Source organism: Aquabacterium sp. G14, assembly GCF_037482285.1.
GTDB lineage: Bacteria > Pseudomonadota > Gammaproteobacteria > Burkholderiales > Burkholderiaceae_C > Aquabacterium.
In genome coordinates this window covers 1-204535 of the sequence record NZ_JBBEYB010000008.1, presented here as the reverse complement: position 1 = coordinate 204535, position 204535 = coordinate 1, and the positions used below count along the sequence as shown (strand labels likewise).

Below are 204535 nucleotides of genomic sequence, written 5' to 3'. Positions count from 1 at the left end.
GCCCCGGTGCCGCTGGTGTGCTGCAGCCCCCAGGCCAAGGCCACAGGCCCCAGCACCGCCCCGAAGAGGGCCACCCAGATCAGACGCACCCCATCGCTGCGCTGCAACCTCGCTTCGCGCGCAGCCGGCTGGCGCAGCAGGGCTCCCATCACGGCCGCCCCGCCATACAACAAGGCGGCGGTGGTGAACGGCCCCAGGCCCGCGCCCCAGCGTTGAACCAGAGGCGTGCTGGCCCCGAAAAGCAGGGCTGCCAGCAGGGCCAGCACGCCGCCCCGGATTGCCGGCCGACGTGTGGGCAGCAGCGGATGGGATGGCTGAGTCATGCCGGGCTCACTTGACCGAGAAGCGCACCGTCACGGTCTTGCCTTCGACGTTGTTGAGCACGGCCACGACCTTGGCCCCCTTGCTCACCGTCACGCCAGTGGCCTTGAGCTGGTTGTCTCCAGCTTCCTTGAGGTCCGCTTCCGTTTTCTTGCCACCTTGTAAGACGGTCAGCTTGCCCGCGATGCCTTTGGACGGCATGGGCTGGTCGTGGTCCACCAGGTAGATGATCACGCCATCGGCCGTGGCCACCAGCTCGAAGTTCACGTCATGGGCCACCTGCACCACGCCCCCATGGCGAGCCTTGCCAGCGCCATGCGCCATCGCAGGGTTCAGGCTCAGCGCGCACAAGGTCAGGGCGGCGATCTGGATCAGTTGCTTGGTTGTCATCGTTGCATCTCCATGCAAGGCGCGGTGCGCTTGAGGGCGGCACCGCCAGGCCCATGGTGTCAGATCAGAAGGCTTCTGGTGCTCTGGCCTCGGCGGGGGTGTGGCTTTGCGCTTCCGCATGGGCTTCGGCCAGCAGACGCTCGGTGGCCTCACGCCCCAGCAGCCAGAACAGCACGGGCGTGAGCAGCGTGTCCAGCAAGGTCGAGCTGATCAGCCCCCCGAAGATCACCACCGCCACCGGGTGCAGGATCTCCTTGCCCGGTGCGTCGCCCGCCAGCAGCAGCGGCGTCAACGCAAAAGCCGCGACCAGGGCGGTCATCAGCACCGGGGTCAGGCGCTCCAGCGAACCCCGCACGATCATGGCCTGGCTGAAGGTCTCACCTTCCAATCGGCACAGGTTGATGTAGTGGCTGATCTTGAGGATGCCGTTGCGCGTGGCGATGCCGGTCAGTGTGATGAAGCCCACCATGGCTGCCACCGACAGGCTCACCCCGGCGATCCACATGGCCACGACACTGCCAATGAGCGCCAACGGGATGTTGGCCATGATGACACCCGCTAGAACTGCCGAGCGATAGCGTGAGTACAGCACCAGGAACATCATCGCCAGCGACACCAGCGACAGCCCGAGGATCAGTTGGGTGGCCTGCTCCTGGGCCTGGAACTGGCCTTCCAGGCTGATGAAGCTGCCGGTGGGCAAAGAGGTCTTCGCAATGACCTGGCGGATGTCGGCGATGACGCGCCCCATGTCCGACCCATCGGTGTTGGCATAGACCACGATGCGCCGGCGGCCGTTTTCCCGGCCGATCTGGTTGGGGCCATCGGCCTCTTCGACGGTGGCGAAGCTGGATACCGGCAGGCGGCCCGCTGGCGTGTCCACCAGCGTGCGGGCCAGGTCCAGCGGACCTCGCTTGTCGTCGGGCAGTCTCAGCACCAGCTCGTAGCGGCGCGAGCCGTCCACGATCTGCGCGCCATGCGCCCCATCGGTCAAGGCCTTGAGGATGCGGATGGCCTCGCCGGGTGCCAGCCCGGTCTGGGCCAGGCGCTGCGGGTCGAGGCGGACCATCACCTGCGGGATCAGCACCTGCTTTTCCACCGTCAGGTCCACCAACCCCTTCACGCCCGAGAGGTTCTGGCGCATCTGCTCGGCCAGGCCCCGCAGCGTGTCGGTGTCGTCCCCGTAGATCTTGACGGCGATCTGGGCCCGCACGCCCGACAGCAGGTGGTCCAGCCGGTGCGAGATGGGCTGGCCGATGGCGACCTGCGCAGGCAGCACGGACAGCTGCGCGCGGATCTGGGCCATCACGGCCTCGCGGTCCACGGGCGGGCCCTCGCGACGCAGGTCCACGTCGATCTCGGCCGAGTGCACCCCTTCGGCATGCTCGTCCAGCTCGGCCCGGCCGGTGCGCCGGCCCACCTGGGTCACACTCGGCACTTCGCCAATCAGCTTCTCGGCCAGGGCGCCCATGCGGTTGGCCTCGGCCAGCGAGGTGCCCGGGTTGAACATCAGGGACAGCACCAGAGAGCCCTCATTGAAGGCCGGCAGGAAAGCCCGCGGGAAGAACGGCACCGAGGCCGCGGCCGCCGCCACGGCCAGGACCGCTGCGCCGATCAGCAGCCGGGCGCGCGGAAAGGACCAGGTCAGCAGCTTGGCATCCCAGCGCTTGAGACGAGCGACCAGCGGGCTGTCGCCATGGCCGAGTTGCTTCATGCGGGGCAGCAACTGGCTGCACAGCACCGGCGTCACCGTCATCGACACCAGCATCGACGCCAGGATGGAGACGATGTAGGCAATGCCCAGGGGCGAGAACAGTCGACCTTCGATGCCCGGCAGGGCAAACAGCGGCACGAACACCAGCACGACGATGACCGTGGCGTAGACGATGCCCGAGCGCACCTCGACGCTGGCCTGGCGCACCACCTCCAGCACGGGGCGGGGCTGGGGCAGCAGGCTGTTGTCCTTGAGGCGGCGCAGGATGTTCTCCACATCCACCACCGCGTCATCGACCAGTTCGCCAATCGCGATCGCCAGGCCGCCCAGGGTCATCACGTTGATGGACTGGTCCAGCAGCCTGAAGACCAGCGCGGTGACGGCCAGTGACAAGGGGATGGCGACCAGCGAGATGAGCGTGGTACGTGCCGACAGCAGGAAGGCAAACAGCACGATGGCCACCATGATGGCGCCGTCGCGCAAGGCCTCGGTCACGTTGCCGATGGAGGCCTGGATGAAGTCCGCCTGACGGAACAGCACCTGGGGCGCGGACAAGCCTTTGGGCATGCCCGCCTTCAGTTCATCGAGCGCCTGCTCGATCTGGCGGGTCAGTCGCACGGTGTCGCCCGCAGGCTGCTTCTGCACGCTGACGATGACGGCAGGCTGGCCCTTGTAGCCCGCATCCCCGCGCTTGAGGCCCGGCGCAAAGCGCACCTCGGCAACCTGGCTGAGCTGCACCGGTCGCCCATCCTTCCAGGCCACGGCCACGCCTTGCAGGTCATCGACCCGGTTGGTGCGGCCCAGGTGGCGGATCAGGTACTCGCGGCTGTTGAGGTCGATGAAGCCGCCCCCGGCGTTGCTGGCAAAACCTTGCAGCGCTTGCTCGATCTGCGTCAGCGAGATGCCGAACTGAGCCATGCGGCTCGGGTCCGGCTCGACGCGCAGCTGGCGCACATCGCCCCCAATGGGGATCACCTGCGACACCCCGGGGATGGCCAGCAGCCGCGGCCTGAGCACGAAGTCGGCGTACTCACGCGCCTGCATGGGCGTGGCCGCGTCCTTGGCCCCGTCCAGCGGCAAGGCGATCAGCATGACCTCCCCCATGATGGACGACACCGGCCCCATCACTGGTGTGATCTCGTCGGGCAATTGCCCACGCAGCTGGGCCAGGCGCTCGGCGACGAGCTGGCGGTTGCGGTAGATGTCGGTGCCCCAGTCGAACTCGGCGTAGACGATGGACAGGCCCACGCCCGAAGTCGAGCGCACCCGGGTCACCCCCGGCATGCCATTGAGCGCGGTCTCGATGGGAAAGGTGACCAGTTGCTCCACCTCTTCCGGCGCCATGCCGCCCGACTCGGTCAGCACCGTGACCAGGGGCTTGTTGAGGTCGGGGAAGACATCGACCGGCGTGCGCCAGGCGGTCATCCCGCCATAGACCAGCAGCAGGGCGGCAAAGGCCAGCACGAAGAGCCGGTTGTGCAGGCTGTATCGAACGATCCAGTTGAACATGCCGCGCTCCTCAGCGGATCTGTGCGACGAGCGCCGCACCTCGGACCACGACGCGGTTGTCCGCCGCCAAGCCCTGGGTCACCAGCACGGTGTGGGCGTCCAGCGGCTGAACCTGCACGGGCTGCGGCACATAGCGCTCAGCGCCCACCTTGATCCACACCACGGACTCATTGGCTGGGCTGCGCACCACGGCTTCGGCCGGCAACACGATGCCCTTGCGCTGACGCTTGAGCGCCGCCACCACGGTCACGGGCTGCCCCACGGCCAGCACGGCATCGCCACGGGTTCGCACCTTGAAGGTCAGTGGCAGCACCCCATCGCGCAGCGAGCGGGCCGCCCCGACGAGCTGCAGTTGCACATCGGCTTGGCCCAGCAGGTTGGCCTGGGCGAGCTGACTGGCCAATTGGACATCGGGGGTGGTGGCTTCGACCAGCATGCGCGTCGGATCGACCACCTCGATCAGCACCTCCCGAGGCTCGACCACCTGCCCCACCTTCAGGTCGGCGCGCGCGATGACCCCGGAGACAGGCGCCCGCAAGGCCTCGCGTGCGGCCAGGCTGGCGCCGATGCCGCGTTCCCGCTCAGCCAGCGACTGGGCCTCGATGCGCGCGGCGTCGATGTCCTTGCGTGGCACCGAGCCTTCCAGAGATTCCAGGCGCTTGAGTCGCTGCTCGGCCAGTTCACGGGCGGCACGCAGTTCGCTGCGTTGCGCCTGCTGGGCGGCCAGCGCGAACGGCTCGGCATGGTGGCGTACCCAGGCCAGCACGTCGCCTTGACGCACGGCCTGGCCCGCCACGGGCAAGCCTTGCGGACCGGCCTCGATGCGACCGCCGTGCATCGACTGCACCAGGCCGCTGGCGTTCGGATCGGCCACCACCCGACCGGGCAGTTGCACCGTCACAGCGGCATCGGTTTCCGGTGCGATGAGGGTGCGCAAGCCCATGCGGCGTTGCGCGATCTTCGGAATGTGGACGCTGCCATCGGGCAGTCGGCTCAAGCCGGATGTGTTCGGCGCCGCAGCCTGATCCAGGTGTTCGCCGTTGGGGCCATGGGCGCCCGGCCCGGCGTGAGCGGCGTGCAGGCTCAAGCTCAGGACGAACAGTGTTGTCAGGGTGCGCAACTGGAGGTGCATGCGTTGACATATCTGAATCGGGTTCATGCGGCGTCTCCCTTGTTGGTTTCAGCGTGGGCGGTGTCTGCCGCGCGTTGGCGCCAGCGCCACGCGGCGATCACGCCCAGCCCCAGCACGAGCACGCCCCCGGCGGCCCAGCGCCAAGCGGTGCCGGCATGGGCGTCATCGTGGGCGGGGTGGTCGTCCGCACCGTGTTCGTGCCCGTGGTCATGCGCCTGAGTGGCGGCCTGGGCCTGGCCAGCCCCGACACGGAGCACGGCATCCAGCAAGTCGCTGTCATCGCCCGCCACCACGGTGACGACAACGGCATGCTCGCCGGGTTGGGACAGCAGCTTCAGCATCGCCGGGTCGTCCACCGCGTAGTCGCCCAGGTCGGGGTGGAACTTCGCCTTCGCTTTCAGCGCGCCGGACTCGACCTCGACGTCGGCTTTCAAGACAGGTTCGTTGGTCGCGAAGCGGTCGATCAGGATGGACAACTCGCCACCACTGAGGCGCGCGACCAGCTCGAACAGCTCGGATTGGGCTTCCATCTTCGGTACGGTGGAGGTGGCGGTGCTGGTCGCTGGTGGACCGTCGAGGTGTTCGCCATTGGGGCCGTGAGCGCCCGGGGCAGCCAGCGTCACGTTGGTACCGAGGCTGAAGACCAAGGCCAGCACGATCTGGCGCAAGGGAGTGAGGAGGTTGAGTCGGCTCATAGGGGTGAAATCAATGCGGCTCATGGCAGTTGTCCAAGGGCATGTTGGAGGCGGGCCAGGGCTTGGACCAGGGCGGCGTGTTGACGTGCAGCAGCTGCGTCGGCCTGTGCGGCGGACGACAGGGCACGCAGGAGTTCTGGCAGGGACGATTCACCGGCCTGAAAGGACCGAGTCAACAGCCGGGCGCGCTCGCGCAACAGGCGTGCACGCTCGGCTTCCGCTGCGGCTTGGTCGGTGGCCGCGCTCACATGTCCGCGTGCCAAGGCTTGCTCCGCTTCAAGCTGCTGGTGCATGCGTTGAAGGGCCATCTGCGCGCGGTCCAGGTCAGCCAAGGCTGTGGCCAACCGGGGCGCGTTGTGGGGATCCGTGCCAAATGGCACGCTCACGGACAGGGCGACGCTGCTTTGCCGGGGCTGCCCCGAGCCGGGCTGCTCCTGGCGCATGCCCATGCCGAGTTCGGGCGCGGCCCCACGTTGGGCTTGCACCTGAGCCACCCGTTGCTGGGCACGCGCTACCGCTGCGGCGGCCAACTGTGCTTCAGGGTGTGCCTCAAGTGATGCACTCTGGGCCGTATCGTCGCGCGGAGATAGCGCCTCGGGCTCAGGCAGCGCGGTCCATCCGGTCAACAGGGTCCAGGCGCTGCGCTGTGCGGCCAAGGCCCGTTCGGCCTCAAGCGCCAGACTGCGAGCAGCGAGCATCTCGGCCTGGGCAGCCATAGCGTCGGTGGGAGCCAAATCGCCCGCCCGGACACGCCGCTCGACATCGGCACTGAGCGCTTCCAAGGTCTTGCGCTGTTGGGCCGCCTGCAAAGCACTGGCCTCGGCCTGCTGGAGTTGGGCGGCCTGCTCCCGCAGGCGCGTGGCCAGCTGCAGGCGCGCGGCGCGTTCCGAGGCACCCGCCCAGTCGGACTCGGCTTGCGCCACTTGGGCGTTGAGCTTGCGTTGACCCGGGCGCCACAGCGGCAAGGCGATGCCCAGCTCGGTCTCGCGCGCGCCTGCGGCCGCAGAACCGCGACCCTCGCGTCGGGACAGTGCCAGCGAGGGCGCCGCAGCCAGCCAAGCGTCGGCCAAGCCTTGCTCGGCCAGCACCTGACGTTGACGGCCCGTCGCTTCGGCGGACGCCAGGGAACGATCCCACGCCGCAGCGAGGGCTTGCGCCATGGTCAAACGCTGGGCAACGGAGGAGGAAGTGGCCGGGGACGAGGTCGCCGAAACCGGGGGAACAGGTGGCGCAGCCTGTGCAGCGCCAACCAGCGCGCTGCCTGCAAGCATGCAGGCAAGGCGCCATGGGGTGAACCATGGAGATGAATTCACGATCATCCTGACAGAAGTGTGGTGCGGCCCCGCCGGCATTCAGCCGGACATCGGGTCGCTACCGCTCAAACCAAACGCGCAGGGGTCAGCCCCGCGCAACACGGCGGTGTCAGGTGAGTGATTGCGGAGGTCGCTCTGGGCCGCTCAAGAAGGGCTGCGGCGGCTCGGTGGGATGAGCGATGACCGGTGGCGCCGAACCGACGCGCAGAACCGGCAAAACGGCGGCAGTCAGCAAGGCCGGCGCGGACAGGCATGCATCGCTCATCACATGCTCTGTTGATTCGTCGGAATCATCCTGATGAAACCCCGCATCGTGGTCGTCATGGACGTCGTGGTGATGCGCAGAGCCGTCAAAGTGAAGCAACGCATGCACCACTTCCTCGCCCTCGGCCGCCCACACGCCCAGCCCCGCATGGGCCAGCGACTGCCAGCACACGCAGAAAACGAGGAGGATGGAAAGCCAACGACGCATAGCTTATTAGTCTAGCAGGGAGGGTGAACCGAAGGCCCACATAACCCCATTCTTCGAGGGATCTGGCTTGTCAGGACCAACCGACCGACTGCAACTGCATGCGAACCGGTCAGTCGTGTCTTCGCCAATCGAATGGCCGGTGATGACCAATCGCTGCCATTCGGCCTTGAGGTCTCAATGACCGAGTTCAGCCTTCACCTGACAATGATCTCGGACCAGCCAACCGATCTGTCGGCACATCGGGCCTATTGAGCATTTCCCCCGCCTGATCTTCGCGTTGACCCCGCTCGTCATCACTATGATGGTGCGGCAAGCCCAGCTGAAAGGACGATGCCATGGGAACGTGGGGCGTAGACCTGTATTCGGATGACATCGCCTGTGAAGTTCGCGATGAATACCTTGAAGCGCTCAAGGTGGGGCTCTCTGGACCCGAGGCGGCCGACCAGGTGTTGCACAGACGGGGATTGGCGCTGGAGAACCGCCAGATAGCTTGCGGTGTTTACTTCTCGCTGGCCGAGACGGCGTGGAAGTATGGCCGGCTAACCGAAGACGTCAGGTCCGCTGCACTGGCGTTGCTCGAGTCGGGTGGGGATCTGTCGATCTGGGCCGAGGAGGCGCCTGCGGACCTGCCTGCACGCAGGGCCGTGCTGCAGCGACTGGAGGCCCGACTGAGATCGCCACAACCGCAGGTTCGACCCGTGAAGCTCAAGCCAGAGGCAGGGAAGGTGGTGCGCACAGATTTGCCCACAGGGACTGCTTTGCTGCTGGACTTGCCAAGTGGGCACCGTGCTGCGCTCGTCATTGTGGGTTTCAAGGACCTCGGAGGCAGTCTGGATCCCTTGTTTTCAGTGTCCCGTTGGCGTGGCAACAGCGGCGATATGCCTCCCTTGTCGCTCATTGCCAGCATGGGGACGTTGAGCATCCCATCGTTCCTGAATGAGCGTGCCCATGTTGGTATCCTTCCTTCTGATGGGAAGAAAAGTCTCCTGTCGGGTTTGCAGCCTTTCGGAATCGTTGAGCCAGCCTTACCTTTCTCTCCCACTGACGCGGTCTGGCTATCGATGGGACGGATCGCCTCAGAGATTGACCGGCGACTGGGTAGCGAGTAAGCGGCAGTGCTTTGCCAGTGATGGACTGACGGGAAAGGACAGTGCCATGGGATTGATTGTGCTCTTTGTGGTCACTGCCGGCATCGCGTGGGTGGCGAACCTCCGCCGGCGCAGAACCGGCTGGGCTACGGTCGGGTTGGCCTTGTTCAGCTCACTCGTTTTCCAGGTGCTGGCGGCCTGGGAACTGGGCCATGTCGACCCCTTTGCGTCGCTGGCATGGGCGGTGTCCCTGCTGGTCACCCTGCCGCTCAGCTGGGGCGTCGGTTGGCTGGTGTGGCGAGGGCGTGGCAGGAGTTGGCATGACGACGAGACTTGAGGGGACTTAAGGACATGACGCTTCCGGCCGTTTTGGATCCCGCCCGCGTTGGCGAGTACCCGCCACATGCTTGCGCGGGCGGTGGCTATGTATGGGACGAGGTGCTCGAATACCGCGTCTGGTGTCACCCCGAGCAGGGTGCGCCAGATCTCTGTGATGGCAGCGACTATTTTTACGCGTTCGCCAGCCATGCTGAGGCGCTCGACTTTGCTGACCGAACCGCCGGTGCGGAGGCGCCGCTGGCCCTGGTGCTTCAGCGCGAGTACATCGATGAACCCGAGGACGGATGCTTTGTTCACGTCCGGCAGGAGCGCATCACGGAGTGGCCCGTGGCATTCCTGAGCCGCCCTCGACGGACGCCGCAGACCCTGCCCAACTTCTTCGCGCCCGATGCGCCGGCCAACCGCCTCGACATCCTACGTGGGCTGGCGTAAGTCGACGCCTCCCCCGTCGTCTCGATCAACCCGATACCATCCAAGGATCTCCCCATGCAAACCTGGCACCTGGACAATGCCGAGGAACTGGCAGCTCAGTACCGGTACACCTTCTATAAGCCGTCTCAAGAGGTGATTGCCCGTCTCGCGCCAGGAGACTGTGTCAAGCTCATTTTCCGCTTTGACAGCAACGATCCCGACGCACCGGCAGCCGAGCGCATGTGGGTGGTCGTGGACGAGGTCCTGCCGCTGGGCCACTTCATAGGACGCCTGGACAACCAGCCCCGCTACATCACCGACCTGAAGCACAACGACCAGGTGGCCTTCGAGGGCTGCCACATCATCAACACCCAACTGGACGATGAAGAGGCGGGCCTGGTCGAGCGCTACGCCCGGCGCTGCTTCGTCACCCGCCGCGTGCTCGATGATGGCTGTCCCGTTGGCTATCTCTATCGCGAGGAGCCGGATGATGAGGAGGACAGTGGCTGGCGCATCACGGCCAACGACGAGTCTGAAGACTACATGGGCGAGGCCGAGAATCTGGCCTATGTTTCTTTGGGCGTAGTCCTCAACCTGGACGACGCGTTCATCGACCTGCTGGACGACCCTGCCGGTGCCGCCTACGTGCGGAACCCGGAAACGGGCCAGTTCGAACCCTGTGAAGACGAGGACAGCGATCGTTGACGTTTAGGCCCTACACGATTCACCTTCCACGCTGCGCAGCGTGAGGGACTGCCCGCTCAACCATTGTTTGCGGGCCGAGCCGCAGTGCGGGCAGGGCTCGATGCGATCGGGTGGTTCGTATACGGTGGCGCATTGCAGGCAGCGCGCCTGTGCCGGTATGGTATGCATCTCAATGGTCGCGCCTTCGGCCAGGGTGCCGGGCAAAGCCGCGAGCAAGGCGGTGCGCAGCGCGTCGTCATCGACACAACCCAGGGCGCCGATGTCGAGCACGATGCGGGTGATGCGTGAGAGCGTGCTGCGCTGTCGCTCCAGCAGGGCGATGACCTCGATGGCCAGGGAGGCTTCATGCATGGTGAGGCGCGGCGGCTGGGCGGACGGGCTGTCCATTCACCTCTGGCGTGGCGACCCAGGCGAGGATCTCGTCCCAGGCTTGAGCCATGGCTGCTTGCATGGCCGCCGACACCGGCGCGCCCAGCTCGAAGCCTTCGCCGTGCAGGGACAGCAGCCAGGCTGGGGGCGCTGGGATCTGCAGCGTGTGGGCGCACAGGTGTAGCAACTGGCTGGGCGTGCATTGGTGGCTGCTGAGGGTCGGGCCGCTGGCGCTGGCCTCGATGGGTTGCCATTGCACCGGCTCGCCTTGTTTGGCTGCAGCGTCGATGAACAGCACGCGATCGCGGTCGCGCAGGTCGTAGGCGTGCTCCACCATCAACTGCTGGTCGCATATGACCGCAACGTCGTGCGGGGCGCTGCCATCCGGTGTTCGTGCCTCGTTGCTCAGCCAGGACGTCAAACGATCGGCGAGCAGCGGGCCGACCGCATCGTCCCCCCGACTGGGGTTGCCCACGGCGATCACGAGCGTGCGGGCCCAGTCGGCCGGTAGGGGCGCTTCGCAGTTGATCAGACTGCGGGCAGTCATGCGTCGAGCGGAGGCCAGTTGGCGGGCGTGCGATCGGCGAGTGTGGCGTGAGCCAGGGGGCGCTCCAGCGTGCCGTCTTCGTGCTTGAGCAGCACATCGGCGAGCTGCCCGTCGGCCTCGACCACTTCGATGCGCAAGGGCATCTTGCCGACCGCATGCGTGGCGCACGACAGGCAGGGGTCGTAGGCGCGGATGGCGACTTCGATGTGGTTGAGCAGGCCTTCGGTGACCTCGCGACCATCGAAGTACTCGGCGGCGACGCTGCGCACGGCTTCGTTCATGGCCGTGTTGTTGTGCGTGGTCGAGACGATGAGGTTGGCGTACTCGACGAGGTCGTTGTCGCCAATGCGGTAGTGGTGCAGCAGGGTGCCGCGTGGTGCTTCGATGACACCGATGCCTTCACGCAGCGGGGTGCCGGTGGCCATCAGGTCGGTGCCGGTGATGTCGGGGTCGTTGAGCAGGCGGGCGATGCCTTCGGCGCAGTGCAGGGTGTCGATCATGCGGGCCCAGTGCTGGGCCAGCGAGGCGGTGACGGGGCGGCCATTGCCCCAGGCGATGAACTCGGCGCGGGCGGCTTCAGCGCGTGGGGTGTCGAGGTGGGTGGCGTTGTTGATGCGGGCCAGGGGGCCAACGCGGTACCAGCCGTGCTCGGGGCCGAGCGCGCGCAGGTGCGGGAACTTCATATAGGTCCAGGGCTTGACCTCTTCGACGATGAGCTGCTGGTAGTCGTGCACATCGACCTGATCGACGATGAGTTGGCCCTGGGCGTCTTTCACGCGCAGGGTGCCGTCGTAGAGATCGGCGGCGCCATCGGGGCGCACCAGGGACATGAAGCCGGAATCGAAGTTGGCGAAGCGGCCTTGTGCGGCCTGGCCTCGCAGGAAGAGGTCGCGGGCGAGTTGCAGCGCCCCTTCGCACCAGGTGATGATCTGGTCGATGTCGGCGCGCATCAGGTCGCGGTCGGCCATGGACAGGGGCTTGTTGAAGCCGCCGGGGACCGAGCCGGTGCCGTGCACGCGCTTGCCGGTGAGCAGGCGGATGATCTCTTGCCCGTACTTGCGCATGCGGATGCCTTGCAGGCCGAGTTCGCGCTCGTCTTGCAGCACGCCGACGATGTTGCGGTGGGCCACGGCGTCGTCAAAGCCAAACAGCAGGTCGGGCGAGGCAAGGTGGAAGAAGTGCAGGGCGTTGGACTGCAGCACCTGTGCGAAGTGCAGCAGTCGGCGCAGTTTCTCGACGGTGGGGGTGATGCGGCCGGTGCCGATCACGAAGGCGTCGCAGGCCTTGCTGGCGGCCAGCAGGTGGCTGACCGGGCAGATGCCGCACAGGCGTTGCACGAGGGTGGGCACTTCCCAATAGGGGCGGCCCTGGATGAAGCGCTCGAAGCCGCGGAACTCGACGATGTGCAGGCGTGCTTGGTGAACTTTGCGGTTGTCGTCGAGCAGCAGCGTGACCTTGCCGTGGCCTTCGACGCGGCTCACGGGCTCGATGACCACGCGGTTCAGGCTGGCCGGGTCGGCGGCGGTTTCAAGCGGGTGGGGCATGGTGGCTCAGTCGAAATGGCGGTCGGTGCGGGGGATCTCGGCGGCGCGTTGGGCCAGCGCGGCCAGGATCAGTTCGCGGAAGGCGGCGGCCGGGGGCGGGCAGCCGGCCAGGGTCACGTCGATGGGCACGACTTCGTGCAGGGGTAGCACCTTGTTGAGCAAGGGGGGCAGCTCGGGGTCGCAGGGGACCTGGGGGTTGTGTAGATCGTTGCCCAGGTAGGCCTCGGCCACGAGCTCAGACACGGGGATACCGTTGCGCAGCGCGGGCACGCCACCGTACATGGCGCAGGCGCCCACGGCGACCAGGGTGGTGCAGCGGGCGCGGAATTCGCGCAGCACCTCGACGTTTTCCTTGTTGCACAGGCCACCTTCGATCAGGCCGATGTCCACGCCTTCGGTGCTGACGTGCTTGATGTCGGTGAGCGGGCTGCGGTCGAACTCGATGTGCTCGATGAGGTCGGCCAGGGCTTCGTCCACGTCGAGGAAGGACATGTGGCAGCCAAAGCAGCCGGCCAGGGAGCAGGTGGCGATGCGTATCTTCTTCTGCGGTGCGGCGGTGCTCATCAGCTGTCCTCCGGGCGCTGGGCGATGTCGGCGGCGTCGTAAGGGCGCTGGCCGATGGGGATGACGAAGCCCTGGCGCTTGGGCATCAGAGCGCCCACAGGGCAGACGTGCATGGCGCGGTCGGTGACGGCCACGTCGCTGTCGTGCAACTGGCCACTGGGGCTGTTGACGAGCAAGGTGGTGTGGGCGCCGCGCCCGCCGATGGCGAAGACGTTTTTGCCATCGACCTCACGGCTGGCGCGCACGCACAACTCGCACAGGATGCAGCGGCTGCGGTCCAGCCAGACGTCAGGGTGGGTGGCGTCGACGTCTGGGTGCGGGGCGGTGTGCACGAAGTGGGTGTCTTGCATGCCGAGGTGGTAGGCCACGGCTTGCAGGTGGCAGGCGCCGCTTTTCTCGCAGAAGGGGCAGTGGTGCTGGCCTTCGGCGAACAGCATCTGGGTGAGGCGCTGGCGGTCGTGCTGGAGGTCGGGCGCTTCAGATTCCACCACCAGTCCGGCGCGGGCGGGCATGGTGCACGAGGCCACGGTGCGGCCCTGGATGCGCACGCTGCAGACCTTGCAGCTGCCGATGGGGTCGAAGTCGGCGTGGTGGCACAGGTGCGGGATGTAGACGCCTGCAGCTTGGGCGGCCTGCATCAGGGTCTGGCCGGGTTGGAAGGGGATGGGGCGGCCATCGAGCAGGAAGGTCTCGGGCGCGGCCTGGGGCGTGGTCACGGTCGAGTCCTCGGGCATGGCGGAGGGCGTGGGTGTCTGGGGCGCGCTCATGCGGGGCTTTCCGTGCGGTGAGGGGCGGCGGTGGGCAGGTGGGCCATGTCGACGCAGGCGGCGTCCAGATCGAAGGCGTGCAGGCTGGGCACCAGGCGGCGCTCGACCTGTTCGGGGAAATGGGCGAGCACGTCGAGCAGGGGGTGGGCGGCGGTCTGGCCCAGGCCGCAGTGGCTCAGGCGTTGCATGAGGGCGCCGGTGTCGCGCAGGCGATCCAGGTCGTGTGCGCTGGCGTGGCCGCTCATCAGGCGGTCGGCGGTGTCCACCAGTTGCACGCAGCCGACGCGGCAGGGCGTGCAGAAGCCGCAGGATTCGTGGGCGAAGAAGTGCGTGTACTGGCGGGCCACATCCAGCATGTCGCGCTGGTGGTTGAAGACGGTGAAGGCGCCGCCGGTGGGCAAGTCTTCGAAGCTGATCTGGCGCTGCAGCTGGCTGGCGTCGATCAGTTTGCCGGAAGGGCCGCCGACGAGCACCGCTTGCACATCGTGCGCGCCAGCGTCTTGCAGGACTTCGGTCACGGTCACGCCCCAGGGGATTTCGTACAGGCCGGGGCGGGTGACGTCGCCCGAGACGCTGAGGATGCGGGTGCCTTTGGATTGGGCCGTGCCCTGGGCGGCAAACCAGTCGCCGCCATGCACGGCGATCTGCGCCACCTGCACGAAGGTTTCGACGTTGTTGTTGACGGTAGGCAGGCCAAGGTAGCCGCGGTCCACAGGGAAGGGCGGGCGGGTGCGGGGGATGCCGCGCTTGCCTTCCACCGATTCGATCAGGGCGGTCTCTTCGCCGCAGACGTAGGCGCCGGCGCCCAGGTGAAGGGCGATGTCGAAGGCCTGGCCGCTGCCGGCCACATTGGCGCCGAGCAGGCCTTGGGTACGGCGTTGGGCCAGCACCTCGCGCAGGTGCGGGGCGATGAATTCGTATTCGCCGCGCAGGTAGAGGAAGCCTTGGGTGGCGCCGACGGTCAGCGCCGCGATGGTCATGCCTTCGAAGACCTCATGGGCCCACTGCATCAGCAGCATGCGGTCTTTGAAGGTGCCGGGCTCGCCTTCGTCGGCATTGCAGGTGATGGCACGGGGGCCGGAGGCGTTGCGGCAGGCTTGCCATTTTTGCCAGGTGGCAAAGCCGGCACCGCCACGACCACGCAGGCCGGCGGTTTGCAGCGCGTGCAGCATGCCGTCGGCGCCGCGACTGAGCATGGCCTGCAGGCCGGTGCCGGGCGCGATGGGGTGGCTCAGCGTGAGGCTGTGGCGCCAGACGGGGTTGTGGACGGCAAAGAAGTCGGCGGGCCAGGCGTCCAGGGGGGTGTCGGACCGGATCAGGTCGGCGATTTCGTCGATGCGGCGGGGCGTGAGTTGCACCAGCGGGCGGCCGTTGACGAGGCCGGCGGGGCCCTGGTCGCACAGGCCGGTGCAGGCGGTGCGGTGCACGGACACCCGGCCATCGGGTGAGGTGACGCCTTCAGTCACGCCCAAGCGTTGGCAGAGTTGGGCGAGCAAGGCCTCGTTGCCCAACATGCGGTCGGTGACGCTGTCGCTGAGGTAAACGGTGTAGCGGCCGCGCGGCTCGAAGCTGAGGAAATGGTAGAAGCTCACCACGCTGCGGACGGCGGTGTAGCTCAGGCCCCATTGCTGCACCAGGGCGTCAATCGCCTGGGGCGGGACGTGGCCGAAGTGGGCCTGAATGGTGCGCAAGACCTGCAGCAGGTTTTGCGGGCTGGCGGGCCAGGCGTGGATCAGGTCGTCCAGGGTCACATTCATGGAGCAGGCTGAGTCAGCGTGAGGCGGTCTGGCCTGGGGCGCCTGCCAGGCTGATGGTAACCAGGGCAGAGGCGTCTTCCAGGGCGCGCAGGCCGTGAGGCTCCCTGGCATCGAGGTAGACGTGGTCGCCGGGCTGCATGGTGCGCACGCCCTGGGGCACGGTCAGTTCTATGCGGCCCTCCAGGCACAACACGGTGACTTCGCCTGAGACATCGTGTGGGGGCATGGCTTTGCCGGCCTGCAGCACCAGACGGATGACCTCCAGATCACGCCCTTTGACGAGGGCGTGGCTGGGGGTGTCCTTGAGGGCCGCGCCCAAGGGCAGGGTGGATACCAGGTCTCCAGAGGTGGCGTGCTTGATGGCCATGGCTGCGCTCCTGTGTGGGGTGGCGGGTGAACCGTGTGGCGAGGTGTCAGCAGATGCGAGGCAGAGGGTCACCCATCAACCAGTCCAGCATACGACAACCACCGAAGGCGGTGCGCATCTGCACGAAATGATGGGGGTCTTCGGTGACGGTGCCAATACAACGGGCCTGGGTGCCGAGCGGGTGAGCGTGCAGGGTGGCCAGGAGGGTGTTGACGTCGTCCGGGTGGCACAGGGCCAGCAGCTTGCCTTCGTTGGCGAGGTAGAGCGGGTCCAGTCCCATCAGCTCGCAGGCGCCTTGCACGGCGGGCTGCAGGGGGATGGCGGCTTCGTTGAGCACCATGCCCACGCCCGAGGCGGCGGCAATTTCGTTGAGGGTGGTGGCCACGCCGCCGCGGGTGGGGTCACGCAAGACGCGCAGGCGGGCACCACAGCCCAGCATGGCGTGCACCAGGCTGTTCAAGGGGGCGGTGTCGGAGACGATGGGGGACTCGAACTGCAGGCCCTCGCGCTGGCTGAGCACGGCCAGGCCGTGTTCGCCGATGGATCCTGACAGCACGACGGCGTCGCCCACCTGGATGTTGGCGCCTGACAAGCGCACGCCGGGGGCGACCCAGCCAAGGCCGGTGGTGCTGAGGTAGGCGCCGTCGCCTTTGCCGCGCTCGACCACCTTGGTGTCGCCGGTGACGATGGCCACACCGGCCTCACAAGCCGCATCGGCCATGGAGCGGGCGATGCGCACGAGGTCGGCCAGCGGCAGGCCTTCTTCGAGGATGACGCTGGCCGTGAGGTGCAGGGGCGTGGCGCCCATCATGGCCAGGTCGTTGACGGTGCCGTGCACGGCGAGCTGGCCGATGTCGCCGCCGGGAAAGAACAGCGGGGAGACCACGTGTGCGTCGGTGGCGAGGACCAGGCGGTGTCCGGCGGGCAGATCAGAGGGCATGGGCAGCACGGCACCGTCGTCGCTGCCGGGTTGCCAGGGCTGGCCGTGTGGGTCTTGAAGATGGGTCCAGGTGCGTGCGAACGCGGGATGGAACACCTCTTGAACGAGCTGGTGGCTGGCGCGGCCGCCCGCACCATGGGTCAGGTCGATGCGACCTTGCTTGAGGTCGAGGGGGCGCACGTAGCCGTGTTTGGCGAGGCTCATGAGAGGCGGGACGCTGTGGGATCAGCGGGTGTCGGGGCGCCTGCTGTGGAGGCACGGGCTGCTGTCGGCGCGCGGTGGCGGCCGTAGGCGTAGTGGGCCGCGCAGGCGCCTTCCGAGCTGACCATGCAGGCGCCCATCGGGTTGTCAGGGGCGCAGACGGTGCCGAAGAGCTTGCAGTCCACCGGCTGGCGCTGGCCGCGCAGGATGGGGCCGCACAGGCATTGGGGGTGGTCGGGCACGCTGCGGTCGTGCAGGCCAAAGCGCTGCTCGGCGTCGAAGCGGGCGTAGGCAGGTCGCAGGCGCAGGGCGCTGTCGGGGATGCGGTCCAGGCCACGCCAGGCAAAGTCGTCGCGCAGCTCGAACACCTCATGCACCAGGGCTTGGGCACGCGTGTTGCCCTGTGGGGTGACGGCGCGGGTGAATTCGTTTTCGACCTCGGCGCGGCCTTCGTTGACCTGCTGCACCAGCATCAGGATGGCCTGCATCATGTCCAGTGGCTCGAAACCGGCGATGACCACGGGCAGGTCGTAGCGCGATGCGAACACTTCGTAGGGCTGCGAGCCGATGATGGTGGAGACGTGGGCGGGACCGACCAGGCCGTCGAGCGGGACGTGCTCGGGCTGATCGAGGATGGCGTGCATGGCCGCGGGCGTGAGCACGTGGTTGCACAGCACGCTGAAGTTGTGCAGGCCTTCGCGCTGGGCGGTTTGCAGGGCCACGGCGGTAGGCGGGGTGGTGGTCTCGAAGCCGATGGCCAGGAACACGACTTCGCGGTCGGGATGGGCACGGGCCAGTGCCAGGGCGTCGTCCACCGCATAGACGATGCGCACATCGGCACCCTGGGCGCGCGCGCGGATCAGGCTGAGCTGACCGGAGGCGGGCACGCGCAGGGTGTCGCCATAGCTGGCCAGGATGACGCCGGGGCGCTGTGCGAGCTCGATGGCCATGTCGATGCGGCCGATGGGCAGGACGCAGACCGGGCAGCCGGGGCCGTGGATCATCTGTATCTGCGGGGGCAGCAGGTCGAGCACACCGTAGCGGGCGAGTGCATGGGTGTGGCCGCCGCAGAATTCCATGAAGCGGTAGGTGCGACCGGGCTGGACGGCGTCGGCCAGTTTCTGCGCCAGATGGCGGGCCAGCGTGGGGTCGCGGAACTCGCTGACGTATTTCATGCGTCGCCCTCGGGAGTGCTGTGCGCGGTGAGGGCAGTTGTTGCACTGGAGATTCCTGGGAGGCTGGGAACGCGTGGGTCGTTGTTGGCGTGATGCACGGCCAAGTCGGCAAACAGGGCCAGGGTCTGGGCGGCTTCGTCCGGGTCGAGTCGGCTGAGGGCGTAGCCCACGTGCACGATCACATGGTCCCCCACGGCGACTTCGTCCAGCAGCGCGAAGGACACGGCTTTGCGCACGCCGCCCAGGTCCACCTGGCCTGACAGACCGGTGGCGTCCAGCGAAATCACACGAGCGGGCAGGGCGAGGCACATGGTGGCGTGGATGTCAGGCAGTGGGGGTGACGGGCACGGTGAGGCGGTGGTGGGCGACCCAGGCCTGGCCCAGGCTCAAACCGCCATCGCCACAAGGATAGTGCTTGGCGCGCCAGACGCGCAGTCCGGCATCTTGCAAATGCTGGGTCAAGGCGTCGTCCAGCAGGCGGTTGGCCAGGCAGCCGCCATTGAGCACCACGGTGGCGATGTTGTGGTGTTGGCAGGCCTCGATGGTCCAGGCGGCCAGGTCCCTCGCTAGCGTGAGGTGGAAGATGGCCGCGGTGCGGCCCACCTGCGCAGCAGGATTGGTGCTGGCAGGCGAGGCGTTTGCCCGGTCGCACAGCCAGTGCATCAGCGGTCGCCAGTCCAGCACCGATGGCGGGCATGGAACCGAAGGCGTCGATGCTGAAGATGGCCACTCGGAGAGGGGCACAGGTGAGAAGGTGGGCGCGGTCGGCAGGGGCAGGCGCTGCGCAGCGCGGGCTGCCAGGCTTTCCAGTCGCATGGCTGCATCGCCTTCGTGGCCAGAGCGATCAAGCACGCGCAGCACACCGGACGCGGCATCGAACAGACGGCCTAGGCTGGTGCTGCGCGGCAGTGCCGTGGGCGAGGACGACGGCGTGTCCCCGGCGTGGGCCTGTGTCAGCCAGGTGCGCAACAGGCCCGCACCAGGCTGGTCGGCGAAACGGGCCGCAATCTCGTCGCCACGGCCCAGAGTGTGCAGCAGGGCCACGCCCAGGCGCCAGGGCTCGCGGGCGGCGCGCTCTCCGCCCGGCAGGGGCAGTGGGTGCAGGTGCCCCAGGCGCTGGCATTGGTCGCGGTGCACCCACAGCAACTCGCCACCCCAAGCCTGGCCGTCGGCACCCAGGCCGTGACCGTCCAGGGCTAAGCCGATCACGGGCTGCAGGCTGGCCGGATCGTGCGCATGCTCGGCCAGCACTGCAGCGATGTGGGCGTGGTGGTGCTGTACGGGGATCAGCGGCAAGTCCGCTTGTGCGGCCCACTCGGCGGCGAGGCGGCTGCTGTAGAAGTCCGGATGCAGATCGCAGGCGAGGGCGCTGGGGTGCACCTGCCGCCAGGCGGGCCATTGGCAGGCCAAGGCTTCAAAGGCCAGTCGGGTGCCGGCGTTGTCGAGGTTGCCCACATGGGGGGAGACAAAGACCTGTGTGTCGCCGGAGGCATGCGGCGTGCTGAGGCACAGCGTGGCTTTGAGCTCTCCACCGAGCGCCAGCACGGTGGGTGGGGGGGCATCTTGTTGTGAGGGCCATTGCAAAGGCAACGGTGCATACCCCCGCCCCCGGCGCAGCCAGCAGGCACTGCCGTCAGGTCGCACACGCAGCACCGAATCGTCGTTGCGGGCGGTGATGGCCCGGTTGTGCAGCAGCAGGGCATCGGCCATCGGGGCCAGCTCGCGCCACGCATGGTCATGGTCGATGACCAGGGGCTCGCCCGGCGCATTGCCACTGGTCATCACCAGCCAGGTGGGCTGTGCGGCGTGCAGCCAGTCGGGGCCAGTCGGTCGCCCGGCAGCCTCGTGAAACAGCAGGTGGTGCACCGGCGTGTAGGGCAGCATCACGCCCAGAGTGTGCAGATGCGGGGCCAGGCCAGGGCAGGGCGCAGTAAGGTGGGGCCGCTGGTTCAGCAGCACGATGGGCCGCTCGGGCGAGGTCAGCCAGCACGCTTCGTCCGGTGACACCTGCACCCAGTCCTGCACGGACGCGACGTTCGCCGCCATCACTGCCAAAGGCTTGGTGGGGCGCCGTTTGAGCTGACGCAGTCGCGCCACCGCCTCAGGCTGGCGCGCATCGCAACACAGGTGAAAACCGCCCACGCCCTGCAGCGCCACGATGCCACCACCGGCCAGCACGTCCCAAGTTTGCGCGATGGCATCGCCAGGCACCGCTTCGCCGTTGGAACGGAACAGCGACAGGCGCGGCCCGCAGTCCGGGCAGGCCTGGGTCTGGTCATGGAAGCGCCGGTCCCGCGGGTCGTGCACCTCGGCGTCACAAGCGGGGCACAGCGGGAAGTTGGCCAGCGAGGTGTTCGCCCGGTCAAACGGCAGGCGCCGCGTGACGGCGTAGCGCGGTCCACACTGCGGGCAGTGGACGAAGGGGTGGCGCCAGCGGCGGTTCGTGGGGTCGAACAGCTCGGCCAGGCAGGTGTCGCACACCGCCAGGTCTGCGCCGAGCAAGGCATGCACGGGAGCCGAAGCGTGCGAGCTCGGGCTGGTCAGGATGGCGAACTCGCCTTCAGGGGCGGGCGGCACACCCGGAGCGAAAGCGTCCACGTCCAGCCATTCGTCCACGCGACCCGGCGGGGGCAGTTGGGGCAGGCAGTCGACCAAACGGGCGACGTCCGCCTCGCTGCCTTCCGCCAGCAACTCCACGCCCTCTGCGGTGTTGCGCACCCAGCCTCGCACGCCCAGCGCGCGGGCCTGCTGGCAGACCCAGGGCCGACAGCCCACGCCTTGAACCTGTCCGCGCAGAATCAGGCGGCGGCGCACTGTGCGTCGATCCAGGCCATCCATGCGTCAAACCCTTCGCCGGTGGTGCTCGACAGTTGGATCACCGGGGCGTCCGGGTTCACCTGGCGGACAAAGTCCAGCGCCCGCGCCACGTCGAAGCGCACATGTGGCAACAGGTCGCACTTGTGCAGCAGGATCAGGCCAGCGGCCTGGAACATGTCCGGGTACTTCAGCGGCTTGTCTTCACCCTCGGTCACCGAGAACACCAGCACCTTGGCGCGTTCGCCCAGGTCAAAACCGGCCGGGCAGACCAGATTGCCCACGTTCTCGATCATCAGCACCCCATGCGGCAGGGTAGGCAGATCGTGCAGGGCATCGTGCACCATGCGCGCGTCCAGATGGCAGCCCTTGCCGGTGTTGATCTGCACGGCCTGCACGCCGGTGGCGCGGATGCGCTCGGCATCGAAGCTGGTCTGCTGGTCACCTTCGATCACGGCCACCGGGCGCTGCTGTGCCTTCAGGCGCGCCACGGTTTCGACCAGCAGTGTGGTCTTGCCCGAGCCAGGACTGGACACCAGGTTCAAGGCCAGGGTGTGCTGGCTGGCCAGGTGCGCACGCACGTGGTCGGCCATGTGCTGGTTGCCAGCCAGGATGTCCTGCTCCAGTTGCAGCACGCGGGTGTGCATGTCGCCATGCGTGTGGCCTGCGGCTGCATCGTGGGCGTGTGCGTGGGTGTCTGCATGCCCATGTTCGTGCCCATGCTCGTGGGTGTGAGCATGACCGTGGGCATGAGGCGCATGGGCCTGCGCCGATTCACATCCGCAAATGGTGCACATCGTTCCGTCCGAATATCACAAAGCAGTGGACGGCAGTATCGCAGCTGGCGCAGGCTCTGGGGCAACCGCCGCTTCTGGCCGCTCGGCACCGTGCCGTGTCGGCGCAACCTCATCCGCCGCGTGTGACTGGTGCGGCCTACCCAGAAACGAGAAAGCCGCCCGGTAGGGGCGGCTCCGTGTCACATCGCGAGGATCAGCCCTTCTGGGGCGTCACGGCCATGTGGGCAACCTGTTGGTCCAGGATGAGCTCGGGCTCGTCGGCCTCTTCTGCGGAAGGGTTGTTCAAGCCATGGTTGAGCTTGTCCACGTCCAGATCTCCGGTCCACTTGGCCACCACCAGGGTCGCCACACCGTTGCCCACCAGGTTGGTCAGGGCGCGGGCTTCCGACATGAAACGGTCAATGCCCAGGATCAAGGCCAAGCCTGCCACCGGCACATGACCCACCGCCGACAAGGTGGCCGCCAGCACGATGAAACCACTGCCCGTGATGCCGGCTGCGCCCTTCGAAGTCAGCAACAGCACGGCCAGCAAAGTCAGCTGCTGTGTCAGCGTCATCGGCGTGTCGGTTGCTTGCGAGATGAAGACAGCCGCCATCGTGAGGTAGATCGAGGTGCCGTCAAGGTTGAAGGAGTAACCCGTGGGAATCACCAGGCCCACCACCGACTTGCGGGCGCCCAGGTTTTCCATCTTCTCCATCATGCGCGGCAGCACCGATTCCGACGACGAGGTGCCCAACACCACGAGCAGCTCTTCCTTGATGTAGCGGATGAACTTGACGATGCTGAAGCCATGCAGGCGGGTGATCAGACCCAGCACAACGAAGATGAACAGCAGGCAGGTCATGTAGAACGCGCCCATCAACTTGCCCAGCGAGAACAGCGAATCGACGCCGTACTTGCCGATGGTGAAAGCCATCGCGCCAAAGGCACCGATCGGAGCCACCTTCATGATGATGCCGACGATGTCGAACAACACATGAGAGAACTTCTCGATGAAGTCGAACACCATGGTGCCGCGGCCACCGAACTTGTGCAGCGCAAAGCCGAACAGCACCGAGAACAGCAGCACCTGCAGGATCTCACCCTTGGCAAAGGCGTCCACCACCGACGTCGGGATCACGTGCAGCAGGAAATCCACCGTGCCCTGCATCTTGCCGGGTTCCGTGTAGGCGGCGATGCCCTTGGTGTCCAGCGTGTTCGGATCCACGTGCATGCCCGAACCCGGTTGCAGCACGTTCACCACCACCAGACCGATGACCAGGGCAATGGTCGACACCACCTCGAAGTACAGCAGGGCCAGGCCACCGGTCTTGCCCACGCGTTTCATGTCCTCCATGCCCGCGATGCCCACCACCACGGTACAGAAAATGATCGGTGCGATGATCATTTTGATCAGCTTGATGAACCCATCGCCCAGGGGCTTCATCTTGGCGCCGACTTCCGGTGCGAAGTGGCCCAGCATCACGCCGATCACAACGGCGATCAGCACTTGGACATAGAGGGATTTGTAGAGCGGCTTGCGTGCGGAGGTCTGTGACATGGCGCTGGCCTTGGGTGGGAAGGGAAGGTGCCCAGGGGATCGCACACAGTCCTTCGGCGCGTGCCATTCAACCCTGGGGGCGGAATGGCGCGAACGATACCCAGCCCCCCCGCATGCGCCAACTGTGGCGTTCAACAGGCGGGTATACCCTTAACGGGGTTGAAGGCACTGATTTGTCACATCGCGCAATAAAGGTGCCCCCACGCGCCGTGCGAAATCGGCTTGCACCGGCTGCACCGCCCGCCGCAAGGCGACCCGTTGGGTCGCACTCAGGCTCACCACCCGCACGCCGGCCGTCTCCTTCAGTGTGGCCAGCGCCTGCGCATTGAGTGCGGCCGCCTGCGCATTGCCCTCGGCCAGGGCTTGTTGCAGGGCGCGTTGCAGCAAAGCGCGGTCAGCGGGCTCCAGCCGTGCCCAAAAGCGCGGGTTGGTCACCACCGCATAGCCCAGATAGCCATGGTCGGTCAGCGTGATCACGCGCTGCACCGGAGCCAGTCCCTGCGTCAGGAAATTCGACAAGGGATTCTCGGCACCGTCGACCACCCCCTCGGCCAAGGCTCGCCGTGTCTCGCCAAACGGTAGCACCACCGGATGCGCGCCCAGTGCCTTCATCTGTGCGGCCAGCACCCGTGACGACTGGATGCGCAGCCGCAAGCCCCGGAAATCGGCCACCTCCCGCAGCGGGCGCTGGGCACTCATCTGCTTGAAACCATTGTCCAGAAACCCCAGCCCCACCATCTGCTGGCGTGCCAGGCTGTCGAGCAAGCGCTGACCAATCGGCCCCTGAGTCACGCAACGCACCTGCGACAGCGTGTCAAACAGAAAGGGCAGGTCAAACACATCGAACTCAGGCACCCCGGCTGCGCCAAATTTGGACAGCGACGGCGCCAGAATTTCCACCGCTCCCAATTGCAACGCTTCCATCTCGTCATCGTCACCGTATAGCTGCGAGTCCGGATAGACCTCAACACGGATGCGACCACCTGAGGCCTGTGCCACCAGCTCCTGGAAGCGGGTGGCCATGCGTCCCTTGGGGGTCTCTGGCGCGACCACGTGCGACAACCTCACCACCTTCTCGGGCGTCGTCGCGGCCCGGGCCTGCTCGGCGGACAGTCCGAGCACCATCCCGGCACACAGCCACAAGCCGCTCACCCACTGGCGCAGTGCACGTGCCTCGGTCGCACGCTCGCCGGCTCTCCGGCGGCCAAGCCGAGCAAGAGTCCTCAAAGGGAAGGGGAGCGCACGCATGTCGGCTATCCTAACCAAAACCCCCTGCCTCACCCATGCCTGCGCCCGCTGTCGATTTCACCCTGTTGGAGCTGGAGCCTGCTTCGTCTTCGGCGTGGAATCGTCGCGCCATGATCTGGCTGGGAGGCATGCTGTTGCTGGTGGCGGTCTCCATCGCCGGTCTGGCGCTGTTTCTGCGCTCGGTCGAGGCCGAAGACGCCAACCGACGCCGGGTGGCCGATGCCCAATGGCTCGATCAGACCTTGCGCTTTCACTTTCGGCGTCTGGAGGGGGACCTCATGGCCCGGGCGCGCCAGTCACAGCAGGGCAGCGAAGCCGCCAACTCGCAGGCCGACCCCGCCGTGCTGAAGGCCGGCCAACTCTGGCGCACCGCCGGGGTGATCCTGTTCCATGCCTGGATGCCCGCCGCACGCCAAGCCGATGTGGCCCACTGGCCCGCCGAGATGCGGGACGCGGCGCGCGACCCGGAGGCCGCCCAGGCCTTGCGTGCCATGCTGGCAACCACCGATGCGCTCCAGCGACCGGCCTACGCAGGCCCCTTGCCGCAGAACGGCGCACGAGGGCGCCACACCCTCTGGGTGGCCGTGCCGCAGTTTGACCAGGGCCGCTTCGTGGGGGACCATGTCGCTGCGGTCCAGTTCGAACAGGCCTTGGCCAGCATCATCCCGCCCTGGTTCGCGCAGGATCACGACATTCAGCTTCACCCCGAGTGGGGCGCCAATACCTCGAGCCCCCGCAGCGATGACGGGGCCACGAGCGTTCCCATTCACCTGCCGGGCATCCAGCTCAGCCTGGATGTGCGTGCTCTCGTGCCGCAGGTCGCGCTTGCCCCTCGCCTGTTCTTTGGCGTGGCCTTGCTCTGCCTGCTCGCCATGGTGGCCGCCCTCTATGCGCTTTGGCGGGACACCGCCCGTCGCCAGCGCGCGGAAGCGCAACTCCAAACACAGCGCGTGCTGCGCCAGGCGATGGAGCAAGCCGTCATGCTCGGCTTGCGTGCCTGGGACACACAAGGCCGCCTGCTCTATGTCAACCAGGCATTTTGTCGCCTGGTCGGCTGGCAAGCTGAGGACTTGCTCCACACCACCGGTCTCATGCCCTACTGGCCGGGCGAGCCGGGGGGCGAAGTGGCTCAGTTGAAGGCTCATCTGGCCGACGCCACCGCCCAGCAGATCGGTGTCGAAATGCAATGGCGCCACCGCGATGGCCATCTGCTCGACGTGATCGTGCACGCGGCCCCCCTCAGCCTGCCTGACGGCACCGTGGTGGGGTGGATGGATTCGGCCCTCGACCTCACCGAGCGCAAACGCATCGAGCGGCGAGCTGCCCGTCAGCAGGAGATGCTGGAAGCCTCCGGGCGCCTCATTGCGGTGGGCGAGGTCGCTTCCACCCTGGCCCACGAACTCAACCAGCCACTTGGGGCGCTCAGCAGCTTCGCCAACGGCTTGCTCAACCGCGTCCAACAGCAAAGCATCACCTTGGACGAAGTGCGCCCTGTGGTCGAACGCATGGCCCGAATCGCCGACAAGGCGGGTCGGGTCATCCAGCGGGTCAACGCGTTTGCCCGCCGCCAGGACATGAACCGCCAGCCATTGGCCCTGGTCCCCTTTGTGGGCCGGGTGGTCGGGCAGCTGCCCGTGCCAGAGGGGCTGCGCCTGCAATGGCACGTCACCGACGAGGACGACGCGCTGAGCGTGCCGGCCGACGCGCTGCTGCTTGAACATGCCCTGCACAACGTCGTGCTCAACGCCACCGAATGGGCCCGAAAGACCACAGAGGAGAGCCCTCGGGTCGAGGTGCGCCTGCGACACGCCGAGGGCATGGTCGGCATCCAGGTGGCCGACAACGGCCCCGGTGTGCCCGAAGAGCAGGTTCATACCATCTTCGATGCCTTTGCCTCTGGCAAGGATGGCGGCATGGGCATGGGCCTGTCCATCTGTCGCTCCATCATCGAAGCCCATCGCGGTCGCATCGATGTGGCGCGCAGCGATGAGCTGCACGGGGCACAATTCACCCTGTGGCTGCCTCTGAACCCCTGACCCCTCTCGTGCACATCGTCGACGACGACGCGGATTTCCGCGACGGCTTGGCGTGGCTGCTCGATTCCCGGGGCCTGCGTACCCGTTGCTGGTCGGGTGGCGAGCAGTTTCTGGCTGACTTGCGCCCAGGCAGCGACACATGGGCGTGCGGGGTCATGTTGCTCGACATCCGGATGGAGCCTCTCTCCGGGTTGGCCACGTTCGAGCAGCTCAAAGCCCAAGGATGGCCCTGGCCCATCCTCTTCCTGACCGGGCACGGCGACCTCAGCATGGCGGTGGCCGCGGTCAAGAATGGCGCCTGGGACTTCCTGGAAAAGCCCTTTCAGGACAATCAGCTGGTCGACAAGGTCGAGGCGGCTTGCCGCGAAGCCTTGGTGCTACAGACCGAGTCGCAGCAGCGCTTGCGTTTCCAGCAGGCCTTGGCGGCCCTCAGCCAGCGTGAGCGCGAGGTGCTCAACGAGTTGCTGCAAGGGCACTACAACAAGAACATCGCCGACCACCTGGGCATCACCCCCAGGACGGTGGAATTCCACCGAGCCAACATCTTCGAGAAACTGCAAGTGCAGTCTGCCGTCGAGTTGGCCCATCTGATGGGCCGCTATGCGCCCGGCAGTGCCTGAAGCGTGATCAGGCCTGGCCGCTCTGACGGCGTTGCAACTCCCTGAACAAGGCGGACTGATCCAAGTCTGCAAACCCATGTTCGGCCGCCTGGGCGTACAGATCGGTCAGGTGCTGGGTGATGGGGGCATCGAAACCCAGGCCTGCCGAGGTGTGCAGCGCATTGCGAAGGTCCTTGAGCTGGATCGCCAACGACCCGCGCTTGGCAAAGTCACCCTCGACCATGCGCTGGCCGTGCACCTCCAGGATGCGACTTTCGGCAAACCCGCCCCGTAGGGCCTCGCGCACCTTGGCCGGGTTGGCACCGCCTTTCTCCGCCAGCAACAGCGCTTCGGCCACGGCGCCAATCGTGATGCCGACAATCATCTGGTTGGCCAGCTTGGTCAACTGGCCCGAGCCCGCCGGCCCCACATGCACCGGACGCCCCAGCACCGACAGCACCTCGCGTGCGCGCTCGAAATCAGCAGCCTCACCGCCGGCCATGATCGCCAGCGTGCCAGCTTCGGCGCCCAGCGTGCCCCCCGACACCGGTGCATCCAGTGCCGACACGCCCAAGGCGGCCAGGCGCCGCGCATGGTCTTGGGCCTGCTCAGGCAGGATCGAGCTCATGTCCACCACCAGGGTGCCGGGGCGCAGCCCTGGCGCCGCGCTGGCCAACTCCGTGCTGAACAGCACCTCGCCCACCACCCCGCCATGTTCCAGCATGGTGATGACGAGGTCCGCCTGTGTCACGGCTGCCGCCGGCGTGTCGGCAACGGTGGCGCCGGCCTCGACCAGTGCCTCGGCCTTGGCCCGCGTGCGGTTCCATACCGTCAAAGGGTAGCCGGCTGCCAACAGACGGCGAGACATCGGGGCGCCCATCAGGCCGCAACCGAGCAAAGCAATTCTGATCATCGTGGTCAAACTTGTTCAACGGAGGTGGCGGCCATTGTCCGATACAGGGACAATCCCACCTCCTTTAGAGGGGGCGTCGCGTTGCCGTGACGGTTTTGCCGCGCGGCGATGTGAATTAGGGCACATTTGTCGTGTAAAAAGTCCCCTATCCCTTGTTTGAAGGACAGCCACGGCCCGTCATTTGAAGGACGATCTGTGCGCTTCCTTGTGCCACCTCCCTTCATCCCACAGGTTTCCATGTCCGACTCACCTGCCTCCGTCGTCCTGAACAGCGGTGCCGTGCACCAGGCGGTTCTGAGCGCACTGGATCAACTCGGGCTGGCCGTGCTGGTCAAAGACCTGAATTCGGGGCGCTATGTGTATGCGAGCGAGGCTGCCTCGCGTCTGCTGCACGCCGGAGACGACCAGCTCGAAGGCGCACAGGACGCCGACATCTTCGACGCCACACAGGCTGTGGCCTTGCGCGCGGCCGACGTGCAGGCCACCTCCATGCCCAATGGCCTGCGCTCCGAGCACCGCATGGAGCTGCGCGGGACGCGTCGCGATTTCCGGGTCTGGCGCCAGCAGGTGGCGCTGGACGGGCGCAGCGATCCCCATTTGCTGTCTGTCTGGCAGGACATCACCGATGTGCACCAGCGTGAGGCTCAGATTGCCCAGGCGCTGGCGCAACTGGAGCAGCAGCAAAAGGCCAACGATGCCTTGCGCCGCGACATGGAAGACAATCAGGTGCGTGACGCGGCCTCGGGTCTCTACCACAGGGTCCATTTCGATGAGCAGTTGCGGCGCGAAGCCGATCTGTCCAGCCGCGAGCAGCGTGAATTCGCGCTGGTGGCGATGGCGATCGACAACATGGACGAGATCCGGCGTCTGCATGGCGTAGAAGCCTGCGAGCGCGTGGTCGAATCGCTGGGGCGTCTGCTGCGTGCCAACACCCGTGCGATGGATTCGCCGTGCCGCCTGGGCGGCGACCGTTTTGTCGTCTTGCTGTCGGGCATTGGTCTGGCCACAGCGCATGCCCGCATGGAGCAGTTGCGCCGTCAGTGTGCCGAGCACATCGTGCCCTTCAACGGTCAGCAGATCCCGTTCACTGTGTCGATGGGCGTGTCGAGCTTCCCGCACACGGCCGGCATCGTTGACGAGCTGCTGCGCAGTGCCGATCGTGCCTTGTCCAGCGCCCGTGACAAGGGTGGCAACCGCATCGCGCTGGCGAGCATCCAGTTCGTCCCGGCGGCCTGAACGCCTAGGCGCTCGCAGGGGCGCCGTCCGACCCATGAAAAAAACGGCCAGATCCTGTTGCAGGGTCTGGCCGTTGTCGCATGAGGTGTTCGCCGCGCACTGGTTGCCGCATTCCTGAACCCAGGTGGGATTCAGGTGGGCGAGGTCAGCAGCACTTCGGGTTCATCTGACGCGAGACGATCACGCCCGCGCAGCAATGTTCCAAGCCCTGGCTCCAAGAGCATCGGTTCAAGGAAATCAAAGCAACCACGAACGCGACGAACGATTTCATTCTACGGCGAATCGCTCGGGGCGTCCGTGCAAATCGCACACACGCCACACTGGCACCACAGGGGTGGGGGCGGCCGCCGTCGGGTTGCGCGGTCAGAGCAGGTGGCCGTCGCTGTCGAGGGCCTGGTCCAGACGCTGGATGAGCTGATCCAGGTACTCCGGTGCGGGCAGGGCGTCGGATGGTGTGTCCGCTGCGGCCTGGGTCACCGTCGGGGCCGGTGGCTGTCGATCGGTCAGGATGTAGGCCAAATTCAGCGCAGCCAACACCGCGATGCGCTCACGGGCCTTGAGCTTGCCGGTGTCGCGGATGGCGCACATCTCTCGGTCCACCTGGGCCACGGCTTCACGCAAGCGCTCTTCGCCACCGTCGGGGCAGCCCAGCAGGTAGCTCTGCCCCATGATGGAGACTTCAATCTGTTTCATGGTGATCAAGCCTTGGGCAGGTCATCATCGGGGTCGGCCAGCACCGCGCCGGCCACCTGGGGCAGCTTGTCGATCAGCGCGTCGATGCGCGAGCGGGCTGCCGACAGGCGTGCTCGCAGCGAGTCACGCTCCTGCGTGGTCACCGTCAATTGCTGCTGGAGCAAGGCATTGGTGCGTCGCAATTCTTCGTGGCGCAGCAGCAGGCGCTCGATGCGGTCCGTGAGTTCGTCGATTCTGGACATTGAGGGGCGTCAACCTGAGGTGGGGTGCGAGCGGCCAGGACAAGGCAAACATTGTAGGCGTCTTACAATGGCGCCTGTTGGTGCTCGCGCCGGGGTTCACTCGGCGCAGTTAAACGGGAAGCAGAAGGGGTGTTCGTGTCCATGGCACCACCCCGAACTGCGCTGCCCCCGCAACGGTCGGCGATCGAGTCGCCGGGTTCATCCCGGCTCCTCCGCTTGTGCTCTCTGCCACTGGGTCTGAAACAGACCTGGGAAGGTCTCACAGGTTGCAATCGCCTAGCCCGGATACCGGCCAGCAAGGGACAGGTCCACCTGAGGTGGACCTTGTCGTTTCGCCCATCGCTTGCGGGGACGCAGGCCGGGCACTTGTATCTTGATTTCCATCATGTTTTGTGTGAACTCGGTGCGTGTGGCACCTGGGGTGCGTTCGGCCTTGGCCGTGGCGTGTGGCGTGGTTTTGTCTCTGTTGCCGTCCATGGTGTGGGCGCAGGACGTGGTAAGCGACGTGGTGGTGACCGCCAACCGTGAACCCCAACCACTCCACAAGGTGATGGCCGATGTGTCGGTCATCACGCGGGACGACATTGAGCGTCACGCAGGGGCGGGGGTGGCCGATGTGCTCAAGACCCTCCCGGGTTTTCAGATCGTGCGTAACGGAGATGTCTACGGCACGTCCAGCGTCTACTTGCGCGGCGCGGAGTCCCGGCACTTGCTGGTGTTGGTCGACGGGGTTCGCCTGGACACCCAGTCGGGTTCGGGTGGTGCGACGTGGGAGTCGCTGCCTTTGTCGGAGATCGAACGCATTGAGGTGGTGCGTGGGCCTGCCAGTGCCATCTACGGCTCGGACGCCATTGCCGGCGTGGTCCAGATCTTCACCCGCAAGGGGCAGGGGGCGATGCGGATGACGTTGGGCCTGGGAGTCGGCAATCGAGGGCTGACACAGGGCGATGTGAGTCTGTCAGGGAGCGCCGGTTCGTGGTCGTACAGCCTCGGCGGGACGCTGTCGCGGGCTTCGGGCTTCACCGCACGCAACAACACCAAGGCCGGCACCCGCGCGTCGGACGATGACGACTACCGTGCGAGCAGCGCTCACGCGCGTCTCGGGTATCAGTTGTCGGCGCGCCAGAGCTTCCATGTGAACCTGCTGTCGCAACACAGCAATGCGGGTTACGACGCGTCGGTGAGCAGCAAGTTTGATGACCGCAGCATCCATGATCTGGACACCGTGTCGGCCGCCTGGGTGGCGCAATGGCTGGATGCCTGGCGCAGCACGGTGACGGTGGGGCAGTCCACCAGTCGCTATGAGACAAGGCCTTCCGTCTATATCACACGCACCGAGGTGCGCAACGGTTCGTGGTCCAACCAGTTCAGCTGGGGGGAGCATACCGTGCGGGCCACGCTGGAGGGCCGTGAAGATCGCTTGAAGAACACCTCTGTGCCGGCCGACCGGGATGTGCAGCGGGCGGGTGCATTGGGGCTGGGTTACGACTGGCAGGGGCAGGATCTGAGCGTTCAGACGTCGATCCGTGAAGACCATCACAGCGCATTTGGCCAGCATGTGACCGGCTCCGTCGGGGCCGCCTATGACCTGAGCGCGCAGTGGCGTGTGCGGGGTTCGTGGGGCACCTCGTTCCGTGCGCCCACGCTCTACCAGCGCTTCAGCGACTATGGCCAACCCAATCTGCGTCCGGAGCAGGGCCGCACCAGTGAGTTGGGCTTGCAGTACCACGCGGGTAGCGCGCAATGGGGTGTGACGGTGTTCAACAGCCGCGTGAATGACCTCATCAACTACAGCGATGCCGGCGTGTGTGTCAGCACATACGGCTGCTATCGCAATGTGGGCCGCGCGACCCTGCGAGGGGTCGAGTTGAGCGGGGCCGTTACTTTGGCCTCGGTGCGCTGGACGGGGTCGTTCAATCTGGACGACCCTCGTAACGCGGAGACGGACAAGCTGCTGGCGCGCCGCTCGCGGCAGCACGGCAGCGTTCGCGCCGAGACCAGCTGGGCTCAGTGGATGTGGGGCGCGCAGATGCAGTGGGCCGGAGCGCGCTTTGACGACGCCAGCAACAAGAATCGCTTGGGTGCCTATGTCTTGTGGGGTGTCGACGCGCAGAAGGAGCTGACCCAGAACTGGAAGCTGATCTTGCGTGTGGACAATCTGACGGACAAGCGTTACGAGACCGCCCGCACCTACAGCTCGCCGGGGCGCACGGTCTTTGCGGGTCTGCGCTGGACGCCGGATCTGTGAGCCTGAGCACCGCAAGGAAACCAGCATGAGTCATCACCTGATCGTGGGCGGGCAGCGCAGCGGCAAGTCGCGTCATGCCGAGCGGCTGGCGCTGCAATGGCTGACCGCCTCGCCCGAGCATCGCGTGACGGTGGTGGCCACGGCCGTGGCCTGGGACGACGAGATGCGCGCGCGCATCGCCCGTCACCAGGCCGAACGGCCGGCCGGCATGACCACGGTGGAAGAGCCGCTGGCGCTCAGCCGTGTGCTGCGTGAGCAGGCCGCGCCGGGGCGACTCCTGCTGGTCGATTGCCTGACCCTGTGGCTGACCAACTGGTTGATGCCCGCAGAGGGGCAAGCGGATCAGGCTGCCTGGCGGGCTGAACGCGAGGCCTTGCTGACCACCTTGGTGGCGCTGCCGTCTCCGGTGGTGTTCGTTTCCAACGAGGTGGGCTGGGGGATCATCCCCTTGTCGCGCGAGGTGCGTGCCTTTGTCGATGAGCTGGGTTGGCTCAATCAGGCCGTCGCGCAGCGTTGCACCGATTTGACCTTGATGGTGGCCGGGCAGCCCTGGACCAGGCCCGTCATCGCTTCGCAAGGATGAGCACCACATGAATCCGATCTTGGCTGGGCTGAAACGGCGCCTGCTGGCGGCCGTCCTGGCGCTGGGTGCGGTGTGCAGCCATGCCGCCCCCGTGACGGTGACGGATGACCGCGGCGTGACGGTGAACTTGCCGGCGCCGCCGCAGCGCATCGTTTCCTTGCTGCCATCCTTGACCGAGACGGTGTGCGAGTTGGGTTCGTGCGCCCGCGTGGTGGCCACGGACCGCTATTCCAACCATCCGGCATCGGTGCGGGCGCTGCCCAAGACAGGCGGGCTGGACGATGCCAACATCGAAATGATCGTGGCGCTGAGGCCCGATGTGGTCTTGCTGGCGGTCTCATCGCGTGTGACGGACCGGCTGGAAGCGCTGGGCCTGAGGGTGGTGGCGCTGGAGCCCAAGACCTACGAAGACGTGCACCGCGTGGCCGCCAAGGTGGCGCAGCTGCTGGGGGCGGGGGCTGCCGGTGAGCGCCTGTGGCAGCGCATGGAGGCGCAGGTGAACAACGCGGCCCGTCAGGTGCCGGCGCAGGCGCGCGGCCTGCGCGTGTACTACGAGGTGGACAGCGCACCCTACGCGGCAGGCGAGTCTTCCTTCATCGGTCACACCTTGGCCCGCCTGGGGCTGGTCAACATCGTGCCGGCCAAGTTGGGGCCGTTTCCCAAGCTGAATCCGGAGTACATCGTGCGTGCCGATCCGCAGGTGATCATGGTGTCGGCGCGTCATGGCGGTACCTTGCCGGGGCGGCCGGGCTGGTCCGGCATCCGTGCGGTCAAAGACAAGCGCATCTGCGCGTTCTCGGCCGAGGAGGGCAATGTGTTGTCTCGACCCGGTCCGCGCATGGGTGAGGCCGCTCAGATCATGGCGCGTTGCCTGAAGGGTGTCGTACCGTCAGGGGGCGCACGATGAGGTGGTTGGCCTGGGCCGGCGGGCTGGTGGTGCTGTCCTTGCTGTTGTGCGGTGTCGGGCTGTCCGTGGGCAGCACAGGCTGGTCTCCGCCGTGGCAGGCCCACGATGACCCGCTGGCCTGGCAGATTGCCTGGGATATCCGTGCGCCGCGTTGCGTGGGCGCTTGGTTGGCAGGGGCGTTGCTGGCCCTCAGTGGGGCCATTGCCCAGGGGCTGTTTCGCAACCCGTTGGCCGATCCTTATTTGTTGGGCAGTTCGTCGGGGGCAGCCTTGGGCGTGGCCTTGTTCCTGGGCCTGGTTGGCGTCAGTCCGGTAGCGACGGGCATCCTGGTGCGCATGGGGCTGACCGGCGCCGCCTTCGTGGGGGCTGTGCTGGCGGTGTTGCTGACCCTGGTCTTGTCCAAAGGCGTGCAGCACACGCTGCGTCTGTTGCTGGCTGGTGTCGTGGTGGGTGTGGTGCTGGGCGCCTTGACGGCGCTGATCATGCTGCTGGAGCCGGACATCATGCGTGCCATGCAGGCCTTCATGCTGGGTACGACGGGTTTTCTGGGCTGGGACAGCGTCATGATCCTGTGGCCCATGTTGCTGGTGTCGCTGCTGGTGGCCTGGGGCTGCAGCCGGGCGCTGGACGCGCTCAGCCTGGGGGATACCGCCGCCATCAGTTTGGGTGTGCGACTGGGTCTGGTGCGGGTGCTGCTGGTGGGGGCGCTGGCGCTGTCGACCGGCACTGCCGTGGCCCAGACCGGTTTGATTTCGTTCGTGGGCCTGGTGGCGCCGCATCTTGTGCGCAGCCGGGTGCAATCCACGCAGGGTCCACGCCTGGTTCTGTCGGCGCTGGCCGGTGGCATCTTGCTGCTGGCGGCTGACATCCTGGCGCGCTGGGTGTGGGCGCCGCTGGAGCTGCCCGTAGGCTTGCTGACAGCGGTTCTGGGCGGCGGCTACCTGCTGTGGCGCATGCACCGCATGGGGGGCACGTCATGACGACCGCATCTGCCGCTGTGTTGAACGTGGCCTTGAGCGCGCGCATCCAGTCGGTGCGCTTGCAGGGCCATGCCATCCTGCATGACATCCGCCTTGACGTGCCGGTGGGCCGCTGGGTGGCCATGGTCGGCCCCAACGGCGCGGGCAAGTCCACCTTGCTGCGTACCTTGGCCGGCCTGCAGCCATGTCAGGGCGAGGTGCAGTTGTTGTCGCGTCCACTCGCGCAGTGGGCGGCCAAGGCCAAAGCCCAGCGGCTGGCTTGGCTGGGGCAGGCTGAAAGTGGTGCCGATGACCTGCTGGCCATCGACGTCGTGATGTTGGGACGCCTGCCGCATCAGGCCTGGCTGGCGCCGCCCTCGGCGCAGGACGAGGCCGCCGTGCAGGCCGCGATGCGGCAAACCCAATGCTGGGACTGGCGCGATCGCCCGATGGGGCAGCTGTCGGGGGGCGAGCGCCAGCGTGTCCTGCTGGCGCGGGTGCTGGCCGTGCAGGCTCCCATCGTGCTGATGGACGAGCCCCTGGCCCACCTCGACCCGCCGCATCAGGCCGACTGGCTCGACATCGTGCGCGAGCTGCGCGATGCAGGCGTGACCGTGGTGAGCGTGCTGCACGAACTGAACATGGCCTTGCAGGCCGACGAGCTCATCGTGATGCGGCAGGGGCGCGTGGTGCACCATGGCGACACGCACGCAGCGGCGGCGCACCAGGCCTTGCGGCAGGTGTTCGACGACCGCATCGACCTGCACGCCGTGGGCGGACATTGGGTGGCGCTGCCGCGATCGGCGCAGCGCCCGGATTCTGATTGCTCTGACAAGGTGACAACGTGACCTCCTCCCAGATTTCCTGCCCGGCGCTGCTGGTCAGCGCACCGGCTTCCGGGCAAGGCAAGACCACGGCCACCGCGGCGCTGGCGCGCTGGCATCGGCAGCAGGGGCGCCGCGTGCGTGTATTCAAGACGGGCCCGGATTTTCTGGACCCCATGATCCTCGAGCGGGCCAGCGGTTACCCGGTCTACCAGCTCGACCTGTGGATGGGCGGAGAGGCGCATTGCCGTGAACTGCTGTGGCAGGCCGCCCAGGAGGCCGACCTGATCCTCGTCGAAGGGGTGATGGGCCTGTATGACGGCATGAGCTCCAGCGCCGATCTGGCCATGCGCCTGGGGCTGCCGGTGATGGCGGTCATCGACGGGTCCTCCATGGCGCAGACCTTTGGCGCCATCGCCTACGGCTTGGCGCATTACCGGCCCGGGCTGCAGTTTGCGGGCGTGCTGGCCAACCGCATTGGCAGCGAGACCCACGCTCAGATGCTGCGCGAGAGCTTGACGGAGGGGCTGCGCTGGTTCGGTGGCTTGCCGCGAGACGAGGCCATGGGCATGCCCTCGCGACATCTGGGCCTGGTGCAGGCCGACGAGGTGGCGGACATCGACGCGCGGCTGGACCGGGCTGCCGAGGCCTTGGGGCGCCTGAACCCGGAGATGCCGGAGCCCGTGGTGTTCACCCGGCCCGCTTTGCCCGAGTCGCAGACCGTGCGCGCCCGCAGCCTGGAAGGGGTGACGGTGGCCGTGAGTCGCGACGAGGCCTTTGCCTTTTTGTACCGCGCCAATGTCGACACGCTGCAGGCGCTGGGCGCGACCGTGGTTTATTTCTCGCCCTTGCACGACCCGGCTTTGCCCGCCGCCGATGCGCTGTACCTGACCGGCGGCTATCCCGAACTGCATTTGGCCGCGTTGTCTGGCAACAGCGCCATGCGCGAGGCGATGGCCGCGCACCAGGCTCAGGGCAAGCCCATCGTGGCCGAGTGCGGCGGGATGCTGGCCCTGCTCGATGGTCTGACCGACCACAGCGGCCAGCGCGCGCCGATGTGGGGGCTGGTGCCGGGCGAGGCGAGCATGCAAAAGCGTCTGGTCAATCTGGGCATGCATGGCGTGACCTTGCCCGAGGGGGCAGTGCGGGGGCACACCTTCCATCACGCCCGCATGCAGTCGGATCTGGTGCCGCTGGTGCAGACCGAGCCGCAGCGCCTCAATGGTGCGCCGGAAGCGGTCTACCGCATCGGGCGCCTGCACGCCTCTTTCCTGCATTTGTACTTTCCTTCCAACCCCGCTGCGGTGGCAGCCTTGTTTTCGCCGGACGTGAACCATGTGGATTGAATCGGGTTTCTCGCAGGTCGCGCAGTCGCTGCTGTGGCCGGTCTTGGTGCTGGTGGGGCTGAGTTTTGCCTATGCCGTGTGGCTGGCCGGTCGCACAGGCATGGAGGCGTGGCAACGCTGGCGTCAGCCGGCCTATGCAAGCTTGCCCCGCGATGCCAGCTTGAGCATGGATGAGCTGGAGCTGGCCGTGGTGCGTCAGCTGGAGCCGATCCGCCTGCTCAGCCGGCTCAGCCCGATGCTGGGCTTGATCGCCACCATGATCCCCTTGGGCCCCGCGCTGCAAAGCGTGGCAGCAGGGCAGGGTCAGCAGGCCTTGTCGGTGTTCAGTGGGGCCTTTGCCGGGGTGGTGCTGGCGCTGGCGGCGGCCAGCCTGGGCCTGGCCATCTATTCGGTGCGCCGGCGTTGGCTGCTGGCCGAGTTGCTGGCCGTGCGCAAGGCCCGGGGTGAGGGCGCATGAGCTTGAAGCACATCCACCTGCTGGCTGAGGACGATGACGATCCGATGCTCTCGGCGGTCAACCTCGTCGACGTCTTCCTGGTGCTGGTGGTGGCCTTGCTTACCGCGGTGGCCGCCCAGTCGAGCAGCGTCACGGCCGAAGACCGGGTCACCATCATCAAGAATGCCGGCTCGCCCGACATGGAAGTGATCGTGCGCGAGAACGGTCAGGAGGTGAAGTTCAAGGGCGTTGGCCAGGCCGGGGCCGGGCAGGGCGAGCGCGCGGGCGTGGCCTACAAGCTCAAGGACGGTCAGATCGTGTATGTGCCGGAGCCTGCGGGCAGCCGGTCCTCGGGCGCGGCGGTGGGAGCCCCTTGATGCGTTGGGCCTGGGCGTGTCTGCTGATTTGGCTGGGGAGTGTGTCTGCCGTGTGGGCGCAGGTGCCGCAGCCGGCAACCGTGTTGTGGCTGACGGGCGAGATCACGCCGGCTCCGCGCACGGCGCTGATCCAGCAGCAGGCGCAGGCTCTGGGGCTGTCGGTGCAGCACCTGGACTTCCCCTTGCGCGGGCCGGCCGAGCTGCCCGATGCCGAGCGTACCGCGTTGACGGCGGCCTTGCAGCGCGCGGCCATGGTGTGTGTGGACGCGCCGCACGCATCGGTGCTGACGCGCCTGTCGCGCTTGTTGCGCGGACCCTTGCAGGGCGTGCACGTGCCGGTAGTGTGGGTGTCGCCGTCAGAAGGCGAGGAGACCGTGAGCGCTGCCGCGCCTTTGCCCTCTCGTCTGGCCGCGTATCTGCGGGCCGGTGGTGCACAAAACACCCGCTCGGCCATGATGCTGGCGGCGGCTCACTTGCGAGGTGAGCCTGAGCCAGACGTGTCCGCGCTCCAGGTGTGGCCGGCGAGCGGCCTGTATCACCCGGATGCGCCCACCTGGATGGCCAACGCGGCCGACATGTCACGCTGGATGGCCACGCAACCGGGCCTGCGCGATCGGCCGACGGTGGCCATCCTGGTGCACCGTTATCACTTCGTCAATGGCAGCACGCCTTGGCTGGATCAATGGGTGCGCCTGTTCGAGCGGCAGGGCCTGGCGGCGTATGCGGTGTTCGGCCAGCAGGTGGACGTCGCCGGTTTGCGCACGCTGCTGGGTGTGCCGGGGCAGCCCGATCAGGCGATGCCGCGTGTGCTGGTGTCGCACCAATTGCTCAGTCAGGGTGCCGCCCTGCAGGGGCTGTTGGCGCAATGGGGAACCCCCTTGCTGTTGACCCAGCCGTATCGCTCAGGCGATGCGGCGGCGTGGCAAGCCGACAGTCAGGGCCTCTCGCCCACCGATGTGCCTTTCTACCTGGCGCAGCCCGAGGGGGCGGGGGGCATCGATCCCATAATGGTGAGTGCGCACGCGGAGCAGGGCCGTCGCGTTGACCTGATCCCTCGGCAAGCAGAGGCGGTGGTTGCCAAGGCACGACGCCTGATCGCCCTGCAGACCCGCCCGGCGGCGGACAAGCATCTGGTCGCGATGGTGTACAACTACCCGCCCGGTGGCAGCAACTTCGGGGCGTCCTTTCTGAATGTGCCGCGCAGCCTGGAAGTCGTGTCCGGCGGTCTGGCGCAGGCCGGCTATGACACCCGGGCCGTGCCGGAGCCAGAATGGATCGACGGTTTACGGCCTTTGCTGGCCGCGTACTACCCGCAAGCCGATCTGGGCGAGCTGCTGGCCAAGGGGCAGGCCGCTGCCTTGCCGGTGTCTCAGTACCTGGCCTGGTGGCGTCAATTGCCGGCGCAGGTGCGACAACGTGTCGAAGCGCAGTGGGGGCCACCCGAGCGCAGCCGCTATGTGCGCCTCTGGCACGGTGAGCCGGTGTTCGTGATCCCGCGGCTGCAGGTGGGCAAGCTCAGTGTTTTGCCCCAGCCGCCGCGTGAGGAGACCCTGCACATGGGGCAGAACCCCTTCATGCACCGCAGCAAGACGCCCCTGTCTCACCACTATCTGGCGGTGTACCTGTGGGCCCGTCAGGCCGATGCCTTGATCCATTTCGGGACGCACGGCACGCAGGAGTGGGCACCGGGCAAGGCACGTGGCCTGGACGTGTGGGACGATGCCCTGCTGCCTTTGGGCGACGTGCCCGTCATGTATCCCTACATCGTGGACAACCTCGGCGAAGCGCTGACGGCCAAGCGCCGGGGGCGCGCGCTGATGCTCAGTCACCGCACGCCCTCGTTCTCGCCCACCGGCTTTGCGGCGGGCATGGCCAGCATGCACGAGCTCATGCACGAGTGGGAAATCGTCGATGCCGGGCCCACCAAGGTGGCGCTGGAAAAGGCCTTGGTCGATCAGTTTGTCGCGCACCATCTGCACAGCGACCTGGGGTGGAGCCGTGAAGCCATCGCGGCCAATTTCGCGGCCTTTCTGGAGCGCTTGCATCCTTACCTGGATGAGCTGGCCCAAAGCGCGCAACCCAAAGGGCTGGCCGTGTTTGGTCGCGCGCCCGATGCGTCACAGCGGCAGCAGACCATCCTGCAGGCATTGCGCAAACCCTTGATCGAGGCTTTGGGGGAAGACATCGACGAGGTCTTCCTGATCAACCACGAGACCTTGACCACCTCGCGGCCTGCGCGCTGGTTGCAGGTGGCTTTGGTGGACGCCGACGCCGCCAGTCATCTGGACTTGCGCTCGGACAAGGTGCAAGGCCCAGTGCCCAATCGCGCAGCGCGCCAGCCCATCGACCAGGCGGCCTTGCGTCAGCTGGCCGAGCGCGCGCAGGCCCTGGACCGCTTGCTGCAACGCGAAGGGGAGATGCCGGGTCTGCTGCGGGCCCTGGAGGGGCGGTTCATCGAGGCGGCCTATGGCGGCGATCCGGTTCGCAACCCCGAGAGCTTGCCCACGGGCCGCAACCTCACCGGGCTGGATCCCAGTCGCTTGCCCACCCGCCACGCGTATGACGTGGCCCAAGGCCTGTTTCAGGAGTGGCTGAAGCAGTATCGGGCCGAGCATGGTGGCCAGGCACCCACGCGTCTGGCCTTGTCCTTGTGGGCGGGGGAGACCCTGCGTCATCAGGGCATCATGGAGGCACAAGCCCTGGTGGCGATGGGCGTCAAGCCGGTGTGGGATGACGCGGGGCGGCCCACGCGCTTGCAGCTCATCCCTTTGAGCGAGTTGCAGCGCCCACGTGTGGACGTGCTGCTGAGCATCACAGGGTCCTACCGCGACCAGTTTCCGGCGCTGATGGCCTTGGTGGACCAGGGCGTGAGGCTGGCCTCGACGGCCGAACCCGGCAATGCCCTCGCGCGCAACACGGCGCAGGTCTTGGGCGAGCTGCAGAGAGCGGGCATGGGTGAGCCCCACGCTCAGCTGCTGGCGCAGGCCCGTGTGTTCGGCAACCTGATGGGCGACTATGGCACCGGCATTGCCGACGCGGTGCAGTCCGACCAGCTCCAGCGGGACGACGCACGACTGGGCGACCTGTTCTTGCAGCGCATGAGCCAGCCTTATGTGGACGGGGTGCCCCTCACCGATGTGCCCCGGGGGAGTGCAGTCCAGGCCTTGAGCGCCCATCTGCGTCAGACGCAGGCGGCCTTGTTGTCGCGCAGCTCCAACCTGTTTGCCATGGTCACGTCGGACGACCCCTTTCAGTACCTGGGTGGCTTGGCGGCGGCGGCCCGCAGTGCGGGCAAGCCCGGTGATCTGGATCTGTATGTGAGCCAGTTGCACGATGGCAGCGAGGTGCGCACCGAATCGGCTCAACGCGTGATGGCGCTGGAGATGCAGGGGCGCTATCTGCATCCCGGCTGGCTGCAGGCCCAGAAGCAAGAGGGCTACGCCGGGACCTTGCAGGTGCTCAAGGCCCTGCAGTTCACCTGGGGCTGGCAGGTGACGGCGCGCGGCATGGTCCGCCCCGATCACTGGCAAAGTTTCTATGAGGTCCTGGTGCAGGACAAACACAAGCTGGGCGCGCCGCAGTGGCTGCGCACCCATCCGCAGGCGTATGCGCAGTCGGTCGAGCGCCTGGTGCAAGCGCAGCGCATGGGCTACTGGCAGGCTGACGAGGCCACCCGCCAGCATCTGGCTGCCTTGTATCGTGAGCTCACTGCAGCAGCGCCGCTCCACAGTGAGCTGCGCGGCGCGACCCAGTGGGTGGCAGACCAGTTGACGGTGCCCTCGCCAGGGATGGTGCCCGGTCATGCCGGGCGGTCGCCGCCGACCGTGGGGCCGCAGGCACCTCGTGCCGCCGAGCCGACCCCGCCACCTGCCGCCTCGCCGCCTCCGGTGGGCATCCTGTTGCAGCGCCAGGATCCTCCTGGTCCCCTTGCCCGTCATGCCGAGCGCATGACGACTTTGCTAGTGTGGGTGTTGCTGGCCTTGTGGTTCACGGCCGGGGGGCTGTGGCAAGCTCGCCGCCATCCCGCACCCGCGCCAGCTCTCTTGACTCCCTCTGTCTGAAAGCCTGTCTATGGAAATCGAAAAACCTCCCGTTGACCGTCAGGTCGAGAAACCCGATGGTGACCGCCGTGGCCTGATCCTCATCAACACCGGCGACGGCAAGGGCAAGAGCACCGCGGCCTTCGGCCTGGCGCTGCGTGCCCATGGCCGTGGCAAGGCCGTCAAGATCTACCAGTTCATGAAGGTGCCCAGCGCCCGCTTTGGCGAGCACCGCATCTTCGAGCAGCTCGGCGTGCCCATCGAAGGCCTCGGCGATGGTTTCAGCTGGAAGAGCAAGGACCTGGAGCACTCCGCCCAACTCGCTCGCGATGGCTGGGAGCGTGCGGCCGCCACCATCCTGGCCGGTGAACACTTCCTCGTCGTGCTCGACGAGATCACCTACCCGCTGCGCTACGGCTGGTTGGACCTGGACCGGGTGCTGGACGTGCTGCGCACGCGCCCCAGCCATGTCAATGTCGTGCTGACCGGCCGCGGTGCGCCGCAGGAGCTGGTGGACCTGGCGGACACGGTGACGGAGATGAAGCTCATCAAGCACCACTACAACGCCGGTGTGCCGGCGCAACGCGGCATCGAGGACTGAGCCTCGATGGACTGGTGGGCCGTCAGCCTGTGTGCCATCCCGCTGGCGCTGGTCATCGACCGGCGCTGGGGGGAGCCGCCGGTGTGGCTGCACCCGGTGGTGTGGATGGGGCGCTACCTGGGGGCGCTCGGGCCACGCCTGTGCGCCTTGCCGCCAGCCAGCGCCTTCGTGGGCGGCATGCTGGCCTGGGCGCTGGGCGCCTGCCTGGTGGTGGCCTTGGGCTTGGCCGTGGAGCTGATGCTGCAATGGGGGGGGCTGCTGCTTGGCGCTGACGCACTGTGGACCGCTGTCGTACAAGCCGTGTTGCTCGCCTTGGTTCTCAAGCCCATGTTGGCGTGGCGCATGCTGCGCGACGAGGTCGCTGCGGTGGAGCAGGCCTTGGCCGAGTCCCTGCCAGCGGGGCGGTCGCAACTGCAGCGTCTGGTCAGCCGAGACGTGGCTGCCTTGGACGCCACCACCGTGCGTGAAAGTGCCATCGAGACCTTGGCCGAGAACCTCAATGACTCAGTGGTGGCCCCGCTGTTCTGGTTTGCTGTGGGAGGCTTGCCCGCTGCCGCGCTGTACCGCTTCGCCAACACGGCCGATGCGATGTGGGGCTACCGCGGTCGCTACGAATGGGCGGGCAAATGGGCGGCGCATGCCGATGACGTGGTGTCGTGGCTCCCTGCGCGCCTCACGGCAGTGTTGCTGGTGCTGATGTCCGGGCGCCGCCTGTCGTGGTCGACCTTGCGCCGACAGGCCGCGCAAACGCCGTCGCCCAACGGGGGGTGGCCCATGGGGGCCATGGCCCTGCTGCTGGGCATACAGCTGCGCAAGCCCGACGTGTACGTCTTGCATGCTGATGGCGTGCTGGCGCAGCCCCAGCACACGCGTCTGGCCCTGGTCTGGGCAGGGCGCGCAGTGTGGGCGGCGGCTGTCTGGAGCGCCTTGCTCCTGTGGGGCATCGCCCTGCTGAAGGGAATGTGAGATGAGTGATGCGGTGACCCACGGGGGGCCTGACAGCGGCCCGGCGGTGCAATGGGATTTTTCCAGCAACGCCAATGTGCGGCTGCAACCAGCCGCCCTGATGCAGGCCCTGGCCGAGACAGATCGCTGCGCTTATCCCGACCCGAGTTATGCCGCCCTGCGTGCCGAGCTGGCCGCAGCATCCGGCTGTACGCCTGACGTGATCGTGCCCACCTCGGGCAGCAGCGAGGGTATCCGGCGCCTGACCCTGGCCGCGATGCTGCACGGCGTTCAGGAGGTGTGGGTGCCGCAGCCCGGCTATGGCGATTACGCCGCCGCAGCCAGTGCCTTGGGCCTGTCCGTGCGGCCATGGGTCGACGCCATGCAGGCGCTGGCCGAGCTGGCTTGCACCACGCCGATCCTGTGGTGGTTGTGCGAGCCCTGCAATCCCACCGGGGCCAGCTTGCCGGCGTCCTTTTGGCAAGCTCTGCAGGCCGTGCAGGCGCAGGGCGTGCCACTGATCGTGGCGATCGACCGGGCCTATGAACCCTTGCGCCTGATCGGTGCCGATCCGGTGCCCGATGAGGTGGCTCAGGCGTGCTGGCAACTGTGGTCGCCGAACAAAAGCTGCGGTCTGACAGGGGTGCGCGCCGGGTGGATGCATGCGCCGGACGGCGGCCATGCGACCTGGGGCCCGACGGCGGCTCAGGTCGACAGCCTGGCGCCCAGCTGGGTGCTCTCGGCCGAAGGGGTGACCTTGCTCTCACACTGGCACCGTCCCGAGGTGCAGACCTGGCTGGCCGAGTCGCGTCAGCAACTGGCGCAGTGGCAAGCATCGCAAGCTCAGGCCTTGACCGAGCTGGGCTGGGTGCATCGTCCGGGCAGCGTCACGCCCTTCATGCTGAGTCGCCCGCCCTTGCGCTCGGCCGCGCAACTCCCTGAACTTCTGGCGGCCCTGCGCACGCGTGGCATCAAGCTGCGTGATGCCAGTAGCTTCGGCTTGCCCGGCTGGGTCCGCTGGCGCGCGCACGAGCCCGCCGCCGCGCGTGCCCTGTGTCTGGCCTTGCGCGACATCGAGGTGGCCGCATGAGCGCACGTGCCGTCATGGTGCTGGGCACCACCAGCGGAGCGGGCAAAAGCTGGCTGGCCACCGCCTTGTGCCGCTGGTATGCACGCCAAGGCCTGAAGGTGGCGCCCTTCAAGGCCCAGAACATGAGCAACAACGCCCGGGTCGTGCCGGGCCCCGACGGTCGGCTCGGCGAGATCGGCAGCGCCCAGTACTTCCAGGCCTTGGCGGCCGGGGTGACGCCCGATGTGCGCATGAACCCCGTGCTGCTCAAGCCGGAGAAGGACACCGCCAGCCAGGTCGTCGTCATGGGCGAGGTGCGCGACGACCTGCGCCGTGTCCCGTGGCGTGAACGCAGCGAGCACCTCTGGCCCCATGCGTGCGCGGGCTTGCAGTCCCTGATGGCCGATCACGACCTGGTGGTGATCGAAGGCGCCGGCTCGCCCGCCGAGATCAACCTGCACAGCAGCGATTACGTGAACATGCGCACCGCCCTGGCCGCGCAGGCCGCGTGCCTGCTGGTCACGGACATCGACCGCGGCGGCGCCTTTGCTCACCTGTACGGCACACACGAGTTGCTGACCGAAGACGAGCGTGCCCTCATCCGCGGCTTCGTGCTCAACCGCTTCCGGGGCGACGCCACCTTGCTGGCGCCCGGCCCGCAGCAACTGCAAGCGCTGACTGGTGTGCCGACCGTGGCCGTGTTGCCCATGTGGCGCGGGCACGGCCTGCCCGAAGAAGACGGCGTGTTCGACGACACGCCCACCGGGCCCGGGGCGCCGGACGCAAACAGCACACGCCCCATCCTGCGCGTGGCCGTGATTGCCTATCCGCGCATCAGCAACCTCGATGAATTCCAGCCGCTGCGCTCGGCACCGCACGTGCGCCTGATCTGGGCACGTCACCCCGCCGAACTCGACGACGTGGACTGGGTGATCCTGCCCGGCTCCAAGCACACCACGTCCGACCTGGCCTGGTTGCGCGCCCAAGGGCTGGACGCCGCCCTGCATCGCCATGTGCAGCGCGGCCGCGCGGTGCTGGGCATCTGCGGTGGCCTGCAGATGTTGGGACATACATTGAGTGACCCTGAGGGCGTCGAGCAGGGCGCCCCCGGCGAGGTGCCCGGCCTGGGCCTGTTGGACGTGCACACGCGCTTCGACACGAGCAAGCTGCTGAAAGCCACCACCGCGCGCTTTGCCGATGACCTGGTGGCTGTCCCAGCCTGGGCGTCCCTGGCGGGCGTGCCCGCCACCGGCTATGAAATCCACCACGGCCGCACCCAGGCCTGTTCCGCCCTGGCGCGACCGGCGCTGCTGGACGCCAGCGGACAGTGCCTCGGCTGGCAACAGGGCCAGGTGCTCGGCATCTACCTGCACGGCTTGTTTGAGTCTGACGAGGCATTGCATGCGCTGCTGGGGCAGGGCGTTCCGGCTCTGTCACAGGTGTTCGACGGCTTGGCCGACTACGTGGACCAGCACTTCACGCCCGGTGTGTTGAAGGCCTTGCTGAAGCCCTTGCCTCCCTGACGGGGACGAATGCGTCATCCATCGCAGGCTTGCACGCCTGCAACTGACTCACACGTTCACTTCTCACATCGCTTCATCATGACTTCTTCCTCTCTGACGTTCGCCCCTATCGCCGACCTGAACGACGCCTTCCTGTCCGACCGACTGCACCACGTCATCGACCGCAAGACCAAGCCCATCGGGGCCCTGGGTCGCCTGGAGGCCTTGGCCCATCGCATCGGCCTGGTGCTGCGCAGCGAGCAACCCCGCCTGGTCGATCCGCAGATGGTGGTCTTCGCCGGCGACCACGGCCTCACTGCCCGCGGTGTCTCGGCCTACCCCAGCGACGTCACCTGGCAGATGATCGAAAACTTCCTCGCCGGTGGCGCCGCCGTCAGCGTGCTGTGCCGCCAGCATGGCGTCGCCATGACCGTGGTGGACTGCGGTGTGGCCCATGACTTCACACCGCGCCCCGGCCTGCAGATCCGCAAGGTGGCACCCGGCACGGCCGATTGCTCCGCGAAAGCCGCCATGACCCCCGAGCAGTGCGAGGCCGCCGTGCGCCACGGCCAGGACCTGGTGCGCGGCCTGCCTGGCAACGCGCTGCTGCTCGGCGAGATGGGCATCGGCAACACCTCCAGCGCCTCCTTGCTGATGGCACGCCTGACCGGCGAGTCGCTTGACCTATGCACCGGCCGCGGCACCGGCCTCAGCGACACCGCGCTCGTCCACAAGCGCGCCGTGCTCAACGAAGTCCTCATGCGTCACCCGGCTGCCCAGTCTCCGCTGGAGGCCCTTGCAGCCTTCGGCGGTTTCGAGATCGCGCAGATGGTGGGCGCCGTGCTGCAAGCCGCCGCCGAGAACCGCGTCATCCTGGTCGACGGTTTCATCACCACCAGTGCGGTGCTGGTGGCCGCCCGCCTGCAACCGCTGGTGCTGCAACGCTGCGTGTTCTCGCACCAGTCCGACGAACCCGGTCATGTGATCCTGCTCGGCCACCTGAAGGCGCAAGCCCTGCTGCAACTCGGCCTGCGTCTGGGCGAGGGCTCAGGGGCTGCGCTGGCCTGGCCCCTGCTGGAGTCGGCCTGCGCCATCCTGCGTGACATGGCCAGCTTCGACGCCGCCGGTGTCAGCGATTCCGAGTCGGATGCCGGCCAGTCTCAGGCGCAGTGAGCAAACCAGGCAAGATGCCCCCATGCGTTTCCTAATCCACGAAGTCCGCCTGTTCCTCATCGCCCTGCAGTTCTTCACGCGGGTGCCCGTGCCCGCCTGGGTGGGCTACCACCCGGACTGGCTGCAGTCCTGTCAGCGCTACTTCCCGCTGGTCGGGGCGCTGGTCGGCTGTGCTGGCGCCTTGATGCTGGCCTTGGCCGCCAACTGGTGGCCGCCACTGGTGGCGGTCATCTTGTCGATGGCCTTCACCATCTGGCTCACCGGCGGCTTCCACGAAGACGGCTGGGCCGACACCTGCGATGCCCTGGGCGGCAGTGTCAGCCGCGAGCGTGCGCTGGAGATCATGAAGGACTCGCGCATTGGCTCCTACGGCTCGCTCGGCCTGATTCTGCTGCAGGGGCTCAAGGCCGCCACCTTGAGCTCCCTGGCCACGCCGGTGGTGAGCGAGCTCAACAACGCCCAGAGCAGCCACATCCACCAGGTGCTGCTGGCTTGGACCATGATGGCGCTGATCTGGTGCCACACCGGCTCCCGTCTGATGGCCGTGTGGCTGATGCGGCTGCTGCCCTATGGGGGCGACCTTGCGCATGCCAAGGCCAAGCCCCTGGGCCTGCAGGCCAGCTGGGGGCAGGTGATGGCCGCCACGGCCTGGACCTTGGTCGTCGCCGGACTGATGTGGCTGTGGCTGGCCCAGTCGGGCTGGCCCACGGGCACCTTGACGATGGCCTTGGGGCGTGCGGCCCTGGCCATGCTCATCGGTGCCATCGTGTGCTGGCGCTGGTTCAAGCGTCGCCTGGGCGGCTTCACCGGCGACACCCTGGGTGCCACGCAGCAGCTCACCGAGGTGATGGGCCTGCTGGCCTGGCTCACCGTCATCCATCCGATAGGATGAGGCGGCCAGCATGACGATGATCGCGCCCCACGTGGTCGCCTGGCGTCACCCACGGCCCATCGGTGCCGAAGGGCGCTGCATCGGCCGCACCGATCTGCCGGTGGACCGTCGCAAGGCCAAGCGTCTGGCGCATCGCATCCGGCAGGCGGCACGCCGCCATGGCTGGCCGCGCGTCGTGCACAGCTCGCCATTGCAACGCTGCGCCGCCGTCGGCCGACAATTGCGCCGCTGGGGCTGGCGTCACCACATCGACGACACGCTGCTGGAGATGGACTTCGGTGCCTGGGATGGTCTCCACTGGCCGCAGATCGCGCATGCCGACGTCGACGCCTGGTGCGGTGATTTCGCGCACCATGCGCCCGGCGGCGGCGAAACCTTGCAGGCCATGCTTCACCGCGTGGCTCAGGGCCTGGTGTGCTTCACAGCGCAAGACGATCTTCCGTTCCAGGCAGAGACCTGTGCCGAAACAGCCCCCCGCTTGATCATCGCCCACGCAGGCTGGATCCTGTCGGCCCGATGGGTGACCCGCTACGCCACCGCACCGGCTCAGCCCAGCCAATGGCCGGCTGCACCCCGCTATGGCGAATGCTGTGTCCTGCCGGCGGCTCCGCTTCAGTACCGTCCGGTCGACCCCGCCAGCCGCAGGTAAGCCTTCGCCAGAAAGGCCACCACTGCCCGGCGCACCCGCGTCCGCCGCCGTCGGTCGTTCAGCGTGCCTGGCGGCGGCACCTCGCGGCTCTGTGCAAAGTCGGCCTGCAAAGACTGGGACAAGGTGCGCACAAAGCCTCGGTCGCGCACGATCAGGTTGCCCTCAAGGTTCAACACCATCGACAGCGGATCGAGGTTGGACGACCCCACCGTGGCCCACTCTTCGTCCACACACAGAACCTTGGCGTGCAGGAACGCCGGCTGGTATTCGAAGATGCGCACGCCCACCTGCTGCAACTCGTCGTACAGCACCTGCGCGGCGATGCCGGCGATGCGGTAGTCGAGCTTGCCCTGCAGCAACAGGCGCACCGTCACGCCGCGCTCGGCCGCCGCACGCAGCGCCCGGCGCATGGCGCGCCGTGGGTAGAAGTAGGGCGTCACGATGTCGATGCAATGACGCGCCTGCACAATGGCCCGCAGGGCGGCCTGCTCGATCGTGCGCCGCTGGCGCAGGTTGTCGCGCAACACGAAGGCGCTGCGCATTGGCTCGGCGTTGTCGCCATCACCGATCAGCTGCGCCTGTTCTTGCGGGCTCAGGCGCAACAGGGCGCTTTGCCACATCTGCTTGAGGCGCTGCAGGCGGTGCGGATCCTGCACCCACTGGACCAGGTCGTCGCGCCAGTCGCGGCCAAACTGGGCCCGCGTCCACATGGCCCGGATGGTGTGCAGCACCGGCATCACCACCGGCCCCTGCACCGACACCGCATAGTCCAGGCGCGGGTTCTCCGACCAGCCATGGCTCAGATCGTAGTGATCGTCGATCAGATTGATGCCGCCAATGAACCCCACGGCATCATCGACCACGCACAGCTTGAGGTGCATGCGCCGCCACTGGCCCGCGTCCATCAGCCCCCACAGCCAATGCAGCGGCTTGTAGACCACCAGCCTCACCCCCGCGTCTTCAAGCGCTCGCCACAGGCTTGCAGGCGCATCGCGCGAGCCCACGCCGTCCACCACCATCGACACCTCGACCCCGCGCCGGGCCGCCCTCATCAGCGACTGCAGCACCGCGCTGCTTTGACCCAGCGGCGACACGATGTACAGCGCCATCCACACCGACCGCTGTGCCTGATCAATGCGCTCGCACAAGGCGGGGAACAGGGCGCGACCGCCCTGCAGCAAGCTGACCTGATTGCCGCCGGTGAACACCGGCTTGCGCTGCGTGTACCAGGCCAGGGCCGCCAGCCAGCCTTCGGGTGGGTGGTCGCTGTGTTCGACGACGCCTGGGGTCCAGTGATCCTTGTCCGGCGGACGACTCATCGGGGGCATCAGGCGTTCAGATCCAGCTCCGCCACCAGCGGCAGGTGATCGGACAGCTTGGCCCAGGTGCTGCCCCGCGGCACCATGATCGACTTGCAGTGCATGCCGCGCGTGTAGACCCGGTCCAGCGACAGCACCGGAATGCGCGACGGGTAGGTGGCCGTGCGGGCCTCGTTGCCCAGCGTGGCGCGGTTCAAACCGCCTTCGGCCAGGATGCTGTCGAGCTTTTCGTTCCAGTCGTTGAAGTCCCCGGCCACCACCACGGGGGCCCCGGCCGGGAGTTCGTGCTGCACCAGCGCGGCCAAGCGTTCCGCCTGGCGCACGCGGCTGGCATGGATCAGGCCCAGGTGCACCACCACCACGTGCACCTCGACACCCCGCCAACTGACCGGCACGTGCAAGAGGCCGCGCTGCTCGAAGCGGTGGTCGGACACATTGTGGTGGCCGATGGCGCCCAGCGGCCAGCGCGCCAGCAGTGCATTGCCGTGTTCGCCATGCTTGGTGACGGCATTGGTGCGGTAGGCCACTTCATAGCCTTCTGGCGCCAGGTACTCCGCCTGAGGCGTGCTGGGCCAGGCGTCCGGGCCAAACTGCGTGTGCGAAAAGCGCCGCGCCTCGGCATGGTTGAACTGGCGCACCTCCTGCAGGCACACGATGTCGGCGTCCAGCGCCTCCACGGCGTCACTCAGGTTGTGGATCTCCAGGCGCTTGGTGGGCCCCATGCCGCGCACACCCTTGTGGATGTTGTACGTCGCCACGCGCAGATGGCGTGCGTTGCGCTGAGACGGGGGAAGCAGGGAAGACTGAAGCGGTTTGAGCACGGGTACATTCCTGCGGCAAAGTGTGTCGCGATGGCGGCACCACGCTCTCTACGATAGCAGGTGCGCCGGGGTGGCGTCACGCTGGCTGAGTTGCAAAATCGCCTCGGCGTTCGACGGCGAGAAGCAGCGGTCGGCCGCCTCCTGCCAGGGCAGCCAGACGTGAGCGATGTGCTCGCGCGGCGCCAGCGTGATGGGGATGTCACGCGGCACGCACAGGCCGAACACATGCTCGGTGTTGTGCGTCACGCCGGGCGCATAGCGATGACGCCACACGGGGTAGATCTCGTAGACGTTCTCCACGCCCCAGTCCTGCAGCGCGCTGCGTGGCACCTGATCTGATCCCACCTGGATGCCGGTTTCCTCCCACACCTCGCGAATGGCGGTGTCCACCCAGGGTTCGTCCAGATGGTCCTTGGATCCCGTCACGCTCTGCCAGAACCCCGGCTGCTTGGCCCGCTCGATCAGCAAGACCTCGCGCTGCGGGGTGTAGATCACCACCAGCACCGATTGCGGGATTTTCGGAAACGCTTGTTCGTTCATGAAAGACAGTGTGGCACGCGCATTCATGCCGGGTGTTTCATCATGAAAAAGGCCACCCTGCAGGGTGGCCTCATGCCCAGATGCGCCATGCGGGCGCTCGGGTCGATCAGCCCTGTGCCGGCGCCGCAGCGGCGGCGTTGCGCAGGCGGATGTGCAGCTCGCGCAGCTGCTTCTCGTCCACGTTCGACGGGGCGCCGGTCAGCAGACACTGGGCGCGTTGCGTCTTCGGGAAGGCGATCACGTCGCGGATCGACTCGGCCTTGGTCATCAGCGTGACCAGGCGGTCCAGACCGAAGGCCAGACCACCGTGCGGGGGCGCACCGTATTGCAGGGCGTCCAGCAGGAAGCCGAACTTCACGGCGGCGTCTTCCTTGCTGATGTTCAGGGCGCTGAACACCTTGGACTGCACGTCGGCGCGGTGGATACGGATCGAACCGCCACCCAACTCCCAGCCATTGAGCACCATGTCGTAGGCCTTGGCGATGCAGGCACCCGGATCGGTGTCCATCAGGTCTTCGTGGCCGTCCTTCGGGGCGGTGAAGGGGTGGTGCACGGCGTTCCAGCGCTCCGACTCGTCGTCGTACTCGAACATCGGGAAGTCCACCACCCACAGGGGCGCCCAGCGGTCTTCGAACAGGCCGGCCTTCTTGCCGAAGTCGGAGTGACCCACCTTCAGGCGCAGCGCGCCGATGGCGTCGTTGACGATCTTGGCCTTGTCGGCGCCGAAGAAGATCAGGTCGCCGTCCTTGGCGCCGGTGCGCTCCAGGATCTTGGCAATGGCGGCATCGTGCAGGTTCTTGACGATGGGCGACTGCAGACCTTCACGGCCCTTGGCCACTTCGTTGACCTTGATCCAGGCCAGGCCCTTGGCGCCGTAAATCTTGACGAACTCGGTGTAGGCATCGATCTCGCCGCGCGACATGGCGCCGCCGCCGGGAACGCACAGACCCACCACGCGGCCACCCTTGGTGGTGGCAGGGGTCGAGAAGACCTTGAAGTCCACGTCGGCCATCACGTCGGTCAGCTCGGTGAACTGCAGCTTGACGCGCAGGTCAGGCTTGTCCGAGCCATACAGGTGCATGGCATCAGCGTACTTCATGACCGGGTAGGCACCCAGGTCCACATTCAGCGCCTTCATGAAGACGTGGCGGATCATGCCTTCGAACATGTCACGGATTTCCTGCTCGGTCAGGAAGCTCGTTTCAATATCGATCTGGGTGAATTCGGGCTGACGGTCGGCACGCAGGTCTTCGTCGCGGAAGCACTTGGTGATCTGGTAGTAGCGGTCGTAGCCGGCCACCATCAGAAGCTGCTTGAACAGCTGGGGCGACTGGGGCAGGGCGAAGAACTGGCCGTCGTGCACGCGCGAAGGCACCAGGTAGTCGCGGGCACCTTCCGGGGTCGACTTGGTCAGCATCGGGGTTTCGATGTCGATGAAGCCGTTCTCGTCCAGGAACTTGCGCGCTTCCATTGCCACGCGGTAGCGCAGCATCAGGTTCTTTTGCATGTAAGGACGACGCAGGTCCAGCACGCGGTGGGTCAGGCGGGTGGTTTCCGACAGGTTTTCGTCGTCCAGCTGGAACGGCGGCGTCACCGAAGCGTTCAGCACTTCCAGGGTGTGGCCCAGCACTTCGATCTTGCCGCTGGTCAGGCCAACGTTTTCGGTACCAGCCGGTCGGGCACGCACGACGCCGGTCACCTTCAGGCAGAACTCGTTGCGCACGTCTTCGGCGATCTTGAACGAGTCGGCACGGTCAGGGTCGAACACCACCTGCACCAGACCTTCGCGGTCACGCAGGTCGATGAAGATCACGCCGCCGTGGTCGCGGCGACGGTGGGCCCAGCCCATCAGCGTCACGGTCTGGCCCATCAGCGCTTCGCTGACCAGACCACAGTAAGTGGTGCGCATTGTTGTTAGCTCCGGAATGAGGTTCGTGCGGCCTGGGCACAGGCCCGGCTCGAAACCCTCGATTGTCGTTCAGGAATGGGTGTTTGGCGCGGCCGGTGGCGACACCACCCCCATCGAAATGATGTACTTGAGCGCTTCGTCCACCGACATGTGCAAAGGATGGACCTCGGCACGGGGCACGATCAGCATGAAACCCGAGGTTGGGTTGGGTGTGGTGGGCACGTACACCGTCACCATGTCGGGTGGCAGTTTCTGGGCCACTTCACCGTCAGGCTTGCCGGTCACGAAGGCGATGGTCCAGGCGCCGTTGCGGGGGTACTGAACCAGCACCGCCTCGCGGAAAGCCTGGCCGCTGCTGGAAAACAGCGTGTCCGAGACCTGTTTGACCGAGTTGTAGATGCTCTTGACGATGGGGATGTTCGAGAACACCCAGTTGGAGCGGTTGAGCAGCCACTGCCCGACCATGTTGGTGACCGCCACACCGGTCAGCCACAAGGCTGTGACCAGGATGATGACACTCAGGCCAGGCACACGCTGCAAGTCGGCCAGCACAGGGTGGATGCTGACCGGCAGCACCGTCCGCGCCACGACCATGAACCAGGCAAACACGTCGTCGAGCGTGCCGATCACGCTCTTGAGCACCCAGATGGTGATCACCAGGGGGAGCCAGACGAGCAGGCCGGTGAGGATGTATTTCTTCACGTTGGGGAGGGGGGAGAGGGCGCGAGGCCGGGTGCCGTGGCAGGCAGCTTGGCCTGTATTGTCAGGCCAAGCTGTGTCAGGCGAGTGCGTGAAGCAAAAGCGCCGCTCAGTGGCAGGCGCAGGAGCCGCCGCATGGCGTGCCGCCCGAGTCGCTGCCTGCGCTGCTGGCTTCGGCCGGCGCAGGAGCAGCCGCTGCCGCGGTGGCGCCTGTGGCCGGGGCACTGGTACCGCCCGAGCCGCCACGGAAGTCGGTCACATACCAGCCCGAACCCTTGAGTTGGAAGCCTGCAGCCGTGATCTGCTTCTGGAAGCTCTCGGCGCCGCAGGCGGGGCAGGTGGTGAGCACCGGATCAGAGATTTTTTGCAAAACGTCCTTGGCGTGACCGCAGGACGTGCACTGGTAGGCATAAATCGGCATGGCCTGACCTCGAGAAAATCGATGATTGTAAAAGACGGGCGACGCCCTTGCCAGTTTCTGGGTCTGGGGGCGGGCAAGGGCTCGCGCCAGCAGATGCGGGCGCCCCGTTGAATATCAAGTCTCGTGTCGACGGCACACGCTCAGTGCCTGGATAGCGCACCATTGCACCGCTGCAGCCCCTGTCCGTCAGGCCGTCAGCAGAGGGCGCTTGCTGCGACGGTCTGCGATCCACTGCGGAGCCAGCGAGCCCAGCAACATCCCGGCCAGCGCCATCAGCAGGCCCGCCAGTTGCCCTGGGAAGGCTTCACCCAGCCCGGCATGGAAGGTGAACAGTGTCAGCGTGCCGATGCCCAGCACAATGGACAGCAAAGCGCCCTGGGTCGATGCACGCTTCCAGTACAGCCCGAAGGTCAGGGGGACGAAGGCGCCCACCAGCGGAATCTGATATGCCGCCGAAACCAGGTCATAGATGGCAGTTCCCTCCATCAAGATCGCGTACGTCAACACCAGGCAGGTGAAGACCAGCAGGGTGACGCGCATGGCAAACAGCACTTGGCGGTCCGTCATGCCAGGCTTGATGTTTTTGAGGATGTTCTCGACGAAGCTGGTGGAGGGGGCCAGCAGCGTGGCCGACGAGGTTGACTTGATCGCCGACACGAGTGCACCAAAGAAGAAGATCTGGGCGATCAGGGGCATTTTGCTCAGGATCAGCGTTGGCAGGACCTTCTGGGGGTCATTGGCCAACAATGCCCGCGTCTCATCCGGCATGATGATCAGCGAGGAGGCCACGATGAACATCGGCACGAAGGCAAAGGCCAGGTAGCCGAAGCCGCCGATGATGGCGCCCCGCTGGGCCGTGACCGCATCCTTGGCCGACATCACGCGCTGAAACACGTCTTGCTGGGGAATGGAGCCCAACATCATGGTGATGCCCGCGGCAATGAACCAGAGCCAGCCATCGGGGGTGTTCTCGGGGAAGAACTTGAACCAGTTGTTGGCATGCGCCAGGTCGATCACCTTGTCTGCTCCGCCCGCCTGGTCGGCGGCCATGTAGGCAATCAAGGACAGGCCCACAACCAGCACGACCATCTGGATGAAGTCGGTCCATGCCACCGCCAGCATGCCCCCCACCATCACATAGACCAGCACCAGCAAGGTGCCGAGAGCCATGCCCCAGGCGGGAGCGATGGTGCCACCCGAGAGCACCGAGAACACCAGGCCCAAGGCGGTGATTTGCGCGGCCACCCAGCCCAGATAGCTCAGGATGATGGCGACAGAGCAGAAGATTTCGACACCTTCACCATAGCGCTGACGATAGTAGTCGCCGATGGTGAGCAGGCTCATTTTGTAGAGCCGGCTGGCGAAGAAGGCGCCCACCAGCACCAGGCACATCGACGCCCCGAACGGGTCTTCCACCACGGCGCCCAGCCCCCCTTCGGCGAACTTGGCCGGAATGCCCATGACCGTCTCCGCCCCGAACCAGGTCGCAAAGGTCGTGGTGATGACCATGATCAGCGGCAGACTGCGTCCCGCAATGGCGAAGTCGGTGGTGTTTTTGATGCGGGTGCCGGCATACATACCGATCGCCATCGTGCCAAGCAGATAGAGGATCACAAACGCAAGCAAGGTGGTGTTCATGGTCGGTATCGATCGGGGTCGATGGATGTCGAATTGGGGGCGGAGTTTAGTGGCAGATTGTCGCTGGATGCGCTGCCCTGATCTGGCTCACCGGTGTCTGGTGCGAGACACCTGTGAGCGGGGGGTCACAGCAGGCCCAGTCCGTGCAGTCTGAGCAACAACTGTGCCGTCAGCAGGCCCAGGACAAAGCCCACGCCCACCCAGACGATGGACGACAACAGTCGGTTGGTCTGGCGTTGTTCCGCCAGCATGGCCGCCAGGTCACGGCGCAGGTCGGCGTTGCTGTGCTCCAGGTTCTGGTGCACCAGGCGGGGCAGTTCCGGCAACATCTTGGCGTAGCGCGGCGCCTCGCGCTTGAGGCGCTGCCACAGGCCGCGCAGACCCACTTGCTCGTGCATCCACTTTTCCAGGAAGGGCTTGGCCGTGCTCCACAGGTCCAGGTCGGGGTCGAGTTCGCGTCCCAGACCCTCCACGTTCAGCAGGGTCTTTTGCAGCAGCACAAGTTGGGGCTGGATCTCAACGTTGAAGCGGCGGGAAATCTGGAACAGGCGCATCAGCACCTGCCCCAGGGAGATTTCCTTGATGGGTCGGTCGAAGTACGGTTCGCACACGGTGCGGATGGCGCCTTCGAGCTCATCGACCCGGGTAGTCGCGGGCACCCAGCCACTTTCAATGTGCAATTCGGCCACGCGCTTGTAGTCGCGGTGGAAAAAGGCAATGAAGTTCTGTGCCAGGTAGTCCTTGTCCACCTCGGTGAGCGTGCCGATGATGCCGAAGTCCAGTGCGATGTAGCGGCCGAAGGTGGCTGGATCCAGGCTGACCTGGATGTTGCCAGGGTGCATGTCGGCGTGGAAAAAGCCGTCGCGGAAGACCTGGGTGAAGAAGATGGTCACGCCATCGCGGGCCAGCTTCTTGATGTCCACCCCGGCGGCGCGCAGGCGGCTCATCTGGCTGATGGGCACGCCCTTCATGCGCTCCATCACCATCACGGTGGGGGTGCAGTGGTCCCAGATCATCTCGGGCACCAGGACCAGGTCGAGCCCGTCCATGTTGCGACGCAACTGCGCGGCGTTGGCGGCTTCGCGCACGAGGTCCAACTCGTCGTGCAGATACTTGTCGAACTCGGCCACCACCTCGCGGGGCTTGAGGCGCTTGCCGTCGGACCAGAAACGCTCCACCCAGCCGGCCAGTGTGCGCATCAGGGCCAAGTCGTCGTCGATGACGTTGAGCATGCCGGGACGCAGCACCTTGACGGCCACTTCGCGGCCGTCGTGCAGCACCGCAAAGTGAACCTGGGCGATGGACGCGCTGGCGATCGGGTCGGTGTCGAAGTGTTTGAAGATGGCCGACAGGGGTTTGCCCAGGGCTTTCTCGACCAGGCGTGCCGATTCGTCGCTGGGGAAAGGGGGGACGCGGTCTTGCAGCTTCGCCAGCTCATCTGCCACATCCGGAGGGAGCAGGTCGCGCCGGGTGGACAGCATCTGCCCGAATTTGACGAAGATCGGCCCCAGGTGCTCCAGCGCTTGGCGCAGTCGCTCGCCGCGGGGCGCATGCAGACGCCTGCCCGTCGAGAGCACGCGCGCCAGCAGGCTCCAGCGTGGTCGGCGCAGGCTGTGCAGCAGCAAGCCGTCCAGCCCGAAACGCAGGGCGATCAGTCCGATGTAGGCGGGGCGAAACAGCGAGCGCATCGGTCGGCCTCGTGGTCAGCGGCGCGACGCCGGCGAGCCGCCAGCCTGATCACGCTGGCCAGGGCGCCAGCGCTGCAGGGTTTGGCGCACTGACTCACCCACTGTACGCAGCCATTCGGCGGGCGCATTGCCCAGCATGCGGGCCACATCGTCCTGGATGTCCCAGCGCAGGTGGTTCATCAGCCAGGAGGCCACCTCGGCCAGGGCCGCGTCACCCTCGATGCGCACGTCGGGGCGCTGGCCGGTCAGCAACTGGCGCGCCATGGTCAGCGGATCACTGAGTTCGATGGTCAGCGTCAAGCCGTCGCTGCAGGGGCTGAGGAAGGGGCCCGATTCGACCAGCTCGAACAGGCCTGCGGGGGTGATGACGAAACGCACGGATGGGGGGAGTAACCCCTGGGAACCATCGGCAGGCTGCAGGAACCGAGGCAGAGGTGGTGCGAAGGTGCTGGTCCATTGCAGGTCAATGGTGCGACCCGCATGGGGTTGGAGTTTGCCGCTGGCGACGGGCTCGCTGGCCACCACGTGGTTGAGCAGCAGCGTCAAGCGGGGCAGCACCAAAGGGCCGAGCCAAGTGAAGGGATGAGAAAGCATGTCGCGGATTGTAGGTGTGGGCCGACAACCCCTGGAAAGCAGGGGGAGGCGAGGGGTGCATTCGACGCTAAGCTGCGACGGCTGGCATTTCACATACAACGAGTTTAGGGTTTTTCCTGTCATGTTGCCCCTCGGTGCGGGATGGTGCGAGGGGAGCTGTAGGTCTCATGTTCAACAAGCGTAATTACCGCCCCACTTTTTTCAGTGCGCCTGAGTCGGTCACATCCTTTGTGGCGGCGTTTCTGGAGCCCTTTGTCACCGTCGGAACCTTGCTGGCGGTGATGCTGCATCTCAATGAGTCGGTGCTGAGGCCGGATCTGGCCCTGTGCCTGCTGGCGTTCGCCTTGACCTTTCCTGGGCGCAATCGCTTCCACGATGAGCCGCTGGACGCCGCCATCGACATCGTCTCCTCCTGGGTGGCGGTGCTGTTGATCCTGGCGGTGTGCGGCTTTGCCACCAACAGCCTGATGTTCTTCAAGATGGAGGTGATGCTGGCCTGGGCCTTGACCACGCCGTTGGTGCAGTGGGTGGTCGTGATGGTGGGGCGTGCCATCGTGCTTCGCCAGATGGCGCGTCCAGAGTCCCGTCGCCGGGCGGTGGTGGTTGGTGCGGGTGCGCTGGGCCTGAAGGTGGCGAAGGCACTTCAGGCCAATCCGGGTCAAGCGGTGAGTTTCGTCGGGTACTTCGACGATCGCTCGGGTGACCGCGTCCAGCCCGAAACACAGGCTCAGCGCCTGGGGGGGCTCAAAGACATTGCGGACTATGTTCAGGCGCACGGCATCCACGAGGTCTACATCACCTTGCCGCTGGGGTCACAGCCCCGCATCCTGGCATTGATGGAGGCCATTCAGGGCACCACGGCGTCTTTGTATTTTGTGCCTGACGTGTTCGGCATCAGCATCATCCAAGGCCGTTTGCAGGACATGAACGGCGTGCCCGTGGTGGGCATTTGCGAAACCCCGTTCACGGGCATCAACGAACTGGCCAAGCGGGTGTTCGACATTGTGGTGGCCAGCATCATCCTGGTTCTGATTTCACCGGTTTTGCTGGCGTTGGCGATCGGGGTCAAACTCAGTTCGCCGGGGCCCGTCATTTTCAAGCAGCGACGCAACGGCCTCGATGGCGAGGAAATCATCGTCTACAAGTTCCGCTCGATGCGGGCCATGGACAACGGCGCCGTGGTGAAGCAGGCGACCAAGGGGGATCCGCGCATCACGCCTTTCGGGGCGTTCATCCGCAAGACCTCGCTCGATGAGTTGCCGCAGTTCATCAATGTGCTGCAGGGGCGCATGAGCATCGTGGGCCCGCGCCCCCATGCGGTGGCGCACAACGAGTCGTACCGCCGCCTCATCAAGGCCTATATGGTGCGCCACAAGGTGCGTCCTGGCATCACCGGGTGGGCTCAGGTGAATGGCTGCCGCGGTGAAACCGAGACCCTCGACAAGATGCAGGCTCGGGTGGAGTACGACCTGGAGTACCTGCGCAACTGGTCGTTGGGCCTCGATGTGGCCATCATTTTCCGCACCATTCGTCTGGTGCTGTTTGATCGCAATGCGTATTGAGTACCCGTGCGCGATGTGAGCGTTGTTCCTTCAATCAAAACCGGAGAGGGTGGAATGCACCAGAAGAACGTGATCGTCAGGGGGGGCGCGCTGGCTGCGCTGATGGTGCTGGCCGCCGGCGCGGGGAGTGTCGGTGCCGAGGAGCTGCCGCTGTATCTGACCCTGAGCCAAAGCCTCACGCGAGACAGCAACCTGCTGCGCGACAACAATGACCGCCGCAGTGACACCATCTCGGTCACCACGGTGGCTGGCGGGCTGAACAAGGCCTATGGCCGGCAGAATTACCGGGTCTCTGCTTCAGCTTCGCGCAATGCGTACAGTGACAACAAGCAGTTCGACAACGATGGTTATGCCGTGAGCGCCGAGGTGGCGAGTGAGGTGGGCTCCAACTTCAAGGTCACCCTCAATGCCGGTGCGTCACAGTTCCTGCCGAATTTCGAAGACCAGTTCAATCGCACGACGCGCAACACCGAGCGCAATCGGCAGGCCTCGGTCGATGTGCGCTATGGTCTGTATGGGCGCTGGTCGGTGAACGCTGGGGCGAGTTACAGCAAGGTGGACTATCAGGTCACCGAGAGTGAGAACAAGACCTCGAAGTCGGTGTTTGCCGGGGTGCGGTATTTGCCTTCGGATTTGGCCTACATCGGGCTGACACTGTACCGAACCGATACCGAGTTGCCCAATCGTCGCCTGGTGACCACGACGGCGGTGGGTGAAGACATCGAACGCACCAGCCTGAACCTGGACACGGTGTGGCAGGTCACAGGCTTCAGCCGTCTCTCGGGTCGTTTGGGCGTGACCAGCGAAAAGCACCCGCAAGATCGGCGGCGTGACTTTGACGGTCTGACAGGCTCCGCGTCATGGACCTTCACCCCGGCAGGCAAGGCCACCTATGCGCTGAGTTGGGTGCGCGACACCAACAACGAGGGTGGCGGCACCTTCAATTCGACCGCTGGCCAGTTGTTCTCGGCGAACAAGCGTTTGACCAACAGCTTGTCAGCCACCGCCACGTGGCAGGCCACGGCCAAGATCAAGCTCAACGCGAACTACACCCACGCGCAGTACGAGGAAGACAGCGAGTTGTTGCTTGCCGGGGTGACGCCGGTGTCGAGCGACGAACAAACCGGCCGCTACAACGCGGTGTCGTTGGGCGTCTCCTATCAACCTCTGAGGTCGGTCGGTCTGGGGTGCGACATGCAGCGCTACGACCGGACCGCCTCGGTCTTTTCCCGTGCGTATGATGGCAACAGCGTGGCGTGCCGCGCCTCGTTCACCATCGATTGACATTGGGAGTTCACCTTGCCTTGCATCCTGTTGACCGGGGCCACCGGTTACATCGCTTCTCACACCTGGCTGGCCTTGCAGGAGGCGGGTTTCGACGTGGTGGGCATCGACAGCCTGGTCAACAGTTCGGTGAAGGTGCTCGATCGCCTGGAAACCATTGGGCGGCGTGCGCCGCATTTTGTGCAGGGTGATGTACGTGACGCTGCGGCGCTGGACCGGTGCTTTGAGCTGGCACGCTCGCGATTTGGTGGCATCGAGGCTGTGGTGCACTTTGCGGCCCTGAAAGCGGTGGGTGAATCGGTCGAGCGTCCGTTGGATTACTTCGACAACAACCTGGGCGGCCTGTTGTCGGTGTGCCAGGCGATGAAGCGCCATGGCGTGAACAACCTGGTGTTCAGTTCGTCGGCCACGGTGTACGGCAGCCCTGACGCCCTGCCCATCACCGAGGATGCGCCCTTGCGGGTGACCAACCCCTACGGTCAGACCAAGTTGATGGGGGAGGAGATCCTGCGTGAGCTAGGGCGCTGCGACCCCACCTGGCGCTTCGCCTGCCTGCGCTATTTCAATCCGGTGGGGGCGCATCCCAGTGGTTTGATCGGCGAAGACCCGCAGGGCATTCCCAACAACCTGATGCCCTATGTGGCCCAGGTGGCCGTGGGCCAGCGTCCGCATCTGAACGTGTTCGGCAACGATTACGACACGCGCGACGGCACTGGCGTGCGCGACTACATCCATGTGTGCGACCTGGCCGAAGGCCACGTGGCGGCACTGCGTTACCTGTTCGATCGCCAGCAGTCCTTGACCGTCAACCTGGGCACGGGCCAGGGCTACAGCGTGCTGGAGTTGGCGCAAGCCTACGGCCGTGCATCGGGCCGTGAGATCCCGGTGGTGTTCGCACCGCGTCGTGCCGGTGACGTGGCGGCCTGCTATGCCGACCCGCAACGTGCGTTCGAGACCATGGGCTGGAAGGCGACACGGGGGCTGGACGAGATGTGCGTGGATTCGTGGCGCTGGCAGTCACACAACCCCCATGGTTTTCGAGATTGAGCGCCACTGACCCGGTGGTTGGCCGCGCGACCGTCTCTCTCTTTTTCAGTTTGACAACATGACCCATTCCTTGCTTCCCGTCATCATGGCCGGTGGTTCGGGCACCCGCCTGTGGCCCCTGTCGCGCGCGTTGTATCCCAAGCAGTTCCTGATCCTGACGGGCAATCAGAGCCTTTTCCAGCAAGCCCACCTGCGCTTGCAATCTCTGGCGGCTGCCGACATCGCTGTGACGCAGCCTTGCGTGGTGGGCAACGAAGAGCACCGCTTCCTGGTACTCGATCAGTTGCGCGAGGTGAAGGGCGAAGCCGCACCCTTGTTGCTGGAACCGGTGGGACGCAATACGGCACCAGCCGTGACCTTGGCGGCCCTGCAGGCCGTGGCGGATGGGGCCGACCCGATCTTGGTGGTCACACCCGCTGATCAGACCGTGACCGACGAGGCCGCTTACACCGCCGCCGTGCAGGCGGCCGTGCGCGCCGCAGCCGAGGGGGACATCGTGATCTTGGGTATCACTCCGGATCGCCCAGAGACGGGGTTTGGCTACATCCGCACGGGCGAAGCGAATGCCTTGGGTGCGCGCTGCGTGCAGGCTTTCGTCGAGAAGCCCGACGCCCAGACTGCGCAGGCCTATGTGGCTGACGGTGGCTACTTCTGGAACAGCGGCATGTTCGTGATGAAGGCTTCGCGCTGGCTGGCTGCGGTGGGACATTTCCGCCCGGACATCCTGGCGGCCACGCAGGCCGCATTCGCCGTGCGGACTTCCGATGCTGCCTTCGTTCGCCCTGGCAAGGACGAGTTCAAGGCCGTGCCGTCCGAGTCGGTGGACTATGCGGTGATGGAGCAATGCCCTGCGCACCCCGAGGCGGGTTTTGTGGTGCGCATGGTGCCTTTGAACGCCGGCTGGTCGGACCTGGGCGCCTGGGATGCCGTCTGGCAGGTGACGCCGCACGATGCACAAGGCAATGCCGCCCATGGCGATGCGCTGTTCCAGGGCACCACCAACACCCTGATCCATGCGTCTTCGCGTCTGGTGGCCGCCGTTGGCCTTGACAACATCGTCGTGGTGGAGACGCCGGACGCCGTGTTGGTGGCCGATCGCAGTCGCAGCCAGGAGGTCAAGCAAATCGTCGCCGCGCTGGACAAGCAGTCTCGACCCGAAGGCAGTTTGCACCGCCGCGTGCACCGGCCATGGGGCTGGTATGACTCGATCGACGCGGGCGAGCGCTTCCAGGTCAAGCGCATCATGGTCAAGCCGAAGGCTTCGTTGAGCCTGCAGATGCACCACCACCGTGCCGAGCACTGGATCGTGGTGAGCGGCACCGCCGAGGTGACCGTGGGCGACGAGGTGAAGCTGATTTCCGAGAACCAGTCCGTCTACATCCCCTTGGGGAACGTGCACCGTCTGACGAATCCCGGTGCGATCCCGCTGGAGATCATCGAGGTGCAGTCAGGCAGCTACCTGGGTGAGGACGACATTGTCCGTTTCCAGGACAACTACGGTCGCACGAACTGAGTCGCGCGTGAGTCAAGCCAGGTGCCGCTTTGTGAAAGGCGGGCCTGGCGTCCGCCGGCCGACCGGAGCCTGAGCTTGGCGCGCTTCAGCGGCCCAGGTGGCGCAGCAGATCCAAGGGCTGCGCCACGATGACGTTGGCGCCCCAGGTGTCGATCTCGCCACTGTGGCCGATGTAGCCCCAGGCCGCGGCCGCGTTGGGCATGCCGGCCGCTTGCGCTGCCTGGATGTCGCGCAGGTCGTCGCCCACGTAGAGCACGCGCGCTGGGCTGACGCCGATCTGCTCGCAGGCGGTCAGCAAGGGCAGCGGGTGCGGTTTGGCGTGGGCGGTGGTGTCGCCGCTGATCAGCGTGGCCGACCGTTCAGCCAGTTTCAGGCCCTGCATGACCGGCACGGTGAAGCGGTGCGGCTTGTTGGTGACCACACCCCAGGCGATGCCCTGGGCTTCCAGCGTGGCCAGCAACTCGGCCATGCCGTCAAACAACACCGTGGTGTCGGCCAGGATGCGTTCGTAGGTGTCGAGGAAGGCTGTGCGCAGGTCCTCGAACTCGGCATGGCCCGGATGGATGTCCAGTGCCGCGCCAATCAGGCCGCGGGCGCCGGCCGAGGCGTAGGGACGCAAGGTCTCCAAGGGCAGGGGCGCTAGGCCACGCTGCACACGCAGGTGGTTGACGGCGCCGACCAGGTCGCCGGCGGTGTCGGCCAGGGTGCCGTCCAGGTCAAACAGCACGGCCTGAGCGGGTTCGGCCCAGCTCAGGTGCCCAGACGTGGCCTGCCCGCTCACGGATTCAAGGGCTTGCGGCAAGCCACCATGTAGTTCACGCTGGTGTCGCCCGACAGCTTGTAGAGGCGGGTCAAGGGGTTGTATTCCAGGCCCTTGAACTGCACGGTGTCGAGGCGGGCTTCGCGGATCCAGCGGGCCAGTTCGGCCGGGCGGATGAAGCGCGAGAACTCGTGCGTGCCCTTGGGCAGCAGTTTGAGCACGTACTCGGCGCCGACGATGGCGAACAGGAAGGACTTGGGATTGCGGTTGAGGGTCGAGAAAAAGACCCAGCCACCGGGCTTGACCATGTCGGCGCAGGCACGGATGACCGACGAGGGATCGGGCACGTGCTCCAGCATTTCCATGCAGGTGACGACGTCAAACTGCGCGGGCTGCTCGGCGGCCAGGGCTTCGGCGGCCACACTGCGGTAGTCCAGGTTGGCGACGCCGGCTTCCATGGCGTGCAACTGGGCCACTTTCAGGGGCTTGTCGGCCAGGTCGATGCCCAGGACGTTGGCGCCACGGCGGGCCATGGATTCGGCCAGGATGCCCCCACCGCAGCCCACGTCCACCACGGTCTTGCCCTTGATGGCGGCGTGCTGGTCGATCCAGTCCAGGCGCAGGGGATTGATCTGGTGCAGCGGACGGAATTCGCTTTCCGGGTCCCACCACTTGTGGGCCAGGTCACTGAATTTGGCGAGTTCTTGGGGGTCGGCGTTCGTCATGGACGAGATGCTACCCAAAGGACCGCCCGCTTCTGGCTATCGGGGGCATTTCTTGCAGTTTTTTTGACCTGACGTGGTCTTGACGCCAGCCGACGGCGTTCACTCAGGGGAGCGCTTGAGGCGGCGATAGAGGGTGTTGCGGCTGATGCCCAGACGGCGCGCGGCTTCGGACATGTTGCCTTGGGTCGCAGCGATGACCTGCTGGATGGTCTGCTGGGAGAGGCGGCGCAGATTGGGTACTTGCAACGACGACGCGGAGGCCCCCAGGTCTGACTCCAACTGGCCAGAGGCCCGATGTGGGCCGTGCGAGGCGTTGTGGGTGTCAGCGTGACGACGGGCATCGCGTGTGGCGTCCTGCAACTCCTGTTGCATGTCGTCGGGCACGTGGCGCCAGTCGATGGCGACCTCCCTGGGCTCCAACAAGGCACAGGCGGTGCGCAGCAGGCTGTGGAGCTGGCGCAGGTTGCCGGGCCAGTGGTGCGCGGCCAGGGCCTGGTGCAGGCCGGGATGCAGTTGTGGCACCGGGGCGGCCGTGCGGCCCATGCTCTGGCAGATGTCGGCCAGCATGTGTGCCACCAGGGTGTCGAAGTCCTGGCGCTCGCGCAGGGCAGGCAGGGTGACGGTCAGGCCGTTGAGGCGGTAGAACAGGTCTTCGCGGAACTGGCCGGTGCGCACGGCTTCCCGCAGGTTGCGGTGGGTGGCGCACACCAGCACGAAGTCCACCGGGTGGGCCTTGTTGCCACCCAGGGGTACCACCATCTTGTCTTGCAGTACGCGCAGCAGGCGGGCTTGCAGGGCCAGTGGCATGTCGCCGATTTCGTCCAGAAACAGGGTGCCGCCATCGGCTTCTCGGATGCGACCGGGCGCGCCCTCGCGGCGTGCGCCGGTGAACGCGCCGCCGACATAACCAAACAGCTCGGCTTCGATCAGGGTTTCGGGCAGGGCAGCGCAGTTGAGGGCGACGAAGGGGCGGGCCGCGCGGGGCCCCTCCTGATGCAGGGCGCGGGCGAAGACTTCCTTGCCGGTACCGGATTCACCCTGGATCAGGACCGGGATGCCTTGCGCCTGTACCCGCTGGGCACGGTGGTGAGCCTCGGCCAGGCGGGTGTCGAGCGTCCGCTCGTGGTGCTGCGAGGCGTGTGATGCCGTGCGCGGAGGCGCGGCGGCGTCGGGAGGCGACGCTGGTCGTGCGGTGTGGGCGATGGACGGCGATGGCGTGTGAATGGCCGGACGCCGGGGCCAGTCGAGGCGCGCGAACAAGGACAGGCCTCGCGCGGCGCGCACACGCAGGGTGCGGCCGGGCGGCATCTGAGCCACCCGCAGGCCTGTCAGGTCGGCCAGCGTGCCGCCACCCATGGCTGGCAGCCCCAACCATTCTCGGGCCAGCTGGTTGCTGCCGACCACCCAGCCGTCGTCCGACAGGGCCACCAGGCCTTCACCCACCGCACCCAGTCCTTCGGCGTGGGCATGCAGGCGCAGCACCTGGTCGTGGCCATGGCGTGCATGGAACAGGCGGTCTTCGATCATGCGGGCGGCCGAGCGCACCAGCGCGAAGGTGTGCGGGTGCTGCCCCCGGTGGTCGCCGGAGATGTCGATCACGCCGCGCAGCCGGCCTTCCGAGGTCAACACCGGGGCGGCCGCGCAAGTGAGGAAGCTGTTGCGGGCCAGGTAGTGCTCGGCGCCGTGGATGACGACCGCCCGTTCCTCGGCCAGGGCGGTGCCGATGGCGTTGGTGCCGCGGTCGTGTTCGTGCCAGAGCGCGCCGGGCCTCAGCGAGACGCGCTCGGCGCGGGTGGCGAAATCGATGTCGCCCAAGGTGTCCAGGAGCAGACCGTGGTTGTCGGCCAGCACGACCACGTTGCCGCTGTCACGGATCTGGTCGAACACGAAGCTCATGACCGGACGGGCGTGGGCCAGCAGGTCGTGCTCGCTGGCCAGGGTTTGGCGCAGGTCGGCGGGTGTGCACAGCGGGGGCTCGCTGGCGACATCGACCGGGCTGAGGCCCGCATGGCGGCTGCGCAGCCAGGACTGCCGCAGGGTGTCGTCCACCAGCCCTGGAGGCACGTCGCCGGCGTCCATCAGGCAGCGGCGGGCCTGCAGGAGGTCCGTTTCTGACTGGTGGTGGGTGAGCTGCAGCGGCATGGCAGGGGTGGGTGGGGGAGGGTAATTCGGTCGCGGTGGACGGAGTATGGCGTGGCCGACAAGGTGACACACCCGTGGTCACCCTGTGTCATTTTGGGACAGTGTGTGCAGCGGAGACAAGGTGGCTGACACAGGGTGACAGCCACTCACGCGTCGCGGCGTCTCTGGGACAAGGGCCTGCGGCCTCGGGACGAACCCGCATTGGCACGCGCTCTGCACTCAAGGTGAGCGTCACGGCCACAAGCCTGGCTTCCTTTGCCCCTTGATCCCCTACACCTGACCTTGAGGAGACACTCGATGATCTACGCAGCACCCGGCGCCGCTGGCGCTCCCGTGGCCTACCAGACCCGCTACGACAACTTCATCGGTGGCAAGTTCGTCGCCCCGCTGGGCGGCGAGTATTTCGATGTGATCACGCCGATCAGCGGCAAGGTCTACACCCAGGCCGCCCGCTCGACCGAGGCGGACATCAATCTGGCGCTGGATGCGGCCCACGCTGCCAAAGACGCCTGGGGTGCCACCGCGCCGGCCGAGCGCGCCAACATCCTGCTGAAGATCGCCGACCGCATCGAGCAGAACCTGGAGAAGCTGGCTTATGCCGAGACGGTGGACAACGGCAAGCCCATCCGCGAAACACTGAACGCCGACATTCCGCTGGCGGTGGACCACTTCCGCTACTTTGCGGGCTGTTTGCGTTCACAAGAAGGTTCGATCAGTGAAATTGACGGCAACACCATTGCCTATCACTTCCACGAACCCCTGGGTGTGGTCGGTCAGATCATCCCCTGGAACTTTCCGATCCTGATGGCTGCCTGGAAGCTGGCTCCGGCCTTGGCCGCCGGCAACTGCGTGGTGCTCAAGCCGGCCGAGTCCACCCCCATCAGCATCTTGATCCTGGCCGAGATGATCGCCGACCTGCTGCCGGCCGGTGTGCTCAACATCGTCAATGGCTTTGGCCGTGAAGCCGGCATGCCGCTGGCCAGCAGCAAGCGCATCGCCAAGATCGCCTTCACCGGTTCCACCGCCACGGGCCGCGTGATCGCCCAGGCGGCGGCCGGCAACCTGATTCCCGCGACGCTGGAGTTGGGTGGCAAGAGCCCCAACATCTTCTTTGACGATGTCATGGCCGAAGACGATGCCTTCCTCGACAAGGCCATCGAGGGCATGGTGCTGTTCGCCTTCAACCAGGGCGAGGTGTGCACCTGCCCGTCGCGCGCGCTGATCCAGGAATCGATCTACGACCGCTTCATCGAGCGCGCCCTCAAGCGCGTGGCCGCCATCAAGCAGGGCAGCCCGCTGGACACGGACACGATGATGGGGGCCCAGGCCTCGGCCATGCAGATGGACAAGATCATGTCCTACCTGGCGGTCGGCAAGGAAGAAGGCGCCCAGGTGCTGATCGGCGGCGACCGCGCCCAGTTGGGTGGCGAGCTGAGCGAGGGCTATTACATCCAGCCGACGCTGTTCAAGGGCCACAACCAGATGCGCATCTTCCGCGAGGAAATCTTCGGCCCGGTGCTGGCCGTGACGACCTTCAAGAACGAGGCCGAAGCCATGGCCATTGCCAACGACACGCCGTATGGCCTGGGCGCGGGCGTGTGGACCCGTGACGGCAGCCGTGCCTACCGCTTTGGCCGCGGCATCCAGGCCGGTCGCGTCTGGACCAACTGCTATCACGCCTACCCGGCACACGCCACCTTCGGTGGTTACAAGGAATCTGGCATCGGTCGTGAGACCCACAAGATGATGCTCGATCACTACCAGCAGACCAAGAATCTGCTGGTGAGCTACAGCCCCAACAAGCTGGGCTTCTTCTGACATGAACAGGGCTCCACAAGGGCCCTGGTTGGAGGTGGGGCGGCTTGGCCGCCCCTTTTCTTTCTCGTAAGGGAAGAGATCGCAACATGATTGAACGTGTGGTCGCCACCGAGGTGGCAGAGTTGCTGATCCGGGGCTTGCGTCAGCGGCATGGCGACGTGATGTTTTACCTCTCGCATGGTTGCTGTGACGGCAGCACACCCATGTGTTTGAAGCGCGGGGAAATGTCGCTCAGTGAGGGCGACGTGCAACTGGGCGAGGTGCTGGGCGTACCTTTTCACGCCAGCCGCATGCAGCTGGATTACCTGGGTGATGCGCAGTTGACGCTGGATGTGCGCTCAGGCAGCCTGGGCACGATGTCGCTGGAAGACGCCGATGGCCTGCACTTTGTGCTCCGATCCCGCAAGTTGAGCGCAGCCGAGTTGGCAGATTTGTCCCCCGTGTGCTGAGGTGCATGGCGGCGGCCCGCTGCCGGGCCGCCTGACTTGTGACACAGTGGCGCCTGCATCAACCTGCTTGAGTCGACCTTCCATGAGCACCATCGTTTACGGCATCCCCAACTGCGACACCGTCAAGAAGGCCCGCGCCTGGCTGAGCGAGCAAGGCGTGGACTACAGCTTCCATGACTACAAGAAGCAGGGCGTGCCTGCCGATCGCGTCGATGCCTGGATCGCGTCAGTGGGGTGGGAACCGCTGGTGAACCGCCAGGGTACGACGTGGCGCAAGTTGGACGAGGCGACGAAGGCCGGCGTGGCGGATGCGGCCAGCGCCAAGGCCTTGATGCTGAGCCAGGCCAGTGTCATCAAGCGCCCGGTGATCGAGCGCGATGGCGTGGTTGTGTCGGTCGGTTTTGGCGCCAAACGGCTCGACGAACTGGCCACCCGCTTGACGAGCTGATCCAGGTCTGCTCGACCTCCGCGGACAGATTCACGCCAGCAACTGCCTCAGCACAAAGGGCAGGATGCCGCCGTGCTGGTAGTAGCTCACCTCAATCGGCGTGTCGATGCGTAACTTCACGTTGACCGTCTCAGTTTGGCCATCGCTGCGCTGGACGATCAACTTCGCATCCGCCTGGGGCTCGATCGCCTGGCCGAGGTCAATGCTGATGACCTCGTCGCCCCGCAGGCCCAGGGACTGCCAGCTGTCGTCGCCCTTGAACTGCAGGGGTAGCACCCCCATGCCGACCAGGTTGGCGCGGTGGATGCGCTCGAAGCTGCGCGCCACCACCGCTTTGATGCCCAGCAGTTGCGTGCCCTTGGCCGCCCAGTCGCGGCTGGAGCCGGTGCCGTACTCCTCACCCCCAAAGATGACCGTGGGGATGCCAGCTGCCTGATAGGCCATGGCCGCATCGTAGATGGGCAGTTTCTGGCCCTGTAGCGGACCGGTGTGCTGGAACAGCGTCAGGCCACCTTCTTCGCGGCTGCCGTCGGCCTGCGGCGGGATCATCAGGTTCTTGATGCGGACATTGGCAAAGGTGCCCCGCATCATCACCTCGTGGTTGCCGCGACGTGAGCCGTAACTGTTGAAGTCCGTTTTTTGCACGCCTTGCGCCTGCAGGTACTGGCCAGCCGGCGAGGTGGCCTTGATGGAGCCGGCCGGGGAGATGTGGTCCGTGGTGATCGAGTCACCGAACAGCGCCATGATGCGTGCCTGCTGTACGCCCAGCGCGGCGGCCTTGGGCTGAGGTTCGAAGCCGTCAAAGAAGGGCGGGCGGGCGATATAGGTGCTTTGCGGCCAGGTGTAGACCTGACCACTCACGCCCTTGGTCTGCTCCCACAGCTTGCCAGGCTTGGTGGTGACCTTCTCGTAGTTCTTGCGGTAGGCCTTGCCATCCATGGCGTACTTGAGCAGCTTGTAGATCTCGTCGCTGCTCGGCCAGATGTCGCCCAGGTAGATGTCCCGCAGTTTGCCGTCTTTGCCTTTGCCCTGGCCGACCGGTTCGGTCATCAGATCGCGGGTGACCGTGCCGGCAATCGCGTAGGCGACCACCAGGGGCGGGCTGGCCAGAAAGTTGGCTTTCAGATTGGGGTGGATGCGCGCCTCGAAATTGCGGTTGCCCGACAGCACGGCGGCACACACCAGGTCGTTTTGGACGATGGTCTCGTTGAGCTCGGGCGTCAGGTCGCCGGCGTTGCCGATGCAGGTCGTGCAGCCATAGGCGGCCACCGCAAAGCCGAGCTTTTCCAGATAGGGCAGCAGCCCGGCCTTCTCCAGGTACTCGGTGACGATGCGCGAGCCCGGGGCCAGCGAGGTCTTGATGTGCGGCTGCACGCGCAAACCGGCCTTCACGGCCTTCTTGGCCAGCAGCCCGGCCGCCAGCAAGACGCTGGGGTTGGAGGTGTTGGTGCAAGACGTGATGGCCGCGATCAGGATGTCGCCGTGGCTGAGCGTGAGCGCCCCTGTGGGGGCATCGGCCGAGGCCGTGACGGCATTCTCAGGGGCGGCGCGCATGGTGGGGCGGTCGGACACCATCTCCGCCACATCACGCGGCGCCCCTTGGGGCAGCGGAGGCCGGATCAGGCACGCGTTCACGCCTGATTCGACCACCGGATGGCGCTGCGCCAATGACGCCGCCGGCTGGTTGAATCCGTTCTCGGCGGTGGACTTGGTCAACAGCTCGGCGAAATTGCGGGCCATCTGGCCCAGCTCCACGCGGTCCTGCGGGCGCTTGGGGCCGGCCAGCGAGGGCGTCACGCTGCCCAGGTCGAGCTTGACCACGCTGGAGTAGTCGATCTCTCCGGCATCCGGGACGCCGAACAGCTCCTGGGCCCGGAAGTACGCTTCGAAAGCCTGGCGCTCGGCCTTCGTGCGACCCGTACCCTTGAAATACTCGACGGTTTTCTCATCGACGGGGAAGAAGCCCATGGTGGCGCCATACTCGGGCGCCATGTTGCCGATGGTGGCCCGGTCCGGCACGCTCAGCGAGCGGGTGCCTTCCCCGAAAAACTCGACGAACTTGCCCACCACCTTGGCCTTGCGCAGCAACTCGGTGACGGTCAGCACCAGATCGGTGGCGGTCACCCCCTCGCGCAGGCGCCCGGTCAGCTCCATGCCCACCACATCGGGCGTCAGCAGGTACACCGGCTGCCCCAGCATGGCGGCTTCGGCCTCAATGCCCCCCACGCCCCAACCGACCACGCCAATGCCGTTGATCATCGTGGTGTGGCTGTCGGTGCCCACCAGCGTGTCGGGGTAGGCCACGCCGTCGGCGGTCTGGTGCACACCGCGCGCCAGGTACTCCAGGTTCACCTGGTGGACGATGCCAAACCCCGGGGGCACGACCCCAAAGGTGTCAAAGGCCTGCATGCCCCATTTCATGAACTCGTAGCGCTCGGCATTGCGCTGGAACTCCAGCTTCATGTTCAAGTCCAGCGCCTTCTTGTCACCGTAGTGGTCGATCATCACCGAGTGATCCACCACCAGGTCCACCGGCACCAGTGGCTCGATGCGCTTGGGGTCCTTGCCCAGCGCGTCGGCCACATTGCGCATGGCGGCCAGGTCGGCCAGCAAGGGCACGCCGGTGAAGTCCTGCAGCACCACGCGCGACACCACAAACGGGATCTCGTCCGTGCGGGGCGCGTTGGGTTGCCAGTGGGCCAGTTGCCTGACATGCTCGGCGGTGACCTTGTGCCCGTCGCAGTTGCGCAGCACCGACTCCAGCACGATGCGGATCGACACGGGCAGACGCCGGATGCCCGGGTAGGTCTGGGCCAGGGCCGGCAGGGAGTGGTACTGCAGCGAGGTGCCCGCTGAGGTCTGGAAGGACTTCAGGGTGTGGGCAAAGGCATGCGGCGAGGTCTGCGCGTGAGAGTCTGTGGCCATGAAGTCCCTCCGTATCGTGGTCGATGTTCCGGGGCAAAGCGAGCTTCATTCTGACAGCAAGCCCATGCGGTGGACAATATGGCCCGTGTGGCCATGCCACGTGTGCAGGATTGAATCTGGTGCGGAAGACGTCGAACAAACAAAGTGGTGCGGCAGACTGGTTTCTGATCGCGATGGTGGGCGCGGTGCTGCTGGCGTCGTTCGTGCCCGACTGGGGGCGCAGCGACGGCCCTCTGCACCTGGGACAGGTGACCGACATCGGCGTCTTCCTGCTCTTTTTCCTGCACGGCATGGGCCTGTCCACCGACAGTCTCAAAACCGGCGCCAGCAAGTGGAAGCTGCACCTGCTGGTGCAGGCCTGCACCTACGTCATTTTCCCGATCTGGTGGGCCGTGCTGGCGCTGGTGGGCGGGCGCTGGATTTCGCACGACCTGTTGATGGGCTTCTTTTACCTGGCGGTCTTGCCGTCCACCGTGTCCTCGTCGGTCGCGATGACCGCGCTGGCCCGGGGCCATGTGGCGGCCGCCGTGCTCAACGCCACCTTGTCCACCTTGCTCGGCGTGTTCCTGACGCCCTTGCTCGTCAGCCTGGTCATGAGTGGCCAGGGGCAGCACATGGACATCAGCCAGACGATGTTGAAGGTGGCACAGATGCTGTTGCTGCCTTTCGTGATTGGCCACCTGCTGCGACCCTGGTTAGGGGCCTTCTTTGCGCGCATCAAGCGCTACACCACCATCTTTGACCGCGGCGTGATCGTGCTGATGGTGTGGGCCGCTTTCAGCGACTCGGTGGCCGATGGCCTATGGACCAAGCATGGCCCGGTCTTGCTGGCGCAGGCCCTGCTGGGTGCAGCGGTCTTCCTGTTCCCGATGCTGTGGTTCAGTCGCAAGGTGGCTCGTGCGTTGGGATTTGACCTGCCTGACGAGATCGTGGCGGTGTTCTGCGGCTCGAAGAAGACCCTGGCTTCGGGCATGCCGATGGCCAAACTGCTCTTTGGTGGCAACGCGGCCATGGGCGTCCTGATCTTGCCGATCATGCTCTACCACCAGATGCAATTGTTCGTGTGCGCGGTGCTGGCGCGCCGGTATGCCGCCCGCGTCAGCAAGCAGGTGGCGTGAGCAAGCTTTTTGCCACATCGTGACATGAGCGAGGTCATCTACACACCGCCGCCTGATGAGGGGCTGGACCTGATCCACGTGGACGAGGCCCTCATCGTCGTCAACAAGCCCGAAGGCCTGCTCTCGGTGCCGGGACGCGGAGAGGACCGGCAGGACTGCATGGTGCACCGCGTGCAGCAGCGCTTCCCCGAGGCGCTCACCGTGCACCGGCTCGACATGGCCACTTCAGGTCTGCTGGTGTTCGCCCGAGGCGAGGCCATGCAGCGGGCCTTGAGCGTGCTGTTCCAGGATCGCCAGGTGGACAAGCGCTATGTGGCGGTTGTCCAAGGCTTGCTGGCGCAGGACCACGGCGAGGTCAACTTGCCGCTGATCGCCGACTGGCCGAACCGGCCGCGTCAGATGGTGTGCTTCGAGCGGGGCAAGCCTTCTCAGACGCTGTACGAGGTGCTGGCCTGCGACCCGCAGAAAGACGAGACCCGTGTGGCGCTCACGCCGGTGACTGGACGGTCGCACCAGTTGCGCGTGCACATGCTGGCGCTCGGACATCCGATGCTGGGCGACCCCTTCTATGGCGATGCCGACAGCCAGGCCCGTGCGCCCCGACTGCTCCTGCACGCGGAGGCTTTGAGCCTGCCGCACCCGGTTTCCGGCGAGCGGGTGCATTGGGCCTGTGCCGCGCCTTTTTAAGACCGCAGACCGTGTCAGGTGCCCACATGACAGGCCTGTCATGGATTGGCCCCGCAGGTGAAAGGTGGCAAAATCCAAGGTTTTGGCTAGAGTCCCCGGGGTGCCATGAGCGCAGTCGTCATCAGCGGAACTGGTTTGTACCAGCCGCCTTACACCATCACCAACGCCGAGCTCGTTGAGGCCTTCAACGCTTACGTTGACCAGTACAACGCCGAGCACGCCGCCGAGATCGAGGCCGGCTCCCTGACGGCCCTGGCCCACTCCAGCGTCGAGTTCATCGAAAAGGCCTCGGGCATCAAGCAGCGCTACGTGATGGAAAAGTCGGGCATCCTCGACCCCACACGCATGTACCCGCGCCTGCAGCCACGGGGCGACGACGAACTGTCCATCCTGGCCGAGATCGGCGTGGAAGCCGCCAAGAAGGCCATGGCCGCCGCCGGCAAGACCGGTGCCGACATCGACGCCGTGATCTGCTCGTGCTCCAACCTGCAGCGCGCCTACCCGGCCATCGCCATCGAAATCCAGAACGCCATCGGCGCCAAGGGCTACGGCTACGACATGAACGTGGCCTGCTCGGCCGCCACCTTCGGTCTGGAGCAGGCGGTCAACGCCATCAAGTCGGGCTCCGCCAAGTGCGTGCTGGTGATCAACCCCGAAATCACCTCGGGCCACCAGGAGTGGAAAGACCGCGACTGCCACTTCATCTTCGGTGACGTGGCCACCGCCACCATCGTCGAGCGCGCCGAGACCGCCACCTCGGCCGAGCAGTGGGAAGTGCTGGGCTCCAAGCTGGCCACCCAGTTCTCCAACAACATCCGCAACAACTTCGGCTATCTCAACCGCAGCGAAGACAGCGACCCGAAGGCCCGCGACAAGACCTTCCGCCAGGAAGGCCGCAAGGTCTTCAAGGAAGTGGTGCCCATCGCCGCCGCCCACATCGAGTCCGAACTGACCGAGCTCAATTTGGCTCCCACTGACGTGCGCCGCTTCTGGCTGCACCAGGCCAACCTGTCGATGAACCAGCTCATCGTCAAGAAGTTGACCGGTGGCGAAGTCACCCCCGATGTCGCCCCGCTGATCCTGGACGAGTACGCTAACACCTCGTCGGCCGGCTCCATCATCGCCTTCCACTTGCACAAGAGCGATCTGAAGGCCGGTGACCTGGGCGTGATCTGCTCCTTCGGTGCGGGTTACTCGGTCGGCTGCGTGGTCGTGCGCAAGCGCTGATCCTGGCCTGACCCTCCCTGCAGCGGCCCGTCTGGTTGTCCAGCGGGCCGTTTGTCCATCCTGACGACTCTGGCTTTTTCTGCTTTCATGAGCGGCGATTTCACCTTCTACTGGCACGACTACGAAACCTTCGGCAAGGTGCCGCGGCGCGACCGTCCCTCGCAGTTCGCGGGCATCCGCACCGATGCCGACCTGAACGAGGTGGGCGAGCCGTTGATGCAGTACTGCGCCCCCGCGCCCGACTACCTGCCCGAGCCCGAAGCCTGCCTGCTGACCGGCATCCTGCCGCAGACCTGTCTGGAGCAGGGCGTGCCTGAGCACGCCTTTGCCCAGGCCATCGCCCAGGAGCTGGCCCTGCCCCACACCATCGGTGTGGGCTACAACACCATCCGCTTTGACGATGAGGTCACGCGACACCTGTTCTGGCGCAACCTCATCGACCCTTATGCCCGCGAATGGCAGAACGGCTGCGGCCGCTGGGACCTGCTGGACGTGGTGCGCACCACCTGGGCGCTGCGCCCCGAAGGCATCCAGTGGCCCCAGCACGACGACGGCCGCCCGTCTTTCAAGCTGGAGCACTTGACCGCGGCCAACGGCCTGAGCCACGAGGCTGCGCACGACGCCTTGTCCGACGTACGGGCCACCATCGCGCTGGCCCGTCTGCTCAAACAGGCCCAGCCGCGTCTGTGGGACTTCTGCCTGAAGCTGCGCAAGAAAGACGCCATGCTGGCCGAAGCCGGGCTGGATCAGCCCCGCTCGCACTGGAAACCTTTCCTGCACATCTCGGGCATGTTCAGCCACGAGCGCGGTTGCATGGCCCTGGTGTGGCCGCTGGCCCAGCATCCCAGCAACAAGAACGAGATCCTGGTGTGGGACCTCGCGCACGATCCGCGTGAGCTCTTCACCCTCAGCGCCGAGGAGCTGCGCCTGCGCCTGTTCACCAAGACCGCCGACTTGCCCGAAGGCGTGACCCGCCTGCCGCTCAAGAGCGTGCACATCAACAAGTCGCCCATCGTGGTCGGCAACCTCAAGGTACTGACGCCCGCCTTGTGCCAGACGTGGGGCATCGACGTGGCCCAGGCGATGGCGCACGCCGAATGGGCGGCCGCGCAAGGCCCGAGCATGGATGGCATCTGGGCCGAGGTCTTCGCCCGTCCCGAACGTTCGCTCGACACCGATGTGGACGAGGACCTCTACGGCGGTTTCGTCGGCAATGAAGACCGGCGCGTGCTGGAGCGTCTGCGCGTGCTCTCCGGTGAGCAACTGGCCGACAAGCACCCCGGCTTTGTCGACGAGCGACTTGACGAACTGTTCTTCCGCTACCGCGCTCGCAACTTCCCTGACACCCTCAACGAGGCCGAGTTGGCTCGCTGGCATGCCCTGCGCGTGGCGCGCCTGCACGAGGGGCAGGGCGGCAGCCTGTCACTGCAAGCCTTCTTCGAGCGCATCGACGCGCTGAGCGAAACCCTGTCTGACGATGACGAGCGCGGCCAGGACATCCTGGGGGCGCTGTACGACTATGCCGAACAGATCGCGCCCTGAAAGCCGCCCGTCGGTGACGCCGCTGGTGCCGCATCACCGCAGCACGCCGCCACACCTCAAGTACCTCAGCGGCTACCCGGCCCACCTGTTGCAGCAGGTGCAGGGCCTGATCGACGACGGCAAGCTGGGCGACATGTTGGCGCGGCGCTACCCCGATCAGCACGAGGTCCGTACCGACAAGGCCCTGTACGACTATGTGATGGACCTCAAGCAGCGCTACCTGCGCAGCAGCGAGCCGCTCAGCAAGATCGCCTTTGACAGCAAGATCAAGGTCATCGCGCACGCGCTGGGCACGCACACCATGGTCTCACGCGTGCAGGGCGGCAAGCTCAAGGCCAAGCGCGAGATTCGGGTTGCCAGCCTGTTCAAGGAGACGCCGCCTGAGTTCCTGGAGATGATCGTGGTGCATGAACTTGCCCACCTCAAGGAGCGCGAGCACAACAAGGCTTTCTACAGCCTGTGCACGCACATGGCACCGCAGTACCACCAGCACGAGTTCGATCTGCGGCTGTGGCTGGTGGCTCAGGAGTTGGGGCTCCTGGGCGCCAAGGGCCCAGCTGGAGGCTGAAGCCCTGGTCAGGTTGGGGGTCAGTTGAACAGCCGATCAATGAACGAGCGCAGCGTGTCTTCGCCCTCGCTGGCCGAGGCACCCGAGGCCGGTGGGGTCGGAATCAGGCTGCGATCGATCGGTGTCTCGTCTACGCCCAACTCTGTGAGGAAACCGCCTTCGGCCCACTCCGTATAGCGCCAACCCGTAGGCAGGCTGACGACACCCTCAGGCGCACTCAGTGTGCGCACAGGCTCATTGCGCAGCGCCGTGCTCATGAACTGGATCCAGGCTGGCAGCGCCAGAGAGCCGCCGGAGGCATGGGTGCCCAGGCTGCGTGGCGTGTCGTAGCCAAACCAGACCACGGCAACCAGATTGGGCTGAAACCCTGCAAACCACGCGTCCACCACGTCGTTGGTGGTGCCGGTCTTGCCATAGAGATCAGGGCGACGCAGTTGCGCCTGCGCCTTGGCAGCGGTACCGCTGCGAGCCACCTCATTGAGCAAGGTGGCAGTGAGAAATGCATTGCGGGCCGGGATGACACGCTGGGACTCGTCAGCCACCTTGGGTTTGGCTTCGAACACCACCTTGCCCTGACCATCCTGAATTTTCTGGATCAGCACAGGGTTGACCGACAGGCCGCCGTTGGCAAAGACTGCATAGGCGCTGGCCATCTGCATCGCTGTGGTCGAACCAGAGCCCAGTGCCAACGTGAGGTTGGCGGGTTGCTTGTCCACATCAAAGCCGAAATGTCCCGTCCATTGACGCGCGGCCTCCGGGCCCATCAACTGAACCAGACGGATGCTGACCAGGTTCTTGGATTTGGCCAATGCAATGTGCAGCGGCGTGGGGCCGTCGGCACTGCCGTCCGCGTTACTGGGCGTCCAGTCCCCCACATTGGTCAGCGGGGCATCGTTGATCAGGGTCTCCGGCATCACGCCGTTCTCAAGCGCGGCGGAATACAGGAAGGGCTTGTAGGTGGAGCCGGGTTGACGCCAGCCCTGGGTGACGTGGTTGAACTGGTTGCGCTGAAAGTCAAACCCGCCGACCAGCGCCCGAATCTGGCCATCGTGCGGGTCCATGGCCACCAACGCCCCTTCGGCCTGTGGCCATTGCGTGATCACCCAGTCCTGACCCTGCTGCATGACACGCACCACCGAACCGCGCTCCAGTCGCAAGGTGGCGCGCGCCTTGGCCGATAGGCCAGCTTGGGCCTGGCGCAGGCCTTTGCCGCTGATCTGCAGCACGTCACCGGAGGCCAGCACCACCGTCACCTGCTTGCTGCTGGCCTGCGTCACCAGCGCCACGCGCAAGGTTTCGTCATCGTTGTAATCCGCCAGCAACTGGGCCAGCGCGGGGTCCTGGTCGTCCAGATCAGCTGGCAGGTCCTCCTGCGCTTCGGGACCACGCCAGGCCAAGCGCAGCTCTCGATCGATCAGGGTCTTGCGCACGGCCTTCCACGCAGCCTGCTGGTCGGCCGCACGCAGCGTGGTCACCACCTTCATGCCACTGGTGTACGCCGACTCACCATACTGGGCATACACCTGGGCACGCGCCATCTCGGCCACATACTCGCCGTGCACGTCCATCTCGCCAGGGTTGCGCACATCCAGCTTCTCGGCCTTGGCGGCGGTGTACACGATGTCGTCGATCACGCCTTCGGCACGCATGCGTGACAGCACGACCAGCTGGCGATCCTTGGCGCGCTTGGGGCTCTTGATCGGGTTGGCGTACGCCGGATTTTGTGGCAAGCCGGCCAGCATGGCGCATTCAGCCACCGACAACTGGGAGATGGGCTTGCCGAAGTAGGTGCGGGCGGCCTCGGCAAAGCCGTAGGTGCGTGCCCCCAGGTAGATCTGGTTCATGTAGAGCTCCAGGATCTGGTCCTTGCTCAGCTGCTGCTCGATGCGCAGCGACAGCAAGGCCTCCTTGAGCTTGCGTGACAGCGTCCGTTCGCGCGTCAGGAAGAAGGTGCGGGCCACCTGCTGGGTGATGGTCGATGCCCCCTGGGTGCGGCCGCCCGTGGCATTGGCCACGATGGCGCGCAGCACGCCAATCACGTCGATGCCAGGGTGCTCGTAAAAGCGCGAATCCTCAACCGCCAGCAGACTGTCGCGCATCATCTTCGGAAACTGTTCGATGCGCAGGTACTCGCGCTTCTCCTGGCCAAAGCCACCGATCTCTACCCCGTCGGCGGTGTAGACGCGCAAAGGTTGCTTGGGCTGGTAGTTGGCCAGGCTGCTGGTGTCGGGCAATTGGGGCAGCAGCACCATCACCGTGGCGCCCAAGGCCAGCACGCCAGCCAGACACAGAGCAAACAGGGCCCACAGGGCACGGCGCAGCCAGCGGGAAGCGCCACCGCGCTGGGTCGCAGAATCGGACATACAGCAAGGCCGGCACCGAAGGGTGCCATCGAGTCAGCAAACGCGCATTATGGCTGCTGCCAGATCTGCCTTTGCAAGGAGATGTGAGCCGGCCCGAGCCGGCTCATGGTGCACATGTCAATGCCAGGTCTCGGCCAGCAGGCGGCTGTAATGCACCCCCGAGCGTCCCAGCACGGCCTCGAACGCGGCGGGGGAGGCCACGTTGGGTTGCTTGAGCAGGTCCACGGCCTCGCTGCTCCAGGGGCTGGCTGACACCATGTCGCCCATCATGGCGCTCAAGGTGGTCAGCACATCGGGCAGTCGCAGCACCTTGGCTGGGCGGTGGCCCAGTTGGCGGCGCAGGCTGGCAATGAAGTCCCCCAGTTGCACGGCTTGGGGGCCCACGCAAGGCAGGGGGCCGGGCGGCTGTGGGCTGGTCTGGAGCAGGTTCACCACCGCATCGGCCAGATCGGTCACGGCCACCGGCTGCACCCGCGCATCGATCACGGGCCCGGGCAGCAGGGCCACCGGCAGCTTGGCCAGGTTGACGAACAGGGCACTGCTGTCACCGCCTTTGCCGAACACGATGCTCGGCCTCAGGATGGTGGCTGACAGCCGGCCTGAGGCCACCAGGCCCTGCAGATGCTTCTCGGCGGCCAGTTTGGTTTGCGCGTACTGGGTGGCGCTGTGCTCGATGCCCAGTGCGGAAACCTGAATGACCCTGGGGACGCCGGCTTCGGCACACGCATCGAACAAGGCCTTGGGGGCATCGGTGTGAACCGCCGTGATGGGACGACCACTGGTGCTACGCAGGATGCCAACGGCGTTGATCACCGCGTCCACATCACGGACCCGAGGCAACCAGTCGGCCATCTGCACATCGCGGGCGTAATTCACCGCGACGCGATCGCGCTCACCCGCCCGCACCGACGAGACGCCGCCGATGACCTGATGTCCCGCACGAACCAAGGCGCGCTCCAGGTGGCTGCCGACGAAACCACGCGCACCGCACAGCAGGATTTTCATGGCTCGCTCCTCCACTCAACGTCACAAACGATTCGATTCAAAGTCATGTGAGGAGTGTGCCGTGTGCAGCACGCCGCCGCGCATTTGACGCACTTGTGAATCGTTTTTGAGTCTGATGAGGCCAGGCGAGGTGGCGTCATGGCGCAGAGCGAGGGACATTTGCCTTGTCCAGAACGCAAAAAAGCCCGCCGAGTTACCCCGGCGGGCTTTGGGTGTCAGCTCAGCGCTGCGTCAGGGACACAAGGCTCAGGCCTGCACAGTCTTGGCGGTCTCCACGTACTCTTCAATCTGGTTGAAGTTCATGTACTTGTAGACGTTGTCGGCATCCTTGGCCACCACACCGATTTCAGCCATGTACTCGGCCGGGGTCGGCAGCTTGCCCAGCTTGGACGCGACGGCGGTCAGTTCGGCCGAGCCCAGGAACACGTTGGTGTTCTTGCCCAGGCGGTTCGGGAAGTTACGGGTCGACGTGGAGATACAGGTCGAGCCTTCCTTGATCTGAGCCTGGTTACCCATGCACAGCGAGCAGCCCGGCATTTCGGTGCGGGCACCGGCTTGGCCGAAGGTGTTGTAGTAGCCTTCCTTGGTCAGCTCGGCGGCGTCCATCTTGGTGGGCGGTGCCACCCACAGACGCACCGGGATGTCCTTCTTGCCTTCCAGCAGCTTGCCGGCGGCGCGGAAGTGACCGATGTTGGTCATGCACGAACCGATGAAGGCTTCGTCGATCTTGGTGCCAGCGACTTCGGACAGGAACTTGGCGTCGTCCGGGTCGTTCGGGCAGCAGACGATCGGCTCCTTGATGTCGTTCAGGTCGATCTCGATGACGGCAGCGTATTCCGCGTCGGCATCGGCTTCCAGCAGGTTGGGGTTGGCCAACCAAGCTTCCTGGGCCTTGATGCGGCGCTCCAGGGTGCGGGCGTCCTGGTAACCGTTGGCGATCATGTTCTTCATCAGAACGATGTTCGACTTCAGGTACTCGGCCACGGGCTCCTTGTTCAGCTTGATGGTGCAACCAGCAGCCGAACGCTCAGCGGAAGCGTCAGACAACTCGAACGCTTGCTCGACCTTCAGGTCAGGCAGACCTTCGATTTCGAGGATGCGGCCCGAGAAGATGTTCTTCTTGCCGGCCTTGGCCACGGTCAGCAGACCAGCCTTGATGGCGTACAAGGGGATGGCATGCACCAGGTCACGCAGGGTGACGCCAGGCTGCATTTGGCCCTTGAAGCGCACCAGCACCGACTCAGGCATGTCCAGCGGCATCACGCCGGTGGCGGCGCCGAAGGCGACCAGGCCCGAACCAGCGGGGAAGGAGATGCCGATCGGGAAGCGGGTGTGCGAGTCGCCACCGGTGCCGACGGTGTCAGGCAACAGCAGACGGTTCAGCCACGAGTGGATCACGCCGTCGCCCGGACGCAGGGCCACGCCGCCGCGGTTCGAGATGAAGGCGGGCAGTTCGCGGTGCATCTTCACGTCCACGGGCTTCGGATAAGCCGCGGTGTGGCAGAACGATTGCATGACCAGGTCAGCCGAGAAGCCCAGGCAAGCCAAGTCCTTCAGCTCGTCACGGGTCATCGGGCCGGTGGTGTCTTGCGAACCAACGGTGGTCATCTTGGGCTCGCAGTAGGTGCCCGGACGCACGCCCTTGCCTTCTGGCAGACCGCAGGCGCGGCCGACCATCTTCTGTGCCAGGGTGAAGCCCTTGCCGCTGTCGACCGGTGCCTGGGGCAGGCGGAAGACGGTGGAGGCGGGCAGGCCCAGGAACTCACGAGCCTTGCTGGTCAGCGAGCGGCCGATGATCAGATTGATACGGCCACCAGCCTGGACTTCGTCCAGCAGCACTTGCGACTTCAGTTGGAAGTTGGCGATGACTTCGCCGTTCTTCTCGATCTTGCCGTCATAGGGGAAGATGTCGATGACATCGCCCATTTCCATCTTGGACACGTCCACTTCGATGGGCAGGGAGCCAGAGTCTTCTTGCGTGTTGAAGAAGATGGGGGCGATCTTGCCACCCAGGGTCACGCCGCCGAAGCGCTTGTTGGGCACGAAGGGGATGTCTTCGCCGGTGGCCCAGATCACGCTGTTGGTGGCGGACTTGCGCGACGAGCCGGTGCCGACCACGTCGCCGACGTAGGCCACCAGGTTGCCCTTCTTCTTCAGGTCTTCGATGAACTGGATCGGGCCGCGCTTGCCGTCTTCTTCGGGCTTGAAGGCCGCGTCAGGACGGGTGTTCTTGAGCATCGCCAGATAGTGCAGCGGGATGTCAGGACGGCTCCAGGCATCGGGAGCGGGCGACAGGTCGTCGGTGTTGGTTTCGCCAGGCACCTTGAACACGGTCACGGTGATCTTCTTGGCAACCGGAGGACGGCTGGTGAACCACTCGGCATCGGCCCAGGACTGGATCACGGCCTTGGCGTTGGCATTGCCACCCTTGGCGAGTTCGGCGACGTCGTGGAAGAAGTCGAACATCAGCAGGGTCTTCTTGAGCGCGTCAGCGGCGATGGTGCCGACTTCAGCGTCGCCCAGCAGGTCGATCAGGGGCTTGACGTTGTAGCCGCCGACCATGGTGCCGAGCAGCTCGGTGGCCTTGGCGCGCGAGATCAGGCCGACCTTGATTTCGCCGTCAGCGACAGCGGTCAGGAAGGAGGCCTTGACCTTGGCCGCATCGTCCACGCCGGGGGGGACGCGGTGGGTCAGCAGGTCCAGCAGGAACGCGTCTTCGCCAGCGGGCGGGTTCTTGATCAGCTCGATCAGTTCAGCAGTTTGCTGGGCCGACAGGGCCAGAGGAGGGATACCGAGGGCGGCGCGCTCGGCAACGTGTTCGCGATAGGCTTGCAACATGGTGTTCACCTGGTGTTGAGGGGCAAGAAGTTCGAACGCGGATCCGACATGCGGATCCTCAAAAATGAATCACCGCCGTGGGGCAGAAAACGCGTCGCTCGCGTGGAAAGGTCATTTCCGTGCAGCCCGTTATTTTCGCCCACCACAGCGGTGAATGTCACGAAAACGACGTGAAATCACGCAATTTCACGTCGCTCATCGTCTGAAAAACCCCATCAGTTGCTGGCTGGGCCAAACAGCGAGGGGCGCGGGGTGTTGCGCAGGTCGGCTTCGGCGGCCCGTTGCACGTCATGCACACAGCCATCGACCAGTCGGCGACCGGCCTTTGGGTCCATCACCATCGACTTGGTCAGGATCTGGATCAGCAGGGCATTGCCCTTGACGTCTTCCAGACGCACGGCGCCGGTGCTCGACACCACAGGCTTCATGACCCAAGCCTGGCGGTCCAGTTTCAGGTCGAAGTAGCCGGCGTGGCGCTCGCTGCGGTCCACGGACACGGACTTGCCGAATTCGCAGGCGTAGCGCCCGGTCAGCACGCGCTCGGCTGCCTGCAGCTGCTCGGCGCTGGCTTCAGGCGGGGGCGTGAAGTTGTTGGACAGCGTCTGCTTGCTGGCGGTGGTCACGCGAGCGTGAGCCATCTGGGGGGCCAGAACGCTGGCAGCCATGCCCAACACGATGCCGGCAGTCAGGGCCAGGGTGCGGGTGCGTTGGTGGCGAGAGGTGAGTGTGCTCATGGTGTAAGGCGTGGCAGGCGTGGAACAAAGGCTGATTTTGCCGCCGATCCCGGTGTCCTGCGCGTGAACGGGGCAAGCAAATGTACGCCGCTCACGCGCAAGGTGGGAGGGGGTTTGCCTCAGAAGGTGTCGCCTGGCACGCGCACCCAGCCTTCCATGAGGATGCGGGCGCTGCGGCTCATGATGGCCTTGGTCACCGTCCACTGGCCGTTGACCTGCTTGGCCTGGGCGCCGACACGCAAGGTGCCGGAGGGGTGGCCAAAGCGCACGGCCTCACGCTCACCGCCGCCAGCGGCCTGGTTGACCAGGGTGCCGGGGATGGCGGCCGCGGTGCCGATGGCGACCGCGCAGGTGCCCATCATGGCATGGTGCAGCTTGCCCATCGACAGCGCGCGCACCAGCAGGTCCACGTCACCGGCCTCGATGGTTTTGCCGCTGGATGCGGTGTAGGTCGTGGGCGGGGCCACGAAGGCGATCTTCGGGGTGTGCTGACGGGTGGCCGCTTCTTCCGGCGTCTTGATCAGTCCCATGCGCAGGGCGCCGGCCACACGGATGGCCTCGAAACGCTTGAGCGCCTCGGCGTCCGTGTTGATCTGCTCACGCAGCTCGGTGCCGGTGTAGCCGATGTCGGCGGCGTTGACGAACACCGTCGGGATGCCGGCCGTGATCATCGTGGCCTTGAGCGTGCCGATGCCCGGCACTTCGAGGTCGTCCACCAAGTTGCCGGTGGGGAACATCGAGCCGCCTTCGTCGCCATCGTCGGACGGGTCCATGAATTCGAGCACGATCTCGGCGGCCGGGAAGGTCACACCGTCGAGTTCGAAGTCACCGGTTTCCTGCACCTGACCGTTGGTCACGGGCACGTGGGCGATGATGGTTTTCTGGATGTTGGCCTGCCAGACGCGCACCACGCACACACCGTTTTGCGGAATGCGCGAGGGGTCAACCAAGCCCGCGTGGATGGCGAAGGCGCCAGCCGCGGTGGACAGGTTGCCGCAGTTGCCTGACCAGTCCACAAAGGGCTTGTCGATCGAGACCTGGCCATAGAGGTAGTCCACATCGTGATCGGGCACGCTGGACTTGGACAGGATCACGCACTTGCTGGTACTCGACGTGGCCCCGCCCATGCCGTCGATGTGGGCGGCATAGGGGTCAGGGCTGCCGATGACGCGCATGAACAGCTTGTCACGGGCTGCGCCCGGCACCTGGCAGGCCTCGGGCAGGTCCTGCAGGCGGAAGAACACGCCCTTGCTGGTGCCGCCGCGGATGTAGGTGGCGGGGATTTTGATTTGTGCGGTATGAGCCATCACACGCTCCTTCAATTCACATGGTGCCGAAGCGCGCAAAGCCTTGCACAGCCTCGGTCCGATCCAGCGGACACCACGGATCTGGCTTTGCCAGTCCGTAGGTGTCGCCCCCTTGAGGGGGAGCGCCAAAGGCGCTCGGGGGGGTCACTTGTTCTCGGCGAGGAAGTCCTGAGCGAAGCGTTGCAGCACGCCACCGGCTTCGTACACCGACACTTCTTCGGCTGTGTCCAGACGGCTGGTCACCGTCACACGCTCGGTCTGACCGTTCTTGCGGTGGATCACCAGGGTAAGGTCGGCGCGCGGCTTCAGGTCGCCTTCCACGTCGAAGGTTTCGGTGCCGTCCAGGCCCAGGGTCAGGCGGGTGGTGCCCGGCTTGAACTCCAGGGGCAGCACGCCCATGCCGATCAGGTTGGTGCGGTGGATGCGCTCGAAGCCTTCGGCCACGACGGTTTCCACACCCGCCAGACGCACGCCCTTGGCAGCCCAGTCACGCGAGGAGCCCTGACCGTAGTCCGCGCCGGCGATGATGATCAGCGGCTGACGGCGGTTCAGGTAGGTCTCCATGGCCTCCCACATGCGCATGACCTGGCCTTCGGGCTCCACGCGGGCCCACGAGCCGACCTTGATCGAGCCGTCTTCCTTGCGCACCATCTCGTTTTTCAACGTCGGGTTGGCGAAGGTGGCGCGCATGGCGGTCAGGTGGTCACCGCGGTGGGTAGCGTACGAGTTGAAGTCCTCTTCCGGCAGACCCATCTTGGCCAGGTACTCACCCGCAGCCGAGCTGGCCAGGATGGCGTTCGACGGCGACAGGTGGTCGGTGGTGATGTTGTCGGGCAGGATGGCCAGCGGGCGCATCGACTTGAGCGTACGGGGGGTGGCAGCCAGGGCGCCGACACCTTCCGTGTCCCAGTAAGGCGGACGACGGATGTAGGTCGACATGGCGCGCCAGTCGTACTGCGGCGACACCTTCTCGCCCTTGTCGGCCTGGATGGCGAACATGGGTTCGTACACGGCACGGTACTGCTCAGGCTTGACAGCGGCCTTGACCACGGCGTCGATCTCTTCGTCCGACGGCCAGATGTCCTTCAGGCGGATTTCCTTGCCATCGACCACGGTCAGCACGTCGTTTTCGATGTCGAAACGGACGGTGCCGGCAATGGCGTAGGCCACCACCAGCGGGGGCGAAGCCAGGAAGGCCTGCTTGGCGTAGGGGTGGATGCGACCGTCGAAGTTGCGGTTGCCCGAGAGCACGGCGGTGGCGTACAGATCACGGTCGATGATCTCTTGCTGGATCTTGGGGTCCAGCGCGCCCGACATGCCGTTGCAGGTTGTGCAGGCAAAGGCGACGATGCCGAAGCCCAGCTTCTCCAGGTCGCCCAGCAGATTGGCTTCCTTCAGGTACAGCTCCACGGCCTTCGAGCCAGGGGCCAGCGAAGACTTCACCCAAGGCTTGCGGGTCAGGCCCAGCTTGTTGGCATTGCGGGCCAGCAAGGCGGCGGCGATCACGTTGCGCGGGTTGGAGGTGTTGGTGCACGAAGTGATGGCGGCGATGATCACGGCGCCATCGGGCATCGTACCTTCGTCGGCCTTGGGCATGGTCCATTGACCAGCGATGCCCTTGGCGGCCAGATCGCTCGTGGCCACACGGGCGTGCGGGTTCGAGGGGCCAGCCATGTTGCGCACGACGCTCGACAGGTCGAACGTCAGATCACGTTCGTACACGGCGTTCTTGAGGCTGTCCGACCACAGGCCGGCCTGCTTGGCATAGGTCTCCACCAGCTTGACCTGTTCGGCGTCACGGCCGGTCAGCGTCAGGTAGTCCAGGGTCTGCTGGTCGATGCTGAACATGGCGGCGGTGGCGCCGTATTCCGGGGCCATGTTCGAGATGGTGGCGCGGTCGCCAATGGTCAGCTTCGAAGCGCCTTCGCCGTAGAACTCGAGGTAAGCACCCACCACCTTGTTCTTGCGCAGGAACTCGGTCAGGGCCAGCACCACGTCGGTGGCGGTGATGCCGGGCTGACGTTGGCCGGTCAGCTTCACGCCGACGATTTCAGGCAGGCGCATCCACGAAGCGCGGCCCAGCATCACGTTCTCGGCTTCCAGGCCGCCCACGCCAATGGCGATCACGCCCAGCGCGTCGACGTGAGGGGTGTGCGAGTCGGTGCCGACGCAGGTGTCGGGGTAAGCCACGCCCTGGTCGGCATGGATCACGGGCGACATCTTCTCCAGGTTGATCTGGTGCATGATGCCGTTGCCCGCGGGGATCACGTCCACGTTGGCGAAGGCCTTCTTGGTCCATTCGATGAAGTGGAAACGGTCTTCGTTGCGGCGCTCTTCGATGTCGCGGTTTTTCTGGAACGCGTCGGGGTCGAAGCCACCACACTCCACGGCCAGCGAGTGGTCCACGATCAGCTGCACGGGCACGACCGGGTTCACCTTGGCGGGGTCGCCGCCTTCCTTGGCGATGGCGTCACGCAGGCCGGCCAGGTCCACCAGCGCGGTCTGGCCCAGGATGTCGTGGCAAGCCACACGGGCCGGGAACCATGGGAAGTCCAGGTCACGCTTGCGCTCGATGATCTGCGTGAGGCAGTCGGTGATGATGCTGGGATCGGCCTTGCGCACGATGTTCTCGGCGTGCACGCGGGCGGTGTAGGGCAGGGTGGCCCAGGCGCCCGGCTTGATGGCTTCCACGGCGGCTTCGGTGTCGAAATAATCGAGCGTGGTGCCGGGCAGGTTCTTGCGGTATTGGGTGTTCATGGCTGGCAGCGGTGAGGGGTGGGGCAGCGCAGGGGCGACAAGGTCAAAAGGCGCCACACGTTTTGCTCATGTGGCGCCCTTGTCCTGGCTCTTCAGAATTACTTGCGCTTCTTCAGCGGCACGAACTTCTGATCCTCTGGGCCGACATAGTTGGCCGACGGACGAATGATCTTGCCGTCAATGCGTTGCTCGATGATGTGAGCCGACCAGCCCGAGGTGCGAGCGATCACGAACAGCGGGGTGAACATGTCGGTGGGCACGCCCATCATGTGATAGCTCACGGCCGAGAACCAGTCCAGGTTCGGGAACATCTTCTTGATTTCCCACATCACCGACTCCAGACGTTCGGCGATGTTGTACATCTTCATGTTGTTCTGTTCCTTGGACAGGTCTTCCGCCACCTTCTTGATGACCACGTTGCGCGGGTCGCTCACGGTGTAGACGGGGTGACCGAAGCCGATCACGACTTCCTTCTTTTCCACGCGGGCGCGGATGTCGGCCTCAGCTTCATCCGGGTTGTCGTAGCGCTTCTGGATCTCGAAGGCCACTTCGTTGGCGCCGCCGTGCTTCGGGCCACGCAGGGCACCGATGCCGCCGCAGATGGCTGAGTACATGTCGGAGCCGGTGCCGGCCACCACACGCGAGGTGAAGGTCGAGGCGTTGAACTCGTGCTCGGCGTACAGGATCAGCGAGGTGTGCATCGCGCGCACCCAGCTGTCGCGCGGCTTCTCGCCGTGCAGCAGGTGCAGGAAGTGGCCGCCGATGGAGTCGTCATCGGTTTCGACTTCGATGCGCTTGCCGTTGTAGGCGAAGTGGTACCAGTACAGCAGCATCGAGCCCAGCGAGGCCATCAGCTTGTCAGCGATGTCACGGGCGCCAGGGTGGTTGTGGTCTTCCTTCTCGGGCTTGACGCAACCCAGCACCGACACGCCGGTGCGCATCACGTCCATCGGGTGCGACGAAGGGGGCAGCTGTTCCAGGGCGACCTTGACAGCGGCGGGCAGACCGCGCAGGGCCTTCAGCTTGGCCTTGTAGGCAGCCAGTTCGGCCACGGTGGGCAGCTTGCCGTGCACCAGCAGGTGGGCGATTTCTTCGAACTCGCTGGTGGTGGCCAGGTCAAGGATGTCGTAGCCGCGGTAGGCCAGGTCATTGCCTGTGCGGCCCACGGTGCACAGGGCGGTGTTGCCGGCAGCGGTGCCAGACAGGGCCACGGACTTCTTGGGCTTGAAACCAGGGGTGGTCGTCTCGGGGGTAGCGCTCATGGGATGTGTCTCCAGATGAGATGTGGCAACAGGGGATTTATTTTTTGGCGGCAAACAGCGCATCGAGCTTTTGCTCGAACGCGTGGTATCCGATGCGGTCGTACAGCTCTTCACGAGTCTGCATCAAGTCGACCACGTTCTTTTGATGGCCGTCACGACGGATGGCGGTGTACACGGCTTCGGCGGCCTTGTTCATGGCGCGGAAGGCGCTCAGCGGGTACAGCACCATGCCGACGCCCGTGGGGCGCAGCTCTTCCACGCTGAACAGTGGGGTCTTGCCGAACTCGGTGATGTTGGCCAGCACGGGCACGTTCACGGCCTTGCAGAACTTCTCATAGGTCGGCAGGTCGTAGGCGGCTTCGGCAAAGATGCCGTCGGCACCGGCTTCCACGCACTTGATGGCGCGCTCGATGGCAGCGTCCACACCGTGCACCTGGATCGCGTCGGTGCGGGCGATCAGGAAAAAGTCGGGATCGGTCTTGGCATCAGCGGCGGCCTTCACGCGGTCCACCATTTCTTCAGTGGTCACGATTTCCTTGCCGGGGCGGTGGCCGCAGCGCTTGGCGCCCACCTGGTCTTCAATGTGGCAAGCGGCGGCGCCCGCCTTGATCAGGCTCTTGATGGTGCGCTCGATGTTGAAGGCCGAGGGGCCGAAGCCGGTGTCGATGTCCACCAGCAGGGGGGTGTCACACACGTCGGTGATGCGGCGCACGTCGATCAGCACGTCGTCCATCGTGTTGATGCCCAGGTCGGGCAAGCCCAGGGAGCCCGCGGCCACGCCGCCACCCGACAGGTAGATGGCGCGGTAGCCCGCGCGCTTGGCCAGCAGAGCGTGGTTGGCGTTGATGGCGCCAATGATCTGCAGCGGCGATTCGTCCTTGAGGGCCTGGCGGAAGCGTGCGCCGGGGGAGGTGAGTGCCATGTGGGGTCTCCAGTGGAACGTGTCAGCGGGAATGCGGGTCTGATACGCAACGTGCGTGCCAGCCTGTGTACTGCTTGTTCAGGGTGCCAGAGAAGGGTTGTAAGTCATTGATTTGCCGAGGGGCAGGCTGGTTTTCACCCATGTGCCGTACGTGTGGTCTGTGCTGATGTTTCGCATTTGAAATGATGTTTCATTCAATCGTGAAACGCATGCACAATCCCGAACATGCTGCCTGACACCTTGCCCCGTCCTCATCCGACTCAAGCTCCGCCACGCATTGTGGCCGTGGGCTTTCGCCGCATCAACAAGATGTTGCAGGCGCTGGCGCCCGAATTTGCCGACCGTGCCGCCGTCGAGGTGCTGGACGTCGGTTTTGAGGAGGCTGTGGCCCGCGTGCGCGCCCTGCAGGCCCAACGGCCGGTGGACGTTGTGGTGGCGGCTGGCTCCAACGGTGGCTACCTGCGTCAGCATCTGGACCTGCCGGTGGTGGTGGTCAAGGTGGGCGGCTTCGACCTGATGCAGGCCTTGGCCCGCGCCAAGCGCCAGTCGTCCCGCATCGGCCTGGTCACCTACGTGGGCGTCGCTCCCGACATCCATCAGTTTGATGACCTGTTCGGCCTGGGCGTACACCAGCGCAGCTACCGCACCGAAGACGAAGCTCAGGAGGCTGTGCGCGAGTTGCAGCAGGAGGGGGTGGACGTCATCGTCGGCTCGGGCCTGTCGGCCGACATGGCCGATCAGCTGGGCCTCACCGGCATCTTTTTGTACTCGATGGACGCCGTGCGCGAGGCGCTCGAGGACGCGGTCGAGGTGGCGCGCGCCTCGCGCATCGAGCTGACCAAGCGCGAACGCCTCAACACCATTCTGGCCCAGCTCAGCGACGGCGTGATCGCGGTCGATGCGCAGGAACGCATCCAGACCCTCAATCCCACGATGGCCCAGTGGCTGGGCATCAGCCCCACGCAATGGCTGGGCCTCAAGCTCAGCGAGGTCTGTCCCGAGCTCAGCCTGCAGGCCACCTTGCGCCTGGGCACCCAGGAGCTGGAAAAGATCGAGCGCGTCAAAGGCAAGGCCCTCATCGTCAACCGGATCCCCATCGTCGAGCAAGGCGTGCTGACCGGCGCCGTGCTCAGTGGTCAGGACCCCATCTCCATCCAGCGGGTCGACCGCCACATCCGCACCCGCATCCAGCCCAACACCGTCCCGGCCCGCTACGAGCTGCAGCAACTGCTGGGTCACAGCACTGCCTTGCAGCGCGTGCAACGCATGGCCCTCAGCTGCGCCCGCAGCCAGGCCACCGTCCTCATCCTCGGCGAAAGCGGCACGGGTAAAGAGCTGGTGGCCCAAGGCATCCACATGGCCAGCGACCGGCGCGAGCTGCCCTTCGTGGCCGTCAACTGCGCCGCCGTGTCCGAAACCCTGCTCGAGAGCGAGTTGTTCGGCTACGAAGAGGGCGCCTTCACCGGCGCCCGCCGTGGCGGCAAGATCGGCCTGTTCGAGGCCGCTCACAAAGGCACCATCTTTCTCGACGAGGTCGGCGAGATGCCGCTGTCCCTGCAGTCTCGCCTCTTGCGCGTGTTGCAAGAGCGCGAGGTGCTGCGCGTCGGCGCCACCGAGCCCACCCCCGTCAACGTCCGCGTGATCGCCGCCACGCACCGCAACCTGCTGCGCCATGTCGAAGAGGGCAGCTTCCGGCAAGACCTGTTCTACCGCCTCAACATCCTGCGCATCGACATGCCCCCGCTGCGCGACCGGCTCGACGACCTGCCCGAGCTCGTGCGCGCCTTGCATCGCAAGGTTTGCACCCGCCTCGACCTCGATCCCGCGCGCACCGACGCCATCGCCGCCGCACTGATCGCCCAGGCCCCGTCCTACCACTGGCCCGGCAACGTGCGCGAACTCGAAAACCTCGTCGAGCGCCTGGTGGCCTATGCTGACCCGCAGACGGACGACGCCCTGTCTGCCGAAGCCGCCCGCGCCTTTGTGCGCACCGTGGCCCCCGAGCTGTTCACCGTCGATGCGCCCAAGGCCCCATCCGAGGCGGCAGAAGACGCCTCCTCGCTCAAGGCCCACCAGGCCCAGCGCGAGCGCGCCGAAATCCAGCGCGTCCTCGACGAATGCGGCGGCGACCGCACCCTGGCCAGCCAGCGCCTGGGCATCAGCCGCACCACCCTGTGGCGCAAGCTCAATCCAGCGTGATCCGGGTGCCGCTGTCACAATCCTTGCTGGCTGCTGTTTTGCCCCTCACTGCACGGCTCCTTGCCGTTTTGCCCGTCGCCGTTTCATGTCCCTCACTGCTCCCATGCGCGTCCTCTCCCTGATCCCCCCGATGACGCAGCTCAACACGCCGTACCCCTCGACGGCGTACCTGACGGGCTTCCTGCGCTCGCGCGGCGTGGACGCGGTGCAGGAAGACCTTGCCTTGGCGCTCGTGCTGAAGCTGCTCTCGCGCGAAGGCTTGCAGGCTGTTCACGCGCAGGCCCTGAAAATGCCCGAGGCCCAACGCACGGCGCCCGTCAACCATTTCCTCGACCACATTGAGGCCTACCTTCACACCATCGACGCCACCATCGCCTTCCTGCAGGGGCGCGATGCCACGCTGGCACACCGCATCTGTACGCGCCACTACCTGCCCGAAGGCCCCCGCTTTCGCTCGCTGGATGCCTACGCCGATGACGGCAGCGGTGACCCTTTGGCCTGGGCCTTCGGCGCCCTGGGCATGGCCGACCGCGCCAAGCACCTCGCCACGCTCTACCTCAACGACCTGGCTGACGTGCTGCGCGACGCTGTCGACGGCCGCTTCGAGTTCGTGCGCTACGCCGAGTCTTTGGCCCAAAGCCAGCCCACTTTCGAGCCGTTGGCGCAGGCCATCGCCGCGCCGCTCAACCTCGTCGACACCACGCTGCGCGAGCTGACCCTGGAGGCCATCACCCGCCATCAGCCCCAGCTCGTGCTGATCTCCGTGCCCTTCCCGGGGGCGGTCTACGCCGCCTTCCGCATGGCCCAGGCCATCAAGCAGGTGCACCCGCACATTCGCCTCGCCTTGGGGGGCGGTTTCATCAACACCGAACTGCGCGAACTCACCGAGCCACGCGTCTTCGATCACTTCGACTTCGTCACCCTCGACGCTGGCGAGCGCCCCTTGCTGGTCCTGCTCGAACACCTCGACGGCAAGCGCTCCGCCCAGCGCCTCGTGCGCACCTTCGTGCGCGATGCCGATACGGGCCAGGTCCGCTACATGAACTGGGCCGAGCCCGACGTGCCCTTTGGCGAAGTGGGCACCCCCACCTGGGACGGTCTGCCGCTCGACCGCTACCTGTCCCTGCTGGACATGCTCAACCCCATGAACCGGCTCTGGTCAGATGGGCGCTGGAACAAACTCACCGTCGCCCATGGCTGCTACTGGAAGAAGTGCAGCTTCTGCGACGTCAGTCTCGACTACATCTCGCGCTACGAAGCAGCCAGCGCCGAGGTGCTGGTTGACCGCATCGAGGCCATCGTGCGCGAAACCGGACAGACCGGCTTCCACTTCGTCGACGAAGCCGCGCCACCCAAGGTCCTGCGCGCCCTGGCGCAAGAGCTGATCCGCCGCAAGGTATCCATCTCCTGGTGGGGCAACGTCCGCTTCGAAAAATCCTTCACCCCCGAGCTCTGCCTGCTGCTCGCCGACAGCGGCTGCATCGCCATCTCCGGCGGCCTCGAGGTCGCGTCCGACCGCCTGCTCAAGCTGATGAAAAAGGGCGTCTCGGTCGATCAGGTCGCCCGCGTCACGCGCGCCTTCACCGATGCCGGCATCCTCGTGCACGCCTACCTCATGTACGGCTTCCCCACGCAAACCGTGCAGGACACGGTCGATGCCTTGGAGTACGTCCGGCAACTCTTCGCCGAAGGCTGCATCCAGTCCGGCTTCTTCCACCGCTTTGCCTGCACTGTCCATTCGCCCGTGGGGCAGGACCCGCAGGCCTACGGCGTCGAGCTCATCCCCTTGCCACCGGTCAGCTTTGCCAAGAACGACATCGGCTTCATCGACCCCACGGGCGTGAACCACGACGTGCTCGGTCAGGCTCTCAAGAAGGCCATCTATAACTACATGCACGGCATCGGGCTCGATGAGGACGTGCGTGCATGGTTCAAAGGCAAGGTGCCGCGTCCGACCGTCTCGCGTCGCTTCATCGAGCGTGCGCTGGCCGACATGTGATCACTGCGCGGCCTCTTCGCGTGGAGGCTGCCAAGGTCAGCATTCAGCAGGCGTAAGACTCAAAAAAGTGGCTGTCGGCCTCGGGTTGAACCGTCAAGCCTTGCCCCTGCCACACCCACTCTTGCCCGGCTCGAAACCGCAGGCTCAAGGTCACGGGTGCGTTCACATGACAAGGCAAGGGCAGGGTGCGCCAAGCTTGTTCGGCATATCGCACCTCGCCGTCCGACAGGGCGCCGAGGGCGTCTCTCAGATCGCCCGCTGGCTCGCACGTCGCAGTGTTCTCATCGGACGCGGGTGCCACGCCATGCAAGTGCAGCGTCAGCGGCTTCATGTGACCCCACGCACTGGCCTGGCGCGATGTGGCGGCTTCTGTCGGAGCGCGCACATCGCGACGCACGCAGGCCGCCGCAAACACCACGCTCACGGTGCCGCCTCCCGTTTGATCGCCAGCTTCCCAGTGCACGGCCCGCACTTCCGAGCCGTCCAGCACCAGGGTGTCCACGTGCGTCACGCTGCGGTGGCAAAGAACGCCGCCTCGGTCTCGACAGGCAGCGGCTGCCCGGTCAACCAGGCACGCTCCAGCACATGCCAGTAATGGCGGTAGCTGGCGCGGTCGTGCAGCACCCCGTGGTACGAGGTGGGGGCCCAATGCGCCGCCTGGGCTGCCATCAAAATTTCCACCGCATCATCCACCTCGGCGGTGACCGGCGCAAAGGCCTCGATGATCACCGGGATCTGGTCCGGGTGGATGCTCCACATCCGGGTGTAACCCAACTCGCGGCAGGCCCGCTCGGCCGCCTTGCCCAGCGCCCGCTTGTCCTTGAACTCGGTCACCACACAATGCGACGGCGTGATGCGCGCTGCATGACAAGCCGCTGCAATCTTCAGCTTGGCCTGCAGCACCAGCGGATGGCTGAACTGCCCCGTCACGCTCATGCCCGTCGCCGGAATCGCACCACGGTGCTCCGAGACAAAATCCATCAACCCGAACGACAGCGACTCCAGGCCGGGCAGGGCGGCGATCTCGTCCACCTGCTGCACCGCCTTCAGCGTCTCGATCAAGCCGTGCACCGGCACCACCCGTTCCACGCCATGCCGCACCCGCGCCGCCTTGATGGTGTCGATGGCGCGCTGCGTATCGGCCACATCCCCGAGCTTGGGCACCATGATGAAGGCCAGTCGCTGGCCCGCCAGCTTGATCAGCGTGTCCACATCGTCTTCGAAACGGCGGTGGCGCGGGTCATGCACGCGCACCCCCACGCGGTCGCACACGTTCTGCGGGCTGTCGATCAACTCGGCCACCAGCAGCGCCTGCTCGTGCTCGCCGCCTACGGGCGCACCATCCTCCAGGTCCAGTGTCACGTCGAACACCGCCCGGCCGTTCCCTGCTTCGGCCATCTCGGCCTGCAACATCAGGCTCTTGCGCATGCGCGCTTCCACGCCGGAATAGTGGTCGCACACAGGCAGGGTAGGGGGCAAAGGCTCGCTGCCGAACAGCGCCTGACGAGGGTGAATGGTGCTCAGGGTGGACATGGTGTGTTCCTTGCGGGCGCCGTGTTGTCCCGGATCAGGACGCACGGCACAAAAAAAGCTGGCCGACCCGAAGGCCGCCAGCTTTGATTGTGATCTACCTTGCACGATCCGGCACAGGCCGGATGGTCAAGGTCTCACGCGGGCTGATTACAGCAGGTGCTTGACGCCGTCTTGCTCGCCTTGCAGCTCGGCCAGAGTCTTGTTGATGCACTCTTGCGAGAAAGCATCGATTTCCAGACCTTCGACGATCTTGTACTCACCGTCAGGGGTGGTGGTGACGGGGAAGCCGAACACGATGCCGGCAGGAATGCCGTACTCGCCGTTCGAAGGCACGCCCATGGTCACCCATTCGCCGTTCGAGCCCAGGGCCCAGTCGCGCATGTGGTCGATGGCGGCGTTGGCAGCCGAGGCAGCCGACGACAGGCCGCGAGCGGCGATGATGGCGGCGCCACGCTTGCCGACGGTCGGCAGGAACACGTTGGCGTTCCATTCCTGGTCGTTGATGGCGTCCTTGACCGACTTGCCGTCCACGGTGGCGAAACGGTAGTCAGCGTACATCGTGGGCGAGTGGTTGCCCCACACGGTCAGCTTCTTGATGTCGCCAACCTTGAAGCCGCCCTTGGCAGCCAGTTGCGAAGCAGCGCGGTTGTGGTCCAGGCGCAGCATGGCGGTGAAGTTCTTGGCCGGCAGGTCCGGAGCCGACTTCATGGCGATGTAAGCGTTGGTGTTGGCGGGGTTGCCGACGACCAGCACCTTGACGTTGCGCGAAGCGACAGCGTTCAGAGCCTTGCCCTGAGCGGTGAAGATCTGGGCGTTGGCAGCCAGCAGGTCAGCGCGCTCCATGCCAGGGCCGCGAGGACGTGCGCCCACCAGCAGGGCGTAGTCGGTGTCCTTGAAGGCGGTCATCGGATCGGAGTGAGCTTCGATACCGGCCAGCAGCGGGAAGGCGCAGTCTTCCAGCTCCATGATCACGCCCTTCAGCGCGTTCTGGGCCTTTTCGTCAGGGATTTCCAGCAGTTGCAGGATCACGGGCTGGTCCTTGCCCAGCATTTCGCCAGAGGCGATGCGGAACAGGAGGGCGTAACCAATTTGGCCAGCGGCGCCGGTAACGGCGACGCGAACGGGTGCTTTGCTCATATGCAACTCCGAAAGAGTGAGGGCGGTTTGATGGAAAACCCACAAGTGTAGCGTCGCGCAGCCTGGTGTGTACACATCGCCGTGCAATGCCCATAGTCTGATATCTTATATAAGATGTCTTCTAACGTACTTGTGGACTTTGGCTGTCAGTTGTGGTGCAATGGCGCCCGGTCAGCGTTCATCCATGCTGCCCGACACCAATCAACGATCATACCCCGATCGCCAACCGAGACCTTGACGCTGTGGTGACCCCTCCGCCCTTCTCCCCCACGCCCGACGCCGTGTCGTCGGCGAGCGCGGGCGCAGGTGTAGCCGGCCCGTCCTTCAGCCCGCTGTACCAGCAAATCAAGGCCCTGATACTGCGTAGCCTGCAGGCCGGCGAGTGGCGTCCAGGTGAAGCCATCCCCAGCGAACTGGAACTGGCCGCCCGCTTCAAGGTCAGCCAGGGCACCGTGCGCAAGGCGGTTGATGAGCTCGCTGCTGAGAACCTCCTGATGCGCCGGCAGGGCAAGGGTACCTTTGTGGCCACCCATGCCGAAGAGCAGGTGCAGTTCCGCTTTCTGCGCCTGGCCCCCGATCAGCCCGAGCAAGCCGCCGACGCCTCCCGACGCGAATTCCTCGACTGCCGTCGCCTGCGCGCGCCCGCCGACGTCGCTCGTCCGCTGCAACTCAAGTCTGGCGAGATGGTGGTCGAAGTGCGTCGTGTGCTGCACTTTGCTGGCCAGCCTGTCGTGCTGGACGACATCTGGCTGCCGGGCCATCTTTTCAAGGGCCTGACGGCAGAGCGGCTGAGTCAATATCAGGGCCCGATGTATGGCCTTTTTGAATCCGAATTCGGTGTGCGCATGATCCGCGCCGAAGAGAAAATCCGTGCGGTGGTGGCCGATGCGTCCGTGGCCAGTGTCCTGCAGGTGGAAGTTGGCAGTCCGCTCCTGAGCGTGGAACGCCTCTCGTACACCTACGGTGATCAGCCTGTGGAGCTTCGTCGCGGGCTGTACCGCACCGACCGTCATTACTACCGAAACGAGCTGAGTTGACAGGCAGTTCGTGCACCCTTTTTGCGTCTTGTCGTGTGCTTGTCTCAAGCTCGCAGATGACAGCGTGAAACCGTCGGGCTGGGGATTGCCCTAAAATCCTTCCTTCTTGACAGATCTTTGACGCTCGGCAGGAGCTCTAACAACATGGCTGACAACGCGAAAACCCCACGCCCCGTCTACCGGAACATCCATATCACGGACATCGTCAGATACCGTCTGCCCCTGGCAGGGATCGTCTCGATCCTCCATCGGATCAGCGGCGCTCTGATGTTCCTCTTGATGCCCTTCATCATCTGGATGTTCGACGCGAGTGTCACGTCGGAAATCTCGTACGAGTCCTTCACCTCGGTGTTCACCGTCGGGTGCGCTGACGGCGCCGTTCCGGGCTGGTTCTTCAAGCTCATCGCACTGGCTCTGATCTGGGCTTACTTGCACCACTTCTGCGCCGGCATCCGTCACCTCCTGATGGAAGTGTCGCACTCGTACACCAAGCAAGCGGGCAAGTCCACCGCCGTCGCCACCCTGGCCATCAGCCTGGGCTTGACCGTCGTGCTGGGCGCCAAGCTGTTCGGCCTGTTCTGATCTACGTTGCCAGGAAAACACAACATGTCTCAAAACTACGGAACCAAGCGCATCGTCCCGGGTGCGCACTATGGTCTGCGCGACTGGTTGGCGCAGCGCATCACCGCCGTGCTGATGGCCTTGTTCACCATCGTGCTGCTGGCCCAGGTCATCTTCGGTGGCCCCCTGGGCTACGACAGCTGGTCGGGCATCTTCTCGGCTCAGTGGATGAAGACCCTGACCTTCGTGGTCATCGTCGCCATGCTCTACCACGTCTGGGTCGGCATGCGTGACCTCTTCATGGACTACATCAAGCCCGTCAGCATTCGCCTGTGCCTGCATGTGTTCGCCATCGTCTGGCTCGTGGGTTGCGCCGGTTGGGCCATCCAAGTGCTGTGGAGACTGTAAAAAATGACCGCTACCTCTTCTCTTCCTACCCGCAAGTTTGACGTCGTGATCGTCGGGGCCGGCGGCTCCGGTATGCGCGCCTCGCTGCAACTGTCCCTGGCTGGCCTGAACGTGGCCGTGCTGTCCAAGGTCTTCCCCACCCGTTCGCACACGGTGGCCGCTCAGGGCGGTATCGGTGCCTCGCTGGGCAACATGTCCGAAGACAACTGGCACTATCACTTCTACGACACCATCAAGGGCTCCGACTGGCTGGGCGACCAGGACGCCATCGAGTTCATGTGCCGTGAAGCACCGAAGGTCGTGTACGAGCTGGAACACTTCGGCATGCCGTTCGACCGCAATGCCGACGGCACCATCTACCAGCGTCCGTTCGGCGGCCACACTGCCAACTATGGCGAAAAGCCCGTGCAACGCGCTTGCGCCGCCGCTGACCGTACCGGCCACGCCCTGCTGCACACCCTGTACCAGCAAAACGTCAAGGCCCGTACCCAGTTCTTCGTGGAGTGGATGGCTCTCGACATCATCCGTGATGCCGAAGGCGACGCCGTCGGCGTGACCGCACTGGAAATGGAAACCGGTGAAGTGCACGTGTTGCAAGCCAAGACCGTGCTGCTGGCCACTGGTGGTGCCGGCCGCATCTACCAGGCTTCCACCAATGCCTTCATCAACACCGGTGACGGCCTGGGCATGGCCGCACGCGCTGGCATCCCTCTGGAAGACATGGAATTCTGGCAGTTCCACCCCACCGGCGTGGCCGGCGCGGGCGTGCTGCTGACCGAAGGCTGCCGTGGCGAAGGCGCGATCCTGCGCAATAGCAAGGGCGAGCGCTTCATGGAGCGCTACGCGCCGACCCTGAAGGACCTGGCACCGCGTGACTTCGTGTCCCGTTCGATGGACCAGGAAATCAAGGAAGGCCGTGGCTGTGGTCCTAACAAGGACTACATCCTGCTGGACATGACCCACTTGGGTGCCGACACCATCCGCAAGCGCCTGCCTTCGGTGGAAGAAATCGGCCACAACTTCGCCAACGTCGACATTACCAAGGAAGCCATTCCTGTGGTGCCGACCATCCACTACCAGATGGGTGGCATCCCGACGAACGTCCACGGTCAGGTCGTGATCCCGGCCAACGGCAAGCACAACGACATCATCAACGGTCTGTATGCCGTGGGTGAGTGCTCTTGCGTGTCGGTGCACGGGGCCAACCGTCTGGGCACCAACTCTCTGCTCGACCTGGTCGTGTTCGGTCGTGCTGCGGGCAACCACATCGTCGACTTCAACCTCAAGACCAAGAGCCACAAGCCTCTGCCCAAGGACGCTGCCGACAAGACCCTGGCACGTCTGGCACGCCTGGACTCGGCCAAGAACGGCGAGTACTCGCAAGACGTGGCCAACGAGATCCGCTCGACCATGCAGGCCCACGCTGGCGTGTTCCGCACCCAGGCCATGATGGACGAAGGCGTCAAGAAGATCGCAGCCGTGCGTGAGCGCGTTGGTGGCATCGGCCTGAAGGACAACTCCAAGGTCTTCAACACCGCCCGTGTCGAAGCTCTGGAAGTCGAAAACCTGATCGAAGCCGCACAAGCCACCATGGTGGCCGCTGCTGCCCGTCAGGAAAGCCGTGGCGCCCACGCCCACAACGACTTCCCCGATCGTGACGATGCCAACTGGATGCGCCACTCGCTGTGGTACTCCGAAGGCAACCGCCTGGACTACAAGCCGGTCAACCTGCAGCCTCTGACGGCGGAATCCGTTCCTCCGAAGGCGCGCACGTTCTGATCGTCAGCGACTCGACATTAGGAATTCATCATGAGCCAAAAGCGCATTTTCCAGATCTACCGCTACGATCCAGACAAGGACGCCAAGCCCTACATGCAGACCATCGAGATCGAACTCGACGGCAACGAGCGCATGCTGCTGGACGCCCTGGTCAAGCTCAAGAAGGTGGACCCCACCATCTCGTTCCGTCGCTCCTGCCGTGAAGGCGTGTGTGGCTCCGACGCGATGAACATCAACGGCAAGAACGGTCTGGCCTGCCTGACCAACATGCGCACGCTGCCGCAAACCATCGTGCTCAAGCCGCTGCCCGGTCTGCCTGTGATCCGCGATCTGTACGTGGACATGACCCAGTTCTTCAAGCAGTACGACTCCATCAAGCCCTACCTGCTCAACGACACGCCGCCGCCCGAAAAAGAGCGCCTGCAGTCGCCCGAAGAGCGCGAAGAGCTCGACGGTCTGTACGAGTGCATCCTGTGCGCCAGCTGCTCGACCAGCTGCCCCAGCTTCTGGTGGAACCCTGACAAGTTCGTGGGTCCTGCCGGTCTGCTGCAGGCCTACCGCTTCATCGCTGACAGCCGCGATCAAGCCACGGCCCAGCGCCTGGACAACCTGGAAGACCCGTACCGTCTGTTCCGTTGCCACACCATCATGAACTGCGTGGACGTGTGCCCGAAGGGCCTCAACCCCACGAAGGCCATTGGCAAGATCAAGGAATTGATGGTCAAGCGCGCCGTCTGATCTCCTGATCCGACTTTTCCTGAACCGTCTGCGTTGATTCGCCTGCCCCGATGACCCAAGCTCCTGCCTCTGCCGATCTCACGCCTGACCCGGATGTGCTGCGTCGGCTGCGCTGGCGCTGCCGTCGGGGCTTGCTCGAAAACGACTTGTTCATTGACAAGTTCTTCGAGCGATATGGCGAGAACCTGACCACGCCCTTGGTACAGGGCTTGCTTGAGTTGATGGACCTGTCTGACAATGATTTGCTGGATCTCCTGTTGGCCCGCAAGGAGCCTGAAGGTGATCTGGTGAAGCCGGAAGTCTTGCAGGTGCTGTCCATGATGCGAGTTGCCAAGGCGTAATCCAACCCGGGTTTCGACCACCAAAACAGGTGTGCGGGACCCGGTAAGGGCCGATAATCCGGGCTCGGGAATTCCCAGTCCAAGACCTCTTTCCACACAAGACCGATCCCTTAGGAGTGCTCATGACCCCGTCCGACGTGAAAGCCACCCTGTCGTTCTCCGACGGCAGCCCCAGTATGGAACTGCCCATCTACAAGGGTTCTGTCGGCCCGGATGTGATTGACATCCGCAAGCTGTACGGCCAAACCGGCAAGTTCACCTACGACCCTGGCTTCCTGTCCACCGCGTCGTGCAACTCCAAGATCACCTACATCGACGGTGACAAGGGCGAACTGCTGTATCGCGGTTACCCCATCGAGCAGTTGGCCACCAACTGCGACTTCCTGGAAACCTGCTATCTGCTGCTGAATGGCGAACTGCCCGACGCTCAGCAAAAGACCGAGTTCTCCAACACGGTGTCTCAGCACACCATGGTGAACGAGCAAATGCAGTTCTTCCTGCGTGGTTTCCGTCGCGATGCTCACCCGATGGCCGTCATGACCGGTCTGGTGGGGGCCCTGTCGGCTTTCTACCACGACAGCACCGACATCAATAACCCCGAGCACCGTCAGATCGCGGCCATCCGCCTGATCGCCAAGATGCCCACCCTGGTGGCCATGGCTTACAAGTACTCGGTCGGCCAGCCTTACATCTACCCGCGCAACGACCTCTCGTATACCGAGAACTTCATGCGCATGATGTTCGCCACCCCGTGCGAAGACTACAAGGTCAACGAAGTACTGGTTCGCGCCATGGACCGCATCTTCATCTTGCACGCTGACCACGAGCAAAACGCCTCTACCTCCACCGTGCGTCTGTGCGGTTCGTCGGGCACCAACCCGTTCGCGGCCATCGCCGCTGGCGTGGCCTGCCTGTGGGGCCCTGCTCACGGTGGCGCCAACGAAGCTGCCCTCAACATGCTGGAAGAAATCCAGCGCAAGGGTGGCGTCGAGAAGATCGGCGAGTTCATCGCCGAGGTCAAGGACAAGAACTCCGGCACCAAGCTGATGGGCTTCGGTCACCGCGTGTACAAGAACTACGACCCGCGCGCCAAGCTGATGCGTGAAACCTGCCACGAAGTGCTGAACGAGCTGGGCCTGCAAAACGACCCGCTGTTCAAGCTGGCCATGGCCCTGGAAAAGATCGCTCTGGAAGACGACTACTTCGTGTCGCGCAAGCTGTACCCGAACGTCGACTTCTACTCTGGCATCGTCCAGCGCGCCATCGGCATCCCCGTGCAGCTGTTTACCGCCATCTTCGCCCTGGCACGTACCGTGGGCTGGATCGCTCAACTGAACGAAATGATCGGCGACCCCGAGTACAAGATCGGCCGTCCCCGTCAGCTGTTCGTCGGCGCCGAGAAGCGCGACGTCAAGCCTCTGGCTCAGCGTTGATCTGCGCAACCGGTTTGCGCCGGTTGACGGACGCCCGAAACCCCGGCTTGGCCGGGGTTTTTTCATTTCTGTTTCCATGATTCCAAGTCAGGCCATGAAAGCGCGCCGCTTCCATGGGGTAATTCCGCACGTCCTGCCTTAAAATCGTCATCTTTCCCCACCCCAGGGCCGACCAGCCCTTTGCGCAAGAAGCACCATGGGACGCACCCTCTACGACAAGATCTGGGACGAACACGTCGTCCACACCGAAGAAGATGGCACCGCCACCCTCTACATCGACCGCCATCTGGTGCACGAAGTCACCAGCCCGCAGGCGTTTGAAGGTCTGGAGATGGCGGGCCGCAAAGTGTGGCGCCTGTCGGCCAACCTGGCGGTGAGCGACCACAACGTGCCCACCACCGACCGCAGCGAGGGCATCAAGGACCCGATCTCCAAGCTGCAGGTGGACACGCTCGACCAAAACTGTGACCGCGTCGGCATCACCCAGTTCAAGATGGGTGACAAGCGCCAGGGCATCGTGCACGTGATCGGCCCGGAGCAGGGCGCCACGCTGCCCGGCATGACCGTGGTGTGCGGCGACAGCCATACCTCTACCCACGGCGCTTTCGGCGCGCTGGCACATGGCATCGGCACCTCGGAGGTCGAGCACGTGCTCGCCACCCAGACCTTGTTGGCCAAGAAGGCCAAGAACATGCTGATCAAGGTCGAGGGCACCTTGCCCAAGGGCTGTTCGGGCAAGGACATCGTGCTGGCCATCATCGGCAAGATCGGGACCGCCGGCGGTACCGGTTACACCATCGAATTCGCTGGCAGCGCCATCCGTGCATTGAGCATGGAAGGCCGCATGACCGTCTGCAACATGGCGATTGAGGCCGGTGCGCGCGCCGGCTTGGTGGCGGTGGACGACACCACCATCAACTACGTGCAGAACCGTCCGTTCAGCCCCAAGGGCGTTGAACTGGAGCAGGCCATCGCTTACTGGCGCACCCTGCACTCCGATCCGGATGCCGTGTTCGATGCCGTGGTCGAGTTGGACGCTGCCCAGATCAAGCCACAGGTCAGTTGGGGTACCTCGCCCGAGATGGTGCTGTCCATCGAAGACCGTGTGCCCGATCCTGACAAGGAAAAAGATCCCGTCAAGCGTTCGGCCATGGAGCGCGCACTGCAATACATGGCGCTGGAGCCCAACAAGGCCATCAGTGACATCCACATCGACAAGGTCTTCATCGGTTCTTGCACCAACAGCCGCATCGAAGACATGCGCGAGGCTGCGGCCGTGGTCAAGAAGATCGGTGGTCGCATTGCGTCGAACGTCCGCCTGGCCATGGTCGTGCCGGGCTCGGGTTTGGTGAAGGAGCAGGCCGAGCGCGAAGGTCTGGACCAGATCTTCAAGGCGGCTGGTTTCGAGTGGCGCGAGCCGGGTTGTTCCATGTGTCTGGCCATGAACGCCGACCGCCTGGAGCCGGGTGAGCGTTGCGCCTCCACCAGCAACCGCAACTTCGAAGGCCGTCAAGGTGCCGGTGGTCGTACCCATCTGGTCAGCCCCGCGATGGCCGCTGCCGCCGCGATGAACGGTCACTTCGTCGACGTTCGCCGCATCGCCTGATCCCTGTCAACCGTCTGAGTCACAAGAGAGTCCGCACATGACACGTCTGATTGTTTCCGCACTGGTGGCTTTGTCCGTGTTGGGCCTGTCGGCCTGCAACACCGTGCACGGCCTGGGTCAGGACATCGAAAAGGCCGGTTCGGCCATCTCTGGCGCAGCCAAGTAAGCACACACCATGCAAGCATTCCGCATTCACAAGGGGCTCGTGGCCCCGATGGACCGGGAAAACGTCGACACCGACGCCATCATCCCCAAGCAGTTCCTCAAGTCGATCAAGCGCACGGGCTTTGGCCCCAACCTGTTCGATGAATGGCGCTATCTGGACGCCGGCGAGCCCGGCCAGGACCCGGCCACCCGCAAACCCAACCCTGACTTCGTGCTGAATCAGGCGCGCTACCAAGGCGCTTCGGTGCTGCTGGCGCGCAAGAACTTCGGTTGTGGTTCGAGCCGCGAGCACGCCCCCTGGGCGCTCGACCAGTATGGCTTCCGCGCCATCATCGCCCCCAGCTTCGCTGACATCTTCTTCAACAACAGCTTCAAAAACGGTTTGCTGCCCATCGTGCTGAGTGAGCAGCAGGTTGACCAGTTGTTCAACGAAGTGGCCGCTTTCCCTGGCTACGAACTGACCATCGATCTGGAGCGCCAGGTTGTCGTCAAGCCCGATGGCACCGAGTTGCCCTTCGAAGTGCAGCCTTTCCGCAAGTACTGCTTGCTGAACGGTTTTGATGACATCGGCCTGACCTTGCGTCACGCCGACAAGATCAAGGCGTTCGAGGCCGAGCGTCTGGCGCAGAAGCCCTGGCTGAACAACCGCATCGTCTAATTTCTTTTCCCCCGCTGAGATTCCCAACATGGTCATGAAGATTGCAGTTCTGCCGGGTGACGGCATCGGTCCCGAGATCGTCACCGAGGCGGTGAAGGTGCTCAAGGTTCTGGACCTGCCTTTCCAGCTGGACGAGGCCAAGGTCGGTGGCGCCGCCTTCGACGCCCACGGCCATCCGCTGCCCGAGCACACCCTGAAACTGGCCATGGAATCCGACGCCGTGCTGTTCGGCTCGGTGGGGGATTGGAAATACGACAAGCTCGAACGCCATCTGCGTCCTGAGCAGGCCATCCTGGGCCTGCGCAAGAACATGGGCCTGTTCGCCAACTTCCGTCCGGCCATCTGCTATCCGCAGCTGACCCACGCTTCCAGCCTCAAGCCCGAGCTGGTGGCTGGCTTGGACATCCTCATCATCCGCGAACTGACCGGCGACATCTACTTCGGTCAGCCTCGCGGCCGCCGCCAGTCTCCGGACGGCGAGTTCAAGGGTGCCGACGAGGCTTTTGACACCATGCGCTACTCGCGCCCGGAAATCGAGCGCATCGCGCACGTGGCCTTCCAGGCGGCTCGCAAGCGCAGCAAGCGTGTCACCAGCGTGGACAAGGCCAACGTGCTCGAAACCTTCCAGTTCTGGAAGGATGTGGTCACCGAGGTGCACGCCCAGTATCCCGACATTGAGTTGGACCACATGTATGTGGACAACGCCGCGATGCAGCTGGTCAAAGCCCCCAAGAAGTTCGACGTGCTCTTTACCGGCAACATGTTTGGTGACATCCTGTCCGATGCGGCAGCCATGCTGACGGGCTCCATCGGCATGCTGCCGTCGGCTTCTCTGAACGCCAAGGGCCAGGGCCTGTACGAGCCCAGCCACGGTTCGGCCCCCGACATCGCCGGCAAGGGCGTGGCCAACCCCCTGGCCACCATCCTGAGCGCCGCCATGATGCTGCGCTTCAGCCTGAACCAGGAAGAGGCAGCCAGCCGCATCGAGCGCGCCGTGCAGAGCGTGCTGGAGCAAGGTTTGCGCACTCCCGACATCTTCAGCGAAGGCACGCAGAAGGTCGGCACGGTCGAGATGGGCGAGGCCGTGGTGGCTGCCCTCAAGGCACAAGGCTGAGCCGCGCGCCCGTTCGTCACAGATTCAGTAATAAGAGGATAGAAACATGGCTACGACTCTGGTTGGTTTGGTGGGCTGGCGCGGCATGGTCGGCTCGGTCCTGATGGACCGCATGGAAGCCGAACGTGACTTCGATCACTTCGAACCTTTGTTCTTCTCCACGTCCAACGCGGGTGGCGCTGCCCCGGCAATGGCCAAGAACGAGAAGACGCTCAAGGACGCCTACGACATCAACGAACTCAAGCGCTGTGACATCATCGTCACCGCGCAAGGTGGTGACTACACCACCGAGGTGTACGGCAAGCTGCGCGAGTCCGGCTGGAACGGTCACTGGATCGATGCCGCCTCCACGCTGCGCATGAAGGACAACGCCGTCATCGTGCTGGACCCGGTCAACATGCCCGTGATCAAGAACTCGCTGGCCAACGGCGGCAAGGACTGGATCGGCGGCAACTGCACGGTGTCGTGCATGCTGATCGGCGTGGGAGCCCTGTACAAGGCGGGCCTGGTCGAGTGGATGTCCACCCAGACCTACCAGGCGGCTTCGGGTGGCGGCGCGCAGCACATGCGTGAACTGTTGACCCAGTTCGGCACGCTCAACGCCGAGGTCAAGGCTCTGCTCGACGACCCCAAGAGCGCCATCCTGGAGATCGATCGCAAGATCATCGCCAAGCAGCGCGCCCTGACCGCGGCCGAGACGGCCAACTTTGGCGTCCCGCTGGGCGGCTCGCTGATCCCCTGGATCGACAAGGATCTGGGCAATGGTCAGTCCAAGGAAGAGTGGAAGGGCATGGCCGAGACCAACAAGATCTTGGGGCAGGGCGAAGGCTTCGGCTCGCCCGCCGTGCCGGTCGATGGCTTCTGCGTGCGCATCGGCGCCATGCGCTGCCACAGCCAGGCCTTGACCTTCAAGCTCAAGAAGGACGTGTCGGTTGAGGACATCGAGGCGATGATCGCCGCCGACAATCCTTGGGCCAAGGTGGTGCCCAATACCCGCGAGGCCACCATCAAGGATCTGACGCCCGTGGCGGTCACCGGCACGCTCAATATTCCCGTGGGTCGCATCCGCAAGCTCGCCATGGGCCCGGAATATGTGGGCGCCTTCACGATTGGCGACCAACTGCTGTGGGGGGCAGCCGAGCCGCTGCGCCGCATGCTGCGCATTTTGCTTGACCGCTGATCGCTTGTTGCAATCAGATCACCACGGGGCCTTCGGGCCCCGTTTTCATTGGGTAATTCGCTGGTTTTGAAACGTTTGGTCACAAGGCGGGTAGAAAACCCTGTTGTGGCCCGGCGACAATTTGGATCGGTGAATGAACGCGCTTATCTGGGTAAAGCAGGGTGATACGGCGCGATCAGTATTTGCATGAGCTTGTCACGATATGTGCATGCTGCTATTGTGTTTTCGCTGCGTACAGTCCGCAGGTGTTGGTGTTTCCTGGGATCTTGTTCAGATCCGGATGCACCCGAGGTCAACTGGCCGCCGCGTGACGAGTTGGGAGACGCCTTGAAAGATCATTCGTTGTCCGTTGGGCGTTTCGCCCTGAACCGGGTTGCTGTGGCAGCCGCTGTGGCCGTTCTGTCTGCCTTGCCTCTGTCTGCATCGGCCCTTGGCCTAGGCAAGCTGAGCGTGAAGTCGGCACTTGGTGAGGCGCTGCGCGCAGAGATTGACATCACCAGCATCAATCCCGAAGAAAGCGCCACCTTGCAAGTGCGTGTGGCATCGCCCGAAACCTATCGGGCGGCCGGTGTGGATTACAACGCTGTGTTGTCTGGTGCCAGCATCACGATTCAACGTCGGGCCGATGGTCGGCCTTATCTGCGCATCGCCAGCGATCGTCCGGTTCAAGAACCCTTTGTTGACGTGATTCTCGACCTCGGATGGTCTGCGGGGCGTCTGGTTCGCGAGTACACGCTGTTGTTCGATCCGCCCACCACGCGCACCGTGGCCCAGCCCGCCGCACCCGTGGTGAGCGTGCCGCCTGTCTCCACGTCCGTGGCTTCGTCACCGGCTTTGCGCCCGTCGCGCCCTGCCGCAGCCCCTCAGGCAGAGCCAGTGATGCCCAAGGCTGCCCCGCGCCCAGCACCAGTTGCCAAGTCCGCTGACAAGGAGACCGTCGCGGTCCGTCGCGGCGACACCCTGTCCAGCATTGCCACCCGGAATCTTCCCAACGGTGTTTCCTTGGATCAGATGCTGGTGGGGCTGTACCGACAAAATCCTGGTGCCTTCCAGGGTGAGAACATGAACCGACTGCGCTCTGGTGCAGTCCTCACGCTTCCCACGAACGAGCAACTCAAGTCGGTGACCCCGGCCGAGGCGCGTCAGTTCATCTTGGCCCAAAGCGCCGACTTTGCGACCTATCGCCAGCGTCTGGCTGGCGCAGTGGGGGTGGAGTCGACCACGCAGGCCCAACGACAAGCCACAGGCAAGGTCCGGGCTGAAGTGCAGGACCGCAAGCAGGCGGCGGCCCCGACGCCCGACAAGTTGACGCTGAGCAAGGGTTCAGTGAGTTCGGCGGCATCTGCGGCCGAAGATCGCCTTGCCAAGGCGCGTGCGACCCAGGACAGCAGCACCCGTGTGGCGGAGTTGTCCAAGAACCTGGACGAGTTGCGCAAGCTCAAGGAGCAGGCGGCAGCCGTGGCCGCAGCCAGCAAGCCGGTGGTGCCGGCCTTGCCGGCGGTGGTGCCCTCTCAGGCAGCACCGACCCCGGCTGTGGCGTCGGCAGCCAGTGCCGTGGATCTGGCTGCGAGCACCATCGATGCAGCCGCCAGTGCTGCTTCTCAGGCCGCTTCGGAGGCCGAAGTTGCCTCGGCGGTTGAAGCGCCTGTGGCCGTGGCCTCGCAAGTGCCGGCGTCGGCACCAGTGCCGCCTGTGGTCACGCAAGAGGAGCCCGGGTTCCTGGCGTCGCTCAACCCGATGTGGTTGGCGGCAGGCGGGGCAGGCTTGGCCTTGCTGGCCGGTGCGGCCATGTTCCTGCGCTCGCGCCGTCGCGCCGACACCGGTGAGACCTCCTTCCTGGAAAGCCGCTTGCAACCAGATTCTTTCTTTGGTGCCAGCGGCGGTCAGCGCGTCGATACCCGTGATGCCACGGCCGGCCCGTCGTCCATGAGTTATTCGCTGAGCCAGCTGGATGCCATCGGTGATGTCGATCCGGTGGCCGAGGCGGATGTGTATCTGGCTTATGGCCGCGATTTGCAGGCCGAGGAGATCCTCAAAGAGGCGCTGCGCAGCACGCCGGATCGTCTGGCTGTGCGCCTGAAGTTGTTGGAGGTTTACGCCAAGCGTCGCGACACCAAGGGTTTCGAGTCTCTGGCCACCCAGTTGTTCACCTTGACGAATGGCGCAGGCGAAGATTGGCTCAAGGCTCAGGAGTTGGGTCTGAGCATCGATCCGGAAAATCCGTTGTACCAGCCTGGTGGTCAGCCAGGCAATGTGACGGCGGGTGAGGCTGCAGCGCCTGATTTCCTGGGTGCCAGCACCGTACCGCACTCGGTGGCGCCCGGCGTGGCAGACACCGAGCCTGCGCCGACCGATGCGATGATCGACCTCGATCTGGACGCCAATGGACGTTCGTCTCAGCAAGATGGCGTATCGGACTCTGTATCGCCTCAGGTACAGAACGGTGACCATCTGGCAGATTTGGAATTGCCTGATCTGGACGCCTTGCCCAGCGGCGAGATCGCGCCGGCGGCAGCATCGGCGGCCAAGGGTGACATCGACTTTGATCTGTCGATGGATGACCTGCCCCAGGTGCCCGCAGCCGAGTCGGTCGCGGCGCCTGTTGCGGCGGAGCCCACGCCGTCTGGCAGCATGCCCTTCGATTTGGGGGACATTTCCCTGGATCTGGACTCGCCCGCACCCGCCACATCGGCCGTGGTCAATGGCGATGAGTTGGACGATCAACCTCAGTCGGATGCACCGCTGAGCAGTGACCCGATGGCTCGCAAGTTCGATCTGGCGCAGGAGTTCCGTCAGATTGGTGACGTGGACGGTGCCCGCGAGTTGCTGCAAGAGGTTGTGGACAACGCGCAAGACGGCAGTCTGCGCAGCCGCGCCCAAACCATGCTGGACAGTCTGGGTTGATGCGAGATGTCTGATGCGAGCTCGGCAGGGGGCGCCGGTGCGCCACCTGCCGCTGACAGCCCTGAGCTGACAGGGGCGACCCGCCGGGTCGCCCTTGGCGTTTCTTACCTGGGCTCTTCTTACAAAGGTTGGCAAAGCCAGCCCAGTGGCGGCACCGTGCAAGATGCGCTGGAGTCTGCCCTGGCTCAGTTTGCTGTGCGTCCCATCAAAGTGGTGTGCGCCGGGCGAACCGATGCGGGGGTGCATGGCATCAACCAGGTGGTGCACCTCGACACGGATTTGTCTCGAGAGCCTTTTTCTTGGGTGCGCGGGACGAATACCTTCTTGCCCCCCGACGTGTCGGTTCAGTGGGCGGTGGAGGTCAACCCACGTTTCCACGCTCGCAACAGCGCCCGTGGGCGTCGTTACACCTACATCGTGCTGGAGGCGCCGGTGCGTCCCGCGCTCGAGGCGGGTCGAGTCGGATGGGTGTTTCGGCCTCTTGATCTGGCAGCGATGCAGGCGGCTGCGGCCCACCTGCTCGGCGAGCATGACTTCAGCTCATTCCGCTCATCCATGTGTCAATCGCCGACGCCGGTCAAGCATCTGCGAGACATCCAGATTCGGCGCTGCGCGGTGGCGGGAAGAGATTCGGCGTACTGGCGTTTTGATTTCGAAGGGCAGGCCTTCCTGCATCACATGATTCGCAACATCATGGGGTGCTTGATCATGGTCGGTACGGGCGTGCAGCAACCTGACTGGGTGAGGGTCGTGCGCGATGCCCGCGACCGCAAGGCGGCGGCGCCGACGTTCTCTGCCGATGGCCTGTACTTCATGGGGCCGCATTACGATTCAGAGTGGAACTTGCCGGAGCATGTGCCGGGGATGGACTGGTTGCCCATCTGATCGCCGGTTTTGCGGACAAGGGCTGGGCGGCAGAACGCTTTTTTGCGACAATCCAGACTTCGAAGCCGGCGGGCCGTGACAGGCCCATGCTTTCTGGATGTTTCCCTCTCCTGCACACCGCACGCGCATAAAAATCTGCGGCTTGACCCGTGAAGCCGATGTGGATGCCGCCGTCGAAGCTGGCGCTGACGCTGTCGGTTTCGTGCTGTACGACAAGAGTCCACGTTATGTGGACGCCGCGCGTGCGGGCGTTCTGGCACGTCGTTTGCCCCCTTTCGTCACGCCCGTGTTGCTGCTGGTGAATGCCTCGTTCGTGCAGGTTCATTCAGCCCTTCAAGCAGTACCCAACGCTTTGCTGCAGTTTCACGGTGACGAGTCCCCCGCCGATTGCGAGTCGGTGGGGCGCCCCTATGTGCGGGCAGCCCGGATGGCGCCGGGTTTCGATTTGTTAGACTTCACCTCTTCGTTTGCCTCTGCCCAGGCCATGCTGGTTGACGCCCATGTCGAGGGCTATGGTGGGGGTGGCCAGGTATTTGATTGGTCTTTGCTGCCGCGTCAGCTCTCTCGGCCCATGATTCTCTCGGGTGGTTTGCACCCGGGTAATGTCGCGGATGGGGTGAGAGCGGTGCGGCCGTGGGCCGTGGATGTCAGTTCAGGCGTGGAGGTCGGTAAGGGCCTCAAAGACGCCGGGCTGATGCGCGAGTTCTGTCAGGTCGTGCGTGAGGCCGATCGGTCATGCGCCGAATCCGCACGCTGAGTTCTTTGAGAGTGACATGCTGAATTATCAACAGCCCGACGCCCGAGGCCACTTTGGCCCTTATGGCGGCACCTTTGTGTCCGAGACACTGATCTATGCGCTCAAAGAGCTCAATGAGGTCTACGAACACTACCGCCATGACGAAGCTTTCAAGGCTGAGTTTCGCCGTGAGCTGGCCAACTTCGTGGGGCGTCCCAGCCCGATCTATCACGCCGACCGCCTGAGCCGCGAGTTGGGTGGTGCACAGATCCATTTCAAGCGCGAAGATCTCAACCATACGGGCGCACACAAGATCAACAACACCATCGGCCAGGCCTTGCTGGCCAAGCGCATGGGCAAACCCCGTGTGATCGCCGAAACCGGTGCGGGTCAGCACGGCGTGGCCACGGCCACCATCTGCGCTCGCTATGGCATGGAGTGCGTGGTTTACATGGGCGCGGAAGACGTCAAGCGCCAGTCGCCCAATGTGTACCGCATGCACCTGCTGGGCGCCAAGGTCGTGCCGGTGGAGTCCGGCAGCAAGACGCTCAAGGATGCGCTCAACGAAGCGATGCGCGACTGGGTGACCAACGTCGAGAACACGTTCTACATCATTGGCACGGTGGCAGGCCCGCATCCGTACCCCGCCATGGTGCGTGACTTCCAGGCCGTCATCGGCGAAGAATGTCTGCAGCAGATGCCGGTGGCGATTGGTCGCCAGCCTGACGCGGTGGTTGCCTGCGTGGGCGGTGGCAGCAATGCCATGGGCATTTTCTATCCCTACATCCCGCACGAACAGGTCCGCCTGATCGGTGTGGAAGCTGCGGGGGAGGGGGCGGCCAGCGGCAAGCACTCCATGTCGCTGCAACTGGGTGTACCCGGCGTGCTGCACGGCAACCGCACCTACCTGCTGCAAGATGAAAACGGCCAGATCACCGAAACGCACTCGGTGTCTGCAGGTCTCGACTACCCTGGCGTCGGCCCGGAGCATGCCTACCTGAAGGACATCGGTCGCGCCGAGTACGTGGGCATCACCGACAAGGAGGCGCTCGAGGCCTTCCACCGTCTGTGTCGGACCGAAGGCATCATCCCCGCGTTGGAGTCGAGCCATGCTGTGGCTCATGCCATGAAACTGGCGCCCACGATGCGCCCGGATCAACACATTTTGGTGAACCTGTCCGGTCGTGGCGACAAGGACATCGGCACCGTAGCCGATTTGACGGGGGCCGAGTTCTTCTGCCGCCCCTCGTGCCGTGGCCAGTCCGTCAAGGGAGGTCAGGCATGAGCACCGTGACCCGTCTGGACCAGACTTTTGCTGCCCTGAAAGCACAAGGCCGCAAGGCACTGATTCCCTTCATCACCTGTGGCGATCCCTTCCCTGAGAAGACCGTTGACTTGATGCTGGCGATGGCCGAGGCCGGTGCCGACGTGATTGAGTTGGGTGTGCCTTTCTCTGACCCGATGGCCGATGGCCCAGTGATCCAGCGTGCAGCCGAGCGGGCCTTGGTCAAAGGCATTTCGCTGACCCGCGTGTTGGCCGATGTGAAGGCCTTCCGCGCTCAGAACGCTTCCACACCGGTGGTGTTGATGGGCTACGCCAATCCAATCGAAGCGTACGACCAGCACCATGGTGCGGGCAGCTTCGTGCGCGATGCGAAGGCATCCGGGGTGGATGGCGTGCTGGTGGTCGATTACCCGCCCGAAGAATGCGAGACCTTCGCAGCCCAGATGAAGGCGGCCGATCTCGCCCCCATCTTCCTGCTGGCCCCGACCTCATCCGACGAGCGCATGGCCGCCGTAGGCCGCATTGCGGCTGGCTATGTGTATTACGTGTCGCTCAAGGGCGTGACAGGTGCCGGGCACCTGGACACCGCGGCCGTGGCCGACATGGTGCCCCGCATCAAGGCGCATGTGAATGTGCCGGTGGGCGTGGGTTTTGGTATCCGTGATGCAGAGACCGCCAAGGCGGTGGCCGCTGTGTCTGACGCCGTGGTGATCGGCTCGCGCATCGTCCAGTTGCTGGAAGCGCAGACGCCCGAGACCGTGGTGGCTGCCGGGCGCGATTTCATCGCCGAGATCCGTGCGGCCCTCGATTCCCTGAAAGGAGCCTGAGCATGAGCTGGCTTGAGAAACTGTTGCCCCCCAAGATCAACCCGACCGACCCGTCCGAGCGACGCTCGGTGCCGGAAGGCTTGTGGATCAAGTGCCCATCTTGCGAGACCGTTCTGTACAAGAACGACCTGGAAGCCAATGTGAACGTGTGCCCCAAGTGCGGTCACCATCATCGCATTGGCGCCCGTGCGCGTCTGGATGCCTTCCTGGACGCCGAAGGCCGCTATGAACTGGGTCAGGAAGTCCTGCCCATTGATGCCTTGAAATTCAAGGACAGCCGCAAGTATCCCGAGCGCCTGAAGCAGGGGATGGAAGCCACCGGCGAAACCGACGCACTGATCGTGATGGGTGGCTCGGTGCAGAGCATTCCCCTGATCGCTGCGTGCTTCGAGTTCGACTTCATGGGCGGTTCGATGGGGTCGGTGGTCGGCGAGCGCTTTGTGCGTGGTGTCGAAGCAGCCGTGGACCAGAAGGTGCCGTTCGTGTCCTTCACGGCCACCGGCGGTGCCCGCATGCAGGAAGGTCTGTTGAGCCTGATGCAGATGGCCAAGACCAATGCGGCCCTGACCCGCCTGGCCAAGGCCAAACTGCCCTACATCAGCGTGCTGACCGATCCGACGATGGGCGGTGTGTCGGCTTCGTTCGCGTTCGTGGGGGACATCGTGATCGCCGAGCCCAAGGCGCTGATCGGTTTTGCCGGTCCGCGCGTCATCGAGAACACCGTGCGCGAAAAGCTGCCAGAAGGCTTCCAGCGTGCAGAGTTCCTGATGCAGAAGGGTGCTGTCGACATGATCGTCGATCGCCGTGAGTTGCGTACGAACATCGCTCGCCAGTTGGCGATGTTGCAGCGCTTGCCTGCCGACGCCGTCTCGGCATGAGTTGGATGTGTTGATGTTCCCCGGCCCGCACGCGTCGTTCTGGCGCACGGGTCTGACAGGCGGGCTGCGGTGAAGGCAGCCCGTTTTGTTTCCGAATGAGCCGCATTGGCCAAATTTCCCATGACCGCAACCCTGCCTGATGTTTCGTCCGCTCCTCGCACACTGGATGAATGGTTGGCCCATTGTGAGCGCCTGCATCCTGTGGGCATTGATCTGACCCTGGATCGCGTGTCCGAGGTCTGGCGTCGTACCGGCGTGGTGCTGGGTACGCCAGTGGGTGCGGAGAGCGAAGATCGTGCAGCGCCAGTGGTCTTCACCGTGGCGGGGACCAATGGCAAGGGGTCGACCTGCGCCATGCTCGAGGGCATTCTGCTCAAGGCGGGCTTCAGGGTGGGGGTGTATGGCTCGCCGCACCTGGTGCACTTTGAGGAGCGTTGCCGCATCTTGGGTGAGCTGGTCAAAGCCGACGATCTGGTGCCGCATTTCGCCGCCATCGAGGCAGCAAGAGGCGAGACCTCGCTGACTTATTTTGAGTTCACGACACTGGCCATCTTGCGTTTGCTGGCATCGAGCGAGTTGGATGCGGTCATCCTGGAAGTCGGGCTGGGTGGGCGCTTGGATGCGGTCAACGTGATCGATGCCGACTGCGCCATCATCACCAGCATCGACCTGGACCACATGGACTACCTGGGGCCAGACCGCGAGACCATTGGCCGGGAGAAGGCCGGCATCATGCGCGCTGGTCGTCCGGTGGTGGTCTCGGATCCGCAGCCCCCGCAAAGTGTCATCGACCATGCCCAGCAACTGGGTGCCGACCTGTGGCTGTTTGGCCGGGATCACAACTACGCGGGCGATCGCCAGCAGTGGTCATGGGGCGGGCGCGGCAAGCGCTTCAACAGCATGGCCTATCCTGCCCTGCGGGGTGCGAATCAGTTGCTCAACGCCTCAGGCGTCCTGGCGGCACTGGAGGCCCTCCGCCACCGCTTGCCGGTCTCGGCGCAGGCGGTCCGCACGGGGTTGGCCACAGTGGAGCTGCCGGGGCGCTTCCAGATCATCCCTGGACAGCCGACCTTGATCCTGGATGTGGCGCACAACCCGCATGCAGCGGCCACACTCGCAGCCAATCTGGATCAGATGGGTTTCTTCCCGCGCACCCATGTGGTGTGGGGGGCGATGGCCGACAAAGACCTCACCGGCATGGTGACGCGTTTGCGCCCGCTGGTGGATGCCTGGTACTGCTGTGACTTGCCGACCGATCGGGCTGCCAAGGCCGTCCAACTACAGCAAGCGATTGAGGCCGATGTGCAGGCTCGTCCGCTGCTCACGGCACCCAAGGCCACGGTGACGACACATGCCGATCCGATGGCGGCGCTGACGGCCGCCCTGGCGGCGGCAGACCCGACGGATAGAATTGTGGTTTTTGGCTCCTTCTACACCGTGGGAGGGGTGCTGCACGAGGGCTTGCCCAAGCTCAACGCGCCGCATCTGCAGGCTAAAGCCGATTAAGTCTGCGTTCTTGTTCATTTGCCCGTCCGAACCTTCAGCATGCCTTTGCCTTCCTTCCTCCAGCGCTTGCGCGGCAAGGCCACCTCGGCACCGTCTGAGGCGGAGCAGCCTCCCTTGTCTGCATCCGATGTCGAAGCGGCCCGTGTTCGGGCACGTCGGCGCCTTATCGGCATGGTGGTGCTGGTGGGCGCGGGCATCATCGGATTCCCCTGGTTGTTCGAAACGCAGCCACGCCCGATGTCGCCCGATGTGCAGATGGTCAGAGGGGGCGATCTCGCCGAGGTGGCGGACGTGAAGCACGCAGAGCCGGGCAGCAAGGTCGCCCTGATTCAGGTGCCGGCCGAGGCGAGCTCGTCGGGAAGTGAGGCCGCGGCGCCCCAGGAGCAGGTCGGCGAGCAAGTGGAGGGCGAGGAGGTGCTCATCACCACGCCCCCGGCGCGAGCCACCGCGGCGTCCGCTACGGAGCCCAAAACCCCTGTGAAGCCGGAGGTCAGGCCCGAGCCCAAACCCGAGTCCAGACCCAAGGTCGAGGCCAAGCCGGAACCGAAGGCGCAACCCAAGTCCGAGGCCAAGTCTGAACCGAAGGCCGAACCCAAGGTTGAGCCCAAGCCCACCAAACCTGCAGATCCGGACGGCACACGTTTTGTCGTGCAGTTTGGCGCCTTTTCGGATGGCATCACGGCGCACGAAGCGCGCATGAAGGTGGAGCGCCTGGGCATCAAGACCTACACGCAAGAAGTCAAGACGCCACAAGGCACGCGCATCCGTGTGCGCATGGGGCCGTATGCCAACCGTGCTGAAGCCGAGAAAGTGTTGTCAAGTCTGCGCAAGGCCGGTCTCAGCGGCGCTGTGTTGACGCTGTGAGCGCGTTGAAGTCAGAGTCAACATGGACAGCGTGAGCGCGGTGACGTCGGGCGAGTGGTCGCTGATCGATTGGATGTTGATGATCGGCCTGGGGCTTTCCACGGTGGTGGGGCTTTGGCGGGGCCTCATCAAGGAAGTGATGGCGCTGTTGGGGTGGGCTGTGGCCTATTTCATGGCTCAGTGGTTCGGTCCTCAGGCGGGTGTCTGGGTGCCAGTGGGTGGGGCAGGGACGTCGATGAATGCGGCGGCCGGCATGGTGGTGGTGTTCGTGGCGTCGTGGTTGGGGTGGGCTGTGCTGACCTGGGCTGTGACGCAGGTGATCAAGGAGTCCGGCCTGAGCGGGGCGGATCGATTGTTTGGGGCGGTGTTTGGTCTGATGCGCGGGGTACTGGTGGCCTTGGTGATTGTGACCATTGTGCGTGCGACGCCCCTGGCCCAGTGGGAGCCTTGGATGGCCTCTACGGGCGTGGACTGGTTGGAAATTTTGTTGGAGGGGCTTCGCCCCGTCTTGCCCGAGCAGGTGGTCGAGTTCCTGCCCGCGCAATCTTGATACGACTTGAGCTTTGTTTTTTCGGAAGAGGTGAACCATGTGCGGCATCGTTGGTGTGATTTCCAAGACGCCCGTCAATCAGCTGATTTATGACGCGTTGTTGCTCTTGCAGCACCGCGGTCAGGACGCAGCAGGCATCGTGACGGCCGGCCCGGACGCGCATGGGCGCAAGTTCTTCATGCACAAGGCTCGCGGCATGGTCAAGGACGTCTTCCGCACCCGCAACATGCGCGCGCTGCCGGGCACGGTGGGCCTGGGCCAGGTGCGTTATCCGACCGCTGGCAATGCCTTCAACGAGGAGGAGGCTCAGCCCTTCTATGTGAACGCGCCCTTCGGTCTGGTGCTGGTGCACAACGGCAACCTGACCAACGCCCACGCGCTGCGCAAAGAGTTGTTTGACATCGACCGCCGCCACCTCAACACCGACAGCGACACCGAGGTGTTGCTCAACGTGTTCGCTCACGAGTTGGAGTTGGCCGGTCGCGAGTTGCCGCTGACACCTGCGGCGGTGTTCACCGCCGTGCGTGCGGTTCACAAGCGCATCAAGGGTTCGTACGCCGTGATCTGCCTGATCGCCGGCTATGGCCTGGTCGCCTTCCGCGACCCCTACGGCATCCGTCCGATGTGCTACGGCGAGGCGGACCTGCCTGAAGGCCGTGAAGTGATGGTGGCCAGCGAATCGGTGGCCCTGGAAGGCACGAGCCACCGCTTTGTGCGCGATGTGCAGCCGGGAGAGGCCCTGTTCGTGGACCTCGACGGCGTGGTCCACGCGGAACAGTGCGCCGAGCACACGACGCTCAATCCCTGCATGTTCGAATACGTGTACCTGGCTCGCCCGGACTCGGTCATCGATGGTGTGTCGGTCTACCAGGCACGCCTGGAGATGGGGGAGACCTTGGCCCAGCGCGTCATCTCGACGATGCCGCCCAACGAAATCGACGTGGTCATCCCCATCCCCGAGTCCAGCCGTCCGTCGGCCATGCAGCTCGCGCAGAAGCTGGGCAAGCCCTATCGTGAAGGTTTCGTCAAGAATCGCTACGTGGGCCGCACTTTCATCATGCCGGGCCAGGGTGTGCGCAAGAAGTCTGTTCGCCAGAAGCTGAATGCGATCGGCATGGAGTTCAAGGGCCGCAACGTGTTGCTGGTCGATGACTCCATCGTGCGCGGCACCACGTCCAAGGAAATTGTGCAGATGGCCCGTGAAGCCGGCGCCAACAAGGTCTACCTGGCCTCGGCTGCGCCGCCCGTGCGCTTCCCCAACGTCTATGGCATCGACATGCCGACCAAGACCGAGCTGGTGGCCCACGGCCGCACGCTGGAAGACATCCGTCAAATCATCGGCTGTGACGCCCTGATCTACCAGGATGTGGATGCCATGAAGAAAGTGGTCGGCAAGCTCAATCCGGCGATCAAGGGTTTTGAAGCCTCGTGCTTTGATGGCGTCTACATCACCGGTGATGTGAGTGCCGAGGACTTTGCGGCGATCCAGTCTCAACGCCTGACCCAAAAGGGCGAAGACGATGCGAGCAACTCGCGCCTGGCCTTGCAAAACCACCAGGACGAGTGAAGCGAGCGGAGCCTGCAGATGACCTCGCCTGACAAGAAAACCCTTCCTCGCAAGGACCTGCCCGTCGATGCGCGCATCGAAACGCTGGCCGTGCGCGAGGGGCTGCCCGCCACACAGTGGGGGGAAAACTCCGAAGCGCTGTTCCTGACCAGCAGCTTCAACCATCCTGATGCCGCCACCGCGGCGGCCCGCTTTGCCAACGAGGAAGAAGCCTTCGTCTACTCGCGCTTCACCAACCCGACGACGATGATGTTCGAGCGTCGCCTGGCGGCGCTGGAAGGCACTGAGGCGGCGATTGCCACCGCCAGCGGCATGAGCGCGATCCTGTTGCTGCTGATGGGGCTGCTCAAGTCGGGCGACCATGTGGTGTGTTCGCAAAGCGTGTTTGGCTCGACCATTTCGCTGCTGCAGAACCAGTTCGGCAAGTTCGGTGTGCAGGCCACTTTCGTGTCTCAGACCGATGTGCAGCAGTGGCGTGACGCCATGCAGCCCAACACCAAGCTGCTGTTCGCTGAGACCCCGAGCAACCCGCTCACTGAAGTGTGCGACATCCGTGCGCTGGCTGACATTGCCCATGCGGCAGGCGCCTTGCTGGCCGTGGACAACTGCTTTTGCACGCCCGCTCTGCAGCAACCCGTCAAACTGGGGGCCGACCTGATCGTGCACTCGGGGACGAAGTACCTGGACGGGCAAGGCCGCGTGCTGGCTGGCGCCGTCTGTGGTCCGGATGCCATCATCAATGGCCCGCTGATGAACACGCTGCGCGGTGCCGGCATGTCGCTGTCACCGTTCAACGCCTGGGTGGTGCTCAAGGGTCTTGAAACCCTGTCCATCCGCATGGCAGCACAAAGTGCCAACGCGCTGAAGCTGGCCCAGTGGCTGGAGCAGCAGCCGGGCGTGGACAAGGTGTACTACCCGGGCCTGCCCAGCCATCCGCAGCACGCGCTTGCGATGGCGCAGCAAAACGGCAGCGGCGGGGCGGTGGTGTCCTTCACCACCAAGTCTGCGACCGGGCCTGTCACCGTCACCGGCCCCGCGGGTCTGGACGAAGCCTCGCTGCGTCTGCGCCAGTCCGCTTTCCACGCCATCGACCAAACCCGCCTGTGCTCGATCACCTCGAACCTGGGCGACACCAAGACCCTCATCACCCACCCAGCCAGCACCTCGCATGGTCGCTTGAGTGAAGCCCAGCGTCTGGCTGCTGGCATCACGCAAGGCATGATCCGCGTGGCCGTGGGCCTCGAACACATTGACGACCTGACGGCTGACCTGGCCCGTGGTCTGGACACCTTGAACGTATGAGCCAAGTTCGCACCCGCTTCGCCCCCTCTCCCACGGGCTTCATCCACCTGGGCAATATCCGCTCAGCCCTGTATCCCTGGGCTTTTGCGCGCGCCAACAACGGCGTGTTCATCCTGCGCATCGAAGACACCGACGTCGAGCGTTCGTCGCAGGAGGCCGTGGACGTCATCCTCGAAGGCATGCAGTGGCTGGGCCTGAACCACGACGAGGGCCCGTACTACCAGATGCAGCGCATGGACCGTTACAAAGAGGTCCTGCAGCAGATGCTGGATCAGGGCCTGGTCTATCCCTGCTACATGAGCACCGCCGAGCTCGATGCCCTGCGTGAGCGCCAGATGGCCAACAAGGAAAAGCCGCGTTATGACGGTACCTGGCGGCCTGAGCCCGGCAAGACCTTACCGCCCGTGCCCGAAGGCGTCAAGCCCGTGCTGCGCTTCAAGAACCCGCAGGGCGGCTCCGTCGTGTGGGACGACAAGGTCAAGGGCCGCATCGAGATCAGCAACGACGAGTTGGATGACCTCGTGATCGCGCGCCCGGACGGCACGCCCACCTACAACTTCTGCGTCGTGGTGGATGACATGGACATGGGCATCACCCACGTCATCCGTGGCGACGACCACGTCAACAACACCCCGCGCCAGATCAACATCCTGCGCGCCCTGGGCCAGGAGCCCCCGGTGTACGCCCACTTGCCCACTGTGCTCAACGAGCAGGGCGAGAAGATGAGCAAGCGTCATGGTGCCAAGGCCGTCACGCAGTACCGCGACGAAGGTTACCTTTCCGACGCCATCGTGAACTATCTGGCTCGCCTGGGCTGGAGCCACGGTGACGACGAGATCTTCTCGCGTCAGCAACTGGTCGAGTGGTTCAACCTGGACCACCTGGGCAAGAGCGCCGGTCAGTTTGACGAAGCGAAGCTGCGCTGGGTCGCCCAGCAGCACATGAAAACCGCCGATGACGCGATGCTGGCCGGCCTGGTGCGAGAGCAGTTCGCCCGCCATGGCGTGACCTTGCCAGCAGCGTTGCAAACAGGCGACAAGCTGACCGCTCTGTGCGCGCTGTTCAAGGACCGTTGTGCCACCACGGTGGAGCTGATGGAGTGGCTGACGATGTACGTGCAGCACCTCCACGCCCCGGCAGAAGAGCTGGCAGCCCAACTGACCGACGTGACCCGCCCGGCTGTGCAGGCGCTGGCCAAGCGTCTGGAGAGCGTGTCCTGGGAGAAGGAGGCCATCAGCCAAGCCATCAAGGACACCTTGAAGGAAGCTGGCCTGAAGATGCCACAACTGGCCATTCCCGTGCGCTTACTGGTGTGCGGTCGCTCGCAAACGCCGTCGGTGGACGCTGTGCTGGCGCTGTTCGAGCGCGAAGACGTGCTGGCGCGCCTGGCCCGCGCCTGAGCCAGTGTGTCGTGTCGGCAGCGGCGGGGCAGGGCACCGCGCTGACGCTGTCGCGCGACATCGACAACCGGAAGTTTTTCAACAGACCTTGATGTCGGAAAATTTTTCGGTATATACTCTCAGTCTCGCTTGAACGACGCTTTGTTTGAAACAACAAAGCAGCCGGGCAACTCGAAAGGGTGCAAATCCTGACGGGGGTATAGCTCAGCTGGGAGAGCGCTTGCATGGCATGCAAGAGGTCAGCGGTTCGATCCCGCTTACCTCCACCATCACAGGTGGTCAGGTTGCTGAAGTTGCCAGGTAAAGCGTCGGTCAGGTTGCATGAAGGATTCAGTCCCCTTCGTCTAGAGGCCTAGGACACCACCCTTTCACGGTGACTACAGGGGTTCGAATCCCCTAGGGGACGCCAAGTTTTGACGGCACTTGGGTTGCGAAAGCAGCCACAGACGTCAGCCACTGCGGAGTGGTAGTTCAGTTGGTTAGAATACCGGCCTGTCACGCCGGGGGTCGCGGGTTCGAGTCCCGTCCACTCCGCCAAAATTTGAAAAGCGTCGCTGGTAACACAGCAACGTGAAGTTGATGAATCAGTCTCGGTGCCAGTCTGGCGCCCTGAGTGCGAAAGCATGAGGGGGTATAGCTCAGCTGGGAGAGCGCTTGCATGGCATGCAAGAGGTCAGCGGTTCGATCCCGCTTACCTCCACCAAAGATGCCGACAGGTTGGTGCCTGTCGTGATGGTGGCGACAGGCGGCGACGGGTTGAATCATCAGCAGACAATTTGTTTGACGGAGTCCCCTTCGTCTAGAGGCCTAGGACACCACCCTTTCACGGTGACTACAGGGGTTCGAATCCCCTAGGGGACGCCAAGTTTTGACGGCGCTTGGATTGCGTAAGCGATCAAAGACGTCAGCCACTGCGGAGTGGTAGTTCAGTTGGTTAGAATACCGGCCTGTCACGCCGGGGGTCGCGGGTTCGAGTCCCGTCCACTCCGCCAAGGTATATCAGGTGCTGCTGGTGACTCGGCAACACCTTGTTGATGGATCAGTCTCGGTGCCAGTTTGGCGCCCCGATTGCGAAAGCATGAGGGGGTATAGCTCAGCTGGGAGAGCGCTTGCATGGCATGCAAGAGGTCAGCGGTTCGATCCCGCTTACCTCCACCACTCACCGCCGCGTGTGTCGCGTGCCGGTCACGGTGGCGACAAGCCGGTAGCGAGGCAGGTACAATCAGCAACGAGTTAGTTTGACGGAGTCCCCTTCGTCTAGAGGCCTAGGACACCACCCTTTCACGGTGACTACAGGGGTTCGAATCCCCTAGGGGACGCCAAGTTTTGACGGCGCTTGGATTGCATAAGCGATCAGAGACGTCAGCCACTGCGGAGTGGTAGTTCAGTTGGTTAGAATACCGGCCTGTCACGCCGGGGGTCGCGGGTTCGAGTCCCGTCCACTCCGCCAAAAATGCAAAGCCCTGATGCGCAAGCGTCAGGGCTTTTTGCTTGGCGCGTGTACTGGCAGGAGGTGGTGGCCTCGGCGCCAGAAGCCTGGGAGGGCCGGCCAGGCCAGGCCAGGCCAGGCCAGCTTGGGCGATCAGGTCTGTACCGCTGGGCCCGGTGTGCGCCGGCCGAACATGGCCCAACTCTCGATCGTCATCACGATCTCGTCGCGCTGGTTGAGGGCTTCCCAGCGCGTTTGCACCAGACCCACATGGGGCTTGCTCTTCATGGGGCGGCTGTCGAGCACGGTCATGCGGGCGCGCAGTGCGTCACCTACCAGCACCGGTTTGTGCCATTTCAGCGAATCCAGCCCGGGAGAGCCCAGGCTGCTGGAGTTGAGGATGAAGCCGTCGCACATCATGCGCATGACGATGCCGGCGGTGTGCCAGCCGCTGGCGGCCAGTCCGCCGAACAGCGAGGCCTTGCCCGCCTCTTCGTCCAGGTGGAAGGGCTGAGGGTCGAAATCGGTGGCAAAGCGGATGATCTCCTCGCGGCCGACTTCGCGTGGGCCGAAGGTCATGCTCAGTCCGGGTGTGAAATCTTCCCAGTACCAGCGAGGTGACGAGGTGCTTGTGCCGGTTTCGGCCTGACTCATGGCTTGTCCTTGTGACGTGGGTGAAGGGGTTTGACTTTGACTTCCTCGCGCAGGCTGCGATCGATGGCGCGGCGGGCCTCGGCGCGCTCTTTCGCCTTGAGACTATGTGGCGTTTGATGCGCGCCGGCCTTGCGTTGCAGGGCTGGGGCCACCAAAGGGTTGCGCGGCTTGAGGGCCGGCACGACCAAGGGCGGCTGTTGCGTGAGCTTTTTCTTGCGAACGGCGGTCATGGCGGTGGCCGTGAGGCGTGGGCAGTCTGCAGGCTGGGCGCCGGCGCAGGTCGGTTGGCCAGCCAGGTTCCCAGCGCAATGACGACGGTGCTGAGCAGCATCCAGCTTGTGATGCGCTCGTTCAAGAAGAGCGCACCCCACAGCATGCCAAAAACGGGGATCAGGAAGGTGACGGTGAGGGCCTGGTTGGGACCAATGCGTCCGATCAGGCGGAAGAACACGATCTGGGCCAGACCGGTGCAGACGATGCCCAGGGCCAGCAGTGCGGCCCATGCGGTGCCGGGGACCTCGTTCCAGGCCTGGGCCGTGTGCGGGGGCACGGGTTGAGGGCCGAGCCACAAGGCCGGGCCGATCATCACCAGTGCCGTCATGCACAGGGTGCCGGTGGCATTGCTCAGGGGGCTGAGCGCGTGCAGATGACGGCGGGCCACGTGTACCGACAGGGCATAAGACAGCGTGGCACACAACATCAATGCAACGGCCAGCAAGCCGCCTGAGCCTGGTGGGATCGCGCCCTTGTCGGCGGTGAGCAGCGTGACACCCAGCAGTCCGAGGGTCAGGCCCAAGCCGCGTGTCAGGTGCATGCGCTCACGCAGCCACAGCCATCCGACGAACGCGCCCCACATGGGCGTGGTGGCGTTGAGGATGGACATCAAACCCGCCGGCAAATGACGGGCCGCCACACTCAGGCAGAGGAAGGGGAGGCCGAAGGCCAGCAGTCCACAAACCAGCAAAGGCTTGGCGTAGGAGATCAATTGTGCGCCATCCCGCTTCAGCAGCACGATGGGGAGCAGCAGTAGCACCGCGGAGCTGACGCGGAAGGCGGCGAGACCCGCCGGGCCCACCACAGGCGCAGCGACATGCAGAAACAGGAATGAGCCACCCCATACGGCGGCCAGCGCCAGCATGGCCAGCATGTCGCGAAATGTCATATGGGCTCTATCCTAGCGGGAAGGCCGGCGTCTTGCTGATGACCTTGAATTGCGGGGTTTGTGCAAGTTACGGGGCGGCGAGGAGAAAGTCGCAGGTGCTGTCCTTAAAATCGCGGCCTGTCATCACGAATCATCAACGAAAGACTGTCATGCAAGTTGCCGCTTCCATTTTCAAGGCCTACGACATCCGGGGCATCGTCGGTCAGACCTTGAACGAGGCGATGGCCGAGCACCTGGGCCGTGCTTTCGGTACAGAGGCGCTGAAGCTGGGGGAGAAGGCCGTGGCGGTCGGGCGTGATGGCCGTCTGTCCGGCCCATCTCTCAGCGCGGCATTGATTCAGGGCTTGCGTAGCACTGGCATCAACGTGATTGACCTGGGCGCGGTGACCACGCCGATGTTGTACTACGTGGCCGCCACGCGCGGTGAGTTGGGGTGCCACAGCGGCATCCAGGTGACGGGCAGCCACAACCCGAAGGACTACAACGGCTTCAAGATGGTGTTGGCGGGTCGTGCCATTTACGGCGATGACATTCAGGGCCTGCGTGAGCGCATCGAAGCCGAAGACTATGCGCGTGGCCAAGGCGCCCTGAGCGAGCTCAATGTGCTGGCCGAGTACACGCAACGCATCATCGGTGACTGTAAGCTGGCCCGTCCGATGAAGATCGTGGTGGACTCGGGCAATGGCATCCCGGGTGCTTCGGCCCCCGGCATCCTGCGCGCGCTGGGCTGCGAGGTCATCGAGCTGTACTCCGAGGTGGATGGTGACTTTCCCAACCACCATCCAGACCCGTCCAAGCCCGAGAACCTGCGCGATCTGATCGCCGCCGTGAAAGAGCATGGCGCCGAGCTGGGCCTGGCCTTTGATGGCGACGGTGACCGCCTGGGCGTCGTCACCCGCGAGGGCAACAACATCTTTCCCGACCGCCAGATCATGCTGTTTGCGCAGGATGTGCTGACGCGCGTGCCCGGTGGCCAGATCATTTATGACGTGAAGTGCAGCCAGCAGCTGGCCGTGGCCGTGCGTGCGGCCGGCGGGGTGCCGGTGATGTACAAGACCGGTCACTCGCTGGTCAAGGCCAAGCTCAAGGAAACCGGCGCGCCGTTTGCCGGTGAGATGAGCGGGCACATCTTCTTTGCCGAGCGCTGGTACGGCTTTGACGATGCCACCTATACGGCTGCGCGTCTGTTGGAGATCCTGAGCAAGGTGGCCGACCCGAGCGCCGTGCTCAATGCCCTGCCCACCAGCCACAGCACGCCCGAGTTGAACGTGGCCTGTGCCGAAGGCGAGCACCACGAGGTGATCGAGAAGCTGCGCCAGACCGCGCGCTTCGAAGGCGCCGAGCTGACGACCATCGACGGCCTGCGTGCCGATTACCCCGATGGTTTCGGTCTGGTGCGCGCGTCCAACACGACGCCCGTGCTGGTACTGCGCTTCGAAGGCCAGACCCCGGAAGCGCTGGCTCGCATTCAGGCGCACTTCATGGCGGCCGTGCTGGCCGTCAAGCCCGATGCGCACATCGGTGCCTCGGCACACTGATGGCAAGACGGGCTGACCGGTTTGAGTGATTCTGCGCCGAGCGAACTTGCGCTGAAGCCTTGGCTGGCCCGGCAAGCCTACAGCCTGCTGCTGCGCCTGGGTACCCCTGCTTATCTGTGGCGGGTGTGGGCGCGCGGGCGTGAGGAGCCGGCCTACCGTGTCGACTGGACGTGGCGCTTGGGCTGGTATGGACGTGCTCATCGCGAGGCGGTGCGACGCTTTCAAGGTCATCCGGTGCTGTGGCTGCATGCGGTGTCGCTGGGCGAGGCCCGTGCCGCCGCCCCTCTGGTACAGGCCCTGCGGGTGCAACGCCCTGACATGCGCCTGTTGTTGACGCACACCACAGCGACGGGGCGCGAGGCAGGGCGTGCCTTGCTGCAAGACGGTGATGTGCAGACCTGGCTGCCTTATGACACCCCCGGCGCGGTCCGGCGTTTTCTGCGCCTGCACCGTCCGCAGGTGGGGGTGCTGATGGAAACCGAGGTTTGGCCCAATCTGCAACATGAGGCGTGGCGGGCTGGGGTGCCCATGGTGTTGGCCAACGCACGCCTGAGTGAGAAGAGCTTGCGACAGGGGTTGAGGGTGGGCGCGCTGATGCGTCCTGCTGCGCAGGCCATGCGTCTGTGCCTGGCGCAGACACCGCAGGATGCGGCGCGCCTGACCCGTATGGGCGCACCCTTGGTGCGGGTGGCGGGCAATGTGAAGTTCGACATGACGCCATCGCCTGCCTTGTTGATGCAAGGCCAGGCTTGGCGGGCTGCCAGCACACGCCCGCTGGTGCTGGCGGCGAGCACGCGAGAGGGCGAAGAGGTCGGTTTGCTGGCCGCTTGGCAAGCTGCGTGTGCTCGCCTTGCCGTGGACGAAGCACGTCCACGCTTGTGGATCGTGCCCCGACATCCGCAGCGTTTTGACGATGTGGCGGAAATCGTGACATCGGCGGGTTTGAGCCTGTCACGGCGCAGCGCCTGGTCGAACGGTGTCCCCGATGCGGCAGCAATGGCCGCCGAGGTGTGGCTGGGGGACTCGATGGGCGAGATGCCTGCTTATTACGCTGCGGCACGCGTCGCTCTGCTGGGGGGCAGCTTTGCGCCACTGGGCGGTCAGAACCTCATCGAGGCAGCTGCGTGCGGCTGTCCGGTGGTGATGGGGCCCTCGACGTTCAATTTCGCAGATGCGGCCGAGTTGAGTGAGCAGGCGGGCGCGGCTCAGCGTGTGGCCGATTGGTCCGAAGGTGTGACCAAGGCCCTGGAGATGTGCGAGTCAGGGTTGCAAGCCCGCATGGCGGCATGCGCGCTGGAGTTTGCACAAGCCCACCGTGGTGCCGCGCACAAGATGGCCGAGGCCATCTGGGCCGTGGCGTGGCCAGGGTGAGCTGAGGCGTCAGGCCAGAAGGTCTTGCCACTCGGGGTGGCGTCGAATGTAGACAGCCACGTAACTGCACACCGGGTTGACGCGCAGCCCTTCACTGCGTGCCCAGTTCAGCGCGGCACAGACCAGTTGTGCCGCCAAGCCTCGCCCTTCCAGCGCCCTGGGGACACCGGTGTGTGTCAGGTGCATCACCCCATCGATGAGGTGATAGTCTGCTTCGCAACGCAGCCCATCCACGATGGCCTCGAAGCGGCCCGCTTGCGGATGATGAACGATGGTCAGTGATGAGGGGCTGGACATGGTGATGGAGTCTCCGATCAAGGGGGCGGGCTGATTCAGACCAGGCCCAGTGCGCCGAGCAAGGCGCCGGCGGCAATCAGCCAGATCAGACGAATTTTGGTGCACCACACCAGCACCGCCACCACGAAGCTGAGCAACAAGGCGCGCGGTTGGGTGGCCAGCGGTGGGGCCAACACCCAACCAGTGGCCAGCAACAATCCGACCGTGACCGGCATCATGCCCGCCTGAAATGCCTGCACGCTCAACCAGTGGCGCCGCGTGGACACCCAGCGTGCCACAGCCAGCGCCAAGGTGGTGGAGGGGATCATGATCCCCAGCATGCTGATCAAGGCGCCACCGAGGCCGCCGGCATACCAGCCGAAGAGGCCGACAAACAAGACATTGGGGCCTGGCGCGGCCTGGGCCAGCGCAATGGCCGCGGTGAAGTCACCGTTGCTGAGCAGATGGTCATTGACGACCAGCCGTCGGTGCATGTCAGACACCAGTGTGATGGCGCCGCCGATCGACATCAGCGAGAGAGCGATGAAGTGCCCGAACAGGCTCCACCACACCTCAGGGGCCCACATGAACGGTGACATGAGCAGAGGGGGGGCGGCTTGGCTCACGAAGTCTCCTTGGCAGACGCGGCCTGACGTCGGCGGCGCAAGACGGTGTACGTGAACACGCAGGTGACACCGCCCAGCCCGAGCAGCACCCATACCAGCGGCCAGCGCAGCCAGATCATCATGACCAGTGCCAAGGCAGACAGCGAGAGGGCGGTCGGCCAGCCCAACTCGTGTTGCCGCATCGGTGCCGACAGCTTGAGCACCGTGCCGACGATCTGACCGGCTGCGACGGCCGCGATGCCGCTCAGGGCACCGTGGATGAGGCCTTGCAACTGCTGCACCTGGCTGGCCTCACCCAGCAGCCACGCCAGACCCAGCATCAGGATCAACGGGGCCGTGATCATGCCTGCCAGGGCCACCAAGGCGCCGCGCCAGCCAAAGAAGCGATCACCGATCATCAGGGAGAGGTTGCAGACGTTCGGTCCGGGCAATACCTGTGCCGTGGACAGCAACTCCACAAATTCCCGTGGGGTCAGCCATTGGTGTCGGTCACACAGCTCACGCTGTGCCACCGCCAGCACGCCCCCGAAGCCCTGCAGCGCCAGCAGCGAGAAAGCCGTGAACAACTCGGTCAAGGAAGCGGGCCGCGCAGCCGCAGTGTCCAGGGGCGCGGCGGATTCAAGCTCAGGCATACACCGCTACCACCTGGTAGCCCAGAGCCGCCAACTGGCCGCACGGGGTCCACAGGGTGGTTTTCTCGTTCACGAAGCCCTCGCCCACGGCCAGTGCATCCTTGTCCATGCGCCAGTGGCCATCGCGCTGTCCGATGCTGACAGGGCGCAACTCCAGCGCCCAGGAGACCGAGGAGGCCGGCGTGTAGCCCCGAAGCTGTGCCAAGGCAGGGGTGGGGCCAGCGTCGGCCAGGATGATGGCCTGCAGTTCGGTGTCGATGCCGGCGTTGTCGAGCAGGCGCACATAGGTGCGGCTGTGCCAAGAGTCATCACCCGAGAAGGGGACGCCACCTTCGGCATGTCGGAATTCGAGATGACGGGTGAACGGCGGTGTCATGCCGGGGATGAAGGGCCATGGGTAGGAGGTTTCTACGTCGTTGGCGACAGCCACCTGCGGTGGGCGCAGCGATGGCAAGACCGATTCACGTCCGACACCAAAGGAGCCGAGCAAGATGCCGGCAATTTGCTCCACTCCCTCGGCGTTGGCTTGCAGGATTTGAGCCTTGACCTGGCGAATGTTCTTGCCTTGACGCAGCAGGGTCACATCCACGTGCACCAGACCCGGGCTGACGGGGCCCACGAAGTTGGTTTGCAGGGCGCGAAGGGGCCAATCACTGCCACAGATGTCACGCATGGCCTGCACCGCCATCACCGACAGCACACCACCGAACATGGTGCGCCCCTGCTGCCAGTCTTCGGTGATGCGAAAGCTGACACGCTGCCCCTCCCTCTGTCGGTGGTCCAGCACCTGGGCCAGAGGGGTGATCGGGGAGCTCGCTGGATTCATGGTGGGCACTTCTTGGGGTAAAGCAGAAGGCCCTATTATCAAACGACCGTATCAATCGTCTGTGCCGCCTGCGCCCCTCACTCGCAGGAGCGGGCCCACCTGCTCTGCGGGAACAGGGCGGCTGTACAGATAGCCTTGGGCGATGTCGCAGCCCAGTTTGCTGAGCAACTCGACCTGCTCGGGGTGCTCGACACCTTCGGCAACCACAGACATGTGCAGCCCGTGTGCCATCGAAATCATCGTGCTCACGAGCTGACAGTCGCTCAGGTTGTGAGGGGTGTCCTGGATGAAGCTGCGATCGATTTTGAGCTGGTGAACCGGGAAACGCTTGAGGTAGGCCAGCGAGGAGTAGCCTGTGCCGAAGTCGTCGATCGACAAGGACACGCCCAACTGGTAGAGCATCAGCAGGAACTGTTCCGCGCTGGTGCCCGACTCCATCAGGCCGCTTTCGGTGATCTCGATTTCGAGATGCTCGGGCGGCAGGCCCGTGTCCCGCAGGATGCGTGACAGCCGTTCGATCACGCCACCACGACGTACCTCACTGGGGGACAGGTTGACGGCGATGCGGCCGAAGCGCAGGCCCGCATCCAGCCAGACCTTGCCCTGACGGCACGCTTCGTGAAGCACCCATTCACCCAGCGCCACGATCATGCCGGTCTCTTCCATGATCGGGATGAATTCGCCAGGTCCGATGGAGGGCAGGGTGGCATCGTCTCCGCTCGGGGTTTTGAGTCGCACCAAGGCTTCGAGGGCGACCACCTCGCCGGTGGCGATGTTCACCATCGGCTGGTAGTGCAGGGTGAACTCATCGTGCTCGACCGCGCGGCGCAGGCGTGTTTCCATCTGCAGCCGATTGGTGGCCACAGCGGTGAAGGCTTCGGTATAGAAGTTGAAGTTGTTGCGTCCACGCCGTTTGGATTCGTACATGGCCGCATCGGCGTTGCGAATCAGTTCGGCAGCGTCTTGTCCATCTTGTGGGAAGAGGCTGATGCCGATGCTGGCGCGCACGTACACCTGCTGGCCGCCGTCGAGTGTGAAGGGCTGCCCCAGACTGTCGAGGATGGCAGAGGCCACCATGCCGGCCTGTTGCGGGTGGCGCAGGTGTTCCAGGACCAGGATGAACTCGTCACCGCTGAGTCGGCCCAATGTGTCTTCCTGTCGGACGCGTTCGCGCAGGCGCTGTGCCACTTGTTTGAGCAGGCTGTCGCCCGCCGCGTGTCCCAGGCCGTCGTTGACGGTCTTGAAGTTGTCCAGATCGATGAACACCACGCCCACCAGCGTGCGGTGGCGTTGGGCGAGGTTCAGGGCATGGCTGAGGCGCTGTTGGATCAGCACCCGGTTGGGCAGGTCGGTGAGCGGATCGAAGTGGGCCATGCGCGCGAGGCGCTCTTCGGTTTCCTTCAGTGGGGTGATGTCGGTGAACATCGCCACAAAGTGGGCAGGGCGCCCACGGGCACTGTGCACGGCACTCAGCGACATCTTGACCATGAAAAGCTCACCGCTCTTGCGCCGGAACCAGACTTCACCTTGCCAGGCACCATGGTTGCGCAAGTCGGTGCGGATCTCGTCGATGAGGTCGGCCGGCTGGTCGGGGATGAGGAACTCTGGCGTGCGGCCCACGGCCTCGTCTTCGTGGTAACCGGTCAGACTGGTGAACGCGGAATTGATGGAGACCAGGATGCGGTTGCGGTCGAGCACCATCATGCCGTCGCGTGTGCTCTCCAGGGCTGCGGCGTGCAAGCGCACCCGTTCCTGCGTGAGATCATGCTGGGTGTCGCGGTGGAGGTTGGTGAGCGCGAACGATAGGTCATCCGACAGGTCCTGGAACAAGGCGAGCTCTTCACGGTCCTGATCGCGGACGCGACGACCCAGCAGGAGCAGATGTCCCACCAGTTCCTGGTCCCGCAACAGCGGCACGATCACGCAGCCTGGGGTGTTGGCCTCGATGGCCTGGATGGCCCACAAAGGCAGGTCGGGGTGCTGACTCAGGTCGGCGGTGCGAAAGCAGCGCCCCTCGAGCAGACACTGTGGCAACTCGGCCACGGGGTCGGGGCTCACACGGAAGCTCAGGGTGTCTTGAGCAGGCTGGGCATCGCCTGCAGCTGCCTGGCAGTTGAGTTGACGGGGAATGTGGGCATCAAACAGCGTGACCCATGCCTTTCGGAATTGCCCTTGTTGCACAGCGACCTCGCACACGCGCTGGAGCAGGTCGAACTCGCTGTCGGCGCGCACGATGGCCTGGTTGACGTGGCTGAGGAAGTCGTACATGCGCGTTTTGTGGCGCAACTGGTTCTCGCGTGCCTTCAGCGAGCCCATCGCATCTTCACGCTGGCGCTGCGCGCGGGCAATGAGAACCAGCAAAACCAGGGTGACGCAGGCCACCAAGGCCATGTTCAGCTTGTCGAGACGCTGCTGCAATGCGGTTTCGGCGTCCAGCTCAGACGCCCACTGGGTCGCGACCGTGTGGGCGGTTTGCTCGATGCCGACCAGTAGCGCTTGCAATTGAGCGGCATCGGTGGTGGGGGGGGAGCTCAGTCGGCCGGCCTGTGCCTCGCGGGCACTCACCAGCAGCTTGGCCAGTTGGGTCAGGCCTGGCTGCAGCGTTGTGGGGGCCATGTGCTGGAGCTGTCGCGCCGCATACTGGGCCTCGCCCGAGAGGGTGTCGATCAGTTGCGCACTGCCTGGATTCTGGCCGGCAGCATGCTGTTCCGTGAGGATCTGAGCCCGTCGTGCCTGTAGCTGAGCCTGTGACAACAGGGTGTCAAAGGTGTGGGCGCGTTGTTGCAGCTCGTACCAGCCTTGATGAGACCAGGCCATCAGGCCCAGGCTGACGGCAGCCAGCAGCAGCACGGACCACGCCATGGAACGGAAACGTCCCTTCGCCAGAGCTGAGCCTGGAGCTGAGGATGGCCGAGGCCGGGCAGAGTTCGAAACCGCGCTCACAACAACAAAACAGAGGGGCTGGAGGTCAAAAAACGGAAAAAACAGTGAGTCGGCACGCAGAGATCAGATCGGCGATGATGCACATGGCAACGCTGCCCTTGCTTCTGAAAGGGCTGTGTGTGGTGCACACCCGCACTCAAACTGCGAGCGTATCGCGTCAATGAGGTCCCAATTGTCGTCTTTTGTACCGATTTACCCTGCCAAGTCTCTGACTATGCATGTCCGTGGCCTGCCGCAACACCTCCTGATCTGGGGGGATTTGGCGCGCATCAGTGCGGAAGAACCCTTGTTGGTGATGGTGCACGGCTGGATGGACGTGGCCGCATCGTTCCAGTTCATGGTGGACGAGTTGCGCCAGCAGCCTGGCTGGGCTGACCGACCGATTGCCGCGCTGGATTGGCGGGGCTTTGGCCGAACCCCGGCACCCCTTGGGACGGACGCCTATTTTTTCCCGGACTACCTCGGGGATCTGGATGCCGTGGTGCATGCGCTCTCGCCCGATCACCCGATCGACTTGCTGGGGCACAGCATGGGCGGCAATGTGGTCACGATGTATGCGGGGGTGCGGCCCCACAAGATCCGGCGTCTGGTCAACCTGGAGGGGTTTGGCATGCCCGCCACCACCTCCGACGAAGCGCCGGACCGTTACACGCGCTGGCTCGACGAGTTGCGCACGCCCATGCAACTGAAGTCGTACGACAGTCTGGAGGGGGTGGCGGGCCGCCTGCAGGCCAACAATCCGCGCATCCGCACCGAGCATGCGATGTGGCTCGCGCAGCATTGGGCGCGCGAGGAGGGGGGGCGTTGGGTGATCAATGCCGACCCGGCGCACAAGCGGGTCAATCCATTGCTCTACCGGGTGGAGGAGGTGACGGCCTTGTGGGCGCGCATCACCTGCCCGGTGCTGTTCATTGAAGGGCTGCAGACCCAGTATTTCGCGCTGTTCAACGGACGCTACACGCGGGACGAGTTCCTGGTGCGTGCCGAGGCGATCGCCAAGTTGCGCATCGAGAGTCTGGACGACGCTGGTCACATGCTGCATCACGATCAGCCCGAGGCGCTGGCAGGCCTTTTGGCAGATCACCTGGCTCTGCCATCCGACGTGTCGGTCGCGCCGCCACAAAGCCCTGGCGCGTGAGAAAATAGAACCATCTGACAAGGCTCCAGCCATTGGCTGCGGGGCCTTTTTGCCATATTCCACCCAATATTCGCAGGATTTCACATGGACATCGAACGCATCAACGCCCTGGGCACCCAGATCGCCGACCTGACTCAGCGCACCGCTGAGCTCCGGAGGTATCTTTGACTGGGATGAAAAGTCCCGCCGTCTAGCTGAAGTCAACGCCGAACTCGAAGACCCGGCCGTCTGGAACGACCCCAAGCGCGCGCAAGCCTTGGGCAAGGAAAAGCGCTCCCTTGAGGACGTGGTCCTGGTCATCGCATCCTTGACCACGAACCTGGCCGACAACGGCGAACTCTTCGAGATGTCGAAGGAAGAGGGTGACGAAGCCGGCCTGCAAGCCATTGGCGACGAGGTGCTGGGTTTGCAAGCTCAGGTCGAGCAGCTTGAGTTCCGCCGCATGTTCAGCAACCCGGCCGACCCGAGCAACTGCTTCATCGACATCCAGGCTGGTGCGGGTGGCACCGAGGCCTGCGACTGGGCGTCCATGCTGCTGCGCCAATACCTGCGTTACTGCGAGCGCAAGGGCTTCACCGCGACGCTGGAAGACGAAACTCCCGGCGACACGGCTGGCATCAAGAGCGCCACGATCAAGGTCGAAGGCGATTACGCCTTCGGTTACCTGCGCACCGAAACCGGCGTGCACCGTCTGGTCCGCAAGTCGCCGTTCGACTCTTCGGGTGGCCGTCACACCTCGTTTGCCTCGGTGTTCGTCTACCCGGAAATCGACGATTCGATCGAGATCGACATCAACCCGGCTGACGTGCGCACCGACACCTACCGCGCTTCGGGCGCGGGTGGTCAGCACATCAACAAGACCGACTCGGCCGTGCGCCTGACGCACATCCCGACCGGCATCGTGGTGCAGTGCCAGGACAGCCGTTCGCAGCACAGCAACCGCGATGTGGCCTGGCGCCGCCTGCGTTCGCGCCTGTACGACCATGAAATGCGCAAGCGCATGGAAGCACAGCAGAAGCTGGAAGACACCAAGACCGATGTGGGCTGGGGTCACCAGATTCGCTCCTACGTGCTGGACAACAGCCGCATCAAGGACCTGCGCACCAACGTTGAAATCTCCGCCACCCAGAAGGTGCTGGACGGAGACCTGGACCCATTCATCGAAGCCAGCCTGAAACAGGGCCTCTAAAAGGATAGCCATGCGTGAAGGTACTGCTCCGCTGGTGCGCCGTGAAGACTACACGGCGCCCGCGTTCTGGATCAAGACGGTCGATCTGACCTTTGACCTGGATCCGGCCAAGACCCTGGTCATCAACAAGATGACCGTGGAACCCAATCCGGGCCAACCGGGCGCTGCATTGCGTCTGGACGGTGAAGACATCACCCTGACCCGCGTGCTGGTGGACGGTGAGCCCGTCACCTTCCGCACCGAGGATCAGCAACTGGTGCTGGAGAACCTGCCCCAGCAGCCCTTCACGCTGGAGATCCGCAATACCTGCGCCCCAGAGAAGAACACGCAACTGTCGGGTCTGTACACCAGCGGTGGCGGGTTCTTCACGCAGTGCGAGGCCCTAGGCTTCCGCCGCATCACCTACTTCCTCGACCGTCCGGATGTGATGGCGACCTTCCGCGTGACGCTGAAGGCCGACAAGCGCAAGTACCCCGTGCTGCTGTCCAACGGCAACCTGGTGGAAGAGGGCGACTTGGGCAATGGCCGCCACACGGCCGTGTGGGAGGACCCGCATCCCAAGCCCAGCTACCTGTTTGCCCTGGTCGCTGCCGACCTGGTGCGCCGCGAGCAGCGTATCGTGACGCGCGAAGGCAAGGAGCACCTGCTGCAGATCTACGTGCGCGCCGGTGATCTGGACAAGACCGAACATGCGATGAACTCGCTGATCGCGTCGATCGTCTGGGACGAGCACAAGTACGGCCTGAGTCTGGATCTGGAGCGTTTCATGATCGTCGCAGTCAGCGACTTCAACATGGGCGCGATGGAGAACAAGGGGTTGAACATCTTCAACACCAAGTTCGTGCTGGCCAACCCCAACACCGCCACCGACGTGGACTTTGGCAATGTGGAAAGCGTGGTCGCTCACGAGTACTTCCACAACTGGACCGGCAACCGCATCACCTGCCGCGACTGGTTCCAGCTCTCGCTCAAGGAAGGCCTCACCGTTTTCCGCGACCAGCAGTTCAGCCAGGACATGTCGGGCAGCCTGAGCGCCCGCGCGGTCAAGCGCATTGAAGACGTGCGCACGCTGCGCCAATTGCAGTTCCCGGAAGATGCGGGCCCGATGGCGCATCCGGTGCGCCCGGACAGCTACATGGCCATCGACAATTTCTACACGGCCACCGTGTATGAAAAGGGGGCCGAAGTGGTGCGCATGATGCACACCCTGGTGGGCGATGCGGGTTTCGTCAAGGGCATGGACCTGTACTTCTCGCGCCATGACGGCCATGCCGTGACCTGCGACGACTTCGCCCAGGCGATTGCCGATGCCAACCCTGAGAGCGAGTTGGCAAAACGGTTGGACCAGTTCAAGCGCTGGTACAGCCAGGCTGGCACGCCGCGTGTGCAGGCGCACGGCGTCTACGACGCGGAGAACCGCATCTACACCCTGACCTTGACTCAAACCTGCGCCCCGACTGCAGGCCAGCCTGAGAAGGCGCCCGCCGTGATCCCCGTGGCCATGGGCCTGGTGGGCATGGACGGTCGCCAGATCAACCTGCATCTGGAGGGGCGCCTGGACCCGATCGGCCACAACACCGTGCTGGTGCTGTCTGAGCCGAGCCAGACGTTCACGTTTGTGCATGTGCCGGTGGAGCCGGTGCCTTCGCTGCTGCGCGGGTTCTCAGCACCGGTGGTGCTGGAAACCGAGCTGGGCGATGACGCTTTGTTTGCCCTGCTCAGCCACGACCACGATCCGTTCAACCGTTGGGAAGCCGGCCAGAAGCTGGCGCTGCGCCGCATCTTGAGCGCGGTGCACGGCAATGGTCACATCGAGCTGGACGCGCGCTTCATCGACGCGATGCGCGGCGTGTTGCGTCACCCCGAGCTGGATGCGGCGTTCAAGGAGTTGGTGCTGACCTTGCCGAGCGAAGCCTATGTGGCTGAGCAACTCGACGTGGTTGATCCGCAGCGCATTCACACGGCGCGCGAAGGCATCAAGCTGCAACTGGCCCGCGCCCTGCACACCGACTGGGAGTGGGCGTATGAGTCGAACCATGACACTGGCGCCTATTCGCCCGATGCCGTGAGCAGCGGCCGCCGCGCCTTGGCCAATCTGGCGTTGAGCATGTTGGTGCTGGACGCCCAGGTTCGCCACAACCAGGTGTGGCCGGGCAAGGCCCTGCAGCGTTTCAAGGACGCGACCAACATGACGGATCGTCTGGGGGCTTTGGCCGCGCTGGTCAACGCTCACAGCGATCTGGCCGCTGGCGCGCTGGAGCGCTTCCATGCTCAGTTCAAGAACGAGGCGCTGGTCATCGACAAGTGGTTCACCTTGCAGGTCACCGCTCCCGAGCACGAGGGCAAAGTCTTTGCTCGCGCCAAAGCGCTGATGCAGCACCCCGACTTCACGCTGCGCACGCCCAACCGGGCCCGTAGCCTGCTGATGGCGTTGTGTCAGAGCAATCCGGCAGCTTTCCACCGCACGGATGCGGCAGGTTATGTGTTCTGGGCTGACCGTGTCATCGAGGTGGATGCCATCAATCCGCAGCTGGCCGCACGCCTGGCGCGCGCTATGGATCACTGGCGTCGCCTGGCCGAGCCTTATCGCACCGCGGCCTGCGAAGCGCTCAAGCGAGTGGCGGTCCGCACCGAGCTGTCCGACGATGTGCGCGAGATCGTGACCCGCGCTTTGCAGGACTGAGTGCCATCGGCCTGTCTGAATCCATTTTCTTATTCATCTGATCATCATGACCAAACGTATCAGCCTCACGCAGTACCTGATCGAGCAACAGCGGGGCGAGGCCCAGATTCCGTCGCAGCTGCGTCTGCTCATCGAAGTCGTGGCCCGCGCCTGTAAGCGCATCGCCATCAGCGTCAGCAAGGGCGCCCTGGGTGAAGTCCTGGGCACCGCTGGCAGCGAGAACGTGCAGGGCGAAGTCCAGAAAAAGCTCGACATCATCGCCAACGAGGTGCTGATCGAGGCCAACGAGTGGGGCGGCCACTTGGCTGGCATGGCCTCCGAGGAAATGGATGACATGGTGGCGGTGCCCAATCGCTACCCGCAGGGCGAATACCTGCTGCTGTTCGATCCCCTGGACGGCTCGAGCAACATCGACATCAACGTGAGCATTGGCACCATCTTCTCGGTGCTCAAGCATCAGGGTGGTGAGGTCACCAACGACAGTTTCCTGCAGCCTGGCACCGCTCAGGTCTGCGCTGGCTACTGCGTATACGGCCCGCAGACCACGCTGGTGCTGACCGTGGGCCAGGGCGTGGTGGTGTTCACGCTCGACCGTGAGATGGGCGCCTGGATCATGACGGACGACAACGTGCGCATTCCGGAAGACACCAAGGAGTTCGCCATCAACATGTCGAACATGCGCCACTGGGCTGCGCCGGTCAAGCGTTACATCGACGAGTGCCTCCAGGGCAAGGAAGGTCCTCGCGGCAAGGACTTCAACATGCGCTGGGTGGCCGCGATGGTGGCCGACGTGCACCGCATCTTGACCCGTGGCGGCATCTTCATGTACCCCTGGGACAAGCGTGAGCCGGGCAAGCCGGGCAAGCTGCGCCTGATGTACGAAGCCAACCCGATGAGCTTCCTGGTGGAACAGGCCGGTGGCGCTGCCACCAATGGCGTGCAACGCATCATGGAGATCCAGCCGACGAGCCTGCACGAGCGCGTGTCGGTGGTGCTGGGTTCGAAGAACGAGGTGGAGCGCGTGACGGCGTACCACCGTGAAGCGCAGTAAGCCTCGAGGCGACCTGTGCATGGCCCGCTTCGGCGGGCTTTTTTGATGTTGCTGTGAGCGGCGCTTGTATGCCTGAACTTGATTGGAACACCCTTGTGCAATCGGCCAGCGCCGATTGCCGCCGCCTGCTGGCCGATGTGGCCCACCGTGACGCAGCCTTGCTGGCCGATGCCTTCTACGCGACGATGGAGCGGCATCCTCAGGCGGCGCCCTTTTTGACCAACAACGTGGTGCACGACCGCTTGCATGCCTCGATGATGCGGTGGGTGCAGGAGATCTACGCCGATCCTCCGCAGGAGGCTGCCACGGTGGTCGCGCACCAGCGCCATGTGGGCGAGGTCCATGCCCGCATCCACCTGCCGATTCACCTGGTGGCACGGGGTGCACGCTTGCTCAAGCACGTGCTGAACAACCAACTGGTTGTGAGCGGTGCGTCAGAGGCGTTGCTGCGTGAAGCCCAGGCGTATGCGGGCCAATTGATGGACCTCGCGCTGGAACTGATGTCGGAAGCCTACCAGCGCAACACCCAGCGCAGTGCCCGCAATGACGAGGCCTACCGCTTGTTCTCATTGGGCCAGAACATGTCGGTGGAGCGCGAAAAGCAGCGATCTGTCTTGCTGGAGTGGGGGCAGGAGGTGCTGTTCATGTTGCACCGTTTGCCTCAGCCCGCGGTGCTGCCGGCACTGTCACGTTCCGAGTTTGGTCTGTGGTTCCACCACAAGGCCAGCGCGATGTTCGAAGGTGCACCCGAGGTGGAGCTGATCGCCGAGATCATGGAGCGGGTGGATGAAACCATCTTGCCGCAGATGTGCGCACCCCAGGATGGTGAGGATGCCTTGCGCCAATTGCAGGCGCTCATCATGACCTTGCAGACCGAGCTGGACAACCTGAAGTTCCAGCTGAGCGCCTTGTTCGAGCGCCAGTTGGAGGTGGAAAACGGCCGCGACACGCTGACACGCCTGTTGAACCGTCGCTTCCTGCCATCGGTGTTGTCGCGCGAGATCAAGGTGGCAACGGAACGGCACACGCAGTTTGCGATGCTGATGATTGACGTGGACCACTTCAAGCACATCAATGACCAGTATGGCCACGAAGCGGGCGACATTGTGCTGCAGCAGGCCGCGATGCTGGTGCTGAACTCGGTGCGCAACGGCGATTTCGTGTTCCGTTACGGTGGGGAGGAGATGCTGGTGATGCTGGTGGAGATTGATCCACAGGTCGCTTGCCGGATTGCCGAAACGCTGCGCCACCGCTTCGAGACCAATGAGTTTTTGGTGAGCATGGGGCGCAAGCTGCAGGTGACGATCAGCGTGGGTGTGGCGGTGTACGACGGTCATCCGGACTACCAGTACCTGATCAACCGTGCAGACCAGGCCATGTATGAGGCCAAGCAGACCGGGCGCAACCGGGTGTGCGTGGCGCCGTGAATGCACGATGGTGTCGAGGTGCTGGGGATGTGAGTTAATGTCCTGAAACCGAGCTATAATGTTGGGCTTGGAAGCCGGTGTAGCTCAGTCGGTAGAGCAGCTCATTCGTAATGAGAAGGTCGAGGGTTCGATTCCTTTCTCCGGCACCAATAAAATCAACGACTTAGGCCGCCTCGCAAGGGTGGCCTTTGTTGTTTCTGGGGCCGATGTAAGGCGATTCATGGTGATGCGTGCGTGACATTCCTCAAGACTCACTCCCTATGCATGAAGCCAGAAGCCATCCTCCTGATCTGTCCGAAGCGGTCGAACTTGCGGCCGCGTTGATCGACCAGGCCGACGCGCTCATCGTTGCCGCAGGCGCGGGCATGGGCATCGACTCAGGCTTGCCGGACTTCCGTGGCAAGGAAGGCTTTTGGCGTGCCTATCCTGCTTTGCGTCAGGCGGGGATGGACTTCTACCGCATCGCCTCGCCGGAGGCGTTTCGCGCCTCGCCTGAGTTGGCTTGGGGCTTCTACGGGCATCGCCTCGACCTGTACCGCAAGACCGTGCCCCATGCCGGCTTTGAGCTGCTGCAGCGCTGGGGCGCGGAGCTGCCGCATGGTTTGGCGGTGTTCACCAGCAACGTCGATGGGCAGTTTCAGAAAGCGGGTTTCGATCCCGCACGGCTCTACGAGTGCCATGGCTCCATCCACCACCTTCAGTGCCTGGCGCCTTGCTGTGACCACATCTGGGTGGCCGACGATTTCCAGCCAGACGTGGATGCGCAGCACTGCCGGCTGCTGAGCGTGCCACCTGTGTGTCCGCGTTGCGGCGGGCTGGCCCGGCCCAATGTGCTGATGTTCGACGATTGGGGTTGGGTCGATCAGCGCAGCGCAGCCCAGGAGCATCGCTTGAGCCAGTGGTTGGCATCTGTCGAGCGACCCGTCGTGATCGAGTTGGGAGCGGGCACCACGATTCCGTCGGTGCGGCATTTCAGCCACCGTGTGATCCACCAGCACGGCGGACGACTGATTCGCATCAATCCCAATGAGAGTGAGGTGCCGACGCGCTGGGACGTGGGCCTGCCCTTGGGGGCGTCCGCTGGACTGGCGTTGATCGGGGAGGCGCTGGCTACCCGGCGCGGCGCATCAACCTGACCGCCTCTCGATGCCCCTGCCGCAGTGCCCTGCGAACCAGAGCCGGCAAAGTCATCGCCAAGGCCAGGGGGGTGAGGATGAGCAGGATGGTCATGCGCCCATCCTAAGGCTTTTCGCGCAGGCTTGCACATTTAGACAGTTGCATTAAATCAGTTGTGCTGATTTAATTGCGGCATGCACACCCCTTCCCAGCCTCCCGCACCCAGTTACGCCTTGGCGGAGTTGTGCGTGCTGGCCGATTTGCCGCCGCGCACCGTGCGCTACTACGTGCAGATCGGCCTGGTGGACCGCCCGCAAGGCGAGACTCGCGCGGCACGCTATGGCGCCACCCACCTGGAGCAACTGCTGCTCATCAAGAAGTGGACGGCGGCCGGGCTCTCGCTTGAGCGCATCCGCGAGTTGCTGCATGGCGGCGCAGCCCCCGTGGCCCCGCGCGCACCCGCCGTGGGGTCGGTGTCGGTGCGCAGCCACCTGATGGTGGCCGCTGGCATCGAGGTCGTCATCGACCCTGGCCTGGCGGGTTTGTCGCCTGAGCAGGTGCGCCAGTTCACCCGGGCGGTGATGGCAGCTTTTGCGCAGGTTCAGGGCGAGGGGGCCACCCACACACATCAGGAGGAGAGCCAAGATGGGCAAGCGCAATAAGTTGATCGGATCGTCGCTGGAGCAGGGGCACGAGCACGCACGGCTGACGACGCGTGCGGGTGATTCGGTGGCCCTGCTGGGCGTCACGTTCACCGGCCATTTGCGAGGCGTGATCCTGGAGGCCTGTGTCGAGCAGCGCTTCGTCAACCCGACCGACCACCCGCTGGAGCTGGTTTACAGCTTTCCCTTGCCTTGGGGCGAGGTGTTGCTGGGGGTGGAGGTGGTGCTGGGTGAGCGGGCCCTCACGGGGGCCGTGGTGGCGAAGCGGCAGGCCGAGGCACGCTATGAAGACGCGCTGGCCGACGGCGATGCCGCCATCATGCTGGAGCGCAACCGCGATCACAGCTACAGCCTGAACCTGGGCAACCTGGCCGCAGGTGAGCGCTGCAGCATCACACTGCGTTATGCGCAGACGCTGCAGTTCGAGCAGCAAAGCCTGCGGCTGATGATTCCCACCGTGATCGCCCCTCGTTATGGCGATGCCGAGAAGGCGGGGGGCTTGATGCCGCATCAGGTGCCCGGCCACAGCCTGACGGTCGAGCATCCGTTGGCGCTCACGGTTCATTTGCACGGTGAGCTGGCGCAGTCCCGCGTCGCATCACCCAGCCACCCCATTGCCGTGGCCTTGGGGCAGGTCGATGCCCAGCAGGTCTTGACTGTTTCATTGGCGCGCACGGCGTACCTGGACCGCGACTTCCTGCTGGTGGTCGATCAACTGGCGCATGACTCGCTGGCGATCGCCGCACGCGATCAGGTCGAGCCCGAGGGGGTGGCCGTGCTGGCCAGCTTCTGCCCCCACCTGCCGCCCAAAGATGCCAGCGGCATGGCGGTCAAGATCCTCGTCGATTGTTCGGGGTCGATGGCCGGTGACAGCATCGCGGCGGGCAAACGCGCGCTGCAGGCCATCGTCCAGCAGTTGGGGGCCCACGACCGTTTTGCGCTGTCGCGGTTCGGCAGCACGGTGCAGCACCGCTCGCGCGGTTTGTGGAAGACCACCGAGACCACCCGGCTGGCCGCGCAACGCTGGGTGGGTGCGTTGGAGGCCGATCTGGGCGGCACCGAGATGGAGGCCGCACTGGCTTCGACCTTTCAGATCGCTCAAGATGCCCGCAGTGATGTGCTGCTGGTGACCGACGGGCAGATCAGCGCCATCGACGCCACCCTGGCGTCGGCGCAAGCCTCGGGGCATCGCGTGTTCGTGGTGGGCATTGGCAGCAGCCCGGCCGAATCGCACCTGCGTCGGCTGGCCGAAGCCACGGGGGGCGCCTGTGACTTCGTGGCGCCGGGTGAAGCCGTGGAGCCCGCCGTGTTGCGGATGTTCGCGCGTTTGCGTTCGTCGCGGCTTTCGGACTTGAGGCTGGAATGGCCGCAAGACGTGGCGCCACTGTGGGTCTCGCCGCTGCCGGCGTCTGTGTTCGATGGGGATGCCGTGAGCGTGTATGCCTTGCTCTCGCATCAGGCCACCGGTGAGGTGCGCCTGCTGGGCTGCGTCGATGGACGCGCCGAGCCGCAGGAGATCAGCCGCGCCACCTTGCCCGCATCGCTCACGGAAACCGATACGGTGTCGCGCCTGGTGGCGTCGGTGCGGATTCAGAACGTGCCACACGCCGAACACCAGATCGCAGCCGCCCTCGCGGCCGCGTTGGCCGTGAACTACCAGTTGGTGACAGACCATACCAACTTCCTGCTGGTGCACGAGCGGGCTGACGCCGACAAGGCGATCGACATGCCCGCCCTGCACAAGGTGGCGCACATGGTGCCGGCGGGCTGGGGCGGCATGGGGCTCATCGTGGCAAGCAGTACCGTGGCATCTGACACCGGGATCCGGTTTGCGAGGCTGGGTGCGGACATCCCTTCAACACCCGCTTTGTGGCGATCGGCCAGTCGCCCTGCCGGGCATCGCATGTCCATTGCGCGCCCTGTGGGCACCGTCGCCGGCCTTCGCGCTCAGCGCGAAACGCTGGATCGGAGTGACGCACGCCACTGGACGGAGTCCGACCACTACACCGGGCTCACGCCACTGGGCGTGTGCGAATGGCTGCGCATCACGCCCGAAGAAGAGTGGCCGAGCACCTATGAAGGCCTGCGCCGCATGGGCCTGGGCGACTGGGTGGTGGAGTGGCTGGAGATTGCTGTGGCCCATGAAGGGGAGGGCAGGCACGACGAAGCGGTCGTCGTGCGGACCTTCCTGCACCTGCTGGCCGAATCTGAGATGCGGGCGGCGCAGGAGAACGGGGCCGGGCTGCGCGGCGTGTTGCGCGCATCAGCCCAGCACCTGCAGGCCCTGTGGCGGGGCGATGCCGCGACGGCCGCGCCACCGGCCACCCATGACGCGCTGAGGCAGGCGATGGCGGCGGCCTTGGCCGACATGACCCCCAGTACCTGGCCAGACAGCGTTGTGTCGCTGGCGTGATCGTCAGAAACTTCCGAACACCGTCCCCAGTGCGATGACCAGCACCAGGGCGGGCAGCGGGAACAGCATGGTCACGGCCGCGATGTCGGCATAGGACTGACGGTGGTTGAGCTTGCAGATGGCCAGCAGGGTGATGATGGCGCCGCAATGGGGCAGCGTGTCCATGCCGCCTGCGGCCATGACGGCCACGCGGTGCAGCAACTCCGGGCTGATGGCTGCGGCCTCGGCCATGGCCAGGTAATCCTTGCCGAGCGTTTGCAGGGCGATGCTCAGCCCGCCGGACGACGAGCCGGTGATGCCGGCCAGCACGTTCATGGCGATGGCCTCGGAGACCAGGGGGTTGTCCGAGACGCGCAGCACGGCGTCACGGATCAGGCCGAAGCCCGCCAGCGAGGCGATGACGGCGCCATAGCCCACCTCGGACGCCGTGTTGAAGAGCGGCAGCATGAAGCCGAACACGCCCTGGTTGAGCGTGTGCTTGAGGTCGTGCCAGTGCCCCAGTCGGGTCACGACCAGCGTGGTGCAGGCGACCAGCAAGGCGATGAGCAGCGACCACAGGCCGGTGACGCGGCTTGGGTCCAGCGTGGCGTAGCGCTCGGCCATGAAGGACAGATCGAGCGCAGGAAACACCAGGTAGGTGAAGAGCGCGTTGACGCCCACGACCAGCACCAGGGGCAGGAGGGCCAGCGCCAGCGGCACCTCGGCATGGCGCGCGGCCTCGGCCGCGGCCTGGGCGGGTGTGGGGTTGGCGCGGCTGTCATCGCCTTCGTCGTGGTGCCCATAGCCTTCGCCAGCGGTGCGGGCGGAGGCAGCGCGGCGCAGCAACCACGCCATGCCGCCGCCCAGCATCACGGCTGCGGCCAGCAGGCCCAGGCCCGGTGCCGCGAAACCGTTGGTGCCGAAGTAGGGGATGGGGATGGCGTTCTGGATGGCGGGTGAGCCCGGCAGGGCCGTCATCGTGAAGGTGAACGCGCCCAGCGCGATGGTGGCAGGCACCAGGCGCTTGGGAATGTCAGCGGCTTCGAACAGGTTGCGCGCAATGGGGTAGATGGCGAAGGCCACCACGAACAGCGACACGCCGCCGTAGGTGAGCAGCGCACAGGCCAGCACGACGGTCAGGATGGCATGCCGCTCGCCCAGGGTGCGCACGATCCAGCGCGCCAGGGTGCTGGCCGCGCCCGAGTCGGCCATCAGCCGGCCGAACAGCGCCCCCAGCAAGAACAGCGGCAGGTACTGCAGCACGTAGCTGCCCAGCGCGCTCATGAAGGTGTCGGTGTACAGCGGCAGCAGCCAGCGCGCCTCGCCCGACAGCAGCACCGCCAGGGCGCCCATCAGCGGCGCGAGCAGCAAGACGGTCACGCCCCGGTAGGCCAGCCACATGAGCAGGGCCAGAGAGACCACCACGGCCAGCACGCTCAGCATGGTGCGCTCCCTGTCGGGGATGGGGTGGGGGCGAGTTGGGTGGGGTGCTCAGAGCGGTGGCTGTGAGGCCTTCTGGGGGCAAGTCGTTTCATGCCGCGCATTCTCGCCCAGCTCAGGGTCTTGCCCGCCCGGCGCCTTCAACCCCCGCACCACACTGCCCATGCGTTCGCGGATGTAGCGATGGCGCGCGTCGCGGTCGTGGCGATGGTGCCAGACCCCGCCGATGCTGATCTCGACGGGCGGCTCGCTGCGCAGCGGGATGCTGGTGAGCCCGTCCATGTCCAGCAGGTGAGCGAGTGGCAGATCGGGCTGGATGGTCAGCAGCGGGGATTGCCGCAGCGTGCCCATGATGGAGGCCATGCTGGCCAGCGAGGCCACCACGTGCCGGCTCAGGCCGTGGGCGGCGAAGAGCTGGTCGAGCGCGCTGGTGGCGTCGCCGCGGTAACTGCTGACCACATGGTCGCAGGCCGCCAGGTCGGCCAGGGTGGGCGAGGGAGGCAGTTGCAGGTGGGCCGGGGCGTAGAGGCAGTTGAAGCCGCAGCGCAGCCATTCTGTGCGTCGGTGCCAGCTGCGCAGGGGCAGGTCCACGGCGACGACGGCGAGGTCCACGTCATCGTCGTCCAGGGCCTGGGGTAGGTGCTCCACGGCCAGGGGTTGCACGCGCAGACCCAGGCCGGGCGCTTCGGTGCGCAGGCGGGCCAGCAGGGGCGGCAGGATCAGGGCCTCCAGGCCGTCCGGGATGGACAGGCGGACCAGGCCTTCGGCGCGGGCGGGGTCGAAGGCCTCTTCGCGCAGCAGAAAGTCGGCGCCTTCCTGCAGCCAGGCGCGCACGCGCGGGCCCAGGGCCAGCGCCAGATCGGTGGGCTCCATGCGCTTGCCGGTGCGCACGAACAGTTCGTCGTCAAACAGGGTGCGCAGGCGGGCGAGGGCGTGGCTCATCGCGGGCTGACCGATGAACAGGCGCTCGGCCGCGCGGCCGACATGGCGCTCGCTCAGCAAGGCATCGAAGGCCACCAGCAGGTTCAGGTCGAGCTTGCGGAAATCGCTGTAGTTGATATCGATTTCGTGCATGACATTTATCCGTTCAATCGATTTCCATAATTTTACCAGCCTCGCCAGAATGAGCTTCATGTCCTTCCGGACAGCTCACGAAAGGTAAATCTCATGACATACGCAAACACCCTCCGTTCCGCACTGGTTTCTTTGGCTCTGGTCGCTGGCGTTGCCCAGGCTGGCGTCGCGCAGGCCGCCGAGGCCGTGACAAGCCGCCCGCAAGCGCTGACCCGCGCTGAGGTCGTGGCCGATTTCAACTTGTGGCACCGCGTGGGCCTCGATCAGATGCTCGCCACGCCTGGCTACAACTTCAACTCTGACGAGTATCAGCAAGCTTTCGCACAGTATCAGGCGTTGCGCTCGGGCCCGGCCTATGCCGAAGAATTGGCCCGCGTGCGTGCCGCTCAGGGCGCACGCTGAACCTGAGAGCTGACGTACTGCGCCACAGGCACCTCGTCGATCTGTGCGGGTGCCATGAAGCGCTGTGCGTAGGCCTGGTAGACCCCGGACGACAGGAACAGCGCGAACAGGTCGGGGTCGATGTGGCCTCGCTGGCTCATCCGATGCAGGATGGCGACCGCCTCTGACAGTTTCTTGCCCTTCTTGTAGGGGCGGTCGGAGGCGGTGAGGGCCTCGAAAATGTCGGCAATCGCGAGCATCCGGGTTTCGGGCCGGAGTTGATCCTGATGCAGACCCTTCGGGTAGCCCGTGCCGTCCAGTTTTTCATGGTGCCCGGCTGCAATCTCGGGCACCCGGTTCAGGTAAGGCGGGAAGGGCAACTGGCGCAGCATCACCTCGGTCTGCACGATGTGCTGGTTGATTTTGAACCGCTCTTCTTCTGTCAAGGTGCCGTAGCCGAGACGCAGGTTGTACAACTCACCCTGGTTGTAGAGCAGTTTGGGCTCGGCCATGCGGAAGCCCCAGCGGCTTTCTTTGGGCATCTGGTCGTGCTGGGGCCGCTCAATGCGATGCTGCAGCTTGTCGGCCAGCACATACTCGCTCGTCGGCAGAGGCAGGGAGACGTCCTGCGGATGTCGTTGCAACTCCTCCCACGACAGTCCCAGTCGGTCGTCCAGGGTGCGCTGCCAGGTTCGCTGAGAAATCTCGAGCAGGCGTTGCAGGTCTTCGGGTGCCATGGCTTCGCTGCCCAGATTGCAGCGCGCCACGAACGCGAAGTCATCGTCTAGTTCGCCGAGGGTCTTGGCCAGTTGCTGGCGACTGCTTGCCTCATCGGCGCCTTGTTGGATGGCTTGCAGGCATGCGATTTCGGCATCCCGTTTGAGGACTTCGAAACGCATGCGCACCTCGTGGATGCGGTTGTAGAGGGTCTCCAGCTTGGTGGCTTTGTCGACCACATACTCCGGCGTGGTGATCTTGCCGCAGTCATGCAGCCAGGCTGCCATGCGCAGGGTCTCCCAGCCTTCGTCGTTGAGTCGGAAAGATTGGTAAGGCCCTTCTTGTGCCTGGCAGGCGGCTTCGGCCAACATGCGGGTGAGTTCGGGGACGCGGGCGCAGTGCCCACCGGTGTAGGCGCTCTTGGTGTCGATGGCGTTGGCGATCAGCTGAATGAAGGCATCGAACAGAGCCTTTTGGTCGTTGATCAGCGCCTGGGCTTCGAGGCTCACGGCAGCTGTGCCAGACAGGGCGCCCAAGAACGACGCACGGTCGGTCTCATTGGGGGTTTCAGAGAGGATGAGCATGGCCCCCACCAATTCACGCTGACGGTTGAGCAGGGGCACGGCCATGGCATGTGGCGGCCAGCGCGGGGCGTCCAGCTCCGACAAGCCCACCGTCAGGAGGTCCACGGGTTGCAAGGCGCCGGATACCACGCGACCTTGGCGCACGGCCTGGCCGAGCAGGGGCGTCTCTTGTCCCTGCGGCGGAGGTGTCGACGCTGGGTCGTCCGCAGGCAGGGCAAGCTTGTGCAGTTTGGCCAAGGCGTCTGTGTCAAAGGCGAGACCGTCGACGCCACGCGCACACGCTGGCTTGAGTTTGCCATCGGCACGCAGGTAGAGAATCCCGGCGGCAGCGTCCACCGCCGTCACGGTGTCGTCCAGCAGCCGGGGTAGCAGGCGTTCGAAGTTCTTCTCACCGGAAATGGCCGAGCTGATCTCCAGGAATTGCCGGATGGTGCGCTTCATCAGCCCGACGCTGTGCGCCAGCGTGTTGACCTCCAGCACATAGGACTTGAGCGGGACGGCTTGTCCAAAGTCGAAGTGGCGGATGGCTTCGGCCTCCTTGGCCAGGCCGCTCAGGGGGCGAGAGATCCCCCGTGCAAAACGCCACGCCAGCAAGATGGCGCCCAGGATGATCAGCAGCGCGGCGATGATGGCTGTGCGACCCTCGTCATAGACCACGGCCAGCAATTCGTGGCGCGGCACGGCATTGATGAGCAGCAGGCTGGTGTTGCCCAACATGGGCAAGGTGTTGAGCGTGACCTGCCAGTCGCCATCGGGGAGACGAATCACCTGTTGCAGCGTGCCGGTGGCAGGGACTTCACTCAGGGAGAGCTTCTGGCTGAGGGCATTGAACACCGGGATGCCGAAGCGCGACAGCGGCGTCAGCGCGGGGTGATCGTACGTGCCCCCCCGTGGCACGATGAAAGAGTTTTCGTGGGCGAAGACCTCGCCCTTGGCATTGATCAACGCCAACTGTGAGCTGGGCGTGAGCTTTTGGCGCGCCAGACTGGCCCCGATGGTGCGCAACTGGATGTCCAGGGCAATGACCGTGCCGCTCGCATGGCGAGATTGGCGCGACAGGGTGATGCCCACCTGCCGATCGGTGTAGAACAGGTACGGGTCGGTCAGGTGAACGTCGTTCGTGTTGAGCGCCTGACGGTACCAGCTGCGGCTGCGTGGATCGAAGCTGCGTGCGTAATCGGGCACCGACAAGGCGTGGATGATTTGCAGCCGGTCGTTCAGGTACACCTGACGCCCGCGGGGTGTGCCGCCTGTGCGTTCGATGCTGCGCACCATGTAAGCGGCGCTCGCCGGGGCTTGAAACTGCTGGCGCTCTTGGGCGTCTCGCAGTCGACGTACGAAGAAGTAGTCGCCCGTCGGGAAACCCAGGGAGATCGATGCCGATGCAGGGGTGTGATCCAGCGCGGCCTTGATCAAGGGCAGCCGAGCCATGCGTTGCTCATACTGTGTGGTGCCTGCCAGCGGGTCGAACTGCAGCAAGTGCAGGGCGGTCTGGGCGGGCTCGGTGAGCTGGCGCAGTTCAGAGGACGTTTCGCGGCTGATGCGCTGCGCCAGATCCTGAGACACCGAGGTGATCAGGTGATCGGCCATGCGGTAACCGACGAGCCCCAGCAAGGTGCCGACAGTGAGGATCAGCACCATGAACAGCGTGGACACGTGAACGTGCAGGGGGGCGTTGGCGCGCATCATTCGATGCTAGCAGCCCCTTCCGTGTTGCGAAACGGCCTTGAAGGGGGATCAACCCAGGGTTTTGGGCTGGCCTTCCGGCGCCGGAGGGCCGCCACGGTGGGATTTGGTCCAGCTGTAGTCGGCTGGCAATTCGTCACTCACCCCAGGTTTGCTCACGCAGTCACCGAGTTCCGAGTGGGTGACCACATGGCTGTTGAGGGGCTGGCCTTGCGCATCCTTGTCTTTGCGTCTCGCTTCGGAGAAGGAGAGCGCCGCCAGCAGCTGATCGTCGCTGAAGGTTTCGCAATGCGGGCGACCCTGGCTGAGCCAATAGACGACGATGCTCATACGGGCTTACTTGTAGAAGGCTTCAACCTTGCCCTTGAGCTTGATCAGCAGAGGTCGGCCCTTGCGGTCGACCTTCTTGCCCGCGGGCACCTTCACCCAGCCTTCACTGATGCAGTACTCCTCGACGTCAAAGCGTTCCTTGTCGTTGAAGCGGATGCCGATGTCGTGCTGGAATACCTCGGCCACATGGTGAGGGCTGCGGGGATCGATGGACAGGTGGTCGGGCAGGGCGGGGGCTTGTGCGGGGGTGGTGTCGGTCATGTCGATGTGCAGGATTCAGTGGAGATCGCCGTCAACCGTGCCGGCGCACCTGGTGCGGGTTCGGCAGTCAGCGAGGCCGCAGGATACCGCGTCATCATGCCCTGCATGGCTTCTGCGGGGCAGTTCAACCACTTTTCGTAATCAGACTCTGGAAGGATGACCACCATGCGCTTCTCGTCTTCCGGCCTGTGGAAGGTACGCAGCAAGGGGTGCTCTTCGGCATTCACTGTGAGCATGGCAAAAGAGGGCACCGGGGCGCCGTTGTGCGACCACCCCAGGCTCCAGAGTCCTGCGATGCCCATGGGCGCGCCGTCGGTGCGTGACAGTTGCCAGCGAGTGGCCTTGCCAGTCTCGTCGTAGCGGGGCAGGTAGAGACATTCCGCCGGAATGATGCAACGATGGCCGCGACGCCAGGCGTCGCGGAAGTTGGGCTTGGTGTCGGCGGTTTCGCTGCGGGCGTTGTACGTGCGCCGGGCTACGGTCGGGTCCTTGGCCCAGAATGGCATGAGGCCAAACTGTGCCAGGAACACCTCCCGACGTGGAGGGGCCTCTTCATCGCGCAGGCGGACGGCCGGGGCCAGGCCCATGGAACGGACCTCTTCAGGCCAGTTGGCGTCTGTCGGGACGGGGGCACCAAAGTGATCCTGGAGCCGAGCTTTGTCGCTGACTGGGCGGTAGTTTGCACACATACGCCTCAGACTACGCCATTTCGGTGACGGAATGAGGGCGGAGTTGTCGGTGAGAACCCTGGATGTGCGGTGTTTCAGCCCCAGTGGGCGGCGAACACGTGGCCGGTGTCGTCCAGCGGCTCGAAGCGGTTGGCATCCAGTTCGGTCATGAACAACTGGCGCAACTCTGCTACCAAAGCTTGGTTGTCCTCGTCCGAGATGGGTTTGCCGACCGGTGCACCCTGGGGGATTTCCTCGATCTGGTGCGTCCAGTAAGGCAGCGTGACGACCAGCATGGGCGCGTCGGCGCGACCAAACTTCCAGCCACGCACGCGCCCACGAAAACGCCCGACCGCGCCCGCCACCGTCACCCCATAAAAGGCGTTGTAGCGCTGGACGATGGTCAGCACCGCTTGAACCTCGGTGGTGGTGAGTTCCTGGGTCAGGAACTGGTTGGAATAGAACGGCGCATTCTCGTCCACGTGTTCACCGAAGCCGAAGCGGATGAACTGTTGGGCGATGTGGATGCGTCGGGTGGACGTGACCGGCATGGAGAAGGAAACAAAAAGTAATGTTGCGCTGCAATATGCAATTTTAGGCTGAGAAGCCGAGCGGTGGGGCAGTAGTTGAGTGCAGTGCAGCAAGTTGTCCCCGTTTCCTGTGGATAAGTTTGTTGGCAAGGCGGGGGCAATGCGATCTCCCCCTGGGACGAGCCCTGGTTTGCTGCGAAATGAGGCAGTCAACACGTCGCCCCTGCCGTACCATCATGGGTTTGATCCCAACGGTGCCTGTTGGCGCCCCTGCATCCTGTGACCACTGGCCTTTTCACTTCTCTCCCCGGTTTGGCAGCCCAGCCCTCCAAGACCGACCCCAATCCGCTCGTCATCTACCACGGCAAGTGTCCCGATGGTTTTGGGGCCGCCTTGGCCGCCTGGCTGTATTTCGAAGGGCAGGGCGAGTACCTCGGAGTGAGTCATGGCAAAGTCACCACGCTGGACGATCTGCCGCCGCTGGACGGGCGTGCGGTCTACATCCTGGATTTCTCTTTTGAAGAGGGGCTGATGCAGGGCATCGACGAGCGCGCATCCAAGCTCGTGCTGCTGGATCACCATCAAAGCGCCGCCGACAAGATCGGACGTTTCCAGTGCCGTTGCGGTGCGGTGCATTTCGACATGACGCAGTCGGGCGCGATGCTGTCATGGAAGTTCTTTTTCCCGGAGCAATCGGTGCCCGACCTGATCCGTTATGTGCAGGACCGCGATCTGTGGACATGGGCCTTTCCGGAAAGCGCGCCATTTTTGTCGGCGCTTGATCTGGAGCCCAATGAGTTCCCGCGGTGGGCTGAGATTGCCGCGTTCACGCCGGCTCAGGTGGCCGAGTTTGGTCAGCGTGGTCAGGCCATGAACGAGAAGTTTCTCAGCCTGTGCCGTGACATTGCCCAAGGGGCCGCCCCCTTGACCTTCAATGGTCAGGCCGGTGTGATGGTGAATTGCCCAGGCGCCTTCACCAGCGAGGTGGGCAACATGCTGTCGGCCGAGTGTGGCAGCTTCGCGCTGCTGTGGAGCGTGTCGAAGGATGGTACGGTGAAAGTGGGGTTGCGTGCCGTGCCCACGTTCAATGCCATTCCACTGGCTGAATCCATGGGGGGTGGGGGGCACCCTCAGGCATGCGGCTTCCGGATGGGTCCGGAACGGCTGACCGAGCTACTGACCGGGGTATTTTGGGCTGATCCAAATCAACTTCTTCCCACCTGATGTGAATTGATTCTCGTTAGACTGTTTCCATGCTGTGTCCCGAGTTCTCGGAAGAGCACTTCACATCTCTGAACAGGTGAAGCCATGGAGACGGTTGATCCGACGATGGATCGCGTGACAGTGCTGGTGGTCGATGACACCAAGGAGAACCTCACGGTCATCGGACAGTTGCTGCGCCCTTATTACCACGTGCGTGTGGCCAATTCGGGCGCGCGGGCCTTGCAGGCGGTGGAGGTTGCGCCGCGCCCTGATCTGATCCTGCTGGACGTGATGATGCCCGATATGGACGGCTATGAGGTCTTGAAGGCCTTGCGCCAGCAGCCTGTATCGCATGACATCCCGGTCATTTTCGTGACGGCACTGGCGGCCGATACCGACGAGGAACTGGGTCTGAGTCTGGGGGCGGTGGACTACGTCACCAAGCCCATCAAGCCCGCCTTGCTGCTCGCTCGGGTGAAGGCGCAGTTGGAGCTGAAGAAAGCCCGTGATTGGCTGGCCGACCAGAACGCCTACCTGGATGCCGAAGTGCACCGGCGCATGGCCGAAAACGAGTTGATCAAGGATGTGAGTCTGCATGCCTTGGCCGCCTTGGCGGAAAAGCGCGACAACGAAACCGGCAACCACCTGCACCGCACGCAAGGCTATGTGGCGCTGTTGATTGAACTGCTGCGTGAGCACCCGCGTTTTCAGGCCGAGTTCGCCGACGAGGCTTATTGCCGCCGAGTGATCAAGGCGGCCCCGCTGCATGACATCGGCAAGGTGGGCATTCCCGATGCGATCTTGCTCAAACCCGGCAAGCTGACGCCGGAGGAGTTTGAGGTGATGAAGACGCACGCGATGATCGGCGCGCAGGCAGTGGGTGAATCGATCATGCAGGTGCGTGCTGCGCGTGCACAGCGTGGTCTGAGCGCGGAAGACGATGTTGGGGATTCGTCGCTGGATTTTCTGGACGTGGTCTGCCAGATCGCGGGGGGGCATCATGAAAAGTGGGACGGCAGTGGCTACCCCCAGGGACTGCAGGGCGATGCCATTCCGCTGCCCGCACGCCTGATGGCCGTGGCGGATGTGTTCGATGCCCTGATCTCTCGTCGGCCTTACAAGGAACCCTTCGCTGCAGACCGGGTGCTGCAAATCATGCAGGAGGGGCGTGGGCGGCATTTTGACCCGGATGTGGCTGATGCGTTCTTGGAGCATCTGGACCGCTTTCACGAGATCGCCGAGTGTTTCAAGGATGAACACCCGGAAGATGTGGGTGAGATCAGCGGGGCCAAAGGATGAAGGGCCTCGGTGGGCGATTCGCGTGGTGTTTGACGGTGCTGGCCTGTGCCGGGTGGGTGGGCGCAGTGCAGGCGCAGGGCCCGTCGAGCGGGCGTCCCACAGAAGCCTCGCCAAAGTTTGTGGAACAGATGGCCACGCCGGCGCTGTTGTCGCAGCTGCGCCAGGGCGGGTATGTTCTTTACATGCGCCATGGCACCACCGACAACAGCCGCTCCGATCTGGTGCCTTTGGGTGACTTCAAGGATTGCAGCCGCCAGCGTGTGCTCGACGAGAGTGGGCGGCGGTTGGCCGCGAGGGTGGGACAGTACATCCGTCAGGCGGGCATTCCGGTGGCGGAGGTGCTGCACAGCCCTTTGTGCCGAGCGCGTGACTCGGCGATGTTGGCGTTTCCCGATCAGCCCGGTGGCGTGCGACAGGTGGACGGGTTGCGTTACACGGCCAACCTGACAATGGCTGAAAAGCAGCCGATCTTGCAGACCACACGCCGTTGGCTGTCTGAACCGGTGCCACAGGGCAGCAATCGAGTGATCGTGGCCCATGCCCCCAATATGGCGGACCTGATCGGTTATTTCGTGCGGCCAGAAGGCACGGTGGTGGTCATCCGTCCGCAGGGGCAGGGCCAGTTCAGCTATGTGGCCAGCGTGCCTCCAACGCTGTGGCCCACCTTGCTGGGGCCTTGAGACGAGGGCAGGTGTGAAGAACTGGCTTTCACCGCACTGGATGCGCCGCAGTCGCTTTGTGGTCATTTTGTTTGTGCCCATGGCGCTGGCGCTGATGCTGGGCGCTGGGCTCAGCTTCGTGGCGGCGGAGTTTGCGCGTCAGGAGCAGTCCCAAACGAGCCAGAGCGTGGCGCAGGACCTCAGGCTGGCCAAGGAGGCCATGGAGATTCGCTACGAGTTGTGGCAGATCCAGCAAAGTCTGCTGGACGCGTTGGCGCGTGCGCGGCGTGGCGAAATCGATGAGGCCGCAGCGTATCGGATCCATGTGGAACTGGTGGAGCGCGTTGCGGGTCTGGAGCGCCGCGTGCAACAGGTGCTGGTGGACCACGGGCAGCGGTTGAGTCCTGAGGAGATTCAGACCGGCCGAGAGGCCTTTATGGGCTTCAAGCGGTTTGTGCTGATGAGCACCGACCTGCTGAGCATCGACCTGAAGGTGGCTCAGGAGAAGCAGGTGGTGGCGGCGGAGCACTAGGCGCGCTTCGCGGTGGTATCCACCCGGATTGGTTTGGTGTGGACCCAGCATGCGATGGACAACAGTCAGAAGTCCGAGCAGAAGCTGCGTGAATTTCACGACCTCCAAAGCCGGGTGATGGTGGGCTTCACGCTGGTGCTGGTGCTGGGGTGGTTGGCCACCGCGATTTGGCTGGCGCGCAGGCTGCAACACGTGGCCGGTAGCTTGAACCATCTGGCGCAAGGGCAGCAGGGTGATGATGCCAGTTTGGCTGCCGTGAGCGAGATGGCCCGGGGGCGCCCTTCGGTGTTGAGTGAGATGGCGCAGGCGGTGTTGGCCTTTCGGGAAGCGCGGGCTGAAGCTGTGCGCAACCGGGAGGCACTCGAGGCTGAGCGCAGCCAGCTGGATGCGCTGGTTCAAGGCATGCCCGACATGGTGTGGCTCAAGGACGCCGAGGGCCTGTATCAGGTGGTCAACGCACGCTTCCTGGCTTTCTTGCAGCGTGATCGCGAGGCTGTGATTGGTCACCGTGACCATCAACTGCTGCCTGAGGAAATGGCCAAGCAGATCGTGCACGAAGAGTATCTGGCCAAGACACAAGGGCATCTGGTGGTGCCGCCCAGGTGGCATGTGGGCGCCGATGGGCGTCGATCGCTGATTCAAGTGACCAAGACGGCCATCCACGATGCCCGTGGACAGTTCATGGGGGTGTTGGGCGTCGGGCGCGATGTCACTGCTGAACACCAGGTCCAGGAGGCCTTGCGCGAGCGCGAGGAGCTGTTCTCCACCATCGTGAACCAGGCGCCCATCGGCATCCTGTTGGTGGACCATGCCACCCTCGGTTTCATCAGCTTCAACCAGGCCGCTTCGGATGCGCTGGGATACACGCAAGAAGACTTCGCGTCCCTGACGCTCTATGACATCCAGGCACGTTTGACGCGTCAGGAGGTGGATGACATCGTGGCCAGCATCCTGGCCGAGGGAGGGCGTGAGTTCGAGAATCAGCGCCTGACACGTCATGGTGAGGTCCGGGAGTTCTGGATCTCGATGAAGCCGCTGGTGGTGCAGGGCAAGCAGTGCCTGACCGCAGTGTGGGTGGACATCACAGAGCGCAAACGCACCGAGCGCGAGTTGTTGCGCTACCGCGATGAATTGGAGAATTTGGTCAGGCAGCGCACGCTGAAGCTGGAAGAGACCAGCCGAGAGCTGGCAGCACAGTCGGTGACGCTCAAGCAGCTTTACGACGAGTTGACGACCGTTTTCAACGCGGCCACGGTGGGCATGGCCGTGATGAAGGATCGGCGTGTGGTGCGTTGCAACCACAAGCTTGAAGAGATCTTCGGGGCGCCCGAGGGCAGCATGGTGGGGACTTCGGCGCTGAGCTGGTATCCCGACGATTCGGCCAATGTGCATGGCGCCGAGTTGGTGCGAGAGTTGATGCAGACCGGGGTGTCACACCAGCGGGAGGAGCAGCTCAAGCGTTGCGACGGCTCGCTGTTCTGGGCGCGCATGCGGGGTGCGAGGTTGGATCCGGACGATGGGACCTTGCTGGCCATCATCGAAGACATCACCGAGGAACACCGCGCGGCGGAGCTCCTGCAACAAGCCAAGGAGCAGGCCGAAAGCGCCAACCGGGCCAAGAGCTCCTTCCTGGCCAACATGAGCCATGAGATCCGCACACCGATGAACGCCATCATCGGTTTGACGCACCTGATGCGCCGCGAACCTTTGAGCACGCGCCAGTTGCAGCAACTCGACAAGGTCTCGGGGGCTGCAATGCACCTGCTCTCGGTCATCAACGACATCCTGGATTTCTCCAAGATCGAGGCCGGAAAGATGACGCTGGACCCCACCGACTTCGAGGTGGAGCGCATGGTGAGCAACGTCACGTCGATGGTGACGGACAAGGTCGAGGCCAAGGGTTTGGAGTTGGTGGTGCGCCTAGGCGGCGTGCCCCCGGTGTTGCATGGCGATGGCGTGCGCCTCGGACAGGTGCTGGTCAACTTCATGAGCAATGCGGTGAAGTTCACCGAGCGTGGGACCGTGGTGCTCAGCGGCCGCGTGCTGCGGGAAGAGGGCGAGCAGGTGTGGGTGCGCTTCGAGGTGCGCGACACCGGCATTGGGCTGAGCGAGGCTCAACAGGCCAAGCTGTTCACGGCTTTCCAGCAAGCTGACGTGTCGACCACGCGCACCTATGGGGGCACGGGCCTGGGGCTGGCGATCACCCGACGTCTGGCCGACCTGATGGGGGGACACGTTGGGGTCGAGAGCACCGAAGGCCAGGGCAGTGTGTTCTGGATCGATGCGCCTTTCGGGGTGGGGGTGCAGTCGGTCATGCCTGCCGTCAATGTGCTGCCTCCCCGTACCCGCGTGCTGGTGGTGGACGACATGGAGGAGGCACGCGCCCTGCTGGTCGACATGCTGACCGACATGGGCGCCCGCGCCGATGCGGTGGACCGGGGAGCCTTGGCGTTGGAGCGTGTGGCCGCTGCGGACAGCATGGGTGATCCGTATCAGTTGGTCTTCACCGATTGGCAGATGCCGGGCATGAATGGCACAGAGACCTGTCATGCCTTGCGCAAGCTGGATTTGCGCCTGCAGCCCGCCTGCATCCTGGTGAGTGGCAGCAGTGGGTGTCCTGCAGAGGATCTGGAAGACGGCAGTTTCTCGGCCTTCATTCCCAAGCCCGTGATGTCAGCGACGCTCAACGATGCGATTGCCCGCAGTTGGGGGCATGCCTTGATGCACAGCGAGGCGCCCTCGGCCCCAGATGCCGTGGTCCGCTTTCAGCCGGGGCATCGCTTGTTGCTGGTCGAGGACAACGCCCTGAATCAGGAGGTGGCCGTTTCCTTGCTGGAAGACATGGGCTTTGTCGTGGATCTGGCTGGCGATGGTGCCGTGGCGGTGCAGCGTTGCACCGAGCAGAGCGGGTACGAACTGATCTTGATGGACATCCAGATGCCAGTGATGGATGGGCTGGAGGCGGCGCGGCGCATTCGCGCTTTGCCGGCGTACGCGCAAACGCCGATTCTGGCGATGACGGCAAACGCTTTCAGCGAAGACCGGGCCGAAGCCTTGGGGGTGGGCATGAACGACCACATTCCCAAGCCGGTGGATCCGGCGCAGTTGACGCGCGCTTTGGCCACCTGGCTGCCACAAGCGGTTCAGGCCGAGGAGCGGAGCCCCTCGCAAGCCGACCTGACGCATGACGACGTGGCCGAGCTGGCGCCCTTGCGTGCCATCCCCGGCCTGGCGCTGGATGTGGGTTTGCGCAGTTGCCGCGGCAAGGTGGCGCAGTTGCGCAAGCTGTTGCTGCGGTTTGCCGACGATCATGCTGCCGACATGGACAAGGTTCGCGCCGACCTGGCGCAGCAGGACTGGGTGACAGCCGAGCGTCGTGTGCACACCCTCAAGGGTGTCGCCGGAGTGCTGGGTTGGGTGACGTTGCAGCGTGAGGCTCAGGCGGTGGAGCAGTTGCTCAGGCAGCATGACGCCAATGTGCAGCCGGTGTTGCAGGCCCTATCTCAGCTGGAGGTGCTTTTGCAGGATGCAGTCCGGGCCACGCAGGCCCTGGTGCCAGCGCCCTCGGTCGTGAACCGGGTGCCGCTGGATTGGGCCGTCTTGGAGGCTGGTTTGACCGAGTTGAGAGCCTTGCTGGCCACCGATGACCTGGATGCGGCCGATGCGTATGAGCGCGTCGCACCGATGCTGATCAGCTATTTGCCGGAGCATGCGCGGGACTTGGGCAGTGCCGTGGAGCACTATGATTTCGCCCGTGCCACCGAGGCCCTGAACGCCATGGTGGCGAGCCCGGCGTGGCAAGCCTTGCAAAAATCCTCCGCCGCCTGATGCCTGAGAAGTTATTTGAACCCATGGTCTTTGTGGACCTGGAGACCACCGGTGCCACCGGTACGGTGGACCGCATCACCGAGATCGGCATCGTCGAGGTGAACGAAGAGGGCGAGGTGCGGGAGTGGTCGAGCCTGGTCAATCCGCAGACGACGATCCCGCCGTTCATCCAGAACCTCACGGGGATCACCGATGAGATGGTGGCCGGGGCGCCGACGTTCGAGGAACTGGCCGAAGAAGTGCTGATGCGGCTGCACGGCCGCTTATTCGTGGCGCACAACGCGCGCTTTGACTATGGCTTTTTGAAGAACGAGTTCAAGCGCGTGGGCGTGGACTTCAAGGCCACGGTGCTGTGCACGGTGAAGCTGTCGCGCAAGCTGTTCCCGCAGTTCAGCAAGCACAGTCTGGATGCGCTGATCGAGCGTCACCAGTTGCACATGCCGGCTCGCCATCGGGCATTGGCGGATGCGGCGGTGTTGTGGCAGTTCTGGCAGATTCTGATGCAGCAGGTGCCCGCCTCGCAGTTGCAAGAGGCGGTGGGCGTGTTGACCGGTCACAGCAGTTGGCCGACGCACCTGGACCGGGCCCTGCTCGATGAGCTGCCCGAGCGCCATGGCGTGTACCTGTTTTATGGCGAGGGCGCGGTGCCCATCTACATCGGTAAGGCCAACAAGCTGCGCCAGCGGGTTTTGTCGCACTTCAGTGCGGACCATCGGTTGGCGAAGGAGATGAGCCTGTCGCAGCAGATTCGCCGTCTGGAGTGGATCGAGACACCGGGCGAGATGGGCGCCTTGCTGCTGGAAGCGCAGCTGATCAAGCGCTGGCAGCCCATCCACAACCGGCGCTTGCGCCGCAGCGACGAGCTGTGCACCTGGCGTCTGCTGCCCACCGAACGCGACGGCGAAGGCGGCTACCTGCCTGAGCTGGCGTGGGCGCGCGATCTGGATTGGGGCCGTCAGGATGCCGTGTACGGGCTGTTCGGTAGCCAGCGTGATGCGCTGAAAACCCTGCGCGAGATTGCCGAGGAGGCGCAACTGTGCCTGGCGACCTTGGGGCTGGAGAAGACTTCGGCCGGGCGGCCTTGCTTTGCCTATCAGTTGCGCCGCTGCAGTGGGGCGTGTGTGGGCGCGGAGTCGTGGGGGCGCCATTCGGCCCGCTTGCGCAGTGTGCTGGCGGACTGGCAGGTGCAGGTGTGGCCTTATGGGGGCCCAGTGCAGGTGCGCGAGGGCGATGCCTGGCACGTGCTGGATGCCTGGTGTTACCTGGGCACGGCACGCACGCCCGACGAGGTGCAGGCGCTGTTGCAGCAAGGGCAACCCGCCTTTGACAAGGACACCTACAAGATTTTGGTGGGGCGTTTACCGGCCATGGCGGTGGAGCCGGTGCCGGTGTCGCAGCCTGCCCCAGTGTCCTGATCGTCAGCGATCAAGCCGACAGCAGAAACGACTTGACCAGGGCCGCGGTGTTGGCCGGTTGCTCCAGCATGAAGCAGTGCGTGCCACTGACCTGCTGCGTTTGTACCTGTCGGTTGATCCGACGCAGGCGGGCAGCGCCTTCCAGCACAAAGGGGAAGGTGTGGTCGGCGTGGATCACCAGCGTGGGCGTTTCAATGCGGCCCATCAAGGTCCACAGGCGCTCAGGCGCCGAGGAGAAGACTTCGGCCTCGCGGGATGGCTGGCACTTCAACTCCACGCCGCCGTCCGGGGCGTCCTTCATGGCGTGGCGCACGAAGGCATGGAGGGCTTCGGCCGTCCACGTCTTGTAGACGCCGCGGTGACGCAGTTGCTCATAGGCCTCGCCGCGGTTGGCCCAATGGTGGCGGCGCGCACGGGCGCTGCGCGCCAGGGGCGACAGACGGGCGGTGCCGGTGAGGGTGGCCACGGCCACGCCCAGCATCATGGCGGGTGAGAACAGCACGGGATCGAGCAGCACCGCGCGCTGGAACAGCTTGCGGTGCTCACCCATCGCCAAACCGGTCAGCACACCACCCAGGCTGTGGCCCAGACCGAAGTGCGGCACGTTGCCAAACTGGGGCTGGCCGTGGGTTTTGAAGGCCTCGATGGCGAGTTCGGCATTGCGGTTCCAACCGACGAAACGGCCGCCGTGGTCGCTGTCGCCATGGCCCTGGATGTCGCACAGCCACAGGTCGAAGTCATGCGACAGGTGCTGCAGCATGGGCTCGTAGGTGCGCGCGCAAAAGCCGTTGCCATGCAGGAAGTGGATCACGGGCTTGCCGCTGGGGGCCGTGTGCCAGCCACGCAGGGGGAAGCCTTCACGGCCGGTGTGGGTCCAGGGGGTGAGCTGCATGGCGATACTTCTGGGTCAATGCGTCAAGCTGACATTGTGCCAACACATTGCACCAAAACCGTGCCCGGCTTCACGCGGTGGACGACAGCTTGCGGGTCAGCCAGCGCACCAGAACACCGATCACTGGCAATTTGGCGTACAGCTCCTCGGCGGTGTCCCAGTAGTCGCGGTGCACGCTGACTCGGCCGTCGGGCGCGAAGGTCAGCTGCGTGGCGCCGTGAACCGTGAGGGTGCCCTCGGGCCGGTCGATCAGGAAGTCCCAGGTCAACCAGGCGTGTTCGCCCTGGGTCATGGTGTGGTGGACGACGAAGCGCGGGTTCTGCACCGTCTCGAACATGTGGGCGAACACGCGCTGGATGCCGGGCAGCCCAGTCACGTCGTTGAACGGGTCTTTGAAGCGCGCATGCTCGCTGTAGACGCTGCTCAGTGTGCCCAGGCTGGCCTGGCTGATGGACTCGAAGAAGGCGGCGACACGGGCGGTGCGCGGGTCGATGGCGACGGTTGCCTGCCCAGGTGTGAGCGTGGTGGCCGAGGTGGCGGCAGAGGTCATGTCCGGTGTGAGGGGAGCGAAGGGCATGGCAAGGGTCTCACAAACCGGTGGCGCGGCGCACCAGGGCAAAGTAGAGCGTGTCGGGCAGGTGGCGCATCAGCTTGAGCCACCAGGTGAAACGGCGTGGAAAGTGGATTTCGAACGCGCCGCGCGCCCAGCCTTTCAAGATGGCCTGCGCGGCCTGATCGGGCGTCAGCAGGGCGGGCATGGCGAACTGGTTTTGCGCCGTCAGCGGGGTGGCCACAAAGCCGGGGTTGACCACCGACACGCCAATGCCAGTGTCGTGCAGATCGATGTAGAGCGTGTCGGCCAGGTTTTGCAGCGCCGCCTTGGTGGGGCCATAGGCCAGCGACTGGGGCAGGCCCCGGTAACCGGCCACGCTGGCCACCAGACTGAGGTGGCCGTGGCCCTGGCGCTGCAGCACGGGCAGCACGGCATCGAGCAGGTAGAGGGCGCCGGTCACGTTGACCTGCTGGTGGCGCAGGGCATCGTCCAGATCGAAGGCGGTGGCGCGCATGGGGCGGTAATGCCCGGCGCAGTACATCACCAGGTCGATGCGGCCGGTCTGGTCGAGCACCGTCTGTGTGGCGCGCGCGACGTCGGCACGGTCGGTCACATCCAGCGGCAAGGCGATGCTGCCGGGGTGGGCGGCTGAAAAGCGCGTCAGGGGCTCCGCAGAGCGGGCCGAGACGACCACGCGGGCGCCGGCCGCATGCAGGGCGCGGGCTGTGGCCTCACCGATGCCGCTCGAAGCACCGACGAGCCACACGACGCGGCCTTGCCATTGGGTGATCCGGGGGTTGAGGGACATGAGGGGCTCAGGGCTTGGTGAAAGACAGCGTGACCTCGCCCAGGCGGATGCCGAACTTGCTCATCACGGCCTTGTTGAGCATGGTGCGCTGGTCCATGAGGTACATCCAGTCGTCGAACTGCACGTGCCAGACACGGCCGTCCACGGGCAGGGCCAGGGTGTAGCCCCAGCGGAACGCGTTGCCGGCGGTCTGGCCTTCGGCTTCGCCCACGACATCGTCGGCGCGGCCGGTGTAGCGGCCGTTGCCGTGGTCGGTGAGGTACCAGATGCGGGTCTGCTTCGTGCCGTCGCTGTAGGTGAAGCGCTCGTCCAACGTGCCTTGGTTGCCTTGCCAGCTGGCCTTCATGTCCACCACAAAGCGTTTCACGACACGGCCGCTGCGGTCGGTGAAGATGCCGTGGGCCTGCATGGGGCCGTTGAAGTACTGCTTGAGGTCGAGCGCGGGCTGCTCCTGGGCATAGTCCTGCACTTGCGGTCCGGCGCAACCACTCAGCAGCGGGCTGAGCAGCAAGGCGGCGCCCAGAGCGGCCAGGAAGCGACGGAAACGTGTGAAGGGGGTCATGCTTGTCCTCTCAGGATGGGGTGACGGCGCATGGCCTGCCACAGGGCGGCGGCGGCCAGCAGTTTGAAGACGCAGGGCAGCAGGCCGTAGGAGATGGCCATGGCGAACTGGTTGTCAGGGGTGTGGCGACCCGTTTCGTAGCCGATGAAGGCCAGTAGCGGCAGGGCTAGGCCGGAGGCGAGTGCGAGGTTGAGCTTGGTGGCCGCCGTCCACCAGCCGAAGAAGCGGCCTTCGCAGTGCTGGCCCAGGCCCGCGTGGTGGATGACGCCAGTGAGCAGCGCGCCAGGAATGGCGAGGTCGGCCCCCAACGCCAGACCGGTGAGCACGCAGATGGCTTCGAACGCCAGGGTGTCGCCTGAACCCAGCCAGGGCACGGCGCAGAAGGCGAGCACGCTCAGGGCCATGCCGAGCAGCCAGGCTGGGGCCAAGCCCAGGCGCTTGACCAGCCTCACCCACAGCGGCAGTCCGATGGCGGCGGCCAGGAAGTAGCTGCCCAGGAAGAGCGGCTCCCAGGTGGGGGCTTGCAAGGTGTCGCGCACGAAGAAGGGCAGCAGCGTGGCCGGGATGGCACTGGCGGTGCCGTTGAGCAGGAACACGATCAGCAGGGCGACGAAGGCCGGCGTGCGCCAGGGAGACGTGTCCACGGCCGGGGTGACGTGCGCGGTGTTCGCCTGACCAGCCGCAGCGGTCGCTTCGGCGGTCGGCGTGGTGCTGGTGGTTGCGTCTGAGGTGATAGGGGTCTGTCCCAGCTGGGCAGACCTTGGGTTCGATGAGGGGGCTGCGTCTTGCTGGCTGTGCCCGTGCAGCGTTTGGTGCAGGGTCCACAGCCCCAGGCCCAGCGCCACGGCCAGCACCACACTGGTGGCTTGCAATCCCAACCAGGCGGGCAACAGGCTGGCGAGCAGCACACCCGCCAGGGCCGTGCCTTCACGCCAGGCGACCAGGCGGGCGCGTTGCTCGGGCTGGCCACCCCAGCGGGCACCCCAGGCCTGGTGCACCATGGACGCGAGGCTGTACGCCAGATAGGTCAGCACCAGCGCACCCGCCAGCCAGGCAAGCAGTTGAGTCTGTGAGCCAGCCACGCTGGGCGGTGGCATCCACAACGCCGCAAAGCCCGCCGCCATCAGCACGGAGGCGACCAAGGCGGCGCGCCAGCTGAGGCGCGCATGGCGGGCAAACAGTTGGTCCACCCAGTGGCCAATGCGGGGGTCGAGCACCGCGTCGAGCAGGCGGGTCAGCAGCAGCAAGACGCCCAGGGTGCCCAGCGGCACAGCGTATTGCTCGGCATAGTGGCGGGGCAGGGTCACGTACAGCGGCAGCGACACGAAAGCCAGGGGCAGGCCCAAGAGGCCATAGCGCCATCCTGTGCCGTGCGTGTGGATGCCGGTACTGCCCATGGTGCACCGCTCAGGCTTTGCCGATCAGGGCATTGCGCAGCCCTGGGGCGGAGGTCTTGGGCGACAGCCAGATGCCGAAGAACAGGCGGGCGTAGGCTTTGTCCTGCGTGGCGGCAGTCTGCTTGCCGTTGAAGTAGAAGCGCACACCACCGGCACCGTCGTGCACGCCGGTCAGGCGGTCTTGCGCGCCCACGTTCGGGAAGGCCTGGTTCATGAAGGCCAGCCAGGCTTTGGACTGGGCCTCGGTGAACTCGCCCACACGGCGCATCTCGGCAATCGAACGCTCGGCGATGGCCGGCCCTTCGAGCTTGCGGGCGTATTCCAGTTCCAGCGCAAAGGGCAGCTGGTCGTAGCGCTCGGCCTCGAAGGCGGGCTGGGCCCACAGCCGGGCCTCGTACACCAGCAGGCCAAAAAAGCGCAGCGGCGCACGGCCGCGTAGCTGCGCCTGCTTCAGGTCGGAAGCGACCTCGGCAGGCACGGTGGTCTGGGCGGGGGCAGCGATGGCGTTCATGGTGGGGGCAGCGGTGGTGAACAGGGCCGCCAAGGTGCACAGGGTCTGGCGACGGCTGAGATCAGGGTGGCGGTGTGACATGGTGTGGGCGTGGTTGAGGTGACGCGGGATGGGCGTGCTGGGCTCAGTCCGGGCGACGCAGGGTGAACTGCATCACGTCGGTGTTGCCATGGTCGAAGGCGGCCTCGCAGTAGGCGAGGTAGAAGGTCCAGATGCGCACGAAGCGGGTGTCAAAACCCAGCTTGCCGACTTCGTTTTCGCGCTGCAAGAAGGCATGGCGCCAGCGGCGCAGCGTTTCGGCGTAGTCGGGGCCGAAGGCCAGGCGCTTTTCCACCACCAGGCCGGCTTTGCGGGCCATGGCTTCAAAGCCCGAGGGACTTGGCAACATGCCGCCGGGGAAGATGTACTGCTGGATGAAGTCGGTGGAGCGGCTGTAGCGCTCGAACAGGTCATCGCGGATGGTGATGGTCTGGATGCAGGCGCGGCCACCGGGCTTGAGGCAGCGCTTCACCGTGTCGAAGTAGCTGGGCCAGTATTCGCGGCCCACGGCCTCGAACATCTCGATGGACACGATGGCGTCGAACGGCTCGCGCTCGTGCAACGGAGCCAGGTCGCGGTAGTCCTGGTAGCGCAGGTCGGCCAGCTCGCTCAGGCCCGCATCGGCCATACGTCGTTGCGCCCAGGCCAATTGTTCGCTCGACAAGGTCACGCCTGTGACATGGGCGGCGCGCTCGCTGGCGGCCGTCTCGGCCACGGCACCCCAGCCGCAACCGATCTCCAGCACGCGGCTGCCACGGGTCACGCCGGCTTCGTCCAACGCGCGGCGCATCTTGGCCATCTGTGCGGCTTTCAGGTCGGCACCGGCCAACTGGTCGGCACGTTTGCCTTCGAACCACGCGCTGGAGTAGTTCATCGACGGGTCCAGCCACATGCGGTAGAAATCGTTGCCCAGGTCGTAGTGGGCGTGGATGTTCTTGGCGCTGCCTTCGCGCGAGTTGCGGTTCAGCCAGTGCTTGACGCGGTACAGCAGCGAGCCCCACCACGAGCCATACACCACCTTCTCCAGGTGGTCGCGGTTGATGATGAACAGCGAGAGCAGGGCGGTGAGATCGGGCGTGTGCCAGTCGCCATCGATGTAGCTTTCGGCAAAGCCGATGTCGCCCGACTTCATGGTGCGCTCGAACACGCGCCAGTTGTTCAGGCACAGCGTCGCGCGCACACCGGGCGTGTCGTCGTGGCCCACGGCCGAGGCCGGGAACCGGCTGTGGCCGCCATCGGGCCATTCGATGTCCAGTCGGCCATGCTGCAGCTTGTTGAGCAAGCGGAACACCCGCTTGGCCGACGCCGGTGCATCGGCGGGCAGGGCGGGGGTGGCGTGGGTGGTTGATGCGGTGGTGTTCATCTTGAGACGAAGCGCTCAGGCGCAGCAGGCTTGTGGAAGAAAGGCACGCGCTTGAGGAACAAGCGCAGGGCGTGCCAGTGAATGCGGGCGACCACGCCCAGTGTCATCAGGGGCGTGCCCCAGAAGGCACGACGGGCGCTGTGGCGCGTGAAGGGTTCGAGCTGGCCGCTGATGCTGGTTTGAATCAACGGTCCGTGGTCGTCATGCAGGTCCACCCGCGAGACCATGCGGTCGCCTGTGCGGGTGAAGCGGAAGCGGTAGGTGCCTTCCACCGCACAGAAGGGCGAGACGTGGAAGATCTTGTCGGCTTGCAGTTCCTGCCCCCATTGCACGTGTTCGCCGCGCAGCAGATAGCAGTGGCGCTCGCTAAAGGTGTTGTTGACCTCGGCCACAATGGCCGCCAGCGAACCGTCGGCGCGGTGCGCAAACCAGAAGCTGACCGGCTTGAAGGCATGGCCCAGCACGCGGGGGTAGGTCTGCAACCACACCTCGCCATCGGCATCGGCTATGCCTTCGGACTGCAACAAGGCCTCAAACCAGGCCAGGGCATCGGTGCCGCCTTCGCCGTGGTCCTGGTCGGCGAAGGTGATCCATCCAAAGCGCTGACGCGGCACGGTCCAGCCGTGTTCGCGCCCCAGGCGCATGGGCAGCATCAGGAAGTAGCTGTCGTGCTCAAAGCGGTGCTGCGCGGGGCGCAGACGCTGGTGCCATACCTTGCCACGGCCGATCAGGGCCTGCGGGGCGGGCTGAGCGTGCATCAGGGCAGCGGTGGTGGGTGGTGTGGGCATGGCGGGTGCTCTCGGATTCACGCAGCGGCCAGCTTGTTCGGCCAGGTGGTTTGCTGGATCAGCTTGGCCGCGCGCAAGCCGGCCTGGAAGCCGTCTTCGTGGAAGCCATAGCCACACCAGGCGCCGGCATACCAGACGCCTTGCGTACCCTGGATGGCGGGCAGGCGCGTTTGCGCGTCGATGGCAGCCTGGTCGAACACCGGGTGGTCGTAGGCGATTTCCTGAATGACGGTGGACGGGTCGGGCTCACGCACGGGGTTCAGCGACACCACCACCGGCTTTTGCCAGGGCAGCGGCTGCAGCACGTTGATCAGGTAGTGCAGGCAGACCTGCGCTTGCTCGGTGTTCTTCTGGGCGGCGCGCTCGTAGTTCCAGGCGGCCCAAGCCGAGCGCTTTTGCGGCAGCAGGGCCGTGTCGGTGTGCAGCACGGCGCGGTTGGGCTGGTAACGGATGGCGCCCAGCAGGTCGCGCTCGTTGGCGGTGGCCTGTTGACCCAGCAGGCGCAGGGCCTGATCGCTGTGGCAGGCCATCACCACGCCGTCAAAGGTCTCAGCGCCTTGTGCCGTGTGTACCGTCACCCCCTGGTTGTGGCGCGTCACCGCCTGGACCGGGGTGTTCAGGCGGGCGTCCTTCAGACGCGTCAACACCTTGCGCACGTATTCGCGTGAGCCACCCGTCACCGTGAACCACTGCGGCCGGTTGGCCACCTGCAGCAGACCGTGGTTGTGGCAGAAGCGGATCATCGTCGCCATCGGGAAGCGCAGCATCTGTTCGGTCGGGCACGACCAGATGCAGGCCACCATCGGCAGGAAGTAATCGTCGCGGAAGGGCTGACCGAAGTGGTGGTCGTCGAGGAAGGCGCCAATCGGCTGGGCCAGTTCGGCGTCTTTGCCCGCAACGGCCATGGCCGTGGTCAGCTGGTTGAAGCGCAGGATGTCGCGCAGCATGGACCAGAAGCGCGGACGCACCAGGTTGCTGCGCTGGGCAAACACGGTGTTGAGCGAGTGGCCGCTCCACTCGATGTTGCGCTGGCCCGGCCCCTGGGGGGACTGCACCGAGAACGACATCTCCGACGGCGCACGGTCCACGCCCAGTTCGTCGAACAGGGCGATCAGGCCGGGGTAGGTGCGCTCGTTGTAGACCAGAAAGCCGGTGTCCACCCCGTGGGTGACGCCGTCGATCGTCACATCGACCGTGTTGGCGTGGCCGCCGAAGTAGGCGCCGGCCTCGAACACCGTGACCTCGTGGCCAGAGCCGGGGGCAGACAGCTGCCAGGCGGCGCTCAGGCCGCTGATACCGGAACCGATGACGGCGATACGAGACATGCGATGCTCCGTGTAATGAACTTGCAAGTGCAGAATGAATACTTGAGAGTCTACATGATAACCAAAAGAGTGTCACGTGTGTCTTCTGCCGTTTTACGCCAAGGGGCATCGGTCTACAATGGCAGACATGGCACGGCTTTCATACAAGGAACAAATACAGCGCATTCGCGAGGACGCCATCGTGGAGGCCGTCAATCGGCTGCTGGCCACCAAGGGCTACGACGCGATGACGGTGGACGAGGTGGCGGCGGAAGCCGGCATGGCCAAGGCCAGTGTGTACAAGCACTTCGCCTCGAAGGAAGACCTGGCCGCTGCGGCCATGATCCGCGCGCTCGACCGGGCTGTGACCTTCGTCGATGGCCTACGCGAGAACCCCGACGCGCGCCCGATCGAGCAACTCAAGGCGGTGGCCCGCTGGGCGATCACCAGCCAGCTCGAAGGCGAAATGCCCTCGCTGCCCTCGCAGAATTCGGCGCTGTCCAACTCGCTGCAGGCCAACGAGGCCTACATGGACCGCCTGATCAGCCTGAGCAACAAGCTCAGCATCTGGATCACCGAGGCCCAGACCAGTGGCGAGCTCAACCCCGACCTCCCGGCCGAGATGACGCTCTACATGCTGTTCGCGCTTGCCTGCGACCCCGTGGTCGGCATGCTCAAGGCGTCGGGCATGTACACGAACGAACAGATCCTGGCCTGGGTCACTACCGCCACGTTCGACGGTGTCAGCCCCCTCAGGGCCGCGGCAAGCTGAACTCCCACGGGCGGTTCGGCGTCTGAGCCTGCTGGCAGTCAGGCACAAAAAAGGGGCTCCGAGGAGCCCCTTTGTCATGGTGCGATCACGTCAGATCAGACGCGCTCGATCACCATCGCAATGCCTTGGCCGCCGCCAATGCACATCGTGATCAGGGCATAGCGGCCGCCGGTGCGCTGCAGTTCGTAGATGGCCTTGGTCACCAGGATGGCGCCCGTGCCGCCCACGGGGTGACCCAGGGAGATGCCGGAACCGTTGGGGTTGACCTTCTCGTTGTCCAGACCCAACTCCTTCGCCACGGCGCAGGCTTGGGCGGCGAAGGCTTCGTTCGCTTCGATCACGTCCATGTCGGCGACGGTCAGGCCAGCCTTGGCCAGCGCGTTGCGCGAAGCGGGCACGGGGCCAATGCCCATGTACTCGGGCTCGACACCAGCGTGGCCGTAGGACACCAGACGGGCCAGCGGCTTCAGGCCCAGTTCCTTGGCCTTCTCGCTTGATGCCATCACCACGGCGCCAGCGCCGTCGTTCAGGGTCGAGGCGTTGCCGGCGGTCACGGTGCCGTCTTCCTTCTTGAAGGCGGGCTTCATCTTGGCCAGGGCTTCGACATTGGTGTCGGCCTTCACGCCTTCGTCGGTGTCGAATAGCACCACGCCCTTGCGGGTCTTGATCTCGACCGGAACGATCTGTTCCTTGAAGTAGCCAGCGGCAATCGCCTTGGCAGCGCGCTGTTGCGACTGCACGGCGTAAGCGTCTTGCTGTTCGCGGGTGATTTCGTAGCGGGCGGCCACGTTTTCAGCGGTGATGCCCATGTGGATGTGCATCCGCGGGTCGTGCAGGGCGCCCAGCATGAAGTCCAGCATCTTCACGTCGCCCATGCGCGCGCCCCAGCGGTTGCTGGTGACCAGGTAGGCGCCACGGCTCATCGACTCGGCACCGGCACCCACGGCGACTTCGCAGTCACCCAGTTGAATGGCTTGGGCGGCCGACACGATGGCCTGCAGGCCCGAACCGCACAGACGGTTCACGTTGAAAGCGGGAGCCTCTTGCGGCACGCCAGCGTTCAGGGCGGCCACGCGGCTGATGTATGCGTCTTGAGGCACGGAGGGGATGACGTGACCCACGACAACATGACCCACGTCCTTGGGGGCGACGCCAGCGCGCTCCAGGGCGGTCTTGATCACGAGTGCACCCAGGTCAGCGGGCGGCACGTCCTTGAGCGAACCACCGAAGCTGCCGATGGCGGTACGGGCTGCGCCCACGAAGACGACTTCACGAGTCATGTTGTGTTCCTTTGGAAGGAGGGGGGACAAATCGCCAGATCTGGCGGGATGGATTGTCAGATTATGAGGCCAACGCGCCGTCTTTGGTGCGTTGCACCATTGTCAGGCATGCGTCCCCTGTGTCGGGGGTGTCGGGGTGAATCCCTCATACGAGCAGAAAAACGTGCTGCCCACAATCGGTGTGAACTTTCTCACAGCTGTAGCCCGGAGGCACGATGTTCGACCGACCCCTGATCTTTGTGTGGCCCGATGCCATCGCCTTCTGGGCCGTTCTGATCTGGGCGTATGCCATGGAAGCGCGCCAGTTGCAGCGCAAGAAGCAGCACTCGGCCGGGCACGAGGGCGCCGACCGCTACTCCGGCTTGGTCATCTCGATTGGCACCTCGCTGTTGCAACTGGGCTCGGTGGCCCTGGCGTTTTACGCCCCCTCGGCCATGCCGGCCGAGGCGCGCCATCCCGCTTACTTCGGCGGCCTGGGCCTGATCGTGACCGGCATGCTGCTGCGCATGCACTGCTGGCGCGAACTGGGTGCCTTCTTCACCCACACCGTCACCATTGCCGATGACCACCGCGTGGTCGATGGCGGCGCTTACCGTCTGCTGCGTCACCCGTCCTACCTGGGCGCCTTGCTGACGCTGATGGGGCTGGGCCTGGTGCTGGGCAACTACGCCAGCCTGGTGCTGATGTGCATCGGCTCGTGGTCCATCTACATCTACCGCATCCAGGTGGAAGAGGCTGCGCTGGAGTCGGCCCTGGGCGAGTCCTACACGCGCTTCAAGCAAAGCCGCAAACGCCTGATCCCTTACGTGTACTGACGCGCGCCGAGGCCACCATGTCGTCCGCCGACCACACCCTGCTGGCCCGTGAACGCCTGCACTGCGGCGTGACCGCGCCGCGCCAGCCGCTCACCGGCCTGGACCTGTTCAGCGGCCACATCGGCATCCCGGTGACGCTGGTGTACCCGCAGGGCATGCAGGTGCGCCACATGCGCGAGGCCCTGGTACAGACGCTGCGCCATTACCCGCTGATTGCCGGGCGCATGCAGAAAGATGCCGATGGCCAGGTCTATGTGGACTGCAACGACGCCGGCATCGACTTTCGGGTGCACGAGCACGACCGGCCCCTGCCTGCGCACGGGCCGGACTCCGACTTCGGCCGCCAGATCAAGCGCTACTTCAGCGCGGTCTACCCCTGGCAATGGGTGGGCAAAGACCAGCCCTTGCTGCAGGTGAACGCACACCGCTTCCGCGATGGCGGCGTCATTCTGTGCTGCTACGGGCCCCACTCGCTGTTCGATGGCTCGGCCTACTGGCAGTTCATGAGCGACTGGTCGCGCATGGCGCGTGGCCTGGAGGTGGTGACGCCGGCGTTTGACCACCAGGCCGTGATCGACGCCGCACAAGCCAAGATGACGCCCGAAGCGCCGCCCACCGCACAGGGCCTGGTGCGTGACCCCGACATGCGCACCCGCCTGAGCGTGATGCTGCGCCTGGGCTGGCAAGCGCTGAAGCTGCGCAAAGGCGTGTTCCGCATCCCCGCCGCCACCATGCAGCGCTGGAAAGACGAGGCCAAGCTGGCGCTGCCCGCCGATGCTGGTGTGAGCGCGGTGGAGCTCGCTGCAGCGCATTGCCTCAAGGCCATTGCGCCCTTGACAGCATCGACGCGCGAGCGCCGGGTGGGCATCGTGCTCGACCTGCGGCACCGCCGCCGCCTCCGCATCCCGCGCGACTACTTTGGCAACGCACTGTGCTACGGCGAGGCCCGCTACACCCCGCAAGAGGTGGCGCAAGACAGCGTGGCCGTGCTGGCCAGCAAGTGCCGCCCGTCCAACGAGCAGGTCAGCAACGACACGTTGTTTCAGCACCTGGCCTTGATGGAGCATTACCGCCAGCGGCGGGCCATCTGGCGCCTGTTCTGGGACTCGGCGGCGGGCACGCTCGATGGCGGGCTGATCCTGAACAACTGTGCCCGCTTCCCGATGTACGACATCAACTTCGGGCAGGGCGGACCGGCCTGGTACGACATCTGCGGCGTGGCCTTTCGCATGCTGATGGTCGTGCCCACGCCCGAGCAGGATGGCGGGGTGGATTTGCACTTCACCGCCACGCGAGCAGAGTTGAAGGCGGTGGCAGCGAGCTTGGCGGCGCAGATTCAGGCATCCACTGGCCTGCCTTCTCCCGCGTCTGCACCCACCGGCTCGAGCTCTGACGCATCGTTACCGATTGAGGCGTATTTCTGACGCCAGGCTGACGGTGTTGGCGTCAGTGTCGATCGCGCGTGCAGGTAGACCCGATGTGCTGGCGCAGCAGCTTGGCCACCTCTGGGGCGTGGGTGAGTGGCGCCATGTGCCCGGCATCGGGCACCACGATGCGGTGACCCAGCGGTGCATGCTCGGCGATCAGTTCGCACACCACCCGCTCGGGCTCTTGCGAGGCCTGACCATGCACCACCAGAGTGGGGCAGGCCAGTCGCCGGATGTGACTCAGGCGTGTGGGGTTGGAAGCCTGTGCACCGTACACACGCATTTGCGCAGGCGTTTTCTTCTTGATCGCCTCTTGCGTTGGCTCAGGCAGTTCATGCCAGGGGCCGACGTGGCTGCAGTAGGCATCAAAGAACTGCGCCCAGGCCGTGTCCAGTTGGCCTTCGGCGACCGCGTCGCTGAAGTTGTCCATCACTCGCTGGAACGCTGACCACAGGTGATCATGCCCGGTCTCTTGCAGCAATTGGTAGGCCCCCGGTTCGATCAGCGTCAAGGTGCGCACGCATTCTGGATGGGCCGCAGCAAGCCGCAGGGCGGTGCCACCGCCAAAGGAGTGACCGACCAAGTGCAAGGGGCCGTTTTGCTTCAGCAACGGCGACAGCAGTTGCGCGACATCGTCGTAGCCCATGTCGCGGTCGTATGGCCAGGCAGATGTACCGCCACAGTCGTACAGATCGGGGGCCAGCAGCCGGAAGCCGTCGCCGAGCGCGTCGCCCAGTGCGTTCCATTGCGCGCCGGTGTTGCCCGCACTGTGCAGCAGCAAGACGGTCTCTCCTTCGCCGCGCTCGCGGACGTTCAGTTGGATACCGTCAATATCGATAATTGGCATGGGCTCAGGGCTTCGCGGGAAATGCTGAGGCCCCACGATACCAAGTTTGCGCCTCGCTTCGTCGTGGCTCGATGTGGGGTTGGTATTGATCCGCTTGGATGCAGTAACATCGGCTCAGGCCAGCCCACGCCGAATGTCGAGGTGGTTGGCCGGCGCAGGAGTGTCACGGGCCACTCGGTGATGCGCACCGGCCTGACGTGAACGAAGCACCCATCCTCGGGTTCGTCGATGTACTCGCTCTGCAGCATCAGGGCCAGCGGCGCCTCAGCGCCGGCAGTTCGATCGGCAACGGACTGCACCTCAGCATGGCTGCCGAAGGCGTAGAAGTGGTCGCGGCCATCACAGAGGCCTGGCGAGCCCTGCTCGGGGTGGCACCAGACCCTGTCTTCGAGCACCTCGTCCCAGCACAGCCTCCTTCCGCGCAAACATGGGGCGGATGCGCGCCGACGCGAGCTGGATTCATCGCAGCTGGAAAGGTCATGTCCTCAGGTCTTCTCAACTCTCGTCATGAGGCGATCTGGCGCCGCGCTGCCGCCAGATCAGCCACCGTACGCACCAACTCAGTGGCAGGGTGACCAGCAGTGAGACCAGCAATGCCACGGGTGCTAAAGGATCGACATGGCCCAGTTGCCAGGCCGCCAGCACCTGGAAGACCACTGAACTGAGCAGCGCCACCCCAACGAGGCCCAGGCCGGTACGCCGCTTTCGGAGGTTCGCCATCCACGCGATGGCCGTTGCGACCAGAATAAGCACGATCCATCCCATGGTGTTGGCAACCTCCATCCGTTGTGGGCCTAACCAGTTGCCCTGCCGTCGTTGTACCGGTGTCCGGATTGCGAGGCGAGGTGGAACAAGTTGGGCGTCGCTGATGACGTACGACCCATCACTATCCGGGAAAAGGATTACCTGGGATTGACAGCATGTCTGTGGTGCGCATCTGCTTTGCGTCCCGCGTTTCACCGGCACACAAACATGTAAAGCCAGGGCTTAATCCCCCCCTTTCGACTCCATGACAGTCATGAGTAGCTTGTGTTGCAGAGGTTCTTTTTGCAGAAGCGACCGCAAGTGCAAGGTCCGAATGCCTGTGTGATGAAAGCTGGACAGAGGCAAGTGCTTCCCGCTCTCCAAGGCACGCACGACTTCCGCCAACAGAGACGCTTGGAGATCATGGGGGTTCGACTCGATGATCTTTGTCGCTCGCTGGCTGTCATGATCACTCCGTGTCATGGACAGCTGTGAGCCAGCCAAGACGTTCCTCCGTTTCAAGCACGTAACTGCCCGGTGCTGGCGTGAGCTCCGGATAGGTCTCCGTGCAGGCGGGCCGTGCGGGCACCAGTTCGCCGGCTCTGGGCTTCAACCACGCCATCCAATCCTCCCACCATGAGCCCTCGTGCATCTCTGTGCGAGCCAGCCAGGCCTTGGGTTTGTCCGAGCGGTTTGCGTCAGCCGCACGGTAGCGGCGCTTGGGCGGATGCACCACAGGGTTGACGATGCCCAGGATGTGCCCTGAACTCGACAGCACATAGCGCTTGGGGCCTGCAAAGTGGTGATTGACGTGGAAGGTTTGCTTCCAGGGCGCCACATGGTCGTCTTCCGCCGACACAGCGTAGAGCGGCTGGCTGATGCGGGTCAGGTCAATGGGTTCGCCTGCAAGGGTCAGGGCATTGGGCTTGATCAGCTGGTTTCTCAGGTACAGCTCTTTCAAGTACCAGCTGTGCATGGCCTGGGGCATGCGTGTCGCGTCCATGTTCCAGTACAGCACGTCAAACGACGGTGGGGGCTCGCCATTGAGCCAGCCTTGTTCCACGTAGTGCCAGACCAGACTGTTCGAGCGCAACAGGCGGAACGAGGCGGCCATGTCCTTGCCGTCCAGATAGCCGGTGCGGGCCATCTTGCGGCTCAGGTAGTTCACGCTGGGCTCGTCAATGAAGATGTTGATGTCACCGGGCGCGTGAAAATCCACCAGGGTGGTAAAGAGCGTGATGTCGGCAACCGGAACGTCTTCTGGTGCGAAGCGCTTGTTGGCCCAAGCCATGTATATGCTCAAGCCGGTGCCGCCAATGCAATAGCCCACAGCATGCACTTTGTCGGCCCCGCTCATCGTCCGTGCGGTTTCGATGGTGGCGTGGATGCCGTCCATCAGGTAGTCGTCAAAGCGGACGTCGCGCATCGACGCATCCGGGTTCTTCCAACTGGTGATGAACACGTCAAGGCCCTGATCGAGCAGGAAGCGAACCATGCTCTTCTTGGGCGTGAGGTCCAGCACATAGAACTTGTTGATCCACGGCGTGACGATGACGACGGGCTGCGCATGCACCTTGGCTTGCGTGGGGGCATAGTGAATCACCTCCACCAGCTGATTGCGCATCACGACCGAGCCCGGCGTGGTGGCCAGGTTGACACCTACTTGAAAGTCGTCCGGGTTCGTCATGCGGATCTGCCCCGCCTTCACGTCTTCCAGGAAGATCTCGTAGCCTTTGCGAAGGCTCTCGCCCTTGGTCTCGATGGCGTGTCGGATGGCGACCGGGTTGGTCAACAGGTAGTTGGACGGGGCCATGGCGTTGAGCCAGTTGCGCCACCAGAAGGCCGCCTTGCGTCGTGCCTGGTGTGACAGCCCAGGGGTGTCGTGCAGCATGTCCTGCGTGTGGTGGGTGAACGCGAGGTACCACTCCTTGAGGAGGTCCCAACTCGGAGCTTCAGTCCATACTGGATCGGCAAAGCGCACGTCATCCGGGTGGACCTGAATGGGGTCGTCGCTGTGGACGTTCATCATGCGGTGGAGCGTGTGCCACTGCAGCCGCCAGAGGTCCTTCGACAGGCTGATCAGCCGGGCGCTCAACTCCTGTGGATGTGTTAACCAGGCCAGTTGGGCGTGTGCGATTGGTGCGCTCACGCCCAGGGGGTCCACGGACTGCTCGACGGCATCGTGGATCTGGGTCAGGAGTTGCGCCATGGTCTCGCCGGGCGTCATGCCCGTGGGCTGGCGCACCTCAATGGACCGGTGGTTGTGGGCTCTCGGTTGTTCAGTGTCTGCCGCACGCGTTGAAAGCGCCATGATCGCGAGTTCCAGTTTCTTTGAATGCGGTTGCAAGGTGGCCGGGTATCCGGCGCTTCAACGCAGGCTGGCCAGTCGGTGGAGCAACTCAGTGGGGGTGTCCAGCACGGTGTGGGCAGCGCCCAGGTAAATGGCCCCCTCGTTGCCATCGAGCGTGAGGGTGTCACCCTCTTGCAAGGTGTGGCCTGCCAGGCGGAGACTGCGGTTGGCCTCGTCCAATTCCAGCTCGGTACAGCCCACCAGGCAGACCTTGCCCATGTGGCGGGCCACCACGGCTGCGTGCGAGGTGCGTGCACCGCGTGCAGTGAGCAGGCCCTGTGCATGATCCAGAGTGGCGATGTCGCCAGTGTCGGCATCGCGACGCACCAGGATCACGGGGATGCCTGCCGCGTGGCGTGCCTGGGCGTGTTCGGCGTCCAGCGCAATCTCGCCAATGGCCACGCCGGTGCAGGCGCTGGCTGCTTGTGCGACGGGAGTCAGCGCTTGTCCATCTTCGGCCACCACCCGCAGGGTGCACAGACTGTCAGCCTGCAAGGTGGCGGTGCGGCGGCGTGCTTCGTCCGGGTCGATCAGGCCTTCGTCCAACATGTCGAGCGCGATGCGCGCGGCAGCCTGCGGGGTGCGTTTGCCGTGACGGGTCTGCAGCATGTAGAGCTGGCCGTCCTGCACGGTGAACTCGAAGTCCTGCATGTCCCCCAGTGTGGTTTCGAGCTGGCGGCAGGCGTCTTGCAGGGCTTGCCAGGCTTCGGGCAGCACCTGGGCGAGTTCGTCATGGCCGTGGGCGCTGCGTCGGCCCGACACCACGTCTTCGCCCTGGGCGTTGAAGAGAAAGTCCACCCACAGCCGCGGCTCGCCCGTGGCGGGGTCGCGCGTGAAGCCCACGCCCGCGCCGGAGCGGCCACCAGCGTTGCCAAAGACCATGGCCTGCACCGTGACGGCCGTGCCCAGATCATCGGGCAGGTGGTTGGCGTGGCGGTAGGCCACGGCCTTGTCCGACTGCCAGGAGGCCAGCACGGCGCCGATGGCGTCGGAGAGCTGCTGGCCAGGGTCTTGGGGGAAGGGCCGGCCGCTGAGGGCTTGGTAGCGTTGCAGGTGGCTGCGGGTGAGCGCGCGCAGCTCGGCAAAGTCGAGGTCGCGTTCATCGCGGCTGGCAGTGAGTTGTTGGGTGTCGCGCTCGAAGGGCTCGGCGGGCAGGCCACGCACCACTTCGCCATAGGTGGCGACCAGGCGGCGGTAGGCGTCCCAGACGAGGCGAGGGTTGCCGGTCTGGCGGATCAGGCCTGGCACGGTGGCATCGCACAGGCCGATGTTGAGCAGGGTCTCCATCATGCCTGGCATGGACACGGGCGCGCCGGAGCGCACGGACAGCAGCAGCGGTCGGCGTGCATCGCCCAACTTCAGGCCACAGCGGGTTTGCAGGGCCTGCAAGCCGGCTTCCCAGGTGGTGGGCAGGGCTGCGCAGCGACGGCTGGCGTCGTCGTGGCAGGCGCTGGTGGGCAGCACGAAGGCCGGTGGCACGGGCAGACCGATGTCGGCCATTCGCAGCAGATTCCAGGCCTTGAAGCCCATGGTCTGAGCGCTGGCACTGTCGACTTGTTGAGCCAAGTGCTCGGCTGGGCCGCAGCCGATGAGGTAGAGGGGCAACGCGGGGGCGGTGTTCATGCTCAGGCTCCCGCCTGGTTGAAGGCCACATTGCGCAGGCCATAGCCCGCCGACAGCAGACGATCTGAGGCCAGCTCCAGCGTTTGCGCCAGGTCGTTGGCGAGCATCAGCGAGGGGGCGTCGTCGATCTCGTGCAGCAGGATGCGGCGGGCGTGGCGCAGCAACTCGTCGCACTGGCGCTCAGCGCGCAGCACCGCCCAAGTGGCACCCAGGAAGGCGTCGTTATCGGCCAGCTCTGAGTCGCTGCCGAGCGTGCGGGCAATGCTCAGAGCCCGGATGTGGTCCTGCACCGCCTGCAGCACGGTCTGGGCCAGGCGCGACAGGGCCTGTCGCACCTCACCATTCCAGCCCTTTTGGTGGTGGTCAGCGATCAGGGTCATCAGGAAGGCAGCCTCCTCCAGCGCATCGGCCACATCGTCGGACAGTGCGAGCAGCCGCGCGATGGGTTGCCAGCGCGGCAGGCGCTCGGCCTCGTCGCGTGCCTGCATGACCAGGTGGTCGGCACGGCGTTCCCAGGCTTTGGCGCGAGCGGCCAGTTCTTCAGCGGCCTCGCGCAGGCCATCGTGGCCGTGGCTCAGCGCATCGCTCACGCCTTGTGCCAGAGCGTGACAGTAGGCGGCGTGCTCTTCAAGCAGGTCGAACTCGGTGGTGCGGCGCTGGACCTGGCGTGCGAGTAGCAGGCGGGTTTCGTCGGCGACCAGAGCGGTTGGTTGGCCATGCAGCAGGGCCTGGGTGGCCAGGCGCATCACATCAAGCAGGAGGGTCTGCGCCGGGATGTCACCCAATACGTCGTCCAGCCGATCCCCGATGCGGAACGCGCCGACTCCTGCAGCCTGCATGGCGCCGAAGATCAGTTGCTCGCCCCCGGCTTTGAGCCAGGCCATGTGGCCAATCTCAGCCTGGGCGGCAGCAGTCAGCACGGCCACGGCGCCGTCCTTGTTGACGAAGTTGAGCAAGCGTTTGCGAGCGCGGTTCCAGTCGATCAGGAAGACGATGCGGGCGCCGAGTTCGGTCAGGGTCTGAGTCAGCTTGCTCAGGTCGTCGCAAGCGAAGGTGGCGGTGCCCACGGTGTAGGCCTTGCCTTCGTTGAGGTCGCTGGAGATGCGCGACTCGGGCACTGACCACTGTGCGCCCAGCTCACTGAGCAGGTTCTGGAAGAAGGCAAAGCGGCGCACATGCAGGTCCGAATACGTCAGCGTGATCTGCAAGGCCTGCACTTGAATGACCAGTACATGGGCGTCGTTGGTGCCGATGTCGTTTTGCAGCAGCAGGCGGTCACCGTCACGGGTGGCTGCGGTGTCCAGCCCCGGGTGGTCGAACTTGAGGGGCGAAGTGCGGTGCAAGCCCTGCATGAAGGCCTTGACCAGCGCGCAGTCACTGTCCAGCAGGTGCCAGACATGGGCGCCGTCAATGACCTCACTGGCCATCTCGGCAGCCAGCTTGTTGATCTGCTTGTGCAGGTCCATGATCAGCAAGTGCAGGCTGTCGCCATCATGTCGCTGGCCATGGGTGAGGGCATGTAGCTGGGCTTTGTCGAGCTGTTCACCATGCAGAGCATCCAGCCAGTCCTGCCATTGTTGTACGCGCTGGTGAGGTTCGTTGTCACCCGTGCAGGCCAGCAGCACCGGGCGCGCCATCAGCGTGAGGTCGTCATGCAGGGCACTGACCAATCTGTCAAGTTCGGGCACGAGCAACACGCCGTCGACCCGGCTGGCGCCTGTGGGTAACTCGTGCAGCCAGGTGGCATGGCCCAGTCCGGCGGCGATCAGCTCGCGGCTGAGGTCCAGCACGTCGTGCTGCGGGTGCTCAGCATGGGTCACCGCTGCTTGCAGCACGGTAAGGTAGAGCTTGAGCCGATCGTTGGCGCCCAGCGCCGCCTTGATCCACACCGGCATCAACAAACCTTGCTGACCCAGAGACGCCACAGCCTGACTTTTTTGCATCGCACACTCCGCTGCTCATGTGCAAATCAGTCTGGCGAGCGTGTGTGACGTGTTCGTGGCAAGGCCTCCATCCTGTCCACGGCCATCCAGTATTCAGGGGGTCACACCTGACGCAACAAGCCTGTTCTCAGCAATTGGGGGGTCAGGCCGGTCCAGCGCTTGAACGAGCGCCGAAAGTTTGCCGCATCGTGGAAGCCCAGATACTGCGCTGCACGCTCGTTGTCGCATGCTGGATCATGAAACAGTTGCAGGGTCACATGCGTGCGTACCATGTCCAGTTCGGCTTGGAAGTGGGTGCCCATGCGCGCGAGATGTCGCTTCAATGTGGCTGGGCTGATGCCGAAATGCAGCGCTGTGTCGTCCAGAGTCGGTGCATGACGGATGTGCTGTAGCAGGTGGTCGTAGATGGCCGACAACCAGCTGATGGGGCGTGGCATGTCCTGCAGCGATGCCATTGCGACCGCCAGACCCGCTTCGCTGCCGCGTGGCCAGGGTGTACGCAGGTGGCTGGTTTCGATCAGGATCCCATCGATCAGACAGTCAAACCGCAGACGAGGGCCCAAGTGCACCTCGTGGTGTGCCACATCCTTGGGGCGAGCGCGGTTGAAGCAGTAGGTCCAGTCCGGTGGGTTGCCGCCGAGCCAGCGGCTCATGGCGTGCACCGCAGACATGGCCATCTCGACCAGTTGGGTGCGCTGTGCCGGCGCGCCGAATGCATCAGTCCAATACAGCACGGCATGCCCATCCGCCATCGCCAGATGCGGCACGAGCAATGGCGACAGCAGGGCTTGGTGCTGCACCAGCAGTTGCAAGGCGCCCTCGAGATGAGGGGCGTGCATCAGTGCCTGGCTCAGTGCGCCGTAATGGCCGGGCAAGCACAGTTGGCCCAGCAGAAAGCTGGTGTCGGCAGACTGCAGATGTCGGGCGGTGTTGTCGATCAGCTGCAAGGTGTCTTGGGCCGTGAGCCGGTGCGGACACTCCAGCAACTGCGATCGGCTCAGTCGGGTGTGCCTGAACAAGACTGCATCAGGTACCTCGCGATCGCTGGCGAATTCGGCGATCAAGGCAGGTTGGTATTGCGATGGAATGAACCGGCTGTTGGCGTCCAGAAAGGGGGGCATGCACAACTCCAGATCAAGCCGGTTGATGGTCTGTGTGGTGGGGGCTTCGCTGCAGCGCTTCGATGCGCGCATTCAGGTGGGAAATCAGCACGTCAGGGTCGGTATCGGACACGGCACAAGCCACTCTGGCACTCAAGCGCAGACGCACCCCTTGGCGTGTGTGCAGTCGGCTTTGGCTCAGCACAAGCGACAGGTGCTGGGCACGCTCGCGTGCGTCGGCCTCAATGGTGGCTGGCAGCAGCAAGGCAAAGCGGTCGCCGGCGTAGCGGCACAGCAGGTCATCGTGTCGAAGATGGAGCAACAGCAAATGACTCACAGCCTGTAGCACCCGATCCCCTTCGCGCACGCCATGCTCGCGGTTGACGAGGTGGAAGTGGTCGATGTCGAGCATGATCAAGGCGCAGGGCTGATCGGGTGCTCGGTGATGCTCCAGCCTCAGCTGGCGGCGCAGGTACTCGGCATTGGCCAGATGGGTGGTGCGGTCCAGCACCCGATGATCGCGGAACAGGCGCTCGCGGCGCTCGAAGTGTTCGCTGATGCGGAACTGCTCCTGACGCCAGTCAAGCAGGCCCAGGGTGAGCACCAGCATGCCGGTGATGCTCAGACCGGATTCCAGGATGTTGTCCCACCATATGCCGTCGGCCAACTGAAAGAACTCATCCAGGCAATCGAGCCAACTGCCCAACATGATGGCGCCCAATCCGCCGGTGAGCAGCAGGGTGACGCGCCCGCCAGGGCGACTGCGTGCCACCAGTGCCGCCCAGAAGCCTGCCAGCAGGGCCACGCCGCCCTCGCCCACGATGTCCACGGGTTGCCACTCGGCCGCCGGAATGGGGGTGCCCTGTGTGGCGTACAGGAGCAGGCCCAGGGCCAGGCTCAGCGCCAGGACGGACACGGTGCTGACGTGCAACTGGTGCAGCAGGGCGTCGATTCGGTCATGTACCAATCTGATCATGTCGCGCAGCCTAGGTGCCTGACGTGACGGGGCTGTGGCAGACAGCACCGCAAATGGAGGGGGGTGCAAACGGCTCACGCTGACAAGTGGATGCCGACGATCAAGTGTGTGAACCCGACGTTGGGACCATGGGGAGCGGGCCGTGCAGGGTGACGCACCAAAGAGGTGGCGGGTCGATTCGGCTCATGGCGTGACCTTTGGATGGCCAGATCGGCATTCGAGACCGGCGTGGACCGCACCCTGTCATGGGTCCGTCATGGCGCGTTCCTACAGTCCGCCCGTTCTCGACACCCCATGACCCTCTTCTGGAGCAGACCCCCATCATGAATGGCGCAGTTCTCAACTCTTCGCAGGCCACGCCGATGGTACGCAGCGTGTTGGCCCAAGCGGCCTGGATCGCACTGATGTCACTGGCTTTGCCGTTGCAGGCACAGGCGCAGCAGGGGGCCACCGTGCCCGGTGCAGCCACCCTGCCGACTGTGACAGTGACCGGTCAGGCGGCCGGTGTGCGCAATGCGCTCGATGTTCAACAGGCGGCTGACAACGTCGTCAGCGCGGTACGCTCGGACGACATCGGCCAACTGCCCGACCGCAACGCTGCCGAAGCCTTGCAGCGCCTGCCGGGTGTGTCGGTGGAGCGTGATCAGGGGGAAGGGCGCTACGTGCGCATCCGCGGCTTGGGGCCGGACTTCAACGCCGTGACCTTCAACGGCAGCCTGGTACCCGCGCCCGAGGCCGATCGGCGAGCCGTGGCGCTGGATGTGCTGCCCGCCTCCTTGGTGCGCTCGATCGAGGTCAGCAAGACCCTGACGCCGGACATGGACGCCAACTCCTTGGGGGGCACGGTCAACGTCAAGACGCTGTCGGCCTTCGATCACAAGGGCCGCTTTCTCAGCTTGGAGACCGGTCTGTTCCGGGACACCAACACCGATCGAACCAGTCCGAATGCCGCCCTGACTTGGAGCGACCGTTTCCTGGACGGCAAGCTTGGCATCGCCGCCGGCATCAGCCACGATGTGCGCAAGTTCGGCTCGGACAACGTCGAAGCTTCTGGCTGGACCGACGATGGCGCGCTGGAGAGTTTCGAGCGCCGCGACTACCGCATCACCCGTGAGCGCACGGGCCTGGCGCTGAACGTGGACTACCGCCCTGCCAAGGGCGAGAGCTACTACCTGCGCAGCCTGCACACGCGCTTCAGCGACGACGAGGTGCGCCAGGCACATGCCGTGGAGGGCGTGGAAGACGCGGACGAAGACATCATCGCCTTGCAGCCCGGTGTGCCCGGTGAGGTGGAGTCGGTGCGCGAGTTGAAGGCGCGCAAGGAAACCCAGAAGGTCACGTCCATCGTGCTGGGCACCGAGCGTGAACTGGCCGGGTGGGGGGTTCACGCCGCACTGGGCATGAGCCGCGCCAGCGAGACCATGCCGCGCGGCATCGCAGGCGCCGTGTTCGAGGGCACAGACAGCTTCACCGGTGTGGGCTTCACAAACACACGCTCGCCGCGCTTGTTCAGCGGTCCCGCCATCCATGATGCATCGCAGTATGTCTTCAAGGAGGCCGAGCTGTCGGCCAGCCGCACCAGCGACAAGGAAGCCAATGTGCGCCTCGACCTGAGCCGCAAGACCACTGTCTTGGGCCACCCTGGCCAGATCAAGCTGGGCGGCAAGGTCAGCCGTCGCACCAAAACGAGCAACGAAGACGCGTGGCTGCTTGAGCGTGATGCCCTGTCGGCATCTGACGAAGACCTGGGGTTGAACCACTTCAGCTCTGGCGCGGTCCAGCATGGCCTGGGCACGTTTGGCCCAGGTGTCAACCCGGCGAGCGTGCGTGCGCTGGTGGGCGATCAGGCGGAGCTTCTGGACGCCGACTCGCGGATCAACGACTATCAGATGAAGGAGCGCATTCAAGCCGCGTATGCCATGGGCACGGTGGACGTGGGCCTGTGGCGCGTGCTGGCTGGTCTACGCTGGGAGCGTACCCGCTTTGACGCGACAGGCAGAGGCGACAACGACGGCACATTCGAATCGGTGCAGGCTCGCAAGAGCTATGACGACTGGTTGCCTGCGCTGCATCTGCGTCGTGATCTGGACGACGACACCAGCATCCGCGCGGCGTTGACTCGCTCGGTGGTGCGCCCGACCTTCGGTCAACTGGCACCGGGTTTCCAGATTGACGGCGATGAAGCCGAGTTCGGCAACCCAGATCTCAAGCCGCTGCGCTCGAACAACTTCGATCTTGGCATCGAGCACCGCTTTGGTCCAGCCAGTGTGGTGTCGGCCTATGGTTTCTACAAGGACATCAACAACTTTGCTTACCGCAGCAATGTGGCGGGTACCGGACTTTGGGCGGCCTTTGACGAAGCCGTGACCTTCCGCAACGGGGACCGCTCCAAGCTGGTGGGGCTGGAGCTGGCTTACACCCATGCCTTCAAGTCGCTGCCCGCTCCCTGGAATGGCCTGCTGGCCTCGGCCAACCTGACCTTGACGCACTCCAAGGCCACGATCCGCGAGACCGATCCGGACACGGGTGAGGTGGCTTCTCGACGCATCAGCCTGCCCAGTCAGTCTGACCGGGTGCTCAACCTGGCGGTGGGCTATGAAGCCCACGGCTGGAGCATCAGGCTCGCAGCCAACCACAAGTCGGACTACCTGTATGAGGTGCAGGACGTGACGGACCGCATGCAGGATCTGACCGTGCGCGCCCAGACGCAGTTCGATCTGTCGGTGGCGTACGCTTTGAACAAGCAGATGCAGGTGGTATTCGAAGGCATCAACCTCAACGACAGCAAGTACTACGTGTACCAGGGGAAAGCCTCCCGCAATGCACAGTATGAAACCTATGGCCCCAGTTACCGACTGGGCCTGCGTGTGACCCTGGACTGATCTGGAGAAGTCGCTCTCATGTTGCAATCATTGATCCCCTCGCCGCTGCAGTGGCTGGCAGCCACGGTGCTGTGCTTGGCCCCCCTGATGGCGCAATCCGCAGCGCCCACGGCGTCCTCTGTGATGGGCCGTCTCCAGGCGCAAGAGCTGCGAGCCTTGCCGACAGGTCATTGGCTGGTTGTTCAGGACGACAGTGTCAGTTTGCTGTCTGCCAATGGCCAGACGCTAGGCCACCTGGCCCTGCGGGCTGAAGGGCTGGACGTGCGCGCCCGGGGCCAAGTCGCACTGGCGGTGGTCACCGACCGCGACACCCGCGATGTGGTCCCCATTGCTGTGGACCTGCAGCGCGGCACCCTGACTCGCCAGCAGTCGCTTGACACCGACTCGCTCATGCCCGAGTCGGCCTGCTTGCATCAGGATGCCCAGGGCTTGGTGCATGCCGTGGTGCTGGGGCAAGAAGGACAGGCTCAGCAGTGGGTGCTGCACCAGGGCCAGGCACAGCTGCTGCGCCGCCTGACCATGCCACCCGGCGCAGAACGCTGTGTGGTGGATGATGCATCGGCCACGATGTTCCTGTTGGAGCCAGAGGTGGGGCTGTGGGCATACGGCTTCACGCAGGATGCGCCCATGGCGCGCAGCCTGGTGGCACGCGCTGCCCCGCAAGGGCCGCTGCCCGACGATGCGGAGGGCCTGACGGCGGGCCCATTCTGGGTGTCGGTGCTTTCCGGGGGCGGACGCCGGGCGCTGGTCTGGACGCAGCAGCGTCACGGTGCCTGGCAGGCGTCTAAGCCGCTGACTTTGCCGCGCGCCGCCGATGCACTCGCCAGTGAGACATCAGGCCGCGCCACACGCGTGTGGTGGCGTGACGCTGACACCCAGCGGTGGTCGGCTCGCCCGATGACGCGACCTGTTGGTGCACCCGTGCAACGCCAGACCGTCCCGTTTGTGCTGGCGGTGGCACAAACCGAGGCGGTGGCCTCTCGTGGGGACGCCGCCGATGATCCCGCCGTGTGGGTGCACCCCGAGCAACCGGCCGCATCGCGCGTGCTGGGCACCAACAAGAAGCAGGGCCTGGAGGTCTACGACCTGGACGGTCGCCTGCGACAGCGCTTGCCCGTCGGTCGCGTCAACAACGTCGATGTGCGGCAAGCGGTGCAGATGGATGGCGCGGTCTGGGACATCGCCGTCGCCTCCAATCGCAGCGACAACACCCTCACGGTCTGGCAGATCGACCTCACGGGCACCTTGGCCGAATGGGGCCGCATCCCCAGTGGCCTCAATGAGGTCTATGGCCTTTGCCTTTACCGGCCGATCCAGGGGGGCGTGCAGGTCTTCGTCAACGACAAGGACGGGCGCTTCCGTCAGTTTGCCTTGTCAGCGCCGCAAGGTGTCCTGAAGGGACAGCTGTTGCGTGAGTTTGCAGTCGGGTCACAGCCCGAGGGCTGTGTGGTGGATGACCGACGCGCTCGCGTTTTCCTCGGTGAAGAGGACCGTGGTGTGTGGACGGTCTCAGCCCATGCGCACGAGGCGGCAAAGCCGACGCTGATGGCACAGGTCGGCGAGCACCTGAAGGCCGATGTCGAAGGACTGGCCCTGTACCACGGCACGCGTCAAAGCTACCTGCTGGTCTCCAGCCAGGGGGATCACAGCTTTGCCGTGTATGAGGCTCAGCCCCCCTATCGCTGGGTGGGCAAGGTGCGCGTGGGCATCAACACCGCACAGGGCATCGACGGGGTGTCTGAAACCGATGGCCTGGAAGTCACGTCCTCGTCCTTGGGGGGCGCCTTTCAGAAAGGGGCTGTGGTGGTGCAGGACGGCTACAAGCGTCTGCCCGACGGCACGCAGAACTTCAAACTCATTCCGTGGTCCGACATGGCACGAGCCCTGGGCCTGCCTGAGTGAGCCATGCGTGTGCCTTTCCTTCTTGGCGGGGCGGTGCTGCTGAGTCACGGCGTCTTGCTGTTGGCGGTGCTGCGTGCCCCGGCACCTGCGCCATCCGAGGTGACCGTGGCAGACATGGTCACCCGCTTCGAGATGTCGCTGGTTCAGTCTACGCATTCCCCGACGACCTTGCCGGCGACGGACCAGACTGCAGTAACACCGGATCACATCCCGGCACCTCGCCCGACGGCGTCCGTCCAGGCGCCCCAATCGGTGCAGCCGTCGGCAGACACAAGCCAGTCCGTGGCTGCCCAGACGCCGGCAGGTACCTTGCCGGGGCCGGCGATGGCACCGTCGCATCAACCTGCTGCGACGGGCGAGGCGCAGCCGACACCGCATGCAACCCCGACCGTAGCAAGCGCACCTCGCACGGTTGCCATCACCGATGTGCAGTACCAACGCCCCCCTACGCCGGTCTATCCGCGCCGCTCCCAACGCTTGGGAGAGACCGGCGAGGTCTGGCTCAAGGTGCTGATCAGCGCGGAGGGCCGGGCGGCTCAGGTGCTGGTTGTGCGCTCCAGCGGCTTTGATGCGCTGGACCACGCTGCTGTCGAGGCCATGAAGGCCGCGATCTTCAAACCTTACGCAGAGAACGGCGTGGCCCAGGCGGTCTGGGTCCAAACGCCGATTGCCTTTCATCTGGAATCTGCTTCATGAGTGCTGAAACATCCTTGGGCTTGGCCCATTTCATCGACCAGACCGATGCCGTCGGCCTGGCACTCTTTCTCACGCTGATCGGCATGTCCGTCCTGTCCTGGACAGTGCTGCTCTGCAAGGCCTGGCGCTTCTGGCAACAGGGTCGCCAAAGCCGCACCTTCCTGTCCCACTTTTGGCGCGCACCCTCCATCGGGGATGTGCATGTCCACCTGCAGGAGCAAGGCGTGCGTGACCCCTTTGGCGAACTGAGTTGGCAGGCCTTGCAAGCACAGGCACACCATGCACGATGGAGCGCCGACAGCCTGGCATTGGCCGGCACGCCACAGGAGTACCTCACCCGTACCTTGCGCAAAACCCTCGATGAGGTTGCTGCTCGCCAGGAAAGCGGGCTGACCTTGCTGGCCACCGTGGCCTCCACTGCTCCCTTTGTCGGACTGTTTGGCACGGTCTGGGGCGTCTATCACGCGCTGGCGGCCATTGGGATGTCGGGCTCCGGGTCACTGGACCAGGTGGCTGGCCCGGTGGGCGAGGCCCTCATCATGACCGGGGTGGGCCTGGCGGTCGCCATCCCGGCGGTGGTGGGCTACAACGCCCTGAGCCGAGGCAATCGACAGCTCTCCGCCCGGCTCGACGCCTTTGCTTTCGAGTTGTTCACATTCTTGTCGACCGGGCAGGCGCTGGCCCGTCGCACCTGAGCAAGCAGGGAGACCTTCATGGCCTTTGGCAGCTTTGACCGCTCCTCGACCGGTGCCCCTTCGGCCGAGATCAACATGGTGCCCCTCATCGACGTGATGCTGGTGCTGCTGGTGATTTTCATCGTTGCGGCGCCCATGCTCACGCATTCCGTTCCGCTGCAGTTGCCGCAGGCCAGCGCGAGCCCCACACGCACCGAGACCCCGCACGTCAGCGTATCCATCACCGCTGAAGCCCGGGTGTACTGGCAAGGAGAGGCCCTGTCGCGTGAGCACTGGCAAGCCCGCATGCAGACCATCGCGGCACAACAGCCCGACACCGAGCTGCGCGTGCAGGCCGATCGCGCGGTGTCTTATGGCACCGTGGCCACGGTGCTGGCCGATGCTAACCGTGCCGGACTGCACCGCGTGGCCTTCGTCAGCACACCCGATGCGCCTTAACGAGGGACTCAACCATTGCGTCCCCACTGTCGTTCCCGGAGCAAGAAGACATGAACCCATCAGATGACACCGTGGCCATGGATGAGCCGGAGCATTCACGGCGCGAGCACCTGCGCCAGCTTTTCTGGACCACAGCCAGTGCCTGCGCAGTGCCTTGGCTGCTCCCCGCCACAGCGCGGGCAAAGACCTCTCCCAGTCCGTTCTCACATTTTGGGCCTTTGCAGGCGCCCAACGCGCATGGTCTGTGTCTGCCTGCCGGCTTCACTGCCCGCGTGGTGGCCGTCTCAGGTGAGCGTCCCGTTGCCACCATGCCCTACGTGTGGCACACCTTTCCTGACGGTGGGGCGACGTTTGCCACCCGAGACGGCGGTTGGGTGTATGCCAACAACAGCGAGGTGGCCTCGGGCCGAGGCGGTGTGGGCGCGCTGCGCTTTGATGCCCGGGGAAGGGTGGTTCAGGCCTACCCCATTCTGTCCGGTACCACCCTCAACTGCGCCGGCGGCCCCACCCCGTGGGGCACCTGGCTGTCTGCTGAGGAGTTCCCGCAGGGGCGGGTCTGGGAGTGCCAGCCCTTGGGACGCCCCGAGGATGCCGTGGTGCGCCCTGCGCTGGGGTGCTTCAAGCATGAAGCCGTGGCGGTAGACCCTGTGCATAAGATGCTCTACCTGACAGAGGACGAGCCGGATGGTCGCCTGTACCGGTTTGTCTGCGCCCCGCGTGATTGGCCTTCCGGCGCACGCAGGCCGACCTTGCGAGATGGCACCTTGCAGGTGCTGCAGGTTGAGGGACTGGCTGCGTCCGAAGGGCCGGATGGACGCCTGGATGTTGCGAAGGCGCAGCGCGTGAGATGGGTAGACGTGGTTCAGCCTGCCTCGCCACAAGCCGCCGTGCGCAGTCAACTGGGCACACGCGCTCCGGGCACGCCCTTCAAGGGTGGTGAAGGGCTGTGGTACTTCCAAGGCCTGGTGTATTTCTCGACAAAGACTGACAACAGGATCTGGGTATACGACACACAAGCCTACACGCTGCAAACCCTTTACGACTTTGCCCTGACTGGCCCAGAGGATCAAGTGCTATCAGGCGTAGACAACCTGACCGTCAGTCAAGCTGGCGACGTCTTGGTGGCAGAGGACGGTGGGAACATGGAGCTGTGTGTGATCAGCCCCGATCGGCGCGTGAGGGTACTGCTGCGGGTACTTGGGCAAGATGGATCCGAAATCACCGGTCCGGCTTTCTCGCCCGATGGCCAGCGCCTCTACTTCAACTCACAGCGTGGGGGGCGGACAGGTCCTGGCCTGGGCATTACCTACGAGGTCAGCCGAGTCACGTGATGAATTCGAGGGGACACCCTGTCTGGCATCGGTGTGGCGGATGTCACCCATAAAGTGGAGACGTCGCCGCCACTGTGGGACTGATCGTCTAATTAACGCAAGGTTGCAAGATCGTGATTTCGACGCATGGCCGCGACGGTATTGCTCTGTCTCACGGCACCGGCAGCACAGCAATGAGGCTGGGAGCGTCTGCGCGACTGGTCCGCTTTACGGCTGCATCCGCATGCGCCGCATGGCCTCTTCGTCCCGGGCGTCGTCAATCTCGCGAATCACACCTCCCAGGTCCACCGGCCCGGTCGCTTGCTTGAACTGGCCCGTCAGAGGGGTTTCAGGGGTCAAGAGCCCTTGCTCATACAGCGCCCAGATCTCGGGGCCGTAGTCCGTGGACAGCAGTTCCGGGGCGAAACCACCGAAAAAGTCGCGCAGGTTCCCCACGTCGCGCAGCAACATGCGCTTGGCGTGGTTGTTGCCGGCGGCATCCACAGCCTGCGGCAGGTCAATGATGACCGGGCCATCTGGCGCCAGCAGGATGTTGAACTCTGAGAGGTCGCCGTGCACCACACCGGCACACAGCATGCGAACCACTTCGGTCAACAAGGTCACATGGTGGTCACGCGCTTCCTCCGCCGTGAAGCACACATCGTTGAGCCGCGGGGCCGCATCGCCTTCGGCGTTGGCCACCATCTCCATCAGCAACACACCATCCAGGAAATTGTAGGGCTGCGGCACACGCACACCCGCTGCGGCCAGGCGATAGAGGGCGTCAACCTCGGCGCTCTGCCACGCCGCTTCCTGCGCCTGCCGCCCAAAACGCGTGCCTTTGGCCATCGCAAGGGCTTGACGCGTGTTCTTGGTCTTGCGGTTCTCGGTGTAATCGACCGCCTGCCGGAAGCTGCGGTTCGTCGCCTCTTTGTAGATCTTGGCGCACAGGGTTTCGTCCCCACGCCGGACCACGTAGACCATGGCCTCCTTGCCGCTCATGAGTTGACGCACGACCGTGTCGATCAAACCTTCTTCAACAAGGGACTGCAGTCTGGGAGGTGTTTTCATCCGGGGGCGGGTGACGCCGATCAAATAGTGAGACCAGCCCACGCTAACCCATCACATTCTTCATCGTCAGGTGCCGCGGTTTCAGCGTCGTTTGACAAGCGCGCAGACGCCTCTGCGATCCTGATCGGTCATTCGCTTGCTGTCACCTCACGGGATGAGGCTTCTGTGCCCCGGATAGGTGGCAACACTGTCCACGAAGATGCCTGATGCATGGCCCTCGGATCGCGATCGCGTGCATCACGTCAAGTGCTGCGGAGGAACTCGGTCAGAAATATCGATGCACGCGCACGGCGTTTGGGGGTACGATGTGTTTGCTGATTTGCACAAGACCGTCCGCTCTTAGGTCTTTCCGCTCGTGCCGGTGTTCTACCGGCCCCAGAGTCGAACCCCCCTTGAAGATTTTCTTGGCGTTTCTTCGCTGGGCGCAATCTCGCGCTCGGCAACTCAAAAGGAAAATTCAACATGACGACTCAAACCGGTACCGTGAAGTGGTTCAACGAAGGCAAGGGCTTCGGCTTCATCGCCCCCGATGACGGCAGCAAGGATCTCTTTGCCCACTTCAAAGAAATCCAGGGTGGCGGCTTCAAGACCCTCAACGAAAACCAGCGGGTCGAGTTTGAAGTGACCCAAGGGCAAAAAGGCCCGCAGGCATCGAACATTCGCAGCCTGGGTTGATCCCCGCGAAACAAGGGGTTTCAGGCAGGTCCTGATACTCAACGATGAAAGCGCGGCCAGTCCGCGCTTTTTTCTTTTCTGTACACGGGAGTCCATTTGAAAAACCTGCAACAAGCCACGGAACGCATCTGCGAGCTGAAGGGCAGCCTGGTCGCGCTCGACGCCCTGTTGCCAGCCGTCATCGAGACGCTGTCCGCCCCCGCGCTCGCCAAGCTCATGGCGTCGTTCGACGCCCACGCCGAGGCCGCGCGCACTGTGATGTTGCATTCGGACATGTCCGATGTCGTGTTGATGACTTTCGAGCGTGAGGTGGCCCGCAACCGTGCGCTCCTGCAGCGCAGCCAGAGCCCGGGCGATCGCACCGCGTGGACAGGCGCAGCCGATGCGCTGCTGCACACCACCACTCAGATCACCACGTTCGTGGGATCGGTGGTTCAGAGCCGCGCCAGCGGCTTCTTCTTTCGGCGCGCAGACCAGTTGTTCCTGGTGAGCAATCGGCATGTCTTTGCTGATGCCGACAGTTCGCACTTTCCGGATCGCATCGAGATCGGATTGCACACGCACGCGCAGGATCTGACCCGCCATGCTGTGCTGTCGCTGCCCTTGTACCAAGCAGGCCTCAGCCAATGGCGCGAGGCGGTGGACAGTGGTGGCGCGGTCGATGTAGCGGTGATGGCGATTTCCGCCACCAGCCTGCCCGCAGGGGCTGTGCTGCTGGCGTTCGATGAAACCCATCTGGACGCTCGTGGAGAAGAGATCGTGATCGGAGATGCATTGACGATCGCAGGCTTCCCCCTCGGCTTTCACGACACGGTGCACCATCTGGCCGTGGCGCGAAGTGCATCCCTTGCTTCCGCGTATGGCGTGCGCTTTCAACGTCAAGGCTATTTCCTGACCGATGCGCGTACACACCGTGGAAGCAGTGGCTCACCGGTCGTTCGGCGGCGCACCGGAGGCCATCACTCAAGCCCTCCGATGTGCTGGCAACTGCTCGGTGTGCATTCGACCCGCATGGACATGAGCGACCGAGACCAAGTGCAAGACGAATCGCTGGGGCTGAACTGCGCTTGGTATGCCGACGTGCTGCTCGCGCTGACCGCTAAAGGCTGAACTCGGTCATTGAGACCTCAAGGCCGAATGGCAGCGATTGGTCATCACCGGCCATTCGATTGGCGAAGACACGACTGACCGGTTCGCATGCAGTTGCAGTCGGTCGGTTGGTCCTGACAAGCCAGATCCCTCGAAGAATGGGGTTATGTGGGCCTTCGGTTCACCCTCCCTGCTAGACTAATAAGCTATGCGTCGTTGGCTTTCCATCCTCCTCGTTTTCTGCGTGTGCTGGCAGTCGCTGGCCCATGCGGGGCTGGGCGTGTGGGCGGCCGAGGGCGAGGAAGTGGTGCATGCGTTGCTTCACTTTGACGGCTCTGCGCATCACCACGACGTCCATGACGACCACGATGCGGGGTTTCATCAGGATGATTCCGACGAATCAACAGAGCATGTGATGAGCGATGCATGCCTGTCCGCGCCGGCCTTGCTGACTGCCGCCGTTTTGCCGGTTCTGCGCGTCGGTTCGGCGCCACCGGTCATCGCTCATCCCACCGAGCCGCCGCAGCCCTTCTTGAGCGGCCCAGAGCGACCTCCGCAATCACTCACCTGACACCGCCGTGTTGCGCGGGGCTGACCCCTGCGCGTTTGGTTTGAGCGGTAGCGACCCGATGTCCGGCTGAATGCCGGCGGGGCCGCACCACACTTCTGTCAGGATGATCGTGAATTCATCTCCATGGTTCACCCCATGGCGCCTTGCCTGCATGCTTGCAGGCAGCGCGCTGGTTGGCGCTGCACAGGCTGCGCCACCTGTTCCCCCGGTTTCGGCGACCTCGTCCCCGGCCACTTCCTCCTCCGTTGCCCAGCGTTTGACCATGGCGCAAGCCCTCGCTGCGGCGTGGGATCGTTCCCTGGCGTCCGCCGAAGCGACGGGCCGTCAACGTCAGGTGCTGGCCGAGCAAGGCTTGGCCGACGCTTGGCTGGCTGCGGCGCCCTCGCTGGCACTGTCCCGACGCGAGGGTCGCGGTTCTGCGGCCGCAGGCGCGCGCGAGACCGAGCTGGGCATCGCCTTGCCGCTGTGGCGCCCGGGTCAACGCAAGCTCAACGCCCAAGTGGCGCAAGCCGAGTCCGACTGGGCGGGTGCCTCGGAACGCGCCGCGCGCCTGCAGCTGGCCACGCGCCTGCGGGAGCAGGCCGCCCAACTCCAGCAGGCCGAGGCCAGTGCTTTGCAGGCGGCCCAACAGCGCAAGACCTTGGAAGCGCTCAGTGCCGATGTCGAGCGGCGTGTCCGGGCGGGCGATTTGGCTCCCACCGACGCTATGGCTGCCCAGGCCGAGATGCTCGCTGCTCGCAGTCTGGCGCTTGAGGCCGAACGGGCCTTGGCCGCACAGCGCAGCGCCTGGACCCTGTTGACCGGATGGACCGCGCTGCCTGAGCCCGAGGCGCTATCTCCGCGCGACGATACGGCCCAGAGTGCATCACTTGAGGCACACCCTGAAGCACAGTTGGCCGCCGCAGCGGTAGCGCGTGCCCAGCAACGGGTGGCTCAGGTGCAAGCCCAACGTGGGGCCGCGCCCGAACTCGGCATGGGCATGCGCCAGGAGCAGCCCGGCTCGGGGCAGCCCCGGCAAAGCAGCGTCGCCCTGTCCGTGAGCGTGCCATTTGGCACGGATCCCCACAACGCGCCCCGGTTGGCCACAGCCTTGGCTGACCTGGACCGCGCGCAGATGGCCCTTCAACGCATGCACCAGCAGCTTGAAGCGGAGCAAGCCTTGGCACGCGGACATGTGAGCGCGGCCACCGACCAAGCCGCAGCGGAAGCCGAGCGTGCACGCCTGTTGCGCGAGCGCGCCCGGCTGTTGACTCGGTCCTTTCAGGCCGGTGAATCGTCCCTGCCAGAACTCCTGCGTGCCCTGTCGTCCGCCGCACAGGCCGACGCAGCTGCTGCACGTCAACACGCCGCCCTGGTCCAAGCCCTGGCCCGCCTCCAACATGCCCTTGGACAACTGCCATGAGCCGCATTGATTTCACCCCTATGAGCCGACTCAACCTCCTCACTCCCTTGCGCCAGATCGTGCTGGCCTTGGTCTTCAGCCTCGGTACCAACGTGACGCTGGCTGCCCCGGGCGCTCACGGCCCCAATGGCGAACACCTCGACGGTCCACCAGCGACCAGCACCGCCACCTCCACCGTACCGAAGATGGAAGCCCAATCCGAGCTGTTCGAGCTGGTCGCGCGCCTCAGTGGTGGCGAGTTGTCCATCCTGATCGACCGCTTCGCGACCAACGAACCTGTCTTGAAAGCCGACGTCGAGGTCGAGTCCGGCGCGCTGAAAGCGAAGGCGAAGTTCCACCCCGACCTGGGCGACTACGCGGTGGACGACCCGGCGATGCTGAAGCTGCTGTCCCAACCCGGCGAGCATGCCGTTGTCGTCACCGTGGTGGCGGGCGATGACAGCGACTTGCTGGATGCCGTGCTCCGTGTCGGGGCTGGCCAGGCCCAGGCCGCCACTCAGGCGCATGACCACGGGCACGAACACGGTGCGGACGACCACCCCGCCCACGATGACGCCCATGCCGGCACCGCTTGGCGCTGGGCCGCCGGGGGCGTGCTCGTGCTGGGGCTGGGCGTGATCGCCGCGTGGCGCTGGCGCCAACGCGCGGCAGACACCGCCCACGCTGAAACCAACAAGGGAGACGCCGCATGAACCCGATTCAGATATGTCAACGCATGCACCTCCAGTTGCGCACCCTGACAACACTGTTCGTCCTGAGCTTGAGCCTGCACGCCGCTCACGCCGGGCCGGGCGCCCATGGCCCCAACGGCGAACACCTGGATCAGGCTGCGGCGCCGAACACATCCGGCTTGAGCCGACTGCCCGATGGCAGCGTCCACATTCCGAAGATCGCGCAACGCCGCATGGGCTTGCGCACCCTCATCGCACCGGAAACCGATGCCGCTGTGACGGTGCAACTGCCCGGTCGGGTGGTGGCCGATCCGAACGCCAGCGGCCTGGTGCAGTCGATGCACGGCGGTCGCATCGAGGCCGGTCCGCAAGGCTTGCCCGTGGCGGGCCAGGCCGTGCGTCAAGGCGACGTGCTGGCCTGGGTACGCCACCATGCCGAGCCGTTCGCGCTGGCCGCCCAGCAGGCGCAACGCAGCGAACTGCGTGCCGCCCGTGAACTGGCCGAGCAGCGACTCAAGCGCCTGGAATCTCTGGAAGGCTCGGTGCCACGCAAGGACATCGACGCCGCGCGCATCGAGGCCCAGTCGCTGGCTGAGCGGGAACGCGGCATCGGCGCCAGCCTGGCCGCACGCGAGGCCTTGCGGGCGCCTGTCTCCGGGGTCATCGCGCGCGCCGACCTGAAGGTGGGGCAGGTGGTCGAGCCTCGGGAGGTGCTGATCGAGGTGGTCGATCCGACGCGCATGCTGGTCGAAGCCACCACCCCCGATGTCCAATTGGCCAGTCAGCTCGCCCAGGCCAACCTGCTGGGCCAAGCCGATGTGCAACTGCAGCTCGTCGGGGCGGCCCGCTCGCTGCGCGATGGGGTGCTGCCACTGACCTTCAAGGTGCGAACCCGTGGCGATGCCGTGCTGGCCGTGGGGCAGCCCGTGACCGTGGTGGCGGCGCTCAAGCGTCAGCGCAAGGGCATCGTGTTGCCGGCCGAAGCCGTGGTGCGCAGCCCAGCCAATGAGTCCGTGGTGTGGATCAAGGTGGGCGCTGAGCGCTATGTGCCGCAGCCCGTGCAGGTTCAGCCGCTGGACGCCCACACCGTGCTGGTGACCCAGGGCTTGGCGGCGGACAACCGCGTCGTGGTCCGAGGTGCGGCGCTCGTCGCACAGATCCGCTGAGGAGCGCGGCATGTTCAACTGGATCGTTCGATACAGCCTGCACAACCGGCTCTTCGTGCTGGCCTTTGCCGCCCTGCTGCTGGTCTATGGCGGGATGACCGCCTGGCGCACGCCGGTCGATGTCTTCCCCGACCTCAACAAGCCCCTGGTCACGGTGCTGACCGAGTCGGGCGGCATGGCGCCGGAAGAGGTGGAGCAACTGGTCACCTTTCCCATCGAGACCGCGCTCAATGGCATGCCGGGGGTGACCCGGGTGCGCTCGACTTCGGGCGTGGGCCTGTCCATCGTCTACGCCGAGTTCGACTGGGGCACCGACATCTACCGCAACCGCCAGCTCGTCGCCGAGCGCCTGGCCCAGCTGCGTGGGCAATTGCCCGACGAGATCACACCAGTGATGGGGCCGGTGTCGTCCATCATGGGGGAGGTCATGCTGATCGCCTTGCCGCTGGACGGGGCCAAGGACGCGGCCACGCCCATGCAGGCGCGTGAGTACGCCGACTTCGTGCTCAGGCCGCGGCTGCTGGCCATCCCCGGGGTGTCGCAGGTGATCCCCATTGGGGGCGATGTGCGCCAGCTGCGCGTCGAGCCGGACCCGAGCCGCATGGCTCAGTTCGGCATCTCGCTGACGCAGATCGAGCAAGCGCTGCAAGGTTTTGCCAGCAACGCCGGGGGCGGCTTCATCGACCTCAACAGCCGCGAGTACCTGATCCGCCACCTGGGCCGCACCAACCGGGTCGATGACCTGCAAGGCGTGGCCGTGGCCTGGAAGGATGGGCGACCGGTGCAGCTCAGCCAGGTTGCCGAGGTGCGCTTTGCGCCGGGCCTCAAGCGCGGGGATGCGGGCTACAAGGGCCAGCCTGCCGTCATCGTCAGCGTGCAGAAGCAGCCTGCGGGCGACACCGTGCGACTGACCCGCCAGATCGAGCAGGCGCTCGATGAACTGAAGGCGGGCATGCCCAAAGGCTTGTCCGCGCCCCAGGTGCTGTTCCGTCAGGCGGACTTCATCCAGGCCTCCATCGGCAACGTGACCGAGGCCTTGCGCGACGGCGCCATCATGGTGGCCATCGTGCTGTTTGCCTTCCTGCTGTCGGCACGTACCACGCTCATCTCGCTGGTCGCCATCCCCTTGTCACTGGCCGTCACCGCGCTGGTCTTCAGGCTGCTGGACCAGTCCATCAACGTGATGACCCTGGGCGGCCTGGCGATCGCGATTGGCGAACTGGTCGATGACGCGGTGGTGGATGTGGAGAACATCCTGCGCCGCCTCAAGGACAACAGCCTGCTGCCCCAGCCCCGCCCCGTGCTGGAGGTGGTGCGCCAGGCCAGCGTCGAGGTGCGCTCGGGCATCGTCTACGCCACGGTCATCGTCGTGCTGGTGTTCGTGCCGCTGTTTGCCCTGCCGGGCATCGAAGGTCGACTGTTCTCGCCCCTGGGCATTGCCTACATCGTCTCCATCCTGGCGTCGATGCTGGTGTCGATGACGGTGACGCCGGTGCTGTGCAGCCAGTTGCTGCCCCGCATGAAGCAACTCGGCCATGGCGACAGCCCGCTGGTCGCTCGTCTCAAGCGCTGGGATGCCAAGCTGCTGACCTGGTCCTTTCCGCGCGCCCGGCTGCTGATCGGCGCAGCGGTCCTGGCCGTGGCGGCGGCCGCGGCCTCGGTGCCGTTCTTCCCGCGGGCTTTCCTGCCGGCCTTCAATGAGGGCTCTCTGGTGCTGTCCCTGATGTTCAACCCGGGCACCTCGCTGGCCGAGGCCAACCGCATGGGCGCCCTGGCCGAGAAGCTGATTGGCGAAGTGCCGAGTGTGACCCAGGTGGGCCGGCGCACCGGCCGGGCCGAGCTGGACGAGCATGCCGAAGGGGTGCACTCGGCCGAGATCGACGTGGACCTGCGTCGCGAGGGCCCGCCCGTGGACCGCGAGGCCGTGATGGCCCAGATCCGCGCGCAGCTGTCCGTGCTGCCTGCGCAGGTCGCCATCGGCCAGCCCATCTCGCACCGGCTGGACCACCTGCTGTCGGGCGTGCGGGCCCAGATCGCCGTCAAGATCTACGGGGACGACACCGACACGCTGCGGGGCCTGGCCGAGCAGATGCGCCAGAACCTCTCGGGCGTGAAGGGGTTGGTGGACCTGACGGTGGAAAAGCAGGTGCTGATCCCGCAGGTGATGGTCCGCCTCGACCCGCAGCGCCTGGCCCAGACCGGGCTGGCACCCGGCGAGGCCATCCGCATCCTCAAGGCCTTGACCGATGGGGCGCATGGCGCGCAGATCGTGGACGGCTCGCGCCGCTACGAGCTGGTGCTGAGACTGCCCGACGACAAGCGAGGTCCGCTGGACCTGGCCCGCACGCTGGTGGACACGCCAGCGGGCCGCCTGCCGGTATCCAGCTTCGCCACCGTCGAAGAGGCCGATGGCCCCAACCAGATCGGCCGGGAAAACGGCCGCCGGCGCATCGTGGTCTATGCCAACACCGATGGGTCGGACATGGGGCGCGTCATCGCCGACATCCGCCAGGTCATTGCGAAGACCTCTTTGCCCACCGGCAGCTTCATCAGCCTGGAAGGCCAGTTCCAGGCCCAGGAGCAGGCCACCCAACTGATCCTCGGGCTGTCGCTGGTGTCGCTGGCGATGATGTTCCTGGTGCTGTACTCACGCTATCGCTCGGCAGTTCTAGCGGGTGTCATCATGGCCAACATCCCGTTGGCGCTCATTGGCAGTGTCGTGGCCATGTGGATCGCCGGGGTGAGCCTGTCGGTGGCAGCCATGGTGGGCTTCATCACACTGACCGGCATCGCCACGCGCAACGGCATCCTCAAGATCAGCCACTACATCAACCTGTGCCGATTGGAAGGTGAGACCTTCAGCCAGGCCATGATCGTGCGGGGTTCGCTGGAGCGCCTGACCCCGGTGCTGATGACCGCCCTGGTCGCGGCTTTTGCGTTGACGCCGCTGCTGCTGGCGGGCGACGCACCGGGCAAGGAGATCCTGCACCCGGTGGCGGTGGTGATCTTCGGGGGGCTGATCAGCTCGACCTTGCTGGACACGCTGCTCACGCCCGTGCTGTTCTGGCTGCTGGGGCGTGAGGCCACCGAGCGTCTGCTGGCCGAAGCCCATGCGGAAGCGCAAAGCCACACCCCCGCCGAGGCCAGAGCACCAGAAGCCTTCTGATCTGACACCATGGGCCTGGCGGTGCCGCCCTCAAGCGCACCGCGCCTTGCATGGAGATGCAACGATGACAACCAAGCAACTGATCCAGATCGCCGCCCTGACCTTGTGCGCGCTGAGCCTGAACCCTGCGATGGCGCATGGCGCTGGCAAGGCTCGCCATGGGGGCGTGGTGCAGGTGGCCCATGACGTGAACTTCGAGCTGGTGGCCACGGCCGATGGCGTGATCATCTACCTGGTGGACCACGACCAGCCCATGCCGTCCAAAGGCATCGCGGGCAAGCTGACCGTCTTACAAGGTGGCAAGAAAACGGAAGCGGACCTCAAGGAAGCTGGAGACAACCAGCTCAAGGCCACTGGCGTGACGGTGAGCAAGGGGGCCAAGGTCGTGGCCGTGCTCAACAACGTCGAAGGCAAGACCGTGACGGTGCGCTTCTCGGTCAAGTGAGCCCGGCATGACTCAGCCATCCCATCCGCTGCTGCCCACACGTCGGCCGGCAATCCGGGGCGGCGTGCTGGCCCTGCTGGCAGCCCTGCTTTTCGGGGCCAGCACGCCTCTGGTTCAACGCTGGGGCGCGGGCCTGGGGCCGTTCACCACCGCCGCCTTGTTGTATGGCGGGGCGGCCGTGATGGGAGCCCTGCTGCGCCAGCCGGCTGCGCGCGAAGCGAGGTTGCAGCGCAGCGATGGGGTGCGTCTGATCTGGGTGGCCCTCTTCGGGGCGGTGCTGGGGCCTGTGGCCTTGGCCTGGGGGCTGCAGCACACCAGCGGCACCGGGGC

The 204535-nt window shown here is 65.0% G+C and carries 177 protein-coding genes, 10 tRNA genes and 1 riboswitch; of the genes, 106 read left to right on the top strand and 81 right to left on the bottom strand.

Annotated elements, in window-relative coordinates:
* From WIT60_RS10915 to WIT60_RS10885, 7 genes are all read right to left on the bottom strand, one after another.
* A partial coding sequence (locus WIT60_RS10915; RefSeq protein ID WP_339583787.1) for an EamA family transporter occupies positions 1-323 on the bottom strand: 323 nt, incomplete at its 3' end.
* Between the two features lie 7 nt (positions 324-330).
* Positions 331-711, bottom strand: coding sequence for a hypothetical protein (locus tag WIT60_RS10910; RefSeq protein ID WP_339583788.1), 381 nt, complete (start codon positions 709-711; stop codon positions 331-333).
* Positions 712-775: 64 nt separating this feature from the next.
* Positions 776-3931, bottom strand: coding sequence for an efflux RND transporter permease subunit (locus WIT60_RS10905; protein ID WP_339583789.1), 3156 nt, complete (start codon positions 3929-3931; stop codon positions 776-778).
* 10 nt (positions 3932-3941) lie between these two features.
* Complete coding sequence (locus tag WIT60_RS10900; protein ID WP_339583949.1) at positions 3942-5063, bottom strand: efflux RND transporter periplasmic adaptor subunit; 1122 nt, start codon at positions 5061-5063, stop codon at positions 3942-3944.
* 23 nt (positions 5064-5086) lie between these two features.
* A complete protein-coding gene (locus WIT60_RS10895; protein ID WP_339583790.1) occupies positions 5087-5782 on the bottom strand; it encodes a hypothetical protein in 696 nt (231 codons plus the stop codon).
* Positions 5779-6918 (bottom strand): TolC family protein, encoded by a 1140-nt coding sequence (locus WIT60_RS10890; protein ID WP_339583791.1) that lies wholly within the window; start codon positions 6916-6918, stop codon positions 5779-5781. The genes WIT60_RS10895 and WIT60_RS10890 overlap by 4 nt, the downstream gene beginning before the upstream one ends.
* Before the next feature lie 262 nt (positions 6919-7180).
* Positions 7181-7543 (bottom strand): hypothetical protein, encoded by a 363-nt coding sequence (locus tag WIT60_RS10885; RefSeq protein ID WP_339583792.1) that lies wholly within the window; start codon positions 7541-7543, stop codon positions 7181-7183.
* 335 nt (positions 7544-7878) lie between these two features.
* Here WIT60_RS10885 and WIT60_RS10880 point away from each other — a divergent pair, with 335 nt between their 5' ends.
* The 4 genes from WIT60_RS10880 to WIT60_RS10865 are packed head-to-tail and all read left to right on the top strand — an operon-like array spanning position 7879 to position 10086.
* Entirely contained in the window at positions 7879-8652 is a 774-nt protein-coding gene (locus tag WIT60_RS10880) for a hypothetical protein (protein ID WP_339583948.1), read from the top strand.
* A gap of 46 nt (positions 8653-8698) precedes the next feature.
* Positions 8699-8968 carry a hypothetical protein gene (locus WIT60_RS10875; protein ID WP_339583947.1) on the top strand — a complete coding sequence of 90 codons (270 nt, stop codon included), beginning with the start codon at positions 8699-8701 and terminating at the stop codon, positions 8966-8968.
* 14 nt (positions 8969-8982) lie between these two features.
* A complete protein-coding gene (locus WIT60_RS10870; protein WP_339583946.1) occupies positions 8983-9402 on the top strand; it encodes a GCN5 family acetyltransferase in 420 nt (139 codons plus the stop codon).
* Between the two features lie 54 nt (positions 9403-9456).
* Positions 9457-10086 (top strand): immunity protein Imm33 domain-containing protein, encoded by a 630-nt coding sequence (locus WIT60_RS10865; RefSeq protein ID WP_339583945.1) that lies wholly within the window; start codon positions 9457-9459, stop codon positions 10084-10086.
* A 3-nt stretch (positions 10087-10089) separates the two neighbouring features.
* Here WIT60_RS10865 and WIT60_RS10860 read toward each other — a convergent pair whose 3' ends face one another.
* From WIT60_RS10860 to WIT60_RS10795, 14 genes are all read right to left on the bottom strand, one after another.
* Positions 10090-10437 (bottom strand): hydrogenase maturation nickel metallochaperone HypA/HybF, encoded by a 348-nt coding sequence (locus WIT60_RS10860; RefSeq protein ID WP_339583944.1) that lies wholly within the window; start codon positions 10435-10437, stop codon positions 10090-10092.
* Complete coding sequence (locus WIT60_RS10855) at positions 10430-11002, bottom strand: hydrogenase maturation protease (protein ID WP_339583943.1); 573 nt, start codon at positions 11000-11002, stop codon at positions 10430-10432. The genes WIT60_RS10860 and WIT60_RS10855 overlap by 8 nt, the downstream gene beginning before the upstream one ends.
* Positions 10999-12546: a Ni/Fe hydrogenase subunit alpha gene (locus tag WIT60_RS10850; RefSeq protein WP_339583942.1), complete on the bottom strand. Its 1548-nt coding sequence runs from the start codon at positions 12544-12546 to the stop codon at positions 10999-11001. The genes WIT60_RS10855 and WIT60_RS10850 overlap by 4 nt, the downstream gene beginning before the upstream one ends.
* A gap of 6 nt (positions 12547-12552) precedes the next feature.
* Entirely contained in the window at positions 12553-13110 is a 558-nt protein-coding gene (locus WIT60_RS10845; RefSeq protein WP_339583941.1) for an NADH-quinone oxidoreductase subunit B family protein, read from the bottom strand.
* A complete protein-coding gene (locus WIT60_RS10840) occupies positions 13110-13877 on the bottom strand; it encodes a 2Fe-2S iron-sulfur cluster-binding protein (RefSeq protein WP_339583940.1) in 768 nt (255 codons plus the stop codon). The genes WIT60_RS10845 and WIT60_RS10840 overlap by 1 nt, the downstream gene beginning before the upstream one ends.
* A complete protein-coding gene (locus WIT60_RS10835; RefSeq protein WP_339583939.1) occupies positions 13874-15634 on the bottom strand; it encodes an NAD(P)H-dependent oxidoreductase subunit E in 1761 nt (586 codons plus the stop codon). Before WIT60_RS10835 ends, WIT60_RS10840 begins: the two co-directional genes overlap by 4 nt.
* A gap of 13 nt (positions 15635-15647) precedes the next feature.
* Positions 15648-16001, bottom strand: a complete 354-nt coding sequence (locus WIT60_RS10830) for a cupin domain-containing protein (protein WP_339583938.1) — start codon at positions 15999-16001, stop codon at positions 15648-15650.
* Between the two features lie 46 nt (positions 16002-16047).
* Complete coding sequence (gene hypE, locus WIT60_RS10825) at positions 16048-17145, bottom strand: hydrogenase expression/formation protein HypE (RefSeq protein WP_339583937.1); 1098 nt, start codon at positions 17143-17145, stop codon at positions 16048-16050.
* Positions 17142-18317 (bottom strand): hydrogenase formation protein HypD, encoded by a 1176-nt coding sequence (gene hypD, locus WIT60_RS10820; RefSeq protein ID WP_339583936.1) that lies wholly within the window; start codon positions 18315-18317, stop codon positions 17142-17144. The genes hypE and hypD overlap by 4 nt, the downstream gene beginning before the upstream one ends.
* On the bottom strand, positions 18314-18628 hold the full coding sequence (locus WIT60_RS10815; protein ID WP_339583935.1) for a HypC/HybG/HupF family hydrogenase formation chaperone: 315 nt from the start codon (positions 18626-18628) through the stop codon (positions 18314-18316). Before WIT60_RS10815 ends, hypD begins: the two co-directional genes overlap by 4 nt.
* Positions 18629-18641: 13 nt before the next feature.
* A complete protein-coding gene (gene hypF, locus WIT60_RS10810) occupies positions 18642-21155 on the bottom strand; it encodes a carbamoyltransferase HypF (RefSeq protein WP_339583934.1) in 2514 nt (837 codons plus the stop codon).
* Positions 21116-21778, bottom strand: coding sequence for a hydrogenase nickel incorporation protein HypB (gene hypB, locus WIT60_RS10805; RefSeq protein WP_339583933.1), 663 nt, complete (start codon positions 21776-21778; stop codon positions 21116-21118). Before hypB ends, hypF begins: the two co-directional genes overlap by 40 nt.
* A gap of 343 nt (positions 21779-22121) precedes the next feature.
* Complete coding sequence (locus WIT60_RS10800; RefSeq protein WP_339583932.1) at positions 22122-23468, bottom strand: dicarboxylate/amino acid:cation symporter; 1347 nt, start codon at positions 23466-23468, stop codon at positions 22122-22124.
* Positions 23469-23618: 150 nt separating this feature from the next.
* Positions 23619-24716: a DctP family TRAP transporter solute-binding subunit gene (locus WIT60_RS10795; RefSeq protein ID WP_339583931.1), complete on the bottom strand. Its 1098-nt coding sequence runs from the start codon at positions 24714-24716 to the stop codon at positions 23619-23621.
* 35 nt (positions 24717-24751) lie between these two features.
* Between WIT60_RS10795 and WIT60_RS10790 the strand changes: the two genes are divergently transcribed.
* Both WIT60_RS10790 and WIT60_RS10785 read left to right on the top strand, forming a co-directional pair.
* Complete coding sequence (locus WIT60_RS10790) at positions 24752-26752, top strand: two-component system sensor histidine kinase NtrB (RefSeq protein WP_339583930.1); 2001 nt, start codon at positions 24752-24754, stop codon at positions 26750-26752.
* Positions 26753-26760: 8 nt separating this feature from the next.
* On the top strand, positions 26761-27372 hold the full coding sequence (locus WIT60_RS10785) for a response regulator transcription factor (protein WP_339583929.1): 612 nt from the start codon (positions 26761-26763) through the stop codon (positions 27370-27372).
* A 7-nt stretch (positions 27373-27379) separates the two neighbouring features.
* Here WIT60_RS10785 and WIT60_RS10780 read toward each other — a convergent pair whose 3' ends face one another.
* Entirely contained in the window at positions 27380-28264 is an 885-nt protein-coding gene (locus WIT60_RS10780; RefSeq protein WP_339583928.1) for an NAD(P)-dependent oxidoreductase, read from the bottom strand.
* A gap of 237 nt (positions 28265-28501) precedes the next feature.
* Between WIT60_RS10780 and WIT60_RS10775 the strand changes: the two genes are divergently transcribed.
* On the top strand, positions 28502-29500 hold the full coding sequence (locus WIT60_RS10775; RefSeq protein ID WP_339583927.1) for a GGDEF domain-containing protein: 999 nt from the start codon (positions 28502-28504) through the stop codon (positions 29498-29500).
* A 363-nt stretch (positions 29501-29863) separates the two neighbouring features.
* Here WIT60_RS10775 and WIT60_RS10770 read toward each other — a convergent pair whose 3' ends face one another.
* Together WIT60_RS10770 and WIT60_RS10765 are read right to left on the bottom strand one after the other, a co-directional pair.
* Positions 29864-30193, bottom strand: a complete 330-nt coding sequence (locus WIT60_RS10770) for a cell division protein ZapA (RefSeq protein WP_339583926.1) — start codon at positions 30191-30193, stop codon at positions 29864-29866.
* A gap of 5 nt (positions 30194-30198) precedes the next feature.
* Positions 30199-30435: a cell division protein ZapB gene (locus WIT60_RS10765; protein WP_339583925.1), complete on the bottom strand. Its 237-nt coding sequence runs from the start codon at positions 30433-30435 to the stop codon at positions 30199-30201.
* 61 nt (positions 30436-30496) lie between these two features.
* Positions 30497-30746, top strand: a riboswitch (cobalamin riboswitch).
* Between the two features lie 74 nt (positions 30747-30820).
* Here WIT60_RS10765 and WIT60_RS10760 point away from each other — a divergent pair.
* The 16 genes from WIT60_RS10760 to WIT60_RS10685 all read left to right on the top strand — a co-directional run bounded on the left by WIT60_RS10760 (position 30821) and on the right by WIT60_RS10685 (position 48986).
* The gene (locus WIT60_RS10760; protein WP_339583924.1) at positions 30821-32683 is read left to right on the top strand and encodes a TonB-dependent receptor domain-containing protein; all 1863 of its coding nucleotides are present in this window, start codon (positions 30821-30823) and stop codon (positions 32681-32683) included.
* Between the two features lie 25 nt (positions 32684-32708).
* Positions 32709-33266, top strand: coding sequence for a bifunctional adenosylcobinamide kinase/adenosylcobinamide-phosphate guanylyltransferase (gene cobU, locus WIT60_RS10755; RefSeq protein ID WP_339583923.1), 558 nt, complete (start codon positions 32709-32711; stop codon positions 33264-33266).
* 7 nt (positions 33267-33273) lie between these two features.
* Complete coding sequence (locus WIT60_RS10750; RefSeq protein WP_339583922.1) at positions 33274-34173, top strand: ABC transporter substrate-binding protein; 900 nt, start codon at positions 33274-33276, stop codon at positions 34171-34173.
* The gene (locus WIT60_RS10745; RefSeq protein WP_339583921.1) at positions 34170-35153 is read left to right on the top strand and encodes a FecCD family ABC transporter permease; all 984 of its coding nucleotides are present in this window, start codon (positions 34170-34172) and stop codon (positions 35151-35153) included. The genes WIT60_RS10750 and WIT60_RS10745 overlap by 4 nt, the downstream gene beginning before the upstream one ends.
* Positions 35150-35980 (top strand): ABC transporter ATP-binding protein, encoded by an 831-nt coding sequence (locus WIT60_RS10740; protein ID WP_339583920.1) that lies wholly within the window; start codon positions 35150-35152, stop codon positions 35978-35980. Before WIT60_RS10745 ends, WIT60_RS10740 begins: the two co-directional genes overlap by 4 nt.
* Entirely contained in the window at positions 35977-37302 is a 1326-nt protein-coding gene (locus WIT60_RS10735) for a cobyrinic acid a,c-diamide synthase CobB (RefSeq protein WP_339583919.1), read from the top strand. The genes WIT60_RS10740 and WIT60_RS10735 overlap by 4 nt, the downstream gene beginning before the upstream one ends.
* Positions 37292-37759, top strand: coding sequence for a hypothetical protein (locus tag WIT60_RS10730; RefSeq protein WP_339583918.1), 468 nt, complete (start codon positions 37292-37294; stop codon positions 37757-37759). The genes WIT60_RS10735 and WIT60_RS10730 overlap by 11 nt, the downstream gene beginning before the upstream one ends.
* On the top strand, positions 37756-38115 hold the full coding sequence (locus tag WIT60_RS10725) for a DUF2149 domain-containing protein (RefSeq protein ID WP_339583917.1): 360 nt from the start codon (positions 37756-37758) through the stop codon (positions 38113-38115). Before WIT60_RS10730 ends, WIT60_RS10725 begins: the two co-directional genes overlap by 4 nt.
* Positions 38115-42176, top strand: a complete 4062-nt coding sequence (cobN, locus tag WIT60_RS10720) for a cobaltochelatase subunit CobN (RefSeq protein ID WP_339583916.1) — start codon at positions 38115-38117, stop codon at positions 42174-42176. The genes WIT60_RS10725 and cobN overlap by 1 nt, the downstream gene beginning before the upstream one ends.
* 10 nt (positions 42177-42186) lie before the next feature.
* Positions 42187-42756: a cob(I)yrinic acid a,c-diamide adenosyltransferase gene (gene cobO, locus WIT60_RS10715; protein WP_339583915.1), complete on the top strand. Its 570-nt coding sequence runs from the start codon at positions 42187-42189 to the stop codon at positions 42754-42756.
* Between the two features lie 6 nt (positions 42757-42762).
* Positions 42763-43722, top strand: coding sequence for an adenosylcobinamide-phosphate synthase CbiB (gene cbiB / locus WIT60_RS10710; protein WP_339583914.1), 960 nt, complete (start codon positions 42763-42765; stop codon positions 43720-43722).
* A 1-nt stretch (position 43723) separates the two neighbouring features.
* Positions 43724-44791, top strand: a complete 1068-nt coding sequence (locus tag WIT60_RS10705; RefSeq protein WP_339583913.1) for an aminotransferase class I/II-fold pyridoxal phosphate-dependent enzyme — start codon at positions 43724-43726, stop codon at positions 44789-44791.
* Entirely contained in the window at positions 44788-46293 is a 1506-nt protein-coding gene (locus WIT60_RS10700) for a cobyric acid synthase (RefSeq protein WP_339583912.1), read from the top strand. The genes WIT60_RS10705 and WIT60_RS10700 overlap by 4 nt, the downstream gene beginning before the upstream one ends.
* 78 nt (positions 46294-46371) lie before the next feature.
* Entirely contained in the window at positions 46372-47445 is a 1074-nt protein-coding gene (gene cobT / locus WIT60_RS10695) for a nicotinate-nucleotide--dimethylbenzimidazole phosphoribosyltransferase (RefSeq protein ID WP_339583911.1), read from the top strand.
* Between the two features lie 22 nt (positions 47446-47467).
* Complete coding sequence (locus tag WIT60_RS10690; protein WP_339583910.1) at positions 47468-48337, top strand: adenosylcobinamide-GDP ribazoletransferase; 870 nt, start codon at positions 47468-47470, stop codon at positions 48335-48337.
* Between the two features lie 10 nt (positions 48338-48347).
* Positions 48348-48986 (top strand): histidine phosphatase family protein, encoded by a 639-nt coding sequence (locus WIT60_RS10685; protein ID WP_339583909.1) that lies wholly within the window; start codon positions 48348-48350, stop codon positions 48984-48986.
* Here the strand turns inward: WIT60_RS10685 and clsB are convergent.
* From clsB to WIT60_RS10640, 9 genes are all read right to left on the bottom strand, one after another.
* Positions 48950-50305, bottom strand: coding sequence for a cardiolipin synthase ClsB (gene clsB, locus WIT60_RS10680; RefSeq protein ID WP_339583908.1), 1356 nt, complete (start codon positions 50303-50305; stop codon positions 48950-48952). The genes WIT60_RS10685 and clsB overlap by 37 nt on opposite strands.
* A gap of 8 nt (positions 50306-50313) precedes the next feature.
* Complete coding sequence (locus tag WIT60_RS10675; protein WP_339583907.1) at positions 50314-51126, bottom strand: endonuclease/exonuclease/phosphatase family protein; 813 nt, start codon at positions 51124-51126, stop codon at positions 50314-50316.
* A gap of 48 nt (positions 51127-51174) precedes the next feature.
* A complete protein-coding gene (nudB, locus tag WIT60_RS10670) occupies positions 51175-51666 on the bottom strand; it encodes a dihydroneopterin triphosphate diphosphatase (protein ID WP_339583906.1) in 492 nt (163 codons plus the stop codon).
* A gap of 106 nt (positions 51667-51772) precedes the next feature.
* Positions 51773-53575: an aspartate--tRNA ligase gene (aspS, locus tag WIT60_RS10665; RefSeq protein ID WP_339583905.1), complete on the bottom strand. Its 1803-nt coding sequence runs from the start codon at positions 53573-53575 to the stop codon at positions 51773-51775.
* Positions 53576-53644: 69 nt separating this feature from the next.
* Complete coding sequence (locus WIT60_RS10660; RefSeq protein WP_339583904.1) at positions 53645-54277, bottom strand: DUF502 domain-containing protein; 633 nt, start codon at positions 54275-54277, stop codon at positions 53645-53647.
* A gap of 106 nt (positions 54278-54383) precedes the next feature.
* Positions 54384-54695 carry an FmdB family zinc ribbon protein gene (locus WIT60_RS10655; RefSeq protein ID WP_339583903.1) on the bottom strand — a complete coding sequence of 104 codons (312 nt, stop codon included), beginning with the start codon at positions 54693-54695 and terminating at the stop codon, positions 54384-54386.
* Between the two features lie 186 nt (positions 54696-54881).
* Positions 54882-56333, bottom strand: coding sequence for a high affinity choline transporter 1 (locus tag WIT60_RS10650; protein ID WP_339583902.1), 1452 nt, complete (start codon positions 56331-56333; stop codon positions 54882-54884).
* Positions 56334-56458: 125 nt separating this feature from the next.
* Positions 56459-58021, bottom strand: a complete 1563-nt coding sequence (ubiB, locus tag WIT60_RS10645; RefSeq protein WP_339583901.1) for a ubiquinone biosynthesis regulatory protein kinase UbiB — start codon at positions 58019-58021, stop codon at positions 56459-56461.
* A gap of 15 nt (positions 58022-58036) precedes the next feature.
* On the bottom strand, positions 58037-58615 hold the full coding sequence (locus WIT60_RS10640; RefSeq protein WP_339583900.1) for a hypothetical protein: 579 nt from the start codon (positions 58613-58615) through the stop codon (positions 58037-58039).
* A 167-nt stretch (positions 58616-58782) separates the two neighbouring features.
* Between WIT60_RS10640 and WIT60_RS10635 the strand changes: the two genes are divergently transcribed.
* The 4 genes from WIT60_RS10635 to WIT60_RS10620 are packed head-to-tail and all read left to right on the top strand — an operon-like array spanning position 58783 to position 64021.
* On the top strand, positions 58783-60177 hold the full coding sequence (locus WIT60_RS10635; protein ID WP_339583899.1) for an undecaprenyl-phosphate glucose phosphotransferase: 1395 nt from the start codon (positions 58783-58785) through the stop codon (positions 60175-60177).
* Positions 60178-60231: 54 nt separating this feature from the next.
* On the top strand, positions 60232-61461 hold the full coding sequence (locus tag WIT60_RS10630; protein ID WP_339583898.1) for a hypothetical protein: 1230 nt from the start codon (positions 60232-60234) through the stop codon (positions 61459-61461).
* Between the two features lie 15 nt (positions 61462-61476).
* Positions 61477-62508 carry a UDP-glucose 4-epimerase GalE gene (gene galE, locus WIT60_RS10625; RefSeq protein ID WP_339583897.1) on the top strand — a complete coding sequence of 344 codons (1032 nt, stop codon included), beginning with the start codon at positions 61477-61479 and terminating at the stop codon, positions 62506-62508.
* A 58-nt stretch (positions 62509-62566) separates the two neighbouring features.
* A complete protein-coding gene (locus WIT60_RS10620) occupies positions 62567-64021 on the top strand; it encodes a mannose-1-phosphate guanylyltransferase/mannose-6-phosphate isomerase (protein ID WP_339583896.1) in 1455 nt (484 codons plus the stop codon).
* 85 nt (positions 64022-64106) lie between these two features.
* Here WIT60_RS10620 and gph read toward each other — a convergent pair whose 3' ends face one another.
* From gph to WIT60_RS10605, 3 genes are all read right to left on the bottom strand, one after another.
* The gene (gph, locus tag WIT60_RS10615) at positions 64107-64775 is read right to left on the bottom strand and encodes a phosphoglycolate phosphatase (RefSeq protein ID WP_339583954.1); all 669 of its coding nucleotides are present in this window, start codon (positions 64773-64775) and stop codon (positions 64107-64109) included.
* Positions 64776-64798: 23 nt separating this feature from the next.
* Positions 64799-65506, bottom strand: a complete 708-nt coding sequence (ubiG, locus tag WIT60_RS10610) for a bifunctional 2-polyprenyl-6-hydroxyphenol methylase/3-demethylubiquinol 3-O-methyltransferase UbiG (RefSeq protein ID WP_339583895.1) — start codon at positions 65504-65506, stop codon at positions 64799-64801.
* 99 nt (positions 65507-65605) lie between these two features.
* Positions 65606-67648 (bottom strand): sigma-54-dependent Fis family transcriptional regulator, encoded by a 2043-nt coding sequence (locus WIT60_RS10605; protein WP_339583894.1) that lies wholly within the window; start codon positions 67646-67648, stop codon positions 65606-65608.
* 297 nt (positions 67649-67945) lie between these two features.
* Here WIT60_RS10605 and adh point away from each other — a divergent pair, with 297 nt between their 5' ends.
* The 3 genes from adh (at position 67946) to WIT60_RS10590 (ending at position 70363) form a co-directional block, all read left to right on the top strand.
* Positions 67946-69466: an aldehyde dehydrogenase gene (gene adh / locus WIT60_RS10600; RefSeq protein WP_339583893.1), complete on the top strand. Its 1521-nt coding sequence runs from the start codon at positions 67946-67948 to the stop codon at positions 69464-69466.
* Between the two features lie 86 nt (positions 69467-69552).
* Positions 69553-69915, top strand: a complete 363-nt coding sequence (locus WIT60_RS10595; protein WP_339583892.1) for a DUF779 domain-containing protein — start codon at positions 69553-69555, stop codon at positions 69913-69915.
* Positions 69916-69997: 82 nt separating this feature from the next.
* Positions 69998-70363, top strand: a complete 366-nt coding sequence (locus tag WIT60_RS10590) for an ArsC family reductase (RefSeq protein ID WP_339583891.1) — start codon at positions 69998-70000, stop codon at positions 70361-70363.
* A gap of 30 nt (positions 70364-70393) precedes the next feature.
* On the opposite strand, the gene WIT60_RS10585 is transcribed toward WIT60_RS10590, so the two are convergent.
* Entirely contained in the window at positions 70394-73288 is a 2895-nt protein-coding gene (locus tag WIT60_RS10585) for an aconitate hydratase (protein ID WP_339583890.1), read from the bottom strand.
* A 110-nt stretch (positions 73289-73398) separates the two neighbouring features.
* Here WIT60_RS10585 and WIT60_RS10580 point away from each other — a divergent pair, with 110 nt between their 5' ends.
* From WIT60_RS10580 to WIT60_RS10560, 5 genes are all read left to right on the top strand, one after another.
* Positions 73399-74406 carry a bile acid:sodium symporter family protein gene (locus tag WIT60_RS10580; protein ID WP_445207686.1) on the top strand — a complete coding sequence of 336 codons (1008 nt, stop codon included), beginning with the start codon at positions 73399-73401 and terminating at the stop codon, positions 74404-74406.
* 24 nt (positions 74407-74430) lie between these two features.
* Complete coding sequence (locus tag WIT60_RS10575; RefSeq protein WP_339583888.1) at positions 74431-75093, top strand: pseudouridine synthase; 663 nt, start codon at positions 74431-74433, stop codon at positions 75091-75093.
* A 105-nt stretch (positions 75094-75198) separates the two neighbouring features.
* A complete protein-coding gene (locus tag WIT60_RS10570) occupies positions 75199-76320 on the top strand; it encodes a beta-ketoacyl-ACP synthase III (RefSeq protein ID WP_339583887.1) in 1122 nt (373 codons plus the stop codon).
* An 87-nt stretch (positions 76321-76407) separates the two neighbouring features.
* Positions 76408-77862 carry an exodeoxyribonuclease I gene (gene sbcB / locus WIT60_RS10565; RefSeq protein WP_339583886.1) on the top strand — a complete coding sequence of 485 codons (1455 nt, stop codon included), beginning with the start codon at positions 76408-76410 and terminating at the stop codon, positions 77860-77862.
* Positions 77840-78430, top strand: a complete 591-nt coding sequence (locus WIT60_RS10560) for a YgjP-like metallopeptidase domain-containing protein (RefSeq protein WP_339583885.1) — start codon at positions 77840-77842, stop codon at positions 78428-78430. The genes sbcB and WIT60_RS10560 overlap by 23 nt, the downstream gene beginning before the upstream one ends.
* 20 nt (positions 78431-78450) lie before the next feature.
* Here the strand turns inward: WIT60_RS10560 and WIT60_RS10555 are convergent, their stop codons facing one another.
* The 8 genes from WIT60_RS10555 to prpB all read right to left on the bottom strand — a co-directional run bounded on the left by WIT60_RS10555 (position 78451) and on the right by prpB (position 91618).
* The gene (locus WIT60_RS10555; protein WP_339583884.1) at positions 78451-80793 is read right to left on the bottom strand and encodes a penicillin-binding protein 1A; all 2343 of its coding nucleotides are present in this window, start codon (positions 80791-80793) and stop codon (positions 78451-78453) included.
* A 117-nt stretch (positions 80794-80910) separates the two neighbouring features.
* Positions 80911-81798 carry an NAD-dependent epimerase/dehydratase family protein gene (locus tag WIT60_RS10550; protein ID WP_339583883.1) on the bottom strand — a complete coding sequence of 296 codons (888 nt, stop codon included), beginning with the start codon at positions 81796-81798 and terminating at the stop codon, positions 80911-80913.
* Positions 81799-82044: 246 nt separating this feature from the next.
* Positions 82045-84636, bottom strand: a complete 2592-nt coding sequence (acnB, locus tag WIT60_RS10545) for a bifunctional aconitate hydratase 2/2-methylisocitrate dehydratase (protein WP_339583882.1) — start codon at positions 84634-84636, stop codon at positions 82045-82047.
* Between the two features lie 215 nt (positions 84637-84851).
* On the bottom strand, positions 84852-85370 hold the full coding sequence (locus WIT60_RS10540; protein WP_339583881.1) for a hypothetical protein: 519 nt from the start codon (positions 85368-85370) through the stop codon (positions 84852-84854).
* A 119-nt stretch (positions 85371-85489) separates the two neighbouring features.
* The gene (gene prpF / locus WIT60_RS10535) at positions 85490-86677 is read right to left on the bottom strand and encodes a 2-methylaconitate cis-trans isomerase PrpF (protein ID WP_339583880.1); all 1188 of its coding nucleotides are present in this window, start codon (positions 86675-86677) and stop codon (positions 85490-85492) included.
* 144 nt (positions 86678-86821) lie between these two features.
* Entirely contained in the window at positions 86822-89434 is a 2613-nt protein-coding gene (gene acnD, locus WIT60_RS10530; protein ID WP_339583879.1) for a Fe/S-dependent 2-methylisocitrate dehydratase AcnD, read from the bottom strand.
* 98 nt (positions 89435-89532) lie between these two features.
* Positions 89533-90696, bottom strand: coding sequence for a bifunctional 2-methylcitrate synthase/citrate synthase (prpC, locus tag WIT60_RS10525; RefSeq protein WP_339583878.1), 1164 nt, complete (start codon positions 90694-90696; stop codon positions 89533-89535).
* A gap of 37 nt (positions 90697-90733) precedes the next feature.
* Positions 90734-91618, bottom strand: coding sequence for a methylisocitrate lyase (gene prpB, locus WIT60_RS10520; RefSeq protein ID WP_339583877.1), 885 nt, complete (start codon positions 91616-91618; stop codon positions 90734-90736).
* Positions 91619-91843: 225 nt separating this feature from the next.
* Here prpB and prpR point away from each other — a divergent pair, with 225 nt between their 5' ends.
* Together prpR and WIT60_RS10510 are read left to right on the top strand one after the other, a co-directional pair.
* A complete protein-coding gene (gene prpR / locus WIT60_RS10515) occupies positions 91844-93817 on the top strand; it encodes a propionate catabolism operon regulatory protein PrpR (protein WP_339583876.1) in 1974 nt (657 codons plus the stop codon).
* 85 nt (positions 93818-93902) lie between these two features.
* Positions 93903-95816, top strand: coding sequence for a B12-binding domain-containing radical SAM protein (locus tag WIT60_RS10510; RefSeq protein WP_339583875.1), 1914 nt, complete (start codon positions 93903-93905; stop codon positions 95814-95816).
* 43 nt (positions 95817-95859) lie between these two features.
* Here the strand turns inward: WIT60_RS10510 and WIT60_RS10505 are convergent, their stop codons facing one another.
* The 3 genes from WIT60_RS10505 to WIT60_RS10495 form a co-directional block, all read right to left on the bottom strand.
* Positions 95860-96327 carry a hypothetical protein gene (locus WIT60_RS10505; RefSeq protein ID WP_339583874.1) on the bottom strand — a complete coding sequence of 156 codons (468 nt, stop codon included), beginning with the start codon at positions 96325-96327 and terminating at the stop codon, positions 95860-95862.
* The gene (locus WIT60_RS10500) at positions 96324-97349 is read right to left on the bottom strand and encodes an HpcH/HpaI aldolase/citrate lyase family protein (protein ID WP_339583873.1); all 1026 of its coding nucleotides are present in this window, start codon (positions 97347-97349) and stop codon (positions 96324-96326) included. Before WIT60_RS10500 ends, WIT60_RS10505 begins: the two co-directional genes overlap by 4 nt.
* A 147-nt stretch (positions 97350-97496) precedes the next feature.
* Entirely contained in the window at positions 97497-98486 is a 990-nt protein-coding gene (locus WIT60_RS10495) for a malate dehydrogenase (RefSeq protein ID WP_339583872.1), read from the bottom strand.
* Positions 98487-98731: 245 nt separating this feature from the next.
* On the opposite strand from WIT60_RS10495, the gene WIT60_RS10490 reads away from it, so the two are divergent.
* The 33 genes from WIT60_RS10490 to WIT60_RS10330 all read left to right on the top strand — a co-directional run bounded on the left by WIT60_RS10490 (position 98732) and on the right by WIT60_RS10330 (position 125660).
* Complete coding sequence (locus WIT60_RS10490) at positions 98732-99523, top strand: GntR family transcriptional regulator (protein WP_445207685.1); 792 nt, start codon at positions 98732-98734, stop codon at positions 99521-99523.
* Positions 99524-99667: 144 nt separating this feature from the next.
* Positions 99668-100105, top strand: coding sequence for a succinate dehydrogenase, cytochrome b556 subunit (sdhC, locus tag WIT60_RS10485; RefSeq protein ID WP_339583871.1), 438 nt, complete (start codon positions 99668-99670; stop codon positions 100103-100105).
* A 24-nt stretch (positions 100106-100129) separates the two neighbouring features.
* The gene (gene sdhD / locus WIT60_RS10480) at positions 100130-100492 is read left to right on the top strand and encodes a succinate dehydrogenase, hydrophobic membrane anchor protein (RefSeq protein ID WP_339583870.1); all 363 of its coding nucleotides are present in this window, start codon (positions 100130-100132) and stop codon (positions 100490-100492) included.
* Positions 100493-100495: 3 nt separating this feature from the next.
* Entirely contained in the window at positions 100496-102271 is a 1776-nt protein-coding gene (sdhA, locus tag WIT60_RS10475) for a succinate dehydrogenase flavoprotein subunit (RefSeq protein WP_339583869.1), read from the top strand.
* A gap of 30 nt (positions 102272-102301) precedes the next feature.
* Positions 102302-103009 carry a succinate dehydrogenase iron-sulfur subunit gene (locus WIT60_RS10470; RefSeq protein WP_339583868.1) on the top strand — a complete coding sequence of 236 codons (708 nt, stop codon included), beginning with the start codon at positions 102302-102304 and terminating at the stop codon, positions 103007-103009.
* Positions 103010-103059: 50 nt separating this feature from the next.
* Positions 103060-103350, top strand: coding sequence for a succinate dehydrogenase assembly factor 2 (locus tag WIT60_RS10465; protein WP_339583867.1), 291 nt, complete (start codon positions 103060-103062; stop codon positions 103348-103350).
* Between the two features lie 122 nt (positions 103351-103472).
* On the top strand, positions 103473-104783 hold the full coding sequence (gltA, locus tag WIT60_RS10460) for a citrate synthase (protein ID WP_339583866.1): 1311 nt from the start codon (positions 103473-103475) through the stop codon (positions 104781-104783).
* A gap of 196 nt (positions 104784-104979) precedes the next feature.
* Complete coding sequence (gene leuC / locus WIT60_RS10455; protein WP_339583865.1) at positions 104980-106389, top strand: 3-isopropylmalate dehydratase large subunit; 1410 nt, start codon at positions 104980-104982, stop codon at positions 106387-106389.
* A 37-nt stretch (positions 106390-106426) separates the two neighbouring features.
* The gene (locus WIT60_RS10450) at positions 106427-106555 is read left to right on the top strand and encodes an entericidin A/B family lipoprotein (protein WP_339583864.1); all 129 of its coding nucleotides are present in this window, start codon (positions 106427-106429) and stop codon (positions 106553-106555) included.
* Between the two features lie 9 nt (positions 106556-106564).
* On the top strand, positions 106565-107212 hold the full coding sequence (gene leuD, locus WIT60_RS10445) for a 3-isopropylmalate dehydratase small subunit (RefSeq protein WP_339583863.1): 648 nt from the start codon (positions 106565-106567) through the stop codon (positions 107210-107212).
* 34 nt (positions 107213-107246) lie between these two features.
* Positions 107247-108326 (top strand): 3-isopropylmalate dehydrogenase, encoded by a 1080-nt coding sequence (leuB, locus tag WIT60_RS10440; RefSeq protein ID WP_339583952.1) that lies wholly within the window; start codon positions 107247-107249, stop codon positions 108324-108326.
* Between the two features lie 46 nt (positions 108327-108372).
* On the top strand, positions 108373-109506 hold the full coding sequence (gene asd, locus WIT60_RS10435) for an aspartate-semialdehyde dehydrogenase (RefSeq protein ID WP_339583862.1): 1134 nt from the start codon (positions 108373-108375) through the stop codon (positions 109504-109506).
* 327 nt (positions 109507-109833) lie between these two features.
* Positions 109834-112410: a motility hub landmark protein FimV gene (locus WIT60_RS10430; RefSeq protein WP_339583861.1), complete on the top strand. Its 2577-nt coding sequence runs from the start codon at positions 109834-109836 to the stop codon at positions 112408-112410.
* Between the two features lie 6 nt (positions 112411-112416).
* Positions 112417-113295 (top strand): tRNA pseudouridine(38-40) synthase TruA, encoded by an 879-nt coding sequence (gene truA, locus WIT60_RS10425; RefSeq protein ID WP_339583860.1) that lies wholly within the window; start codon positions 112417-112419, stop codon positions 113293-113295.
* A 97-nt stretch (positions 113296-113392) separates the two neighbouring features.
* Positions 113393-114052: a phosphoribosylanthranilate isomerase gene (locus WIT60_RS10420; protein ID WP_339583859.1), complete on the top strand. Its 660-nt coding sequence runs from the start codon at positions 113393-113395 to the stop codon at positions 114050-114052.
* A gap of 16 nt (positions 114053-114068) precedes the next feature.
* Complete coding sequence (gene trpB / locus WIT60_RS10415) at positions 114069-115316, top strand: tryptophan synthase subunit beta (protein ID WP_339583858.1); 1248 nt, start codon at positions 114069-114071, stop codon at positions 115314-115316.
* A gap of 5 nt (positions 115317-115321) precedes the next feature.
* Entirely contained in the window at positions 115322-116143 is an 822-nt protein-coding gene (trpA, locus tag WIT60_RS10410) for a tryptophan synthase subunit alpha (protein WP_339583951.1), read from the top strand.
* A 2-nt stretch (positions 116144-116145) separates the two neighbouring features.
* On the top strand, positions 116146-117021 hold the full coding sequence (accD, locus tag WIT60_RS10405) for an acetyl-CoA carboxylase, carboxyltransferase subunit beta (protein ID WP_339583857.1): 876 nt from the start codon (positions 116146-116148) through the stop codon (positions 117019-117021).
* Positions 117022-117141: 120 nt separating this feature from the next.
* Complete coding sequence (gene folC, locus WIT60_RS10400) at positions 117142-118527, top strand: bifunctional tetrahydrofolate synthase/dihydrofolate synthase (RefSeq protein ID WP_339583856.1); 1386 nt, start codon at positions 117142-117144, stop codon at positions 118525-118527.
* Between the two features lie 39 nt (positions 118528-118566).
* Positions 118567-119391 carry an SPOR domain-containing protein gene (locus tag WIT60_RS10395; RefSeq protein WP_339583855.1) on the top strand — a complete coding sequence of 275 codons (825 nt, stop codon included), beginning with the start codon at positions 118567-118569 and terminating at the stop codon, positions 119389-119391.
* 22 nt (positions 119392-119413) lie between these two features.
* On the top strand, positions 119414-119941 hold the full coding sequence (locus WIT60_RS10390) for a CvpA family protein (protein WP_339583854.1): 528 nt from the start codon (positions 119414-119416) through the stop codon (positions 119939-119941).
* A gap of 37 nt (positions 119942-119978) precedes the next feature.
* Positions 119979-121508: an amidophosphoribosyltransferase gene (purF, locus tag WIT60_RS10385; RefSeq protein WP_339583853.1), complete on the top strand. Its 1530-nt coding sequence runs from the start codon at positions 119979-119981 to the stop codon at positions 121506-121508.
* Positions 121509-121526: 18 nt separating this feature from the next.
* Positions 121527-122810 carry an O-succinylhomoserine sulfhydrylase gene (locus WIT60_RS10380; RefSeq protein ID WP_339583852.1) on the top strand — a complete coding sequence of 428 codons (1284 nt, stop codon included), beginning with the start codon at positions 121527-121529 and terminating at the stop codon, positions 122808-122810.
* Positions 122807-124210: a glutamate--tRNA ligase gene (gene gltX, locus WIT60_RS10375; protein WP_339583851.1), complete on the top strand. Its 1404-nt coding sequence runs from the start codon at positions 122807-122809 to the stop codon at positions 124208-124210. The genes WIT60_RS10380 and gltX overlap by 4 nt, the downstream gene beginning before the upstream one ends.
* A 193-nt stretch (positions 124211-124403) precedes the next feature.
* A tRNA-Ala gene (locus tag WIT60_RS10370) sits at positions 124404-124479 on the top strand.
* A gap of 64 nt (positions 124480-124543) precedes the next feature.
* Positions 124544-124619 (top strand) — tRNA-Glu (locus WIT60_RS10365).
* 51 nt (positions 124620-124670) lie between these two features.
* Positions 124671-124747, top strand: a tRNA-Asp gene (locus WIT60_RS10360).
* A gap of 90 nt (positions 124748-124837) precedes the next feature.
* A tRNA-Ala gene (locus WIT60_RS10355) sits at positions 124838-124913 on the top strand.
* An 85-nt stretch (positions 124914-124998) separates the two neighbouring features.
* Positions 124999-125074 (top strand) — tRNA-Glu (locus WIT60_RS10350).
* Between the two features lie 51 nt (positions 125075-125125).
* Positions 125126-125202 (top strand) — tRNA-Asp (locus WIT60_RS10345).
* A 90-nt stretch (positions 125203-125292) separates the two neighbouring features.
* Positions 125293-125368: transfer RNA gene (locus WIT60_RS10340), tRNA-Ala, on the top strand.
* Positions 125369-125456: 88 nt separating this feature from the next.
* Positions 125457-125532 (top strand) — tRNA-Glu (locus WIT60_RS10335).
* Between the two features lie 51 nt (positions 125533-125583).
* Positions 125584-125660, top strand: a tRNA-Asp gene (locus WIT60_RS10330).
* Between the two features lie 132 nt (positions 125661-125792).
* On the opposite strand, the gene WIT60_RS10325 is transcribed toward WIT60_RS10330, so the two are convergent.
* From WIT60_RS10325 to WIT60_RS10315, 3 genes are read right to left on the bottom strand one after another with little or no spacing between them, the layout of a single operon-like run.
* Positions 125793-126293, bottom strand: coding sequence for a MaoC family dehydratase (locus WIT60_RS10325; RefSeq protein ID WP_339583850.1), 501 nt, complete (start codon positions 126291-126293; stop codon positions 125793-125795).
* Positions 126290-126523, bottom strand: coding sequence for a hypothetical protein (locus WIT60_RS10320; protein WP_339583849.1), 234 nt, complete (start codon positions 126521-126523; stop codon positions 126290-126292). Before WIT60_RS10320 ends, WIT60_RS10325 begins: the two co-directional genes overlap by 4 nt.
* Entirely contained in the window at positions 126520-127455 is a 936-nt protein-coding gene (locus tag WIT60_RS10315; protein ID WP_339583848.1) for a DMT family transporter, read from the bottom strand. The genes WIT60_RS10320 and WIT60_RS10315 overlap by 4 nt, the downstream gene beginning before the upstream one ends.
* A gap of 149 nt (positions 127456-127604) precedes the next feature.
* Between WIT60_RS10315 and WIT60_RS10310 the strand changes: the two genes are divergently transcribed.
* Both WIT60_RS10310 and WIT60_RS10305 read left to right on the top strand, forming a co-directional pair.
* A complete protein-coding gene (locus WIT60_RS10310; RefSeq protein WP_339583847.1) occupies positions 127605-128993 on the top strand; it encodes a phosphomannomutase/phosphoglucomutase in 1389 nt (462 codons plus the stop codon).
* 12 nt (positions 128994-129005) lie between these two features.
* The gene (locus tag WIT60_RS10305; RefSeq protein WP_445207687.1) at positions 129006-130364 is read left to right on the top strand and encodes a 3-deoxy-D-manno-octulosonic acid transferase; all 1359 of its coding nucleotides are present in this window, start codon (positions 129006-129008) and stop codon (positions 130362-130364) included.
* Positions 130365-130373: 9 nt separating this feature from the next.
* Here the strand turns inward: WIT60_RS10305 and WIT60_RS10300 are convergent, their stop codons facing one another.
* From WIT60_RS10300 to WIT60_RS10280, 5 genes are read right to left on the bottom strand one after another with little or no spacing between them, the layout of a single operon-like run.
* Positions 130374-130661 (bottom strand): GNAT family N-acetyltransferase, encoded by a 288-nt coding sequence (locus WIT60_RS10300; RefSeq protein ID WP_339583845.1) that lies wholly within the window; start codon positions 130659-130661, stop codon positions 130374-130376.
* Positions 130662-130696: 35 nt separating this feature from the next.
* A complete protein-coding gene (locus tag WIT60_RS10295) occupies positions 130697-131266 on the bottom strand; it encodes a chromate transporter (RefSeq protein ID WP_339583844.1) in 570 nt (189 codons plus the stop codon).
* Positions 131263-131898 carry a chromate transporter gene (locus tag WIT60_RS10290; protein WP_339583843.1) on the bottom strand — a complete coding sequence of 212 codons (636 nt, stop codon included), beginning with the start codon at positions 131896-131898 and terminating at the stop codon, positions 131263-131265. Before WIT60_RS10290 ends, WIT60_RS10295 begins: the two co-directional genes overlap by 4 nt.
* Positions 131891-132724: an acyl-CoA thioesterase gene (locus tag WIT60_RS10285; RefSeq protein ID WP_339583842.1), complete on the bottom strand. Its 834-nt coding sequence runs from the start codon at positions 132722-132724 to the stop codon at positions 131891-131893. Before WIT60_RS10285 ends, WIT60_RS10290 begins: the two co-directional genes overlap by 8 nt.
* Before the next feature lie 51 nt (positions 132725-132775).
* Positions 132776-135586: a putative bifunctional diguanylate cyclase/phosphodiesterase gene (locus WIT60_RS10280; protein WP_339583841.1), complete on the bottom strand. Its 2811-nt coding sequence runs from the start codon at positions 135584-135586 to the stop codon at positions 132776-132778.
* A gap of 295 nt (positions 135587-135881) precedes the next feature.
* On the opposite strand from WIT60_RS10280, the gene WIT60_RS10275 reads away from it, so the two are divergent.
* From WIT60_RS10275 to WIT60_RS10235, 9 genes are all read left to right on the top strand, one after another.
* Positions 135882-136805 (top strand): alpha/beta fold hydrolase, encoded by a 924-nt coding sequence (locus tag WIT60_RS10275; RefSeq protein WP_339583840.1) that lies wholly within the window; start codon positions 135882-135884, stop codon positions 136803-136805.
* Positions 136806-136889: 84 nt separating this feature from the next.
* Positions 136890-137994, top strand: a protein-coding gene (prfB, locus tag WIT60_RS10270) for a peptide chain release factor 2 (protein WP_339583839.1) whose coding sequence is annotated in 2 segments (ribosomal slippage) — positions 136890-136970 and positions 136972-137994 — 1104 coding nt in all. Because the reading frame shifts where the segments join, the coding sequence is not laid out codon by codon here.
* A 10-nt stretch (positions 137995-138004) separates the two neighbouring features.
* Complete coding sequence (gene pepN, locus WIT60_RS10265; RefSeq protein WP_339583838.1) at positions 138005-140677, top strand: aminopeptidase N; 2673 nt, start codon at positions 138005-138007, stop codon at positions 140675-140677.
* Between the two features lie 46 nt (positions 140678-140723).
* On the top strand, positions 140724-141728 hold the full coding sequence (locus WIT60_RS10260) for a class 1 fructose-bisphosphatase (RefSeq protein WP_339583837.1): 1005 nt from the start codon (positions 140724-140726) through the stop codon (positions 141726-141728).
* A gap of 68 nt (positions 141729-141796) precedes the next feature.
* Positions 141797-143155 (top strand): GGDEF domain-containing protein, encoded by a 1359-nt coding sequence (locus tag WIT60_RS10255; protein ID WP_339583836.1) that lies wholly within the window; start codon positions 141797-141799, stop codon positions 143153-143155.
* Between the two features lie 73 nt (positions 143156-143228).
* Positions 143229-143304 (top strand) — tRNA-Thr (locus WIT60_RS10250).
* Positions 143305-143415: 111 nt separating this feature from the next.
* Entirely contained in the window at positions 143416-144291 is an 876-nt protein-coding gene (locus WIT60_RS10245; RefSeq protein WP_339583835.1) for an SIR2 family NAD-dependent protein deacylase, read from the top strand.
* A gap of 174 nt (positions 144292-144465) precedes the next feature.
* On the top strand, positions 144466-144933 hold the full coding sequence (locus WIT60_RS10240; RefSeq protein WP_339583834.1) for a helix-turn-helix domain-containing protein: 468 nt from the start codon (positions 144466-144468) through the stop codon (positions 144931-144933).
* Positions 144917-147346, top strand: coding sequence for a vWA domain-containing protein (locus tag WIT60_RS10235; protein WP_339583833.1), 2430 nt, complete (start codon positions 144917-144919; stop codon positions 147344-147346). The genes WIT60_RS10240 and WIT60_RS10235 overlap by 17 nt, the downstream gene beginning before the upstream one ends.
* Before the next feature lie 3 nt (positions 147347-147349).
* Here WIT60_RS10235 and WIT60_RS10230 read toward each other — a convergent pair whose 3' ends face one another.
* A complete protein-coding gene (locus tag WIT60_RS10230; RefSeq protein ID WP_339583832.1) occupies positions 147350-148768 on the bottom strand; it encodes a GntP family permease in 1419 nt (472 codons plus the stop codon).
* Between the two features lie 48 nt (positions 148769-148816).
* Positions 148817-149839 (bottom strand): LysR family transcriptional regulator, encoded by a 1023-nt coding sequence (locus WIT60_RS10225; RefSeq protein WP_339583831.1) that lies wholly within the window; start codon positions 149837-149839, stop codon positions 148817-148819.
* 93 nt (positions 149840-149932) lie between these two features.
* On the opposite strand from WIT60_RS10225, the gene WIT60_RS10220 reads away from it, so the two are divergent.
* The gene (locus WIT60_RS10220) at positions 149933-150241 is read left to right on the top strand and encodes a DUF4148 domain-containing protein (protein ID WP_339583830.1); all 309 of its coding nucleotides are present in this window, start codon (positions 149933-149935) and stop codon (positions 150239-150241) included.
* On the opposite strand, the gene WIT60_RS10215 is transcribed toward WIT60_RS10220, so the two are convergent.
* The 5 genes from WIT60_RS10215 to WIT60_RS10195 all read right to left on the bottom strand — a co-directional run bounded on the left by WIT60_RS10215 (position 150226) and on the right by WIT60_RS10195 (position 155017).
* Positions 150226-153207, bottom strand: a complete 2982-nt coding sequence (locus WIT60_RS10215; protein ID WP_339583829.1) for an HD domain-containing phosphohydrolase — start codon at positions 153205-153207, stop codon at positions 150226-150228. The genes WIT60_RS10220 and WIT60_RS10215 overlap by 16 nt on opposite strands.
* A 51-nt stretch (positions 153208-153258) precedes the next feature.
* Positions 153259-153537: a hypothetical protein gene (locus WIT60_RS10210; RefSeq protein WP_339583828.1), complete on the bottom strand. Its 279-nt coding sequence runs from the start codon at positions 153535-153537 to the stop codon at positions 153259-153261.
* Positions 153538-153543: 6 nt separating this feature from the next.
* Entirely contained in the window at positions 153544-153798 is a 255-nt protein-coding gene (locus tag WIT60_RS10205; protein ID WP_339583827.1) for a DUF3297 family protein, read from the bottom strand.
* On the bottom strand, positions 153795-154487 hold the full coding sequence (locus tag WIT60_RS10200; RefSeq protein ID WP_339583826.1) for an SOS response-associated peptidase: 693 nt from the start codon (positions 154485-154487) through the stop codon (positions 153795-153797). The genes WIT60_RS10205 and WIT60_RS10200 overlap by 4 nt, the downstream gene beginning before the upstream one ends.
* 74 nt (positions 154488-154561) lie before the next feature.
* Positions 154562-155017 (bottom strand): hypothetical protein, encoded by a 456-nt coding sequence (locus WIT60_RS10195; RefSeq protein WP_339583825.1) that lies wholly within the window; start codon positions 155015-155017, stop codon positions 154562-154564.
* Between the two features lie 258 nt (positions 155018-155275).
* On the opposite strand from WIT60_RS10195, the gene WIT60_RS10190 reads away from it, so the two are divergent.
* The 6 genes from WIT60_RS10190 (at position 155276) to WIT60_RS10165 (ending at position 163932) form a co-directional block, all read left to right on the top strand.
* Complete coding sequence (locus tag WIT60_RS10190; protein ID WP_339583824.1) at positions 155276-156220, top strand: DHH family phosphoesterase; 945 nt, start codon at positions 155276-155278, stop codon at positions 156218-156220.
* Between the two features lie 84 nt (positions 156221-156304).
* Positions 156305-157498 carry a response regulator gene (locus tag WIT60_RS10185; RefSeq protein WP_339583823.1) on the top strand — a complete coding sequence of 398 codons (1194 nt, stop codon included), beginning with the start codon at positions 156305-156307 and terminating at the stop codon, positions 157496-157498.
* Between the two features lie 128 nt (positions 157499-157626).
* Positions 157627-158178, top strand: a complete 552-nt coding sequence (locus WIT60_RS10180; protein WP_339583822.1) for a histidine phosphatase family protein — start codon at positions 157627-157629, stop codon at positions 158176-158178.
* 13 nt (positions 158179-158191) lie between these two features.
* Positions 158192-158689, top strand: a complete 498-nt coding sequence (locus WIT60_RS10175; protein WP_339583821.1) for an RNA polymerase sigma factor RpoD — start codon at positions 158192-158194, stop codon at positions 158687-158689.
* A gap of 54 nt (positions 158690-158743) precedes the next feature.
* A complete protein-coding gene (locus WIT60_RS10170) occupies positions 158744-162517 on the top strand; it encodes a response regulator (RefSeq protein WP_339583820.1) in 3774 nt (1257 codons plus the stop codon).
* Positions 162517-163932 (top strand): 3'-5' exonuclease family protein, encoded by a 1416-nt coding sequence (locus WIT60_RS10165; RefSeq protein WP_339583819.1) that lies wholly within the window; start codon positions 162517-162519, stop codon positions 163930-163932. Before WIT60_RS10170 ends, WIT60_RS10165 begins: the two co-directional genes overlap by 1 nt.
* 10 nt (positions 163933-163942) lie before the next feature.
* Here WIT60_RS10165 and WIT60_RS10160 read toward each other — a convergent pair whose 3' ends face one another.
* From WIT60_RS10160 to WIT60_RS10120, 9 genes are all read right to left on the bottom strand, one after another.
* Positions 163943-164824 carry an alpha/beta fold hydrolase gene (locus tag WIT60_RS10160; protein WP_339583818.1) on the bottom strand — a complete coding sequence of 294 codons (882 nt, stop codon included), beginning with the start codon at positions 164822-164824 and terminating at the stop codon, positions 163943-163945.
* A 70-nt stretch (positions 164825-164894) separates the two neighbouring features.
* Positions 164895-165401, bottom strand: a complete 507-nt coding sequence (locus tag WIT60_RS10155; RefSeq protein ID WP_339583817.1) for a nuclear transport factor 2 family protein — start codon at positions 165399-165401, stop codon at positions 164895-164897.
* Between the two features lie 10 nt (positions 165402-165411).
* Positions 165412-166185 carry an SDR family NAD(P)-dependent oxidoreductase gene (locus WIT60_RS10150; protein WP_339583816.1) on the bottom strand — a complete coding sequence of 258 codons (774 nt, stop codon included), beginning with the start codon at positions 166183-166185 and terminating at the stop codon, positions 165412-165414.
* Between the two features lie 7 nt (positions 166186-166192).
* Complete coding sequence (locus WIT60_RS10145) at positions 166193-166747, bottom strand: DUF3833 domain-containing protein (RefSeq protein WP_339583815.1); 555 nt, start codon at positions 166745-166747, stop codon at positions 166193-166195.
* Positions 166744-168144 carry an MFS transporter gene (locus WIT60_RS10140; RefSeq protein WP_339583814.1) on the bottom strand — a complete coding sequence of 467 codons (1401 nt, stop codon included), beginning with the start codon at positions 168142-168144 and terminating at the stop codon, positions 166744-166746. Before WIT60_RS10140 ends, WIT60_RS10145 begins: the two co-directional genes overlap by 4 nt.
* Positions 168145-168154: 10 nt before the next feature.
* The gene (locus WIT60_RS10135) at positions 168155-168736 is read right to left on the bottom strand and encodes a chalcone isomerase family protein (protein ID WP_339583813.1); all 582 of its coding nucleotides are present in this window, start codon (positions 168734-168736) and stop codon (positions 168155-168157) included.
* A gap of 43 nt (positions 168737-168779) precedes the next feature.
* On the bottom strand, positions 168780-170057 hold the full coding sequence (locus tag WIT60_RS10130) for a class I SAM-dependent methyltransferase (RefSeq protein ID WP_339583812.1): 1278 nt from the start codon (positions 170055-170057) through the stop codon (positions 168780-168782).
* On the bottom strand, positions 170054-170815 hold the full coding sequence (locus WIT60_RS10125) for a DUF1365 domain-containing protein (RefSeq protein WP_339583950.1): 762 nt from the start codon (positions 170813-170815) through the stop codon (positions 170054-170056). Before WIT60_RS10125 ends, WIT60_RS10130 begins: the two co-directional genes overlap by 4 nt.
* A gap of 47 nt (positions 170816-170862) precedes the next feature.
* The gene (locus tag WIT60_RS10120; RefSeq protein WP_339583811.1) at positions 170863-172170 is read right to left on the bottom strand and encodes an NAD(P)/FAD-dependent oxidoreductase; all 1308 of its coding nucleotides are present in this window, start codon (positions 172168-172170) and stop codon (positions 170863-170865) included.
* Between the two features lie 118 nt (positions 172171-172288).
* Between WIT60_RS10120 and WIT60_RS10115 the strand changes: the two genes are divergently transcribed.
* A complete protein-coding gene (locus tag WIT60_RS10115) occupies positions 172289-172921 on the top strand; it encodes a TetR/AcrR family transcriptional regulator (protein WP_339583810.1) in 633 nt (210 codons plus the stop codon).
* 95 nt (positions 172922-173016) lie between these two features.
* Here WIT60_RS10115 and WIT60_RS10110 read toward each other — a convergent pair whose 3' ends face one another.
* Complete coding sequence (locus WIT60_RS10110; RefSeq protein WP_320363885.1) at positions 173017-174201, bottom strand: acetyl-CoA C-acyltransferase family protein; 1185 nt, start codon at positions 174199-174201, stop codon at positions 173017-173019.
* 215 nt (positions 174202-174416) lie between these two features.
* Here WIT60_RS10110 and WIT60_RS10105 point away from each other — a divergent pair, with 215 nt between their 5' ends.
* On the top strand, positions 174417-175016 hold the full coding sequence (locus WIT60_RS10105; RefSeq protein ID WP_339583809.1) for a methyltransferase family protein: 600 nt from the start codon (positions 174417-174419) through the stop codon (positions 175014-175016).
* A 17-nt stretch (positions 175017-175033) separates the two neighbouring features.
* Positions 175034-176440, top strand: a complete 1407-nt coding sequence (locus WIT60_RS10100; protein ID WP_339583808.1) for an acyltransferase — start codon at positions 175034-175036, stop codon at positions 176438-176440.
* Positions 176441-176462: 22 nt separating this feature from the next.
* Here WIT60_RS10100 and WIT60_RS10095 read toward each other — a convergent pair whose 3' ends face one another.
* From WIT60_RS10095 to WIT60_RS10065, 7 genes are all read right to left on the bottom strand, one after another.
* On the bottom strand, positions 176463-177290 hold the full coding sequence (locus tag WIT60_RS10095) for an alpha/beta fold hydrolase (RefSeq protein WP_339583807.1): 828 nt from the start codon (positions 177288-177290) through the stop codon (positions 176463-176465).
* A 495-nt stretch (positions 177291-177785) separates the two neighbouring features.
* On the bottom strand, positions 177786-178073 hold the full coding sequence (locus WIT60_RS10090) for a hypothetical protein (protein ID WP_339583806.1): 288 nt from the start codon (positions 178071-178073) through the stop codon (positions 177786-177788).
* Between the two features lie 430 nt (positions 178074-178503).
* Positions 178504-180345 carry a PHA/PHB synthase family protein gene (locus tag WIT60_RS10085; RefSeq protein WP_339583805.1) on the bottom strand — a complete coding sequence of 614 codons (1842 nt, stop codon included), beginning with the start codon at positions 180343-180345 and terminating at the stop codon, positions 178504-178506.
* 57 nt (positions 180346-180402) lie between these two features.
* Complete coding sequence (locus tag WIT60_RS10080; protein ID WP_339583804.1) at positions 180403-182007, bottom strand: PEP/pyruvate-binding domain-containing protein; 1605 nt, start codon at positions 182005-182007, stop codon at positions 180403-180405.
* A 2-nt stretch (positions 182008-182009) separates the two neighbouring features.
* Entirely contained in the window at positions 182010-183950 is a 1941-nt protein-coding gene (locus tag WIT60_RS10075; protein WP_339583803.1) for a DUF47 domain-containing protein, read from the bottom strand.
* A gap of 101 nt (positions 183951-184051) precedes the next feature.
* A complete protein-coding gene (locus WIT60_RS10070) occupies positions 184052-185071 on the bottom strand; it encodes an AraC family transcriptional regulator (protein WP_339583802.1) in 1020 nt (339 codons plus the stop codon).
* Positions 185072-185084: 13 nt separating this feature from the next.
* Positions 185085-186026 carry a GGDEF domain-containing protein gene (locus tag WIT60_RS10065; protein WP_339583801.1) on the bottom strand — a complete coding sequence of 314 codons (942 nt, stop codon included), beginning with the start codon at positions 186024-186026 and terminating at the stop codon, positions 185085-185087.
* Between the two features lie 323 nt (positions 186027-186349).
* Here WIT60_RS10065 and WIT60_RS10060 point away from each other — a divergent pair, with 323 nt between their 5' ends.
* From WIT60_RS10060 to WIT60_RS10035, 6 genes are read left to right on the top strand one after another with little or no spacing between them, the layout of a single operon-like run.
* A complete protein-coding gene (locus WIT60_RS10060) occupies positions 186350-188908 on the top strand; it encodes a TonB-dependent receptor (RefSeq protein ID WP_339583800.1) in 2559 nt (852 codons plus the stop codon).
* 18 nt (positions 188909-188926) lie between these two features.
* Entirely contained in the window at positions 188927-190810 is a 1884-nt protein-coding gene (locus WIT60_RS10055) for a phytase (RefSeq protein WP_339583799.1), read from the top strand.
* A 3-nt stretch (positions 190811-190813) separates the two neighbouring features.
* Positions 190814-191506, top strand: a complete 693-nt coding sequence (locus tag WIT60_RS10050; protein WP_339583798.1) for an energy transducer TonB — start codon at positions 190814-190816, stop codon at positions 191504-191506.
* Positions 191503-192201 (top strand): MotA/TolQ/ExbB proton channel family protein, encoded by a 699-nt coding sequence (locus WIT60_RS10045; protein WP_339583797.1) that lies wholly within the window; start codon positions 191503-191505, stop codon positions 192199-192201. Before WIT60_RS10050 ends, WIT60_RS10045 begins: the two co-directional genes overlap by 4 nt.
* A gap of 18 nt (positions 192202-192219) precedes the next feature.
* Entirely contained in the window at positions 192220-192639 is a 420-nt protein-coding gene (locus WIT60_RS10040; RefSeq protein ID WP_339583796.1) for an ExbD/TolR family protein, read from the top strand.
* A 50-nt stretch (positions 192640-192689) separates the two neighbouring features.
* On the top strand, positions 192690-193970 hold the full coding sequence (locus tag WIT60_RS10035; protein ID WP_339583795.1) for an alkaline phosphatase PhoX: 1281 nt from the start codon (positions 192690-192692) through the stop codon (positions 193968-193970).
* A 207-nt stretch (positions 193971-194177) separates the two neighbouring features.
* Here WIT60_RS10035 and WIT60_RS10030 read toward each other — a convergent pair whose 3' ends face one another.
* Complete coding sequence (locus tag WIT60_RS10030) at positions 194178-195020, bottom strand: PA4780 family RIO1-like protein kinase (RefSeq protein ID WP_339583794.1); 843 nt, start codon at positions 195018-195020, stop codon at positions 194178-194180.
* A 462-nt stretch (positions 195021-195482) separates the two neighbouring features.
* Between WIT60_RS10030 and cspE the strand changes: the two genes are divergently transcribed.
* The 9 genes from cspE to WIT60_RS09985 form a co-directional block, all read left to right on the top strand.
* Positions 195483-195695 (top strand): transcription antiterminator/RNA stability regulator CspE, encoded by a 213-nt coding sequence (cspE, locus tag WIT60_RS10025; RefSeq protein ID WP_035035938.1) that lies wholly within the window; start codon positions 195483-195485, stop codon positions 195693-195695.
* A gap of 96 nt (positions 195696-195791) precedes the next feature.
* Complete coding sequence (locus WIT60_RS10020; RefSeq protein ID WP_339583793.1) at positions 195792-196805, top strand: S1 family peptidase; 1014 nt, start codon at positions 195792-195794, stop codon at positions 196803-196805.
* Positions 196806-196992: 187 nt separating this feature from the next.
* Positions 196993-197355 carry a hypothetical protein gene (locus WIT60_RS10015; RefSeq protein WP_339583792.1) on the top strand — a complete coding sequence of 121 codons (363 nt, stop codon included), beginning with the start codon at positions 196993-196995 and terminating at the stop codon, positions 197353-197355.
* Positions 197356-197617: 262 nt separating this feature from the next.
* Entirely contained in the window at positions 197618-198757 is a 1140-nt protein-coding gene (locus tag WIT60_RS10010) for a TolC family protein (protein ID WP_339583791.1), read from the top strand.
* Complete coding sequence (locus tag WIT60_RS10005) at positions 198754-199449, top strand: hypothetical protein (protein ID WP_339583790.1); 696 nt, start codon at positions 198754-198756, stop codon at positions 199447-199449. The genes WIT60_RS10010 and WIT60_RS10005 overlap by 4 nt, the downstream gene beginning before the upstream one ends.
* A 23-nt stretch (positions 199450-199472) precedes the next feature.
* Positions 199473-200594 (top strand): efflux RND transporter periplasmic adaptor subunit, encoded by a 1122-nt coding sequence (locus WIT60_RS10000; protein ID WP_339583949.1) that lies wholly within the window; start codon positions 199473-199475, stop codon positions 200592-200594.
* A gap of 10 nt (positions 200595-200604) precedes the next feature.
* A complete protein-coding gene (locus WIT60_RS09995) occupies positions 200605-203760 on the top strand; it encodes an efflux RND transporter permease subunit (protein ID WP_339583789.1) in 3156 nt (1051 codons plus the stop codon).
* 64 nt (positions 203761-203824) lie between these two features.
* Positions 203825-204205 carry a hypothetical protein gene (locus tag WIT60_RS09990; protein ID WP_339583788.1) on the top strand — a complete coding sequence of 127 codons (381 nt, stop codon included), beginning with the start codon at positions 203825-203827 and terminating at the stop codon, positions 204203-204205.
* Positions 204206-204212: 7 nt separating this feature from the next.
* On the top strand, positions 204213-204535 hold a 323-nt coding region (locus WIT60_RS09985; protein ID WP_339583787.1), incomplete at its 3' end, for an EamA family transporter.

What these genes read in the sequence shown, in the direction of transcription:
- WIT60_RS10585 (WP_339583890.1), bottom strand. Translation starts at nt 73,288, where the DNA reads ATGGCCACAGACTCTCACGCGCAGACCTCGCCGCATGCCTTTGCCCAC.
- WIT60_RS10115 (WP_339583810.1), top strand. Translation starts at nt 172,289, where the DNA reads ATGGCAGACATGGCACGGCTTTCATACAAGGAACAAATACAGCGCATT.
- WIT60_RS10100 (WP_339583808.1), top strand. Translation starts at nt 175,034, where the DNA reads ATGTCGTCCGCCGACCACACCCTGCTGGCCCGTGAACGCCTGCACTGC.
- truA (WP_339583860.1), top strand. Translation starts at nt 112,417, where the DNA reads ATGTCTGATGCGAGCTCGGCAGGGGGCGCCGGTGCGCCACCTGCCGCT.
- WIT60_RS10135 (WP_339583813.1), bottom strand. Translation starts at nt 168,736, where the DNA reads ATGTCACACCGCCACCCTGATCTCAGCCGTCGCCAGACCCTGTGCACC.
- gltA (WP_339583866.1), top strand. Translation starts at nt 103,473, where the DNA reads ATGACCCCGTCCGACGTGAAAGCCACCCTGTCGTTCTCCGACGGCAGC.
- WIT60_RS10775 (WP_339583927.1), top strand. Translation starts at nt 28,502, where the DNA reads ATGTCCGACTCACCTGCCTCCGTCGTCCTGAACAGCGGTGCCGTGCAC.
- WIT60_RS10180 (WP_339583822.1), top strand. Translation starts at nt 157,627, where the DNA reads ATGGCCACGCCGGCGCTGTTGTCGCAGCTGCGCCAGGGCGGGTATGTT.
- WIT60_RS10395 (WP_339583855.1), top strand. Translation starts at nt 118,567, where the DNA reads ATGCCTTTGCCTTCCTTCCTCCAGCGCTTGCGCGGCAAGGCCACCTCG.
- WIT60_RS10690 (WP_339583910.1), top strand. Translation starts at nt 47,468, where the DNA reads ATGCGTTTCCTAATCCACGAAGTCCGCCTGTTCCTCATCGCCCTGCAG.
- folC (WP_339583856.1), top strand. Translation starts at nt 117,142, where the DNA reads ATGACCGCAACCCTGCCTGATGTTTCGTCCGCTCCTCGCACACTGGAT.
- asd (WP_339583862.1), top strand. Translation starts at nt 108,373, where the DNA reads ATGGCTACGACTCTGGTTGGTTTGGTGGGCTGGCGCGGCATGGTCGGC.
- WIT60_RS10050 (WP_339583798.1), top strand. Translation starts at nt 190,814, where the DNA reads ATGCGTGTGCCTTTCCTTCTTGGCGGGGCGGTGCTGCTGAGTCACGGC.
- prpF (WP_339583880.1), bottom strand. Translation starts at nt 86,677, where the DNA reads ATGGCTCATACCGCACAAATCAAAATCCCCGCCACCTACATCCGCGGC.
- WIT60_RS10040 (WP_339583796.1), top strand. Translation starts at nt 192,220, where the DNA reads ATGGCCTTTGGCAGCTTTGACCGCTCCTCGACCGGTGCCCCTTCGGCC.
- WIT60_RS10215 (WP_339583829.1), bottom strand. Translation starts at nt 153,207, where the DNA reads ATGCGCGCCAACGCCCCCCTGCACGTTCACGTGTCCACGCTGTTCATG.
- WIT60_RS10765 (WP_339583925.1), bottom strand. Translation starts at nt 30,435, where the DNA reads ATGTCCAGAATCGACGAACTCACGGACCGCATCGAGCGCCTGCTGCTG.
- ubiG (WP_339583895.1), bottom strand. Translation starts at nt 65,506, where the DNA reads ATGACGAACGCCGACCCCCAAGAACTCGCCAAATTCAGTGACCTGGCC.
- WIT60_RS10685 (WP_339583909.1), top strand. Translation starts at nt 48,348, where the DNA reads ATGACGATGATCGCGCCCCACGTGGTCGCCTGGCGTCACCCACGGCCC.
- WIT60_RS10835 (WP_339583939.1), bottom strand. Translation starts at nt 15,634, where the DNA reads ATGAATGTGACCCTGGACGACCTGATCCACGCCTGGCCCGCCAGCCCG.
- WIT60_RS10770 (WP_339583926.1), bottom strand. Translation starts at nt 30,193, where the DNA reads ATGAAACAGATTGAAGTCTCCATCATGGGGCAGAGCTACCTGCTGGGC.
- WIT60_RS10595 (WP_339583892.1), top strand. Translation starts at nt 69,553, where the DNA reads ATGATTGAACGTGTGGTCGCCACCGAGGTGGCAGAGTTGCTGATCCGG.
- WIT60_RS10830 (WP_339583938.1), bottom strand. Translation starts at nt 16,001, where the DNA reads ATGGCCATCAAGCACGCCACCTCTGGAGACCTGGTATCCACCCTGCCC.
- WIT60_RS10320 (WP_339583849.1), bottom strand. Translation starts at nt 126,523, where the DNA reads ATGACCGCCGTTCGCAAGAAAAAGCTCACGCAACAGCCGCCCTTGGTC.
- prpR (WP_339583876.1), top strand. Translation starts at nt 91,844, where the DNA reads ATGCTGCCTGACACCTTGCCCCGTCCTCATCCGACTCAAGCTCCGCCA.
- WIT60_RS10575 (WP_339583888.1), top strand. Translation starts at nt 74,431, where the DNA reads ATGAGCGAGGTCATCTACACACCGCCGCCTGATGAGGGGCTGGACCTG.
- cspE (WP_035035938.1), top strand. Translation starts at nt 195,483, where the DNA reads ATGACGACTCAAACCGGTACCGTGAAGTGGTTCAACGAAGGCAAGGGC.
- prpC (WP_339583878.1), bottom strand. Translation starts at nt 90,696, where the DNA reads ATGAGCGCTACCCCCGAGACGACCACCCCTGGTTTCAAGCCCAAGAAG.
- WIT60_RS10700 (WP_339583912.1), top strand. Translation starts at nt 44,788, where the DNA reads ATGAGCGCACGTGCCGTCATGGTGCTGGGCACCACCAGCGGAGCGGGC.
- WIT60_RS10235 (WP_339583833.1), top strand. Translation starts at nt 144,917, where the DNA reads ATGGGCAAGCGCAATAAGTTGATCGGATCGTCGCTGGAGCAGGGGCAC.
- cobU (WP_339583923.1), top strand. Translation starts at nt 32,709, where the DNA reads ATGAGTCATCACCTGATCGTGGGCGGGCAGCGCAGCGGCAAGTCGCGT.
- WIT60_RS10095 (WP_339583807.1), bottom strand. Translation starts at nt 177,290, where the DNA reads ATGCCAATTATCGATATTGACGGTATCCAACTGAACGTCCGCGAGCGC.
- WIT60_RS10890 (WP_339583791.1), bottom strand. Translation starts at nt 6,918, where the DNA reads ATGGCGCAAGCCCTCGCTGCGGCGTGGGATCGTTCCCTGGCGTCCGCC.
- aspS (WP_339583905.1), bottom strand. Translation starts at nt 53,575, where the DNA reads ATGCGCACCACTTACTGTGGTCTGGTCAGCGAAGCGCTGATGGGCCAG.
- WIT60_RS10760 (WP_339583924.1), top strand. Translation starts at nt 30,821, where the DNA reads ATGTTTTGTGTGAACTCGGTGCGTGTGGCACCTGGGGTGCGTTCGGCC.
- WIT60_RS10310 (WP_339583847.1), top strand. Translation starts at nt 127,605, where the DNA reads ATGCAAGTTGCCGCTTCCATTTTCAAGGCCTACGACATCCGGGGCATC.
- leuD (WP_339583863.1), top strand. Translation starts at nt 106,565, where the DNA reads ATGCAAGCATTCCGCATTCACAAGGGGCTCGTGGCCCCGATGGACCGG.
- WIT60_RS10055 (WP_339583799.1), top strand. Translation starts at nt 188,927, where the DNA reads ATGTTGCAATCATTGATCCCCTCGCCGCTGCAGTGGCTGGCAGCCACG.
- WIT60_RS10005 (WP_339583790.1), top strand. Translation starts at nt 198,754, where the DNA reads ATGAGCCGCATTGATTTCACCCCTATGAGCCGACTCAACCTCCTCACT.
- WIT60_RS10380 (WP_339583852.1), top strand. Translation starts at nt 121,527, where the DNA reads ATGACCTCGCCTGACAAGAAAACCCTTCCTCGCAAGGACCTGCCCGTC.
- WIT60_RS10795 (WP_339583931.1), bottom strand. Translation starts at nt 24,716, where the DNA reads ATGCGTGCGCTCCCCTTCCCTTTGAGGACTCTTGCTCGGCTTGGCCGC.
- WIT60_RS10570 (WP_339583887.1), top strand. Translation starts at nt 75,199, where the DNA reads ATGAGCGCAGTCGTCATCAGCGGAACTGGTTTGTACCAGCCGCCTTAC.
- WIT60_RS10860 (WP_339583944.1), bottom strand. Translation starts at nt 10,437, where the DNA reads ATGCATGAAGCCTCCCTGGCCATCGAGGTCATCGCCCTGCTGGAGCGA.
- WIT60_RS10130 (WP_339583812.1), bottom strand. Translation starts at nt 170,057, where the DNA reads ATGAACACCACCGCATCAACCACCCACGCCACCCCCGCCCTGCCCGCC.
- WIT60_RS10260 (WP_339583837.1), top strand. Translation starts at nt 140,724, where the DNA reads ATGACCAAACGTATCAGCCTCACGCAGTACCTGATCGAGCAACAGCGG.
- WIT60_RS10845 (WP_339583941.1), bottom strand. Translation starts at nt 13,110, where the DNA reads ATGAGCACCGCCGCACCGCAGAAGAAGATACGCATCGCCACCTGCTCC.
- WIT60_RS10910 (WP_339583788.1), bottom strand. Translation starts at nt 711, where the DNA reads ATGACAACCAAGCAACTGATCCAGATCGCCGCCCTGACCTTGTGCGCG.
- WIT60_RS10885 (WP_339583792.1), bottom strand. Translation starts at nt 7,543, where the DNA reads ATGCGTCGTTGGCTTTCCATCCTCCTCGTTTTCTGCGTGTGCTGGCAG.
- WIT60_RS10195 (WP_339583825.1), bottom strand. Translation starts at nt 155,017, where the DNA reads ATGCCGGTCACGTCCACCCGACGCATCCACATCGCCCAACAGTTCATC.
- WIT60_RS10725 (WP_339583917.1), top strand. Translation starts at nt 37,756, where the DNA reads ATGAGCTTGAAGCACATCCACCTGCTGGCTGAGGACGATGACGATCCG.
- WIT60_RS10540 (WP_339583881.1), bottom strand. Translation starts at nt 85,370, where the DNA reads ATGAGCACACTCACCTCTCGCCACCAACGCACCCGCACCCTGGCCCTG.
- WIT60_RS10850 (WP_339583942.1), bottom strand. Translation starts at nt 12,546, where the DNA reads ATGCCCCACCCGCTTGAAACCGCCGCCGACCCGGCCAGCCTGAACCGC.
- WIT60_RS10090 (WP_339583806.1), bottom strand. Translation starts at nt 178,073, where the DNA reads ATGGAGGTTGCCAACACCATGGGATGGATCGTGCTTATTCTGGTCGCA.
- WIT60_RS10030 (WP_339583794.1), bottom strand. Translation starts at nt 195,020, where the DNA reads ATGAAAACACCTCCCAGACTGCAGTCCCTTGTTGAAGAAGGTTTGATC.
- WIT60_RS10555 (WP_339583884.1), bottom strand. Translation starts at nt 80,793, where the DNA reads ATGTCCGATTCTGCGACCCAGCGCGGTGGCGCTTCCCGCTGGCTGCGC.
- sdhC (WP_339583871.1), top strand. Translation starts at nt 99,668, where the DNA reads ATGGCTGACAACGCGAAAACCCCACGCCCCGTCTACCGGAACATCCAT.
- WIT60_RS10160 (WP_339583818.1), bottom strand. Translation starts at nt 164,824, where the DNA reads ATGCAGCTCACCCCCTGGACCCACACCGGCCGTGAAGGCTTCCCCCTG.
- WIT60_RS10655 (WP_339583903.1), bottom strand. Translation starts at nt 54,695, where the DNA reads ATGCCGATTTATGCCTACCAGTGCACGTCCTGCGGTCACGCCAAGGAC.
- WIT60_RS10015 (WP_339583792.1), top strand. Translation starts at nt 196,993, where the DNA reads ATGCGTCGTTGGCTTTCCATCCTCCTCGTTTTCTGCGTGTGCTGGCAG.
- WIT60_RS09995 (WP_339583789.1), top strand. Translation starts at nt 200,605, where the DNA reads ATGTTCAACTGGATCGTTCGATACAGCCTGCACAACCGGCTCTTCGTG.
- WIT60_RS10145 (WP_339583815.1), bottom strand. Translation starts at nt 166,747, where the DNA reads ATGACCCCCTTCACACGTTTCCGTCGCTTCCTGGCCGCTCTGGGCGCC.
- hypB (WP_339583933.1), bottom strand. Translation starts at nt 21,778, where the DNA reads ATGCACACCCGCGTGCTGCAACTGGAGCAGGACATCCTGGCTGGCAAC.
- WIT60_RS10300 (WP_339583845.1), bottom strand. Translation starts at nt 130,661, where the DNA reads ATGTCCAGCCCCTCATCACTGACCATCGTTCATCATCCGCAAGCGGGC.
- clsB (WP_339583908.1), bottom strand. Translation starts at nt 50,305, where the DNA reads ATGAGTCGTCCGCCGGACAAGGATCACTGGACCCCAGGCGTCGTCGAA.
- WIT60_RS10085 (WP_339583805.1), bottom strand. Translation starts at nt 180,345, where the DNA reads ATGGCGCTTTCAACGCGTGCGGCAGACACTGAACAACCGAGAGCCCAC.
- ubiB (WP_339583901.1), bottom strand. Translation starts at nt 58,021, where the DNA reads ATGCGCTCGCTGTTTCGCCCCGCCTACATCGGACTGATCGCCCTGCGT.
- purF (WP_339583853.1), top strand. Translation starts at nt 119,979, where the DNA reads ATGTGCGGCATCGTTGGTGTGATTTCCAAGACGCCCGTCAATCAGCTG.
- WIT60_RS10275 (WP_339583840.1), top strand. Translation starts at nt 135,882, where the DNA reads ATGCATGTCCGTGGCCTGCCGCAACACCTCCTGATCTGGGGGGATTTG.
- WIT60_RS10800 (WP_339583932.1), bottom strand. Translation starts at nt 23,468, where the DNA reads ATGTCACAGACCTCCGCACGCAAGCCGCTCTACAAATCCCTCTATGTC.
- nudB (WP_339583906.1), bottom strand. Translation starts at nt 51,666, where the DNA reads ATGAACGAACAAGCGTTTCCGAAAATCCCGCAATCGGTGCTGGTGGTG.
- acnB (WP_339583882.1), bottom strand. Translation starts at nt 84,636, where the DNA reads ATGTTGCAAGCCTATCGCGAACACGTTGCCGAGCGCGCCGCCCTCGGT.
- WIT60_RS10060 (WP_339583800.1), top strand. Translation starts at nt 186,350, where the DNA reads ATGAATGGCGCAGTTCTCAACTCTTCGCAGGCCACGCCGATGGTACGC.
- WIT60_RS10750 (WP_339583922.1), top strand. Translation starts at nt 33,274, where the DNA reads ATGAATCCGATCTTGGCTGGGCTGAAACGGCGCCTGCTGGCGGCCGTC.
- WIT60_RS10240 (WP_339583834.1), top strand. Translation starts at nt 144,466, where the DNA reads ATGCACACCCCTTCCCAGCCTCCCGCACCCAGTTACGCCTTGGCGGAG.
- WIT60_RS10285 (WP_339583842.1), bottom strand. Translation starts at nt 132,724, where the DNA reads ATGAATCCAGCGAGCTCCCCGATCACCCCTCTGGCCCAGGTGCTGGAC.
- pepN (WP_339583838.1), top strand. Translation starts at nt 138,005, where the DNA reads ATGCGTGAAGGTACTGCTCCGCTGGTGCGCCGTGAAGACTACACGGCG.
- WIT60_RS10895 (WP_339583790.1), bottom strand. Translation starts at nt 5,782, where the DNA reads ATGAGCCGCATTGATTTCACCCCTATGAGCCGACTCAACCTCCTCACT.
- WIT60_RS10255 (WP_339583836.1), top strand. Translation starts at nt 141,797, where the DNA reads ATGCCTGAACTTGATTGGAACACCCTTGTGCAATCGGCCAGCGCCGAT.
- WIT60_RS10035 (WP_339583795.1), top strand. Translation starts at nt 192,690, where the DNA reads ATGAACCCATCAGATGACACCGTGGCCATGGATGAGCCGGAGCATTCA.
- WIT60_RS10875 (WP_339583947.1), top strand. Translation starts at nt 8,699, where the DNA reads ATGGGATTGATTGTGCTCTTTGTGGTCACTGCCGGCATCGCGTGGGTG.
- WIT60_RS10110 (WP_320363885.1), bottom strand. Translation starts at nt 174,201, where the DNA reads ATGACTCGTGAAGTCGTCTTCGTGGGCGCAGCCCGTACCGCCATCGGC.
- WIT60_RS10315 (WP_339583848.1), bottom strand. Translation starts at nt 127,455, where the DNA reads ATGACATTTCGCGACATGCTGGCCATGCTGGCGCTGGCCGCCGTATGG.
- WIT60_RS10230 (WP_339583832.1), bottom strand. Translation starts at nt 148,768, where the DNA reads ATGCTGAGCGTGCTGGCCGTGGTGGTCTCTCTGGCCCTGCTCATGTGG.
- WIT60_RS10780 (WP_339583928.1), bottom strand. Translation starts at nt 28,264, where the DNA reads ATGATCAGAATTGCTTTGCTCGGTTGCGGCCTGATGGGCGCCCCGATG.
- WIT60_RS10280 (WP_339583841.1), bottom strand. Translation starts at nt 135,586, where the DNA reads ATGGCGTGGTCCGTGCTGCTGCTGGCTGCCGTCAGCCTGGGCCTGATG.
- hypF (WP_339583934.1), bottom strand. Translation starts at nt 21,155, where the DNA reads ATGGATGGCCTGGATCGACGCACAGTGCGCCGCCGCCTGATTCTGCGC.
- WIT60_RS10065 (WP_339583801.1), bottom strand. Translation starts at nt 186,026, where the DNA reads ATGATCAGATTGGTACATGACCGAATCGACGCCCTGCTGCACCAGTTG.
- sdhD (WP_339583870.1), top strand. Translation starts at nt 100,130, where the DNA reads ATGTCTCAAAACTACGGAACCAAGCGCATCGTCCCGGGTGCGCACTAT.
- WIT60_RS10125 (WP_339583950.1), bottom strand. Translation starts at nt 170,815, where the DNA reads ATGCACGCTCAGCCCGCCCCGCAGGCCCTGATCGGCCGTGGCAAGGTA.
- WIT60_RS10880 (WP_339583948.1), top strand. Translation starts at nt 7,879, where the DNA reads ATGGGAACGTGGGGCGTAGACCTGTATTCGGATGACATCGCCTGTGAA.
- WIT60_RS10420 (WP_339583859.1), top strand. Translation starts at nt 113,393, where the DNA reads ATGTTTCCCTCTCCTGCACACCGCACGCGCATAAAAATCTGCGGCTTG.
- WIT60_RS10000 (WP_339583949.1), top strand. Translation starts at nt 199,473, where the DNA reads ATGCACCTCCAGTTGCGCACCCTGACAACACTGTTCGTCCTGAGCTTG.
- WIT60_RS10205 (WP_339583827.1), bottom strand. Translation starts at nt 153,798, where the DNA reads ATGACCGACACCACCCCCGCACAAGCCCCCGCCCTGCCCGACCACCTG.
- accD (WP_339583857.1), top strand. Translation starts at nt 116,146, where the DNA reads ATGAGCTGGCTTGAGAAACTGTTGCCCCCCAAGATCAACCCGACCGAC.
- WIT60_RS10080 (WP_339583804.1), bottom strand. Translation starts at nt 182,007, where the DNA reads ATGAACACCGCCCCCGCGTTGCCCCTCTACCTCATCGGCTGCGGCCCA.
- WIT60_RS10290 (WP_339583843.1), bottom strand. Translation starts at nt 131,898, where the DNA reads ATGCCTGAGCTTGAATCCGCCGCGCCCCTGGACACTGCGGCTGCGCGG.
- WIT60_RS10245 (WP_339583835.1), top strand. Translation starts at nt 143,416, where the DNA reads ATGCATGAAGCCAGAAGCCATCCTCCTGATCTGTCCGAAGCGGTCGAA.
- WIT60_RS10185 (WP_339583823.1), top strand. Translation starts at nt 156,305, where the DNA reads ATGGAGACGGTTGATCCGACGATGGATCGCGTGACAGTGCTGGTGGTC.
- WIT60_RS10150 (WP_339583816.1), bottom strand. Translation starts at nt 166,185, where the DNA reads ATGTCCCTCAACCCCCGGATCACCCAATGGCAAGGCCGCGTCGTGTGG.
- WIT60_RS10075 (WP_339583803.1), bottom strand. Translation starts at nt 183,950, where the DNA reads ATGCAAAAAAGTCAGGCTGTGGCGTCTCTGGGTCAGCAAGGTTTGTTG.
- WIT60_RS10730 (WP_339583918.1), top strand. Translation starts at nt 37,292, where the DNA reads ATGTGGATTGAATCGGGTTTCTCGCAGGTCGCGCAGTCGCTGCTGTGG.
- hypE (WP_339583937.1), bottom strand. Translation starts at nt 17,145, where the DNA reads ATGAGCCTCGCCAAACACGGCTACGTGCGCCCCCTCGACCTCAAGCAA.
- cobT (WP_339583911.1), top strand. Translation starts at nt 46,372, where the DNA reads ATGACTTCTTCCTCTCTGACGTTCGCCCCTATCGCCGACCTGAACGAC.
- WIT60_RS10390 (WP_339583854.1), top strand. Translation starts at nt 119,414, where the DNA reads ATGGACAGCGTGAGCGCGGTGACGTCGGGCGAGTGGTCGCTGATCGAT.
- prpB (WP_339583877.1), bottom strand. Translation starts at nt 91,618, where the DNA reads ATGGCACTCACCTCCCCCGGCGCACGCTTCCGCCAGGCCCTCAAGGAC.
- WIT60_RS10470 (WP_339583868.1), top strand. Translation starts at nt 102,302, where the DNA reads ATGAGCCAAAAGCGCATTTTCCAGATCTACCGCTACGATCCAGACAAG.
- WIT60_RS10550 (WP_339583883.1), bottom strand. Translation starts at nt 81,798, where the DNA reads ATGAAAATCCTGCTGTGCGGTGCGCGTGGTTTCGTCGGCAGCCACCTG.
- WIT60_RS10165 (WP_339583819.1), top strand. Translation starts at nt 162,517, where the DNA reads ATGCCTGAGAAGTTATTTGAACCCATGGTCTTTGTGGACCTGGAGACC.
- WIT60_RS10630 (WP_339583898.1), top strand. Translation starts at nt 60,232, where the DNA reads ATGCACCAGAAGAACGTGATCGTCAGGGGGGGCGCGCTGGCTGCGCTG.
- WIT60_RS10790 (WP_339583930.1), top strand. Translation starts at nt 24,752, where the DNA reads ATGCCTGCGCCCGCTGTCGATTTCACCCTGTTGGAGCTGGAGCCTGCT.
- WIT60_RS10325 (WP_339583850.1), bottom strand. Translation starts at nt 126,293, where the DNA reads ATGAGTCAGGCCGAAACCGGCACAAGCACCTCGTCACCTCGCTGGTAC.
- adh (WP_339583893.1), top strand. Translation starts at nt 67,946, where the DNA reads ATGATCTACGCAGCACCCGGCGCCGCTGGCGCTCCCGTGGCCTACCAG.
- WIT60_RS10905 (WP_339583789.1), bottom strand. Translation starts at nt 3,931, where the DNA reads ATGTTCAACTGGATCGTTCGATACAGCCTGCACAACCGGCTCTTCGTG.
- WIT60_RS10140 (WP_339583814.1), bottom strand. Translation starts at nt 168,144, where the DNA reads ATGGGCAGTACCGGCATCCACACGCACGGCACAGGATGGCGCTATGGC.
- WIT60_RS10840 (WP_339583940.1), bottom strand. Translation starts at nt 13,877, where the DNA reads ATGAGCGCGCCCCAGACACCCACGCCCTCCGCCATGCCCGAGGACTCG.
- cbiB (WP_339583914.1), top strand. Translation starts at nt 42,763, where the DNA reads ATGGACTGGTGGGCCGTCAGCCTGTGTGCCATCCCGCTGGCGCTGGTC.
- trpB (WP_339583858.1), top strand. Translation starts at nt 114,069, where the DNA reads ATGCTGAATTATCAACAGCCCGACGCCCGAGGCCACTTTGGCCCTTAT.
- WIT60_RS10465 (WP_339583867.1), top strand. Translation starts at nt 103,060, where the DNA reads ATGACCCAAGCTCCTGCCTCTGCCGATCTCACGCCTGACCCGGATGTG.
- WIT60_RS10590 (WP_339583891.1), top strand. Translation starts at nt 69,998, where the DNA reads ATGAGCACCATCGTTTACGGCATCCCCAACTGCGACACCGTCAAGAAG.
- WIT60_RS10225 (WP_339583831.1), bottom strand. Translation starts at nt 149,839, where the DNA reads ATGCACGAAATCGATATCAACTACAGCGATTTCCGCAAGCTCGACCTG.
- WIT60_RS10155 (WP_339583817.1), bottom strand. Translation starts at nt 165,401, where the DNA reads ATGCCCTTCGCTCCCCTCACACCGGACATGACCTCTGCCGCCACCTCG.
- gltX (WP_339583851.1), top strand. Translation starts at nt 122,807, where the DNA reads ATGAGCCAAGTTCGCACCCGCTTCGCCCCCTCTCCCACGGGCTTCATC.
- WIT60_RS10900 (WP_339583949.1), bottom strand. Translation starts at nt 5,063, where the DNA reads ATGCACCTCCAGTTGCGCACCCTGACAACACTGTTCGTCCTGAGCTTG.
- WIT60_RS10495 (WP_339583872.1), bottom strand. Translation starts at nt 98,486, where the DNA reads ATGAGCAAAGCACCCGTTCGCGTCGCCGTTACCGGCGCCGCTGGCCAA.
- leuB (WP_339583952.1), top strand. Translation starts at nt 107,247, where the DNA reads ATGAAGATTGCAGTTCTGCCGGGTGACGGCATCGGTCCCGAGATCGTC.
- WIT60_RS10870 (WP_339583946.1), top strand. Translation starts at nt 8,983, where the DNA reads ATGACGCTTCCGGCCGTTTTGGATCCCGCCCGCGTTGGCGAGTACCCG.
- hypD (WP_339583936.1), bottom strand. Translation starts at nt 18,317, where the DNA reads ATGAAATACGTCAGCGAGTTCCGCGACCCCACGCTGGCCCGCCATCTG.
- WIT60_RS10650 (WP_339583902.1), bottom strand. Translation starts at nt 56,333, where the DNA reads ATGAACACCACCTTGCTTGCGTTTGTGATCCTCTATCTGCTTGGCACG.
- WIT60_RS10705 (WP_339583913.1), top strand. Translation starts at nt 43,724, where the DNA reads ATGAGTGATGCGGTGACCCACGGGGGGCCTGACAGCGGCCCGGCGGTG.
- cobO (WP_339583915.1), top strand. Translation starts at nt 42,187, where the DNA reads ATGGAAATCGAAAAACCTCCCGTTGACCGTCAGGTCGAGAAACCCGAT.
- WIT60_RS10620 (WP_339583896.1), top strand. Translation starts at nt 62,567, where the DNA reads ATGACCCATTCCTTGCTTCCCGTCATCATGGCCGGTGGTTCGGGCACC.
- WIT60_RS10865 (WP_339583945.1), top strand. Translation starts at nt 9,457, where the DNA reads ATGCAAACCTGGCACCTGGACAATGCCGAGGAACTGGCAGCTCAGTAC.
- WIT60_RS10640 (WP_339583900.1), bottom strand. Translation starts at nt 58,615, where the DNA reads ATGCTTTCTCATCCCTTCACTTGGCTCGGCCCTTTGGTGCTGCCCCGC.
- WIT60_RS10500 (WP_339583873.1), bottom strand. Translation starts at nt 97,349, where the DNA reads ATGTCCACCCTGAGCACCATTCACCCTCGTCAGGCGCTGTTCGGCAGC.
- WIT60_RS10450 (WP_339583864.1), top strand. Translation starts at nt 106,427, where the DNA reads ATGACACGTCTGATTGTTTCCGCACTGGTGGCTTTGTCCGTGTTGGGC.
- WIT60_RS10105 (WP_339583809.1), top strand. Translation starts at nt 174,417, where the DNA reads ATGTTCGACCGACCCCTGATCTTTGTGTGGCCCGATGCCATCGCCTTC.
- WIT60_RS10510 (WP_339583875.1), top strand. Translation starts at nt 93,903, where the DNA reads ATGTCCCTCACTGCTCCCATGCGCGTCCTCTCCCTGATCCCCCCGATG.
- WIT60_RS10745 (WP_339583921.1), top strand. Translation starts at nt 34,170, where the DNA reads ATGAGGTGGTTGGCCTGGGCCGGCGGGCTGGTGGTGCTGTCCTTGCTG.
- acnD (WP_339583879.1), bottom strand. Translation starts at nt 89,434, where the DNA reads ATGAACACCCAATACCGCAAGAACCTGCCCGGCACCACGCTCGATTAT.
- WIT60_RS10635 (WP_339583899.1), top strand. Translation starts at nt 58,783, where the DNA reads ATGTTCAACAAGCGTAATTACCGCCCCACTTTTTTCAGTGCGCCTGAG.
- leuC (WP_339583865.1), top strand. Translation starts at nt 104,980, where the DNA reads ATGGGACGCACCCTCTACGACAAGATCTGGGACGAACACGTCGTCCAC.
- WIT60_RS10560 (WP_339583885.1), top strand. Translation starts at nt 77,840, where the DNA reads ATGCCGAACAGATCGCGCCCTGAAAGCCGCCCGTCGGTGACGCCGCTG.
- sdhA (WP_339583869.1), top strand. Translation starts at nt 100,496, where the DNA reads ATGACCGCTACCTCTTCTCTTCCTACCCGCAAGTTTGACGTCGTGATC.
- WIT60_RS10070 (WP_339583802.1), bottom strand. Translation starts at nt 185,071, where the DNA reads ATGCCCCCCTTTCTGGACGCCAACAGCCGGTTCATTCCATCGCAATAC.
- WIT60_RS10210 (WP_339583828.1), bottom strand. Translation starts at nt 153,537, where the DNA reads ATGAGCATCGTCGTCTATTGGCTCAGCCAGGGTCGCCCGCATTGCGAA.
- sbcB (WP_339583886.1), top strand. Translation starts at nt 76,408, where the DNA reads ATGAGCGGCGATTTCACCTTCTACTGGCACGACTACGAAACCTTCGGC.
- WIT60_RS10170 (WP_339583820.1), top strand. Translation starts at nt 158,744, where the DNA reads ATGGACAACAGTCAGAAGTCCGAGCAGAAGCTGCGTGAATTTCACGAC.
- WIT60_RS10220 (WP_339583830.1), top strand. Translation starts at nt 149,933, where the DNA reads ATGACATACGCAAACACCCTCCGTTCCGCACTGGTTTCTTTGGCTCTG.
- WIT60_RS10120 (WP_339583811.1), bottom strand. Translation starts at nt 172,170, where the DNA reads ATGTCTCGTATCGCCGTCATCGGTTCCGGTATCAGCGGCCTGAGCGCC.
- WIT60_RS09990 (WP_339583788.1), top strand. Translation starts at nt 203,825, where the DNA reads ATGACAACCAAGCAACTGATCCAGATCGCCGCCCTGACCTTGTGCGCG.
- WIT60_RS10200 (WP_339583826.1), bottom strand. Translation starts at nt 154,487, where the DNA reads ATGTGTGCAAACTACCGCCCAGTCAGCGACAAAGCTCGGCTCCAGGAT.
- WIT60_RS10010 (WP_339583791.1), top strand. Translation starts at nt 197,618, where the DNA reads ATGGCGCAAGCCCTCGCTGCGGCGTGGGATCGTTCCCTGGCGTCCGCC.
- WIT60_RS10815 (WP_339583935.1), bottom strand. Translation starts at nt 18,628, where the DNA reads ATGTGCCTCGCCCTGCCCGCTCGTGTGATTTCGCTGGACGCCACCGGT.
- WIT60_RS10740 (WP_339583920.1), top strand. Translation starts at nt 35,150, where the DNA reads ATGACGACCGCATCTGCCGCTGTGTTGAACGTGGCCTTGAGCGCGCGC.
- WIT60_RS10855 (WP_339583943.1), bottom strand. Translation starts at nt 11,002, where the DNA reads ATGACTGCCCGCAGTCTGATCAACTGCGAAGCGCCCCTACCGGCCGAC.
- WIT60_RS10605 (WP_339583894.1), bottom strand. Translation starts at nt 67,648, where the DNA reads ATGCCGCTGCAGCTCACCCACCACCAGTCAGAAACGGACCTCCTGCAG.
- cobN (WP_339583916.1), top strand. Translation starts at nt 38,115, where the DNA reads ATGCGTTGGGCCTGGGCGTGTCTGCTGATTTGGCTGGGGAGTGTGTCT.
- WIT60_RS10045 (WP_339583797.1), top strand. Translation starts at nt 191,503, where the DNA reads ATGAGTGCTGAAACATCCTTGGGCTTGGCCCATTTCATCGACCAGACC.